This window comes from Variovorax frigidus (assembly GCF_051216515.1).
Taxonomy (GTDB): domain Bacteria; phylum Pseudomonadota; class Gammaproteobacteria; order Burkholderiales; family Burkholderiaceae_C; genus Variovorax.
The window spans coordinates 451244-679930 of the sequence record NZ_JBPJZF010000002.1; the positions used below are offsets into that span (position 1 = coordinate 451244).

202 protein-coding genes, 1 tRNA gene and 1 pseudogene (2 of these 204 only partly in view) are annotated in these 228687 nt (G+C 67.9%); 107 read left to right on the forward strand and 97 right to left on the reverse strand.

Features of this window, described 5'->3' with window-relative positions:
- The 5 genes from ACSFBC_RS07400 to ACSFBC_RS07420 all read left to right on the forward strand — a co-directional run.
- Window positions 1–84, forward strand: the final stretch of a protein-coding gene (locus ACSFBC_RS07400) for a TrbL/VirB6 family protein (protein ID WP_435509662.1). It extends 987 nt beyond the left edge of the window; the window shows 84 of its 1071 coding nt (coding positions 988–1071); its start codon lies off the left edge, out of view; its stop codon occupies window positions 82–84.
- Between the two features lie 12 nt (window positions 85–96).
- A complete protein-coding gene (locus ACSFBC_RS07405; protein ID WP_435509663.1) occupies window positions 97–600 on the forward strand; it encodes a DUF4189 domain-containing protein in 504 nt (167 codons plus the stop codon).
- 145 nt (window positions 601–745) lie between these two features.
- Entirely contained in the window at window positions 746–1498 is a 753-nt protein-coding gene (locus tag ACSFBC_RS07410; protein ID WP_435509664.1) for a hypothetical protein, read from the forward strand.
- 48 nt (window positions 1499–1546) lie between these two features.
- Window positions 1547–3094 carry an XVIPCD domain-containing protein gene (locus tag ACSFBC_RS07415; RefSeq protein ID WP_435509665.1) on the forward strand — a complete coding sequence of 516 codons (1548 nt, stop codon included), beginning with the start codon at window positions 1547–1549 and terminating at the stop codon, window positions 3092–3094.
- A gap of 82 nt (window positions 3095–3176) precedes the next feature.
- Window positions 3177–4853 (forward strand): type IV secretory system conjugative DNA transfer family protein, encoded by a 1677-nt coding sequence (locus tag ACSFBC_RS07420; RefSeq protein WP_435509666.1) that lies wholly within the window; start codon window positions 3177–3179, stop codon window positions 4851–4853.
- Between the two features lie 18 nt (window positions 4854–4871).
- Here ACSFBC_RS07420 and ACSFBC_RS07425 read toward each other — a convergent pair whose 3' ends face one another.
- Window positions 4872–7739 carry an aconitate hydratase gene (locus ACSFBC_RS07425; RefSeq protein ID WP_435509667.1) on the reverse strand — a complete coding sequence of 956 codons (2868 nt, stop codon included), beginning with the start codon at window positions 7737–7739 and terminating at the stop codon, window positions 4872–4874.
- Window positions 7740–8161: 422 nt separating this feature from the next.
- Between ACSFBC_RS07425 and ACSFBC_RS07430 the strand changes: the two genes are divergently transcribed.
- The 7 genes from ACSFBC_RS07430 (at window position 8162) to ACSFBC_RS07460 (ending at window position 13711) form a co-directional block, all read left to right on the forward strand.
- On the forward strand, window positions 8162–9022 hold the full coding sequence (locus tag ACSFBC_RS07430; protein WP_435509668.1) for a hypothetical protein: 861 nt from the start codon (window positions 8162–8164) through the stop codon (window positions 9020–9022).
- 124 nt (window positions 9023–9146) lie between these two features.
- The gene (locus ACSFBC_RS07435; protein ID WP_435509669.1) at window positions 9147–9977 is read left to right on the forward strand and encodes a helix-turn-helix domain-containing protein; all 831 of its coding nucleotides are present in this window, start codon (window positions 9147–9149) and stop codon (window positions 9975–9977) included.
- A gap of 109 nt (window positions 9978–10086) precedes the next feature.
- The gene (locus ACSFBC_RS07440) at window positions 10087–10593 is read left to right on the forward strand and encodes a pyridoxamine 5'-phosphate oxidase family protein (protein ID WP_435509670.1); all 507 of its coding nucleotides are present in this window, start codon (window positions 10087–10089) and stop codon (window positions 10591–10593) included.
- Between the two features lie 13 nt (window positions 10594–10606).
- On the forward strand, window positions 10607–11608 hold the full coding sequence (locus ACSFBC_RS07445; protein WP_435509671.1) for an acyl-CoA dehydrogenase family protein: 1002 nt from the start codon (window positions 10607–10609) through the stop codon (window positions 11606–11608).
- Window positions 11596–12366 (forward strand): PIG-L deacetylase family protein, encoded by a 771-nt coding sequence (locus tag ACSFBC_RS07450; RefSeq protein WP_435509672.1) that lies wholly within the window; start codon window positions 11596–11598, stop codon window positions 12364–12366. Before ACSFBC_RS07445 ends, ACSFBC_RS07450 begins: the two co-directional genes overlap by 13 nt.
- A complete protein-coding gene (locus tag ACSFBC_RS07455; RefSeq protein WP_435509673.1) occupies window positions 12363–13001 on the forward strand; it encodes a class I SAM-dependent DNA methyltransferase in 639 nt (212 codons plus the stop codon). The genes ACSFBC_RS07450 and ACSFBC_RS07455 overlap by 4 nt, the downstream gene beginning before the upstream one ends.
- Window positions 12998–13711 (forward strand): glycosyltransferase family 2 protein, encoded by a 714-nt coding sequence (locus ACSFBC_RS07460; protein ID WP_435509674.1) that lies wholly within the window; start codon window positions 12998–13000, stop codon window positions 13709–13711. The genes ACSFBC_RS07455 and ACSFBC_RS07460 overlap by 4 nt, the downstream gene beginning before the upstream one ends.
- A 43-nt stretch (window positions 13712–13754) precedes the next feature.
- Here ACSFBC_RS07460 and ACSFBC_RS07465 read toward each other — a convergent pair whose 3' ends face one another.
- From ACSFBC_RS07465 to ACSFBC_RS07480, 4 genes are all read right to left on the reverse strand, one after another.
- On the reverse strand, window positions 13755–16340 hold the full coding sequence (locus ACSFBC_RS07465; RefSeq protein WP_435509675.1) for a bifunctional aconitate hydratase 2/2-methylisocitrate dehydratase: 2586 nt from the start codon (window positions 16338–16340) through the stop codon (window positions 13755–13757).
- Window positions 16341–16408: 68 nt separating this feature from the next.
- Window positions 16409–16993 carry a hypothetical protein gene (locus ACSFBC_RS07470; protein WP_435509676.1) on the reverse strand — a complete coding sequence of 195 codons (585 nt, stop codon included), beginning with the start codon at window positions 16991–16993 and terminating at the stop codon, window positions 16409–16411.
- A 27-nt stretch (window positions 16994–17020) separates the two neighbouring features.
- On the reverse strand, window positions 17021–18028 hold the full coding sequence (locus ACSFBC_RS07475) for an HpcH/HpaI aldolase/citrate lyase family protein (RefSeq protein ID WP_435509677.1): 1008 nt from the start codon (window positions 18026–18028) through the stop codon (window positions 17021–17023).
- A 181-nt stretch (window positions 18029–18209) separates the two neighbouring features.
- Window positions 18210–19196 carry a malate dehydrogenase gene (locus ACSFBC_RS07480; protein ID WP_435509678.1) on the reverse strand — a complete coding sequence of 329 codons (987 nt, stop codon included), beginning with the start codon at window positions 19194–19196 and terminating at the stop codon, window positions 18210–18212.
- 189 nt (window positions 19197–19385) lie between these two features.
- On the opposite strand from ACSFBC_RS07480, the gene ACSFBC_RS07485 reads away from it, so the two are divergent.
- The 12 genes from ACSFBC_RS07485 (at window position 19386) to leuB (ending at window position 30065) form a co-directional block, all read left to right on the forward strand.
- Window positions 19386–20141 carry a GntR family transcriptional regulator gene (locus ACSFBC_RS07485; RefSeq protein ID WP_435509679.1) on the forward strand — a complete coding sequence of 252 codons (756 nt, stop codon included), beginning with the start codon at window positions 19386–19388 and terminating at the stop codon, window positions 20139–20141.
- A gap of 193 nt (window positions 20142–20334) precedes the next feature.
- Window positions 20335–20781 (forward strand): succinate dehydrogenase, cytochrome b556 subunit, encoded by a 447-nt coding sequence (sdhC, locus tag ACSFBC_RS07490; protein WP_435509680.1) that lies wholly within the window; start codon window positions 20335–20337, stop codon window positions 20779–20781.
- Between the two features lie 16 nt (window positions 20782–20797).
- Window positions 20798–21163: a succinate dehydrogenase, hydrophobic membrane anchor protein gene (gene sdhD, locus ACSFBC_RS07495; protein WP_435509681.1), complete on the forward strand. Its 366-nt coding sequence runs from the start codon at window positions 20798–20800 to the stop codon at window positions 21161–21163.
- 4 nt (window positions 21164–21167) lie between these two features.
- Entirely contained in the window at window positions 21168–22979 is a 1812-nt protein-coding gene (gene sdhA, locus ACSFBC_RS07500; protein ID WP_435509682.1) for a succinate dehydrogenase flavoprotein subunit, read from the forward strand.
- Between the two features lie 34 nt (window positions 22980–23013).
- Window positions 23014–23715: a succinate dehydrogenase iron-sulfur subunit gene (locus tag ACSFBC_RS07505; RefSeq protein WP_187108365.1), complete on the forward strand. Its 702-nt coding sequence runs from the start codon at window positions 23014–23016 to the stop codon at window positions 23713–23715.
- A 25-nt stretch (window positions 23716–23740) separates the two neighbouring features.
- On the forward strand, window positions 23741–24019 hold the full coding sequence (locus ACSFBC_RS07510) for an FAD assembly factor SdhE (protein WP_435509683.1): 279 nt from the start codon (window positions 23741–23743) through the stop codon (window positions 24017–24019).
- Between the two features lie 59 nt (window positions 24020–24078).
- A complete protein-coding gene (gltA, locus tag ACSFBC_RS07515) occupies window positions 24079–25389 on the forward strand; it encodes a citrate synthase (protein WP_435509684.1) in 1311 nt (436 codons plus the stop codon).
- A 156-nt stretch (window positions 25390–25545) separates the two neighbouring features.
- Window positions 25546–25686, forward strand: coding sequence for an entericidin A/B family lipoprotein (locus ACSFBC_RS07520; protein WP_183025599.1), 141 nt, complete (start codon window positions 25546–25548; stop codon window positions 25684–25686).
- Window positions 25687–25860: 174 nt separating this feature from the next.
- Window positions 25861–26811, forward strand: coding sequence for a LysR substrate-binding domain-containing protein (locus tag ACSFBC_RS07525; protein ID WP_435509685.1), 951 nt, complete (start codon window positions 25861–25863; stop codon window positions 26809–26811).
- A gap of 47 nt (window positions 26812–26858) precedes the next feature.
- Complete coding sequence (gene leuC, locus ACSFBC_RS07530) at window positions 26859–28280, forward strand: 3-isopropylmalate dehydratase large subunit (protein WP_435509686.1); 1422 nt, start codon at window positions 26859–26861, stop codon at window positions 28278–28280.
- A 17-nt stretch (window positions 28281–28297) separates the two neighbouring features.
- Window positions 28298–28954, forward strand: coding sequence for a 3-isopropylmalate dehydratase small subunit (gene leuD, locus ACSFBC_RS07535; protein WP_435509687.1), 657 nt, complete (start codon window positions 28298–28300; stop codon window positions 28952–28954).
- Window positions 28955–28997: 43 nt separating this feature from the next.
- Window positions 28998–30065 carry a 3-isopropylmalate dehydrogenase gene (gene leuB, locus ACSFBC_RS07540; protein ID WP_435509688.1) on the forward strand — a complete coding sequence of 356 codons (1068 nt, stop codon included), beginning with the start codon at window positions 28998–29000 and terminating at the stop codon, window positions 30063–30065.
- Window positions 30066–30117: 52 nt separating this feature from the next.
- Here the strand turns inward: leuB and ACSFBC_RS07545 are convergent, their stop codons facing one another.
- Complete coding sequence (locus ACSFBC_RS07545; RefSeq protein WP_435509689.1) at window positions 30118–30564, reverse strand: SRPBCC family protein; 447 nt, start codon at window positions 30562–30564, stop codon at window positions 30118–30120.
- Between the two features lie 276 nt (window positions 30565–30840).
- On the opposite strand from ACSFBC_RS07545, the gene asd reads away from it, so the two are divergent.
- The 7 genes from asd (at window position 30841) to accD (ending at window position 39454) form a co-directional block, all read left to right on the forward strand.
- Window positions 30841–31998: an aspartate-semialdehyde dehydrogenase gene (gene asd / locus ACSFBC_RS07550; RefSeq protein ID WP_435509690.1), complete on the forward strand. Its 1158-nt coding sequence runs from the start codon at window positions 30841–30843 to the stop codon at window positions 31996–31998.
- 167 nt (window positions 31999–32165) lie between these two features.
- Window positions 32166–34802, forward strand: a complete 2637-nt coding sequence (locus tag ACSFBC_RS07555; protein ID WP_435509691.1) for a FimV/HubP family polar landmark protein — start codon at window positions 32166–32168, stop codon at window positions 34800–34802.
- Window positions 34803–34839: 37 nt separating this feature from the next.
- Entirely contained in the window at window positions 34840–35661 is an 822-nt protein-coding gene (gene truA, locus ACSFBC_RS07560; RefSeq protein WP_435509692.1) for a tRNA pseudouridine(38-40) synthase TruA, read from the forward strand.
- A complete protein-coding gene (locus ACSFBC_RS07565) occupies window positions 35658–36338 on the forward strand; it encodes a phosphoribosylanthranilate isomerase (RefSeq protein WP_435509693.1) in 681 nt (226 codons plus the stop codon). Before truA ends, ACSFBC_RS07565 begins: the two co-directional genes overlap by 4 nt.
- A gap of 51 nt (window positions 36339–36389) precedes the next feature.
- Window positions 36390–37643: a tryptophan synthase subunit beta gene (trpB, locus tag ACSFBC_RS07570; RefSeq protein WP_435509694.1), complete on the forward strand. Its 1254-nt coding sequence runs from the start codon at window positions 36390–36392 to the stop codon at window positions 37641–37643.
- On the forward strand, window positions 37640–38485 hold the full coding sequence (gene trpA, locus ACSFBC_RS07575; RefSeq protein WP_435509695.1) for a tryptophan synthase subunit alpha: 846 nt from the start codon (window positions 37640–37642) through the stop codon (window positions 38483–38485). Before trpB ends, trpA begins: the two co-directional genes overlap by 4 nt.
- 96 nt (window positions 38486–38581) lie before the next feature.
- Complete coding sequence (accD, locus tag ACSFBC_RS07580) at window positions 38582–39454, forward strand: acetyl-CoA carboxylase, carboxyltransferase subunit beta (RefSeq protein ID WP_435509696.1); 873 nt, start codon at window positions 38582–38584, stop codon at window positions 39452–39454.
- Between the two features lie 320 nt (window positions 39455–39774).
- Here the strand turns inward: accD and ACSFBC_RS07585 are convergent, their stop codons facing one another.
- The gene (locus ACSFBC_RS07585) at window positions 39775–40329 is read right to left on the reverse strand and encodes a YggT family protein (protein ID WP_435509697.1); all 555 of its coding nucleotides are present in this window, start codon (window positions 40327–40329) and stop codon (window positions 39775–39777) included.
- A 141-nt stretch (window positions 40330–40470) separates the two neighbouring features.
- Between ACSFBC_RS07585 and ACSFBC_RS07590 the strand changes: the two genes are divergently transcribed.
- From ACSFBC_RS07590 to ACSFBC_RS07605, 4 genes are all read left to right on the forward strand, one after another.
- Window positions 40471–41121 (forward strand): LON peptidase substrate-binding domain-containing protein, encoded by a 651-nt coding sequence (locus ACSFBC_RS07590; protein ID WP_435509698.1) that lies wholly within the window; start codon window positions 40471–40473, stop codon window positions 41119–41121.
- A gap of 103 nt (window positions 41122–41224) precedes the next feature.
- Window positions 41225–42745, forward strand: coding sequence for a lysine--tRNA ligase (gene lysS / locus ACSFBC_RS07595; protein WP_435509699.1), 1521 nt, complete (start codon window positions 41225–41227; stop codon window positions 42743–42745).
- Window positions 42742–44022 (forward strand): Hsp70 family protein, encoded by a 1281-nt coding sequence (locus tag ACSFBC_RS07600; RefSeq protein ID WP_435509700.1) that lies wholly within the window; start codon window positions 42742–42744, stop codon window positions 44020–44022. Before lysS ends, ACSFBC_RS07600 begins: the two co-directional genes overlap by 4 nt.
- Window positions 44019–44555: a M48 metallopeptidase family protein gene (locus ACSFBC_RS07605; protein ID WP_435509701.1), complete on the forward strand. Its 537-nt coding sequence runs from the start codon at window positions 44019–44021 to the stop codon at window positions 44553–44555. Before ACSFBC_RS07600 ends, ACSFBC_RS07605 begins: the two co-directional genes overlap by 4 nt.
- 7 nt (window positions 44556–44562) lie before the next feature.
- Here ACSFBC_RS07605 and nagZ read toward each other — a convergent pair whose 3' ends face one another.
- The 22 genes from nagZ to ACSFBC_RS07715 form a co-directional block, all read right to left on the reverse strand.
- Window positions 44563–45636 carry a beta-N-acetylhexosaminidase gene (gene nagZ / locus ACSFBC_RS07610; protein ID WP_435509702.1) on the reverse strand — a complete coding sequence of 358 codons (1074 nt, stop codon included), beginning with the start codon at window positions 45634–45636 and terminating at the stop codon, window positions 44563–44565.
- Entirely contained in the window at window positions 45633–46046 is a 414-nt protein-coding gene (gene acpS / locus ACSFBC_RS07615; RefSeq protein WP_435509703.1) for a holo-ACP synthase, read from the reverse strand. The genes nagZ and acpS overlap by 4 nt, the downstream gene beginning before the upstream one ends.
- A gap of 4 nt (window positions 46047–46050) precedes the next feature.
- Window positions 46051–46818 (reverse strand): pyridoxine 5'-phosphate synthase, encoded by a 768-nt coding sequence (locus ACSFBC_RS07620; protein ID WP_435509704.1) that lies wholly within the window; start codon window positions 46816–46818, stop codon window positions 46051–46053.
- A 6-nt stretch (window positions 46819–46824) separates the two neighbouring features.
- Window positions 46825–47595: a DNA repair protein RecO gene (recO, locus tag ACSFBC_RS07625; protein ID WP_435509705.1), complete on the reverse strand. Its 771-nt coding sequence runs from the start codon at window positions 47593–47595 to the stop codon at window positions 46825–46827.
- 87 nt (window positions 47596–47682) lie between these two features.
- Window positions 47683–48639 (reverse strand): GTPase Era, encoded by a 957-nt coding sequence (era, locus tag ACSFBC_RS07630; RefSeq protein WP_435510047.1) that lies wholly within the window; start codon window positions 48637–48639, stop codon window positions 47683–47685.
- A 65-nt stretch (window positions 48640–48704) separates the two neighbouring features.
- Window positions 48705–49400: a ribonuclease III gene (gene rnc, locus ACSFBC_RS07635; RefSeq protein WP_435509706.1), complete on the reverse strand. Its 696-nt coding sequence runs from the start codon at window positions 49398–49400 to the stop codon at window positions 48705–48707.
- Between the two features lie 2 nt (window positions 49401–49402).
- Window positions 49403–49777 (reverse strand): DUF4845 domain-containing protein, encoded by a 375-nt coding sequence (locus ACSFBC_RS07640; RefSeq protein ID WP_435509707.1) that lies wholly within the window; start codon window positions 49775–49777, stop codon window positions 49403–49405.
- A 24-nt stretch (window positions 49778–49801) separates the two neighbouring features.
- Window positions 49802–50773, reverse strand: coding sequence for a signal peptidase I (lepB, locus tag ACSFBC_RS07645; RefSeq protein WP_435509708.1), 972 nt, complete (start codon window positions 50771–50773; stop codon window positions 49802–49804).
- Window positions 50774–50911: 138 nt separating this feature from the next.
- Complete coding sequence (gene lepA / locus ACSFBC_RS07650; protein WP_435509709.1) at window positions 50912–52723, reverse strand: translation elongation factor 4; 1812 nt, start codon at window positions 52721–52723, stop codon at window positions 50912–50914.
- A 521-nt stretch (window positions 52724–53244) separates the two neighbouring features.
- Window positions 53245–54729, reverse strand: coding sequence for a DegQ family serine endoprotease (locus ACSFBC_RS07655; protein WP_435510048.1), 1485 nt, complete (start codon window positions 54727–54729; stop codon window positions 53245–53247).
- A gap of 101 nt (window positions 54730–54830) precedes the next feature.
- Window positions 54831–55886 carry a MucB/RseB C-terminal domain-containing protein gene (locus tag ACSFBC_RS07660; protein ID WP_435509710.1) on the reverse strand — a complete coding sequence of 352 codons (1056 nt, stop codon included), beginning with the start codon at window positions 55884–55886 and terminating at the stop codon, window positions 54831–54833.
- Between the two features lie 42 nt (window positions 55887–55928).
- Window positions 55929–56624 carry a sigma-E factor negative regulatory protein gene (locus tag ACSFBC_RS07665; protein WP_435509711.1) on the reverse strand — a complete coding sequence of 232 codons (696 nt, stop codon included), beginning with the start codon at window positions 56622–56624 and terminating at the stop codon, window positions 55929–55931.
- A 13-nt stretch (window positions 56625–56637) separates the two neighbouring features.
- Window positions 56638–57306: an RNA polymerase sigma factor RpoE gene (gene rpoE / locus ACSFBC_RS07670; RefSeq protein WP_435509712.1), complete on the reverse strand. Its 669-nt coding sequence runs from the start codon at window positions 57304–57306 to the stop codon at window positions 56638–56640.
- On the reverse strand, window positions 57303–57791 hold the full coding sequence (locus tag ACSFBC_RS07675) for a hypothetical protein (protein ID WP_435509713.1): 489 nt from the start codon (window positions 57789–57791) through the stop codon (window positions 57303–57305). Before ACSFBC_RS07675 ends, rpoE begins: the two co-directional genes overlap by 4 nt.
- 13 nt (window positions 57792–57804) lie before the next feature.
- The gene (gene fabF / locus ACSFBC_RS07680; RefSeq protein WP_435509714.1) at window positions 57805–59049 is read right to left on the reverse strand and encodes a beta-ketoacyl-ACP synthase II; all 1245 of its coding nucleotides are present in this window, start codon (window positions 59047–59049) and stop codon (window positions 57805–57807) included.
- Between the two features lie 96 nt (window positions 59050–59145).
- Window positions 59146–59385: an acyl carrier protein gene (acpP, locus tag ACSFBC_RS07685; protein ID WP_140843300.1), complete on the reverse strand. Its 240-nt coding sequence runs from the start codon at window positions 59383–59385 to the stop codon at window positions 59146–59148.
- Between the two features lie 100 nt (window positions 59386–59485).
- The gene (gene fabG / locus ACSFBC_RS07690) at window positions 59486–60229 is read right to left on the reverse strand and encodes a 3-oxoacyl-ACP reductase FabG (protein ID WP_435509715.1); all 744 of its coding nucleotides are present in this window, start codon (window positions 60227–60229) and stop codon (window positions 59486–59488) included.
- The gene (gene fabD / locus ACSFBC_RS07695) at window positions 60226–61182 is read right to left on the reverse strand and encodes an ACP S-malonyltransferase (protein ID WP_435509716.1); all 957 of its coding nucleotides are present in this window, start codon (window positions 61180–61182) and stop codon (window positions 60226–60228) included. Before fabD ends, fabG begins: the two co-directional genes overlap by 4 nt.
- A gap of 56 nt (window positions 61183–61238) precedes the next feature.
- The gene (locus ACSFBC_RS07700) at window positions 61239–62216 is read right to left on the reverse strand and encodes a beta-ketoacyl-ACP synthase III (protein ID WP_435509717.1); all 978 of its coding nucleotides are present in this window, start codon (window positions 62214–62216) and stop codon (window positions 61239–61241) included.
- The gene (gene plsX, locus ACSFBC_RS07705) at window positions 62216–63304 is read right to left on the reverse strand and encodes a phosphate acyltransferase PlsX (protein ID WP_435509718.1); all 1089 of its coding nucleotides are present in this window, start codon (window positions 63302–63304) and stop codon (window positions 62216–62218) included. Before plsX ends, ACSFBC_RS07700 begins: the two co-directional genes overlap by 1 nt.
- Window positions 63305–63365: 61 nt before the next feature.
- Window positions 63366–63548 (reverse strand): 50S ribosomal protein L32, encoded by a 183-nt coding sequence (rpmF, locus tag ACSFBC_RS07710; RefSeq protein ID WP_183024494.1) that lies wholly within the window; start codon window positions 63546–63548, stop codon window positions 63366–63368.
- Window positions 63549–63730: 182 nt separating this feature from the next.
- The gene (locus tag ACSFBC_RS07715; protein WP_435510049.1) at window positions 63731–64279 is read right to left on the reverse strand and encodes a YceD family protein; all 549 of its coding nucleotides are present in this window, start codon (window positions 64277–64279) and stop codon (window positions 63731–63733) included.
- A gap of 38 nt (window positions 64280–64317) precedes the next feature.
- Here ACSFBC_RS07715 and ACSFBC_RS07720 point away from each other — a divergent pair, with 38 nt between their 5' ends.
- Genes ACSFBC_RS07720 through ACSFBC_RS07730 form a run of 3 tightly spaced genes read left to right on the forward strand, consistent with a single transcriptional unit; the run spans window position 64318 to window position 66819 of the window.
- Window positions 64318–64899, forward strand: a complete 582-nt coding sequence (locus ACSFBC_RS07720; protein ID WP_435509719.1) for a Maf family nucleotide pyrophosphatase — start codon at window positions 64318–64320, stop codon at window positions 64897–64899.
- Window positions 64896–65678, forward strand: a complete 783-nt coding sequence (locus ACSFBC_RS07725; RefSeq protein ID WP_435509720.1) for an SAM-dependent methyltransferase — start codon at window positions 64896–64898, stop codon at window positions 65676–65678. The genes ACSFBC_RS07720 and ACSFBC_RS07725 overlap by 4 nt, the downstream gene beginning before the upstream one ends.
- Window position 65679: 1 nt before the next feature.
- On the forward strand, window positions 65680–66819 hold the full coding sequence (locus ACSFBC_RS07730; protein ID WP_435509721.1) for an MFS transporter: 1140 nt from the start codon (window positions 65680–65682) through the stop codon (window positions 66817–66819).
- 9 nt (window positions 66820–66828) lie between these two features.
- Here the strand turns inward: ACSFBC_RS07730 and ACSFBC_RS07735 are convergent, their stop codons facing one another.
- Genes ACSFBC_RS07735 through ACSFBC_RS07750 form a run of 4 tightly spaced genes read right to left on the reverse strand, consistent with a single transcriptional unit; the run spans window position 66829 to window position 70030 of the window.
- Window positions 66829–67869 (reverse strand): S49 family peptidase, encoded by a 1041-nt coding sequence (locus tag ACSFBC_RS07735; RefSeq protein WP_435509722.1) that lies wholly within the window; start codon window positions 67867–67869, stop codon window positions 66829–66831.
- A 60-nt stretch (window positions 67870–67929) separates the two neighbouring features.
- Window positions 67930–68295: a Rieske (2Fe-2S) protein gene (locus ACSFBC_RS07740; protein ID WP_435509723.1), complete on the reverse strand. Its 366-nt coding sequence runs from the start codon at window positions 68293–68295 to the stop codon at window positions 67930–67932.
- Between the two features lie 38 nt (window positions 68296–68333).
- A complete protein-coding gene (locus ACSFBC_RS07745; protein ID WP_435509724.1) occupies window positions 68334–69005 on the reverse strand; it encodes an HAD family hydrolase in 672 nt (223 codons plus the stop codon).
- On the reverse strand, window positions 69002–70030 hold the full coding sequence (locus ACSFBC_RS07750; protein ID WP_435509725.1) for an RluA family pseudouridine synthase: 1029 nt from the start codon (window positions 70028–70030) through the stop codon (window positions 69002–69004). The genes ACSFBC_RS07745 and ACSFBC_RS07750 overlap by 4 nt, the downstream gene beginning before the upstream one ends.
- 542 nt (window positions 70031–70572) lie before the next feature.
- On the opposite strand from ACSFBC_RS07750, the gene ACSFBC_RS07755 reads away from it, so the two are divergent.
- The 6 genes from ACSFBC_RS07755 (at window position 70573) to ACSFBC_RS07780 (ending at window position 79820) form a co-directional block, all read left to right on the forward strand.
- Window positions 70573–73881, forward strand: coding sequence for an Rne/Rng family ribonuclease (locus ACSFBC_RS07755; RefSeq protein WP_435509726.1), 3309 nt, complete (start codon window positions 70573–70575; stop codon window positions 73879–73881).
- A 383-nt stretch (window positions 73882–74264) separates the two neighbouring features.
- A complete protein-coding gene (locus tag ACSFBC_RS07760; protein ID WP_435509727.1) occupies window positions 74265–74987 on the forward strand; it encodes a sugar transferase in 723 nt (240 codons plus the stop codon).
- Window positions 74988–75201: 214 nt separating this feature from the next.
- Window positions 75202–76173 carry a GDP-L-fucose synthase gene (gene fcl / locus ACSFBC_RS07765; RefSeq protein ID WP_435509728.1) on the forward strand — a complete coding sequence of 324 codons (972 nt, stop codon included), beginning with the start codon at window positions 75202–75204 and terminating at the stop codon, window positions 76171–76173.
- 20 nt (window positions 76174–76193) lie between these two features.
- Window positions 76194–77174, forward strand: a complete 981-nt coding sequence (locus ACSFBC_RS07770; RefSeq protein ID WP_435509729.1) for a hypothetical protein — start codon at window positions 76194–76196, stop codon at window positions 77172–77174.
- A complete protein-coding gene (locus ACSFBC_RS07775) occupies window positions 77171–78538 on the forward strand; it encodes an O-antigen ligase family protein (protein WP_435509730.1) in 1368 nt (455 codons plus the stop codon). The genes ACSFBC_RS07770 and ACSFBC_RS07775 overlap by 4 nt, the downstream gene beginning before the upstream one ends.
- A gap of 49 nt (window positions 78539–78587) precedes the next feature.
- Entirely contained in the window at window positions 78588–79820 is a 1233-nt protein-coding gene (locus tag ACSFBC_RS07780) for a glycosyltransferase WbuB (protein ID WP_435509731.1), read from the forward strand.
- 92 nt (window positions 79821–79912) lie between these two features.
- Here ACSFBC_RS07780 and ACSFBC_RS07785 read toward each other — a convergent pair whose 3' ends face one another.
- The 6 genes from ACSFBC_RS07785 to hemC all read right to left on the reverse strand — a co-directional run bounded on the left by ACSFBC_RS07785 (window position 79913) and on the right by hemC (window position 87581).
- The gene (locus ACSFBC_RS07785; RefSeq protein ID WP_435509732.1) at window positions 79913–82168 is read right to left on the reverse strand and encodes a polysaccharide biosynthesis tyrosine autokinase; all 2256 of its coding nucleotides are present in this window, start codon (window positions 82166–82168) and stop codon (window positions 79913–79915) included.
- A gap of 19 nt (window positions 82169–82187) precedes the next feature.
- Window positions 82188–83342, reverse strand: coding sequence for a polysaccharide biosynthesis/export family protein (locus ACSFBC_RS07790; RefSeq protein WP_435509733.1), 1155 nt, complete (start codon window positions 83340–83342; stop codon window positions 82188–82190).
- 192 nt (window positions 83343–83534) lie between these two features.
- Entirely contained in the window at window positions 83535–84815 is a 1281-nt protein-coding gene (locus ACSFBC_RS07795) for a heme biosynthesis protein HemY (protein WP_435509734.1), read from the reverse strand.
- Between the two features lie 3 nt (window positions 84816–84818).
- Window positions 84819–85901, reverse strand: a complete 1083-nt coding sequence (locus ACSFBC_RS07800; protein ID WP_435509735.1) for a uroporphyrinogen-III C-methyltransferase — start codon at window positions 85899–85901, stop codon at window positions 84819–84821.
- On the reverse strand, window positions 85898–86668 hold the full coding sequence (locus ACSFBC_RS07805; RefSeq protein WP_435509736.1) for a uroporphyrinogen-III synthase: 771 nt from the start codon (window positions 86666–86668) through the stop codon (window positions 85898–85900). The genes ACSFBC_RS07800 and ACSFBC_RS07805 overlap by 4 nt, the downstream gene beginning before the upstream one ends.
- Before the next feature lie 7 nt (window positions 86669–86675).
- Complete coding sequence (hemC, locus tag ACSFBC_RS07810) at window positions 86676–87581, reverse strand: hydroxymethylbilane synthase (RefSeq protein WP_435509737.1); 906 nt, start codon at window positions 87579–87581, stop codon at window positions 86676–86678.
- A 97-nt stretch (window positions 87582–87678) separates the two neighbouring features.
- Here hemC and ppc point away from each other — a divergent pair, with 97 nt between their 5' ends.
- The 3 genes from ppc to ACSFBC_RS07825 all read left to right on the forward strand — a co-directional run bounded on the left by ppc (window position 87679) and on the right by ACSFBC_RS07825 (window position 99185).
- A complete protein-coding gene (ppc, locus tag ACSFBC_RS07815; protein ID WP_435509738.1) occupies window positions 87679–90534 on the forward strand; it encodes a phosphoenolpyruvate carboxylase in 2856 nt (951 codons plus the stop codon).
- Window positions 90535–90704: 170 nt separating this feature from the next.
- Entirely contained in the window at window positions 90705–90923 is a 219-nt protein-coding gene (locus ACSFBC_RS07820) for a hypothetical protein (RefSeq protein ID WP_435509739.1), read from the forward strand.
- A 3-nt stretch (window positions 90924–90926) separates the two neighbouring features.
- The gene (locus tag ACSFBC_RS07825) at window positions 90927–99185 is read left to right on the forward strand and encodes a glycoside hydrolase family 94 protein (RefSeq protein ID WP_435509740.1); all 8259 of its coding nucleotides are present in this window, start codon (window positions 90927–90929) and stop codon (window positions 99183–99185) included.
- On the opposite strand, the gene ACSFBC_RS07830 is transcribed toward ACSFBC_RS07825, so the two are convergent.
- From ACSFBC_RS07830 to ACSFBC_RS07845, 4 genes are all read right to left on the reverse strand, one after another.
- Window positions 99128–101299 (reverse strand): TonB-dependent receptor, encoded by a 2172-nt coding sequence (locus tag ACSFBC_RS07830; RefSeq protein ID WP_435509741.1) that lies wholly within the window; start codon window positions 101297–101299, stop codon window positions 99128–99130. The two genes, ACSFBC_RS07825 and ACSFBC_RS07830, sit on opposite strands and share 58 nt — an antisense overlap.
- A gap of 304 nt (window positions 101300–101603) precedes the next feature.
- Complete coding sequence (locus ACSFBC_RS07835) at window positions 101604–102839, reverse strand: AI-2E family transporter (RefSeq protein WP_435509742.1); 1236 nt, start codon at window positions 102837–102839, stop codon at window positions 101604–101606.
- Window positions 102836–103585: a LytR/AlgR family response regulator transcription factor gene (locus ACSFBC_RS07840; protein WP_435509743.1), complete on the reverse strand. Its 750-nt coding sequence runs from the start codon at window positions 103583–103585 to the stop codon at window positions 102836–102838. The genes ACSFBC_RS07835 and ACSFBC_RS07840 overlap by 4 nt, the downstream gene beginning before the upstream one ends.
- Before the next feature lie 35 nt (window positions 103586–103620).
- Window positions 103621–104688, reverse strand: a complete 1068-nt coding sequence (locus tag ACSFBC_RS07845; RefSeq protein WP_435509744.1) for a sensor histidine kinase — start codon at window positions 104686–104688, stop codon at window positions 103621–103623.
- A 49-nt stretch (window positions 104689–104737) separates the two neighbouring features.
- Here ACSFBC_RS07845 and argH point away from each other — a divergent pair, with 49 nt between their 5' ends.
- The 8 genes from argH (at window position 104738) to ACSFBC_RS07885 (ending at window position 112525) form a co-directional block, all read left to right on the forward strand.
- Window positions 104738–106135 carry an argininosuccinate lyase gene (gene argH, locus ACSFBC_RS07850; protein ID WP_435509745.1) on the forward strand — a complete coding sequence of 466 codons (1398 nt, stop codon included), beginning with the start codon at window positions 104738–104740 and terminating at the stop codon, window positions 106133–106135.
- A 5-nt stretch (window positions 106136–106140) separates the two neighbouring features.
- Window positions 106141–106749: an LbetaH domain-containing protein gene (locus tag ACSFBC_RS07855; RefSeq protein ID WP_435509746.1), complete on the forward strand. Its 609-nt coding sequence runs from the start codon at window positions 106141–106143 to the stop codon at window positions 106747–106749.
- Between the two features lie 74 nt (window positions 106750–106823).
- Window positions 106824–107399 carry a sigma-70 family RNA polymerase sigma factor gene (locus ACSFBC_RS07860; RefSeq protein WP_435509747.1) on the forward strand — a complete coding sequence of 192 codons (576 nt, stop codon included), beginning with the start codon at window positions 106824–106826 and terminating at the stop codon, window positions 107397–107399.
- A 10-nt stretch (window positions 107400–107409) separates the two neighbouring features.
- On the forward strand, window positions 107410–108165 hold the full coding sequence (locus ACSFBC_RS07865; protein WP_435509748.1) for an anti-sigma factor: 756 nt from the start codon (window positions 107410–107412) through the stop codon (window positions 108163–108165).
- Between the two features lie 91 nt (window positions 108166–108256).
- Window positions 108257–109057 (forward strand): SGNH/GDSL hydrolase family protein, encoded by an 801-nt coding sequence (locus tag ACSFBC_RS07870; protein ID WP_435509749.1) that lies wholly within the window; start codon window positions 108257–108259, stop codon window positions 109055–109057.
- Window positions 109058–109294: 237 nt separating this feature from the next.
- Window positions 109295–110137, forward strand: a complete 843-nt coding sequence (locus ACSFBC_RS07875; RefSeq protein WP_435509750.1) for a glycosyltransferase family 2 protein — start codon at window positions 109295–109297, stop codon at window positions 110135–110137.
- Window positions 110138–110172: 35 nt separating this feature from the next.
- Complete coding sequence (locus ACSFBC_RS07880; protein ID WP_435509751.1) at window positions 110173–111144, forward strand: UDP-glucuronic acid decarboxylase family protein; 972 nt, start codon at window positions 110173–110175, stop codon at window positions 111142–111144.
- A gap of 13 nt (window positions 111145–111157) precedes the next feature.
- Entirely contained in the window at window positions 111158–112525 is a 1368-nt protein-coding gene (locus tag ACSFBC_RS07885; RefSeq protein ID WP_435509752.1) for a UDP-glucose dehydrogenase family protein, read from the forward strand.
- Between the two features lie 15 nt (window positions 112526–112540).
- Here ACSFBC_RS07885 and opgC read toward each other — a convergent pair whose 3' ends face one another.
- A complete protein-coding gene (opgC, locus tag ACSFBC_RS07890; RefSeq protein WP_435509753.1) occupies window positions 112541–113728 on the reverse strand; it encodes an OpgC domain-containing protein in 1188 nt (395 codons plus the stop codon).
- A gap of 19 nt (window positions 113729–113747) precedes the next feature.
- The gene (locus ACSFBC_RS07895) at window positions 113748–114992 is read right to left on the reverse strand and encodes a glycosyltransferase family 4 protein (RefSeq protein ID WP_435509754.1); all 1245 of its coding nucleotides are present in this window, start codon (window positions 114990–114992) and stop codon (window positions 113748–113750) included.
- Window positions 114993–115127: 135 nt separating this feature from the next.
- Here ACSFBC_RS07895 and ACSFBC_RS07900 point away from each other — a divergent pair, with 135 nt between their 5' ends.
- Window positions 115128–121145: an alpha-2-macroglobulin family protein gene (locus ACSFBC_RS07900; RefSeq protein ID WP_435509755.1), complete on the forward strand. Its 6018-nt coding sequence runs from the start codon at window positions 115128–115130 to the stop codon at window positions 121143–121145.
- A gap of 126 nt (window positions 121146–121271) precedes the next feature.
- Here the strand turns inward: ACSFBC_RS07900 and ACSFBC_RS07905 are convergent, their stop codons facing one another.
- Entirely contained in the window at window positions 121272–121523 is a 252-nt protein-coding gene (locus tag ACSFBC_RS07905; protein ID WP_435509756.1) for a hypothetical protein, read from the reverse strand.
- Window positions 121524–121617: 94 nt separating this feature from the next.
- Window positions 121618–121944 (reverse strand): DUF3955 domain-containing protein, encoded by a 327-nt coding sequence (locus ACSFBC_RS07910; RefSeq protein WP_435509757.1) that lies wholly within the window; start codon window positions 121942–121944, stop codon window positions 121618–121620.
- A 160-nt stretch (window positions 121945–122104) separates the two neighbouring features.
- Here ACSFBC_RS07910 and ACSFBC_RS07915 point away from each other — a divergent pair, with 160 nt between their 5' ends.
- Window positions 122105–122383 carry a DUF2164 domain-containing protein gene (locus ACSFBC_RS07915; RefSeq protein ID WP_435509758.1) on the forward strand — a complete coding sequence of 93 codons (279 nt, stop codon included), beginning with the start codon at window positions 122105–122107 and terminating at the stop codon, window positions 122381–122383.
- Between the two features lie 23 nt (window positions 122384–122406).
- Here ACSFBC_RS07915 and ACSFBC_RS07920 read toward each other — a convergent pair whose 3' ends face one another.
- Window positions 122407–122613: a hypothetical protein gene (locus ACSFBC_RS07920; protein WP_435509759.1), complete on the reverse strand. Its 207-nt coding sequence runs from the start codon at window positions 122611–122613 to the stop codon at window positions 122407–122409.
- A 160-nt stretch (window positions 122614–122773) separates the two neighbouring features.
- On the opposite strand from ACSFBC_RS07920, the gene pbpC reads away from it, so the two are divergent.
- Together pbpC and ACSFBC_RS07930 are read left to right on the forward strand one after the other, a co-directional pair.
- Window positions 122774–124963, forward strand: coding sequence for a penicillin-binding protein 1C (gene pbpC, locus ACSFBC_RS07925; protein ID WP_435509760.1), 2190 nt, complete (start codon window positions 122774–122776; stop codon window positions 124961–124963).
- A 113-nt stretch (window positions 124964–125076) separates the two neighbouring features.
- Window positions 125077–126402, forward strand: a complete 1326-nt coding sequence (locus tag ACSFBC_RS07930; protein ID WP_435509761.1) for an MFS family transporter — start codon at window positions 125077–125079, stop codon at window positions 126400–126402.
- A gap of 168 nt (window positions 126403–126570) precedes the next feature.
- Here ACSFBC_RS07930 and ACSFBC_RS07935 read toward each other — a convergent pair whose 3' ends face one another.
- Entirely contained in the window at window positions 126571–127131 is a 561-nt protein-coding gene (locus tag ACSFBC_RS07935; protein ID WP_435509762.1) for a putative glycolipid-binding domain-containing protein, read from the reverse strand.
- 122 nt (window positions 127132–127253) lie between these two features.
- Between ACSFBC_RS07935 and ACSFBC_RS07940 the strand changes: the two genes are divergently transcribed.
- Together ACSFBC_RS07940 and ACSFBC_RS07945 are read left to right on the forward strand one after the other, a co-directional pair.
- Window positions 127254–128438: a Y-family DNA polymerase gene (locus ACSFBC_RS07940; protein ID WP_435510050.1), complete on the forward strand. Its 1185-nt coding sequence runs from the start codon at window positions 127254–127256 to the stop codon at window positions 128436–128438.
- Between the two features lies 1 nt (window position 128439).
- On the forward strand, window positions 128440–129126 hold the full coding sequence (locus ACSFBC_RS07945) for a TIGR02117 family protein (protein WP_435509763.1): 687 nt from the start codon (window positions 128440–128442) through the stop codon (window positions 129124–129126).
- 174 nt (window positions 129127–129300) lie between these two features.
- Here the strand turns inward: ACSFBC_RS07945 and ACSFBC_RS07950 are convergent, their stop codons facing one another.
- Both ACSFBC_RS07950 and ACSFBC_RS07955 read right to left on the reverse strand, forming a co-directional pair.
- Window positions 129301–130581, reverse strand: a complete 1281-nt coding sequence (locus ACSFBC_RS07950) for an aspartate carbamoyltransferase (protein WP_435509764.1) — start codon at window positions 130579–130581, stop codon at window positions 129301–129303.
- A 78-nt stretch (window positions 130582–130659) separates the two neighbouring features.
- Window positions 130660–131691, reverse strand: coding sequence for a purine-nucleoside phosphorylase (locus tag ACSFBC_RS07955; RefSeq protein ID WP_435509765.1), 1032 nt, complete (start codon window positions 131689–131691; stop codon window positions 130660–130662).
- A 141-nt stretch (window positions 131692–131832) separates the two neighbouring features.
- Here ACSFBC_RS07955 and ACSFBC_RS07960 point away from each other — a divergent pair, with 141 nt between their 5' ends.
- Entirely contained in the window at window positions 131833–133044 is a 1212-nt protein-coding gene (locus ACSFBC_RS07960; protein ID WP_435509766.1) for a DNA topoisomerase IB, read from the forward strand.
- Here the strand turns inward: ACSFBC_RS07960 and ACSFBC_RS07965 are convergent.
- From ACSFBC_RS07965 to yaaA, 6 genes are all read right to left on the reverse strand, one after another.
- On the reverse strand, window positions 132990–133670 hold the full coding sequence (locus tag ACSFBC_RS07965; protein ID WP_435509767.1) for a hypothetical protein: 681 nt from the start codon (window positions 133668–133670) through the stop codon (window positions 132990–132992). The two genes, ACSFBC_RS07960 and ACSFBC_RS07965, sit on opposite strands and share 55 nt — an antisense overlap.
- The gene (locus ACSFBC_RS07970; RefSeq protein ID WP_435509768.1) at window positions 133667–134029 is read right to left on the reverse strand and encodes a response regulator; all 363 of its coding nucleotides are present in this window, start codon (window positions 134027–134029) and stop codon (window positions 133667–133669) included. Before ACSFBC_RS07970 ends, ACSFBC_RS07965 begins: the two co-directional genes overlap by 4 nt.
- 66 nt (window positions 134030–134095) lie before the next feature.
- Window positions 134096–134953 carry an NADPH-dependent 7-cyano-7-deazaguanine reductase QueF gene (queF, locus tag ACSFBC_RS07975; protein ID WP_435509769.1) on the reverse strand — a complete coding sequence of 286 codons (858 nt, stop codon included), beginning with the start codon at window positions 134951–134953 and terminating at the stop codon, window positions 134096–134098.
- A 10-nt stretch (window positions 134954–134963) separates the two neighbouring features.
- Entirely contained in the window at window positions 134964–135866 is a 903-nt protein-coding gene (locus ACSFBC_RS07980; protein ID WP_435509770.1) for an alpha/beta fold hydrolase, read from the reverse strand.
- Between the two features lie 16 nt (window positions 135867–135882).
- On the reverse strand, window positions 135883–136728 hold the full coding sequence (locus ACSFBC_RS07985) for a 2OG-Fe(II) oxygenase (protein ID WP_435509771.1): 846 nt from the start codon (window positions 136726–136728) through the stop codon (window positions 135883–135885).
- A 10-nt stretch (window positions 136729–136738) separates the two neighbouring features.
- Window positions 136739–137521, reverse strand: coding sequence for a peroxide stress protein YaaA (gene yaaA / locus ACSFBC_RS07990; protein ID WP_435509772.1), 783 nt, complete (start codon window positions 137519–137521; stop codon window positions 136739–136741).
- Window positions 137522–137649: 128 nt separating this feature from the next.
- Here yaaA and ACSFBC_RS07995 point away from each other — a divergent pair, with 128 nt between their 5' ends.
- Complete coding sequence (locus tag ACSFBC_RS07995; protein WP_435509773.1) at window positions 137650–140538, forward strand: valine--tRNA ligase; 2889 nt, start codon at window positions 137650–137652, stop codon at window positions 140536–140538.
- Between the two features lie 61 nt (window positions 140539–140599).
- Entirely contained in the window at window positions 140600–141487 is an 888-nt protein-coding gene (galU, locus tag ACSFBC_RS08000) for a UTP--glucose-1-phosphate uridylyltransferase GalU (RefSeq protein ID WP_435509774.1), read from the forward strand.
- Here the strand turns inward: galU and ACSFBC_RS08005 are convergent.
- From ACSFBC_RS08005 to cysM, 4 genes are all read right to left on the reverse strand, one after another.
- On the reverse strand, window positions 141468–142577 hold the full coding sequence (locus tag ACSFBC_RS08005) for an SGNH/GDSL hydrolase family protein (protein ID WP_435509775.1): 1110 nt from the start codon (window positions 142575–142577) through the stop codon (window positions 141468–141470). The two genes, galU and ACSFBC_RS08005, sit on opposite strands and share 20 nt — an antisense overlap.
- Before the next feature lie 133 nt (window positions 142578–142710).
- Entirely contained in the window at window positions 142711–142938 is a 228-nt protein-coding gene (locus tag ACSFBC_RS08010) for a sulfurtransferase TusA family protein (RefSeq protein WP_219210416.1), read from the reverse strand.
- Between the two features lie 13 nt (window positions 142939–142951).
- Entirely contained in the window at window positions 142952–143506 is a 555-nt protein-coding gene (locus ACSFBC_RS08015) for an NUDIX domain-containing protein (RefSeq protein ID WP_435509776.1), read from the reverse strand.
- A gap of 9 nt (window positions 143507–143515) precedes the next feature.
- Entirely contained in the window at window positions 143516–144418 is a 903-nt protein-coding gene (cysM, locus tag ACSFBC_RS08020) for a cysteine synthase CysM (RefSeq protein ID WP_219210420.1), read from the reverse strand.
- A gap of 41 nt (window positions 144419–144459) precedes the next feature.
- On the opposite strand from cysM, the gene ACSFBC_RS08025 reads away from it, so the two are divergent.
- The 3 genes from ACSFBC_RS08025 to ACSFBC_RS08035 all read left to right on the forward strand — a co-directional run bounded on the left by ACSFBC_RS08025 (window position 144460) and on the right by ACSFBC_RS08035 (window position 146611).
- Window positions 144460–144544: transfer RNA gene (locus tag ACSFBC_RS08025), tRNA-Leu, on the forward strand.
- A gap of 259 nt (window positions 144545–144803) precedes the next feature.
- Entirely contained in the window at window positions 144804–145892 is a 1089-nt protein-coding gene (locus ACSFBC_RS08030) for a serine hydrolase domain-containing protein (protein ID WP_435509777.1), read from the forward strand.
- Window positions 145893–146056: 164 nt separating this feature from the next.
- Window positions 146057–146611: a hypothetical protein gene (locus ACSFBC_RS08035; RefSeq protein ID WP_435509778.1), complete on the forward strand. Its 555-nt coding sequence runs from the start codon at window positions 146057–146059 to the stop codon at window positions 146609–146611.
- 181 nt (window positions 146612–146792) lie between these two features.
- Here ACSFBC_RS08035 and ACSFBC_RS08040 read toward each other — a convergent pair whose 3' ends face one another.
- Complete coding sequence (locus ACSFBC_RS08040) at window positions 146793–147407, reverse strand: TetR/AcrR family transcriptional regulator (protein WP_435509779.1); 615 nt, start codon at window positions 147405–147407, stop codon at window positions 146793–146795.
- Between the two features lie 81 nt (window positions 147408–147488).
- Between ACSFBC_RS08040 and ACSFBC_RS08045 the strand changes: the two are divergent.
- Together ACSFBC_RS08045 and ACSFBC_RS08050 are read left to right on the forward strand one after the other, a co-directional pair.
- Window positions 147489–147911, forward strand: a pseudogene (locus tag ACSFBC_RS08045) (VOC family protein); the annotation flags it as partial.
- 485 nt (window positions 147912–148396) lie between these two features.
- Window positions 148397–148612 (forward strand): hypothetical protein, encoded by a 216-nt coding sequence (locus tag ACSFBC_RS08050; RefSeq protein ID WP_435509780.1) that lies wholly within the window; start codon window positions 148397–148399, stop codon window positions 148610–148612.
- A 257-nt stretch (window positions 148613–148869) separates the two neighbouring features.
- On the opposite strand, the gene ACSFBC_RS08055 is transcribed toward ACSFBC_RS08050, so the two are convergent.
- On the reverse strand, window positions 148870–149214 hold the full coding sequence (locus tag ACSFBC_RS08055) for a hypothetical protein (protein ID WP_435509781.1): 345 nt from the start codon (window positions 149212–149214) through the stop codon (window positions 148870–148872).
- Between the two features lie 275 nt (window positions 149215–149489).
- Here ACSFBC_RS08055 and ACSFBC_RS08060 point away from each other — a divergent pair, with 275 nt between their 5' ends.
- Window positions 149490–149618 carry a hypothetical protein gene (locus ACSFBC_RS08060; protein WP_435509782.1) on the forward strand — a complete coding sequence of 43 codons (129 nt, stop codon included), beginning with the start codon at window positions 149490–149492 and terminating at the stop codon, window positions 149616–149618.
- A 210-nt stretch (window positions 149619–149828) separates the two neighbouring features.
- On the opposite strand, the gene ACSFBC_RS08065 is transcribed toward ACSFBC_RS08060, so the two are convergent.
- Together ACSFBC_RS08065 and ACSFBC_RS08070 are read right to left on the reverse strand one after the other, a co-directional pair.
- Window positions 149829–150209, reverse strand: a complete 381-nt coding sequence (locus tag ACSFBC_RS08065; RefSeq protein WP_435509783.1) for a hypothetical protein — start codon at window positions 150207–150209, stop codon at window positions 149829–149831.
- Window positions 150210–150242: 33 nt separating this feature from the next.
- Window positions 150243–151232 (reverse strand): LysR family transcriptional regulator, encoded by a 990-nt coding sequence (locus tag ACSFBC_RS08070; RefSeq protein WP_435509784.1) that lies wholly within the window; start codon window positions 151230–151232, stop codon window positions 150243–150245.
- A 104-nt stretch (window positions 151233–151336) separates the two neighbouring features.
- Between ACSFBC_RS08070 and ACSFBC_RS08075 the strand changes: the two genes are divergently transcribed.
- Genes ACSFBC_RS08075 through ACSFBC_RS08090 form a run of 4 tightly spaced genes read left to right on the forward strand, consistent with a single transcriptional unit; the run spans window position 151337 to window position 155641 of the window.
- Window positions 151337–151900: a Bug family tripartite tricarboxylate transporter substrate binding protein gene (locus tag ACSFBC_RS08075; RefSeq protein WP_435509785.1), complete on the forward strand. Its 564-nt coding sequence runs from the start codon at window positions 151337–151339 to the stop codon at window positions 151898–151900.
- Window positions 151897–152910, forward strand: a complete 1014-nt coding sequence (locus ACSFBC_RS08080) for a CobW family GTP-binding protein (RefSeq protein ID WP_435509786.1) — start codon at window positions 151897–151899, stop codon at window positions 152908–152910. Before ACSFBC_RS08075 ends, ACSFBC_RS08080 begins: the two co-directional genes overlap by 4 nt.
- A gap of 4 nt (window positions 152911–152914) precedes the next feature.
- Window positions 152915–154582 carry an amidohydrolase gene (locus ACSFBC_RS08085; RefSeq protein ID WP_435510051.1) on the forward strand — a complete coding sequence of 556 codons (1668 nt, stop codon included), beginning with the start codon at window positions 152915–152917 and terminating at the stop codon, window positions 154580–154582.
- A 39-nt stretch (window positions 154583–154621) separates the two neighbouring features.
- The gene (locus ACSFBC_RS08090; RefSeq protein ID WP_435509787.1) at window positions 154622–155641 is read left to right on the forward strand and encodes a helix-turn-helix transcriptional regulator; all 1020 of its coding nucleotides are present in this window, start codon (window positions 154622–154624) and stop codon (window positions 155639–155641) included.
- Between the two features lie 37 nt (window positions 155642–155678).
- Here the strand turns inward: ACSFBC_RS08090 and ACSFBC_RS08095 are convergent, their stop codons facing one another.
- Window positions 155679–155912, reverse strand: a complete 234-nt coding sequence (locus tag ACSFBC_RS08095) for a hypothetical protein (protein ID WP_435509788.1) — start codon at window positions 155910–155912, stop codon at window positions 155679–155681.
- A 204-nt stretch (window positions 155913–156116) separates the two neighbouring features.
- Window positions 156117–156350, reverse strand: a complete 234-nt coding sequence (locus ACSFBC_RS08100; RefSeq protein ID WP_435509789.1) for a hypothetical protein — start codon at window positions 156348–156350, stop codon at window positions 156117–156119.
- Here ACSFBC_RS08100 and bcsD point away from each other — a divergent pair.
- From bcsD to ACSFBC_RS08135, 7 genes are read left to right on the forward strand one after another with little or no spacing between them, the layout of a single operon-like run.
- Window positions 156349–156825: a cellulose biosynthesis protein BcsD gene (bcsD, locus tag ACSFBC_RS08105; RefSeq protein ID WP_435509790.1), complete on the forward strand. Its 477-nt coding sequence runs from the start codon at window positions 156349–156351 to the stop codon at window positions 156823–156825. The genes ACSFBC_RS08100 and bcsD overlap by 2 nt on opposite strands.
- Window positions 156822–157139: a BcsR/BcsP family cellulose biosynthesis protein gene (gene bcsR, locus ACSFBC_RS08110; RefSeq protein ID WP_435509791.1), complete on the forward strand. Its 318-nt coding sequence runs from the start codon at window positions 156822–156824 to the stop codon at window positions 157137–157139. Before bcsD ends, bcsR begins: the two co-directional genes overlap by 4 nt.
- 2 nt (window positions 157140–157141) lie before the next feature.
- Window positions 157142–157936: a cellulose biosynthesis protein BcsQ gene (gene bcsQ, locus ACSFBC_RS08115; protein ID WP_435509792.1), complete on the forward strand. Its 795-nt coding sequence runs from the start codon at window positions 157142–157144 to the stop codon at window positions 157934–157936.
- Window positions 157937–157979: 43 nt separating this feature from the next.
- Window positions 157980–160154, forward strand: a complete 2175-nt coding sequence (gene bcsA / locus ACSFBC_RS08120; RefSeq protein WP_435509793.1) for a UDP-forming cellulose synthase catalytic subunit — start codon at window positions 157980–157982, stop codon at window positions 160152–160154.
- Window positions 160154–162430 (forward strand): cellulose biosynthesis cyclic di-GMP-binding regulatory protein BcsB, encoded by a 2277-nt coding sequence (gene bcsB / locus ACSFBC_RS08125; protein WP_435509794.1) that lies wholly within the window; start codon window positions 160154–160156, stop codon window positions 162428–162430. Before bcsA ends, bcsB begins: the two co-directional genes overlap by 1 nt.
- A complete protein-coding gene (gene bcsZ / locus ACSFBC_RS08130) occupies window positions 162427–163605 on the forward strand; it encodes a cellulose synthase complex periplasmic endoglucanase BcsZ (RefSeq protein ID WP_435509795.1) in 1179 nt (392 codons plus the stop codon). Before bcsB ends, bcsZ begins: the two co-directional genes overlap by 4 nt.
- Window positions 163581–167879, forward strand: coding sequence for a cellulose biosynthesis protein BcsC (locus ACSFBC_RS08135; RefSeq protein ID WP_435509796.1), 4299 nt, complete (start codon window positions 163581–163583; stop codon window positions 167877–167879). The genes bcsZ and ACSFBC_RS08135 overlap by 25 nt, the downstream gene beginning before the upstream one ends.
- Before the next feature lie 16 nt (window positions 167880–167895).
- Here the strand turns inward: ACSFBC_RS08135 and ACSFBC_RS08140 are convergent, their stop codons facing one another.
- From ACSFBC_RS08140 to ACSFBC_RS08155, 4 genes are all read right to left on the reverse strand, one after another.
- Window positions 167896–169548, reverse strand: coding sequence for a putative bifunctional diguanylate cyclase/phosphodiesterase (locus ACSFBC_RS08140; RefSeq protein WP_435509797.1), 1653 nt, complete (start codon window positions 169546–169548; stop codon window positions 167896–167898).
- 105 nt (window positions 169549–169653) lie between these two features.
- A complete protein-coding gene (locus ACSFBC_RS08145; RefSeq protein ID WP_435509798.1) occupies window positions 169654–171111 on the reverse strand; it encodes a sensor domain-containing diguanylate cyclase in 1458 nt (485 codons plus the stop codon).
- Window positions 171112–171128: 17 nt separating this feature from the next.
- Window positions 171129–172385, reverse strand: a complete 1257-nt coding sequence (locus tag ACSFBC_RS08150) for a cation:proton antiporter (RefSeq protein ID WP_435509799.1) — start codon at window positions 172383–172385, stop codon at window positions 171129–171131.
- A gap of 58 nt (window positions 172386–172443) precedes the next feature.
- Window positions 172444–173364, reverse strand: coding sequence for an SDR family oxidoreductase (locus tag ACSFBC_RS08155; RefSeq protein ID WP_435509800.1), 921 nt, complete (start codon window positions 173362–173364; stop codon window positions 172444–172446).
- A 40-nt stretch (window positions 173365–173404) separates the two neighbouring features.
- Between ACSFBC_RS08155 and ACSFBC_RS08160 the strand changes: the two genes are divergently transcribed.
- Both ACSFBC_RS08160 and ACSFBC_RS08165 read left to right on the forward strand, forming a co-directional pair.
- Window positions 173405–174469 carry a CDP-6-deoxy-delta-3,4-glucoseen reductase gene (locus ACSFBC_RS08160; protein ID WP_435509801.1) on the forward strand — a complete coding sequence of 355 codons (1065 nt, stop codon included), beginning with the start codon at window positions 173405–173407 and terminating at the stop codon, window positions 174467–174469.
- A gap of 47 nt (window positions 174470–174516) precedes the next feature.
- Window positions 174517–175488 carry a Bug family tripartite tricarboxylate transporter substrate binding protein gene (locus ACSFBC_RS08165; RefSeq protein WP_435509802.1) on the forward strand — a complete coding sequence of 324 codons (972 nt, stop codon included), beginning with the start codon at window positions 174517–174519 and terminating at the stop codon, window positions 175486–175488.
- 212 nt (window positions 175489–175700) lie between these two features.
- Here the strand turns inward: ACSFBC_RS08165 and ACSFBC_RS08170 are convergent, their stop codons facing one another.
- From ACSFBC_RS08170 to ACSFBC_RS08205, 8 genes are all read right to left on the reverse strand, one after another.
- Window positions 175701–176465, reverse strand: coding sequence for an ABC transporter ATP-binding protein (locus ACSFBC_RS08170; protein ID WP_435509803.1), 765 nt, complete (start codon window positions 176463–176465; stop codon window positions 175701–175703).
- Window positions 176466–176596: 131 nt separating this feature from the next.
- Complete coding sequence (locus ACSFBC_RS08175; RefSeq protein WP_435509804.1) at window positions 176597–177367, reverse strand: ABC transporter ATP-binding protein; 771 nt, start codon at window positions 177365–177367, stop codon at window positions 176597–176599.
- Between the two features lie 18 nt (window positions 177368–177385).
- The gene (locus tag ACSFBC_RS08180) at window positions 177386–178564 is read right to left on the reverse strand and encodes a branched-chain amino acid ABC transporter permease (protein WP_435509805.1); all 1179 of its coding nucleotides are present in this window, start codon (window positions 178562–178564) and stop codon (window positions 177386–177388) included.
- A 12-nt stretch (window positions 178565–178576) separates the two neighbouring features.
- Window positions 178577–179506: a branched-chain amino acid ABC transporter permease gene (locus ACSFBC_RS08185; RefSeq protein ID WP_183024582.1), complete on the reverse strand. Its 930-nt coding sequence runs from the start codon at window positions 179504–179506 to the stop codon at window positions 178577–178579.
- A 242-nt stretch (window positions 179507–179748) separates the two neighbouring features.
- Window positions 179749–181041, reverse strand: coding sequence for a replication-associated recombination protein A (locus ACSFBC_RS08190; protein ID WP_435509806.1), 1293 nt, complete (start codon window positions 181039–181041; stop codon window positions 179749–179751).
- Between the two features lie 60 nt (window positions 181042–181101).
- The gene (gene lolA, locus ACSFBC_RS08195) at window positions 181102–181746 is read right to left on the reverse strand and encodes an outer membrane lipoprotein periplasmic chaperone LolA (protein WP_475544556.1); all 645 of its coding nucleotides are present in this window, start codon (window positions 181744–181746) and stop codon (window positions 181102–181104) included.
- A 10-nt stretch (window positions 181747–181756) separates the two neighbouring features.
- Entirely contained in the window at window positions 181757–184135 is a 2379-nt protein-coding gene (locus tag ACSFBC_RS08200) for a DNA translocase FtsK (protein ID WP_435509807.1), read from the reverse strand.
- A gap of 138 nt (window positions 184136–184273) precedes the next feature.
- Window positions 184274–184948: a Crp/Fnr family transcriptional regulator gene (locus ACSFBC_RS08205; protein ID WP_183024585.1), complete on the reverse strand. Its 675-nt coding sequence runs from the start codon at window positions 184946–184948 to the stop codon at window positions 184274–184276.
- Between the two features lie 163 nt (window positions 184949–185111).
- Between ACSFBC_RS08205 and trxB the strand changes: the two genes are divergently transcribed.
- The 3 genes from trxB (at window position 185112) to rpmG (ending at window position 186733) form a co-directional block, all read left to right on the forward strand.
- On the forward strand, window positions 185112–186062 hold the full coding sequence (gene trxB, locus ACSFBC_RS08210) for a thioredoxin-disulfide reductase (RefSeq protein WP_435509808.1): 951 nt from the start codon (window positions 185112–185114) through the stop codon (window positions 186060–186062).
- Window positions 186063–186314: 252 nt separating this feature from the next.
- Window positions 186315–186548, forward strand: a complete 234-nt coding sequence (gene rpmB, locus ACSFBC_RS08215; protein WP_007830293.1) for a 50S ribosomal protein L28 — start codon at window positions 186315–186317, stop codon at window positions 186546–186548.
- Window positions 186549–186559: 11 nt separating this feature from the next.
- Window positions 186560–186733, forward strand: coding sequence for a 50S ribosomal protein L33 (gene rpmG, locus ACSFBC_RS08220; protein ID WP_007830291.1), 174 nt, complete (start codon window positions 186560–186562; stop codon window positions 186731–186733).
- A gap of 293 nt (window positions 186734–187026) precedes the next feature.
- On the opposite strand, the gene ACSFBC_RS08225 is transcribed toward rpmG, so the two are convergent.
- Together ACSFBC_RS08225 and ACSFBC_RS08230 are read right to left on the reverse strand one after the other, a co-directional pair.
- Window positions 187027–188241 carry a DesA family fatty acid desaturase gene (locus tag ACSFBC_RS08225; RefSeq protein ID WP_435509809.1) on the reverse strand — a complete coding sequence of 405 codons (1215 nt, stop codon included), beginning with the start codon at window positions 188239–188241 and terminating at the stop codon, window positions 187027–187029.
- A gap of 145 nt (window positions 188242–188386) precedes the next feature.
- Window positions 188387–189658 carry an RsmB/NOP family class I SAM-dependent RNA methyltransferase gene (locus tag ACSFBC_RS08230; protein ID WP_435509810.1) on the reverse strand — a complete coding sequence of 424 codons (1272 nt, stop codon included), beginning with the start codon at window positions 189656–189658 and terminating at the stop codon, window positions 188387–188389.
- A gap of 67 nt (window positions 189659–189725) precedes the next feature.
- Between ACSFBC_RS08230 and ACSFBC_RS08235 the strand changes: the two genes are divergently transcribed.
- Window positions 189726–189962: a DUF1653 domain-containing protein gene (locus tag ACSFBC_RS08235; RefSeq protein WP_435509811.1), complete on the forward strand. Its 237-nt coding sequence runs from the start codon at window positions 189726–189728 to the stop codon at window positions 189960–189962.
- Between the two features lie 16 nt (window positions 189963–189978).
- Here ACSFBC_RS08235 and ACSFBC_RS08240 read toward each other — a convergent pair whose 3' ends face one another.
- Both ACSFBC_RS08240 and purN read right to left on the reverse strand, forming a co-directional pair.
- Window positions 189979–190332: an I78 family peptidase inhibitor gene (locus tag ACSFBC_RS08240; protein WP_435509812.1), complete on the reverse strand. Its 354-nt coding sequence runs from the start codon at window positions 190330–190332 to the stop codon at window positions 189979–189981.
- A 28-nt stretch (window positions 190333–190360) separates the two neighbouring features.
- Window positions 190361–190945, reverse strand: a complete 585-nt coding sequence (gene purN / locus ACSFBC_RS08245; protein ID WP_435509813.1) for a phosphoribosylglycinamide formyltransferase — start codon at window positions 190943–190945, stop codon at window positions 190361–190363.
- Between the two features lie 154 nt (window positions 190946–191099).
- On the opposite strand from purN, the gene ACSFBC_RS08250 reads away from it, so the two are divergent.
- From ACSFBC_RS08250 to ACSFBC_RS08265, 4 genes are all read left to right on the forward strand, one after another.
- Window positions 191100–192281, forward strand: coding sequence for an acyl-CoA dehydrogenase family protein (locus ACSFBC_RS08250; RefSeq protein ID WP_435509814.1), 1182 nt, complete (start codon window positions 191100–191102; stop codon window positions 192279–192281).
- Between the two features lie 94 nt (window positions 192282–192375).
- Entirely contained in the window at window positions 192376–193491 is a 1116-nt protein-coding gene (locus ACSFBC_RS08255; protein ID WP_435509815.1) for an acyl-CoA dehydrogenase family protein, read from the forward strand.
- Window positions 193492–193782: 291 nt separating this feature from the next.
- A complete protein-coding gene (locus ACSFBC_RS08260; RefSeq protein WP_435509816.1) occupies window positions 193783–195138 on the forward strand; it encodes an alpha/beta fold hydrolase in 1356 nt (451 codons plus the stop codon).
- Window positions 195139–195142: 4 nt separating this feature from the next.
- Complete coding sequence (locus tag ACSFBC_RS08265; RefSeq protein ID WP_435509817.1) at window positions 195143–195925, forward strand: enoyl-CoA hydratase; 783 nt, start codon at window positions 195143–195145, stop codon at window positions 195923–195925.
- A 115-nt stretch (window positions 195926–196040) separates the two neighbouring features.
- Here the strand turns inward: ACSFBC_RS08265 and ACSFBC_RS08270 are convergent, their stop codons facing one another.
- A complete protein-coding gene (locus ACSFBC_RS08270; protein WP_435509818.1) occupies window positions 196041–196598 on the reverse strand; it encodes an HNH endonuclease in 558 nt (185 codons plus the stop codon).
- A gap of 168 nt (window positions 196599–196766) precedes the next feature.
- Here ACSFBC_RS08270 and ACSFBC_RS08275 point away from each other — a divergent pair, with 168 nt between their 5' ends.
- From ACSFBC_RS08275 to ACSFBC_RS08320, 10 genes are all read left to right on the forward strand, one after another.
- Window positions 196767–197867, forward strand: a complete 1101-nt coding sequence (locus tag ACSFBC_RS08275) for a bifunctional riboflavin kinase/FMN adenylyltransferase (protein ID WP_435509819.1) — start codon at window positions 196767–196769, stop codon at window positions 197865–197867.
- Window positions 197868–197973: 106 nt separating this feature from the next.
- Window positions 197974–200826: an isoleucine--tRNA ligase gene (gene ileS / locus ACSFBC_RS08280; protein WP_435509820.1), complete on the forward strand. Its 2853-nt coding sequence runs from the start codon at window positions 197974–197976 to the stop codon at window positions 200824–200826.
- Complete coding sequence (gene lspA, locus ACSFBC_RS08285) at window positions 200826–201344, forward strand: signal peptidase II (RefSeq protein ID WP_435509821.1); 519 nt, start codon at window positions 200826–200828, stop codon at window positions 201342–201344. The genes ileS and lspA overlap by 1 nt, the downstream gene beginning before the upstream one ends.
- A 129-nt stretch (window positions 201345–201473) precedes the next feature.
- Complete coding sequence (locus tag ACSFBC_RS08290; protein ID WP_435509822.1) at window positions 201474–202472, forward strand: LacI family DNA-binding transcriptional regulator; 999 nt, start codon at window positions 201474–201476, stop codon at window positions 202470–202472.
- Window positions 202473–202522: 50 nt separating this feature from the next.
- Window positions 202523–203536 (forward strand): ABC transporter substrate-binding protein, encoded by a 1014-nt coding sequence (locus tag ACSFBC_RS08295; RefSeq protein WP_435509823.1) that lies wholly within the window; start codon window positions 202523–202525, stop codon window positions 203534–203536.
- Window positions 203533–204345, forward strand: a complete 813-nt coding sequence (locus ACSFBC_RS08300; protein WP_435509824.1) for an ABC transporter permease — start codon at window positions 203533–203535, stop codon at window positions 204343–204345. The genes ACSFBC_RS08295 and ACSFBC_RS08300 overlap by 4 nt, the downstream gene beginning before the upstream one ends.
- An 18-nt stretch (window positions 204346–204363) precedes the next feature.
- Complete coding sequence (locus tag ACSFBC_RS08305; protein ID WP_435509825.1) at window positions 204364–205164, forward strand: ABC transporter permease; 801 nt, start codon at window positions 204364–204366, stop codon at window positions 205162–205164.
- Window positions 205154–206221: an ABC transporter ATP-binding protein gene (locus ACSFBC_RS08310; protein ID WP_435509826.1), complete on the forward strand. Its 1068-nt coding sequence runs from the start codon at window positions 205154–205156 to the stop codon at window positions 206219–206221. The genes ACSFBC_RS08305 and ACSFBC_RS08310 overlap by 11 nt, the downstream gene beginning before the upstream one ends.
- Window positions 206218–207045: a phosphodiesterase gene (locus ACSFBC_RS08315; protein ID WP_435509827.1), complete on the forward strand. Its 828-nt coding sequence runs from the start codon at window positions 206218–206220 to the stop codon at window positions 207043–207045. Before ACSFBC_RS08310 ends, ACSFBC_RS08315 begins: the two co-directional genes overlap by 4 nt.
- 92 nt (window positions 207046–207137) lie before the next feature.
- Window positions 207138–208802 (forward strand): Na/Pi cotransporter family protein, encoded by a 1665-nt coding sequence (locus ACSFBC_RS08320; RefSeq protein ID WP_435509828.1) that lies wholly within the window; start codon window positions 207138–207140, stop codon window positions 208800–208802.
- Between the two features lie 7 nt (window positions 208803–208809).
- On the opposite strand, the gene ACSFBC_RS08325 is transcribed toward ACSFBC_RS08320, so the two are convergent.
- Complete coding sequence (locus ACSFBC_RS08325) at window positions 208810–209811, reverse strand: bile acid:sodium symporter family protein (RefSeq protein WP_435509829.1); 1002 nt, start codon at window positions 209809–209811, stop codon at window positions 208810–208812.
- Between the two features lie 69 nt (window positions 209812–209880).
- Here ACSFBC_RS08325 and ACSFBC_RS08330 point away from each other — a divergent pair, with 69 nt between their 5' ends.
- Window positions 209881–210771 carry a LysR family transcriptional regulator gene (locus ACSFBC_RS08330; RefSeq protein WP_435509830.1) on the forward strand — a complete coding sequence of 297 codons (891 nt, stop codon included), beginning with the start codon at window positions 209881–209883 and terminating at the stop codon, window positions 210769–210771.
- On the opposite strand, the gene ACSFBC_RS08335 is transcribed toward ACSFBC_RS08330, so the two are convergent.
- From ACSFBC_RS08335 to ACSFBC_RS08355, 5 genes are all read right to left on the reverse strand, one after another.
- Complete coding sequence (locus ACSFBC_RS08335; protein WP_435509831.1) at window positions 210761–211744, reverse strand: quinone oxidoreductase family protein; 984 nt, start codon at window positions 211742–211744, stop codon at window positions 210761–210763. The genes ACSFBC_RS08330 and ACSFBC_RS08335 overlap by 11 nt on opposite strands.
- Window positions 211745–211827: 83 nt before the next feature.
- The gene (locus tag ACSFBC_RS08340; protein WP_435509832.1) at window positions 211828–212625 is read right to left on the reverse strand and encodes an SDR family oxidoreductase; all 798 of its coding nucleotides are present in this window, start codon (window positions 212623–212625) and stop codon (window positions 211828–211830) included.
- An 18-nt stretch (window positions 212626–212643) separates the two neighbouring features.
- A complete protein-coding gene (locus tag ACSFBC_RS08345; protein ID WP_435509833.1) occupies window positions 212644–213564 on the reverse strand; it encodes a DMT family transporter in 921 nt (306 codons plus the stop codon).
- A gap of 168 nt (window positions 213565–213732) precedes the next feature.
- Entirely contained in the window at window positions 213733–215346 is a 1614-nt protein-coding gene (locus ACSFBC_RS08350) for a gamma-glutamyltransferase family protein (protein WP_435509834.1), read from the reverse strand.
- A 326-nt stretch (window positions 215347–215672) separates the two neighbouring features.
- Window positions 215673–216644 (reverse strand): Bug family tripartite tricarboxylate transporter substrate binding protein, encoded by a 972-nt coding sequence (locus tag ACSFBC_RS08355; RefSeq protein ID WP_435509835.1) that lies wholly within the window; start codon window positions 216642–216644, stop codon window positions 215673–215675.
- A 98-nt stretch (window positions 216645–216742) separates the two neighbouring features.
- Between ACSFBC_RS08355 and ACSFBC_RS08360 the strand changes: the two genes are divergently transcribed.
- Window positions 216743–217669 carry a LysR family transcriptional regulator gene (locus ACSFBC_RS08360; RefSeq protein WP_435509836.1) on the forward strand — a complete coding sequence of 309 codons (927 nt, stop codon included), beginning with the start codon at window positions 216743–216745 and terminating at the stop codon, window positions 217667–217669.
- Window positions 217670–217887: 218 nt separating this feature from the next.
- Here the strand turns inward: ACSFBC_RS08360 and ACSFBC_RS08365 are convergent, their stop codons facing one another.
- The 7 genes from ACSFBC_RS08365 to ACSFBC_RS08395 all read right to left on the reverse strand — a co-directional run bounded on the left by ACSFBC_RS08365 (window position 217888) and on the right by ACSFBC_RS08395 (window position 224583).
- A complete protein-coding gene (locus ACSFBC_RS08365) occupies window positions 217888–219399 on the reverse strand; it encodes a tripartite tricarboxylate transporter permease (protein ID WP_435509837.1) in 1512 nt (503 codons plus the stop codon).
- 10 nt (window positions 219400–219409) lie between these two features.
- A complete protein-coding gene (locus tag ACSFBC_RS08370; protein WP_435509838.1) occupies window positions 219410–219898 on the reverse strand; it encodes a tripartite tricarboxylate transporter TctB family protein in 489 nt (162 codons plus the stop codon).
- Between the two features lie 209 nt (window positions 219899–220107).
- Window positions 220108–221901: a type IV pilus assembly ATPase TfpB gene (gene tfpB, locus ACSFBC_RS08375; RefSeq protein ID WP_435509839.1), complete on the reverse strand. Its 1794-nt coding sequence runs from the start codon at window positions 221899–221901 to the stop codon at window positions 220108–220110.
- Window positions 221898–222650, reverse strand: a complete 753-nt coding sequence (locus ACSFBC_RS08380; RefSeq protein WP_435509840.1) for a class I SAM-dependent methyltransferase — start codon at window positions 222648–222650, stop codon at window positions 221898–221900. Before ACSFBC_RS08380 ends, tfpB begins: the two co-directional genes overlap by 4 nt.
- Entirely contained in the window at window positions 222650–223138 is a 489-nt protein-coding gene (locus tag ACSFBC_RS08385; protein WP_435509841.1) for a DNA-deoxyinosine glycosylase, read from the reverse strand. The genes ACSFBC_RS08380 and ACSFBC_RS08385 overlap by 1 nt, the downstream gene beginning before the upstream one ends.
- A 106-nt stretch (window positions 223139–223244) precedes the next feature.
- Window positions 223245–223595, reverse strand: coding sequence for a hypothetical protein (locus ACSFBC_RS08390; RefSeq protein ID WP_435509842.1), 351 nt, complete (start codon window positions 223593–223595; stop codon window positions 223245–223247).
- A 127-nt stretch (window positions 223596–223722) separates the two neighbouring features.
- The gene (locus ACSFBC_RS08395; protein WP_435509843.1) at window positions 223723–224583 is read right to left on the reverse strand and encodes a TatD family hydrolase; all 861 of its coding nucleotides are present in this window, start codon (window positions 224581–224583) and stop codon (window positions 223723–223725) included.
- Between the two features lie 87 nt (window positions 224584–224670).
- Here ACSFBC_RS08395 and ACSFBC_RS08400 point away from each other — a divergent pair, with 87 nt between their 5' ends.
- The 4 genes from ACSFBC_RS08400 to ACSFBC_RS08415 form a co-directional block, all read left to right on the forward strand.
- A complete protein-coding gene (locus ACSFBC_RS08400) occupies window positions 224671–225639 on the forward strand; it encodes a S1C family serine protease (protein ID WP_435509844.1) in 969 nt (322 codons plus the stop codon).
- A 34-nt stretch (window positions 225640–225673) separates the two neighbouring features.
- Window positions 225674–226690 (forward strand): AAA family ATPase, encoded by a 1017-nt coding sequence (locus ACSFBC_RS08405; protein ID WP_435509845.1) that lies wholly within the window; start codon window positions 225674–225676, stop codon window positions 226688–226690.
- 105 nt (window positions 226691–226795) lie between these two features.
- A complete protein-coding gene (locus tag ACSFBC_RS08410) occupies window positions 226796–227797 on the forward strand; it encodes a DUF58 domain-containing protein (RefSeq protein ID WP_435509846.1) in 1002 nt (333 codons plus the stop codon).
- Window positions 227798–227825: 28 nt separating this feature from the next.
- A protein-coding gene (locus tag ACSFBC_RS08415; RefSeq protein WP_435509847.1) for a VWA domain-containing protein crosses the window boundary here: on the forward strand, window positions 227826–228687 show its 5' portion. 179 nt of this gene lie beyond the right edge of the window; the window shows 862 of its 1041 coding nt (coding positions 1–862); it begins with the start codon at window positions 227826–227828; its stop codon lies beyond the right edge, outside the window.

Consider the following 228687-nt stretch of genomic DNA (forward strand, 5'->3'; position numbering starts at 1 on the left):
CCAAGCAGCAACCCACACGCCCGAGTCGCGGGGGTTCCAGCTTCTCCTCCTAGTGATACGGTCAAAGCGTCGCAATCACCATAAACAGACCGGAATATGTTCAAACGTTTACTGCGTAGTTGGCTATTGGCGGGCACGAGCTTTCTATGGGGTGCCCTTGTGCATGCGGAAGGCGGCTGCTCCCCTGGTTCATATCCAATTGGAGGTCCGAGCGTGGCGGCTTGCGCACCTATCCCGGGCTATGGCAATCAGCATGCGCCGAAGCCGCTAGCCCCGCAGTGGGAGCCGCGTTGGGGGGCGATTGCGACGGACGGTAAGCAATGGGCTATGGGTGTAGCCGTCGACAAACAAAGCAGGCGCGAAGCCTCGCAGGCAGCGATGGCTGATTGCCAGTCAAAAGGCGTCGCAAATTGTAAGACTGACGTTGCATACGCCAATCAGTGCGCTGCGGTTGTTGCGGGTGATGGTGGCTACAACGTATCTCCCGCCTCCACAGTGGATGAGGCCATTGCGATTGGTGTGAAGACCTGCACTGAAACAGGGGACAAGAACTGCCGCACCTACTACACCACATGCAGCCTGCCAGTACGGATTCGGTAAGTGCCATGCCCGTCATCAATTGCGACCAATTCAGCTACTCGCGCTCAGCCCATGACGGGCTCTCTCATGTCCGCCGCATGCAGCTTCTGCATGGCCGTTAGCACGGTACTCGGCTTCTCAAACCATTTATCAGTTTCATAGCACCATGCGCAAAACCATCTTCAAGCTTGCTGTATTCGTTCTGGGCTTAGCGTGCCAACAGAGCTGGGCGCAAAAGACACACTCCGAAGAGCAAGACCAAGTCACGGTCACAACCATCGCGCCCGGTCACTACGCCACCGACCAGGGGTGGGGATGGTTGGTCATCGATCCGAGCAAAAACAGTTCTGTCGGCTTCTCCGTTGAAACGCGATCCACGCTTACGGAAGGCTGCGAATTTGGCGGAGAACTCACTGGGCGGACCGGCGTTTCCCAACGCGGCAACAGCTCCTGCACCATCAGCTTCAACCCGACCACCAAAGGGGTCGCGCTGAAGCTTGAGACGGCGGAGGCATGCAAGGAACTCTGCGGACTGAATGGCAGCTTCGAGGGCGAGTACTTGCGCGATGCGAATCCCTCGTGCATGCCCGCGGCGGTGGAGGATACGCGGAACCGCTTCAAGAGGCTGTATGACCACAGGGACTACCGCGGCGCGCTGGAGTTGCTGCAACCCGTATTGAGCAACTGCACTGCCTTTCTAGATGCATTGAATCTTGGTTCAATTCGCAACGATCTGGCTATCACGCAGTACAAAAATGGACAACGCGCGGAATGTATTGCCACGTTGAAGCCCTATCAGAGTGATGCGAAACGCGGTGACAAGGCCGTTCTGCAAGATTGGGGGCGGCCCGATGTGGCCGAGGCTTACCTCGCCATCATCAAGGCCGCACGGACCAACTTGCGGCTATGCGGTGGGTAGCGAGAAACCTTGCTTTCAAGCACTGGGTAACTTTTAGGGAGAAAACAAATGAACGAAAAGAATCAGCTGAGCAACCAGGAAGCGCGAGCCTTGGCCTACTTCGCGGTGGGTGTGAGTTTGGAGGGCAGTATCGGCGGGCGCGATGTTTCAAACCATCTTTCGTTTGCTGGGAAAGAGCACGGTGGTACGCAGTTGGAACCTGTTGGCAACAGTGGCTATTCGCTTGGCACGCTGCAGACAGACTTGGGTGCTCACCCCGAAGTGGCGCAAGCGCTGGTGTCCTCCTTCCAGGCATGGGCCAAAAAGCAGCATCCGGACTGGGTACTTAACGAAAAGCAAGTGCAACAGACGGTCGCGGACCTTGGCCGAAACGGCAACGCCATTCGAGCGGAAGCGGGCCGCCCGCTGGATCCCTCGGTCAAACCCCATCTCGACGCGTTCTTGACCGCGGATGCTGGCAAAACCTTTGTGCATGAGCGCGACGAACGTCAGATCGACAGGCTGATGCGCCCCGATAGCACGCTTGCCAGATTGCAGGCCACGCCGCTGTACCAGCGTTCATCCCACGAGGACCAAGCTCGACTCTCCACCATAGCCCTGAAGCTCGAGAACCAAACCGGAGGGGATGGCGAGCGATGGAAGAAAGGGGTCGTGGTACGGAGCGGTCTGCTTGAAAGCATCGACAAGGACGGTCTCAAGAGCGTTGACGATGTCAGGAATTGGGTGAATGAGCACTTACCGAAATACGTAGGTAACGGCGTTGATCACGCCCTTCGCGGTACAGAAACCTTTCTGCGCCTGGAGCGCACCGACCCGCAAAGCGATCTGAATCGTGCATGGCAAAGCGTCAAAGTCAATGCGACGGTGAACCCTGGGTCGCTCGACGCGAACTCCGACCAAGGAAAGTACTACGCGGCGGTGAAAGATCAGTTCCTTCATTCCGGCGTTCAGCATCTCGCGAAGCGCGGCGTACACAGCGCCGACGTGGCGGAGTTGCAAACCAAATTAACGAAGCTTGGCTATACCGGGTCTGATGGCAAGCCGCCTACAGCCGACGGGCACATGGGCCCCGGCACGCGACATGCTGTCAAAGCGTTCCAGCACGACAACCATCTCAAGGAAGATGGCGTGGCGGGCCGAAACACCCTGAAGGCCATCGACGTCAAGCTTAGGGAACAAACATTGGCGTCGCCCTCGCGGCAAGAGCCGGGAATTCAGGACAGCCCGTTGTTCAAGCAAGCCCAAAACGCCCTCCAAAAGATCGATGCCCAGTTCGGCCGCAAGCCCGACCAGTTGACCGACAACGCCGCCGCTGCAGTCGCGGTGGCCGCGCAGAAGGCCGGCCTAACGCGTATCGACCACCTCGAACTGGGCGGCCCAGACAACAGCAAGCTCTTCGCCGCGCAGGGCAAGTTGGGGACCGCGCACTCGAAGGTCATCGACGTGCTGACGGTGGAGGCCATGTACACGCCCATTACGCAAAGCGCCAGAGCCTTCCAGGAGACGCGGCAGGCCCAGCAGCATGCGCCCACTCAGCAGCCACCACAGGTGGCCCAGCCAGCACCGCAGCAAACGGCGCCGGCCCTGTCTCGATGATTTTCCCGCCATTCGGCTTTCTCGAATGTACGGTACATCCCTCAATCAAGCCTGCCTGCTCTTTTCAATCGAGTGATATTCGATGACCAAAGCCAAGTGGGCCAGCGCAGCCCTGACCCTCGTCGCAGCGCTCTTGGCAGGTATCTACCTGTCCGGCTGGCTCGCCCTCTTGCTGCTCAAACTGGACCCGCAATCGCTGGCCTGGAACACTTATCTCAGCTATTGGCAGGCGCTCGACCTTCCTGCTTACCGCCCCTATACGCAGAAAATCCATCTGGCTGGCTACATCGGCTTCGGCGTGCCGGTGCTGCTCTGGCTGGGCTTGCTGGCATTGCTCGCCAAATCGAAAGCCCCGTCGATCCACGGCGATGCGCGCTTCGGCACTGGCGCCGACCTGGGTCGGCTCGGCATGTTCAAGCCAGCGACCAACGGCATTCTGGTGGGCAAGTTCGGAGGCCAACTGGTTCGCCTGCCGGGTCAGCAATTCGTCATTCTTGCGGCGCCGACGCGCTCGGGTAAAGGCGTGGGCATCGTCATCCCCAATCTGCTCGAGTACGGCGAATCGATCGTGGTGCTCGACATCAAGCAGGAGAACTACGAACTCACCAGCGGATGGCGGGCGCAGCAGGGCCAGGAGGTCTATCTCTTCAATCCCTTCGCAGAGGATCGAAAGACGCACCGCTGGAACCCGCTCACTTATGTCTCCACCGACCCGGCCTTTCGGGTATCCGACCTGATGAGCATTGCAGCCATGCTGTATCCGGACGGCGCCGCCGACCAGAAGTTCTGGGTCAGTCAGGCACGCAACGCCTTCATGGCCTTTTCGCTCTATCTGTTCGAGAAATGGGAAGACGATGGCGAGCACGGACTTCCAGAGCAGGTTCGCACTGCACGCACGCTCGGCCAGATCTATCAACTGTCTTCCGGCAACGGCATGGACCTGCGCAAGTCCTATGAGGACATGGCGGCGTCGCCGTTCCTGAGCGGCAATGCGCAATTGGCATTCTCGAACCTGCTGTCGCAAGCAGCGGAGACCTTCGCCTCGGTCCTGGGCAGCTTCAAAGAGCCGCTCAACGCCTGGATCAACCCGGTGCTGGACGCTGCCACCAGTGCCGACGACTTCCTGCTCACCGACGTGCGCAAGAAGAAGATGACCATCTACATCGGCATCCAGCCCAACAAGCTCGCCGAGAGCCGGCTGATCGTCAACCTGTTCTTCAGCCAGCTCATCAACGTGAACACCAAGGAACTGCCGCAGAACAATCCGGGACTCAGGCGCCAGTGCCTGTTGCTGATGGACGAGTTCACCAGCATCGGCAAGGTGGACATCATCGCCAATGCCGTGAGCTACATGGCCGGCTACAACATGCGGCTGTTGCCCATCGTCCAGAGCATGGCGCAACTGGACGCCACTTACGGCAAGGAAGTGGCCCGCACCTTGATCACCAACCACGCTTTGCAAATCATCTATGCGCCACGGGAGCAGCAGGACGCCAACGACTATTCCGACATGCTGGGCTACACCACCGTGCGCAAGCAGAACGTGACCCGAGGCCGGGAAACCAGTCGCAGCGAGTCGGAAGAACGCCGTGCCCTGATGCTGCCCCAGGAACTCAAGGCGATGGGACCGGACACCGAAGTCTTCCTCTACGAGGGCCTCCCGCACCCGGTGAAGTGCGACAAGATTCGCTACTACCAGGACAAGTACTTCACGCGCCGGCTATTGGACAAGGTGCCGATTCCCACCCTGTCGCTCTGAAGCCGGCGCGCTGCGTCCTCAGGCCGCCAGCAGCTGCCGCAGCACGAAAGGCAGGATGCCCCCGTGCTTGTAGTAGTCGACCTCGATCGGCGTATCGATGCGCAGGCGCACCGTGGCTTCCTGGTGCGTGCCGTCGGGGCGGTGCACCACCAGCTTCACGTCCATCTGCGGCTTGAGTTCGCCCTCGATCACCACGTCGATCTTCTCGTGGCCGGTCAGGCCCAGGCTTTGCCACGAATCGGCGCCGCGGAACTGCAGCGGCAGCACGCCCATGCCGACCAGGTTGGCGCGGTGGATGCGCTCGAAGCTGCGTGCCACCACGGCCTTGATGCCCAGCAGCTGCGTGCCCTTGGCAGCCCAGTCGCGCGACGAGCCGGTGCCGTATTCCTCGCCGCCGAAGACCACGGTGGGCACTTCCTGCTCCATGTACTTCATCGCGGCGTCGTAGATGAACATCTTCTCGTTGCCCGGCTGGAACAGCGTGAGGCCGCCCTCTTCCTGCGTGCCCTTGTCGTCCGGCGGCAGCATGAGGTTCTTGATGCGCACGTTGGCGAAGGTGCCGCGCATCATGATCTCGTGGTTGCCGCGGCGCGAGCCGTAGCTGTTGAAGTCGGCCTTGGGCACGCCGTGCGCCTTGAGCCAGACACCCGCGGGCGAGCTTTCCTTGATCGAGCCGGCCGGCGAGATGTGGTCGGTGGTGATCGAGTCGCCGAACAGCGCCATCACGCGTGCGCCCGAGAAGCCGGGGTTGGTGGCCGCGGGCTTCATCTTGAAGCCCTCGAAGAAGGGCGGCTCGGCGATGTAGGTCGAGGTGGGCCAGTCGTAGACCTGGCCGGTCGTGCCCTGGATGCTGCTCCAGAACTTGCCCGGATCGGTCTTGACCTTGTCGTAGTTCGCGCGGAAGGCCTTGGCGTTCATCGCGAAGCGCAGGTTGTCGTCGATCTCCTTGGGCGTGGGCCAGATGTCGCCCAGGTACACGTCCTTGCCGTGCTTGCCCTTGCCCACGGGCTCGGTCATCAGGTCGACCATCACGTTGCCCGCGATGGCGAAGGCCACCACCAGCGGCGGCGAGGCCAGGAAGTTGGCCTTGAGGTTCGGGTGGATGCGTGCCTCGAAGTTGCGGTTGCCCGAGAGCACCGCGGCCGCCACCAGGTTGTTGTCGGTGATGGCCTCGTTGATCTCGGCCGTCAGGTCGCCCGCGTTGCCGATGCAGGTGGTGCAGCCGTAGCCTGCGAGGTAGAAGCCCAGCTTTTCCAGGTAGGGCAGCAGGCCCGCCTTCTCGAGGTACTCGGTCACGATGCGCGAGCCGGGGGCCAGCGAGGTCTTGACGTGCGGCTTGACGGTCAGGCCGGCTTCCACCGCCTTCTTGGCCAGCAGGCCGGCCGCCAGCATCACGCTCGGATTCGAGGTGTTGGTGCAGGACGTGATGGCGGCGATCAGCACGTCGCCGTTGCCGATGGTGATGGCGCCTTTCGGCGAAGCCGGCGCCGTGGCGCTCACGTGCGCGGCGGCCTTGGTCGAACGGTTGGCCACCATCTCGACCACCTGGCGCGGCGAGCCCGCTGCGGGCGCCGGCGCCTCGCTGTCGTCGCCCTGGCCGGTCTTCGAGAGCGGGTAGCGGATCTTGAGCTTGTCGGCCGGCTGGTTGAAGCCGTTCGCGTCGTTGGGCTTGCTGTAGAGCTCGGAGAACTTGGTCGACAGATGGCCCAGGTCGATGCGGTCCTGCGGACGCTTGGGGCCGGCCAGGCTCGGCGACACCGTGCCCAGGTCGAGACGCACGACCTTGGTGTAGTTGAGTTCACCCGGTGCCGGCATGCCGAACAGGCCCTGCGCCTTGTAGTAAGCCTCGAAGCGTTCGATTTCCTTGTCGGTGCGGCCCGTGCCCTTGAAGTAGGCGAGCGTCATCTCGTCGACCGGGAAGAAGCCCATGGTCGCGCCGTATTCGGGCGCCATGTTGCCGATGGTCGCGCGGTCGGGCACCGCGATCGACGCGGCACCCGGGCCGAAGAATTCGACGAACTTGCCCACCACCTTCTCGGTGCGCAGGATGGCCGTGACGAAGAGCACCAGGTCGGTGGCGGTCACGCCCTCGCGCAGCTTGCCGGTGAGCTCGAAGCCCACCACGTCGGGTGTCAGCATGTAGACCGGCTGGCCCAGCATCGCGGCCTCGGCCTCGATGCCGCCCACGCCCCAGCCGACCACGCCGATGCCGTTGATCATGGTGGTGTGGCTGTCGGTGCCCACCAGCGAATCGGGGTACCAGGTCGGCACCTTGTCGGTGTCGTCGGCGGCCTTGTAGACACCGCGCGCGAAGTACTCGAGGTTCACCTGGTGCACGATGCCGAAGCCCGGCGGCACGACGCCGAAGGTGTCGAAGGCCTGCATGCCCCACTTCATGAACTGGTAGCGCTCGTTGTTGCGCTGGAACTCCAGCTTCATGTTCAGGTCGAGCGCCTTGGGCGTGCCGTAGTAGTCGACCATCACGGAGTGGTCGACCACCAGGTCGACCGGCACCAGCGGCTCGATGGTCTTGGGCGACTTGCCCAGCTTCGCGGCCACGCTGCGCATGGCGGCCAGGTCGGCCAGCAGCGGCACGCCCGTGAAGTCCTGCAGCACCACGCGGGTGACGACGAAGGGGATTTCCTCGGTTCGCTCGGCGTTGGGTTGCCAGTTGGCGAGCTGCGCGACGTTCTCGACGCCGACCTTCTGGCCGTCGCAGTTGCGCAGCACCGACTCGAGCACGATGCGGATCGAGACCGGCAGCTTCTCGATGTTGGGGTACTGCTTCGCGAGTTCCTTCAGTGACCAGTACTTGCCGGCCCCTCCCGATGCCGTCTTGAATGTCTTGAGCGCGGATGCGAAGGGGTGTGCCGGGGCCTTGGCCATTGAAAACTCCTGTGATTCGTGGAAGCACCTCAAGGATAGCGAGGAACGATGTCAGTGGCTGTAGTCGGTCTTCTCCACCGCGGCCTTTCCGCGGGCGGGGCTGCCGGGCCGCGAGGCCGTGACGTGGGCGAGTCGCCAAGCCGCCGAAGCGCGGGCCGTGCGCGAATCTCACAGTCAAAGACGCGGGCCGTGCGCGAAATTGACAGTCTCAAATCGGGGATTTGAATACAGTCTTCTTCAATAGCCACCATTTGATGACAGAAAAAAATGGATGGAATTTATCGACGAATTCATCCCGAATTAAAAATCTACTGCAATTCAAAAAAGAAAAACCCATGTCCTGACGGCCACTTGGAATCGAATGAACGTCAGGCCCGCGCTCCAACACAGGATGCAGCACCCACCAGCCCCGGAACCCGCCCATGCTCGACCTCTCCGAACTCCGCTCCTTCTTTCCCCTGGTCGTCACGCCGAGCCACGACGGCAAGTTCTTTCAGAACTACGTCGTGTCGATGATGAACTTCACCGTCGAAGCCGAGCGCGCCGGCATGCGCATGCAAGTGCTGCTCCATCAGGGCGAAAGCCTGGTCACGCGTGCGCGCAACAATTGCGTGGCGCAATTTCTGGCCAACCCGCAATGGACCCACCTGTTCTGGATCGACGCCGACATCGGTTTTTCGGCGCAGGCCGCCTTCCGGCTGCTGCAGTCGGACCACGACATCGCGGCGGGCGTGTATCCGCTCAAGCGGGAGGACTGGCCCGCCGAAGGGGTGACCCAGGGCACGACGCGCCAGCAGTTCGAAGCCATGTTCACGCGCTACACCATCAACTCCGAAGCGGCGGAAGGCAGCTCGGAGGTCGAACTCGACGTCCAGCCCGACGGCTTCATGAAGGTCACCGAAGCGCCGACCGGCTTCATGGTCATCAAGCGCGGCGTCTTCGAGCGGCTCATGGCAGGCTATCCCGATTTCCGCTACGCGCCCGACGGCATCGGCGACATCGACCGCGGCCTGCACTACCGCTTCTTCGATGTGATGGTCGATCCGCAGACCCGGCGCTATCTGTCGGAAGACTACGGCTTCTGCCGCCTGTGGTCGGGACTGGGCGAGTCGATCCACGTCGATGCCAACTCCAACCTCTCGCACCAGGGCGCCAAGCTGTACCGCGGCAACCTCGCCCATTCGCTGCTGACCTCGCTGCCCCATGCGGTGGGTGGCCCGCCGGGCGCCGCCATGGTGCTCAAGGGGCAGGAGCATCTGGCACCGAACGCACCGCCGCCCTGAATCCGGGCACCCGCAGGGCCCGCCCTCCTGCGGCGTCAGGGTCGATGATTCCGCCGCGAGGTCAGCGCGTCGATGACGTCAGAGGTCATGGCAACAGCGCGCGACGCGCCACAGAATCGATGCCATGAACCACCCTGCGCAATCCTCGCCCCCCGTCGCACCGGGCGCCCGCGATCCCTTCGGCGCCCACCTGCGCCACTGGCGCCAGCGCCGTCGCCTGAGCCAGCTCGACCTGGCCCACGAGGCGGAGGTATCGACCCGCCACCTGAGCTACGTCGAGACCGGCCGCGCCGCGCCCAGCCGCGAGATGGTGCTTCGTCTGGCCGAGCGGCTGGGTGTGCCGTTGCGCGAGCGCAATGCGCTGCTGGTGGCAGCCGGCTTCGCGCCCATGTACCGCCAGCGTGCGCTCGACGACCCGGCGCTGGCGGCGGCGCGCCAGGCGGTCGATCTGGTGTTGAAGGGCCACGAGCCTTACCCGGCACTGGCCATCGACCGCCACTGGCATCTGGTGGCGGCCAACCGCATCGTGCCGCTGCTGATGGCCGGCGCCGCGCCGGAACTGCTGAAGCCGCCGATCAACGTGCTGCGCCTGAGCCTGCATCCGCAGGGCCTGGCGCCGCGTATCGCCAACCTGGCGCAGTGGCGCCTGCATCTGCTCGAGCGGCTGCAGCAGCAGGTCGCGGCGACCGGCGACGCCACGCTCCAGGCCTTGCACGACGAACTGGCCGCCTACCCGGTGGCCGACGCCGGCCATGAGACACCGCCCGCGGGCGGTGAACTGGCGGGCGTGGTCGTCCCGTTCCAGCTGGGGACGCCGGCCGGTGTGCTGAGCTTCATCAGCACCACCACCATCTTCGGCACGCCGGTCGACGTGACGCTGCAGGAACTCGCGGTCGAGTCGTTCTTTCCGGCGGACGCGGCCACCGCGAAGGCGCTGTCGACCCTGGGGGCATGACACGAGCCGTCGGCGGCGGCCCACATGAACACGCGGCGTTCGTCCCGGCCGGTGCATCGGCCACCTCCGTATGTTGGGCGCTTGTAGATAACTTCCCAGGCGCACCACCATGACAACGACGACAGACAACGACCATCACAAGCTCTGGGAGCTGATCAAGGACACGCGCTTCGGCATGTTCACGCACCGCCACCACGACGGCATGCTGCACGGCCATCCGCTCACGACCCAGAACAAGCAGCTCGACGAAGGCGCGACGCTTTACTTCTTCGTGCCCAAGGACGGCGAGATCGCGCGCAACCTGCCGGCCGATGACGTGGTGAACGTGGCCTACGCCAACCCCGACAAGGACCACTATGTCTCGGTGTCCGGCCACGCGGCGCTGCTGGAAGATCAGGCGAAGAAGGAAGAACTCTTCACTTCGATGGCCAAGGCCTGGTTCCCTGCCGGCGTGACCGACCCCAACCTCGGCCTGCTCACGGTGCGCATCGGGCGCGCAGAGTTCTGGGATGTGGACGACAGCAAGATGGTCCAGGTCTTCAAGATGATGAAGGCCGCCGTCACCGGCGAGCCGCCCAAGAACCTGGGCAAGCACAAGAGCCTTCATCTCGGCTGAGCATCGCACCGCCATGCTCGCTCCTCGCACGGACCAGCGACTTCGCTCGCTGCTGGCCGCGGCCGATGCACCGCTCACCTTGGGCGAACTGGTCGACGGCGGCTTCGATCCCCTGCCCTTGCCTGGCTCCGGCCGGACGCTCGAGCGCTGGCAGATGCTGGCGGCCGTGGCGGCCCATGACCTGTCGCTGGTCAAGCTGTTCGAGGGGCACACCGATGCGCTTGCCATCCTCGCGGAACTTGGCGGCCCGGCGGCACCGCTCGGCAGCCGATGGGGCACCTGGTGTGCCGAGCCACCGGATGCGCGAGTCGCATTGCACCCGCAGGCCGACGGCAGTTGCACCCTGAACGGCACCAAGGCCTGGTGCTCTGGTGCCCACAGCGTCACGCATGCGGTGATCAGCGCCTGGAACGAAGCCGGCGAGCCCTGCCTGGCGGCCGTCGAGCTCGACCAGGCCCGCGTCACGGTCGGCGACCACGGCTGGCAGGCTGCGGGCATGGCCGCTGCGCGAACCGTCGATGTGCATCTCGACGCCGCCGTGGCAACGCCCATTGGCCGGCCGGGCGACTATGTGGCACGCCCCGGTTTCTGGCAGGGCGGTGCCGGCATCGCGGCCTGCTGGTACGGCGGTGCGGCGGGCATTGCCGAGATGACGCGGCAGCGCTGCGGCCCGCGGCCCGACGCGCACCGGCTTGCGCACCTCGGGGCCATCGACGTGGCATTGACCGGCGCTGCGGCCGTGCTGCACGAGACCGCCGCCTGGATCGATGCCTGGCCACAGGCCAGTGCCCAGTTGCCGGCGCAGCGCGCACGGCTGGTGGTCGAAGCCGCCGCCACCACGGTGATGACCCACGCGGGCCGCGCCCTGGGTGCGGCACCGCTGTGCCGCGACGCGCGTTTCGCGCAGGCCATGGTTGACCTGCCGATCTTCCTGCGCCAGAGCCACGCCGAGCGCGACCTGGCCGCGCTCGGCAGTGCCTTGCTCCCGCCTGTGGAGGCGCCATGGCCGCTGTAGCCGAACGGGCCATCGAGGGTCAGGGCACGACCGAGGCCGAGTGGCTGCCTTGGCTCGCGCATCAACCGATGGTGGAGACCAGTGCCGGACAGCTCGTGCCGCCCGGGTATCGCGCGGTCGTTGTCGCGCCGCATCCCGACGACGAGGTGCTGGCCGTGGGCGGCCTGCTCGCGCAATTGCAGATGTTGCGCCGATCGATGCTGATCGTCGCGGCCACTGACGGCACGGCCAGCCATCCGGCCTCGATGGTCTGGCCACCGCACCGGCTGGCCGTCGAACGCCCGCTGGAGAGCCATCGCGCATGGCAGGCCCTCGGGCTCGATGTCGATCGCACGACAGAAGCCCGCCGCCTCGGCTTCGACGACGGCGGACTGATGCGCCAGCGCGGGCCCCTGGCTCGCGCGCTCGCTGCCTTGCTGCGCCCCAGGGACGTGATCTTCACCACCTGGCGGTATGACGGCCATCCCGATCACGAGGCGACGGCCCAGGCCTGTGCCGCGGCCGCTGCCGACACTGGCGCACGCTTGATCGAGGTCCCGGTGTGGGCCTGGCACTGGGCGGCGCCCGGTGACGCGCGCCTGCCCTGGAGCCGGGCCGTTCGGCTGGCACTCGACGCGGATGCCGCGCGCGCCAAGCGCGAGGCGGTGGGCGCGTTCACCAGCCAGCTCGAGAGCGACCCCTCGACGGGGGCCGGCCCGATCCTGCGCGGCACCACGGTCCAGCGCGCGCAGCGTCCCTTCGAGGTCTTCTTCTCATGATCACCGAGACGCCGACCCGCCAGGCTGCGGGCGCCGACGATCGCCTCGCCTACTTCGAATCGCTCTACGGCGACAGCGACGACCCCTATGGCCTGCGCACCCGCTGGTACGAGGAACGCAAGCGCGCATTGCTGCTCGCCGCCCTGCCGCACCGGCGCTACGCCAGCGTGTACGAGCCCGGCTGTGGCGCGGGCGAACTGACGGTGGCGCTGGCCGCACGCTGCGACCGCGTACTGGCCAGCGACTTCAGCCCGCGGGCCAGGGCCTCCGCGCAGGCCCGCACCGCCGCGCTGCCCAACGTGCGCATCGCAGCCCACGCGCTACCGCAGGATTTTCCGCACGCCGAAGGGCCCTTCGATCTGGTGGTGGTCAGCGAACTGGGCTACTTCCTGAGCGAGGACGCGATGCAGACGCTGGCGCGCTGCTGCGCCGATGCGTTGAGCGACGACGGCGTGCTGGCGGCCTGCAACTGGCGCCCCGATTTCGAGGCGCGCGTGCTGTCGACCGATGCAGTGCACCGGGCCTTTGCCGCAACGGGCCTGGCGCGCACCGTGGCGCACACCGAGAGCGACTTCGTGCTCGACGTCTGGTGCCGGGATGCGCGCTCGGTGGCCCAACGGGAAGGCATCCGATGATCGGCATCGTCGTTCCTGCGCATGACGAGGAAATGCACATCGCGGCCACCGTGGCCAGCCTGCGCGCCGCTGGCGTGCATCCGGCGCTGCAAGGCGAGACGGTGCAACTGCTGGTCGTGCTCGACAGCTGCAGCGATGCCACCGGATCCATTGCCCGTTGGCAAGGCGCCCGCACCATGGCCGTGTCGGTGCGCAATGTGGGCCAGGCCCGCGCCGCCGGTGCGCAACGGCTGCTCGACGAAGGTGCGCGCTGGCTGGCCTTCACCGATGCCGACACCCGGGTGTCACCCGACTGGCTGGTGCGCCAGCTGGAGCTGGGCGCCGACGCCGTCTGCGGCTCGATCGGCGTGGACGACTGGAGCGTGCACGGCCACCACGCCGAACCGCTGCGCGAGCACTTCGCGCGCACCTACACCGATGCCGACGGCCACCGTCACATCCATGGCGCCAACCTGGGTGTCTCGGCCGCCGCCTATGTGCGCGCCGGTGGTTTCCCTGCCCTGGCCTGCAGCGAGGACGTGGCGTTGGTCGAGGCGCTTCAGGCCTCGGGCGCACGCATCGCCTGGAGTGCCGCGCCTCGTGTGTCGACCAGCGCTCGAGCGGACGCGCGGGCGCGCGGTGGCTTCGGCGACACGCTGCTGGCCGTGATCGCGGCCAGGCTGGCGGCCGCCGTGGTGCCGCAGCTCGCCACCGAACCGCCGGCCCCATGAAAAAGGCCCGCCGAAGCGGGCCTCGATCTGGCAGCCGGAGGGATCAGGCAGTCACGCCGTCGGCGACGTTCTGATATTCCTCGATCTTGTCGAAGTTCAGGTATTGGTAGATCTGCGTGCTCGACGCCTCCAGCACACCGACGCTGGCCATGTACTCTTCCTTGGTCGGGATGCGGCCCAGGCGCGAGCAGATCGCGGCCAGCTCGGCCGAGCCCAGGTACACGTTGGTGTTCTTGCCCAGTCGATTGGGGAAGTTGCGCGTGCTGGTCGACATCACGGTCGCGCCTTCGCGCACCTGCGCCTGGTTGCCCATGCACAGCGAGCAGCCCGGCATTTCGGTGCGGGCACCGGCATTGCCGAACACGCCGTAGTGGCCTTCCTCGGTCAGCTGCTGCGCGTCCATCTTGGTCGGCGGTGCGATCCACAGCTTGACCGGGATGTCGCGCTTGCCTTCGAGCAGCTTCGATGCGGCACGGAAGTGGCCGATGTTGGTCATGCACGAACCGATGAACACTTCGTCGATCTTCGCGCCGGCCACGTCGGACAGCGTCTTCACGTCGTCCGGGTCGTTCGGGCACGCGCAGATCGGTTCGTGGATGTCGGCCAGGTCGATCTCGATGACGGCCGCGTAGTCGGCGTCGTCGTCGCCCTTGAGCAGCTGCGGGTCCTTGAGCCAGGCTTCCTGCGCGGCGATGCGGCGGGCCAGCGTGCGGGCATCGGCATAGCCTTCGGCGATCATCCACTTCATCAGCGTGATGTTGCTGTTGATGTACTCGATGATCGGTTCCTTGTTCAGGTGCACCGTGCAGCCGGCAGCCGAGCGTTCGGCCGAAGCGTCGCTCAACTCGAAGGCTTGTTCGACCTTGAGGTCCGGCAGGCCTTCGATTTCCAGGATGCGGCCCGAGAAGATGTTGACCTTGCCTTGCTTGGCAACGGTCAGCAGGCCGGCCTTGATCGCGTACAGCGGGATCGCGTTGACCAGGTCACGCAAGGTGACGCCGGGCTGCATCTGGCCCTTGAAGCGCACCAGCACCGATTCGGGCATGTCGAGCGGCATCACCCCGGTCGCGGCCGCGAAAGCCACCAGGCCCGAGCCGGCGGGGAAGCTGATGCCGATGGGGAAGCGGGTGTGGCTGTCGCCGCCGGTGCCGACGGTGTCGGGCGTCAGCAGGCGGTTGAGCCATGAATGGATCACGCCGTCGCCCGGCCGCAGCGACACACCGCCGCGGTTGGCCATGAAGTCCGGCAGCTCGTGGTGCATCTTGACGTCGACCTTCTTGGGGTACGCCGCCGTGTGGCAGAACGACTGCATCACGAGGTCGGCCGAGAAGCCCAGGCAGGCCAGGTCTTTCAGCTCGTCGCGCGTCATCGGGCCGGTGGTGTCCTGCGAGCCGACCGAGGTCATCTTGGGTTCGCAATACGTGCCCGGGCGCACGCCGGTGCCTTCGGGCAGGCCGCAGGCGCGGCCGACCATCTTCTGCGCGAGCGAGTAACCCTTCTGGGTGTCGACCGGGCTGGTCGGCAGGCGGAACAGCGTCGACACCGGCAGGCCCAGCGCTTCGCGCGCCTTGGCCGTGAGGCCACGGCCGATGATCAGCGGAATGCGGCCGCCGGCGCGCACTTCATCGAACAGCACCTCGCTCTTGACCTGGAACTCGGCGATGACCTTGCCGTCCTTCAGCGCCTTGCCTTCGTAGGGACGCAGTTCGACCACGTCGCCCATGTTCATCTGCGCCACGTCGAGCTCGATGGGCAGTGCGCCCGAGTCTTCCATGGTGTTGTAGAAGATCGGCGCGATCTTGCCGCCGAGGCAGACGCCGCCGAAGCGCTTGTTCGGCACGAAGGGAATGTCTTCTCCGGTGAACCACAGCACCGAGTTGGTGGCGCTCTTGCGCGACGAACCCGTGCCGACCACGTCGCCGGCGTAGGCCACGAGGTGGCCGCGCGCGCGCAGGTCTTCGATGAACTTCACCGGGCCGCGCTTGCCGTCTTCCTCGGGAACGATGCCGGGACGTGCGTTCTTGTGCATCGCGAGCGCGTGCATCGGGATGTCGGGACGCGTCGTCGCATCGGGTGCCGGCGACAGGTCGTCGGTGTTGATCTCGCCGGCCACCTTGAAGATGCTGACCGTGATGCTCTGCGGCACTTCGGGACGGCTGGTGAACCATTCCGCGTCGGCCCAGCTTTGCAGCACGCCCTTGGCGTGGACGTTGCCCTTGTCGGCCTTTTCCTTGACGTCGTGGAACTGGTCGAACATCAGCAGCGTCTTCTTCAGGCCCTCGGCCGCGACGGCGCCGACTTCGGCGTCGTCGAGCAGGTCGATCATGGGGCTGATGTTGTAGCCGCCGAGCATGGTGCCGAGCAGTTCGGTGGCGCGCGCACGCGACAGCAACAGGCTCTTTTCCGTCCCATGCGCCACGGCTGCCAGATAGCTGGCCTTGACCTTGGCGGCATCGTCGACGCCGGCCGGCACGCGATGCGTGATCAGGTTGAGCAGGAACTCGCCGTCGTTCGCGGTGGCGGATTTCATCAGCTCGATCACTTCGCCGGTCTGCTTGGCGGTGAGGGGCAGGGGCGGGATACCGAGCGCGGCGCGCTCTGCGACATGGTCAACGTAGGCTTGCAACATCTTCTTGATTCTCCGGAAACGGGTACGACGGGGCGGCTGCGGGGGACAGCCTGTGCCTTTGCTTCTTCTTACTTCTTGACGGCGCCGGTCGCCGGCGCGTCGGCACCCTCGAACAGGCTCTTGGGCGGGTTGATCTTGAGTTCCGCCGACATGGCGATCTGTGCCGGCGCCTGGCAATCGTCGGCCAGACGCAGGCCCTGCTTCTGGTTCATCAGCATCGACTTGTTGCCGAGCTGGAGCCACATGGCGCCCGCGCGCGGGTCTTCCAGGCGGATCGCACCGGTGCGGCTTTCGACCGGGTGCATGCGGTACTTGGCGCCCTTGGTCGAGACGGTGAAGAAGCCGGGCTTCTTCTCGTCGGGGGTCACGGTCACGTCGGCACCCAGTTCGCACTGGATCTTGCCGGTGTGCACGCGTCCGGCCACGGCCAGGTCGGCCTCGTTCAGCGTGACGTCGGTGTTGGTGTCGATCGGCGTGACTTCCTCGACGGCCTTGGCGGCGCGGCGCGTCACCTGGGGCTTCTTCTTGGGTGCGGGCTTCGCGGCAGGCTTCGCCGCGGCCTTGGCCGCAGGCTTCGCGTCCGTGCTCTGGGCCGTGGCCATCAGTGGGAACGCCAGGGCGGCGGCGGCAATCAGTGCGAGGGTCTTGGTCATCGGGTGTTCCTTGGAGGATCTGTTGTCTTAGGTGTTCGGAGGAGAAGGCGAGAACCAGACCTGTGCCTCGGGGGGCAGCACACGGCCTGTGGCATGGGCACGCTCGAGCACCTGCCAGAAATGGCGGTAGCTCGCGCGATCGTGAAGCGTGCCGTCGATGCTGACCGGCGCCCAGGCCTGGCGCACCGCCGCATCGACGATGCGCGTGGCCTGTTCGATCTGGCCTTCCCCGGGCGCGAAGGCCTCGAGGATCGGCCGGATCTGGCTGGGATGAATGCTCCACATGCGGGTATAGCCGAACTCGCCGGCGGCCCGCTTCGCCGCGGCACGCAGGGCCTCGACGTTGCTGAATTCGGTGACGACGCAGTGCGATGGCACCTTGCCGTAGGCGTGCGCAGCCGAGGCGATCTCGAGCTTGGCGCGCACCACCAGGGGATGACGGAACTGGCCCTCGACCCCCATGCCGACGGCCGGAATCGCGCCGGCATGGGCCGAGACGAAATCCATGAGCCCGAAGCTCAGCGACTGCACGCGCGGATGGGCCGCGATGGCGAAGGCGTTGTGCACCGCCAGCGGAGACTCGATGAGCACGTGCAGCGGCAGCGCCTGTGCGCCCGCCGCGTCGAGCGCGGCCACGGCGCGGGTCACGTCGGCGATCGACTCGACCTTGGGCACCATCAGGTGGCTCAGGCGCCGGCCGGCACGGCCGGCGATGGTGGCGATGTCGGCGTCGAAGGCGGCATGGTCGACCGGGTGCACGCGCACGCCGACCCGCATCGCGGGGGCCGAGGCCAGCGCCAGTTCGGTCACGAGCTGCGCGTGTTCGGCTTCGCCGCCCACGGGCGCGCCGTCTTCGCAGTCGAGGGTGACGTCGAACACGCAGGCCCCGAACTCCGCGGCCATCTCGGCCTGGAGCGCGAGGCTCTTCTTCATGCGCGCTTCGACGCCGCTGTAGTGGTCACAGACCGGCAGCAGGACCGCGCCCGCCTGGGCGCCGAGCAGCACGTCGCGGGGGTGCACGGAAGCTGCGGTCATGCAGTCAAGAGGTCGGGCGCTTTGCGCGGCGCCCAGGTCGCGATGTCGCTCGCGTCGAAGCGAGCCTGCGGGCAGCGACGGTCATCGAGATGAGGATTACGGTCGGACATGAAAAGTGTGGCTCCTGGAGCCGTCGGCGCACGACGCGCACAGCGCGCGACGTGCCCGACGGCCGGGGGATTTACAGCAGGTGGGCGACGCCGGCCTGCTCGTCGGTCAGTTCCTTGAGCGTCTTGTCGATGCGTTCCTGGCTGAAGGCGTCGATGTCGAGGCCTTCGACGATCTTGTATTCGCCGTTTTCGGTGGTGACCGGGAAGCCGAACATCACGTCCTTCGGAATGCCGTACTGGCCGTCCGACGGGATGCCCATCGTGACCCACTTGCCGTTGGTGCCCAGGGCCCAGTCGCGCATGTGGTCGATGGCGGCGTTGGCAGCCGAAGCGGCCGAGGACAGGCCACGGGCTTCGATGATCGCGGCACCGCGCTTGCCGACGGTCGGCAGGAAGGTGTCGGCATTCCAGACCTGGTCGTTGATCAGGTCCTTGACGCTCTTGCCGGCCACGGTGGCGAAGCGGTAGTCGGCGTACATCGTGGGCGAGTGGTTGCCCCAGACGGTCAGCTTTTCGATGTCGGCCACGGCGGTGCCGGTCTTGGCGGCGATCTGGCTCAGCGCGCGGTTGTGGTCCAGGCGCAGCATGGCGGTGAAGTTCTTGCGCGGCAGGTCCGGTGCGCTCTTCATCGCGATGTAGGCGTTGGTGTTCGCGGGGTTGCCCACCACCAGCACCTTGACGTCGCGGCTGGCGACGGCGTTGAGCGCCTTGCCTTGTGCCGTGAAGATCGCGCCGTTGACGGCCAGCAGCTCGGCACGTTCCATGCCCGGGCCGCGGGGACGCGAACCGACCAGCAGGGCATAGTCGGCGTCCTTGAAGGCCACCATCGGATCGCCCGAGGGGATCACGCCGGCGAGCAGCGGGAAGGCGCAGTCTTCGAGTTCCATGATCACGCCCTTGAGGGCCTTCTGGGCCTTCTCGTCGGGGATCTCGAGCAGTTGCAGGATGACGGGCTGGTCCTTGCCGAGCATTTCGCCGGAAGCGATGCGGAACAACAGGGCGTAACCGATTTGGCCGGCGGCACCGGTGACGGCGACGCGAACAGGCTTTTTGCTCATGGGAAAGACTCCAGAAGATGGTGAAAACGGCGGCGGCAAGCTCGGGCGGCTGCCGAGGCCCCGCGGAAGGCAATGCCGGGGGCGGAACCGGCGCACATTTTAAGCCGAATCGCGATTCGGAGCGCGCACGTCTTATGTCTTATATAAGATAGGGGGTCTCTGCGTGCACCGCGCAGAGCGTCCCACGCCATGAATACGCCCCTCCTCGCCGACACGGCCACACCGTCCTTCAGCCCGCTCTACCAGCAGATCAAGACCCTGATCCTGCAGAGCCTGCAGGCGGGCGAATGGAAGCCAGGTGAGCCGATTCCGAGCGAAATGGATCTGGCCGCGCGCTTCCGCGTCAGCCAGGGCACGGTGCGCAAGGCCATCGACGAACTGGCCGCCGGGTACCTGGTGGTGCGCCGCCAGGGCAAGGGCACCTTCGTCGCCACCCATGCCGAACAGCACGTGCAGTACCGCTTCCTCAAGCTGGTGCCCGACAGCGGCGACATCAGCACCGAGGGCCCGGCCGAACGCACCATCGTCGACTGCCGGCGGCTGCGCGCCTCGGCCGACGTGGCGCGCGCGCTGGCGCTGCGCACCGGCGATGCGGTGCTGCAGGTGCGCCGCGTGCTCGCCTACCGCGGCGTGCCCACCATCCTCGAGGACCTGTGGCTGCCCGGCCTGCCGTTCAAGGGACTCACGGCCGAGCGGCTGCGCGCCTCGCGCGGGCCGATGTACGCGATGTTCGAGACCGAATTCGGGGTGCGCATGGTGCGCGCCGGGGAAAAGATCCGCGCCGTGCTGCCCGATGCCGAGCAGGCCGCCCTGCTGGCCGTGGCCGCGGGAACCCCGCTGCTGAGCGTCGAGCGCCTCGCCCACACCTACCACGACACCCCGATGGAGCTGCGCCGAGGGCTTTACCGCACCGACACCCACCATTACCGCAACGAACTCGGATGATGAAACCCGCCCTTCAGCCCGTTACAGCACTTCTGGACGACACCGGCAGGGTCTTTGGCGTCGGAGCATCCCACCAATCCAGTGCGATGACACCGGGCCGACTGCAGCGTGATGGTGCATTGCAATAGAATTTTGCGTTGTTTGCATTTCGCCAAAGAACAAGCTGCCCCTCGAAAAAGCAACGAAAGCCCCCATGACCGAGCTTGCCAACTCACCCCGTCCGCCGCGACGCCAGTTCCGCAACATCAATGCCTTCACCGACCTGACCACCTACCGGCTGCCGCCGGCGGGCATCGTGTCGATCCTGCACCGTGTGAGCGGCGTATTGATGTTCCTGTTGCTGCCTTTCATCATCTGGATGTTCGACACCTCGGTGTCTTCGGAGATCTCCTTCGCCCGCTTCAAGGCCGTCTTCAACGTCGGCGTCGGCTTCGCGCCGGGCTGGTTCTTCAAGCTGGTGGCGCTGGCCCTGATCTGGGCCTACCTGCACCACTTCATCGCCGGCCTGCGCCATCTGTGGATGGACGTGAGCCATGCCGCGGTGACCAAGGAATTCGGCAAGAGCTCGGCCATCGGCACGCTGGTGATCAGCATCGCGCTGACCCTCGTGCTCGGCGCCAAGCTGTTCGGCCTGTACTGAAAAGAGAGCTAGAAAAATGTCTGTGAACTACGGATCCAAGCGCATCGTCGTCGGTGCGCACTACGGACTTCGCGACTGGCTCAGCCAGCGCATCACCGGCGGCCTGATGGCCCTCTTCACGATCATCCTGCTCGCGCAGGTGCTGTTCTCGCGCGGCCCGATCGGCTACGACACCTGGGCCGGCATCTTCTCGGCGCAGTGGATGAAGGTGCTCACCTTCGTCGTGATCGCCTCGATCCTCTACCACGTGTGGGTCGGCATGCGCGACGTGTGGATGGACTACGTCCAGCCGGTCGGCATCCGCCTCGCCCTTCAAATTTTCACGATCGTCTGGCTTGTGGGTTGCGCGGGTTGGGCCATTCAAGTGCTCTGGAGACTGTAATCCGATGACTGCCTATACCAAAGACCAAATCACCAAGCGCAAGTTCGACGTCGTCATCGTGGGCGCCGGCGGCTCCGGCATGCGCGCCTCGCTGCAGCTCGCACGCGCCGGCCTCAACGTGGCCGTGCTCTCCAAGGTGTTCCCGACCCGCTCGCACACCGTCGCCGCACAAGGCGGCGTGGGCGCATCGCTCGGCAACATGAGCGAGGACAACTGGCACTACCACTTCTACGACACGATCAAGGGTTCCGACTGGCTCGGCGACCAGGACGCGATCGAGTTCATGTGCCGTGAAGCCCCGAAGGTCGTGTACGAGCTCGAGCACTTCGGCATGCCCTTCGACCGCAACCCCGACGGCACGATCTACCAGCGTCCCTTCGGCGGCCACACGGCCAACTACGGCGAGAAGCCCGTGCAGCGCGCCTGCGCCGCGGCCGACCGCACCGGCCACGCGATGCTGCACACGCTCTATCAAAAGAACGTCGAAGCCCGCACCCAGTTCTTCGTCGAATGGATGGCGCTCGACCTGATCCGCGACGCCGAAGGCGACGTGGTCGGCGTGACCGCGCTCGAAATGGAAACCGGCGACCTGCACATCCTGCAGGCCAAGACCGTGCTGCTGGCCACCGGCGGTGCCGGCCGCATCTTCGGCGCGTCCACCAACGCCTTCATCAACACCGGCGACGGCCTGGGCATGGCCGCGCGTTCGGGCATCCCGCTGCAGGACATGGAGTTCTGGCAGTTCCACCCGACCGGCGTGGCCGGCGCGGGCGTGCTGCTGACCGAAGGCTGCCGCGGCGAAGGCGCCATCCTGCTGAACAGCAACGGCGAACGCTTCATGGAGCGCTATGCGCCCACGCTGAAGGACCTGGCACCGCGCGACTTCGTGTCGCGCTCGATGGACCAGGAAATCAAGGAAGGTCGCGGCTGCGGTCCCAACAAGGACTACATCCACATGAAGCTCGACCACCTGGGCGCGGACACCATCCACAAGCGCCTGCCCTCGGTGTACGAGATCGGCATCAACTTCGCGAACGTCGACGTCACGAAGGAACCGATCCCCGTGGTGCCCACCATCCACTACCAGATGGGCGGCATCCCGACCAACATCAACGGCCAGGTCGTGATCCAGAAGGGCGAAGAAAACAGCCTGGCGGTGAACGGTCTCTATGCCGTGGGCGAATGCTCCTGCGTGAGCGTGCACGGCGCCAACCGCCTGGGCACCAACTCGCTGCTCGACCTGCTGGTGTTCGGCCGCGCGGCCGGCAACCACATCGTCCAGTTCAACGACAAGCAGAAGGAACACAAGCCGCTGCCGGCCGATGCGGCCGACCGCTCGCTCGCTCGCCTGAACGAACTCGAAGCCTCGACCAGCGGCGAGTACGCGCAGGACGTGGCCGGCGAGATCCGTGCCGTCATGCAGCAGCATGCGGCCGTGTTCCGCAAGCAGGCCTCGATGGACGAAGGCGTGGTCAAGATCGCCGCCGTGCGCGAGCGCGTCAAGGCGATCACGCTCAAGGACAAGTCGCGCGTGTTCAACACCGCCCGCATCGAAGCGCTGGAAGTCGACAACCTGATCGAAGTGGCGCAGGCCACCATGGTGTCGGCCGCGGCCCGCACCGAATGCCGCGGCGCCCACACCGTCGAAGACTACGAGCGCCCGGCCGACGACCCGGTCGCCCCGCTGGGCCGCGACGACGCGAACTGGATGAAGCACACGCTGTGGCACAGCGAGAGCAACAGCCTCACGTACAAGCCGGTCCGCCTCAAGCCCCTGACGGTCGACTCGGTGCCACCCAAGGTCCGCACGTTCTAAGCGTGCAAGAACAGAACATCACAAGGTCATCACGATGAAGCGCACATTCCAGATCTACCGCTACGACCCGGACAAGGACGCGAAGCCGTACATGCAGACCATCGAGGTCGAACTCGACGGCCACGAGCGCATGCTGCTCGACGCGCTGATGAAGCTCAAGGCACAGGACCCGACGCTGTCGTTCCGCCGCTCGTGCCGTGAAGGCGTCTGCGGCTCCGACGCGATGAACATCAACGGCAAGAACGGTCTGGCCTGCCTGACCAACATGAACACGCTCAAGGGCACGGTCGTGCTCAAGCCGCTGCCGGGCCTGCCCGTGATCCGCGACCTGATCGTGGACATGACGCAGTTCTTCAAGCAGTACAACTCGATCAAGCCGTACCTGCAGAACGACAACGTGCCGCCCGAGAAAGAACGCCTGCAGAGTCCCGAAGAGCGCGAAGAGCTCGACGGCCTGTACGAGTGCATCCTGTGCGCGAGCTGCTCGACCAGCTGCCCGAGCTTCTGGTGGAACCCCGACAAGTTCGTCGGCCCGGCCGGCCTGCTGCAGGCCTATCGCTTCATCGCCGACAGCCGCGACGAAGCCACTGCCGAGCGCCTGGACAATCTCGAGGACCCGTACCGCCTGTTCCGCTGCCACACGATCATGAACTGCGTCGACGTGTGCCCGAAGAACCTGAACCCCACCAAGGCCATCGGGAAGATCAAGGAACTGATGGTGCGTCGCGCCATCTGACCTTCTTCTGGACATCCTGCCCGCCATGACACAGGTCGACGCACTCGACGTCCCGCTCGGTGAGCGGCGCTTGAGCAAGCTCAAGTGGCGCTGCCGACGCGGCCTGCTGGAAAACGACCTGTTCATCGCGCGCTTCTTCGAGCGGCATGAATCTGACATGACCGAGCGCCAGGCGCAGGCCATGGAAACCTTGATGGATCTGTCGGATCACGATCTGATGGATCTCTTCATGCGGCGTACCGAGCCCGATCGGGCCTGGGCCGACGCCGACGTGGTGGACCTGCTGCGACTGCTGCGCGCGTGAGCGCCGCACCAACGGTTCATGCTTCCCCGAACATTCATCTTTTGAGAAAGAAAGTCGAAATGAAAGCTTCCGAGACCAAAGCCACCCTGTCGTTCAGCAATGGCGGCAACAGCGTCGACTTGCCGGTGTACAAGGGGACCGTGGGTCCCGACGTGATCGACATCCGTAAGCTGTACGCACAGACCGGCATGTTCACGTACGACCCGGGCTTCATGTCGACCGCGGCGTGCCAGTCCTCGATCACCTACATCGACGGCGACAAGGGCGAACTGCTGTACCGCGGCTATCCCATCGAACAGCTCGCGACCAACTGCGACTTCCTGGAAACCTGCCATCTGCTGCTGTACGGAGAGCTGCCGGACGCATCGAAGAAGGAGGACTTCACCAAGCTCGTGACCAATCACACGATGGTCAACGAGCAGATGCAGTTCTTCCTGCGCGGTTTCCGTCGCGATGCGCATCCGATGGCCATCATGACCGGCCTGGTCGGCGCCCTGTCGGCCTTCTATCACGACAGCACGGACATCAACAATCCGAAGCACCGCGAGATCGCCGCGATCCGCCTGATCGCGAAGATGCCCACGCTGGTGGCCATGGCGTACAAGTACACGGTGGGCCAGCCCTACATGTACCCGAAGAACGACCTGAGCTACGCGGGCAACTTCCTGCACATGATGTTCGCCACGCCGTGCGAAGAGTACAAGGTGAACCCGGTGCTCGAGCGCGCGCTCGACCGCATCTTCATCCTGCACGCCGACCATGAGCAGAACGCCTCCACCTCGACCGTGCGCCTGTGCGGCTCGTCGGGCACCAACCCCTTCGCGGCCATCGCGGCCGGCGTGGCCTGTCTCTGGGGCCCGGCCCACGGCGGCGCCAACGAAGCGGCACTCAACATGCTGTACGACATCCAGAAGGCTGGCGGCGTGGAGAAGATCGGTGACTTCATCAAGCAGGTGAAGGACAAGAACTCCAACGTCAAGCTCATGGGCTTCGGTCATCGTGTCTACAAGAACTACGATCCGCGCGCCAAGCTGATGCAGGAAACCTGCAAGGAAGTGCTGGCCGAACTGGGCCTGGAAAACGACCCGCTGTTCAAGCTGGCCATGGCGCTCGAGAAGATCGCCCTGGAAGACGAATACTTCGTGTCGCGCAAGCTGTACCCGAACGTCGACTTCTACTCGGGCATCGTCCAGCGCGCCATCGGCATCCCGGTGCCGCTGTTCACCGCGGTGTTCGCGCTGGCCCGTACCGTCGGCTGGATCGCCCAACTGAACGAAATGATCGGCGACCCCGAGTACAAGATCGGCCGCCCGCGCCAGCTGTTCGAAGGTTCGGCCCCACGCGACGTGCAGCCCATCGCCCAACGCTGAGCCCTGCGCTCGCGACCTCGAAGAAGCTGCCTTCGGGCAGCTTTTTTGCGTCTTGGCTTACAGGAAATATTTGAGCAATTGTTAACTTCAGTTCTGGAGGGCGACTCCACATTCGATCCCGTCAACAACTGTCTCAACACTCCAAGGAGTTCTGTCATGAAGAAACTAGCCGCACTGATCGCCGTCACGTTCGCATTCGCCGTGCCCCTGGCCGGCTGCAATACCGTCAAGGGCGCAGGCCAGGACATCCAGAAGGGTGGCGACAAGCTCGAGGACGCAGCCAAGAAGCGCCAATAAGCGCGACGCACCCCGGCGTTCGCCGGGTGACGAGGAAAGCGGGCCCAGGGCCCGCTTTTTTCATGTCCGGGCTCATCGTCTCCAGGCAACTTGGCCATCGCGGATCACGATGGCGGCAAAAGTCGGCCTATAGGACAATAGCTGTCCACCATCTTCCCGCACGATGCCTCCGCCGTGACCGCGTCCGAACGCACCTTTGCCCGCCGCATCGACCTGACCTCGCTCCAGCTCTTCGTGGCGGTGTGCGAGTTGGGCAGCATCGGGCGTGCGGCAGAGCGCGAGTTCATCGCGGCCTCGGCCATCAGCAAGCGCCTGTCGGATTTGGAATCGGCCCTGGGCACGCCGCTGCTCTATCGCCACACGCGAGGCGTCGACCTGACGCCCGCCGGCGAGAGCCTGCTGCACCACGCACGCTCGGTGCTCTACAGCCTCGAGAAGATGCAGGGCGAACTCAGCGAGTACGCCGACGGTGTGCGCGGCCATGTGCGCGTGCACGCCAACATCTCGGCCATCGTGCAGTTCCTGCCCGAAGACCTGGGCGCCTTCCGCCGCGACCATGAAGAGATCAAGATCGACCTCGAAGAGCACCTGAGCGCCGAGGTCCAGCGCGCGGTGCACGAAGGCGCGGCCGACCTGGGCATTTGCCACCTGTCCGACGGCGCGAGCGAACTCCAGAGCCTGTCGTACCGCCACGATCGGCTGGTGTTGATCGTGCCGATCGGGCATGCGCTGGCCGAACAGGCCGAACTCGCTTTCGCCGACTCGCTGGAATACGACCATGTCGGCCTGCACACCAACAGCTCGATCTACGTCGCGACCCGGCAGGCCGCGCTGGGCGCGGGTCGCACCATCAAGCTGCGCATCCACGTGACCGGACTCGACGCGATGTGCCGGATGATCGAGAACGGCCTGGGCATCGGCGTGATGCCGGGCCACGCCTTCGAGTTGATGCGCGGCGGCATCGGGCGCCGGCTCACCAGCGTTGCCTTGAGCGACCCCTGGGCGCGGCGCGAGATCCGGCTGGTGGCGCGCGACTTCTCGACGCTGCCGGTGGCTGCGCGCTCGCTGGTCGCGCACCTGCAGGCCTCGGGCGCGGCCAACGAAGGCCTCGCGCTCGCGGCCTGACACGACAGCGACGCACCCACAGAATCACCCACGAAAGAAGACCGACCATGGCACGCACGCTCTACGACAAGATCTGGGACGAACACGTCGTCCACACCGAGGACGACGGCACCGCGATCCTCTACATCGACCGCCACCTGGTGCACGAAGTGACCAGCCCGCAAGCCTTCGAGGGCCTGCGCGAGGCCGGCCGCAAGCTGTGGCGCATCAGCTCGGTCGTGGCCACGGCCGACCACAACACGCCGACCACCGGCTGGGAGCGTGGCTACGAAGGCATCGCCGATCCGACCAGCAAGGAACAGGTCACCACGCTCGACCACAACATCGCCGAATTCGGCGCAGCCGCATTCTTCCCCTTCCTGAGCAAGCGCCAGGGCATCGTGCACGTGATCGGCCCGGAAAGCGGCGCGACGCTGCCGGGCATGACAGTGGTCTGCGGCGACTCGCACACCTCCACGCACGGCGCCTTCGGCGCGCTGGCGCACGGCATCGGCACCAGCGAGGTCGAGCACGTGATGGCCACGCAGACCCTGCTGGGCAAGAAGGCCAGGAACATGCTGGTGAAGGTCGACGGCAAGCTGCCGCTGGGCTGCACGGCCAAGGACATCGTGCTGGCCATCATCGGCAAGATCGGCACCGCCGGCGGTACCGGCTACACCATCGAATTCGCGGGCTCGGCGATTCGCGACCTGAGCATGGAAGGCCGCATGACGGCCTGCAACATGGCCATCGAAGCCGGCGCGCGCGCCGGGCTGGTGGCGGTCGACGAGAAGACCATCAGCTACGTGAAGGGCCGTCCGCTCGCGCCCACCGGCGTGGAATGGGAACATGCGGTGAGCTACTGGCGCACGCTGCAGTCCGACCCGGGTGCGAGCTTCGACGCCGTGGTCGAGCTCGACGCCGCGCAGATTCCGCCGCAGGTGACCTGGGGCACTTCGCCCGAGATGGTGGTCGAGATCACCGGCCGCGTGCCCGATCCCGACAAGGAAAAGGACGCCAACAAACGCGGCGCCATCGAGCGCGCGCTGGTCTACATGGGCCTGGAGCCGAACAAGGCCATGAACGACATCTTCATCGACAAGGTGTTCATCGGCTCGTGCACTAACAGCCGCATCGAGGACATGCGCGAAGCCGCGGCCGTGGTGAAGAAGCTGGGCCAGAAGGTCGCGAAGAACGTGAAACTCGCGATGGTCGTGCCCGGCTCGGGCGTGGTGAAGGAACAGGCCGAGCGCGAAGGCCTGGACGTGATCTTCAAGGCCGCGGGCTTCGAATGGCGCGAACCCGGCTGCTCGATGTGCCTGGCGATGAACGCCGACCGTCTCGAACCCGGCGAGCGCTGCGCCTCGACCAGCAATCGCAACTTCGAAGGCCGCCAGGGCGCGGGTGGCCGCACCCACCTCGTGAGCCCGGCCATGGCCGCGGCCGCCGCGGTGCACGGGCACTTCGTCGACGTGCGCACCTTCGCCTGAACACCAGAGAGACCGACATGCAGAAATTCACCGTGCACCAAGGCCTCGTGGCCCCGATGGACCGCGAGAACGTCGACACCGACGCGATCATTCCCAAGCAGTTCCTCAAGTCGATCAAGAAGACCGGCTTCGGCGTGAACCTGTTCGACGAATGGCGCTACCTCGACGCCGGATTCCCGGGCCAGGATCCGGCCAGCCGCAAGCCCAACCCCGACTTCGTGCTGAACCAGCCGCGCTATGCGGGCGCGTCGGTGCTGCTGGCGCGCAAGAACTTCGGCTGCGGCTCGTCGCGCGAGCACGCACCGTGGGCGCTCGACCAATACGGCTTCCGCGCGATCATCGCGCCGAGCTACGCCGACATCTTCTTCAACAACAGCTTCAAGAACGGCCTGTTGCCGATCGTGCTGCCTGAAGCCCAGGTGGCGCAGCTGTTCGACGAGGTCTTCGCGTTTCCCGGCTACACGCTGACCATCGACCTGGAGCGCCAGGTGGTCGTGAAGCCCGACGGCGGCGAGTTCGCCTTCGATGTGCAGGCCTTCCGCAAGTACTGCCTGATCAACGGCCTCGACGACATCGGCCTCACGCTGCGCCACAAGGACAAGATCAAGGCCTTCGAGGCCGAGCGGCTGGCACAGAAGCCCTGGCTCGCGCACACGATGCTGGCCAACGCCTGAGCATCGCATCCAATCATCTCCACCATTCCACAAGCAACGACCAATGAAAATCGCAGTTCTCCCGGGTGACGGCATCGGCACCGAAATCGTGGCGGAAGCCGTCAAGGTGCTCAACGCGCTCGACCTGAAGTTCGAGATGGAAACGGCCCTCGTCGGCGGCACCGCCTACGACGCGCACGGCCATCCGTTGCCCGAAGCCACGCTCAAGCTGGCCAAGGAATCCGACGCGGTGCTGTTCGGCGCCGTCGGCGACTGGAAGTACGACACGCTCGAGCGCCAGTTCCGCCCCGAACAGGCGATCCTGGGCCTGCGCAAGAACCTCGGCCTGTTCGCCAACTTCCGCCCGGCCATCTGCTACGAGCAGCTGGTTGCGGCCTCGAGCCTCAAGCCTGAGCTGATCGCGGGCCTGGACATCCTGATCATCCGCGAGCTGACCGGGGACATCTACTTCGGCCAGCCGCGCGGCCGCCGCACCGCCGTCGACGGCCACTTCCCCGGCGCCGAGGAAGCCTTCGACACGATGCGCTACTCGCGCCCCGAAGTCGAACGCATCGCCCGCGTCGCCTTCGAGGCCGCGCGCAAGCGCAGCAAGCGCGTGACCAGCGTCGACAAGGCCAATGTGCTCGAGACCTTCCAGTTCTGGAAGGACATCGTGACGGAAGTGGGCAAGGAATATCCCGACGTCGAGCTCGACCACATGTATGTCGACAACGCGGCCATGCAGCTGGTCAAGGCGCCGAAGAAGTTCGACGTGGTGGTCACGGGCAACATGTTCGGCGACATCCTGTCGGACGAGGCAGCCATGCTCACCGGCTCGATCGGCATGCTGCCCTCGGCCTCGCTCAATTCGAGCAACCAGGGCCTGTACGAACCCAGCCACGGCAGCGCGCCCGACATCGCGGGCAAGGGCGTGGCCAACCCGCTGGCCACCATCCTGAGCGCCGCGATGATGCTGCGCTACTCGCTGAACCAGGAAGAAGCGGCCCAGCGCATCGAGACGGCCGTGAAGAAGGTGCTGGCCCAGGGCCTGCGCACGCCCGACATCTACAGCGAAGGCACCACCAAGGTGGGCACGGTGGCGATGGGCGATGCGGTGCTGAAGGCGCTGTAAGCCGCCTCGCGCCCTGCCGCACGGCCCGAGGGCGGTGTGGCGGGGCCGCGGTTCAGCCCGGGATCTCGGGCTCGACCAGCTGCGCAAGCTGCGCCAGCGACTCCTGCCAGCCCAGGTAGCACATCTCCACCGGAATCACCTCCGGAATCCCTTCCTGCACGATGCTCAGCTCGGTCCCGCCGAGCACGGCCTTCAGCACCACCGTCACCAGCAGTTCGCCCGGCAGATTCGGATCGTCGAAGCGGTCCGTGTAGCGCAGGCGCTCGTTCGGCACCAGTTCCAGGTACTCGCCACCGAAGGCATGCCCGTTGCCGGTCGAGAAGTTCTGGAAGGACATCCGGAACGTGCCACCCACCTTCGGCTCGAAGTGGTGGACCTTGCAGACGAAGCCATGGGGCGGCAGCCACTTGGCCATGGCGTCGGCATCGAGAAAGGCGCGGTAGACCTTCTCGGGGCGGGTCTTGAGGATGCGATGCAGTCGAACGGTACCGGTGGGCATGAGCGGGTCTCCTGGCAGGGTCTGGATGGGTTGCCATTCATACACCATCCGCCGCACATCCGCTACAATGCCCGCCATGTTTGCCGCCCGCCCGTTCACCCCGAACTTAGCATCCGCCGCCCCGGCCGATGTGGCTGTGCGCGCAATCATCATCAAAACCACGACCATTAAGGGCTGATCCAGCCTGGTTCGTCGTGCGCCCTCCCCCGGCCTGACGAGCCGGGCCCCTCAGCCGTTGCTGACCGCGGGTATCTTTATCTTTTGAAGGGCGTTGACATGAGCAAGTTGGTGGGCCTCGTCGGCTGGCGCGGCATGGTGGGTTCGGTCCTGATGGACCGCATGGTGGCAGAGAAGGACTTCGACCTGATCGAGCCCGTCTTCTTCTCGACGTCCAACACCGGCGGCAAGGCCCCGGCGATGGCCAGGAACGAGACCGTGCTCAAGGATGCGCACGACATCGAAGCGCTCAAGAAGTGCGACATCGTCATCACGGCACAAGGCGGCGACTACACCAGCGCGGTGTTCCCCAAGCTGCGTGCAGCCGGCTGGAACGGTCACTGGATCGACGCGGCCTCGACACTGCGCATGAACGACGACGCGATCATCGTGCTCGACCCGGTCAACCTGCCCGTGATCCAGAACGCGCTCGCCAAGGGCGGCAAGAACTGGATCGGCGGCAACTGCACCGTGAGCTGCATGCTGATGGGCGTGGGCGCGCTCTACAAGGCCGGTCTGGTCGAGTGGATGACCAGCATGACCTACCAGGCGGCCTCGGGTGGCGGCGCGCAGCACATGCGCGAACTGCTGACCCAGTTCGGCACGCTCAACGCCGAAGTGCGTTCGCTGCTCGACGACCCCAAGTCGGCCATCCTGGAAATCGACCGCAAGGTGCTGCACAAGCAGCAGAACCTGTCGGCCGCCGAGACCGCCAACTTCGGCGCCCCGCTGGGCGGCTCGCTGATCCCCTGGATCGACAAGGACCTGGGCCTGGGCAAGCACCAGGACGATGCCGACTGGGGCGTGTCCAAGGAAGAATGGAAGGGCGGCGCCGAGACCAACAAGATCCTGGGCCAGGGCGCGGGCTTCGGCACCGCGGCGACGCCGGTCGACGGCTTCTGCGTGCGCATCGGCGCGATGCGCTGCCACAGCCAGGCCCTGACTTTCAAGCTCAAGAAGAACGTGCCGCTCGCAGACATCGAGGCGCTGATCGCCAACGACAACGCCTGGGCCAAGGTGGTAGCGAACACCCGCGAAGCGACCGTCAAGGACCTGACGCCCGTGGCCGTCACCGGTACCATGGACATCCCGGTCGGCCGCATCCGCAAGCTGGCGATGGGCCCCGAGTACGTCGGCGCCTTCACCATCGGCGACCAGTTGCTGTGGGGTGCTGCGGAACCGCTGCGCCGCATGCTGCGGATCCTGCTGGAAGCCTGAAGCCGATGTGGGCTGGAGGGCATGCATCGGGGTACGTTGCTTCATCGCAACGACTCCGCGGGACCGAAGTTGGTACGCACTGGGTCGAACGGGCCTGTCGCCTTGTCAGTGCCTGTTGATGGTGTTAACGTCCTCTTACACTTTCGGGCCGCGGTGCCCTCCTTAGCATGACAAGAACTCCGTTGCTTGCGGCCCGTGTGCTGGCCACCCGCCCGCCCCGGAGGCTCCCCGGTCGGGCACCGCTTTCCGCGCTCGGCGCGGCGATCGCGCTGGCGCTGGGTGGCGCGGCACTCGATGCGCAAGCCCTGTCGCTGGGCCGGATCACCGTGCAGTCGGCACTTGGTGAACCGTTGCGCGCGGAGATCGACGTCGCGGAGATCAATGCAAGCGAGGCAGAAGGCCTGCGGGTCAACGTCGGGTCACCCGAGGCCTTCCGCACCGCCGGCGTGCCTTACAACGCGGCGCTGTCGGAAGTGCGCAGCACGCTGCAGCGGCGCGCCGACGGCCGCTACGTGGTGCGCCTCAGCAGCAACCGCTCGGTCTCCGACCCCTTCATCGACCTGGTGATCGAAGCCAGCTGGGGCTCGGGCCGCATCACGCGCGAGTACACCGTGCTGCTGGACCCACCCAGCAGCCGCCCGCCCGCCGCTGCAACGGCCATCGCGCCGACGCCAGCCCAGATCGCGCCGCCCGCCGCGCCGCCGCTCTCCGTGGCGCCGCCCGCCCGCCCGCGCCCGGCCACCGCCGCCGTGGCCGCCCCCCCACCGGTCCCCACCGCGCCGAGCGAGCCCCCCACGGCACGCGCTGCGGCGGCCGTCGGCGGCAGCAGTGGCCAGGTCACGGTCCACACCGGCGACACCGCCAGCAAGATCGCCGGCGCCTACAAGCCGGCCGAGGTGTCTCTCGACCAGATGCTGGTGGCCCTGCTGCGCGCCAATCCCAACGCCTTCATCGACGGCAACGTGAACCGCGTGCGTGCCGGCGCGGTGCTCGATCTGCCGAGTGCCGCACAGGCTACGGCCACGCCCGCCGCCGAGGCACGCCGCACCGTGATCGCCCAGAGCCGCGACTTCGGCGACTACCGTCGGCGACTGGCCGACAACGCACCGAACGCGAAGGTCGCGAGCGCCGATCGCCAGGCCACGGGCAAGCTGCAGGCCAACGTCCAGGACCGCAATGCAGTGGCCGCCTCGCCCGACAAGCTGACCATCGCGCAAGCCCGTGCCGCCGACGACAAGCTGGCGCAAGCGCGCCAGGCGCAGGAAAGCAACGCCCGGCTGGCAGAGCTCTCCAAGAACATCAGCGAGCTGAACAAATTGCAGGGCGCCGGAGCGCCCGCACCCGCACCCGCACCCGCCACGGCCGGCACCACGGCGGCGCCCTCCGCCACAGCGGTTGCACCCGCGGCAGCGCCCGCCACGCCCGCGACGGCGCCGTCCGCGGCGTCCGGCGCACTCCCCTCGGTCGCGGCATCCGCCGCCCTGGCCGCCGCCACCGTGCCACCGGCCGGAACAGTGACACCGCCGGCCGCTGCGGCCGCGGCGTCCGCCCCTCGCACGCCCGCGCCAGCCAACGCACCGCCCTCCGAAACCAACTTCCTCGACGAGCTGCTGAGCAACCCTCTGATGCTGGGTGGCGGTGCGCTGATCCTGCTGCTGCTGGCCTTCCTGGCCTACCGCCTGACCCAGAGCCGACGCCGCGACACAGGCGAAAGCGTGTTTCTGGAAAGCCGGCTGCCCAAAGACTCCTTCTTCGCGGCCAGCGGCGGCGAATCGGTCGACACCAAGAACCGCAATTCCGTCGTGTCGTCGCTGTCGTATTCGCCGAGCCAGCTCGACACCGGCGATGTGGACCCGGTGGCAGAGGCCGACGTCTACCTGGCCTACGGTCGCGATCTGCAGGCAGAGGAGATCCTGCGCGAAGCGCTGCGCCTCAATCCGGAACGCGCAGCCATCCCTCTCAAGCTCCTCGAGATCCACGCCAAGCGCCGCGACCTGCGCGCCTACGAAGCGTTGGCCGCCGACGTCCACAAGCTGACCGGCGGTACCGGCAGCGACTGGAACCGCGTGGTCGAAATGGGCAAGGAACTGGACCCAGGCAATCCGTTGTATGAAGCGGGCGTGCGCCCCGTGGCCGAAGCCGCCTTGCCGGTGGCCGCGATCGCCGTGGCCGCTGCCGCAATGACGCCACCCCCGCCCCCCGCGACCGTCCCGCCGCCTCCCGCCTTCGTCTCTTCGGTCGCGCCACTGGATTTCGACCTCGACCTCCAGACGCCCGACGCCTATCCGACCACGATGACGGCACCGATCACCGAGCAACCGGCCATCCAGGCCGATCTGCCTCACCCGCCCAGCCCCGCGCCGGCGCGCTTCGGTCAGCCCCCGAACCCGCCATCGCCGGCGCTGCCGTCCGATCACGAGGCACCGGGCGACTTCGACACCGACTTCAACACCGCCCCCGCCGCCCTGGAAACACCGGGCCTCTCGTTTTCGCTGCCGGTCGATGAGCACACCCGGCCCGCACCTCTGCGCGCCGAGCCGAAAGACGACTCCGGTTTCATCGAGTTCGACATGAGCGCGCTGTCGGGCCTGAACGGCCGCGATTCGAACGAAACCGAGCCGGGCCGCCTCGAGCCGCTGGACGACGGCGCCGACAACCCGCACGCCATCAAACTCTCGCTGGCGCGCGAGCTGCAGGCGCTGGGCGACACCGAAGGCGCGCGCTCCCTGGTCGAGGAAGTCGAAGCCGAGAGCGTCGGCGACCTGAAGACACAGGCGAGGCAGCTGCTCGCCGAGTGGGCTTGAGCACGCGCGCCGCACCGACCGCGGCCCGCCGATTCCCGTGAGGCTGGCCCTCGGCGTCCGCTACAACGGCCAGGCCTACCAGGGCTGGCAGAGCCAGCTGTCGGGCCAGACCGTGCAGGACAAGCTCGAAGCGGCCCTGGCGCGCTTCGCCGACCGGCCCATTTCCACGCTGTGCGCGGGCCGCACCGATGCCGGGGTACATGGCCTGACCCAGGTGGTGCACTTCGACACCGACATCGAACGCACGCCCTTCTCCTGGGTGCGCGGCACCAACCGCTACCTGCCGCCGGACATCGCGGTCCAGTGGGCCCACCCGGTGCCCGACGCCTTCCACTGCCGCGCCAGCGCGCTCGCCCGCCGCTACCGCTACGTGCTGTCGCAGTCGCCGGTGCGCCCCAGCCTGGATGCCGGGCGCGTCGGCTGGTCGATGTACCCGCTGGACGGCGAGGCGATGCGCGCGGCCGCCGCGCTGCTGATCGGCCAGCACGACTTCAGCTCCTTCCGCGCCTCGGCCTGCCAGGCGCGTTCGCCGGTCAAGACGCTGCGCCGCATCGCGATCACGCAGCACGACGCCTCGCCCGACGGGGAGCGCTGCCACTGGCATTTCGAATTCGAGGCCGACGCCTTCCTGCACCACATGATCCGCAACCTCATGGGCTGCCTGGTGCGCATCGGCCGGGGCGACGAGCGGCCCGAATGGATCGCCGAGGTGCTGGCGGCGCGCAGCCGCAAGGTCGCGGCCCCCACCTTCTCCGCCGACGGCCTCTACTTCGTCGGCCCGCTCTACGACGCGGCCTGGGGCCTGCCGCCCGAGTCGACCTGGCAGGCCGAGGACGCTGCGTATGATCGTTCGCCATGACTTCCGCCACCCGCATCCGCATCAAGGTCTGCGGCCTCACCCGTGAACAGGACGTCGACGCGGCCGTGAATGCCGGCGTCGACGCCGTCGGCTTCGTGCTCTACCCGGCCAGCCCGCGCGCCGTGAGCGCCGAACGGGCCGCCGAGCTCGCATCGCGGCTGCCGCCCTTCGTCACGCCGGTGCTGCTGTTCGTCAACGAGGCGCCCGAGCGCACCGTGGCGGCCCTGGCCCGCGTGCCGGGCGCGATGGCCCAGTTCCACGGCGACGAGTCGCCCGCGCAATGCCTGGCAGCCAGCGGCCGGGGCGTCCATCGCTTCATGCGCGCGGCCCGTATTCCGCTCGGTTTGGCAGGGGCAGGCTTCGACCTCGTAAAATACGCTTCCGATTTCTCCCACGCCCAGGCCATCCTGCTCGACGCCCATGTCGACGGTTATGGCGGTGGCGGCAAGGCATTCGATTGGTCACTTCTTCCACCCGCCGTCGACGCTCACCTCGTCTTGAGTGGTGGACTCACACCTGCAAACGTGGCCGATGGCATTCGCCAGCTCCGGCCGCGATGCAAGTCGCTGGCCGTTGACGTGAGTTCCGGCGTCGAGATGGCCAAGGGCATCAAGGACGCCGCCAAGATCCGCGATTTCGTCGCTGCCGTGCGTGCAGCCGAGTTCGCATCCTCCTGACTGCCGCACCGTCTCGATCCGACGGGCGCGGCCCATCGAATCGAGACCTCCATGACCTACCAACAGCCCGATGCCAGCGGCCATTTCGGCCCCTACGGCGGCAGCTTCGCGAGCGAGACGCTCACCCATGCCATCGCCGAACTGCGCGATGCCTACGCCCGCTTCAAGGACGACCCTGAATTCCTCGCCGAATTCCACTACGAGCTCAAGCACTTCGTGGGCCGGCCCTCGCCGATCTACCACGCGGCGCGCACCAGCCGCGAGGTCGGCGGCGCGCAGATCTACCTCAAGCGCGAGGACCTGAACCACACCGGCGCGCACAAGATCAACAACGTGATCGGCCAGGCGATGCTCGCCCGCCGCATGGGCAAGCCGCGCGTGATCGCCGAGACCGGCGCGGGCCAGCACGGCGTGGCGACCGCGACGATCTGCGCACGCTACGGCCTCGAATGCGTGGTCTACATGGGCAGCCAGGACGTGCAGCGCCAGAGTCCCAACGTCTACCGCATGAACCTGCTGGGCGCCACGGTGGTGCCGGTGGAATCGGGCAGCAAGACACTCAAGGACGCGCTCAACGAAGCCATGCGCGACTGGGTCACGAACGTGGAGAACACCTTCTACATCATCGGCACCGTGGCCGGCCCGCACCCCTACCCGACCATGGTGCGCGACTTCCAGAGCGTGATCGGCACCGAATGCATCGAACAGATGCCGTCGATGCTGCCCGGCGACGGCCAGCAGCCCGACGCGGTGGTCGCCTGCGTGGGCGGCGGCAGCAACGCGATGGGCATCTTCCACCCTTACATTCCCTATGCCGACACCCGCCTGATCGGCGTCGAGGCGGCGGGCGAAGGCCTCGACAGCGGCAAGCACTCCGCGTCGATCCTGCGCGGGAGCTCGGGCGTGCTGCACGGCAACCGCACCTACCTGCTGCAGAACGAGGACGGCCAGGTGACCGAGACCCACAGCATCAGCGCCGGCCTCGACTACCCGGGCGTCGGCCCCGAGCACGCCTACCTGGCCGACATCGGCCGTGCCGAGTACGTGGGCATCACCGACACCGAGGCGCTCGAAGCCTTCCACCACCTGTGCCGCACGGAGGGCATCATTCCCGCGCTCGAATCCAGCCATGCCGTGGCCTACGCGATGAAGCTCGCGAAGACCATGCGTCCCGACCAGTCGATCCTGGTGAACCTCTCCGGCCGCGGCGACAAGGACATCGGCACCGTGGCCGATCTCTCGGGCATCGATTTCTACGACCGCCCCTCGATGCGCGGCCTGAGCGTGAAGGGAGGCAAAGCATGAGCCGCATCGCCGCCGCCTTCGAGGCTCTGCAAAAGGACGGGCGCCGCGCGCTCGTGCCCTATGTCACCGCCGGCTTCCCCTACGCCGACATCACGCCCGAACTCATGCATGGCATGGTCGAGGCCGGTGCCGACGTGATCGAGCTGGGCGTGCCCTTCTCCGACCCCATGGCCGACGGCCCGGTGATCCAGAAAGCCGGCGAGGCCGCGTTGGCGCTGGGCGTGGGCACGAAGCAGGTGCTGGCGATGGTCGCGGCCTTCCGTCGGACCAACGACCACACGCCGGTCGTGCTGATGGGCTACGCCAACCCGGTCGAGCGCTACAACGGCGTGCACGGCGAAGGCAGCTTCATCCGCGACGCGGCAGCCGCCGGCGTGGACGGGCTGCTGGTGGTCGACTACCCGCCCGAGGAGTGCGAGGATTTCGCGGCCGACCTGCGCGCCGCCGGCATCGACCTGATCTTCCTCTTGGCGCCCACCAGCACCGACGAGCGCATGGCGCAGGTCGGACGCATCGCGACAGGCTACGTCTACTACGTGTCGCTCAAGGGCGTGACCGGCGCCGGCCATCTCGACACCGAGGCGGTCGGGCGCATGCTCCCGCGCATCCGCGCGCATGTGAGCGTGCCGGTGGGCGTGGGCTTCGGCATCCGCGACGCGGCCACGGCGCAGGCGGTCGGCTCGGCCGCCGACGCGGTCGTGATCGGCACCCGGATCATCCAGCTGATCGACGGCCAGCCGCGCGAGAAGGTGGTGCCGGCAGTGCGCGAATTCCTGGCCGGCATCCGGGAAGCACTGGACGCCCTGCCCGCGGCCACCCCCAAGAACGCGGCTGGCAGATAATCGCCCGTTGCCCGACCCCAGCCCCTCTTCCGCATGGTGGGAGAGGGGAGCAGATCGTCGCAAGGGCCCGCCCCTCGCGAAAACATAGGATTGCCCATGAGCTGGCTTGAAAAACTGCTACCCCCGAAGATCGCCCAGACCGACCCAAGCGAGCGCCGCCAGATGCCCGAAGGCCTCTGGATCAAGTGCCCGAGCTGCGAGACCGTGCTCTACAAGACCGACCTCGAGCACAACCAGAACGTCTGCCCGAGCTGCGCCCACCACCACCGCATCGGTGCGCGTGCGCGGCTCGACGCCTTCCTCGACCCCGAAGGCCGCTATGAACTCGGCCAGGAAGTGCTGCCGGTCGACCCGCTGAAATTCAAGGACAGCCGCAAGTACCCCGAGCGGCTCAAGGAAGCGCTGGAGAACACCGGCGAGACCGACGCGCTGATCGTCATGGGCGGCTCGGTCCACAGCATCAACGTGGTCGTGGCCTGCTTCGAATTCGAATTCATGGGCGGCAGCATGGGCAGCGTGGTCGGCGAGCGCTTCGTGCGCGGCGTCGAGACGGCCATCGAGCAGAAGGTGCCCTTCATCTGCTTCACCGCCACCGGCGGCGCGCGCATGCAGGAAGGCCTGCTGTCGCTGATGCAGATGGCCAAGACCAATTCCGCGCTCACGCACCTGGCGAAGAAGGGCCTGCCCTACATCAGCGTGCTGACCGACCCGACCATGGGCGGCGTGAGCGCCGGCTTCGCCTTCGTGGGCGACGTGGTGATCGCCGAACCCAAGGCGCTGATCGGCTTCGCCGGCCCGCGGGTGATCGAGTCGACGGTGCGCGTGAAACTGCCCGAAGGCTTCCAGCGTGCCGAGTTCCTGCAGACCAAGGGCGCGATCGACTTCATCAGCGACCGGCGCGAGCTGCGCAAGACGATTGCCAGCACGCTGGCGATGCTTTTGCGCCAGCCGGCAGACGCGATCCTTTAACCCCCATCGAGGGCTTCGCGCACTTCGTGTCGCTTTGCCTTCCCCCCCGGGGGCGACACCAGCGGCCCGGCAAAGCCGGTTCCGCGGTAGCACTTGGCTCTCCCCCGAGGCTTGCGCACTGCGTGTCGCTTCGCCTTCCCCCTCTCCGGGGGCGACACCAGCGGCCCGGCAAAGCCGGTTCCGCGGTAGAACTTGGCTCTCCCCCGAGGCTTGCGCACTGCGTGTCGCTTCGCCTTCCCCCTCTCCGGGGGCGACACCAGCGGCCCGGCAAAGCCGGTTCCGCGGTGTCCCTGGCATCGATGCCGGACGGAGCTCCAGGCTCAGATCAAAAACACCCGACCCATCAGGTTGCCCAGCGCGATGGCCACGACCTGCAGCAGCACGATGGCGGCCAGCGGCGAGAGGTCGATGCCGCCGATCAGCGGGATGACGCGGCGCAGTGGGCGCACGATGGGTTCGGCCAGGCGCGAGACCAGGTCCAGCAGCATGGCCGAGGCGCCGGGCACCCACGACAGCACGGCGTAGACCAGCAGCAGGGCCGTCAGGCCCGACACCACCAGTTGCAGCAGGCCGATCAGCGAGACCAGCGGCAGGATCGCGATGCGGCCGAACTGGCCGACCAGCAGCAACAGCAGCAGGAACTTCACCGTCACCAGCAGCCAGGCCGCCACGGCGCTGGCCACGTCCCAGCGCTTGATCGCCGGCACGATGCGCCGCAGCGGCATCACGATCCAGTCGCTCACCGCGAACACGAAACGCCCGAGCGGGTTGCCGAAGGGCACGCGGTGGTACTGCATGTACAGCCGCAGCAGGCAGGCGCCGCCCAGCAGGCCCACGATCACATCGAGCAGGAAAGAGGGGATCTGGTAGAGCATGGCGCGTGCGGCGTGGAAGGAGAGGGATGATAGTCATGCGCGCCGCATGCCAGGCGCTTCGTCGCAGGAGTGCAAGGGTCTCTGACACGCGCCCGCGCATCTGCTACGGTGCGGTTTGCGCGAACTTGTCCTTCCGACACCATGCCGCCCTCCGCCACGCTCCCTTCGCCGTTGCCGCTGTTCCCGCTCGGGTCGGTGCTGTTTCCCGACGGCTACCTGCCGCTGCGCATCTTCGAGGTGCGCTACCTCGACCTGATCGGCCGCTGCCACAAGCAGGGCCTGCCCTTCGGCGTGGTGAGCCTGACGGCCGGCGCCGAGGTGCGCGCGGCCGGCGCGGGCGTCGAACGCTTCTCCACCGTCGGCACGCTGGCCACCATCCTCAGCCTGCACAGCCCGCAGCCCGGGCTGTTCGAGATCGAATGCGTCGGCACGCAGCGTTTCGAGGTGCGCAGCAGCGAACTGCAGAAACACGGCCTCTGGACCGCCGAAATCGATCCGTTGGCCGCCGACGTCGCGCTCGGTATCCCGAGCGACCTGCAGCATGCGGCGGATGCGCTGCGCCGGCTGGTCGACACGCTGGAACAGCGGCGCGTCGCCGCGCACGACGAGGACCTGCGGCTGCCGATCGCCCCGCCCTACCGCTTCGACGACTGCGGCTGGGTCGCCAACCGGTGGTCCGAGCTGCTGCCCATGCAGAACACGCTCAAGCAGCGGCTGATGGAGCTCGACAGCCCTCTGATGCGGCTCGAGCTGGTGAGCGACCTGCTGGCGCGCCACAACATCGCCGGCTGATCGGCCCGGCGCCGACGGCAGGCGGCGCGGCGCCCGCCAGGGGACGGCGGGCTAAAATCACGGGCTTCGCGCGGCACCGCTCGTGCCCTCCAGACCCTTGCCCATGACCGAACCTACGACCTCCCCCGCTCCAGCGATCGACGAAAACCAATTGATGGCCGAGCGGCGCGAGAAACTCAAGGCGCTGCGCGCCGGCCAGGGCGTCGCCTTCCCCAACGACTTCAAGCCCGCGCACCGCGCCGTGGGCCTGGCCGCCTCGCATGGCGAGGTCGACGCCGAAACGCTCGAAGCACAGCCCGTGACGGTCAGCGTGGCCGGCCGCATGATGCTCAAGCGCGTGATGGGCAAGGCCAGCTTCGCCTCGGTGCAGGACGCCACCGGCCGCATCCAGCTCTACGTGACGCGCGACGCGCTGGGCGAGGAGATCTACGCCGACTTCAAGCGCTGGGACCTGGGCGACATCGTCGGTGCCGAAGGCACGCTCATGAAGACCAAGACCGGCGAACTGTCGGTCAAGGTCACGAAGCTGCGCCTGCTCACCAAGAGCCTGCGCCCGCTGCCAGACAAGTTCCACGGCATGGCCGACCAGGAGCAGAAGTACCGCCAGCGCTATGTCGACCTGATCACCGACGAATCGGCACGCGACCGCTTCAAGGCTCGCAGCAAGGCCGTGAGCGCGCTGCGCGAGTTCATGGTGGCCAACGACTTCCTCGAAGTCGAGACGCCCATGCTGCACCCGATCCCCGGCGGCGCGAATGCCAAGCCTTTCAAGACGCACCACAACGCGCTCGACCAGGAGATGTTCCTGCGCATCGCGCCCGAGCTCTACCTCAAGCGCCTGATCGTCGGCGGCTTCGAGCGCGTGTTCGAGATCAACCGGAGCTACCGCAACGAGGGCATCTCGGTGCGGCACAACCCCGAGTTCACGATGATGGAGTTCTACGCGGCGTACTGGAACTACCAGGACCTGATGGACTTCACCGAGCTGATCATCCGCACGATCGCGAAGAAGACCACTGGCGGCGAGCAGCTGAGCTACCAGGGCAAGGCCGTCGACCTGAGCCAGCCCTTCGAGCGGCTCACGATCCGCGAAGCGATCGTCAAGCACACCGACGCCGGTGAGAACGTCGACGACACCACCTGGCTGATCAACGCCCTGCGCAAGCTCGGCCTCGGCGAAGAGAAGAACAAGCTCTCGCAGCGCAGCCTGGCGAGCCTCCAGGTGCTGTACTTCGAGGAAACGGTCGAAGAAAAGCTCTGGCAGCCGACCTTCATCATGGAGCACCCGACCGAGATCTCGCCGCTGGCCCGCGCCAACGACGATCGCCCGGAAGTCACCGAGCGCTTCGAGCTCTACATCACCGGCCGCGAGTTCGGCAACGGCTTCAGCGAGCTGAACGACGCCGAGGACCAGGCCGCGCGCTTCAACGCGCAGGTCGCGGCCAAGGATTCGGGGGACGACGAAGCCATGTTCTATGACCACGACTTCGTGCGCGCGCTCGAGTACGGCATGCCGCCCACGGGCGGCTGCGGCATCGGCATCGACCGCTTCATGATGCTGCTGACCGACTCGCCGAGCATCCGCGACGTGATCCTGTTCCCCGCACTCCGTAGAGAAGTTTGAACGCGACGAACGCCGGCATCGGCATCGATTTCGGCACCTCCAACTCCGCGGTCGCCTGGGCGATCGATGGCGGCATCGCCGAGGCGCTGCCGCTCGAGGGCACGGCCACCACCATGCCGACCGCCCTCTTCTACAACGCCGAAGACCGCACGACGCATTTCGGCCGCGACGCCGTCGCCATGTACCTGGCCGGCGTCGAAGGCCGGCTGATGCGTTCGCTCAAGAGCCTGCTCGGCAGTTCGCTGATGCAGGAGACCACGGCCGTCTACGACGGGCTGGTGAGCTTCCAGGACATCGTCGCGCGCTTCCTGCACGAACTGGGCACGCGCGCCGAACAGACGCTGGGCCGTCGGCCCGAACGCGTGGTGCTCGGCCGGCCGGTGCACTTCGTCGACGACGATGCCAAGCGCGACCGCCAGGCCGAGGACAGCCTGCGCCTGGCCGCGCGCGCTGCGGGCTTCCGCGAGATCGCATTCCAGTTCGAGCCCATCGCCGCGGCTTTCGATTACGAGCAGCGCGTGAGCAAGGAATCGGTGATCCTGATCGTCGACATCGGCGGCGGCACCTCCGACTTCACCGTGGTCCGGCTCGGCCCCGAACGTGCCGCGCGGCCCGAGCGCAGCGACGACGTGCTGGCCACCAGCGGCGTGCACATCGGCGGCACCGACTTCGACCAGCGCCTGAACCTCGAGCGCGTGATGCCGCTGCTGGGCTTTCGCCACCACGACGCGCGCGGCCGCGAAGTGCCGAGCAAGGTCTTCTTCGAGCTCTCATCCTGGCACCTGATCAACTGGCTCTACGCGCCCAAGGCGGTGCGCCAGGCCCAGGAGCTGCGCACCAGCTACGCCGACCCGCGGCTGCACGCGCGGCTCATGACCGTGCTGGAAGAGCGCTACGGCCATCGCATCGCGAGCGAGGTCGAGCAGGCCAAGATCCAGAGCTCGATCGGCCACGAGGCCGTGACCATCGACCTGTCGTTCGCCGAAGCCGGCCTGGGCGCGTCGCTGACGCCGCAGGACATGGAACAGCAGCTGGCCGATTCGCTGGGCAAGGTGGTGGCCAGCGCGCACGAATGCGTGCGCCGCGCCGGCCTGCGCAGCCACGACCTCGACGCGATCTACCTGACCGGCGGCTCCTCGGCGCTGCGGCCCTTCCAGGAGGCGTTGCGGCGCAGCTTCGCCGGCGTGAAGCTGGTCGAGGGCGACCTGTTCGGCGGCGTCGCCGCGGGACTGGCGTACGCCGCCAGGGCCACGCGCAAGACCGCCGACGCGGCGTGAAGTACCTCGCGCACTACCCGCCTGCGCTGCAGGCGCAGGTGCGCACGCTGATCGCCGAACAGGGGCTGGCCCCGATGCTGCGCAAGCGCTATCCGGCGGTGCACACGGTGCGCACCGACCGCGCGCTGTACGACTATGTGACGGGACTCAAGACCGAGTTCCTGCGCAATGCCGAGCCGCTGGCCAAGGTGATGTTCGACAGCAAGCTGCACGTGATCCGCCATGCGCTGGGCACCCACACCACGGTCTCGCGCGTGCAGGGCAGCAAGCTCAAATCCAAGCGCGAGATCCGCGTGGCCAGCCTGTTCAAGGCGGTGCCGCTCGAGTGGCTGCGGATGATCGTGGTGCACGAGCTCGCGCACATGAAGGAGCGCGACCATGACAAAGCCTTCTATGCGCTGTGCACGCACATGGACCCGGACTACCACCAGCGCGAGTTCGACCTGCGGCTCTACCTGACGCACCTCGACACCGGCGGCTCGCGGCTGTGGGACGCCGAGCCGGACCCGGCATCGGACAGCCCCCCGCCCTGAGGAACGCTCAGACGGGCAGCAGGGCCACTGCGCGTCGGTAGGCAGCGGACGCGGTCAGCGCCTCCCAGCCCAGGGCCGTCGACGTGGGCAGCAAGGCGCGACGCCGGGCCTCGCTGGCCGCAGTACCTTGCCAGCGGCCGTCCTTGGCGGCGGCACTGAAGCCGTCCAGCAGTTCGTCCAGCGGCGCGCCCTCGCCCACGCTCTGGTTGCAGAGCATCGCCAGATCGCAGCCGGCCGCAAGCGCGGCGAGCGCGGCGTCGGTGTAGCTGAGCAGCCGGCCGTCGATGTAGCGGCCGGCCTCCATGCTGAGGTCATCGCTGAAGATCGCGCCCTCGAAGCCGAGCCGGCCACGCAGGATGGCCTGCAGCCATCGGGCCGAGAAGCCCGCAGGACGCGCATCGACCTTGGGATAGATCACGTGGGCCGGCATCACCGCGGCCAGCGTGCCGCCGAGCCATTCAAACGGGCGCGCGTCGTCGGCCAGGATCGCCTTGAGGCTGCGCCGGTCGACCGGGATCGCGACATGCGAATCGGCCTTGACGAAGCCGTGGCCGGGGAAGTGCTTGCCGCAGTTGGCCATGCCGGCCTGCAGCAGGCCGTGCATCAGGCTCTTGGCCAGCAGCGCGGCGACGCGCGGGTCGCGGTGGAAGCTGCGGTCGCCGATGACCGAACTCTCGCCATGGTCGAGATCGAGCACGGGTGCGAAGCTGAAGTCGACGCCCACCGCGCGCAGCTCGCTCGCCAGGACGAAGCCCGCGGCGGTCGCGGCCTGCACGGCGCGCATCGCATCGTCCATCCACAGCGTGCCCAGCGAGCGCATCGAGGGCAGCCGGGTGAAGCCGTCGGTGCGGAAGCGCTGCACGCGCCCGCCCTCGTGGTCGACGCAGACCAGGATGTCGGGCCGGATCGCCTTGATCTCGGCGTTGAGTGCCTGCATCTGCGCCCGGTCCTGCCAATTGCGCGCGAAGTGGATCACGCCGCCGACCTGCGGGTGCGCGAGCCGGCGCCGGTCGGCGGGCGTGAGCGCGGTGCCGGCCACGTCGATCACGAGGGGCCGCTGGGTCGTCGTCTGGAAACTCATGGGGTCGGGTCCGTCTTCGGGTTCTGCTCGACCACCACGAAGCTGGCCGCGTAGTCGGTTTCGTCGGTCACGGTCACGTGGGCCGTGAGCCCGCGCGCCTCGAACCATTCCTTGAGCACGCCGTGCAGCACGATCACCGGCTTGCCGCTGCGCTCGTTGGTGATCTCGCAGAGCCGCCAGCTCATCGGCATGCGCATGCCCATGCCGACGGCCTTGCTGAAGGCTTCCTTGGCCGAGAAGCGCGTGGCCAGGTAGCTCAGGCCGCGCTTGGGCCAGCGCGCGCTGCGCGCCTGCCAGACCGCGAATTCGGCGTCGCTGAGCACTTTGCGCGCAAAACGCTCGCCCTGGCGCTCGAAGGTGGCGGCGACGCGGCGCACGTCGCAGATGTCGGTGCCGATGCCGTAGATCACGCGTTCACTTCGCGGCCTGCGCCTCGTCGATGCAGCGCAGATAGTCGCGCGTGGTCGCGGCGTAGCCGAGTTCGAGCGCATCGGCGACGAAGGCATGGCCGATCGAGACTTCCTTGACGCCCGGCACCGCACGCAGGAAATCCGTGAGGTTGTCACGGCTCAGGTCGTGGCCGGCATTGACCTCCAGCCCCGCGGCCTGGGCCGCGCGCGCGGTTTCGGCGTAGCGCGCGAGCACCTCGGCGGCCCTCGCCGAGCCGCGCGAGGCCGCATAGCCCTCGGTGTAGAGCTCGACGCGGTCGGCGCCCACGGCCTTGACCGCGGTCATCATCTCGGGGATCGGGTCCATGAACAGGCTCACGCGCACGCCCAGCGCCTTCGCTTCGGCGATCAGCGGGCGCAGGCGCTCAGCGTCCTGCGGAAAGCTCCAGCCGTGGTCGCTGGTGGACTGCGTCTCGCTGTCGGGCACGAAGGTGGCCTGGTGGGGCCGGCAGACGCGCACGAAATCCATCAGGTTGTGGAAGGGGTTGCCTTCGATGTTGAACTCGATCTGCGGCCAGTCGCGCGACAGCAGCGCCGCGAGATCGTGCACGTCGTGCGCGCGGATGTGGCGCTCGTCGGGCCGCGGGTGCACCGTGATGCCCTTCGCGCCGGCCTCCAGGCAGAGGGTCGCGGCGCGCAGCACGCTGGGAATGCCCAGGTGGCGCGTGTTGCGCACCAGCGCAACCTTGTTCAGGTTGACCGAAAGGGCCGTGAGGGAGGAAGGCGTGGTCATGGGCGATCAGAGGGCTTGCAGATCCCGCATCATCTGCCGGGTCCGCAGGGTGGTAACGCCGCAATGGTAGTTCAGCAGCGTGCGCAGTTGGCTGCGCAGGGCCGCGTTGCTGCCGGCGCTGAGCATGGCCACGCAGCGCAGCGTGGCCGAGAAAGGCGAGCGATCGTCCAGGGCGTCCTGCAGCGCCAGCCAGTCGGCGCCCGCGAGCGCGGCATCGGCCGGCGCCGACGCGCGCAGGCCGGCTTCGGGCACCAGCGCGTAGCGCGCATCGTCGGCCAGCGGCGCGAGCGTCAGGGTTTCGGTGTCGAGCGTGGGCAGCAGGCCGACGCCACGCAACAACAACAGCTCGAAGGCGCGCAGCGCGGCCGCCTGGGTCGCGGCCTGGGCCACGCCATGGTCGCTGGCCAGCACCTCGACCACGCCCGCATAGGCGTCGAACAACGCTTCGTGCGCGTCGTCGCGGGCCAGCAGGCGCAACAGGAGTTCGTTGACGTAGTAGCCCGAGAGCAGCGACTCGCCGGTCGGCATCACCAGGCCGCCCATCCACTCGGCGCTCTTGAGCGTGCGGATCTCGGCGTCGCCGCCGTAGTTGAGCTGCAGCGGCTGCAGCGGCAGCAGCACCGGCCTGAAGTTGGAGCTGGGCCGCTTCGCACCCTTGGCCACGATCGCGACGCGGCCGTGGTGGCGGGTGAAGACTTCAAGGATTACGCTCGACTCGCTCCAGTCGTAGCGGTGCAGCACGTAGGCGGGTTCGTGGGAGACGCGTTGGGTGGCCATGTCAGTGCGCGGGGGGCGTCGGGGCGGCCGGCCGGCCGCGGACGCGGCGCCCGGTGCCGACGCGCCGCATGCGGGTCCGGGCTGTGCTTATTCGTAACCGAAGCTGCGCACGCGCGCTTCGTCGTCGGCCCAGCCGGAGCGCACCTTGACCCAGAGTTCGATGAACACCTTGGCGTCCATGAGCTTCTCGAGCTCGACCCGGGTCTCGGTGCCGATGCGCTTGATGCGGTCGCCCTTGTCGCCGATGACCATGGCCTTGTGCGTGTCGCGCTCGACCACGATGGTCGCCGCGATGCGCATCAGGCGCTTGTGGCCCTTCTTCTGCGGCGGCTCTTCCTCGAACTTGTCGATGATCACGGTCGAGGTGTAGGGCAGTTCGTCGCCGGTCAGGCGGAACAGCTTCTCGCGCACCATCTCGCCGGCCAGGAATTTCTCGCTGCGGTCGGTGAGTTCGTCCTCGCCGTAAAACCAGGGCTGCTCGGGCAGATACTTGGCGCAGATGGCGAACAGGCGCTCGACGTCCTTGGCGCTCTTGGCCGACATCGGCACGATCTCGGCGAAGTCGTGCTTCTCGTGCATCGTCTGCAGCCAGGGCGCGACATCGCCGCGGCGGTGGATGTTGTCGAGCTTGTTGGCCAGCAGCACCGTCGGGATGCCCTTGCCCAGCAGCTTGAGCACGCGCTCGTCGGCCGGCGTGAAGCTGCCGGCCTCGACCACGAACAGGATCAGGTCGACGTCGCCGACCGCGCCCAGCACGGTCTTGTTGAGCGACTTGTTGAGCGCATTGGCATGCAGGGTCTGAAAGCCCGGCGTGTCGACGAACACGAACTGCGTGGCCTCGCGGGTGCGCATGCCGGTGATGCGGTGGCGGGTGGTCTGTGCCTTGCGCGAGGTGATGCTGATCTTCTGGCCGACCAGCGCGTTGAGCAGCGTCGACTTGCCGACGTTGGGCTTGCCGACGATGGCGATCAGGCCGCAATGCTGCGGCCCATGGGCCAAGGCGTCGGCGGTGGCCGCGCCGGGCATCGCCGGCATCGGTGGCATGCCGGGGACGGGCGGGATCAGGTTCTCGGGAGCGCCGTCGGCGTCGGGGACATCGTGTGTAGGGGTCATGTTGCTTTCGTGCCGCGGGCCTTGAGTCGGATCAGCATCGCCGCGGCCGCGGCCTGCTCGCCGGCGCGTCGCGAACCGCCGATGCCGCGCTCGGTCAACCCCAGTTCGGGCACCTCGCACTCGACATCGAAGGTCTGCTTGTGGGCTGCGCCGAGCGTGCCGCTCACGCGGTAGGCCGGCAGTTTCATTTTGTGCCCCTGCAGCCATTCCTGCAATTCGGTCTTGGGGTCTTTGGCGGCGGCGTCCATGCGCGGCGTGATCTCGACCGCTTCGTAGAGCCGGTGTACCAGCGCCTGCGCCGCGCCGTAGCCGGCGTCGAGGTAGACGGCACCGATCAGCGCTTCGAGCGCGTCGGCCAGGATCGAGGGGCGGTTGGGGCCGCCCGAGCGCGCTTCGCCCTCGCCCAGCCGCAGCAGCGGCGAGATCGCTAATTTGACGGCCAACTGGTGCAGCGTGTCCTGCTTGACCAGGTTGGCGCGCACGCGCGAAAGGTCGCCTTCGGGCAGGTCCGACAGCCGCTCGTAGAGCAGGTGCGAGACGGCCAGGCTCAGGACCGAGTCGCCGAGGAATTCGAGCCGCTCGTTGTGGTCGGCGGAAAAACTGCGGTGGGTGAGTGCGCGCTGAAGCAGCCGCGCGTCGGCGAAGGTATGCCGGAGGCGCGCCTGCAGCGCAACAAGAGCGCCTTCTGCCACGGTCAGCGGGACTGGCCCTGACCCTTGTACTTGAGCACCAAGTAGGCGGGGCCGAAGAGATGGATTTCGCGGTCGTAGGCATAGGACACGACGACCTTGTCGCCGACCTTCTGCACGTCGAGGTCCTTGCCGCTGACCGACTTGAAGTCGTCGATGGCCTGGGCACGGTCGAAGATGGCGCGCACTTCGGGCACCGTGCTGCCTTCGGCCGCCTTGGCGGCCGCCTTGTTGATGGCCTGGTACTCGATCAGCGTGGGAATGACCTGCGCCACGACCACACCGACGCAGGCCAGCACGATGGCCACGAACAGCAGCCCGATGAAGGAGATGCCGCGCTGCCTCGATGCGGATGCCGACCGTTCAATGTTCTTTGCCATTGCTCTACCCTCGAATGATTGCTTTTATTGGAATGCGCCGATGCGCTTGAGATTGCCGAAGTTCATCCACACGAAGAACGCGCGCCCGACGATGTTCTGGTCGGGCACGAAACCCCAATAGCGCGAGTCGAGCGAGTTGTCGCGGTTGTCGCCCATCATGAAATAGTGGCCGGCGGGCACCTTGCAGACGACGCCTTCGACACTGTAACGACAATTGTCACGATCCGGAAAGCTCATCACTTCCACGTCGGAGATGCCGGCACGGCGGGTCTCGTCGTTGAGCAGCTTGTGCTGCGTGGTGCCCAGCGTTTCCGTGTACTGCTTGAGGTAGCGCATCGTCTCCTCGTCGAAGAACTCGGGGATCGCATCCTTGCTCACAGGCTGGCCGTTGATGGTCAGCTGCTTGTTCAGGTAGGCCACCTCGTCGCCGGGCACGCCGACCACACGCTTGATGTAGTCGAGGCTGGGCTTGGGCGGGTAGCGGAACACCATCACGTCGCCGCGGGCAGGGGGCTTGCCTTCGGTGATCTTGGTGTTGAGCACAGGCAACCGCAGGCCGTAGGTGAACTTGTTCACCAGGATCAGGTCGCCGGTGAGCAGCGTCGGCATCATCGAGCCCGAAGGGATCTTGAAGGGCTCGAACAGGAAGGAACGCAGCAGGAACACGACCAGGATCACCGGGAACAGACCCGCGGTCCAGTCCAGCCACCAGGGCTGCATGATGAGCCGCTCGCGCGCCTTGACGTCGACGCGGTCGACCTGCTCGATGCCCTGGCGCGCCAGCTCTTCACGCCGCTGCACGAGCGAGGCGTCGAGCAACTCGGCCGCGCGACGGCGCCGGGGCAGGAAGTAGAAGCGCTCGGCCAGCCAGTACAGGCCGGTGACGACCGTGGCCACGAACAGCAGCAGCGCGAAGTTGCCTTCGACGGCACCGAAGTACCACGCGCCGACGTAAGCGGCGAACGCGGCAAGGATGAGAGAGGTGAGGAATGCCATCTTCGTTTTTCAGGTGCTGCAGGCGCCAGGAACGACGCTGTCAAATGCCAGAGAGACCGCGGAACCGGCTTTGCCGGGCCGTCGGCATCGCCCCCTCGAGGGGGAGGCGCCAAAGGCGCTGCGGGGGTGGTTCATTCTCTAGTCTTCGACTTGCAGGATCGCGAGGAAGGCCTCTTGCGGGACCTCGACGGAGCCGATCTGCTTCATCCGCTTCTTGCCCGCCTTCTGCTTCTCGAGCAGCTTCTTCTTGCGGGAAATGTCGCCGCCGTAGCACTTGGCCAGCACGTTCTTGCGGAGCGCCTTGATTGTCTCACGCGCGATGATGGTGACCCCGATCGCGGCCTGGATCGCGACGTCGAACTGCTGGCGCGAAATGATCTCGCGCATCTTCGCGACCACCGCACGGCCGCGGTACTGGGCCTGGCTGCGGTGCAACATGATCGACAGCGCATCGACCTTCTCGCCGTTGAGCAGAATGTCGACCTTCACCACCTCGGCTGCGCGGTACTCCTTGAACTCGTAGTCCATCGAGGCATAACCCCGGCTGACACTCTTGAGCTTGTCGAAGAAATCGAGCACGATTTCAGCCAGCGGCATCTCATAGGTCAACACCACCTGGCGGCCTTTGTAGGCCATGTTCATCTGCACGCCGCGCTTCTGATTGGCCAGCGTCATCACCACACCCACGTACTCCTGCGGCATGTAGAGGTGCATGGTGACGATGGGTTCGCGGATCTCGGCGGTCTTGCCGATTTCGGGCATCTTGGACGGGTTCTCGACCATGATGACCTGGCCGTCGTTCTTGACGACCTCGTAGACCACGCTCGGCGCGGTGGTGATCAGGTCCTGGTCGAACTCGCGCTCCAGTCGCTCCTGCACGATCTCCATGTGCAGCAGGCCCAGGAAGCCGCAGCGAAAGCCGAAGCCCAGCGCCTGGCTGACCTCGGGCTCATAGTGCAGCGAAGCGTCGTTGAGTTTGAGTTTTTCAAGGGCGTCGCGCAGCGAGTCGTATTCGCTCGCTTCGGTCGGGTACAGCCCGGCAAACACCTGCGGCTGGATTTCCTTGAAGCCGGGCAGTGCCTCGGTCGCGGTGGCCGCCGCGCCGCCGGTGCCGAGCTTGATCAAGGTCACCGTGTCGCCAACCTTCGCCGCCTGCAGTTCCTTGATGCCGGCGATGATGAAACCCACCTCGCCCGCTTCGAGCGACTCGCGTTTTTCGGTGGCCGGCGTGAACACGCCGAGGTTGTCGGCGTTGTACATCGCGCCCGATGCCATCATCTTGATGCGCTCACCCTTGACCAGCCGGCCATCCACCACCCGCACCAGCATCACGACACCCACATACGGGTCGAACCAGCTGTCGATGATCATGGCGCGCAGCGCCGCATCGGGGTTGCCACGTGGCGGCGGGACCTTGGCGACCACGGCTTCGAGAATGTCGTCGATGCCGATGCCGGTCTTGGCAGAACACAGGATCGCCTCGGTGGCGTCGATGCCGATCACGTCTTCGATTTCGGACCTGGCGTTGTCGGGGTCCGCGTTCGGCAAGTCGATCTTGTTCAGCACCGGCAGCACTTCAACGCCGAGGTCGAGCGCGGTGTAGCAGTTGGCCACCGTCTGCGCTTCCACACCTTGCGATGCATCGACGACGAGCAACGCACCTTCGCATGCCGACAGCGAACGGCTCACTTCATACGAAAAGTCGACGTGGCCCGGTGTGTCGATCAGATTGAGGTTGTAGACCTTCCCGTCGCGTGCCTTGTAGTGCAGCGCGGCGGTCTGCGCCTTGATGGTTATCCCACGCTCTTTCTCGATGTCCATCGAGTCGAGAACCTGCGCTTCCATCTCGCGTTCCGCGAGGCCGCCGCAGCGTTGGATCAGACGGTCGGCGAGCGTCGACTTGCCGTGGTCGATGTGCGCAATGATCGAAAAATTTCTGATGTGATTCATCAACGGGAACGCTTAAGTACTTGAATTGCCTCGTGCGCAGAAGGCGACAGGCAAGAAAAAAGGGCGCGTCCGAAAGAGACGCGCCCTGAACCAACAAGCAATGGCAACTGCAGTAGTTGGGACTTCATTGTAGGCAAAAAGGGGAGCGCGTACATGTCGGGGCCGGGTCGGGAGGGCTCGTTGCAGGTCAGCAACAGGAAGGTTATTAACAGCTTATCAACAAACGCAGTGGGCAACTGCCGGGACAACTTGTGGGTGATCTGTGGACCAGCAGTGGACTGTCAGGGGACATACCGCATGGTGAACGTGTCCACCGCCTTTATGCCCTCACAGCGACTCAATCGACGCTCATTCTACTAAAACAAGTCGTTAGTCCTGCGTCGATGTTTGCGATTACTAACTTATAGAGCCTCCCAAGCCATCGAAAAAATCTTCGCAATGCCGCTTCGAAGCCGATCAGACCCTGAAAAAAGGCCCCAAACCCGACTGCCGGGTGGGGCCACTTGACCTGCGCCCACAGATCAGCGGGCGGGTCGGATCAGGGCATATTGCGCCCACTCGCCTCGGCGGAAAAGCACGCTCACAGGCTTGGACTTGTCGGTCTTGGCCAGGGCGGCGTCGAGTTCCTTGACGCTGGTCACCTCGGCATTTCCGACCGCCAGGATCACGTCACCTTCCCGGAGTCCGGCGCGCGCGGCGGCCTCGGTGGCCGCATCGATCTTCACGCCGCCGCGCACCTTCAGTGCCTTCTTCTGCGCCTCGGCCAGATCGCTCACCGCAAGACCCAGCGACTTGGCGGCCGCGGAGGCCGAGGACTTCGGTGCCGGCTCGTCACGCTCCACAGCAGGACGCGCCGGCTTGTCGGGCTCGATCTCGGCGATGGTCACGCTCAGGTCGCGGAAGGCGCCGCGCCGGAACACGGTGATCGTGCTCTTGGTGCCGGGCTTGGTGTTGCCGACCAGCCGTGGCAGGTCGCGCGAGTTCTCGATCGCCTTGCCATCGAACTTGGTGATGATGTCACCCGCCTCGACGCCAGCCTTCTCGCCCGGCGAACCGGCTTCGACGCTGCGCACCAGCGCGCCCTGCGCCTTGCCCAGGCCGATCGACTCGGCGACATCCTTGGTCACCTGGTCGATGCTGACGCCGATTCGGCCGCGCGAGACGCGGCCCGTCGCCCGCAACTGCTCGCTCACGCGGATCGCCTCGTCGATCGGGATCGAGAAGGAGATGCCCATGAAGCCGCCCGAACGCGAGTAGATCTGGCTGTTGATGCCGACCACCTCGCCACGCATGTTGATCAGCGGGCCGCCGGAATTGCCGGGGTTGATCGCGACGTCGGTCTGGATGAAGGGCAGGTAGTCGCCGGTGTCACGCTGCTTGGCGCTCACGATGCCGGCGGTCACGGTGTTCTCGAGGCCGAAGGGCGAGCCGATGGCCATCACCCACTCCCCCACGCGCAGCTTCGACACGTCGCCGACCTTCAGGGCCGGCAGGCCGGTGGCGTCGATCTTGACGACAGCCACGTCGGTGCGCTTGTCGGCGCCGATGATCTTGGCCTTGAACTCGCGCTTGTCGGGCAGCGTGACCAGCACTTCGGACGCGTCCTCGACCACATGGGCGTTGGTCATCACGAAGCCGTCGGCGCTCAGGATGAAGCCGGAGCCCACGCCACGCGGCCGGGTCTCCTCCTGCGGCTCCTGAGGACGGTTCGGGCGCGGCCCCTGGCGTGGCGCGCCCGGCGCGGGCTGCCCGAAGAAGCGGCGGAAGAACTCCTGCATCTCCTCATCCGCCTCGCCGTTGCCGCCGCCGCGTTGCGCGACCTTCTCGACCGTGCGGATGTTGACCACCGCCGGGCCGACCTGGTCGACCAGGTCGGTGAAGTCGGGCAGCGCACGGGCCTGCGCCTGCGCGCTGGTCAGGGGCAGCAGGCCACCGGCCGCCGTCAGCACCAGCGCCGAGGCCAGCAGGCACGAACGGAGTTTTCTTCCCTCGGCTTTGAGCAGCATCATCGAATCTCTTTTCATGAAAGAACAGCGAACAAACATCGCGCTATGAATCGGCATCGGCCGTTTGGTTCAGCGTGCGGCAGGACGACGCGCGCACCGGGCTAACGCGTGCGGACAAGATTCTGAGCGAAGGCCTGCAGCGTGCGTGGCGGCACTTCGCCGACGATCGTGAGCCACCAGTCGCCCCCCTTGTCGGTCACGCGCCGGGTCAGGGTGTAGGTGGCGCCGAGCGCCAGCAGCGCCTCCTTCGACGGCCGCTGCGCATCGTAGGGCTCGACGAACAGCGAGACCGAGGCCAGACCGTCGGAGAAGGTCCACTGCATGGTGCGTTCGGGCTTTGCCGCGCCGTCGAGCGCGCGCCGGTAGCAATTGACCGGCTTGAATCCCGCCACCGGTTCACGCAGCGCCCAGCCCTCGACCGCGGCCGTGGTTCGCTCCAGCTCCGACTTCTCGATGCGGAAGCCGGCGGTGTTGCCCATCATCTGGACCAGGGCCTGCGGCTTCACCGGCGCATCGAACTGCAATTCGGAGAATGCCGATTGCTCGACCACCCGGCCATCGCCATCCACCGTCTGCAGCGCCACGACGAGCCCGGAGCGGCGTTCGCTCCAGACGCGGTAGCCGAAACGCAGCGTATCGCGCGGCACGAGTTGCAGCACGTCGGCATCGAAACCGGCGACCCGGCCCTTGCCGAGCATCTGCACGTCGTAGAACTCGCCGATGGCCACATCGGGCGCACCGCCCGGCAGGTTCGGGAAGAAATTCAGGTTCTCGCGCTTCTCGCTGCGCACGACCTTGTCCTCGGGCAGGAAGGTCATGACGTGGTCGTTGCGGCGGAAGGTCGAGCGCGGCGCGCCCGACAGGGCTTCGATGCGCTCCAGGAGTTGCTCGCCCTCGGCCACATGCCAGATCCGCGAACTCGAGAGATTGCCGCTGGCGGACGACACCACGAAAGTGCCGACGTAAGTGCGCTGGCGCGATGCCGCATGCATGCGACGCAGCCAGTCGACCGTGCCCAGGGACGACACCTCGCCAGCCGCCGGCAGTGCGGGGCCCTTGGCAGCCGCTGCGGCGTGCCCGCGCACCTGCGCGATGGCCAGGGGTGCCAGGCAGAGCGCAGAAAGCACCAGCATGGCGCGGCGGGCAGTCATGGGCATGGATCGACGGAAGTCAGAGGGATCAGCGGGCATTCGGAGGCGTCAGCGCGCGGAGCTCTCGAAAGTGGCATTGCGCAAGAAGCCCGAGGGCATCTGCGCCCCGCCGGCGGCCTGCCGATGGGCTTCGAGCAATTGATCCAGGCGGGGATCGCGCAGCATCACCTGCGGGTTGCCGCTGCCGCTGCCGACCACCACGCGGGTCGGGCCCGACGGGCCGCCCTGCTCGGCCGCCGACAGCACCGAACCATCGGAGCTGGCCAGTTGCACAGACGGCATTGCCGGTTGTTGTTGCTGTTGCGCCATCTGCGCACCGACCGGAGCGACGCCGCTGCCGACCCAGTTCCAACCGATGGCGGCCGCCGCGACCAGCGACGCCGCGCCGGCCACCAGCTTCCACCGGAAGATCGGCTCGTTGGCGGCCTCGACCGGCAAACGCGCCGCGACGGGCAGCGGCACCACCACCGGGGCGGCAACCACGGCCATGCGCTGCACGGGCGCTTCGTCGGCCAGCCGCTGCTGGAAGCGCGCGAGGAACGCGCTGCTGTCGGTGCAGGGCGAAGGGCGCCCTGCCCTCAGCACGTCGCCGATCAGGTGATAGGTCTGCCAAGTCTGCCGATGGGTCTGCAACTCGCCCTCGGTGGCGAGAAGGTTCATGGCTTCGCCAAAGGCATCGCCCTGGAGCCGATCGTCGGCCAAGGCGGAAATCTGCTCACGCACGGACTCGGGGGTATGTTTCATTTCATTCACCTGCTTACCAACGCTTGCCGGACTGGTTGTCGAGCATCGGCTTGACCCGTGCGGAAATCGCTTCGCGGGCCCGGAAAATCCGGGAGCGAACGGTACCGATCGGGCAATTCATCAACTCAGCAATCTCTTCGTAGCTCATGCCCTCGATCTCGCGCAGCGTGACGGCTTGGCGCAACTCGGCCGGCAGGGCCTCCATCGCAGCCTCGACTGCGGCCGCGATCTCTTGCGCGGCCAGCACGGTTTCGGGGGTTTCGTCGCTGATTGGTTCGTTTCCAGGACGGTAAGTTTCATCATCGTCCGACGAAGATGGCCGCAAGGCGCTTTCCGAGATCGTCGGATCGCGCTTCATGTCGACCAGCGCCTTCTTGGCGGTGTTCACCGCGATCCGGTAGAGCCAGGTGTAGAACTGGGCTTCGCCGCGAAACTGGTGCAAGGCCCGGTAGGCCCGGATGAAGGTCTCCTGGGCGATGTCCTCGACCAGATCGACGTCACGCACCATGCGGCCGATGAGCCGTTCGATGCGGCGCTGGTACTTGATGACCAGCAGCTCGAAGGCCTTCTGGTCACCCGCCACCGTGCGTTGCACCAGCTGGAAATCGACCTCGCCCGGACGCGGCTCGGCCGCGTCGGTCAGGCCGGCGTCCGGTGGCACGGGCGGGGGGGAGGCAGTCATGGAAGAGAAGAAGAAGGCGCAACGCGCACCGTTGCATCGGCCGGCGTGCCCACCAGGGCAGCCGTCGGGGCGCGCGAATATACCGCACGGCGCAAATCCAGCCAGCGCGAAGGATGCGCACGGCGCTCGAGCCACAGCCAGCGCTGCGGGCGTTCGAGCTCTACCAGGCGCAGCAGCAGCAGGAATTGCAGGTCCAGGCAGACTTCGGCGCGCGCCGCCAGCGTTGGCGAAACACCACCCAGCGACCAGTCACGGCCGTCGAAGCGCAACGCGCCGGGCATGGCGCTGCGACCGAGCCACAACGCCGCACCGCCCGCGAACAGCACGCTCAGCGCCAGCAGCGCCGCACGGCCGCCCAGGATGTCATCGAGCTGAAGCACGGCGCCGCCTGCGCAGGCAGCGCCCAGGGCCCACAGGCCGAACAACAGGCGATCCGCATCGCGCGAACGCCCCACCGGATAACTCACCGCTGGGGCGCTGTGCATGGACGGAGTCGCTTCAAGCGCGCTTGAACACCAGCGTGCCGTTGGTGCCGCCGAAGCCGAAGTTGTTCTTCACCGCGACGTCGATCTTCAGGTCCCGCGCCTCGTTGGCGCAGTAGTCCAGATCGCACTCCGGATCCTGGTTGAAGATGTTGATGGTCGGCGGGCTCTTCTGGTGATGCAGTGCCAACACCGTGAAGACCGACTCGATGCCGCCGGCGCCGCCCAGCAGGTGGCCGGTCATCGACTTGGTCGAATTGACCACCAGCTTCTTCGCATGCGCGCCGAAAGTGTTCTTGATCGCGTTGGTCTCGTTGATGTCACCGATCGGCGTCGACGTGCCGTGCGCGTTCAGGTACTGCACTTCGTCCGCGTTGACACCGGCGTTGGCCAGGGCCGAAGCCATCGACCGACGCGGTCCGTCGACGTTGGGTGCCGTCATGTGGAAAGCGTCCGCGCTCATGCCGAAGCCGGAGACTTCCGCATAGATCTTGGCGCCACGTGCCTTGGCATGCTCGTATTCCTCGAGCACGACCACGCCTGCGCCTTCGCCCAGCACGAAGCCGTCGCGGTCCTTGTCCCAGGGACGGGACGCGGTCTTGGGATCTTCGTTGCGGGTGGACAGCGCACGCGCTGCCGCGAAGCCGCCGATGCCCAGTGGCGACACGGTCGACTCGGAGCCGCCCGCGATCATCACGTCGGCATCGCCGTACTCGATCATGCGCGCCGACAGGCCGATGGCATGCAGGCCGGTCGTGCAGGCAGTGACCACGGCGATGTTCGGGCCCTGGAAGCCGTACTTGATCGACACGTGGCCCGAGATCATGTTGATGATCGAGGCCGGCACGAAGAACGGCGAGACGCGGCGCGGGCCGCGGTTCACCAGTTCGGCGTGCGTGTTCTCGATCAGCGGCAGACCGCCGATGCCCGAACCGATGTTGCAGCCGATGCGCGTCGCCTCTTCAGGCGAGAGCGCATCGTTGGTCTTGAGACCGCTGTCCTGCACCGCCTGCATGGCAGCGGCCATCCCGAGATGGATGAAGCGGTCCATGTGGCGCGCTTCCTTCTCGGAAATGTATTGGGTGATGTCGAAGCCTTTGACCTCGCCTGCGAACTTGCAGGCGAAGGGGCTGGCATCGAAGGCCTTGATGGTGTCAATGCCCGAATTGCCGGCCAACAGGTTGGACCAGGATTCGGCCACCGTGTTGCCAACAGGGGCGATGCAACCGAGCCCGGTCACGACGACGCGGCGTTTGGTCATGCCGGCAAACCTTTCTGGGGAAGCGCGGAAGCCCTTTCGCGATGCACGCGGCGTCGATGCGCCGCGGACCGGAACGGGTTTTCCACGCGCGGCCGATCAGGCCTTTTGATTCTTGGAGGCGTAGTCGACGGCGTTTTGCACCGTGGTGATCTTCTCTGCGTCTTCGTCAGGAATCTCGATGCCGAACTCGTCTTCGAGTGCCATCACCAGTTCCACCGTGTCCAGGGAGTCGGCACCCAGATCGGCCACGAAAGCCTTTTCGTTGGTGACTTGGGACTCTTCCACGCCGAGCTGCTCGGCGATGATTTTCTTGACACGTGCTTCGATATCGCTCATTTGGTTCCCTCTGGGGGTTTATAAAGAATCGGTGGATTTTAGCCGTCCGGGCCCGGGCCATTGCCTCACGGTCCGTACGGTAAGGAATTGCGCCAAACGGCTACATGTGCATGCCGCCGTTGACGTGGAGCTCCTGCCCCGTCACATAGCCCGCCTGTGGCGAGGCCAGGTACGCCACCGCATGTGCGATGTCGGCCGGCTTGCCCAGGTGGCCCAGTGGAATTTGCGACAGCAACGCCTGCTGCTGCGCTTCGGGCAGGCTGGCGGTCATGTCGGTCTCGATGAAGCCCGGCGCCACGCAGTTGACCGTGATGTTGCGGCTGCCCAGTTCACGCGCAAGCGCACGGGTCATGCCCGCCACGCCGGCCTTGGCCGCCGCGTAGTTGGCCTGACCGGCGTTGCCCGCGGCGCCCACCACGCTGGTGATGCTGATGATGCGGCCATAGCGCTGCTTCATCATCGGACGGATCGCGGCGCGGGACAGGCGGAACACGGCCTTGAGGTTGGTGTCGAGCACCGCATCCCAGTCGTCGTCCTTCAGGCGCATGGCGAGCATGTCGCGGGTGATGCCCGCGTTGTTGACCACCACGTGCAGGCCGCCATAGGCCTTGACGATCTCGTCGACCAGCGCATCGAGCGCGGCGCCGTCGTTGACGTTGAGCGCACGGCCGCGGCCGTCGAACGCGCCGAGCGCGGCGGTGATCTTCTGGGCGCTCTCGTCGGTGGTGCCGGTGCCGATGACCTTGAGGCCGCGCTGCGCCAGTTCCAGCGCGATGGCCGCGCCGATGCCGCGCGATGCGCCGGTCACCAGGGCGACCTGGCCTTCGAATTTGGGGATGCTCATGGGGTGTTCAGCAGTTGCCGGGTTTCGGCGAGTGTCGTCGGATCGTAGACCGAAGCCGCGGCCAGATCGGGCACGATGCGCTTGGCCATGCCGGCCAGCACGCGGCCGGGACCGCATTCGATCAGCGCCGAGACGCCGCGCGCCTTCAGCGCCTGCACGCTCTCGACCCAGCGCACGGGTCCCGCGGCCTGGCGCACCAGCGCGTCGCGGATGCGATCGGCGTCGGTCTCGACGGCCACGTCGATGTTGTTCAGCACGGGAATCTGCGGCGCGCCCAGCTCGACCGATGCCAGCTTCTCACGCAGCGCCTCGGCCGCCGGCCGCATCAGGCTCGAATGGAACGGTGCCGACACCGGCAGCGGCAGCGCGCGCTTGGCACCCTGGGCCTTGAGCACTTCGCAGGCCTTGTCCACGGCAGCCTTGCTGCCGGCGATCACGGTCTGCATCGGATCGTTGAAATTCACGGCCTCGACGACTTCGGCACTGCCGGCACCGAAGCTGGCGGTGACTTCGGCGCAGCCGGCGATCACCTGCTCGGCCGCCATGCCCAGCACCGCGGCCATCGCGCCGACGCCCACGGGCACGGCCTGTTGCATCGCCTGGGCGCGAAAACGCACCAGCGGCGCCGCCTGGGCCAGCGTGAGCACGCCCGAAGCCACGAGCGCCGAATACTCGCCCAGCGAATGACCCGCCACCACCGACGGCTTCGCGCCGCCTTCGGCCAGCCAGGCGCGCCAGGCGGCCACACCGGCCACCAGCATCACGGGCTGGGTGTTGGTGGTCAGCGCCAGCGCTTCCTTGGGGCCGTCGTGGATCAGGGCCGCGACATCCTCGCCAAGGGCGTCGGACGCCTCGCGCAGGGTCTCGGTGACGGCCGGGTGATCGCCCCAGGCGTCGAGCATGCCGACGGCTTGCGAGCCCTGGCCGGGAAAAACGAAAGCAAAGGATGTCATGGTTGTCTCTTGGGGTGTCGATGCCGGGCCGTCATGGGCCCTGCCACATCTGGCTACTACAGGGTCAGGAGTACCGCGCCCCAGGTGAAGCCGCCGCCCACGCCTTCGAGCATGACGGTGTCGCCCTTCTTGACCTTGCCGCTGCGCACCGATTCGTCGAGCGCGAGCGGAATCGAGGCCGCCGACGTGTTGCCGTGCTCGTGCACCGTCACCACCAGTTTCTCCAGCGGCAGCTTGAGCTTCTTCGCCGTGCCTTCCATGATCCGGATGTTGGCCTGATGGGGGATCAGCCAGTCGATGTCGGCTTCGGTCTTGCCCGCCTTGGCCAGCGTGGTGCGGGCAGCTTCCTCGAGCACGCGCACCGCCAGCTTGAAGACGGCCTGGCCATCCATGTGTAGCAGCGGCGTGCCCAGCACGTTGCCGCCCGACACATGGCCCGGCACACAAAGGATGCCGACGTGCTTGCCGTCGGCATGCAGGTCGCTGGCCAGAATGCCCGGCTCATCGCTGGCTTCGAGGACCACAGCACCTGCGCCGTCGCCGAACAGCACGCAGGTGGCGCGGTCGTTGAAATCGAGGATGCGGGAGAACACTTCGGCACCGACGACCAGCGCGCAGCGGGCGCTGCCGGTCTTGATCAGGGCGTCCGCCACGGTCAGCGCATAGACGAAGCCGCTGCACACGGCCTGCACATCGAAGGCCGGGCAACCGGCGATGCCGAGCTTGTGCTGGAGGATGGCCGCCGACGACGGAAACACCATGTCGGGGGTCGAGGTGGCCACCACGATCAGGTCGACTTCGCTGGCCTGGCGGCCCGCCGCCTCCAGCGCTCGCTTCGAGGCCTCGAGGCCGAGGTCGCTGCTGGTCACGTCCGGCGCGGCGAAGTGCCGGGCCCGGATGCCGGTGCGCTCGACGATCCACTGGTCGGAGGTTTCGACGCCGCGTTCGGCCAGTTCACGGGCCAGGTCGTCGTTGGTGACTCGGCGCGGGGGCAGGTAGCTGCCGGTGCCGGTGATACGGGAGAAGAGGGTCATCAGACGTGGAGCGTGGGCGCGTCGGCTGGCACCGCCGAGTCCGGCCGCGCAAGCAGCGGCGCGGCACGGGCGATACGAGCCCGCACACGCTCGAGCAGGTTGTTGCGAGCGGCATCATAAGCGCGATCGAGCGCGTAGCCGAAGGCCTCGTCATCTGCCGAGCCGTGGCTCTTGAACACCAGGCCACGCAGGCCCAACAATGCCGCACCGTTGTAACGACGGTGATCCAGGCGTTTTTTGAGCGCTTTTAGAACCGGATAGGAAACGATCGCCGCAAATTTGCTGAAAAACCCGTTGGAGTATTCGATGCGCAGGAAGTCCACGATCATCGAGGCCACGCCTTCGGATGCCTTCAGTGTCACGTTCCCGACAAAACCGTCACACACCACGATGTCGGTGGTGCCTTTGAATATGTCATTGCCTTCCACGTTGCCGTAGAAGTTCAAATCCTTGGACTTCGAGGCAGCTCGCAGCAGAACGCTGGCTTTCTTGATCGTTTCGCTGCCTTTGATGGCTTCTTCGCCGACGTTGAGCAGACCCACGGTAGGCGTCTCGTTGCCGGTGAGCGCCGAAACCAGCGCGGAACCCAGAACGGCGAACTGCAGCAGGTCTTCCGCGCTGCAATCGACGTTGGCGCCCAGATCGAGCACGGTCGTGGCGCCACCCGTCCGATTGGGCAGTTGCGGCGCAATCGCGGGTCGGTCGATGCCATCCAGGGTTTTAAGCAGATAGCGCGCGATCGCCATCAATGCACCCGTGTTGCCGGCAGAAACCGCTGCCTGGGCCGAGCCATCCTTGACTTGCTGGATCGCCACGCGCATCGAAGAATCCTTCTTCTTGCGCAAGGCGATCTCGATGGGGTCGTCCATCGCGACCACTTCGGTCGCGGCGATCACCTTGGCCCGGGCGTGCGAAAACCCACTCAACGCGGCCGGCAAGCCAACCAGGAGCAGATGTGCTTCAGGGTGTCGCTCCAGAAATGCGCGGCACGCCACCAACGTGACGCGGGGGCCGTGATCGCCACCCATGCAATCCACGGCAAGCGTGATCGCGGAAGGCGCTGGAGCAGTGATAGGAGAGATGACCATCAAAACAAAGGCCCGACGCTACAACGACAGTAGCTTCGGGCCTCGGCCTTGGGTTCGGAGATCAGGAGTCCGACTTGGTCTTCAGAACCTTGCGGCCACGGTAGAAGCCGTTCGGGCTGATGTGGTGGCGCAGGTGAATTTCACCGGTGGTCGGCTCGACGGCGATACCGGGCACGACGAGTGCGTTGTGCGAACGATGCATGCCGCGCTTGGAAGGCGACTTCTTGTTTTGCTGAACGGCCATGATGGCTCCTGGAATTCGGTTAGGTGAGCGGGCAAGCGGGGCGGCATCGGCCTGGCATCTTCTGCACATCTTCCCGGTAAATCTCCCGGGGAAACTCTGCAAAAAGGCCGACGGCGGCGCGCGCGAAGCCCTCGATTATAGCGCGGTCGATCTGGCTGCGCCAGACCACCCGCAACAGGACGCTATTTGTCCTCGGCTTTCTTGAGCTCGCCCAGCACCGCGAACGGGTTGGGACGCGCCTCGTTGGCCTCTTCGAAATCGGCATCGGCAGCGGACAGCTGGACCGGCACGGGACACACCTCATGGCGGGGCGTGACGGGAATCTCCATGAGCAGCTCGTCTTCGATCAGGCCCTTGAGATCGAAGTCCCGCGCAGCCACGAGGACGTCCTCGTCCGACTCTTCGTCCTCGATCGCTGCGGCCTCTTCGTCGGCGGCAAAGCGGAACCAGCGATCGACCTCCAGATCCAGGGTCACCGGCGCCAGGCAGCGCTGGCAGACGAAGGGCAAGGTGGCTTCGGCGTGCAGGTGCAGCCAGGCGACGGGTGCGCCATCGCCGCCGGTGCGGTTTTCGCCCTGCGCCGTCCAGACCACCTGTGCATCGGGGGCGGATTCGGCGAGTTCGGCACTCAAGCGGGCGTAGCCCACGACCGGGTCGCTGCCATTCAGGATGGCGGCGGCCTCGGCGAAGCCGGTCACATCGAGGCGGGAAGGCACAAATTCTCTGTTCATCCCGGTCAGTCTAAACCGGTCGCGCACAATCACGCCCCATGCAACGCCCGCTGATCCTCGCCTCGACCTCGCGCTACCGCCGCGAGCTGCTCACCCGCCTGCGCCTGCCCTTCAGCGTCGAATCGCCCGAAGTGGACGAAACACCGCTGCCGGGTGAAAACTCGCTGGCCCTGGCGCAACGCCTGGCACTGGCCAAGGCCCAGGCCGTGGCAGTCCGCTTTCCGAACGCCGTCGTGATCGGCTCCGACCAGGTGGCGGACCTCCACGGCGAGCCCTTGGGCAAGCCCGGCGACCACGCGCGCGCCACAGCGCAGCTCCAGCGCATGCGCGGGCAGACGATGGTGTTCCAGACCGCCGTGGCCGTGGTGTGCGTCGAAAGCGGCTTCGTCGCGCACGACGTGGCTCCGGTGCGCGTGGTGTTCCGCGACCTGACCGATGCCGCGATCGAAAGCTACCTGCGGGCCGAGCAGCCCTACGACTGCGCCGGCAGCGCCAAGAGCGAAGGACTGGGCATCGCCCTGCTCGACGCGATCGACAGCGACGACCCGACCGCACTGGTCGGCCTGCCGCTGATCCGCACCTGCCGCATGCTGCGCGCCGCCGGCGTCGACCTGCTGTGAGCACCGATCAGGCGCCGGCGGACAGCCGCGGCAAGCTGTACCTGATTCCTGCTCCGCTCGATTTCGGCTGCGACACGCAGGCCCCGCTGCAGGACGCCCTGCCGCTGGGCACGCTGCAGACCGCGGCACGGATCACCCACTGGGTCTGCGAAAACGCCAAGACGGCGCGCGCCTATCTCAAGCGCATCGACGCCGTCGTGCCGCTGGCACAACCGATGCAGGCCCAGCAGATCCAGGAGTTGCCGCGCGAAGTGCACAAGAAGGGCGACCATGCCGGCCAATTCGACGCCCGCCCCCTGCTGGCGGCGGCGCTGGAAGGCCACGACATCGGCCTGATGAGCGAGGCCGGCATGCCGGCGGTCGCCGACCCGGGCTCGTCGGTGGCGCGCGCCGCGCACGACCTCGGCCTCGAGGTGGTGCCGCTGATCGGCCCGGTGTCCTTGCTGCTCGCGCTCGCCGCCAGCGGCCTCAACGGACAGAACTTCGCCTTCGTCGGCTACCTGCCGCAGGACGCCGAAGGCCGCGTGCAACGCATCCGCGAACTCGAGGCACTGGCCCTGAAGACCGGCCAGACTCAGCTCTTCATCGAAACGCCCTACCGCAACGCGGCCCTGCTGCAGTCCCTCACGCAGACGCTGCAGCACCACACGCGCCTGGCCGTGGCGCGCGGCCTCACGCTGGCCAACGCCAGCGTACGCAGCGAAACCGTCAAAGGCTGGCGCGCCAGGCCGATCGCCGCAGAGGACCGCCTGCCGGCCGTGTTCGCCATCGGCCGCTGAGATGGACGCGACCTCCCGCGGCAACCGCTGGGCCACCCGGACCCAGTTCTTCTGCTCCGGCTTCATCTTCGCGACCTGGGGCGTGCACGTGCCGACGATCAAGACCCACTACGGGCTCGACGAGGCGCAACTGGGTTTCGCCATGCTGGCCGCGGGCTTCGGCGCGCTGCTCGGCATCACGCGCGCGAGCCGCTGGATCGGCCGCCATGGCGCGCGGCAGGTGGCCGGCTGCGCAGGCACGGTCTACGCGCTGCTGATCGCCTTGCTGATTCTCATGCCCGGCTACCTGGCGCTGCTCGGCCTGCTGGCCGCCTTCGGCCTGGTGACCAGCGTGTTCGACGTGGCCATCAACACCGACGCCGCGCAGCTGGAAGCGCGCGAAGGCACGCACCTGATGAGCGGCATGCACGGCATGTTCAGCCTGGGCGGCATGGTGGGCGCGGTGAGCGGCGGTGCGGCATTGGCCACCGGGCTGGGCGTGCAGACGCATCTGCTGGCCGTGGCCGCCGCCATGGCGCTCGCCATCGGCGCGTCGTCGACCCGCATGCTGCCCAAGCCCGCCGCCGTCGCGGCCGATGCAGACACGGGCTTTCGCCTGCCGCGCGGCGCGCTGGTCGTGATGGGGGTGCTGGCGGCACTGGGCCTGATCGCCGAAGGCGCGATCTACGACTGGAGCGTGCTCTACCTGAACCAGGAACTGGGCGCACCGCAGCAACAGGCCGCGCTGGCCTACGCCAGCTTTTCCGCCGCCATGGCCGCCGCGCGCTTCGGCGGCGATGCACTGCGCGCCCGTTTCGCGCCGGCCCAACTGCTGCGGGCCAGCGCCCTGCTGGCCGCGGCCTCGATGAGCTTGGTGCTGCTGACCGATCTGCCCTGGCTGGCGCTGGTGGGCTTTGCCGGCGTGGGCGTGGGCTTTGCCAACGTGGTGCCGATCCTGTTCGCGGCCTCGGCCCAGGTGCCCGGAGTCGAGCCCTCGCGTGGCATCGCGGCGGTGTCTGCCGCCGCCTACCTCGGCTTCATGGCGGGGCCGCCTGTGATCGGGCTGCTGGCGCGCGTCAGCTCGCTGACGGTTGCGCTCTACACGGTGGTGGGCTTCGCGATCGCATTGGCCGCCTCGGCCCGTTACGCCGGGCCGCGCTGAAGCGCAGGCTCAGCGCAGCGCCGGCGCGCTGCGCAGCGCGCTCACCGAGGCATTGCCCATCGCAGCGCCGAACTTCTTGGCCAGCTTTTCCGCCACGTTGTCACGGCGCGTGTAATCGATGACGTCTTCGGCCTTGATCACCTCGCGGGCCACGTAGTCGACGTTGCCCAGGTGGTCGGCCAGCCCCAGGTCCACCGCCTGCTGGCCACTCCAGAACAGGCCGCTGAACAGGCCCGGCGTGTCGAGCTTGAGGCGGTCGCCGCGACCGGCCTTGACCACATTGATGAACTGCGTGTGGATCTGGTCGAGCATCTGCTGCGCATGGGCGCGCTGCGGCTCGCTCATCGGGCTGAACGGATCGAGGAAACCCTTGTTTTCGCCCGCGGTCAGCAGACGGCGCTCGACGCCGAGCTTCTCCATGGTGCCGGTGAAACCGAAGCCGTCCATCAGCACGCCGATGCTGCCCACGATGCTGGCCTTGTCCACGTAGATCTGGTCGGCGGCGGCCGCGATGTAGTAGGCGGCCGAGGCACAGGTCTCCTCGACCACGGCATAGACCGGCTTGTTGTGCTTGGCCTTGAGGCGCTTGACCTCATCGTTGATGATGCCGGCCTGCACCGGGCTGCCGCCCGGCGAATTGATCAGCAGCACCACGCCCTTGGCGCCGGCGTCCTCGAAGGCCGTCTTCAAGGCCGCGACGACGAATTCGGCGCTGGCGTCGGAGCCGTTGGCGATTTCGCCCTTGATCTCCACCACGGCCGTGTGCGCCGTGGTCGCAGCGGTGCTGGTCGCGGTGCGCGACACCGCGAACCACGCCAGGAAGATGAAGAAGGCCAGCCAGCCCAGGCGCACGAAAGTCTTCCAGCGGCGCGTGGCGCGTTGCTCGCGCAAGGCCGAGAAGGCGAGCTTCTCGAGCGTGGCCCGTTCCCAGCCGGGTTGCGAAGTAGGGTCGGTCTTGGACATGGTGGGGGCAGGTTGCGCGGAGGAAAGCGGCGCGGGCCGCTCGAAGGGCTCGAAACCCTGGGGTTCCGTGCGGGTGGGATCGGTCATGGCGGTGTGCGCAGCCCGCGAACGAACGACAGCTGCGAGGGGAAAGGAAGGGAAAGCATCCTAGAAAACGAGCGGCAGCAGGTTCCAGTCAGTATGCCAGTGCACCACGCCGTCGCGCTCGCTCAGGGCAATCTTGACCAGCCCGCCCCGGCAGGGCCCGCCGGCGCAGTCGCCGGTGTCGGGCTGGTAGGCCGCGCCGTGCGTGGCACACAGCAGCCATTGCCCGCTGTCGTCGAAGAAGCGGTCGGCCTGGTAGTCCATCTCCATCGCCACGTGCGTGCAGCGGTTCAGGTAGGCATGGGGCAAGCCCTCGAAGCGGATGGCGAAGGCGCGCAGGCTCTCGCCCTGGTGCACGACATCGAAGGACACGGCCCGCCCACCCTCGACCAGGTCGGCGGAATTGCACAGGGGAATGATCTCGCTCATGGCTGCTCGTCAATCAATCGACGCGTGGACGTTTCCGATCAGGCATTGTCCCGCAGCCAGGCGGCCAGGTCGGCCACCGAATGCGCGACGTGCAGCGGCGACAGCGCCTCGAAGCCGGCCACTTCGTGCGCCCCGTAGCCCACCCCCACGCTCGCGCAGCCGGCGTTGACGGCCAGTTGCAGGTCGTGGGTGGTGTCGCCGATCATCAGCGTGCGCTCGGCCGGCACGTCGAGTTCTTCCATCAGCTCGAGCAGCATGCGCGGATGGGGCTTGCCGTGCGTCTCGTCGGCGGTGCGCGAGCCGTCGAAGCGGCCGCGCATGTCGCGGGCCGCCAGCGCCTCGTTGAGGCCGCGGCGCGACTTGCCGGTGGCGATGGCCATCAGGTGGCCGCGGGCCTTGAGCGCATCGAGCATGGGCAGCACGCCGTCGAACAGCATCACGTCGTCCTGGTGCTGCAGGTAGTGGTAGCGGTAGCGGGCGCCGAGTTCGGCGTATTTCTCGCGCGGCACGTCGGGTGCGGCGCGGGCCAGCGCCTCGGCCAGGCCCAGGCCGATCACCCAGGCGGCGTCGCGTTCGTTGGGCCGGGCGCCGCCGACATCGACGACCGCCTCCTGGATGCAGCGTGCGATCAGGCGGGTGGAGTCGTAGAGGGTGCCGTCCCAGTCGAAGACGACCAGGTCGAAACGGCGGGCGGAAACAGCATCGGTCATGGGGAAGCAGGCAAAAGAGGGGTGGCGAGCGAAGCCAGGGCTTCGGGTGGCAGGAAGGCCAGAAGTTCCGGCGGCAGATCGGCCTGCAGCGCGACGCGCTGCCCGCCCGCCGGGTGATTGAACTGCAGCCGCCAGGCATGCAGGAACATGCGCTTGAGGCCGCGTTTCTGCAATTGGCGGTTGCGTTCGAAGTCGCCGTACTTGTCGTCGCCGGCGATGGCATGGCCGACCGAGGCCAGGTGGACCCGGATCTGGTGCGTGCGGCCGGTCTTGATGGTCACGGCCAGCAGCGAGGCCGGCGCGGCATCGCCGGGCAGGGCAAAACTCGCCAGCACGCGCACCAGCGTGACGGCGTGCATCGCGTCGGGATGGTCCTTGGCGACCACGCGCACGCGGCGCTCGCCGTCCGGCAGCAGGTATTTGGCCAGGGGCGCATCCAGCACCTTGCGGTTGGCGGCCCAGCGGCCCTCGACCAGCGCCAGATAGGTCTTGCCGGTTTCACGCTCGCGGAATTGGTCCTGCAGCGCCAGCAGCGCGCTGCGCTTCTTGGCCACCAGCAGGATGCCGGAGGTCTCGCGGTCGAGCCGGTGCACCAGTTCGAGGAATCTGGCGCCCGGCCGCGCGGTGCGCAACTGTTCGATCACGCCGAAGCTCACGCCGCTGCCGCCGTGCACCGCGACGCCCGCGGGCTTGTCGATGGCGAGCACGGCATCGTCTTCCAGCAGCACCGGGAACTCGCGCGCCGGCGCGGGCGGTGTCGCGCCCTCCTCCGCGCGCGGCGAGATCCGCACGGGCGGCAGGCGCAGCAGGTCGCCCACCTCGATCCGTGTCTCGGCCTGGGCCCGGCCCTTGTTGATGCGCACCTCGCCCGACCGGATGATCCGGTAGACATGCGTCTTGGGAACGCCCTTGAGATGGCGGAACAGGAAATTGTCGAGTCGCTGCCCGGCCGATTCTTCATCGACCGTCAGAAAACGGACTTCGGCCGCTTCGGGGCCCGGCTTCGCACCTATAATGTTTTTCACCAGCGCGGTCTTGTAAGTGCTTGATTAAGCAGAAGTTTAGAGCACCACCGAAAGCGCTGTGAGGTCGATGCCGTTTGGGCGCCGAGTCTGCAAACCCCGCGCTGAAGCGCAAAGTGGCAGACAAGACGCCCCAGCCAAGCCGACGCCCACGAAACACCGATACGGAATACCAGCCGGCAGGCTCCAAGCTGCCGGCGGATCGAAGCGAGCCCACTTGTGTTGATGCTGCTGATTCAAATTTGCCTGCGCCCGCTGATGCCAGCGGCCTCCGGCATGGAATTATCCGCAGCGCGCGCCACCCCTGCGCAATCCGCCATGACATCCATGGCGACTCGACACCGTCCCGGGCTCGCCCCCATCCATGCGCCCCCTCGCCTGCTGCCGTTGAGCTGACGCTCGACAACGGCCGGCCGCGTTCGCGCGGCGGCCAGGCAGCCGGAGTGTTAGCGGCAATTCCCCCTCGTTTCGAGAAGCGTCGTCCGTGCATCGTTGGCCCGTCAGGGGCCAGTTCGAACGCATATATCTATGAAGGACAACGCATCATGAAGCGGATGTTGATCAACGCCACGCAGCCGGAAGAGCGCCGCCTGGCCATCGTCGACGGGCAGAAGCTCCTCGACTACGAAATCGAAATCGAAGGGCGCGAACAGCGCAAGGGCAACATCTACAAGGCCGTCGTGACCCGCGTCGAGCCCTCGCTCGAAGCCTGTTTCGTCGACTACGGCGAGGACCGCCACGGCTTCCTGCCCTTCAAGGAAATCTCCAAGCAGTACTTCGCCGAAGGCGTGTCGGCCAGCCAGGCCCGCATCCAGGACGCGATCCGCGAAGGCCAGGAACTGGTCGTGCAGGTCGAGAAGGAAGAGCGCGGCAACAAGGGCGCGGCCCTGACCACCTTCGTCTCGCTGGCCGGCCGCTACGTCGTGCTGATGCCGAACAACCCGCGCGGCGGCGGCGTTTCGCGTCGCATCGAGGGCGACGACCGTGCCGAACTCAAGGAGGCGATGGACCAGCTCGAGTACCCGAAGGGCATGAGCATCATCGCGCGCACCGCCGGCATCGGCCGCTCGGCGCCCGAACTCCAGTGGGACCTGAACTACCTGCTCAAGCTCTGGACCGCCATCGACGGCGCGGCCAAGGGCGCCCGGGGCGCCTTCCTGATCTACCAGGAATCGAGCCTGGTCATCCGCGCCATCCGTGACTATTTCAATCACGACATCGGCGACATCCTGATCGACACCGACGACATCTACGAGCAGGCCCAGCAGTTCATGGCCCACGTGATGCCGGAGCATGCGGCCCGCGTGAAGCGCTACCGCGACGACGCGGCGCTGTTCAGCCGCTTCCAGATCGAGCACCAGATCGAGTCGGCCTACGCCCGCACCGTGCAGTTGCCCTCGGGCGGCGCGATCGTGATCGACCACACCGAAGCGCTGGTGTCCATCGACGTCAACTCGGCCCGCGCCATCAAGGGCGGCGACATCGAAGAGACCGCCACCCGCACCAACCTCGAAGCCGCCGACGAAGTGGCCCGCCAGATGCGCCTGCGCGATCTGGGCGGCCTGATCGTCATCGACTTCATCGACATGGACGAGTCGAAGAACCGCCGCGAAGTCGAAAGCCGCCTGCGCGACGCGCTGCGCCAAGACCGCGCCCGCGTGCAGTTCGGCTCGATCAGCAAGTTCGGCCTGATGGAAATGAGCCGCCAGCGCCTGAAGCCGGCGCTCAGCGAAGGCTCGTCGATCCCCTGCCCGCGTTGCGGCGGCTCGGGCCACATCCGCGACACCGAATCGAGCGCGCTGCAGATCCTGCGCATCATTCAGGAAGAGTGCCTGAAGGACAACACGGCCGCCGTGCATGTCCAGGTGCCGGTCGAAGTGGCGTCGTTCCTGCTGAACGAGAAGCGCCCCGAGATCGCCAAGATCGAGCTCAAGCAGCGCGTGACCGTGCTGATGGTGCCTAACAAGACCTTCGAGACGCCGCACTACAAGCTCGAGCGTCTCAAGCACGACGACCCGCGCCTCGACCACATCCAGGCCAGCTACACGATGGCCGAGGAAGTCGAAGACCCGACCTCGGTCACGCGCCGGTCGCAGGAACCCACCAACAAGCAGACGCCGGTCATCAAGGGCGTGCTGCCCGACGCGCCGGCACCGGTCGCCGTGCCCAAGCCCGAACCGGTCCGCCCGCCTGTCGCGGTGCAGCCTCCCGTGGCGCCCCCGCCTGCAGCCCCCGTGGCCGCGCCGGCCGAACGTGGTTTCTTCGCGTTCATCAAGAACCTGTTCGGCGGCGGCACGCCGGCGGCGAAGCCCGCACCGGCGTCGTCCAGCACCCCTGCCAGCGCCATCCCGGTGGAAGCACCGAAGCCACGCCGCGATGGCCGTGGCGGACGCGACGGTGAAGCCCGCTCGGCACGCGACGGCGAACAACGCCGCGGCGGCCGCGGTGAAGGCCGTGGCGGCCGTGATGGCGAAGGCCGCAACGGTCGCGACGGCGAACGCCGCGGTGGCCGCGGTGGCGAACGTTCGGGCGAACGCGCCGGCGAACGCCAACCGCGTGAAGCCCGGACCGAACTCCGTGCCGACGCACCCGTGCGTGAAGCACGCGAGCCACGTGAACCGCGTGAACCACGCGAAGGCGGCCGTGAAGGCCGTGGTCCGCGCAACGGCGGTCGCGGCGAGCGCCGCGACACCGAGCGTCCGGTGTCCCTGGAAGGTACGGAAACCGTGCAGGACAGCGCGCAGAACCCTGCGGCCCTCGATGAAAACGGGGCCCCGATCGAACGCGCACCGCGCGCTCGTCGTGAGCGCGGTGAACGTGGTGAACGCAGCGAGCGTGGTGAGCGCAACGGCGACGCCCCAGCCCGCTTCCTGAACGGCGACACCCCCGCAGCCGACGGCACGACCGAACGCAGCGAACGTGCGCCTCGCGAAGAGCGCGCACCGCGCGAAGAGCGTGCGCCCCGCGAAGACCGCGCACCCCGTGAAGAGCGGGCACCGCGCGAAGACCGCGAGCCGCGTGAAGAGCGTGCACCGCGTGAAGAGCGTGCGCCGCGCGAGGAGCGGGAGCCCCGTGGCGAACGCTCCGGTGAAGGCCGCCGCGAACCCCGTGGCGAACGCCGTCCGGACGGCGCGCCCCGTGCGACCGAGCCGAGCTCGATCGACACCACCGAAGCGGGCACCGACGCTCTGGAAGGCGCGACCGACAACGGCGTATCGACCGAGCAGGCACCCCGTCGCGATGGCGACGAACGCCGCGGTCGCTCGCGTGACCGCTACGGCCGTGACCGCCGTGAACGCGCCCCGCGTGAAGGCGAAGAGACCGCAGTGCGAGCGGACGCCGAGGCCTTCGCAGAAGCGGCACCGGTCGCCGTGGCCGAGCCGGCCGCACCGGCCGAACCGGTGGCAGCGATCGCCGAGGTGGCGGCGCTTGCACCCGTCGCAGCACCCGCGCCGGAAGTCCAGGCCGTGACGGCCGAAGCCGCCCCGGCCCGCCCTGTCGAACGTGCCGAACGTGCCCCTCGCCCGGTGGCGGCACCGGCGCCAGCGCCGGCTGTGGCGGACAACGGCCGGAACGCCCTGCCGAAGGTCCAGTCCTTCGAACTGCCCCTGGCTCAATTGGCCCAGGTCGCCGAAGGCTCGGGACTGCACTGGGTGAACTCGGACGCCGACCGTGTCGAACAGGTTCGCGCCGCCATCGCCGCGGAGGTCAAGCCGATCCACGTGCCACGCGAGCGCCCGCCCGTGCAGGTGGCGAACGAAGGCCCGCTGGTGCTGGTCGAGACGCGCCGCGATCTGGCCGCGACGGTGCTGCCTTTCGAACGCACTTCACACGAGGGCGACACCGCCCGCTGAGCATCGCCCGGAGCGCGCCTGCGATAAGCGGGTGCCTCATGCCGACCACGACGTCGGCCGCCTTTTCCGGCGGCCGGCGTTTTTTTTTGCTGTTTGGCCGCCGGAGAGCACTTCCGGGGCTCGGCCTCGCCTTCAGGAAACAAGTAGCAACAAGGTACTCACTACCCGTGATTTATCTACGTACAAAAGTTCTACAAACGTACTTAGAATGTTGCATCGCACAACATGCAGTCGGACGTGAAATAGTGCCGGTCCGCGGCCTCAATAGAAAATGAGTACCGTAGAACTACAGGACAAAGTAGAACAAACGTGTTCAAATTCTTTCCTGTAGTATTAAAGCGTTACACTGCCGCGCCGTAGGCAGAAACCCCAAGGGGATTCACATGTTTCGTACCGATTCGACTGCGCAAGGCCATTTGCTCAGGCACCGCCCCTCCGGCCGCGGGGAGCCTGCACCCACGCCCATCGCCACACAACCGAAGGGGCTGACGGTGCTGCAACGTGGCATCAAGCGAAGCGTGGACATCCTCGCGGCGCTGACCTTCTTCACCTTTTTCGGCCCGATCTATCTGTGCGTGGCGCTCGCAGTCGCCATCAGCATGGGCCGGCCGGTGCACTTCTGGCAGACCCGCCTGGGCGAAGGCGGCCAGCGCTTCAAGTTCTACAAGTTTCGCTCGATGGTGCGCAACTCAGAGAACATCCTCGATGAGTACCTGAGCAAGAACGACGTGGCCCGCACCCAGTGGGAAACTTTCCAGAAGCTCGAAGTGGACCCGCGCATCACCCCGCTGGGCCGTCTGATCCGCAAACTGAGCCTGGACGAACTGCCGCAGTTCTGGAACGTGCTGAAGGGCGACATGAGCCTGATCGGCCCCCGCCCCTGCATGGAGCGCCAGCGCAGCCTCTACGGCAAGCACTGGAACCACTATTGCGCGATGCGCCCCGGCATCACCGGCCTCTGGCAGGTGAGCGGCCGCAACCGGTTGTCGTATGCCCAGCGCGTCGAACTCGATGCGCAGTACGTCAACAACTGGTCGCTGTGGCTGGACCTCAAGATCCTCGCCAAGACTGCGACCGCCGTGATCTCGGGCGAAGGTTCGCGCTGAGCGGAGACGTGCACCCCGGACTCGGACGCGCGGTTTCAAGGTCGGCTTTCGGTTGGAAGAAAAACAAGGGATGATTCGGCGCTTGTGCCTGCGGAATCAGGCCGTGTTGCCGATGCCGGTCAAAGTCCAGCAGATTTGCTGGGCACGCTGAGTCGGCGTTCGAATTTCTTCCCGTCGCGGTGACCTCATCGCCTCCATCCCATCTCAGGACCCTATGAACGCGCTTCGCAAAGGCATCTATGTGGCCGGCCACCGAGGCATGGTCGGGAGCGCCATCGTGCGCGCACTCGAAACCCTCGGCCACGAGCGCATCATCACGCGCACGCATGCCCAACTCGACCTGACCGACCAAGCCGCCGTGCGCGATTTCTTCGCCGCGGAAAAGCCCGACGCGGTGTACCTCGCCGCGGCCAAGGTGGGCGGCATCCACGCCAACGCCACCTATCCCGCCGAGTTTCTCTACGCCAACCTGATGCTCGAGGCCAACGTGGTTCACGAGGCCTGGCGCAGCGGCGTGACGCGGCTGCTCTTCCTCGGCTCGAGCTGCATCTATCCGCGGCTGGCCGCCCAGCCGATGGCCGAGGACGCCCTGCTCACCGGCAAGCTCGAGCCGACCAACGAGCCCTACGCCATCGCCAAGATCGCGGGCATCAAGCTCTGCGAGAGCTACAACCGCCAGTACGGGACCGACTACCGCAGCGTGATGCCGACCAACCTCTACGGGCCCGGCGACAACTACCACCCGGACAACAGCCATGTGCTGCCGGCGCTGATCCGCCGCTTCCACGAGGCACGGGAAACCGCTGCGCCATCGGTCGTGATCTGGGGCACCGGCACCCCCAAGCGCGAGTTCCTCTATGTCGACGACATGGCGGCGGCCTGCGTGCACGTGATGGACCTGCCGCAAGACCGCTACGCCGCCTGCACCGAGCCGATGAACAGCCACATCAACGTCGGCAGCGGAGAAGATCTGTCGATCGCCGAACTGGCGCGGCTGGTCGGCGACGTGGTCGGCTACGGTGGCGAGATCCGGTGCGATGCGAGCAAGCCCGACGGCGCGCCGCGCAAGCTGCTGGACATCTCGCGCATCCGCGCGCTGGGCTGGGCTCCTCGGGTCGGTCTGCGCGAAGGCATCGAACGCGCCTACCGGGACTTCCTGGCCCACGGCGAGCGCGTGGCCGCCTGACACACACTTCTGCCCCGCCCATGCAAGCCGCCACCTCGCTCTCCCTGATTCCGCCCGGCACCGGCGGGGTGCGCGACTACGCCGCCATCGTCGGCGGCGCGCTGCAGGCCCCCGTGCGTGAGCTCTCCGCCCAGACCGACACCCAGGATTGGTCGGGCGACGTGCTGCTGCTGCATTTCAGCGGCTACGGCTATCACAAGCGGGGCGTTCCTTCCTGGCTGCTCAAGGAGCTGACGAGCCTGCGCGAGCGCTTCCGCGTGTTCGGCGTGGTCTTTCACGAGCTCTATGCCTCCGGACCGCCCTGGCGTTCGGCTTTCTGGCTGAGCGGCATGCAGCGACGCATCGCCAGCGAACTGGCCGGCCAGGCCGACTTCTGGCTCACCAACCGCGAGCTCGCGGGGAATTGGCTGCGCGAACAGGCGCCCGAGGCCCCGCACCGCGTGCTGCCCGTGTTCTCGAACGTGGGCGAACCCGCCGCGGCCGAGCACGAACGCGAAGCATCGATCGTGGTCTTCGGCAGCGCCGGCATCCGAGCGCCCGCCTATGCCTGGAACGATGGCGAGATTTTCCGGTTTGCCAAACGACATGGGTTGCGCATCGACGACATCGGTGCGCCGCTGCAGGATGGCCCCCTGGCGAAACGGCTGATCGAAGAAGGAGTGCGCGTGCGCGGCATGCTGCCGGCCAAGGAGGTGAGCCAGGCCTTGTCCCAGGCGCGCCACGGCGCGCTCGCCTACCCGGCCGATTTCGTCGGCAAGAGCGGCGTCTTCGCCGCCTATGCATCGCACGGCACCTGCCCGATCCTGCTCACGAAGGACCTGGCGCCGTGCGACGGCATGCAACCCGATGTCGAGTACGCCGCCGGCTTCGACGCCCTGGAACGCGATCCGGCGCTCGACCCGCAGGCGATCGGCCGCGCCGCACGCCGATGGTACGAACCGCACTGCATCAAGGCCCATGCCTCGGCCCTGCAGGCGCTGAGCCGGGAGGCCCGCGCATGAAGCAGCCCACCCTGCCCCCCCTGCCGATGCCGGCCGCGCCGGGCGCCCGCGCCGCGGGCCGGTCGTCGACGCTCAGCGTGGCCGGTCGCATGTTCATCGCCGTGCTGTTGATCGTGGTGTTCGAGGGCGCGATCCGCAAATGGGTGGCGTCGTCGTTGACCTTGCCACTGATCGGGCTGCGCGACCTGCTGGCGGTGGCGGTGATCGCCCAGGCCGCCTGGTCCGGCCAGCTGCATCGCTACGCCAGGGTGACGGTCCCGCTGTTGGCCTGGTCCTGCTGCGTGATCGCCTGGGGGCTGATGCAGATGGTGGCTGGCGAGAGCTCGCCGATCGTGTTCCTGATCGGCATGCGTTTCTGGCTGCTCTACATCTGGTTCGGCGTCGCCGCCGCCGCCTCGATGAACGAGGCCGACTACCGCACGGCCGTGCGCCTGGTCGTCGCGACCGTGATGGTGCTGGCACCGCTGGCGGTGCTTCAGCACTACTCGCCGCCCGGCGCCACCATCAATCGCCAGCTCGATGGCGACGAGGACACCGTGTTCGTGGCCATCGCCGGGGTGGTGAGAACCACGGGCACGTTCAGCTTCACCTCCGGCTATGCCACCTACCTGATCATGGCGGCGCCGCTGGTCTTCGGTGTGCTCGCCGCCCGCAAGCAGGGCCGTCGTCAGCGCTTGTTCGGCTTCGCGGGCTTCGGCGCCTTCCTGCTGTGCAGCCTGATGAGCGGCTCGCGTGCGGCAGTGCTGTCTGCCGCCTTCATGCTGGCCGCCTACCTGGCCACCCGGATCCTGTTCGCCAAAAACCGCGACAAGCCGGCGGCGCTGGGTGCGGCGCTGGTGGCCTGCGTGCTGACCGCGGGCTTCGTGTTCTTCCTCTCCGACGCCGTCCAGGTCACGCAGCAACGCTTCGAGCAGGCCGCCAGCGGCGAGGACTTCTTCGACCGCCTGCTTGCGACCTTCGTCGGCGAGCCGAACGTGTTCGGCGCCTCGACCTGGCTGGGCAGCGGCCTGGGCGCGGGCTCGAACCTCGCGACCGCGCTGAGCGCGAACGCCACCAACTTCAGCCTGGCGGAATCGGAAACGGGGCGCATCCTGCTCGAAGGCGGCCTGCTCGGCTTCGCGTTCATCGCGCTCAAGGTCGTGCTGCTGCTGGCGGCGCTGGCCTACAGCATCAAACTGTCGGCCCAGCGGCACACGGGCTTCCCGATCCTGGTGTGGCTGACGCTGGTGATCGCGCTCATGACCTGGCCGGCCATCGGTCAGCTCACGGCCAATGCACTGCTGGGCCTGTTGCTGGGCTGCTTCCTGCTGCAATTCCGCTACCCTTCGAACGATTTCTTCCCGGTGCGATTGCCCTCCAAGTGAGCGGTGGCTGCGACGGACGCCGATCCGCCCCTTCCCCTTTTTCGCACCGATGAAACTTCTCGTCTACGGCATCAACTTCGCGCCCGAGCTCACCGGCATCGGAAAGTACAGCGGGGAAATGGTGGCCTGGCTGACTGCACGAGGGCATGAGGTGCGCGTGATCACCGCCCCCCCCTATTACCCCGAATGGAAGGTGCGCGAAGGCTACAGCGCGACGCGCTACGTCCGGGAGGAGTGGCACGGCGCCCAGGTGTTCCGCACCCCGCTGTGGGTGCCTGCCAAGGTCAACGGCCCACGGCGCCTGCTGCATCTGGCGAGCTTCGCGCTGGCCAGCATTCCCGCGCTGCTGGCCCAGTGGCGCTGGAAACCCGACGTCGTCTGGATGACGGAACCGCCCCTGTTCTGCACGCCGGCCGGCCTGGCTTTCGCACGGCTGCGGTCCGCCAAGGCGTGGCTGCACATCCAGGACTACGAGGTCGATGCGGCCTTCGAACTGGGCCTGCTCAAGGGCGCACGCCTGCGGGCCTTCGTGTCCCGTGCCGAACGCTGGCTGCTGGGGCGCTTCGATCGCGTCTCGACCATCTCGCAGCGCATGCTCGAACGTGCCAGCGCCAAAGGCGTGCAGGCCACCCGATTGCTGTCCTTTCCCAATTGGGCCGACATTTCGGCCATCCGGCCGCTGGCGGGGCCGAGCCCCTACCGCGCCGAGCTCGGCATCGCCGACGATGCGATGGTCGCGCTCTACGCCGGCAACATGGGCGCGAAGCAGGGCCTCGAATTGCTGGCAGACCTCGCGCTTCAATTGCGCGCGCGACCCGACATCGTGTTCGTCTTCTGCGGCGGCGGTGCCGGGCGCGACGCGCTGATGGCGCGCTGCGCCGGGCTCGACAGCGTTCGCTTCATCGATCTCCAACCGGTCGAGCGCCTGGGCGATCTGTTGGGGCTGGCCGATGTCCATCTGCTGCCGCAACGCGCCGACGCGGCCGATCTGGTCATGCCCTCGAAGCTCACCGGCATGCTCAGCAGCGGCCGGCCGGTGCTGGCCGGCGCACGGCCCGAAACGGAACTGGGCCAGGTGGTGGCGCAGTGCGGGCGCATCGTGCCGCCCGAAGATGCGGCGGCCTTCGCCGAAGCCTTGCTGCAACTGGGTGCCGATCCCGCGCTGCGTCGCGAACTCGGACTGCGCGCCCGCCGCTATGCCGAGGAACGCCTCGACCGCGACGCGGTGCTCGCGCGTTTCGAACGCGACCTGCAGGACTGCATCGCCCAGCGCGCGGACTGACGTTTCGCCCCTCGCGCTGCCCCACATGAAAAAACCGCCTCGAAGGCGGTTTTTTCATGGGCACAAACGGGGACATCTCGCCCCGCCACCTCTCACTGCTCGTCGGGCAGGATGCTGTCGTAGTTGTAGTTGGTGTAACGGTAGCGCCCGTACTTGTAGGGCGTGTACGCGCGGCGTTCGACGTCCATGGCGTTGAGCAGCACCCCGGTCGCCGCACGGCCACCAAGTGCCAGGCGACGCGTGCTTTCCCGCAGCTCGCCCATGGTCGACTGGTCGGCGCGCGCCACCAGCAGCACCGTGCCCGCGTGCGCCGCCACGGTCATCGTGTCGGCCGCGACCAGCACCGGCGGCGTGTCGATCACGATCAGGTCGTAGAGCTCGGAGAGTTTCTCCAGCATCGACTTGAAGGACTCCGACACCAGCAGTTCCGAAGGGTTGGGCGGCAGCTGGCCCGTGGCCAGGAAGTCGAGGTCGGGCACCACCTGGCGGTGCACGGTCTGTTGGACGGTCAGGCTGCCGGCGATCAGTTCCGACAGGCCGCCATGGCGCTGCAGTCCGAAGTACTGGTGCGCATGGCCGCGCCGCAGGTCGGCGTCGATCAGCAGCGTGCGCTTGCCGGCCGCGGCCATCAAGGCCGCGAAGTTGGCCGTGACGAAGCTCTTGCCCACACCAGGCGTGGCACCGGTGATCAGCACCCGGTTGTTGGGCGACTCCAGCATCGCGAACTGCATCGCGGTGCGCAGGCTGCGCAGGCTCTCGACAGCCGGATCGTCCGGGTGTTCGATGGCCAGCAGGCGCACGCCGGTCGCACCGGTCAGCCGGCGCTTGGCAATCCCTTCCTGCGCCACGCTCAACGGAATGGTGGAGAAGACCGGCAGGCCGCTGTGGCTCTCGACTTCATGCGGATCCCGGATGCGCTGCTCGATGAAGGCATTGCGCAGGTAGGCGGCAACGATGCCAAGGAACAGACCCAGCGCCAGCGCCGAACCGACGATGACCGAGCGCCGGGGCTTGACCGGCAGGGTCGGCACCAAGGCCTCGTCGAGCACGCGCACGTTGCCGACCTTGCCTTCCTTCACCAGACGCAATTGCAGTGCATTGTTCAGCAACGACTGGTACAGCTCGGTGTTGACCTTGACGTCGCGCTCCATGCGCACGGCCTCCTGCTGGATGGCCGGCAGTCCCTTGATGCGCGTCTGGATGTTGCCGATGTCGCGCTGCAGGGCAGCGATCTGCGCATCGAGCGTCTGCACCGAAGGATGCTCGGCGGTGAAACGGCTTTCGAGTTCGCGGCGGCGTTGCTGGGCCTCGAGCAGCTTGCTCTGGCGGTCCACCGCCTCGCCCAGCACGGCCGTCGCCTCCTCACCGAAGGCGACGGTGGCCTTCTGGTTGCGGAAGCGGTTGTAGATTTCTTCGGAAGCCTCGAGCTGGCGCTTGAACTGCGGCAGTTGCACGTCGAGGAAGGCCAGCGTCTTCTGTGCCTCGGCGGCCTTGCGCTCGATGTTCTGGCGCACGTACTGGGCGCCCACCGCGTTCAGCACGCGGGTGATCTGATAGGGGTTGGTGCCGCGCGTCGACACTTCGATGATGCCCGACTGCTTGCCGCGCTCGTTGAGCGACAGACCGGCCTGCACTTCGGACACGATGCCCGATTTGCGATGACGGATCAGGTCGAACTCCGCACCGGCCTTGCCGGACAGCCGGTCGATCATGAGCTCGATCGCGCCCTCGTCGGTCTGCGCCTTCAGCAGCGTACCGACGGTGCCCTCGAGTGGCGTCGCGAGGCGCGGATTCGTCAGGCTGTATCGGCCGCCGCCCTGCGCCGTCACGCGGAATTCCGAACCCTCCATCGCTTCGGGAACGTCGAAGCTCGAGGCGACGATCTGCTCGGTGCCGGAGACATAGCCCGTCATGCCCAGGAAGCCCGGGTCCGACAGCCCGCTGGAGCGCCGCGCCATCCAGCCGCCGATGTAGGGGATGTAGCGCGGCGAGCTCGTGATGTAGAGCTTGCTCGCCTCGACCGCAGGCGCCACCACCATGCGTGAACGGATGATCTCCATCTCGGCGGTGGTCGGCGTGCGGACGTCGAACAGACCGGCCGCTTCGTTGAGCACGCCCTTGGCATTGTTGCCGTTGCCGTCTTCGACCTGCACCACCACGGCGGTCTCGAAGATCGGACGCGCCAGCAAGGCGTAGGCGACGCCGATCGCCAGCACCACGAGCGTGATCGCCAGGATCATCCACTTCTGCGTGCGCAGCACATCGACGTAGCGACCGAAGTCCACGTCACCGCCGCCCTCGCTGGCTGTCGGCAGATCGGTGTTGGAATAAGGAGTGGGGGAATTCATCGGCTGGATACTCTGAAAATCAGCGCGTCGAGGGCCGCGACAGGTCGCGAACCGACGTCGCGGTCGTCGTCGAGGGCAGGATGAGGTTGATCACGCGGTTCCACTGCACCAGCGGCACGGGATCGACGTAGACCACATCCTTCGGCCGCAACGCGAACTGGTCGGCCAGCGCCAGCGCCGTCGGCGTCCGCGCATCGAGATGAAACAACGACTGGCCGCCGGTGGGCTCGTTGCGCACCACGTAGATCTGGCGCGGATTGGCCGAAGTCAGGTTGACGCCGCCGACCTCGCTCAACGCCTCGTTGAGGCTCAGGCGGCCGTTGCGCATCGGAATGGCCGCCTGCTGGAGGACTTCGCCCATCACCGTGACCTTGCGCTCGTCGCGCCCGCGCACCATCACCATGTCGCCGTTCTTCAGCGGAATGCGGGTCGGGTCGATGCCCGCGCCTGCCAGGCCGACCAGGTCCAGCGTGGTGGTGACGCCGTTGCGCGTCAATGTCACAAAGGAGCGGTCGCCGTTCGGCATCAGGCCCCCTGCGCGATTGAGCGCTTCCGCCAGCGTCATGGGAATGTCGGTGAACACCAACAGGCCCGGCGAGCGCACTTCGCCTTCGACATAGGCGCGCTTGCTGCGGAAGGCGGTCACGCGCACGCTCAACTGCGGATTCTTGAAGACGCGCGACAGGCGCTGGACCAGCGTGTTTTCGACCTGCTGCACCGTCATGCCTGCGGCATTGAGGGGGCCGGCATACGGAAAGGTCAATTGCCCGGTGTCCGACACGATGAAGCCCGGTGCCGGCGAGATGCTCGCCGGATCGGCCACGGTGGTCGCCGGCGTGCTGCTGAAGGCGATCTCCGGATGGTCGTAGACCACGATCCCGATCACGTCGCCAGGGCCGATGCGATAGGTCTCGGGATTGCCGACCAGGGCCAGCACCTCGGGGCCGGGGCCGATCGAAGCCGCCTTGTTCTGCGCCTGGATGAGCGCCGGGGTGATGGCGGTCAGGGCGCCCGCGGGCGGCGGGTCGTCATGGGGTCCCGAATAGCCCGACGGCGACACGGCCTTGCTGGCCTCGCCGCTGGCAGAACTGAAGCCGGGGGCGAGCGGAGCGCACCCCTGCAGCACCAGGGCGGCAGAGACGAACAGCGCAGCGTGTACTACAAAACTTTTCAAACCGGACTCCACAGAAACCAAAATGAATACTTTTGGAAACAGTTGCGACTGTACAGCAGGTCGCATGTTTCATTCAAATTGTTTCTTGCGATGTCGCCGATGGCGAGAGGCGCGATTCGTGCACAAGGTCACGATGACGGGGCCGAAGTGAAGAAACCAGCGGCTGTCCCGGTCCTCGATAACCCGGAAGCCCTAGAGGTTTTCCGTCTGCGCCGCGCGCTTCCAGGCCGCCAGCGCCTGCGGCGCATCGTCGCGCGCTTCGGCCAGCTGGGCCAGCGCCAGCCAGGCGCGGCGGTAGAGCTCGGTGTCCTGCAAACCCAGACCGGCCTGCGTCAACAACTGCTGCGCCTTGCCCCACAGCTGCCGCTTCATGCAGGCCATGCCGGCCAGGTACTGCAGATTGGCGTCGCGCGGGTTGTTGCGCTGGGCCGATTCGATGCGCGCCAGCCAGTCCGCGTCGACCGAGTCCAGGCCGGCCTCCAAGGCCCGCGTCAGCCGCACGCGCAAGCCGTCGCCCAGGCTGCGCGGCTGGTCGACCATCCGCTCCCACACCGGCAGCAGCCAGCCGCGGGCCACCGCCAGGTCGCCATTCAGCAGCACCATGCGCTGGGCGGCCTGGATCGCGACTTCAGGCATTTCCCGTTCGTTGTTTTCGAGCGCGGCCCAGGCGCGCAGCAACTGGGCCGCGTCATGGGAATCCGACAGCACTTCAGTCGCCAGTCCGCGCACGATGCTCTGCGCCGCCGCCTCGGAAAAGGCGCGATGCTTGGCCAGCAGGCGCGCCGTCTGCAAGGCTTCGAGGGTGCGGCGCTCCTGCCGCGCCGCCTTGAGATGCAGTCGCAACGCCAGCGTGCGCCGCTGCACGCCTTGCGGCAACTCTTCCAGCCGCGCCAGCGCGGCGGCCGGGTCGCGATCTTCGAGCGCCCAGCGGGCCGATCGCAGCTGCACGCCTTCGCGGGTCTCGGGGCTGAGCACGCCGCGCTCGGCGCTCTCGCTGAGCGCCAATTGAAGATGCGCGTCGCGGGCCGGCCGGTCCTGCAGGGATTGCGCGCTTTCCGCGGCCAGCAGATGCGACAGCACCCGCAGCTGGCGGGCCTGAGGCAAGGACACATCGAGCCCCTCGAGCGCACGCTCCTGGGCCAGCGCGGCCAGCGCTGCCTTGCGCGCCCGCGAGAAACGCCCGGCGATCAGCTGCACCATGGCGTCGAGCAGCGCCGAATGCAGCGCGCGCTCCTTCTGCTGCACCCGCCACTGGCGTGCCTGGTGCGGCAAGGACAGCAGCGCCGCCAGCGCGCGCAAGGCGGCGTACAGCAGCACGAAAGCGCCGGCCAGCAACAGCAGCACCAGATTGAGCGACAGGTCGACCCGCCACGGCGGCCAGAACACGGTGACCGTGCCCTGGTTATTGCCGGCGAACAGCGCCACGGCGGCCGCAATGCCGAACAGCGCGAGAAGCCAGAGTGCGGCGCGCATCGGTCAGCGACCGGCCGCCGCCGTGGCCAGCGCGGCAAGCGTTTCGTCGACGCGCGGCGGCTCCGCGGTGCGCACCTGCAATTGCAACTGCTGCAACAGCGTGGCGGCCGTCTGCACCCGGCGTGACGCGGGATCGAAATAACGATTGAGCGAGCCGGCCACCAGCGCGAGTTCGCTGCGCGCGGTCTCGGCCTGGCGCGACAGCAGTGCGAGGCGGATGTTGAGCAGCTTGAGCTTGAGGTTCTCGCGCAGGAAGAAGGTCTGGTCGGGCGCCAGCAGCACTGCCTCGGGCCGCTCGATGCGCCCCACGCGCACCAGCGAGCGGGCTTCGCCGCGCACCGTGAGCAGCAGGCGTTCCCACCAGGGCACATCGGCCGGGATCGGCTCGGGCTGCCAGGGATTGGCGCCGCCGCGGCGCACCGCCACGGCGTTGAGCGTCGGCAGGTCGTCGACGCCGCGCATCAGTTCATCGAGTTTCTGCAGCGCATCGCCGCCGTCGCTGCTGGCCGTGGCACGCAGCCGGTCGGCGTCGCGCTGGATCGCGCGCTGCAGCGGCGCCAGCCGCGGCTGCGCGGCGCGCGTGATGCGCACGTCGGCCGCCTTCAGCGCGGCCAGCAACGGTTCGACGTTGCCGGTCGCCTGCGCCTGCTGCAATGCGAGGCGCAGCGTCGACTCGATGTCCACCACCAGGTTTTCGTCCCGCGAGCGCGACAGGCTCTGCATCAGCTCTTCGAGCTGCGAGCGTTGCAGCGCCACCTCGGCGAGCCGGCCCTCGGCCAGCGCCAGACGCGCCGCGGTGTCTCGCACGGTCTCGTTGGCCTGGCGCGCGAGCGTGCGCGCCTCGAGCGATTGCGCCAGGGAATCACCGCTCTGGCGCGCCAGTTGCTCCTGCATGCCGCCGACCTTCTGCCACAGCACCAGCACCATCACCAGCGCGACCAGCGCCAGCAAGGCGAGCAAGCCGAGGAAGATGCGCGACAGCACGAGCGCGCCGAGCGAGGCCTGCGCATGCCCTGCAACCGGCACCACGGACCGTGGCACGGCGTCGGGCACGCGTTCTTCGGGGGGCGGCAGCGCTTGACTCATGCGAACGATTCTATCGACGCGGTCAGCGCCGCCTGGCCGGGCGGCGCGACCCGCACCGAACCGAAACCGGCGGCGCGCGCAGCGTCGCCGATGCGGGGATGGGTGGCGACGGCGCGGGCCCGGTCCCAGCGCAAGCCGGGCAGCGCCGCGCACAGATTGGCGATGGCCTCGCCGCTGCTGAACAGCCAGACGCTGCCGTCGGTGGCTGCGGCAGTGGCCAATTGCCGCTCGGCCTCGCCCAGCACCGGCGCCAGCCGGCGGTAGGCGACGACGGTATCGATCCGGCCCCCCGCGGCCTCGATCTCCTGGGCCAGCCAGCCGCGGCCGATGGGTTGGCCCGCGGCATTGCCGCCGCGCACGATCAGCACGCGCGTACCGGGCCCGACCTGCGCGCGCACGTCGGCCCACAGGGTTTCGGAATCGAACTGGGCGGCCTCGGCCGCCGGCGCGTCGATGCGGGCCGCGGGCACGCCGGCCTCGCGCAGGCCGCGCACCGTGCCGGGCCCGGTGGCCCAGCAGCGCGGGAGATCCGCCCCCAAAGCCACGCCCTGGAAGAAATGCTCGGCCGCCGCCGCGCTGACGAACATCAGCGCCGACCAGTCGGCCAGGCGTACGCGCACAGCGCGCAGTTCGACCTCGTCCGCGACTTTGTCGATCACGATCAGCGGCAGCGCCACGGCGTCGAGGCCCGCGCTCCGCGATTCGGCGACCCAGCGCTGCGCCTCGCGCGCCGGGCGCGTGACGATCACGCGGCGGGTGGTCGGCATCGCGCGGTCAGCGCGCGCCGGCCGCGCGCAGTTGCGCCGCCACCGCCACGCCCAGCGCCTCGGCCTGCGCCGGGTCATCGACAGCGCCGGTGGTCTCGGCCTGCAGCAGGGCGCCCGAACCTTCGGCATCGCCCCAGGCGGCTTCGATGCGCAGCCGGCCGTCGGCCTGCCAGCGCGCATGCGCGGCCAGCGGCATCGAGCAGCTGCCACCCATGGTGCGGCTCACGGCGCGCTCGGCGGCCGTGGCCAGTCCGTCGCGGCGGCTCGCCAGCGGCGCGAGCAGTTCGAGCAGGTCGGCGCGGTCGGCGCGGACCTCGATGCCCAAAGCGCCCTGCCCCGCGGCCGGCAGCATGGTCTCGGGCGCGAAGGCCGTGCGAATGCGCTCGGCCAGACCCAGCCGCATCAGGCCGGCGGCCGCAAGGATGATCGCGTCGTAGTGGCCTTCGTCGAGCTTGCGCAGCCGTGTGTCGAGGTTGCCGCGCAGCGGTTCGATGCGCAGGTCGGGCCGCAGCGCGCGCAGCAGCACCATGCGGCGCAGGCTGGAGGTGCCGACCACCGCGCCCTGCGGCAGTGCGTCGAGCGTGGCGTAGCGCGGCGACACGAAGGCATCGCGCGGGTCCTCTCGCTCGAGCACGCAAGCCAGCGCGAAGCCCGCGGGCAGGTCCATCGGCACGTCCTTGAGCGAATGGACGGCGATGTCGGCGCGCCCCTCTTCGAGCGCGAGTTCGAGTTCCTTGACGAACAGGCCCTTGCCGCCGACCTTGCTCAGCGAGCGGTCCAGGATCTGGTCGCCGCGGGTGGTCATGCCGAGCAGGCTGACGGTGTGGCCTCGTTCTTGCAGCAGCGCCTGAACATGTTCAGCCTGCCAGAGGGCCAGACGGCTTTCGCGCGTCGCGATCACGATGTTGCTCAAAGCCGGTATCCAGTGATGAAGATGACCCGCGGGATGCTAGCATGTTGCGCCGCAGCAACGCTGTCGGCCCATCCGTTCCACCGAGGAGAAAACGCGAATGACGACAGGCAAGAAGGCGCCGGCCCCCGCACCCCGACGCGCACGCAGCGAAGACCAGCCGCTGATCGACGACATCCGGCTGCTGGGCCGCATTCTTGGCGATGTCATTCGCGAACAGGAAGGCAAGGAAACCTACGAACTGGTGGAGAAGGTCCGCACGCTGTCGGTGTCGTTCCGGCGCGATGCCGACCAGGCCGCCGACCGTGCGCTCAAGAATTTGCTCAAGGGCCTGAGCGCGGCCGAGACAGTGCGCGTGATCCGCGCCTTCACCTACTTCAGCCACCTGGCCAACCTGGCGGAAGACCGGCACCAGATCCGCCGCCGCGCCGAGGAAGACCGGGCCGGCGAAAGCCCCGACGGCAGCCTCGAGACCGCGCTGGCACGCATCCGCAAGGCGGGCGTGTCGCCGGCCGCGGTGGTCGAGTCGCTGGCCCAGAGCTACGTGTCGCCGGTGCTGACCGCGCACCCGACCGAAGTGCAGCGCAAGAGCATCCTGGATGCCGAACGCGCGATCGCGCAGCTGCTGACCGCGCGCGACGAGATCGGCTGGCGCCAGCAGGCCTTCGCGGGCAAGAAGGATGCGCTCTCGCCGCGCGAGTACGCCGAGAACGAAAGCCAGATCCGCATCCGCGTCACGCAGTTGTGGCAGACGCGCCTGCTGCGCTTCTCCAAGCTCACGGTGGCCGACGAGATCGAGAACGCGCTGAGCTACTACGAAGCGACCTTCCTGCGCGAGATCCCGCGCGTCTACGCCGAGCTCGAACGCGCGCTGGGCCATGAGGGCATCGCGCCCTTCCTGCGCATGGGCCAGTGGATCGGCGGCGACCGCGACGGCAACCCCAACGTGACGGCCGAGACGCTCGAGTACGCGCTGCGCCGCCAGTCCGAGCTCGTGCTGCGCCACTACCTCACCGAAGTGCACTACCTGGGCGGCGAACTGTCGCTGTCGGCCACGCTGGTCGATGTGTCGGTCGAGATGCAGGCGCTGGCCGAAAGCTCGCCCGATGCCAGCGAGCACCGCGTCGACGAGCCCTACCGGCGCGCGCTGACCGGCGTGTATGCGCGCCTGGCGGCCACGCTGCGCGAACTCACCGGCGGCGAGGCCGCGCGCCATGCGGTCGCGCCGCAGAACCCCTACCCGAACGCCGAGGCCTTCCTGGCCGACCTGCGCACCATCGCCGAGTCGCTGAGCGACAAGCACGGTGCCGCGCTGATCGCGCAGCGCCTGGGGCCGCTGGTCCGCGCGGTCGAGGTGTTCGGCTTCCACCTGGCGACGGTCGACCTGCGCCAGAGCTCGGACAAGCACGAAGCCGTGGTGGCCGACCTGCTCGCGCAGGCGCGCATCGAACCCGACTACGCCGCGCTGGCCGAAGACGCCAAGCAGACGCTGCTGCTGCGCCTGCTCAACGAGGCGCGCCCGTTGCGCGTGCCCGATGCGCAGTACACGCCACTCACGCACAGCGAGCTGGCGATCTTCACCGCCGCCCGTGCTTCGCGGGCGCGCTACGGTGTGGCCGCGATCCGCCACTACATCATCAGCCACACCGAGACCGTCAGCGACCTGCTGGAGGCGCTGCTGCTGCAGAAGGAAGTGGGCCTGCTGCGCGGCACGCTCGACGACAGCGCGATCCATGACCTGATCGTGGTGCCGCTGTTCGAGACCATCGAAGACTTGCGCAACGCGGCGCCGATCATGCGGGCCTTCTATGCGCTGCCCGGCATCAAGGCGCTGATCCAGCGCTCGGGCGCGCTGCAGGACGTGATGCTGGGCTACAGCGACAGCAACAAGGACGGCGGCATCTTCACCAGCAACTGGGAGCTGTACCGCACCGGGCTCGCACTGGTGGCGCTGTTCGACGAACTCAACGCGCCCGCGGGCAGCAAGAAGTCGGCTGGCACGCCGATCCGGCTTCGCATGTTCCACGGCCGCGGCGGCACGGTGGGCCGCGGCGGCGGCCCGAGCTACCAGGCCATCCTCGCGCAGCCGCCGGGCACGGTGCGCGGCCAGATCCGGCTGACCGAACAGGGCGAAGTCATCGGCTCCAAGTACGCCAACCGCGAAATCGGCCGGCGCAACCTCGAGACGCTGGTGGCCGCCACGCTCGAGGCCACGCTGCTGCCGGCCGGCAAGGCCGCGCCCGCGACCTTCCTCGGCGCGGCGGCCGAACTCTCGGCCGCCAGCATGGCCGCCTACCGCAAGCTGGTGTACGAGACCCCGGGCTTCGGCGACTACTTCTTCAGCGCCACGCCGATCCGCGAGATCGCCGAGCTGAACATCGGCTCGCGGCCCGCGTCGCGCAACCCCAGCCGCAGCATCGAGGACCTGCGCGCCGTGCCCTGGAGCTTCAGCTGGGGCCAGTGCCGGCTCACGCTGCCCGGCTGGTACGGCTTCGGCTCGGCCATCGAGCAGTTCGTGGCCGGCGCGCCCACCGCCGCAGCCAAGAAGGAACGCCAGGCGCTGCTGCAGCGCATGTACGTGCAGTGGCCCTTCTTCCGCACGCTGCTGTCGAACATGGACATGGTGCTGGCCAAGAGCGACCTGGCGCTGGCTTCGCGCTACTCGGAGCTGGTGTCCGACCGGAAGCTGCGCCAGAAGGTGTTCGGCATGATCGAGACCGAATGGCATCGCACCTCGGACGCGCTCACGCTGATCACCGGCGCCAAACAGCGGCTCGAAGGCAATGCAGAGATGCAACGCTCGGTGCGCCACCGCTTCCCCTACATCGACCCGCTGCACCACCTGCAGGTCGAGCTGATGCGGCGCTACCGCGCGGGCGAAGGCGGCGAGCGGCTGCAGCGCGGCATCCACATCTCGATCAACGGCGTGGCCGCGGGGCTGCGCAACACCGGCTGACATGCCACGGCGGCCCACATGCATGGCATGTGGGCCGCCTCCTACACAGGGTGTCGCAAGTCGCCGCGATGCGTCGAGCTGGCCAGAGGGAGTACCCTGTCCCCTACGTCAGTGGCTTTCGCTCTCTCTCGCGCGGTGGTTGAAACAACGTCCTCACAGGAAACCGTGTCATGTCTTACCCGCACACCCTCGCCCCGTCGAAAATCGACTTCGTCCGCACCGACGTCGACGCGCTGGCGTCCCACATGCACCAGTGCGCCAGGGCGCAGGGCCGCTGGTCCGCGATGCGTGGCCACCTGCAGCAGGTTCGCGCCATGGCTGCCGGGCGCATCGTCACCCTCGCCTGCGTGGCGGTCGTCTTCGGTATCGGATTCGCTGTCGCAGCCTGATCGGTGACCGCCGCCGCAGCGATCGCCCGCCTCGCCACCCTCAGCACCTACGCCCGACACCTCCTCCAGCGACCGCACGCACCGGTCCAACCGCCCATCCGGGCCGAACTCTTCGGCACCCAGCGCTTCAAGCAGCATGGGCGCAGCCTTGCCCGCGCGCAAGGGGTGCAGGCGGCCGATGCGGCGCGCACCGGGGCGCCCTTCTTTCCGCGTGTCGAGGAGAACCTCGTCTCGCTGCGCAGTGCCTTCGACTACATCGCGCTGATCTCGCAGAGCGGACGCTACGTCTCGCCCGCGGCCGAATGGCTGCTCGACAACTTCCACCTGGTCGAAGACCAGCTGCAGCAGATCCGCGAAGGCGTGCCACGCGGCTACTACGCGCGCCTGCCCAAGCTGGCCGATGCCCCGCTGGCCGGCCTGCCGCGCGTCTACGGCATCGCCTGGGCCTACGTCGCGCACACCGACAGCGTGCTCAACAAGGCGCTGTTCACCGCCTTCCTCGATGCCTACCAGGACATCGACGAACTCACGCTGGGTGAACTGTGGGCGCTGCCCACGACGCTGCGCGTGGTGCTGCTGGAGAACCTGCGCCGCGTGGCCGAAAGCATCGCCGAGAACAAGGTGGCGCGCGAGCTCGCGCACGCGGTCTGGGATGCCGCCGACACGCTGTCCACCGAGGAGCTCGACCAGCTCTACGCCACGGTCTGCGAACGCGGTCTGCAGGCGAGCTACTGCACGCAGCTGTGGCAGCGCCTGCCGGCCGAACGCGGCGCCAAGCCGCCGCCCTTGTTCGCCTGGACCGAGACTCACTGCCCCAACGGACCGCTGCTGATCGACCAGGCGCAGACGGCGCAGGCCGCCGCCAACCTCACGGTCGGCAACATCATCACCACGCTGCGCATGATCGGCCAGGTCGAATGGGTCGACCTGATCGAGCCGGTGAGCCGCTCGTTGCGCGTGCTGCGCGAATTGCCCAGCTTCGCGGCCGAGAGCGAACTCACGCGCCAGCAGATCACGCATGCGATGGAGCAGGTCGCGCGCACCAGCGAACGCACCGAACGCAGCGTGGCCGAGGCGGTGCTTCGCCTGGCGCGCAAGACGCCCGTGGCCAAGGGCCAGCGCTCGGACGCCGAGCGCACCGCGGGCTACCACCTGTTCGGACTCGGCCGGCCCGCGCTCGTCGCGGCGCTCGCAGCGGCCCGCCCGGGAAAGCCGCCCCGCCGCACCGCCGGCGCGCGGCCGCGACCGGCACGCCAGTGGCGCCTGCCGCTCTACCTGGGCAGCATCGCGCTCGGCACGGCCTTGCTGCTGACCGGGGTGGTGCATGAACTTCATCGCATCGAGCCCGGCGGTCTCGCCGGGACCGCCATCGTCGCGCTGCTGCTGATGGCCTGGCCGCTGTCCGAGGCCGTGATCGCGCTGCTGCACCGGATCGTCGCGGAGTCGGTGCGCGTGCAGGCCTTGCCGCGCCTGGACTTCGCCACCGGCATCCCGGCCGCGCACCGCGTGCTGGTCGTGATCCCCACGCTGCTGAGTTCGACGGCGGCCAATGCGCAACTGGTGCAGCGCCTCGAACTGCACTGGCTGGCCAACCGCGAGCCTTACGCGCAGTTCGCGCTGCTCACCGACTGGGCCGATGCGGCGCAGGCCGTGCAGCCCGGCGACGAGGCGCTGCTGGCCGATGCGCTGCAGCGCATCGCCGCGCTCAATGCCACCCATCCCGCGGCCGAGGGCGCCGTGCCGCGCTTCCTGCTGCTGCACCGGCCGCGCAGCTGGTGCGAGACCGAACAGCGCTGGATCGGCTGGGAACGCAAGCGCGGCAAGCTCGAGATGCTGCTGCGTCTGCTGGCCGCGGGCGATGCGAGCGGCTTCCTGCCGCTCGCGCCCGGGCTGCGGCTGGCCGCGCCCATCCCCTACGTGCTCACGCTCGACAGCGACACCGGCCTGCCGCCGGGCACGCTGCGCGAGCTGGTCGCCATCGCGGCCCATCCGCTCAATGCACCGCAACTCGATGCCGACGGCCGCCGCGTCGTCGCGGGCTTCGGCATCCTGCAGCCGCGCGTGGTCACGCCGCTGCCCATGCGCCAGGAGCGCTCGGCCTTCCACTGGATGTTCGCCGGCCAATGCGGCATCGACCCCTACAGCAGCGGCGCCTCCGACATCTACCAGGACCTGTTCGGCAGCGGTTCCTTCACCGGCAAGGGCCTGCTCGACGTGCAGGCGGTGCACGCCACGCTCGACCGCCGCCTGCCCGAGGGCGCGGTGCTGAGCCACGACCTGCTCGAAGGCAGCGTGGCGCGCTGCGCCGTGGTGAGCGACCTGGTGCTGATCGAGGACCACCCGCACCATGCGGGCGTGTCCGCCTCGCGCATCCACCGCTGGACCCGGGGCGACTGGCAACTGCTGCCGCTGATGCTGCGCGCGCGCCGCTTCGGCATCGGCGCGCTGGGCCTCTGGAAGATGAGCGACAACCTGCGCCGCGCGCTGGTGCTGCCGGCCTCGACCGCGCTGCTCGTGCTCGCGGTCTTCAGCCACGCGATGCCGCTGCGCTGGGCCTTCGCGGCCGTGGGGGCGGCGCTGGCCTTCGGCCCGCTGCTGGGCGCGCTCGCCGGCCTGGTGCCGACACGCCGCTCGATCGAACTGCGCCATTTCTTCGACGTCGGCCTGACCGAACTCGTGCGTGCGCTGACCGGTGCGCTGTGGCAGTTCAGCCAGCTCGCCACGCAGACGTGGCTGCTGCTCGACGCCACGCTGCGGGCCGCCTGGCGCCTGACGGTCAGCCGCCGCCGCCTGCTCGAGTGGACCACCGCCGAGCAGGCCCAGGCCCAGGCGCGCTATGGCCTCACGGCCTTCGTGCGCGGCGCGGCGCCGCTCAGCCTGCTGTGCGTGGCGTTGGCCATCGCGGCGCTGTGGAGCCCGCACCCGCTGCCCGGCGTGCTGCTGTTCGGCCTGTGGGCGCTCGCGCCGCTGGCCGCATGGTGGGCCAGCCGCGTGCCGGACGTCGACAGCGCCGCGCTGCCCGCCGACCAGCGCGCCTACCTCGACACGCTGGCGCGCGACACCTGGCGCTTCTTCGAGCACGCGGTGGGCCCCGAGGACAACCACCTGCCGCCCGACAACCTGCAGCTCGAGCCCGAAACGACGACCGCGCACCGCACCTCGCCGACCAACGTCGGCATGTACCTGCTGGCGAGCTGCTGCGCGCGCGACTTCGGCTGGATCGACGATGCCGCGCTGGCCACCCGGCTGGGCGCGACGCTCGACAGCGTCGACCGCCTGGCCAAGCACCGCGGCCATCTCTACAACTGGTACGACACGCAGACGCTCTCGGTGCTGCAGCCGGCCTACGTTTCGAGCGTGGACAGCGGCAACCTCGCCGGCCACCTGCTCGCGGTGGCGCAGGCCTGCCGCGGCTTTGCAGCGAGCGCTGGCGACGAGGCGTCGCGCAGCGCGCTGCAGGCCCTGGCCGCGCGCTGCGACGCGTTGTGCCACGGCATGGACTTCCGCGGCCTCTACGATCCCAAGCGCCATCTGTTCCACATCGGCCTGCGGGTCGACGACGATGTGCTCGACGCCAGCTACTACGACCTGCTGGCCTCCGAGTCGCGGTTGCTGAGCTTCCTGGCCATCGCCAAGGGCGACGTGCCGCGCCGCCACTGGATGGCACTCGGGCGGCCCTTCCTGTCGGTGGGCGCACAGTCCGGCCTCAAGTCGTGGTCGGGCTCGATGTTCGAGTACCTGATGCCCGCGCTGGTGATGGCCGAGCCCGACGACGGCCTGCTGCAGGTGGCCAACCTCGCGGCGGTGCGCGAGCAGCAGGCCTTCGGCAAGGCGCAGGGCCTGCCCTGGGGCGTGTCCGAGTCGGCCTACTTCGCACGCGACCATTCGCTGGCCTACCAGTACTCGCCCTTCGGCGTGCCGCGGCTCGCGCTGCGCCGCACACCGCCGACCGATCGCGTGATCGCGCCCTACGCCAGCGCGATGGCCGCGCAGGTCACGCCGGGCGACGCGGTGGCCAACCTGCGCCGGCTCGAGGCACTGGGCGCGCGCGGCGACTTCGGCTTCTTCGATGCGGTCGACTTCACGCTCTCGCGCCAACCCGAAGGCGAGCCGCAGACCGTGGTGCGCAACTTCATGGCGCACCACCAGGGCATGTCGCTGGTGGCGCTGTGCAACGTGCTGCGCGACGGCGCGCCCCAGCGCTGGTTCGGCAGTGCGCCGCTGGTGCAGGCGCATGTGGCGCTGCTGCACGAGCGCACGCCGCGCCAGATCATCGGCAGCGCCGATCCGCGCCCGCCCCCCGAGCCCAGCGTGGCCGACGTGGCACCGGCCCACCAGCCGCGCCTGGTCGACCCGATGCAGCCGGGCTTCCAGCCCACGCACCTGCTGTCGAACGGCCGCTACACCGTGGCGCTGCGCGCCAGCGGCGCGGGCGTGAGCCGCTGGCGCTCGTTCAACGTCACGCGCTGGCGCGACGACCCGCTGCGCGACGGCCACGGCACCTTCTTCTACGTGCGCGACGAACACAGCGTGGCGCTGACCTCGCTCACCGCCCTGCCCGCACCGGGCAAGGGCTGGCAGTACCGCACGCGCTTCCTGGCCGACCAGGCGCAGTTCGAGGCCGGCGGGCCGGGCCTGCAGACGCGCATCACGGTGCTCATCAGCCCCGAGGACGACACCGAGCTGCGCACCGTCACGCTGCACAACACGGGCACCGAGGCGCGCACGCTCGAACTGGTTTCCTACTTCGAACCGGTGCTGTCGAACCCGAAGGCCGACGAGGCGCACCCCGCCTTCGCCAACCTGTTCGTCGAGACGCGCTGGGAGCCGGCGCTGCGCGCGCTGCTGCTGTCGCGCAAGCCGCGGCTGCACGGCGATGCGGCGATGGCTGCGGCGCACTTCCTCGCCTCGACCGATGCCCACGTGCTGGGCGTCGACTGCATGGCCGACCGCCGCGCCTTCCTCGGGCGCAACCACACGCTGGCCACGCCACGGCTCGACACGCAGCCGGTCGACGCGGCCGGCGCGCCGGTCAACGGGCTCGATCCCATCGCCTGCCTGCGCGTGCGCCTGCGGATCGCGGCCGGTGCCACCGCGCGGCTCACCTTCGCGACCACCGCCGACCTCGACCTCGAAACGCTGATGCCGCGCATCGACCGCTATCTGCAGCCGATGCACGTCGAACGTGCGATGCGCATGGCGGCCACGCTGGCCCAGGTGCGGCTGCGCGATCTGGCGATCGACCCGGTCAAGACCCGCGCGCTGCAGGACCTGACGACCATCCTCACCTACACCACGCCGCGCGTGATGAGCGACCGCGGCGCCATCGACCTGCGGCAGATCTGGCGCTTCGGCCTCTCGGGCGACAAGCCGATCGTGCTGGTGCGCATCCACTCGACCATCGGCATGGGCCTGGTCAACACGCTGCTGCGCGCCCAGCCCTGGTGGGGCTTCGGCGGCGTGGCCTGCGACCTGGTGGTGCTCAACGGCGAACCCGGCTCCTACCTGATGCCGCTGCAGCGCGAGATCGAGGCCTTGCGCGCCCGCGTGGCCCACGAAACGCAAAACAGCTTTCCGCGCAACGACGCGGCCGGCTTCTACCTGCTGCGCGACGCCGAGGTCGCGCCCTCGGAGAAGGCCGCCCTGTCGACGCTGGCCCGCGCGGTGTTCAGTGCCGACGGCCGCTCGCTCGAGGCCCAGGTGGCCGCGTTGCGCGACGCCGCCGTGCCCACGGTAGCCGACGCGGCAGTGCCGCATACGCCGCTCGCGCGGCCGCCCGTGCCGGCGCAGGTCGATGCCGCCGCGCAGGCGCCGCAGGGCGGTTTCGACGCCGCGAGCGGCGAGTTCCGCTTCGAGGTCGACCTGAACCGGCGCACGCCCAAGCCCTGGATCAACGTGATCGCCAACGCTTCCTTCGGCTTCCAGGTCTCGGAGTCGGGCACCGGCTACACCTGGGCCGTGAACAGCCGCATGCACCAGCTCACGCCGTGGTCCAACGACCCGGTGCAGGACCCGGCTTTCGAGCACTACCTGCTGCAGGACCTGGACACGCGCGAGCTGCTGCCGCTCACGCCCGCGAGCCGCGGCGCCAGCGCCGCGCGGCACCGCGTGCGCCACGGCCAGGGCTACACCGTGTTCGAGTGCCTGCACCACAACATCGTGCTCGAGACCACCTTCTTCGCCGACCGCGACGAGCGCATGAAGCTGGTCCATGTGCAGGTGCGCAACGAAGGCGTCGGCCGGCGCCGCCTGCGCGCGCTGGCGATGGTCGAGTGGCAGATGGGTGCCGCGCGCGGCGAACGTCGCACGGTGCACAGCTGGAAAGGCGAGGACCTGCCCGCGGTGTTCGGCCAGCAGCGCGAGTCCAGCGCCGGCTTCGGCGGCAGCACCGCCTTCGTCGCGCTCGGCGGCCTGTCGGGGGCGCTGCAGTGGACCTGCGAGCGCAGCGAGTTCTTCGCCGGCCATGGCGGCATCGAGGTGCCCGACACGCTGGGCGAGCGCGCCGGCAGCGGGCTCGATGCCTGCGCCGCGATCGGCGCCGAGTTCACCCTCGAAGCCGGCCAGGGCGTTCGCTTCTCCTTCATGCTGGGCCAGGCCGACGACGCCGAGGCCGCCACGCAGCTCGCGCGCCGTTGGCAGACACGCGACGTGGCCGAGGCGCTGCAACAGGCGCGCGGCTTCTGGGACGAACTGCTGGGCCGGCTGCAGGTGCGCACGCCCGATCCGCTGTTCGATGCGATGGTCAACCGCTGGCTGGTCTACCAGACGCTGGTCTGCCGGCTCTGGTCGAAGGCCGGCTTCTACCAGGCCGGCGGCGCCTTCGGCTTCCGCGACCAGTTGCAGGATGCGATGGCCTTCGCGCTGACCGACCCGGCCCGGCTGCGCGAGCAGATCGTCGTCAACGCGGCTCGCCAGTTCCCCGAGGGCGACGTGCAGCACTGGTGGCACATGCCGGGCGGCGCCGGCGTGCGCACGCATTTCTCCGACGACCTGCTGTGGCTGCCCTATGCGGTGGCGCACTACGTCGAGGTGTCGGGCGATTCGACGGTGCTCGAGCACGCCGTGCCCTTCATCGACGGCCCGGCGATTCCCGAGGGCGCGGAAGACGCCTACTACGCGCCGCAGACCGGCAGCGAGAGCGCGAGCGTCTACGAGCACGGCGCGCGTGCCATCGATCACAGCCTGGCGGTCGGCGTGCACGGCCTGCCGCTGATGGGCACGGGCGACTGGAACGACGGCATGAACCGCGTCGGCCACGAAGGCCGTGGCGAATCGGTGTGGCTCGCGTGGTTCCTGTGCAGCGTGGTCGAGCGCTATGCGCCGATCGCGCAGTCACGCGGCGAACACGCGCGCGCCGACCGCTGGCTGGCCGCGCGGCAGGGCTGGATCGCCGCGCTGCACGACGCGGGCTGGGACGGCGCCTGGTTCCGCCGGGCCTTCTTCGACGACGGCGCGCCGCTGGGCTCGTCGGCCAACGACGAGTGCCGCATCGACCTGATCGCGCAGGCGTGGTCGGTGCTCTCTGGCGCTTCCGATGCGGCGCACACGCAGCCCGCGCTGGCGGCCATGAAGACGCAGTTGCACGACGACGCCGCGGGCCTGCTGCGGCTGCTGCATCCGCCGCTCGCGCATTCGGTCCACAACCCGGGCTACATCCAGGCCTACCCGCCGGGCGTGCGCGAGAACGGCGGCCAGTACGCGCACGCGGCCGTGTGGGGACTGATGGCGCAGGCGCTGTCGGGCAACACCGAGGCTGCATGGCAGAGCTTCGAAGGGCTGAGCCCGGCGCACCGCGCGCGCCATGCGACGCGGGGACCGGTCTACGAACTGGAGCCCTACGTGATGGCCGGCGATATCTATGGCGCCGCGCCTTATGTGGGCCGCGGCGGCTGGAGCTGGTACACCGGCTCGGCCGCGTGGCTGCACCGCGCGGCGATCGAGACCTTGCTGGGGCTGGTGGTGCGCGGGGATCGGCTGTCGCTGACGCCGCGCGTGCCGGCGCACTGGCCGGGCTTCGAGCTGGTGCTGCGGCTCGACGGCCGGGTCGTCACGCTGCAGTACGGCGATGCGCGCACGCAGGGCGTGGCGCTCCAGGCCGGCGCGTGGATCGACTGGCGCCATGCGACGACCGAGCACGCGGCGGTGTCCGATGCATCGGATGCCGTGTGGGTGTCGATCACCGAGGCGGGCCGAAGCGATGCGCGTCAGAAGTCGATCGAAGCCGACAGCATCAGCGTGCGGGGCGCGCCGACGGTCACGTAGGTGCTGGTCACCCAGTAGTTCTTGTCGAACACGTTCTCGAGGTTGGCGCGCAGCGTCACCGGTTTGCCCGCCACCTGGGTGGCGTAGCGCGCGCCGATGTCCAAGCGCGTCCAGTCGGGCACGCGCAGGCGGTTCGCGGCGTCGGCATACACCGACGAGGTGTTGATCACACGGCCGTTGAAGCTCAGGCCCTGCACCCAGGGCGTATCCCAGTCGAGGCCCAGGTTGAAGGTGCGGTCTGGCACGCCAGCGGCGTCGTTGCCCTGGTTCACGCCACCGGCCGTGCGCGTGAGCTTGGCATCATTGAATGCGGCGCTGGCCATCACGCGCAGTCCACGCTGGATTTCGCCGTAGGCCGTCAGCTCCAGGCCGCGGTTGCGCTGCTCGCCGTCGAAGCTGTAGACCTGCGTGACCGGGTCGGTGAGGCTGTTCGGCCGGCTGATCTGGTAGACGGCAGCCTGGGTGGTCAGTTGGCCCCAGTCCACCTTCACCCCCACTTCGTGCTGGTTCGACTTCTGCGGCGCGAAGGTCTCGCCGACGTTGGCGGTGCCGGGGCCGGCCGTGCCGCCGCGCGTGAGGCCGGCGGTGTAGTTGGTGTACAGCGAGACGTTGGCCATCGGCTTGAACACCACGCCGGCGAGCGGCGAGATGGCGCTGGCCTTGTAGTGGGTGGTGGTGGCGCCCGTGGTCTGCGAGAAGCCGTCCTGCTCGATGGTCTGGTCGCGCAGGCCCAGCGTGACGAACACGCGGTCGTTGGCGAAAGACATCGTGTCGGCCAGCACCACGCTGGATTGCGTGAGCTCCGCCGACTTGACTGCGGGTGTGCGCGCGGTCGTCACGGCGGGCAACGACGACGGGTTGTAGAGATTGGACGGGTTCGTCGTGGCCGAGGTGGCGTAGAAGTAGCCCGACTCCTGGCTCAGCCGGTTCACGCCCAGCGCCAGCGTGTGTTTGACACTGCCCGTGTTGAAGCGAGTGCGCACGCCGGCATCGGCCGCGGTCGTCTTGCTGTAGAAGTCGTAGTAGGCGTTCGAGACGTTGAAGTTGCCCAGCGAATTCGGCCGGCCGCTCGGGAAGGTCTGCTGGTAGTCGAGGTCGGTGTAGCCCACGCTGCCGTAGGCCGTGATGCGGTCGTTGATGTCGTACTCGACGCGCGAGATCGTGGTCTTGACGTTGTCCTTCAGTTCGGTGCCCGGATAGAAGTTCAGGCGGGCCGAAGGCGCTTCGGGGATCTGCGTGATGCCGGCGGCGAAGCTGGTCTGCGGCCGGAACTCGCGGGTCTCGCCGCGGCTTGTCAGCGCATCAAGCGACCATCTCAGGCGCGTGCCCAGGTAGTCCAGGCCCAGCGTCGCCAGGCCGAGCTTCTGCTTGCCGTTGTCGATGTTGCCTTCGCCGTTGCGCAGCACGCCGTTGACGCGCACGCCCCACTGATTCTCCTCGCCGAAGCGGCGGCCCACGTCCAGGTGCGTGCCGAACTGGGCATCGCTCATGTACGTGGTGGTCAGGCGCGTGAGCGGAACGTCGCCCGCGCGTTTGGTCACCACGTTGATGCTGCCGCCGACGCTGCCGCTGGGGCCGACCCCATTGGCCAGCGCGCCGGGACCCTTGAGCACTTCGACGCGCTCGACCATTTCCAGCGGGATGCGCGTGGTGGGCGCTAGGCCGAACAGCCCATTCATGCCGATATCACCGTTGGGCACGGTGAAGCCTCGCACCTGGAAGTCGTCGCCGAAACCGCCGCGGGACGTGAGCGGGCGCACCGACGCGTCGTTCATCACCACATCCGCCACGCTGAGGGCTTGCTGGTTGTCGATCAGCTCCGAGGTGTAGTTGGTGGTGCTGAAGGGTACGTTCATCAGGTCGGTGATGCCCAGAATGCCCAGGCTGCCGCCGCGCGCGAACTGGCCGCCCGAGTAGGTCTTCTGCAGGCCGCCGATGGCTTCGGCCTGGTCGGTGACCACCACTTCCTTGAGCAGCGCGTCGGAGGTCTGTGCAGCGACACCCGCAGCGGCGAGCACGAGGCAGGCGCCCAGGGAATGGCGCAACAGATGGGCGAGCGGCGTGGGGGCGAAACGGAAATCGGCGCGAGGCGAGGAACCGGAAGGCAAATGCATGGGAAGTGACGAGAAGACAGGCGAATGAACCGGCGGGGCCGGAAGAACCAGGCGGCCGGACGTCGGCACGACGACGCGGGCTCACGGTGTGTCGGATCGATTCAAAAGAGAAACGAAATGACAATGATTCTTATTATATTGACGCTGTAACGAATCTCGTCACTCACTGCGCGGTGAGAAACAAACGTCGATAAATTGTTGTTTGAGTGAGACGCTGCCCGGCGTGCGCGGCTGCGCCGACGCAGCGGCCACGCACAGCGGCGGGGCCGCGAGGAACTCCGCGCGGCCCGAGCGGCGCAAGCGCTCAATCCCCCAGCAATTCGCCGATGGGTTGCAGGTCCTCGACCCTGTCGCAGATGGACTTCACGACCATCATGATCGGAATCCCCAGCAGCAGCCCCCAAATCCCCCAGAGCCAGCCCCAGAAGATCACGCCGATGAACACCGCCACCGGGTTCATGCGGCTGGTGCGGCTGGTGAGCCAGGGCACCAGCAGGTTGCCCACCAGCGTATGGATCAGCAGCGAGATGCCGCCCACCAGCAGCGCCATCTCGACGCCGTTGAACTGCAGGAAGGCGACCAACGCGGAGGCCCCCATCACGATCACCGAGCCCACGTAGGGGATCAGATTGGTCAGCGCCGCGAGGATGCCCCAGACCGCCGCGTTCTCCAGCCCGATGGCCCAGAAGGCCAGGCCGGTGGCCACCCCGACCAGCGCGCTGCTGGCGATCTGCACCAGCAGGTAGCGCTGGATGTGGCCGGTGATGTCGTCCAGCACATGCACGGTGATCCGCTTCTTGCTGAGGCTGTCGCCTGCGATCTTCACCAGCTTGCGCCGGAAGGTGTCGCCCGAGCACAGCGCGAAGAAGGTCAGGAAGGCCACCAGCGTGAGCTGGCCGGCGGCGGTCATGAGGCCGACCGTGCCGCTCCAGAGGTAGTCCCGCACGTTGAAGGGCGGGCGTTCGACGATCACGCGCTGCACGCCGCGCCGCGCGGCCGGTGCCGCCTGCGCGGCCTGCTCGAGCTGGGCCGCGGCCTTCTGCACCGTGTCGAGCGCGCTGGCGTTGTCGCGCGGCCCGCGCACCATCGCCACACGCAGTTTCTGCGCGGCCAGGGGCAGCGAGTCGACCAGTTGGGCGGCACTGCCCGAGAGCGAATAGCCGGTCCAGCCGAAGGCGCCGCCGATGGCCAGCAGGATCGCCGCCGCGGCCAGCGCCCGCGGCACATGCCAGCGCACCAGCCGATTGACCAGCGGCGCGAGCGCATAGGTCGCCAGCAGGCTCAGCATCAGCGGAATGAAGACCGCCGCGGCCCAGTGCAGCGCGAACACGCTGGCCAACACCGCGAGCAGCACCAGCGAGGCGCTGCGCACGTCGACCGGCATGTGGAGCAGCACGCGGTCGCGGGCCTCCTGCGCCGCCTCCTGCGTGACTTCACGCACCATGTCCGGCGCGGCCGCAGGCGCTCCAGCGGCAGGCGCAGGCGCAGGCTCGGGCGCCGCGTCGACCGGCGTTCCCTCGGGGGGATGGATGGCACTCATGGCGTCTCCTTCAAAGCTTCACGCACGCACGCCAGTTGGCGGCGCGACACCACCACCGGCTCCGCGATGCCGTCCAGGCGCAGCGCCCAGCCTTCGGCGTCTTCGCCGTCGTCGTATTTCTCCAGCGCACGGATCGCAGCGCGCGCCACCAGCGCATTGCGGTGCACGCGCACGAAGTGCTGCGGGTAGCGCTCCTCGAACTCGGCCAGCGAGCCGTCGAGGATGTGGCTGCGGGTGGCGGTGCGCACCGTGAGGTACTTGTATTCCGACTTGAGGTACAGCACCGCGGCCAGCGGCACGCGCTCGGTGCGGCCGCGGTCCTGGATCAGCAGGTGGGGCTGCGGCGGGGCTTCGGGCGCCGGCGCGCGCTTCTCCTTGAGATGGCGCTCGACCTTCTGCAGCGCCTGCTGCAGCCGCTCGACGCGCACCGGCTTGGTCAGGTAGTCGACCGCGTCGAGTTCGAAGGCGGTCACGGCATGCGCCGCGTGGGCGGTGACGAACACGATGGCCGGCGCATCGGGCCGGCCCTGCAGACTGCGCGCGAAAGCCATGCCGTCCATGCCCGGCATGTGGATGTCGAGCAGCACCAGGTCGAGCGGCATGCGGTCGATCTGTTCGCGTGCCTGCTCGGCATGGGCGGCCTCGGCCACCACCTCCGCGGCCGGCGTTCGGCAATCGCCCAGCAGCGTGCGCAGCCGCGACCGGGCCAGGGCTTCGTCATCGACGATCAGGGTTCTCAATGTCATTTTTTTCTCTCCTCCCTCCAGCCCGTGGTTCGCCGTCATGATCCCAGAGGGACCACGATGCGCACACGGTAATTCTTCTGCTCCAGTCCGGCGCTGAACTGGGCTTGTACGTCGTGCAGCAGGCGCAGCCGGTCGCGCACATTGGCCAACGCGATGCCATGGCCGCGCGGCAGCGGCTGGTCGGCCCAGCGCAGCGGCGGCAGGCTGTTGGTGACCTCTATCACCACCAGCGCGCCACGCCGTTCGGTGCGGATGCGCAACTTTGCGCCCTCGGGACTGGGTTCCACCCCATGCTTGACCGCATTCTCGACCAGCGGCTGCAGCAGCAGCGCGGGCAGCCGGGCCGCGTTGGCCGCCGGATCGAGGTCCCAGCGGATCGCCAGCCGTTCGCCGAAGCGCACCTGCTCGATCGCCAGGTAGTGCGTGGCCAGCGCGATCTCGTCGGCCAGCGTGACCGATTCGCCCGGATCGGCCAGCGCCCGGCGGAACAGCTCGGCCAGGTCCTCGAGCATGGCCTCGGCCTTGGCCGGTTCCTTGCGCACCAGCGCGATGGCGGTGTTGAGCGTGTTGAACAGAAAGTGCGGCCGGATGCGGGCTTGCAGTTCCTCGAGCCGCGCGGTGGTGGCGGCCGGCGTGCGGCCGCGGGCGCGCAGCACCAGCCCGGCCATGATCAGGCCCGCGAACATGGCACCGGCCGCGGCGCTGGCGATCCAGGGCGCGGAGGCCACCACGCCGGTGAGCCAGAGCAGCGCGCAGCCGTAGAGCGCGGCCATCGCACCGAGCGCGGCCCCGGCGGCATACTGCGCCGGGCGCGACAGGCGCGCCAGCACCTTTTTGAGTGCACAGGCCAGCACCAGCCAGAGCAGCGTGGCCGGCAGTGCGCCGCCGGTGACCGTGGCGGCGAGCATCAGCCAGTCGGCCGGGGAGCGCCCCACGAACAGCGTGGCGACCCCCACCACCGCCTCGACCAGCAGCACGGTGCGCAGCACCACGCCGATCTGGCAGGCATCGAACAGGCTGCCCGACACCACGCGCGCCGACCCGCGCGCCAGGTTTCGCGCGGGTGTCGAAGGGGTGGCCGATAAAATCGCCGGATTGCGCATCACAGACACATCGGGTTATCAACCCATTATTGCCTTGCCCAGGCCATCCATGACCCAAAATCAACTCGACAAGAAATCCGAAGCCTGGTCGGCCCTGTTCTCCGAACCCATGAGCGACCTGGTGAAGCGCTACACGGCCAGCGTGTTCTTCGACAAGCGGCTGTGGCAGGCGGATATCGAGGGCTCGCTGGCGCATGCCGGCATGCTCGCCGCCCAGAAGATCATCGGCGCGCAGGACCTGGCCTCGATCCAGGGTGGGATGGCGCAGATCCGCGCCGAGATCGAATCCGGCGCCTTCGACTGGAAGCTGGACCTCGAGGACGTGCACCTCAACATCGAGGCGCGCCTGACCCAGCTGGTCGGCGATGCGGGCAAGCGCCTGCACACCGGCCGCAGCCGCAACGACCAGGTCGCGACCGACGTGCGGCTGTGGCTGCGCGGCGAGATCGACCTGATCGGCGAGCTGCTGGTCGCGCTGCAGAAGGCGCTGGTCGACCTGGCCGAGAAGAACGTGGAAGTGATCCTGCCGGGCTTCACCCACCTGCAGGTGGCCCAGCCGGTGAGCTTCGGCCACCACATGCTGGCCTATGTCGAGATGTTCAGCCGCGACGCCGAGCGCCTGCTCGACGTGCGCAAGCGCGTGAACCGCCTGCCGCTGGGCGCGGCCGCACTGGCCGGCACCAGCTACCCGCTGGACCGCGAGGCCGTGGCCCGCGCGCTGGGCATGGACGGGGTCTGCCAGAACAGCCTGGACGCGGTGAGCGACCGCGACTTCGCGATCGAGTTCACCGCCGCCGCCTCGCTGGCGATGGTCCACATCAGCCGCCTGAGCGAAGAGCTGGTGCTGTGGATGAGCCAGAGCTTCGGCTTCATCGACATCGCCGACCGTTTCTGCACCGGCTCGTCGATCATGCCGCAGAAGAAGAACCCCGACGTGCCCGAGCTGGCGCGCGGCAAGACCGGCCGCGTGGTCGGCCACCTGATGGGCCTGATCACGCTGATGAAGGGCCAGCCGCTGGCCTACAACAAGGACAACCAGGAAGACAAGGAGCCGCTGTTCGACACGGTCGACACGCTCAAGGACACGCTGCGCATCTTCGCGGAGATGGTCGGCGGCATCACGGTCAAGCCCGAGGCGATGGAGAAGGCCGCACTGCGCGGCTACGCCACCGCCACCGACCTGGCCGACTACCTGGTGAAGAAGGGCCTGCCCTTCCGCGACGCCCACGAGACCGTGGCCCACGCGGTGAAGGCCGCGATCTCGCACCAGGTCGACCTGTCGGAGCTGCCGCTGGCGGTGCTGCAGCAGTTCAACCCGAGCATCGAGAAGGACGTCTACGACGTGCTGAGCCTGCGCGGCTCGCTCAATGCGCGCGACATCCTCGGCGGCACCGCGCCGGCCCAGGTGCGCGCGCAGGTGGCGCGGCACCGCGCCCGGCTGGGATAAGCGCCATGAGCGCCGTCCGGCCCCCCGAAGACACCGGCAAGTCCGAGATCCTGGACGCGCTCGCTTCGCGCCCTTCCTTCAACGGCCCGAGCTTTTCGCTGCGCAACCGGGTCCTGCGCGCGCTCTTCATCATCGTGTGGGCGGCCACCGCCTCCTGGACGCCGCGCCAGCTGGCGCCCTGGCGTCGGCTGCTGCTGCGGGCTTTCGGCGCCTCGATGGCCCCGCGCAGCGACGTGCGCGGCAGCGCCAAGGTCTGGTACCCGCCCAACCTGGTGATGCACGAGGGCGCGGTGATCGGCCCGCGGGTCAACTGCTACAACCTGGGCCCGATCACGATCGGGCGCCGCGCGCTGATCTCGCAGGACGCCCACCTGTGCAGCGGCACGCACGACTTCGACGATCCGCATTTCCAGCTGCAGGCGCGCGCGATCGTGATCGGCGCCCAGGCCTGGGTCTGCGCCGAGGCCTTCGTCGGGCCCGGCACCCAGGTCGGCGAGGGCGCGGTGGTGGGTGCCCGCTGCGTGGCCTTCGGCGACCTCGCGCCCTGGACCGTCTACGCCGGCAACCCGGGCCGGCCGGTGCGCGAACGCAAGCGCTTCACGCCGCTGCCCTGAGGCGGCAGGGCTGAATCCGGCCGGGGTTGCGGGCCGTACCCTTGGGATGGCCACTGCTGCCCCACAATGCCTTCATGACCGCCCCCCTCCCCGACGCCGAACTGATGGCGCTGATCGACCGCGTCGGTCAGCGCGACGAAGCCGCCCTGCGCCAGCTCTACGACCGGACCTCGCCGCGCCTGTTCGGGCTGGCCTTGCGGGTGGTGCGCCAGCGCGAATGGGCCGAAGACGTGCTGCAAGAAGCCTTCATGACCATCTGGCGCGTGGCCGGCGACTACCGGGGCACGCTGAGCCCGCCGCTGGCCTGGCTGGGCCTGATCGTGCGCAGTCGCGCGCTCGACCTGCTGCGCCGCCGCACCGCCGACCGCGCCCAGCTGACCCAGGAGTTCGACGAGGTGATGACCGAGACACTCGCGTCCGGCGCGCCCAATCCCATGGAAATGGCCGATGCCGGCGAGCAGGCCTGGGCGCTGCACCAGTGCCTGCAGCAGCTCGAGGGCAAACAGCGCGAGGTGGTGAGCCTGGCCTACCTGCGCGACCTGAGCCATGGCGAGCTGTCCGAGCAGCTCAAGCTGCCGCTGGGCACGGTCAAGACCTGGATTCGCCGTGGGCTGGAGAAGCTGCGCGTCTGCATGGGCCGCTTTGCGTGAAGGACGCCTCATGAACATTTCCACCCCCGCCGAACGCCTCGAACTGTTGGCCGCCAGCTATGCGCTGGGCACGCTGCGCGGTGGCGCGCGCCGCCGCTTCGAGACCCTGGCCCGCGAGCAGGCGCCGGTGCGCGCAGCCGCGCTGATCTGGCAGGGCCGGCTCGCCAGCCTGACCGAGCTCGAAGCCAGCACGGTGCCCGACGCCGCGGTCTGGACCCGCGTACGCAACCAGATCGAGGTCGAGAAGGAAGAACAGGCGCTGGCGCGCCAGCGCGCCGCTGCTGCGCCCGCCGCCGCGCCGCCGCCCCAGGGCTGGCTGCGCAGCCTGGCGCTGTGGCGCGGCGCCACCGCCGCGGGCGCGCTGGCGACCGTGCTGGCCGTGGTGGTCGGCGTGAACCTGCGCGACGAACTGCGCAACGCCCCCAACGTGCGCTACGTGGCCGTGCTGTCGGACGACAAGGCCGCCGCTTCGATGCTCGTGACCTTCGACCCGACCCAGCGCCAATTGACGCTGCAGCGGGTCGGCGACTACAGCGAGGGCGAGGACAAGTCGCTCGAGCTCTGGGCCCTGCCCCCGGGCGGCGCGCCGCGTTCGCTGGGCGTGCTCGACCGCGCGCCGGCGCTGCGGCTGGCGGTGACCGAGTCCGAGGTGCGCGAGGTGCCGGCGCTCGCGATCTCGCTCGAACGCAAGGGCGGCGTGCCGCGCGGCCAGGGGCCGGCCGGACCGATCGTCTTCAAGGGCGCGCTGATCGAAAAGGTGCTCTGACGGAGAACGACCGTTGCGATTTTTCGCTCGCACGACGCCTGTCTGCCAACCGCGTGTTGCCGCCATGCGTTGTGTGGACTCCATGCCGCCGATGAAATCCTCCGTCTTCGTCCTGTGCCTGGCGCTCGGTCTGGGCGCCGCAAGTGGCGCCCGGGCCCAGTGGCCCGCCGCGCCGCAGGCCCTGCCCTCCCCCTCCACTTCGCCCGACTACCTGGCCGCGCTGAACCGCTGGCGCGCGTCGCTCAGCGCCTTCGCCACCGCGGACAAGGAGAAGCTGCCCGCCACCGACGGCGTGCTGTTCGTCGGCAGTTCCACCATCCGCATGTGGACGCACCTGGCGCAGGATTTCCGGCAATCGCCGGTGGTCATCAACCGCGGCTTCGGCGGCTCGACCATGGCCGACTGCAGCCTGTTCACCCAGGAACTGGTGGTGCGCTACCGGCCGCGCCACGTGCTGGTCTACGCGGGCGACAACGACCTGGCCGAGGGCCGCACGCCGCTGCAGGTGCTCGAGAGCTTCGCCCAATTCGCCAACACCGTGCGCGAAACCCTGCCCGAGGCGCGCATCAGCTACATCTCGATCAAGCCCAGCCCCTCGCGCGAAGCGCTGATGCCGAAGATCCGCACCACCAACGACATCATCGCGGCCTACGTGCGCACCATGGCCAATGCCGAGTACATCGACATCTTCACGCCGATGCTGGGCGCCGACGGGCGGCCCCGCGCCGAACTCTTCCTCGGCGACCGGCTGCACATGAACGAGACCGGCTACCGGCTCTGGCAGTCGGTGATCTCGGCCCACATGACCGCGCCCGAGACGCCAGGGCCTGTCCCGCGGCCGGTGCAGTCCGGCCCGAACGTGCCCTCCGGCGCGTTGCTCCCGACGCCCTGACGGGCCACCCTCGCGACCTGGCGCAAGCAGCCCGCCCATGAGACCGCCCGCGGCCGAGGTCCGGTTCACATTCGCTGGACGTTCCGGTATTTCTTGACACATTTGCGTGGAACGCGGGGTTCGCATCCAACCGCCCGCCTCCAAATGTAAGAAATTGGTGCTAAAGTTTAAATTCCTTTTCAGGCCGTGCAGGGGCCTTTGCAAGGGCAAAAACCCGCACTGCACACCTTGAAAGCCATGGAACATTCCCGCTGCACCGTCGTCATCCTCACCTTCAACTCCGCCGCGATCGTTCGCGAGACGGTGGGCGAGGCGCTGAAAATCAGCCCCCAGGTCTACGTGGTGGATTCCTTCTCGAGCGACGGCACGCCGGAGATCCTGAAGGAACTGGGCTGCACGGTGGTCCAGCGCGCCTTCTCCAACTACAGCGACCAGCGCAACTGGGCCATCGCCCAGGTCGAGCCGCACTGCGACTGGCAACTGCACCTGGACGCCGACGAGGTGCTCGATGCCCAGGCCGTGCGCGAGATCGGCGCGCTGCTCGCCGGCACGCCGGACCACGACGCCTACCTGCTGCGCCGGCGCGACTACTTCATGGGCAAGATGCTGCGCTTCAGCGGCGTCAACCCCTGGCACCTGCGGCTGTTCCGCTCCGGCCGCGGCCGCTGCGAGTCGCGGCTGTACGACCAGCATTTCATCAGTCCGGCCACGCCGGCCCGGCTCGCGGGCTTCATGCACGACAAGAACTCCGCCAAGCTGTCCGACTGGATCGCGAGCCACAACCGCTGGAGCGACGCCGAGGCCAAGGAGAAGCTCGCGCCCCGGGGCGCCGCCGACGGCGTGCTGCAGCCGCGCCTCATGGGCGACCCCCGGGAACGCACGCGCTTCATCAAGGAGCTGTACTACAAGCTGCCGAGCGGCGTGCGGGTCTCCAGCTACTTCCTCTACCGCTACGTCTTCCGCCTGGGCTTCCTGGACGGCGTGACGGGCTTCTATTTCGCCTTCTTCCAGGCCCTGTGGTTCCGGATGCTGGTCGACGCCAAGATGTACGAGCAGCGCGCCCAGCAGCGCGCTCCCTGATCCTTTTTATCTGTTCTTACGGAGTGATGCCGCCCATGCGCCAATACAACGCCTCCAAGCGAATTCTCGTCACCGGCGGTGCCGGTTTCCTGGGCAGCCATCTTTGCGACCGGCTGCTCGCTCAGGGCCATGACGTGCTCTGCGTCGACAACTTCTTCACCGGCACCAAGCGCAACGTCGAGCATCTGCTCGACCATCCGCGCTTCGAGCTGATGCGGCACGACGTGACCTTCCCGCTGTACGTGGAAGTCGACGAGATCTTCAACCTGGCCTGCCCGGCCTCGCCGGTCCACTATCAGCACGACCCGGTCCAGACCACCAAGACCAGCGTGCACGGCGCGATCAACATGCTGGGCCTGGCCAAGCGGGTGCGCGCCAAGATCCTGCAGGCCTCGACCAGCGAGGTCTACGGCGACCCCGAGGTCCATCCGCAGGTCGAAGGCTACTGGGGCCGCGTGAACCCGATCGGCATCCGCAGCTGCTACGACGAAGGCAAGCGCTGCGCCGAAACGCTGTTCTTCGACTACCACCGCCAGCATCAGCTGCGCATCAAGGTCGTGCGCATCTTCAACACCTACGGCCCGCGCATGCATGCCAACGACGGCCGCGTGGTGTCGAACTTCATCGTCCAGGCGCTCAAGGGCGAGGACATCACGATCTACGGCAACGGCCAACAGACGCGCAGCTTCTGCTATGTCGACGACCTGCTCGAAGCCATGCTGCGCATGATGGGCACCGGCGACCAGTTCCCGGGCCCGGTCAACATCGGCAACCCGAACGAGTTCTCGATGCTGGAGCTGGCCAACAAGGTGATCGAACTCACCGGCTCGAAGAGCAAGCTGGTGCGACTGCCCCTGCCCTCGGACGACCCCAAGCAGCGCCAGCCCGACATCTCCGTGGCGCAGAAGGAACTCGGCGGCTGGACGCCGACGACCCAGCTCGACGAAGGTCTGGGCAAGACCATCGCTTATTTCGACCAGCTTCTCTCCGCGCCCGCTGCGGCCTGAAAGACCCGACCCCATGAAAATCTCGATCATCGGCACCGGCTATGTCGGCCTCGTCACCGGCGCCTGCCTCGCGGACATCGGCAACAACGTCTTCTGCCTGGACGTGGACCCGCGCAAGATCGCCATCCTCAAAGAAGGCGGCATCCCGATCTACGAACCCGGCCTGGCCGACGTGGTCCAGTCCAACGTGGAGGCCGGCCGGCTGGAGTTCTCCACCGACATCGAAGCCTCGGTGGCGCACGGCGAAGTGCAATTCATCGCGGTCGGCACCCCGCCCGACGAGGACGGCAGCGCCGACCTGCAGTACGTGCTGGCCGCGGCCCGCAACATCGGCCGCTACATGGAGAGCTTCAAGGTGGTGGTCGACAAGTCGACCGTGCCGGTGGGCACCGCCGACAAGGTGAGCGCGGTGATCCGCGAGGAGCTCGAGAAGCGCGGCCGCACCGACCTCGGCTTCTCGGTGGTGAGCAACCCCGAGTTCCTCAAGGAAGGCGCGGCGGTCGACGACTTCATGCGCCCCGACCGCATCGTGATCGGCGTGGCCGACGACGAGAACGGCCGCACGGCGCTGGCCGCGATGCGCAAGCTCTATTCGCCCTTCAACCGCAACCACGAGCGCACCCGCGTGATGGACGTGCGCTCGGCCGAGTTCGCCAAGTATGCGGCCAACGCGATGCTGGCCACGCGCATCAGCTTCATGAACGAGCTCGCCAACCTGGCCGACCGCGTGGGCGCCGACATCGAGTCGGTGCGCCAGGGCATCGGCTCCGACCCGCGCATCGGCTACAGCTTCCTGTACGCCGGCACCGGCTACGGCGGCAGCTGCTTCCCCAAGGACATCCAGGCGCTGACCCGCATCGCGCGCGACAACGGCCAGACGCTGCGCGTGCTGGAGTCGGTCGAGGCGGTGAACGACGAACAGAAGACGGTGCTGACCGACAAGGTCTTCGCGCGCTTCGGCGCCGACCTGAGCGGCCGCAGCTTCGCGCTGTGGGGCCTGGCCTTCAAGCCCAACACCGACGACATGCGCGAAGCGCCGAGCCGGGTGGTGATCGGTGCGCTGCTGCGCGCCGGCGCGCGCATCGTGGCGCACGACCCGATCGCCGTGACCGAGACGCGCCGCGTGCTGGAACTCGACTTCGCCGACGCGCCCGCGCTGCTCGACCAGATCAGCTACGCCAAGGACCCGATGGCCGCGCTCGAGGGCGCCGACGCGCTGATCATCGTGACCGAATGGAAGGCGTACCACAGCCCGAACATCGAACGGCTCAAGTCGACGATGAAGTCGCCGATCGTGTTCGACGGCCGCAACCTCTACGAGCCGGCGGTCATGAAGGCCGGCGGCGTGACCTACCACGGGATCGGACGCAACAGCGTCTGAATCCCGGGCTGCGGCTCAGCCCGGTACGCCGAGCCGCAGCCGCGCCGCCTTGCGCGCATCGCGCCACAGCGTGACCCGTGCCACCGCGTAGAGCCCGGCGAACACCGCGCCGAGCAGCACGGCATCGCCCCATGCCGGCCGCGCCATCTGGTTGCTGCCGTAGAAGGCCAGCACCAGCAGCACCGCCACCAGGTGGGCGCAGAACACCGGCAACGAGGCCGAGCCCATCGCCTCGAGCGCATGCAGTCGCGGCAGCTTGCGCGCCAGCACGGGCCCGAAGCCGATCGCCAGCGCACCCAGCGCCACCAGGTTCAGGATCCGCAGCGGGCCGAGCTGCCACTTGTCGAACAGCAGGTTGAGCTGCTCGTCCGCACCGAAGGGGGCCTGGCCGTTGAGGCCATGGTGGCGCCAGTACAGGCCGTACAGCGCCACCGCGGCGGCCGCCAGCAGCAGCCATGACGGGATGCGTATCGGCCGCGCGCCCGGCGCACTGCGGCTGGCGCCCAGCCACAGGCCCATGAACCACAGGAACTGCCAGGCGTAGGCGTTGAAGGCGCCCATCTCGTGGAAGGGCACGGACAGGCCCGTCCAGCGCACCACCCCTCCGTAGATCCATTCGCTCAGCCCGAACTGCGCCAGGGCCCAGACCGTGGTGCTGGCCAGCACCACGCCCAGCCAGCCGTGGCGCATCGCGAAGGCCAGCACCCAGGGGCTGAGCAGCATGAAGAAGATGTACATCGGCAGGATGTCGAGCAGTGGCGGCTCGTAGACCAGCAGCAGTCCGAACAGGAAACCTTCGCGCGGCCGTTCCAGGTAGAAGGACATCAGGTCCTTCACCGCCGGCTGGTCGATGCGCAGGCCGACCGCCGCGATGATGGTGAACAGGAACAGCAGCGTGGCGGCCTGGGCGAGATAGACGCGGAAGGCGCGCTGCCAGAAGGCGCGGCGCATGACATCGACCCCTTCGCGGTAGCCGGCGCGGCTGTAGACCAGGCCGGCCATGAAGGCCGACAGCAGCACGAAGCCCTCGGCCGCCGACACGAAGCCGAAGGGCTGGCCCAGCGGATCGGTGAGGCGCGAGGGCAGGTGCGTGAGCGTCATCAGCACCAGCATCAGCCCGCGCAGCGCATCGACCTCCCAGTAGCGTGGCGAGGCCGGGCGCACCGATGGCGCACCCTGGACGTGAAGCGGCGCGGCCCTCATCGGCGCGGTGGATTCCGGCTCAGACGATCGCGCGGATCGCGTCGACGATGGTTTCGCCGTAGCGCTGCCATGAATAGTCGACCGCATGCCGGGCCGCCCGGGCCTTCATCGCCACCAGCTCGGGCCGGTGCTGGTTGAGCCAGGCCAGCTTGGCGGCAATGGCCTCGGGCGAACGGATCGGCACCAGGAAACCGGTCTGGCCTTCGATCACCAGGTCGGCGCCGCCGGTGTTGGGCGTGATCACCACCGGCAGGCCCTGGCTCATGGCTTCCTGCATGACCAGTGCGCGGCCTTCGACGATCGAGGGCAGGCAGAACACGTCGCAACTGCGCATCAGCGCCAGCACGTCGGCGTGCGGCCGGCCCTTCTCGTGGATGAAGCCCGGGCACTCGCGCTGGTAGAAGTCGAGTTCGGCCAGCGGCGCGCCCATCACGCGCAGTTCGATGTTCTCGCCGCCGAGCAGGCGCATCGCCTGCATCAGGTCGGCCAGGCCCTTGCGCTGGCCCATCGAGCCGGCGAACAGCACGCGCATCGGGCGCGCCGGATCGAGCGCGGCTTCGGACCAGCCGCCGGTCCAGACCGGGGGCGAGCCGAAGGGCGACATCACGCAGGCCTTCTGCGCCGCGGAGGCGGGCAGCGAATCGCGCACGAAATGGCTGGCGACCACGACCAGGTCGGCCAGCGCGAGTTCCTCGGTCTTGCGGTCGAGCTTGGCTTGCGAATCGAGCAGGCCGCCGCCGAGCGTGGGCGCCCAGGCGGGCAGGCGCTCGCCCTCCTCCTGCATCAGGCGCCGTCCCAGTTCCCAATACGCGATGGGCAGGTCGTAGATGCGTTTCAGGCCCAGCGTGCGGGCCGCGCGGAAGGTAGCGAGCGCGCCGTCCTCGTAGGCATACACGCCTTTGAGCCCTTCGCGCGATTGAAGCCGGGGCAAGGTGCCCGCGACGAAGCGGTCGAAGTCCCTGATCACCGCGTCGACCGAGGCGAAGCCCTCTTCGTGCCGCAGCGGACCGCGCCAGCCCAGCGCACCGCAGGCCACGCGCACGATTTCGCGCCCGGGGTGCTGCAGCAGCTTGTCGCGCGGGACGTCGAAGCGCCGGCGCATCCATTCGTTGCGCACGCGGCTGGGCATCAGCTTCAGGGCGAGGCTCTGGTCGTCGGCGGCGACGGTGGTGGCGAAGCGGCCCAGCATTCCGGCCGCCTGCAGGGCGTCGAGCATGGCGCGCACATTCTGGTTGCCCGCGGGATGGCTCAACAGCAGTGTCATGGCGGTCGATCATAGTGGAGCGATTGTTTCCAGAGGGGGCAAAACCGGGCGTTTGGCACGTTCTGGTGAGGCCTTTCGACCTCCAGGTCGCGCCTTCAAATTGCGCTACGCTGCGAATCCGAAGGAGAACGTCCCTTGAAGACCAGAACAACCGCTTCCGTCATCGTCACCGCCCTGCTCGCCCTGGCCGCATTCGAAGCCAGCGCCCTGCAGACCCTGAGCGTCACGCCGCAGGGCGAAGTCGCCCGGGTTCGCCAGGTGGTGGCCAAGTTCGATGCCGCCGCCGTCAACTTCGGCGACCCCAAGGCCGCCGCGCCCTTCACCGTGAGCTGCAACGACGCGCAGGCCGCCAAGGGCACCGGGCGCTGGACCGGCGAGAAGCAGTGGGTCTACGACTTCGAGAACGACCTGCCGCCCGGTGTGCGCTGCACCGTGAGCCGCGTGCCCGACTTCAAGCCCGCCGCGGGCGGCGACTGGACCGGCCCGGAGCGCCACAGCTTCAACACCGGCGGCCCCTTCGTGCGCAACATCCAGCCCAGCTACGGGAAGATCGACGAGCAGCAGTCCTTCGTGCTCGAGTTCAACGGCCCGGCCACGCTGGCCAGCGTGCGCGAGAACGTCTGGTGCGCGGCCGACGACATCGGCGAGCGCATCCCGGTCAGGCTGCTCGAGGGCAGCGACCGCGATGCGCTGCTCAAGGCCGTCGGCCGCGACCGGCCCGCGCAGAAGGAGCCGCTGCGCTTCGCCACGCTGCAGTGCAACCGCATGCTGAGCGCCGGCAGCCGCATCCAGCTGGTCTACGGCCAGGGCGTGGCGACACCCTCGGGCATCGTCAACAACACCGAGAAACGCTTCACCTACGACGTGCGCGACCCCTTCGCGGTGTCCTTCACCTGCGAGCGCGAGAACGCGCAGGCCGCCTGCCTGCCGCTGCGGCCGATGGAGCTGCGCTTCAACGCGCCGGTCACGCGCAAGCTGGCCAGCCAGATCCGCCTGAGCGGTGGCGGCCAGACGCTCAAGCCCAAGTTCAACGAGGAGAACGCGGCCAGCGACGACGCGGTGATCGAGTCGGTGCGCTTCGTGCCGCCCTTCCCCGAAGAGACGCAGTTCAAGGTCGAACTGCCCTCGCGCTTCGAGGACGCCTCGGGCCGCGCGCTGGGCGAACCCGGCACCTTCCCGCTGGCCGTCGCCACCGGCGCGATGCCGCCGCTGGCCAAGTTCGCGGCCGCGCCCTTCGGTGTGCTCGAACGTCTGGCCGAGCCCGGCGGGCTCGCGATGATGCCGGTCACGGTGCGGCGCGTGGAGCCCGCGCTGCAGGTGCAGGCGCTCACGCCCGGCAAGGTCAGCGACCTCAACCCGAAGACCGACGCCGAGATCATCGCGTGGTATCGCAAGGTGCGCCGCTACGACGAGCGTTCGTCGATCGACCGCGCCACCGCGACCCGCGACAGCAGCGGCGCCCTGCCACCGGTGATCGACCGTGACAACCGCGGCAGCGTGCAGACCCGCATGGTGTCGCTGCTGGGCGGCCTGCCCGGCGTGAAGACGCTCGACATGCCCAAGGCCGACGATGCGGGCGCCGCCGGGCGCCCCTTCGAAGTCATCGGCATTCCGCTGACGCCGGGCTTCCACGTGCTCGAGATCGCGTCGAAGAAGCTGGGCGATGCGCTGCTCGACGAACGCTTCGGCGACGGCCGCACGATGTACGTGCGGACCACCGCGCTGGCCACCAACCTGGCAGTGCACTTCAAGCTGGGCCGCGAGAATTCGATGGCCTGGGTCACCACGCTCGACAAGGGGCAGGTGGTGCCCAACGCCGCGATTCGGGTGTCGGACTGCCGCGGGCGCGAGGTGGCGCGCGGCACCACCGACGCGAGCGGCATCGTGACGCTGGCCGGCATCTCGGCCAATCCGCCCAGCTGCTCGGGCCAGAACGACTACGGCAACGACGCCTACTTCGTGAGCGCCCGCGCCACGCTGACCGATGCGGGCGACAAGAACGCCAAGCCGGTCGAGGACCTGGCCTTCACCTGGAGCGACTGGCAGCGCGGCATCGAGCCCTGGCGCTTCAACGTGCCGACCAGCCTCGAGCCCGAGCCCGACCGCATCGCCCACACCGTGTTCGATCGCACGCTGTTCCGCGCCGGCGAGACGGTGTCGATGAAGCACCTGATCCGCACCCAGACCGCCAAGGGCTTCGGCCTGCCCGACGTGCAGCCCGACACGCTGGTCATCACGCACAGCGGCAGCGGCCAGCAGTTCACCCAAGCCATCGACTGGCGCAAGACCGCGACCGGCGGCCTGAGCGCGACCAACACCTTCGCCATTCCACCGGCGGCCAAGCTCGGCGTCTACCGGGTCGAGTTGCGCAACGCGAAGGGCAAGAGCCAGGACGACTACCAGCCCAGCTTCGGCAGTGGCCAGTTCCGGGTCGAGGAGTTCCGCCTGCCGGTGCTCGAGGGCCGCGTGACGCCCAGCGAGAAGAAGCCGCTGGTGGCCATCACTTCGCTGCCCACCGACGTGCAGATCAACTACGTGGCCGGCGGCGGCGCGGCCAACCTGCCGGTGCGCGTGTCGGCCATGGTGCGCGCAAAGAGCCTGTCCTTCGCCGACTACGACAGCTTCAACTTCTCGCCGCCTCGGCAGCAGGGCGACAGCGCGGCCTCCGATGCGGACGAGGAGGCCTCGGCATCGGCCGACACCCGCGTGATCGCCGACAAGCTGCCGGTCACGCTGGACCGCAACGGCGCCGGCAAGCTCACCATCGACAAGGTGCCGCTGGCCAAGGCCACGCCGCGCGAGCTGCTGATCGAAGCCACCTACTCCGACCCGAACGGCGAGGTGCAGACGATCCGCAGCACGCAGACGCTGTGGCCCGCCGCGGTGATCGCCGGCCTCAAGACCGAGGGCTGGGTGTCGACCGACAAGAAGCTCAAGTTCCAGGCGCTCGCGCTCGACCTCGCCGGCAAGGCGCAGGCCGATGCCAAGGTGAAGGTGAACGCCGTGGCGCGCATCACCACCACCAGCCGCAAGCGCATGGTGGGCGGCTTCTACACCTACGACAACAAGACCGACCTCAAGGACCTGGGCACGGTGTGCACCGGCACCAGCGATGCGCGCGGCCTGGTGCTGTGCGAGGCCGAACTCAAGGAAGCCGGCGAGGTCGAGCTGATCGTGACCGCCACCGACAAGGACGGCCGCGAAAGCAAGGCCGCGGGCTCGGTCTACGTGACCCGGCAGGGCGAGCTCTGGTTCGGCGGCGAGGACAACGACCGCATCGACGTGCTGCCCGAGAAGAAGAACTACCAGCCCGGCGAGATCGCCAAGTTCCAGGTGCGCAGCCCCTTCCGCTTCGCGACCGCGCTGGTCGCGGTGGAACGCGAAGGCGTGATCGAGACCCATGTGGTGCAGCTCAACGGCCAGGACCCGACGATCAGCCTGCAGGTCAAGTCCGAGTGGGGCCCCAACGCCTACGTCAGCGTGCTCGCCCTGCGCGGCCGGCTGCGTGAAGTGCCCTGGTACAGCTTCTTCTCGTGGGGCTTCAAGGCGCCGCGCGAGTGGTGGACCGCCTTCTGGTACGAAGGCAAGGAGTACGTCGCACCGACCGCGCTGGTCGATCTGAGCAAGCCGGCCTACCGCTTCGGCCTGGCCGAGATCCGCGTGGGCACGCAGGCGCACCGCATCGACGTCAAGGTCACGAGCGACAAGCCCAGCTACCCGGTGCGCGGCCAGGCGCAGGTCACGATCTCGGCCAAGCTGCCCGACGGCAAGCCGGCTGCCGGCGCCGAAGTGGCGCTGGCCGCGGTCGACCAGGCGCTGCTCGAGCTGATGCCCAACGACAGCTGGGATCTGCTCGAAGCCATGCTGCAGCGGCGCAGCTGGGGCGTATCGACCTCGACCGCGCAGATGGAGATCGTCGGGCGCCGGCACTACGGCAAGAAGGCCGTGCCCGCGGGCGGCGGCGGCGGCAAGGGCCAGACGCGCGAGCTGCTGGACACCCTGCTGCTGTGGAACCCCTCGGTGGTGCTCGACGCCAACGGCCAGGCCGTGGTGACGGTGCCGCTCAACGACGCGCTGACCACCTTCAAGATCGTCGCCGTGGCCGACATGGGCGTTGGATTGTTTGGGACAGGCCAGGCCACCCTCCAGGCCACACAGGACCTGCAGATCATCAGCGGCCTGCCGCCGCTGGTGCGTGAGGACGACCAGTTCCGCGCGCAGATCACGCTGCGCAACACCACGCAGAAGGCGATGAAGGTCGAGGCCACGCCGCGCGCCACGCTGCTCACGCTCGAAGCGCAGACGGTCGAGATCCCGGCTGGCGAAGCGCGCGAGCTGGCCTGGAACGTGACTGCGCCGGCCCAGCTCGCGCAGACGCGCGCCGAAGCCATCCTGTGGGAGATCGAGGCCAGGGACACGCTCGGCGGCGCGCGCGATGCGCTCAAGGTGCGCCAGCGCATCGTGCCGGCCGTGCCGCTCACGGTGCAGCAGGCCACGCTGGTGCAGGTCGACGGCAGCTTCACGCTCGACGTGGCGCCGCCCGCGGACGCGCTGCCCAACCGCGGCGGCCTGAAGATGTCGCTTCAGCCCAAGCTGGCCGAGGGCATGCCGGGCGTGCGCGACTGGTTCGCCAACTACCCCTTCAGCTGCCTCGAGCAGAAGACCAGCAAGGCCATCGGCCTGCGCGACGGCAAGCTGTGGCAGGGCGTGCTGGCGCAGTTGCCGAGCTACCTCGACAGCGACGGCCTCGCGAGCTACTTCCCGCCGCGCGACGGCGAGTCGAACCGCGGCAGCGACATCCTCACGTCGTACCTGCTGGCCGCCACGCACGAGGCCTCGTCCATCGACCCGGCCTTCGCACTGTCGGACGCGGCGCGTGCGCCGATGGAAAGCGGCCTGATCGCCTTCGTCGAAGGCCGGATCCAGCGCGAGTTCTGGAGCCCGCGCAAGGACCTCGACGTGCGCAAGCTGGCCGCGCTCGAGGCGTTGTCGCGCTACGGCAAGGCACGCGGCAGCATGACCGCGAGCATCACCGTCTCGCCCAACCAGTGGCCCACCAGCGCGGTGATCGACTGGATGCAGATCCTGAAGCGCGTGCCCGACGTGCCGCAGCGCCAGCAGCGGCTGGACGAGGCCGGCAACGTGCTCAAGGCGCGCCTGTCCTACCAGGGCACCAAGCTGGTCTTCAGCACCGAGCAGGACGACTACTGGTGGTGGCTCATGACCAACGGCGACGTCAACACCGCGCGCCTGCTGCTCGCGGTGATGGACGACCCGGCCTGGAAGGACGACATCGGCCGGCTGGCCAACGGCTTCATCGGCCGCCAGCAGAACGGCGCCTGGCACACCACCACGGCCAACCTCTGGGGCGGGCTCGCGCTCGATCGCTTCTCGAAGGTCTTCGAGAGCACTCCGGTGACCGGGACCACGACCGCGCTGCTGCGTCCGCCGCCGGCGGGCAACGCCGATTCGGCGGCCCGCACCGCGAGCGTGGACTGGAGCCGCGTCGAGCGCGTGAAGGCCAGCGACGCCGCGGGCGCGCCCCACCAGGGCACCTGGTTCGGCGCCCCGGCCTCGCCGGGCAACCTGCGCAACAACACGATGTTCCTGCCGTGGCAACTGCAACCTAAGGAAACGCTGACCGTCACCCAGAGCGGCACCGGCAAGCCCTGGCTCACGCTGCAGTCGGTGGCCGCGGTGCAGCTCAAGGCGCCGTTCGCAGCCGGCTACGCGATCAAGAAGACCATCACGCCGGTCGAGCAGGCGACCGCGGGCAAGTACACGCGCGGCGACATCCTGCGCATCACGCTCGAGGTCAATGCCAGCGCCGACATGACCTGGGTCGCGATCACCGACCCGGTGCCCGGCGGTGCGACGATTCTGGGCAGCGGCCTGGGCCGCGATTCGCAGATCGCCACGCAAGGCGAGAAGCGCAGCGGCGCCGGCTGGCCGGCCTTCGAGGAGCGCAGCTTCGAGTCCTTCCGCAGCTACTACGAGTACCTGCCCAAGGGCGTGGTGAAGATGGAATACACGGTGCGACTCAACAACGTCGGCGACTTCGCGCTGCCGCCCAGCCGCGTGGAGGCGCTCTACGCGCCCGAGATGTTCGGCGAGACGCCGAACGCGCGGGTGAAGGTGGAAGCGCCGAAGTGATCGAAAGGCGGTGCGCCCGGATGCTTCCGGGTGTGCCGCCCCGGGTGTATGCGCTGAAAGCTGACGGCAATGCGTCGGTGAAGACCGCTCATGAGAAAGCGCGAGGCGTTGAAAGCCGAGGCGCTGCTACTGCAGCCAACGGAGATGAGCCCAGAAGCGGTCGCCCCAGCGGACCGCGCAGGCCCCGCACGCGGCGATGGCCAGCACCACCACCATGCCCATGGCCAGGGGGCTCAGGGGCCACAGCCGCACACACGCGCCCAGGCCCACCAGCAAGCCGAGCACGGCACCGCACCCGAAGCGCACCCTGCGCTCGAATGCGTCCACCTTGCGGCCCTCGGGCACAGTGCGCGGCGCCGTTTCCGTCTGTCGGTCCATCCTTGTTCCTGGTCGCCAGCGACGCGGTCGAGGATGCCACAGCGGCCGATCAGAAAGAAGGCACGGCCGGACCGTGATGGACCGGCCAGCGCGGTCACTGTGAATCGTGGGCGCTGCGGCGCGCGCGGCGACTCAATGCGATGTCCAGCACCAACAGCACGAAGGTGATGAGCAACAGCGCCAGGCTCACGGGGATGAGGCCGAACAGCGGTTCATGCACGAAGCCATGGTCATCGATGTCGCTGGTGCCGAACACCAGCTGCACGGCAAAGCATGCGATGGACAGGCCCAACGTCAGCAGCCAGAGCCAGCGCCGCAACGGGGTACCGCCCTTTCGGGAAGCGGGGGACATGGGGCGTTGCGGCGGACTGCCGCCGTCCGTGTCAGGGCCGCGAGTGGGCCCCGAGTTCTTGTCGGTCATGTTTCTCTCCCAAGATGTGTGACACCCTCTTGGAGCACGGCTTCCGACAATGGTTCAGCGCCGCTGTGCAGGCCGGCAGCCTCAAAAGCCGGCACACTGCGAGCAACATCGCAAAGCGCCGCCTTGCGCCTACATCTTTTTCTATCGGGATGATCCGCCCATGACCATCGAACTGTCCCGCGAAGCGCGGCAACAGGCCATCGCTTCGATCGAACGCTATTTCGTCGAGCACATGGACGGCCAGAAGATCGGCAACATCACGGCCGGCGCGCTGCTCGGCTTCTTCATCGAGGAGATCGGCCCCGTGCTCTACAACCGGGGCGTGGCCGATGCGCAGGAGCGGATGCAGGCGCGGGTGTCCGAACTCGACATCGACGTGCACGAAGAAGAATTCGACTACTGGCGCAAGTACGACAAGCAGGCCAAGGCACGGCGCTGAGCCGTTCCTCGACCCGTGCGCGCTCAGTCGCGGCGGGAATCGTTCGGGCGCCGGTCGTAGCGGTTGGGCACCCCATCGCCGTCGCGATCGCGGTCGTAGCGGTTCGGCGTGCCGTCACGGTCACGATCGCGCACGCTCGGGCCTGGCGGCGGTGGACGGTTGTCGTACGGGGCGACCACGCAGCCGGCCAGAGCGGCGGATGCAGCGAGCAAAACGAGCAGTGTCTTCATGGGGTGTTCCTTCCATTGTCCATGGCCGCGAAGCACGGCACCCCGTCAATGTGCCCTGCCGCCACCGCCCGACCATCGGCATGGCGCGACCAGTTCACGTCAGCCAACGCCCCGTCTTCGGCGCGGCAGAATGTCGGCTTCCCCGGGCCCTGTCCGTTCCATGAAGCTCACCTCGCCCACCCTCGTCCTCACCGCGGCCCTGCTGCTGCTCGCACTCTCGGCACCGGCGTGGGCGTTCGGCAGCTTCGATGAAGTGCGGCGTGCGCACCGGCCCTCCGACACGGCCGTCCTCGATCGCGACGACGTGCTGCTGCAGCGCGTGCGCACCGACGCCACGGCGCGGCGCGGCCAGTGGATCGCACTGGCCGACGTGTCGCCCGCGCTGCGCACGGCGATGGTGCTCAGCGAAGACCGCCGTTTCTACGAACACAGCGGCGTCGACTGGCGCGCGGTCTCGGCCGCGGCCTGGGGCAATCTCTGGAACACCCGCACGCGCGGCGCCTCGACCATCACGATGCAGCTCGCCGGCCTGCTCGACGACGAGCTGCGGCGCGCCGGCGGCGGCCGCAGCCTGACGCAGAAGCTGGGCCAGACGGTCGCGGCGGGCCAACTGGAGCGCCAGTGGCGCAAGGACCAGATCCTCGAGGCCTATCTCAACAGCGTGCCCTTCCGCGGCGAGCTCGTGGGCATCGATGCACTCTCGCGCACGCTGTTCGGCAAGGCGCCGCACGGCCTCGACGCACGCGAGGCGGCGGTGGCCGCCTCGCTGGTGCGCGCACCCAACGCCCAGCCCGCACGGGTGGCGCAGCGCGCCTGCGAGGTCATGCAGGCGATGGAGACCAGCGAGGCCGAGCGCCGCAGGATCGACTGCTCGGCGCTCGACATGTTCACCAGCGCGGCCCTGCAGCGCCGCGCCTTCGACCCCAGCGAAGGGGTCGCGCCGCACCTGGCGCGCCGCGCCCTGCAGGAGCGGCGCGCGCTGTTGGCGAAGGCCGGCGCCACCGACGGCGTCGACACCGACCTGCGCACGACGCTGCGGGCACCGTTGCAGCGCTTTGCGCAGGCCACGCTGCAGCGCCATCTGCGCGAGCTGCACGGCCGCAACGTCGAGGATGCGGCGCTGGTGGTGCTCGACAACGCCAGCGGCGAGGTGCTGGCCTGGGTCGGTTCCTCGGGCGAACTGAGCCGTGCGGCCGAGGTCGACGGCGTGCTCGCGCAGCGCCAGCCCGGCTCGACGCTCAAGCCGCTGCTCTACGCGCAGGCGATCGCCGAGCGGCGGCTGACCGCGGCCTCGCTGCTGGACGATTCGTCGGCGCAGATCAACACCGCGAGCGGGCTCTACATTCCGCAGAACTACGACCGGCGCTTCAAGGGCCTGGTCTCGGCGCGCACCGCGCTGGCCGCCTCGCTCAACGTGCCGGCCGTGCGCACGCTGGTGATGGTCTCACCCGATGCCTTCGCGCGCCAGTTGCGCGGCGCCGGCATCAGCTTGCGCGAAAGCGGCGGCTACTACGGCTACAGCCTCGCGCTGGGCAGCGCCGAGGTCTCGCTGCTGGCGCTGACCAACAGCTACCGAACGCTGGCCAACGGCGGCCGCTACGGCGAGACGCGCATCCTGCCCGCCGCACGGCCGGCCGACGCGACCCAGGCCATCGACCCGCGCGCCGCCTTCATCGTGGGCGACATCCTGTCCGATGCCAATGCCCGCACCCGCACCTTCGGCGTCGACAGCGTGCTCGGCACGCGCTTCTGGACGGCGGTGAAGACCGGCACCAGCAAGGACATGCGCGACAACTGGGCCGTCGGCTGGTCGCAGCGCTACACAGTGGGCGTGTGGGTCGGCAACGCCAGCGGCGCGCCGATGTGGGACGTGAGCGGCACCAGCGGCGCGGCACCGGTCTGGGCCGAGGTGATGGGCTTCCTGCATGCGCGCGAGCCCAGTCGGGCCCCGGCGCCGCCCGCGGGCCTGGTGCAGTTGCCGGTGCGCTTCGGCGATGCGATCGAAGCCCCGCGTGACGAGTGGTTCATCGCCGGCACCGAGCAGCCGCTGTTCGCGCGCGACACCCCGGCCGCCGACCCCGCGGCCGGCGCGCGCATCACCGCACCGGCCGACGGTTCGATCATCGCGCTCGACCCCGACATCCCGCCCACACGCCAGCGTGTGCGCTTCGAGGCCCAGGGCAGCGGGCTGCAGTGGCGCATCGACGGCAAGCCCTTCGCGCGCGGCCACCGCGCGCTGTGGCTGCCCTGGCCCGGGCGGCATGTGATCGAGCTGACCGACGCACGCGGCCGCGTGCTCGACCAGATCCGGCTCGAAGTGCGAGGCGCCGGCGTGCTCGCCAGACGCTAGCGCCGGCCGCGATCCCCCTGCGCGCGGGTCGGACGCGATGGCCTCTGACAGCACGCCCGAGCGGCGCGCCGCACAATCCGAGACGCCGAAATCTCATACAACAAGGCGAATCCATGTCTGTCACTGCTCCCCCCACCACGGGCGCTTCGGCCCCGCCGCGCGCCTACACCGCCGAGGAAAAACGCCATCGCATCTTCGCGATCATGGCGGCCTCTTCCGGCAACCTGGTCGAATGGTTCGACTTCTACGTCTACGCCTTCTCCGCGCTGTACTTCGCGCCGGCCTTCTTCCCCAAGTCCGACCCCACGGCCCAGTTGCTCAACACCGCGGGCGTGTTCGCGGCCGGCTTCCTGATGCGGCCGATCGGCGGCTGGCTGTTCGGCCGCATCGCCGACCGCGTGGGCCGCAAGACCTCGATGCTGATCTCGGTCACGATGATGTGCGGCGGCTCGCTGGTCATCGCCTGCCTGCCGACCTATGCGCAGATCGGCGCCTGGGCGCCCTTCCTGCTGCTGGTCTGCCGCTTGTTCCAGGGCCTGTCGGTGGGCGGCGAGTACGGCACCACGGCCACCTACATGAGCGAGATCGCGCTGCGCGGCCAGCGCGGTTTCTTCTCGTCCTTCCAGTACGTCACGCTGATCGGCGGGCAACTGCTCGCGGTGCTGGTGATCGTGGTGCTCGAGCAGTTCCTCGACGAGGCCGAGCTCAAGGCCTGGGGCTGGCGCATTCCCTTCGTGATCGGCGCCATCGCGGCCGTGGTCGCGCTGCTGCTGCGCCGCACGCTGCATGAAACGCAGACGGCGGAAGCCAAGGCGAACAAGGAAGCCGGCAGCATGGCCGGGCTGTTCAAGCACCACAAGGCGGCCTTCTTCACGGTGCTGGGCTACACGGCCGGCGGCTCGCTGATCTTCTACACCTTCACCACCTACATGCAGAAGTACCTGGTGAACACGGTGCACCTGCCGATCAAGACCACCAGCTACGTGATGACCTGCGCATTGTTCGTCTACATGTGCATGCAGCCGCTGTTCGGCATGCTGTCGGACCGCATCGGGCGGCGCAACAACATGCTGCTGTTCGGCGGCCTGGGTGCGCTGGCGACGGTGCCGATCCTGACCGCACTGCAGCACGTGACGAGCCCGGTCGTGGCCTTCGTGCTGATCATCGTGGCGCTGGCGATCGTGAGCTTCTACACCTCGATCAGCGGCATCGTGAAGGCCGAGATGTTCCCGCCCGAAGTGCGTGCGCTGGGCGTGGGCCTGGCCTATGCGGTGGCCAATGCGATCTTCGGCGGCTCGGCCGAGTACGTGGCGCTGGGGCTCAAGAGCCTCGGCCACGAATCGGCTTTCTACTGGTACGTGACGGTGATGATGGTGATCGCGTTCGTGGTGAGCCTGCGGCTGCCGCGGCAGGCGAGCTACCTGCATCACGACCACTGAGCACCCGCCTCAATACCCCCCACCGGTACGCGTCGCCGGCGCGGGCGGTGTGCATCGCGTGCGACGACGGCCGTCGGATCGTGGATCGCGTGATGTCTGCTCACGGCAACGACCATGCCTGGACGCTGCTGTGGCTTCCGGGATCCTCCTTGCGGTGCAGGCCTTCAGTCAGTCGGCGGCCAGCCAGCGTTCGGGGTAATGCGAAACGAAGCCCTCGGGCGTGAGGTTCAGCAGGGCCGCGTAGCCGAAGCGCGGCGCCTCGTACCAGCAGGCACCGGCGCTGCGTTGCGCGTAGCGCTGTTCGATCAATCCCAGGCTGCGCTCGTCGACATCCAGCCATGCGGCCGGCGCGTCGACCGCCTCGCCCGGCTTCAGGCCCAGGCGCCGCAACGGGATCAGGTTGGTGGCGGGCGTGAAGCCCAGGTCGAGGTCCATGCAATGCGCCAGGTCGGGCACCGCCTCGTCGTTGAGCAACCACCCGCCGCGCGCGTTGCGCGTGACCGACAGGTCGATGCTCTCGCCACCGACCCAGCCGCGCACCGTGCCCCACTGCGTGTGCCACAGCGCATCGCAGCGCACCCGGTAATGGAGCTGGGCATGCCGGCCCTGCGGATCGCGGAAAACGGCCGCGCCGTCGAGCTGCCATGCCGTGTCGTTGCGCTCGAGGCGGCAGGCGTCGTGGCCCGGTGCGTCGAGACGGCGCCAGAGGATCGAGGCGACGGTGTGCATGGGCGCGATGATGGCGCGACGCCCGGCCCGGCGCAAGCGCTGCACAAGGTTTCGTCACAAGCGAAAATCGCGGCGTGACCGTTGTTTCCCCTCCTCCCGTGCGCCGCATCGCCCATCTCGACATGGATGCGTTCTTCGCGTCGGTCGAACTGTTACGTTATCCCCAGCTCAAGGGGCTGCCGATGGTGATCGGCGGCGGGCGGCGCAAGGTCGACGAGATCGTGGAGCGCGACCATGCGGACCACGCGCTGGCCGAGATTCCGGTCGAGGCCTTTCCGCTGCTCAAGGACTACGTGGGCCGCGGCGTGATCACCACCGCCACCTATGCGGCGCGCCAGTTCGGCGTCGGTTCGGCGATGGGCATGATGAAGGCCGCCAAGCTGTGCCCGCAGGCGATCGTGCTGCCGGTCGATTTCGACGAGGTGCGGCGGCTCTCGCGGCTGTTCAAGAGCGTGATCCGAGAGATCGCGCCGGTGGTGGAAGACCGCGGCGTCGACGAGGTCTACATCGACTTCACCGAGGTGCCCGGCGGCCAGCGGGAGGACGGCCGGGTGCTGGCGCGGCTGATCCAGAAGTCGATCTTCCAGGCCACCGGCCTGACCTGCTCGATCGGCGTGGCGCCCAACAAGCTGATCGCCAAGCTGGCCAGCGAATTCGACAAGCCCAACGGCATCTCGATCGTGCACGAGAGCGACCTGCAGACGCGCATCTGGCCGCTGCCCTGCCGCAAGGTGAACGGCATCGGCCCCAAGGCCGACGAGAAGCTCAAGCGCTTCGGCATCGAGACCGTGGGCCAGCTGGCGGCGCGCGACCGCGACTGGCTGATCGCAAACTTCGGCAAGGCCACGGGCGCGTGGATGCACGAGGTGTCGTGGGGCCGCGACGACCGGCCGGTGGTGACCGAAAGCGAACCGGTCTCGATGAGCCGCGAGACCACCTTCGACCGCGACCTGCATGCAGTGCGCGACCGGGCCGAGCTGGGCGCGATCTTCACCCACCTGTGCGAGAAGGTGGCGGAGGACCTGCAGCGCAAGGGCTACGTCGGCAAGACCATCGGCATCAAGCTGCGCTACGACGATTTCAGGAGCGCCACGCGCGACCAGACCATCGACCGCTTCACCGACGACGGCAGGACCATCCGCCAGATCGGCGGCCAGTGCCTCAAGCGCGTGCCGCTGGAGCGCCCGCTGCGGCTGCTGGGCGTGCGCGTGGGCGCGCTGGCCAAGACGGGCAGCCCCGAGGCGCTGGCGCCGGCCGGGTCGCGTGCGGCGACAGAGCCGGTGTCGACCACCGCGTCCTTGTTCTGACATGGCCGCGATCGCACGCGGGTTCCGGGGCATTGCATTCACCCTGCTGGGGCTGCTGGCGGCCATCGGGCTGTATGTCGCCGTGGCGTTCGCGCTGGTGTTCTGGCCCGCCAACGCCGACCCGACCCGGGAGCCGCCCGCGATCGAGGCCTGGGTGCTGAGCAACGGCGTGCACACCGACCTCGTGCTGCCGATCCGCTCGGCCACCATCGACTGGCAGCAGGTCTTTCCGCTCGCGGACTTCAAGGCCGTGCCGGCCGATGCCGAATTCGTCGCCATCGGCTGGGGCGACCGCGAGTTCTACCTGCACACGCCCACCTGGGCCGACCTCACGGCCGGGCGCGCGGTCGGGGCGCTGCTGGGCGGCAACCGCGCGCTGCTGCACGTGAGCTATCTGCAGCGCGCGCAGCTGCGGCAAGGCGTCTACCGGCTGCCGCTGTCATCCGCACAGTACGCTCGGCTCGTGGACCATGTGCGCGCCGCGCTACCGGCCGGCCGTGCAATACCCATCGCGGGGGCGCACTACGACGCGCAGGATGCCTTCTACGAAGCCGAAGGCGGCTACCACCTGTTCGAGACCTGCAACACCTGGACCGGCCGCGGGCTGCGGCACGCGGGCGTCACGGTGAGCCGCTGGACGCCCTTCGACTTCAACGTGACCTGGCACCTGGAACCGGCGATGCCCTGAGCATTGCGGAATCAGTGCTACACCGCGCTGCTGCGCGACCCACAACGAACGAAACCGACACGGCCAAGGCCAGGAACACCGCGGAACCGGCTTTGCCGGGCCGCCGGTGTTGCCCCCGGTGAGGGGGAAGGAGAAGCGACACGAAGTGCGCGAAGCCTGGGGGTGAGTGTTGTTTCAATCCAGCCCGTCGAACTCTGCGTCGTCGGGCCCGATGTGGGCGGGCGAGCGCCAGCCTGCGTCGCGCATCGAGCGCGCCACCTGGTGCTCCACGCCCATCAGCACCGCGAACAGCGCCATGCGCACCGGGATGCCGTTGTCGGTCTGGCGGAAGATCGCCAGCCGAGGGTCGTGGTTGAGGTCGATGCTCAGGTCGTTCGCGCCCGGGCGGCCGTCGCGCGGCAGCGGGTGCATCAGGATGGTGTCGGGCTTGCAGACCCGGTCGACCAGCGCCTTGCAGACCTGGAATTCGGGCGTGTAGCCCTCGATCTCCTCGCCCGCGAAGCGCTCCTTCTGGATCCGCGTGGCATAGACCACGTCGGCGCCGCGCAGCCCTTCTTCGAGCGAAGGCGTCTGCTCGATCACATGGCCGTTGCGTGCCACCAGGTCGACCAGATAGGCCGGCATTTCGAGCGAAGGCGGCGCGATCAGCGTGAACTTGAGCCCGCGGTAGAGCGCCAGCAGCCGGATCAGCGAATGCACGGTGCGGCCGTACTTGAGGTCGCCCACCATGGCCACGTGCGTGCCGTCGACCAGCTTGCCCATGCGCGAGAACTCGCGCTGGATGGTGTACAGGTCGAGGATGGCCTGGCTCGGGTGCTCGCCCGGCCCGTCGCCGGCGTTGATGACCGGAATGTTCGTGGCACGCGCGAACTCGGCCACCGAGCCCTGCTCGGGATGGCGCACCACCAGCGCATCGACATAACCGCTCATCACGCGGCTGGTGTCGTAGATCGACTCGCCCTTGGCCATCGACGAGAAGGTGAAGCCGGTCGTGTCGCACACCGTGCCGCCCAGCCGGCAGAAGGCCGCGCCGAAGCTCACGCGGGTGCGGGTGCTGGCCTCGAAGAACAGGCTGCCGAGCACCGCGCCCTCGAGCACACGCGAGACCTTCTGGCGCCGCGCGATGGGCTGCATCACGTCGGCCACCTGGAACAGGTCCTCGAGGCTGTCGCGGTTGAACTGCGCCACCGACAGCAGGTGCGGCCGGCCCTCGGCCGCGATGCGCTGGCCCAAGGGGCGGGCGTCGGCGCCGGAGGCCGGCAGCGCCTCGCGCTGCAGGATCTCGGCGACGAACTTGCCCACCATTTCCGGCATGGCGCGGGATTCGCCGGAGTCGGCGGGCAGCAGCCAGGTGTCGAGGGCCCGGCGGCGCACGCCCAGCCGTTCGGAGAAGGCGTCGCGGGTGAGGTTGAGGCGACGCATCGCGTCGCGCAGGATGTCTTGTTGCTGGCTCATGGGCGCGAAATATACGCCATGAGCCAGCGATTCACATCAACATTCACGCATTGCGCATATTTTGACAGCCGCTTTGGATCAAAGCTTCGGCACGCCGCCTTGCCACTGCGGCCAGTTCGCCACGATGTGGTCGACCACGCGGCTGCCCACCTTTTCGATGTTCTCCACCGTCTCGGCAAAGCCGCCGGCGGTCTCGCCCGGGGCCGGATCCAGATGCTGCAGCGTCGTTTCCTTCGGGTTGCCCTGGTCGAAATTGACCGCGCCGCGCAGGCTCATCACGCGCCCGGTGCCGTGGGTGCGGTTGATCACCAGCGTGATGGCGGCGGCTTCCATCTCGGTGATGACGTAATCGTCGGCGCCGTAGAGCTTGGCGATGTACTGCGCCTGGTTCGACATGCCCGGGCCGTGGAAGAAGGTGTCGCCGGTCATGTGCGTGCCGGTGCCCACGAAGGGCGCGCGGCGGGCCGCGGCGTCGGGGTAGCGCAGACGGTAGGTGCGGGCGCTGTCCGAGTCCTTGAGCGGCGTGTCGCCCGAGAGCTTCATGGCCCAGCCGACCAGCGCCGGATTGAGCTGGAAGCGGCGGTAGTTCTCGTAGCCCTTGCGCGGCATGAAGGTCGGCTCGCCCGGCTTGTTCTCCTCGGGCGCCCAGCGGTGGCCGAGGTCGTAGTCGACCAGCCAGGTGGCCCAGTTGACCTCGCCGATGGTGCCGCGCGCGGGCGGCGTGCCAGCCACGCCCGAGATCACGTAGTAGGCCTGCGAGAAGTCGAAGGCCGGGTTCAGCAGGATGGCCTGCATCGAAGACGACGAATTGACCTTGCCCATGCCGAGCACCGCACCGCAGACGCCGTCGGCGTTGCAATACACGGGCTGCAGCGCACCGGGCACGGCGACGGGCTTGGCTTCTTTCCAATAGCGCTCGTACCAGTGCTGGAACTCGCCCGCGCGGTCGCCGGTGTTCTGGCCGATCTCGAACATGGCGGCGACGAAGACCTTGACGCGGACCGGTGCCGCGGCGGTAGGGGTCGAGGGCGTGGAAGCACAACCGGCGGAGACGGCCGCGGCCAGCAGGAGCGCGGGCCAGCGCGCGCGGGACAGAAAGGAGACGGACATGGTGGGGCTTTCGAAAGGAATCACGGAAGTCTAAAAGGCGAAAAGAGAACGGGCACGCCGCGCACCCGGCGCGTTTGCGGCGTCCTACAGCCGCCCGCCACGGCGAGCGGCATCGTGCTGGCACTCACCCAAGCACATCACATGCCTACTGCTGCCTCACCGCGCCCTGCCCCTCTGGCCAACGGCCTGGTCTACGTGAATCCCGACATGCCCGGCCTGCGGCGCTTTCGCCAGGGCGACCAGTTCCGCTTCAAGGACGCGAAGGGCCGATGGGTGCGCGATGCCGACGAGATCGCGCGCATCCGCAGCCTGGCGATTCCGCCGGCCTACACCGAGGTCTGGATCTGCCCGCTGCCCAACGGCCACCTGCAGGCCACCGGCCTGGACGCCCGGGGCCGCAAGCAGTACCGCTACCACCCCGACTGGCGACTGTTCAAGGACGAGAGCAAGTTCGAGCGGCTCGAGGCCTTCGGCCGCGCATTGCCACGCATCCGCGCGCGCGTGGCCCGCGACCTCGAGAGCGGCGCCCGTGCCACACCGACGCGCGAGCGCGTGCTGGCCACGCTGGTGCGCCTGCTGGACACCACCTTCCTGCGCGTGGGCAACGAGGAGTACGCCGCCAGCAACGGCTCCTACGGCCTGACCACGCTGCGCAACAAGCATGCTGCGGTGCGCGGCAACTCGCTCAGGCTGCGCTTTCGCGGCAAGAGCGGCGTGGAGCACGAAGCCGAGGTCGACGACCCGCGCGTGGTCAAGGTGGTGCGTGCCTGCCAGCAGTTGCCGGGGCAGGAGCTCTTCCAGTACGTCGACGCCGAGGGCGCGCCGCACGGCCTGTCGTCGACCGACGTGAACGACTACCTGCGCGAGGCGGCGGGCGACAACTTCACGGCCAAGGACTTCCGCACCTGGCACGGCACGGTGCAGGCGCTGGAACTCACCCGCCTGGCCTGCGACCGCACAGAGGACGACGAAGCCACGCCGGCGATGCGCTACAGCGCCAAGGAGATCGTGGCGGCGGTGGCACGGCAGTTGGGCAACACGCCGGCCGTCTGCCGCAAGGCCTATGTGCATCCGGCCGTGCTCGCGCTCGGCGCCAGACTGGCCAGCGATGCCGGCACGATGAACGACGTCTGGGAACAGATCGCGGGCCAGGCCCGGAGCACGCGCCGGCTCTATGCGGCCGAGGGGCGGCTGCTGGCATTTCTGACGGCGCATGGCCGTCGCGTGGTGCGCGAAGCGAAGAAGGCATCGGTCGCTGGCACCTCACGGCGGCCTCGCCGGGCCACGGCCCCGGTGGCTCAGGCCGCAGCGAGCGCCAGGCGGACCGCGTCGCGCTCGATGGTCAGCGCGTAGCCGAGGTCGTCGGCCAGCGATTGCAGCGCGATGCCGTCGATCGCCAGCATGCGCGGTGCGCGGTGCGCGCCTGCCATGACATCGACCCCATCGGCCGCGCCGGCCGTCACGCGCAGCCACAGCGCATCGTCCCCGTCGGCCGACACCGTGACCGCGCCGACGTCGGTCGGCGTGTCGTGCAGGTAGCCCAGCGCGCCCAGGAAGAGGTAGCGCAGCGCGGCGCCGGACGGCCACTTCGGTTCATTGGCGTGCTGCGTTTGCAGCGATGCGTCGACCTGCAGGTGGATGCCCTGCAGCTCGAAGGCTGCACGCATCAGTCCGACGCCCTGCGCCACCAGCGCATGCCGCGTGATGCCCTCGTCGTCGACGGCGAGTTCCCAGTCGCGCAGCGAACGCACCGCGTTCACGAGCTCGGCGATCTGGCTGTCGATCAGCGCCGCGCGTTGTTCGAGCGTCGCGGGATCGATGACGGGCGCCGCCACCTGGCGCCGCAGCATCAGCAGGCCCATGCGCATCACCGACACCGGCCCCGTCATGTCGTGGCGCAGCGCGGGCAGGGCCCGGATGAGCAGCTCGTGGCGCACACCCGCAGCGATCCAGCTGCGCGCGCCCGGGGAGGCTTTCATGAGGCCGGAGCGCCGCGGGCCAGCTCGAGGATGCGGTCGAGCGCATCGAAGTCGATGGGCTTCTGCAGGTGGTGGTCGAACAGGCCTGCATGGGCGCCCGAGGTCTCGTGCGAGGAGAGCCCGGTGACTGCAACCAGCAGCGGCGGCCGCGCGCCTTCGCGCAGCTGACGCGCGACCTCGGTGCCCGGCAGATCGGGCAGCGTGATGTCGATCAGCGCAATGTCGAAGGACTCGTTGGCGCAGACCGCCAGCGCCTCGCGGGCCGTATAGGTGCAGCGTGCGCTGTGATCCTGTAGCGACAGCAGTTCCTGCAACAGGTCGGCAGCGGCCTCGTTGTCATCGACGATCAACACATTCACAAAAGTTTCCCAAGAAAAGGTTCCAGAGTATCGGCGTGAGGCGCGATCTCTTATGTAGGCGCAAGCCTACTGTCGTGCCGTGCGTGCGTTGAGCGGCAATGTCTGCGGCCAGCTGGTGCGAAACGGATTGATGTCGAGCCCGCCGCGCCGCGTGTACCGGGCGTACACGGCCAGCTTGGTCGGCCGGCAACGCGCCCAGATGTCGCGAAACATGCGCTCGGCGCAGGGCTCGTGGAATTCGTTGTGGTTGCGAAAACTCACGATGTAGGCCAGCAGGCCCGCCTGGTCGATGGCCGGGCCGCTGTAGCGGATCTGCACGCTGCCCCAATCCGGCTGGCCGGTGACCAGGCAGTTGCTCTTGAGCAGCCGGCTGGTCAGCGTCTCGGTCACGGCCGGTTGCGTGGCATCGCTGGTCAGCAGCTCGGGCGCGGGCTGGTAGTGGGTGCACTCGATGTCGAGGCGGTCCAGGTCGAGGCCGTCGAGTTCGTGCACCGGCTCGCGGTCGAAAAGCTCCGGCGTCAGCAGCTTCACGCCGATGCCGCCGCTGCGTCCGCTGCCGCGCCAGGCGGCCTCGGAGAGGTCGGCGCGCAGCGTGTCGCGCACCGCATCGACGTCGGCGAAGACGCTGTTGTTGAAGCTGTTGAGGTAGAGCTTGAAGGACTTGCTCTCGATGATGTGCGGCGTTTCGCACGGCACGGTGATGTGCGCGATCGCTACCTGCGGCTTGCCGCGCGGGTTGAGCCAGCTCAGCTCGAAGGCCGTCCAGAGGTCGGCGCCGAAGAAAGGCAGCGCGTCGTCGGCGATGCCCATGGCATTGCGCTGGGTGGCGCGCGCGATGGGAAACAGCAGCGTGGGGTCGTAGCGATCGGCATAGGCCGAGCTGCGGCCCAGTTGGGATTGTTCGGGGGTGTTGTCCAGGCTCATGGGGGTTGTTTTAGGCGGATTGCGTTTCTTGCGACGCCTGCAGGAAAGGAACCATGTGCGCGAGCAGGACTTCGGCCAGCCGCGGCGACATGTCGTGGCCCATGCCGGGAATCGCGACGAATTGCGCACCCGGGATGCGCCGCGCGGTGTCCTGGCCGCAGGCGAAGGGCACCAGCGGGTCGGCGTCGCCGTGGATCACCAGGGTCGGGCAGGCGATGCGCGCCAGCAGCCTTTCGCGGCCGGTGTCGGCGGCGACCGCCGTCATCTGGCGCACCAGGCCGTGCGGCCGGTAGGCGCGGCGCAGCGCATGCGTGAGGCGCGCGCGCAGCGCGGCATCGTCGGGCGGATAGGCCGGGCCGGCGATCAGCCGCACCAGCTGCACGCTGTGATGCACGCGCGCCGCCTCGTCGCGGGCCAGCGGGCGCCGCAGGGACAGCGCCATCACGTCGCCGCGCGGCCCGGGCAGGCCGCGCGCGCCGCTGGAGCTCATCAGGCTGACCAGGCTCGCCACGCGCCGCGGCGCGGTGGCGGCCATGCGCTGGGCGATCATGCCGCCCATCGAGGCGCCGATCACGTGGGCACGCTGCACGCCCAGCGCATCGAGCACGCCGACCGCATCGTCGGCCATGTCCTGGAGCCCGTAGGGCGAGCGCACCGGCAGGCGCAACTGGAAGCGCAGGCCCTGCCACAGCAGGTTGCCGGTGCCGGCCGCGTCGAAATGCTGGCTCAGGCCGGCGTCGCGGTTGTCGTGGCGCAGCACCCGAAAGCCAGCGTCGACCAGCGACTGCACGAAATTGTCGGGCCAGGCGATGAGCTGCATGCCCAGGCCCATGATCAGCAGCACCACGGGGCGCTCGTCGCCGCCACCGCTGTCCTCGACTTCGATGCCGATGCCGTTGGCGCGCACCTTCATGGCCGGGCCTCGCGCTTCATGTGAACTCGCGCTCGCGCAGCCACTTGGTCGCGACCCACTTCTCGCCTTCGAGCACCGGCGCGCCGCCATGCAGCGTGCGGGTGTCGGGATGGGGCCGGTCGTAGCTGAAGAAGACGCCGGTGCCGCGCTTGGGCGCGACTTCGAGCCCGACGTCGGGGAAGGTGGTGGCGCCGCCCTTGACCGGCTCCTGCAGATACATCACCAGCGTGCCCACGCGCTGGCCGCCGCGTCGCAGGATGGTCGGCGTGCCGGGCTCGGCCGGGTCGAAATAGTCGTAGTGCGGCCGGTACTGGGCGCCGGGCCCGTAGCGCAGCACCTGCAGTCCCTCGCCGAACACCAGCGGCCAGTTCAGCAGCGCGGCGATGCGCTGTTCGATGCGCGTGACGACCTCGGTCTCGCCGCGCTCGAAGAACATGCCGTCGCTGGTGCGGTCGACGTTGAGCACCTCGCCGCCGGTCTGGGTCTCGACGGTGAGCGAGCGGGCCAGGCGCTTGCGCGCGCTCGCGATCAGCGCGTCGCATTCCTCGTCGGCCAGCAGGTCGCCGAAGACCACCACGCGCGGATGGGCCATGGTGTGCAGCACGTGCACCCGACGGTCACCGGCGTCGAGGTAGAGCGGCGAGCCGTCGAGATCGGGCCAGGGCATCGCCCGCGAGGCGCCGGTCACGGTCACCGGCGCGGCGTCGGGCGCGCCGCGCTCGATCTCGGCCAGCGCGGCATCGGTGGCCGCATCCTGCCAGCCGGCCATGTGCATCGAGGTGCGCAGCGCGGCGACGGAATGGCCGGCGGCCAGCTGGGCCACGACCCAGGCGCGCAGTTCGGGGGTGACGGGTTGCGTCATCGGATCCTCCTCAAGTCTTCCTTCTGAACACCAGCTTGTCGGGCAGCGAGACGGCGGCGTCGAACGCATACCCTTCCAGATCGAACTTTTCCAGCGCCTTGGGCGTGGCCGCCTTGTGCAGCACGGCCCAGCGCGCCATCAGGCCGCGGGCCCGCTTGGCGTAGAAGCTCACGATCTTGTACTGGCCGCCCTTCTCTTCCTGGAACACGCATTCGACCACGCGCGCCTTGAGCACCTTCCGGTCGACCGACTTGAAGTACTCCTGCGACGCGAGGTTGATCACCACCGGCGTGCGGTCGGCCGCCAGCCGTTCGTTGAGGTGGGTGGCGATGCGTTCGCCCCAGAAGGCGTAGAGGTCCTTGCCGCGGCGGTTGGCCAGTTGCGTGCCCATCTCCAGCCGGTAGGGCTGCAGCCGGTCGAGCGGGCGCAGCACGCCGTAGAGGCCGCTGAGGATGCAGAGGTGGTCCTGGGCCCAGTCGAGCTGCTTGGCGCTCAGGGTCTTCGCGTCGAGCCCGCCGTACACATCGCCGTCGAAGGCCAGCGCGGCCTGGCGCGCGTTCTTCTCGGTGCCCTTCGACGACCAGGCGGCATAGCGGGTGACGTTGAGCGTCGACAGCTTGTCCGACAGGTGCATCAGTTCGGCGATCTGCTGCGGCGACTGCTGGCGCAGCAGGCCGATGAGTTCGGCGGCGGGGCCGCGCGCGCCCTCGAACACGGGCTGGGTGGCGGGGAGTCCTTCGGGAAGGGGGCTGTCGTAGTCGAGCGACTTGGCGGGCGAGAGCAGGAAAAGCATGGCCGGAATTATGGGCGCGGCCCGCGACACGCCCGGGTCTGCCCTGAAGGGCCCGGGTAAAATTGCGGGCTTCCCCATCTTCTGTCAGCGACGGCCCCGATGAGGTGCCGTTCGCCATTCATCACGCCATGAGCGAACCCACTGCCCAACCCGGCCTCGAGAGCCTGTCCAAATCCTTCGAACCCGTCGCCATCGAGGCGCACTGGGGTCCGGAGTGGGAGCGGCGCGGCTACGCCAAGGCCGGCTTCCGCGGCACGCAGCAGCCCAAGGAAGGCGCCGACGCCTTCGCGATCCAGCTGCCGCCGCCCAACGTGACCGGCACGCTGCACATGGGCCATGCGTTCAATCAGACCGTCATGGACACGCTCACGCGCTACCACCGCATGAAGGGCGACAACACGCTGTGGGTGCCGGGCACCGACCATGCGGGCATCGCCACGCAGATCGTGGTCGAGCGCCAGCTGCAGGCGCAGAACATCAGCCGCCACGACATGGGCCCGACGCCGGCCGAGGCGCGCAAGAACTTCGTCGCCAAGGTCTGGGAATGGAAGGAACAGTCGGGCAACACCATCACCCAGCAGATGCGCCGCATGGGCGACACGGTGGACTGGAGCCGCGAATACTTCACCATGGACGACGACCTTTCGAAGGTCGTCACGCAGACCTTCGTCTCGCTCTATGAAGAAGGCCTGATCTACCGCGGCAAGCGCCTGGGCAACTGGGACCCGGTGCTCAAGACCTCGGTGAGCGACCTGGAAGTCGAGAGCGAGGAGGAAGACGGCTTCCTCTGGCACATCGCCTATCCGCTGGAAGACGGCAGCGGCACGCTGACCGTGGCCACGACCCGGCCCGAGACCATGCTGGGCGACACGGCCGTGATGGTCCATCCGGAAGACGAGCGCTATCAGCACCTGATCGGCCAGCGCGTGAAGCTGCCGCTGGTCGACAAACTGATCCCGATCATCGCGGACGACTACGTCGACAAGGCATTCGGCACCGGCGTGGTCAAGGTCACGCCGGCCCACGACTACAACGACTACGCGGTCGGCCAGCGCCACAAGCTCGAGATGATCGGCGTGCTGACGCTCGACGCGACCATCAACGACAACGCGCCCGAGAAGTACCGCGGCCTGGACCGCTTCGTGGCGCGCAAGGCCATCGTGGCCGACCTCGAGGCGCTGGGCCTGCTGGTCGAGGTCAAGAAGCACAAGCTGATGGTGCCGCGCTGCGCGCGCTCAGGTGCGGTGGTCGAGCCCATGCTGACCGACCAGTGGTACGTGGCCATGACCAAGGCCGGCCACGACGGCCAGTCGATCGCGCAGAAGGCCATCGACGCGGTGAAGTCGGGCGAGGTGCGCTTCGTGCCCGAGAACTGGGTCAACACCTACAACCACTGGATGGAGAACATCCAGGACTGGACCATCTCGCGCCAGCTCTGGTGGGGCCACCAGATCCCGGCCTGGTACGACGAGGACGGCAAGGTCTACGTGGCGCACGACGAAGCCGAAGCACAGGCCAAGGCGCCCGGCAAGACGCTGCGCCGCGACGAGGACGTGCTCGACACCTGGTACTCGTCGGCGCTGGTGCCCTTCTCGTCGCTCGGCTGGCCGGAGAAGACCAAGGACCTGGCGCTCTACCTGCCTTCCTCCGTGCTGGTCACGGGCTACGACATCATCTTCTTCTGGGTCGCCCGGATGATCATGATGACCAAGCACTTCATCGGCAAGGTGCCCTTCAAGGACGTCTACATGCACGGCCTGGTGCGTGATGCGCAGGGCAAGAAGATGAGCAAGTCCGAGGGCAACGTGCTCGACCCGGTCGACCTGATCGACGGCATCGCGCTGCCCGAACTGCTCGACAAGCGCACCCAGGGCCTGCGCAAGCCCGAGACCGCGCCCGCGGTGCGCAAGAACACGCAGAAGGAATTCCCTGACGGCATCCCGGCCTTCGGCGCCGATGCGCTGCGCTTCACCTTCGCCTCGCTGGCCTCGCTGGGCCGCAACATCAACTTCGATTCGAAGCGCTGCGAGGGCTACCGCAACTTCTGCAACAAGCTCTGGAACGCCACGCGCTTCGTGCTGATGAACTGCGAAGGCCAGGACTGCGGCCTGCGCGAGCACACCAAGGAAGAATGCGCACCCGGTGGCCCGTCGCACGGTTACCTGCAGTTCAGCCAGGCCGATCGCTGGATCGTCTCGCGCCTGCAGCGCGTCGAGGCCGAAGTCGCCAAGGGCTTCGAGGACTACCGCCTGGACAACGTCGCCAACGCGATCTACCAGTTCGCCTGGGACGAGTTCTGCGACTGGTACCTGGAAATCGCCAAGGTGCAGATCCAGACCGGCACCGAGGCCCAGCAGCGCGCCACGCGCCGCACGCTGATCCGCACGCTCGAGACCCTGCTGCGGCTCGCGCACCCGGTGATCCCGTTCATCACCGAGGAACTCTGGCAGAAGGTCGCGCCGGTCGCGGGCCGGCAGGCCGAGTCGATCATGATCGCGGCCTACCCGCAGAGCCAGCCCGAGCGGATCGACGAGGCGGCCGAGGCCCATGTGGCGCGGCTCAAGGCCCTGGTCGACGCCTGCCGCACGCTGCGCGGCGAGATGAACGTCTCGCCCGCGACCCGGCTGCCCCTCTACGCAGTGGCCGATGCGCCGGCCGACAGCGCCTTCCTGCGCGAGGTCGCGCCGGTGCTGCAGACGCTGGCCAAGCTCAAGGAAGTCCGGGTCTTCGACGACGAGGCCGCCTGGGCCGGCGCCGCGGGCGCGGCGCCCGTGGCGGTGGTCGGCGCGGCGCGCCTGTGCCTGCACATGGAAGTCGACAAGGTGGCGGAAAAAGCCCGGATCGGCAAGGAAATCGCACGGATCGAGGGCGAGATCGTCAAGGTCAACGGCAAACTCGGCAACGAGGCCTTCGTGGCGAAGGCGCCGGCGGCCGTGATCACACAGGAACGCCAGCGCCTCACCGACTTCAGCGCGATGCTGGCCCGGCTGGGCGATCAGCTAGTGCGCCTCGGCTGACAGCCAAGCTCGCGTTCGCCCCGTACCATCCATCGTCCCAACTCTTCCTCCGATCGAGTTCATGTCCAACACCACGCGCATCCGCAAAGCAGTTTTCCCCGTGGCCGGTTTCGGCACCCGCTTCCTGCCCGCCACCAAGGCCCAGCCCAAGGAGATGCTGCCGGTGGTCGACAAGCCACTGATCCAGTACGCCGTGGAAGAGGCCTATGCGGCCGGCATCCGCGACATGATCTTCGTGACAGGCCGCAACAAGCGCGCCATCGAAGACCATTACGACACGGCCTACGAACTGGAAAACCAGCTCGAAGCCAGCGGCAAGACCGCGCTGCTCAACATCGCCCGCTCGGTCATGCCCGACGACATGACCGTGTCCTATGTGCGCCAGCCGCGCATGCTGGGCCTGGGCCATGCAGTGCTGTGCGCCGAGCATCTGGTGGGCAACGAGCCCTTCGCCGTATTGCTGGCCGATGACTTGATGGTCGGCCCGCCAGGCGGACAGCCGGTGCTCGCACAAATGACCGCGGCCTTCGCGCAGCTGGGCCGCTCGCTGCTCGCGGTGCAGGAAGTGCCGCTGGACCAGGTCAAGCGCTACGGCATCGTGGCCGGCGACACCATCGACGAGGGCCTGATCAAGGTCAACAAGATGGTCGAGAAGCCCTCGCCCGAAGCGGCGCCGTCGCGCCTGGGCGTGGCCGGCCGCTACGTGCTCACGCCGGGCGTGTTCGCCGAGATCCGCAACCAGCCCAAGGGCGCGGGTGGCGAGATCCAGCTGACCGACGGCATCGCGGCGCTGATGAAGAAGGAAGCGGTCTATGCCTATGCCTACCAGGGCACGCGCTACGACTGCGGCAGCAAGGAAGGCTTCCTGCAGGCCACGGTCGAACTGGCACTGGCCCACCCCGAAGTCGGCGCCCAGTTCCGCGAATACCTCAAGACCCTGGCGCTCTGAGCGAGGCCTCGGCCAGCGGCAGCACGAAGCGTGCGACGTCGGCATCACCGATCGGCGTGAGCGGCAGGCCGAAGCCCTCGCGCAGCCGCGCCACCAGCGACTGGGCCCACAAGGCGTTGTAGACCAGACCCGCGTGGCCGTCCTGCAGGATGGCGTGCGTGGGGTCGTCTCCCATGCTGTTGCTCACCTGCAGGGTGCCGCCGATCGTGAGCGTGCGGTAGGCCGGCTTGCCGTCGGCATCGCGTGCGCCCCAGTGCGCCCGTACCCAGGCATCGTCGTCGAAGAAGATCGTCTTCGGCTCGGCTTCGACCACGGCGCGCAGGGCGGCATTGAACCGGTCCAGTGCGAGCACGATGTTGTTCGACTCGCGTGCGCTCCGCCAGTGCTCAAACTGCAGCGGATCGGCCGCTTCGTTCGACACCCCGACCACCACGATGCGCGTGTCCGGATGGGCCGCATGGATCAGGCGCACGCTCTCGCGGATGCGCTGTGTGCAGCGCTCGGTCACCTCACGCAGCACGGGGGCCTGCGGATCGCGCGCCTGCTCCGCCAGGTGGGCCGACCAGTCGCCGAGCCCGCTGCGGACCACGACCACGCCGTGGCGCCAGCGCTCGGGCTCCCGGTCCATCAGCGCGACCAGCCGCGGCGCCTGCCTGAACTTGCCCTGGGTCAGCTCGTTGCACCCCATGGCCGAGTAGGCGAAGTTGTAGAGGTAGTCGTCCTTGCGCGGTGCGCGCCCGACGGGAAGGCCCAGCAGGTCGAACACCCGCAGCACGACGCCCGAGTGCCCCCAGCGCACCCAGGGCCCCAGGTCGAATTCATCACCGCGCAGGCGGGTCAGGATCTCGCCCCACTGGAAGGTGCGCGCTTGGTTTTTGCCACCCCGCTCGCCGGAACTCACCGGAAACGACAGCCGGTCCTGGTAGGAATGGCTGTTGGAATCGCCGAGTATCGCGAGCGGGATGGCCGGGGCCGGCACGCTGCGGCCCCGGGCCTCGTCGGGCAGCCCGCCGCCCCATCGCAGCAGCCCCCAGCCTAGCGCGGCGCAGACCATGATCGCAAAAGCTGTTCGCCACGCGATACGCCGCATGGTCGCAACTCAGAACGCGTGCAGGAACCGTCGCGAGCGCGCCGAGCCTGCGTCGAGGACCGGAGCCGCACTCCTGTGCGGTGAGGACCGCAGATGCGGGATCGGTGGGCGCAGCAGGTTCATGCGCGTGTTCTCAGCGGCGGCGCAGGATATGGATGTAGTCGCTGCCGACGGTCTGCTGCTCGACCAGGTCGTTGCCGGTCTGGCGGGCGAAGGCCTGGAAGTCGCGCAGCGAGCCCGCGTCGGTCGACACCACCTTGAGCAGCTGGCCGCTCTGCATGTCGTTGAGCGAGCGCTTGGCCTTGAGGATGGGCAGCGGGCAGTTCAGGCCGCGGGTGTCGAGCTCTTGATGGATGTGCATGGCGTTCCTGATTCTAGGTGGCCAGGTCGGCGGGCGGGGCCGCCGGACGGGGCCATTCGACGAACTCGGGCTCGTGGCCGCGACTGCGCAACCAGTCGGCCAGCGCGTAGCCGGTGCCCGCCGGCCAGCACTTGAGATCCTTCAGGTCGTAGAGCCGGTAGTCGACCAGCTCGGGCGAGAGTCGGACCTCGCCGTCGGCCACCACGTGGTAGGCGACGATGACCTGGTTCATGCGCTGGAAGTCGTAGACGCCGACCAGCGTCACCGCGCTCGCATCGAGGTTCGTCTCTTCCTTGACCTCGCGTGCGATGCCGCCCTCGGGCGTTTCGCCGGCCTCCATGAAGCCGGTGATGAGCGCGTACATCTTGTGCTGCCACGCGGCATTGCGTGCCAGCAGCACCTGCCCGCGGTACTCGACGATCGCGGCCAGCACGGGCGTCGGGTTGTTCCAGTGCGTCCAGTCGCAGTTCGGGCAGCGCAGCCGCGTGGTGAGGCCGCTGTCCTCGTGCTGCGCGATGTGGGCCAGCGGCGTCGCGCACGCCGGGCAGAAGGTGGGGACGAAGACCATCGGGTGCGATCAGGCGGGGAACACGCCGGTGGACAGGTAGCGGTCGCCGCGGTCGCAGACCACGAACACGATGGTGGCGTTCTCGACCGTCTTGCCGATCTCGAGCGCCGCCCACAGGGCGCCGGCGGCCGAGATGCCGCCGAAGATGCCCTCCTCGCGCGCCAGCCGTCGGGCCATCTCCTCGGCGTTGTCCTGGCTCACGTTGACCACCTGGTCGACCCGGCTGGGGTCGAAGATCTTGGGCATGTACTCCTGCGGCCACTTGCGGATGCCCGGAATGCGCGAGCCGTCCTCGGGCTGCGCGCCCACGATCTGCACCGCGGGGTTCTTTTCCTTGAGGAAGCGCGACACGCCGGTGATGGTGCCGGTGGTGCCCATGGCACTCACGAAATGGGTCACCTTGCCCTGCGTGTCGGCCCAGATCTCGGGGCCGGTGGTCTCGTAGTGGATGCGCGGGTTGTCGGGGTTGGCGAACTGGTCGAGCACGATGCCCTTGCCCTGCGCGACCATCTGGTCGGCCAGGTCGCGGGCGTACTCCATGCCGCCGCTCTTGGGCGTCAGCACCAGTTCGGCACCGAAGGCCTTCATGGTCTGGGCGCGCTCGATCGACAGGTCCTCCGGCATGATCAGCACCATGCGGTAGCCCCTGATGGCCGCGGCCATGGCCAGCGCGATGCCGGTGTTGCCGGACGTGGCCTCGATCAGGGTGTCGCCGGGCTTGATCTCGCCGCGCTCCTCGGCGCGACGGATCATCGACAGCGCGGGTCGGTCCTTGACCGAACCGGCCGGGTTGTTGCCTTCCAGCTTGCCCAGGATCACGTTACCGCGCCGTACGTTCTCTGCCGCGCCGATGCGCTGCAGTGCCACCAACGGCGTCTTGCCGATGGCATCTTCGATGGTCGGGTATTTCATGCCGAGCACTGTGCCATAATTTTGAGCTTCTCTCCTTCCCTGCCCGGGTGGTGAAATTGGTAGACGCAGGGGACTCAAAATCCCCCACCGAAAGGTGTGCCGGTTCGATTCCGGCCCCGGGCACCATGTTTTCAGGCGCACTTCCGCGATAGTGCCTGCCAACGAGAACCGATGTGTTCCGCATCTGTTCCGCGACACGTTCCGCTTTTGCAGCGAGCGGTCGTCAGCCTCCAGCTCCTCACGCAGCTCAAATTCAGTCGGAAACTGCCGGAATCGCGCGCCGCGACCATGCCGCGTGCGGTCGCCCCGTCACTTCGCCGACCTGCTGCTCGCCCCAGCGTGCCTAAACGCTACCATCGCCAGAACTTGGAACGAGGAGTCTTCGATGCGCTCGCGACGTGGCTTTTTACTTGAAGCATCGGCATTCGCTGTTGGCGTTCGCGGCATCGATGTCCAGGCTGCGGAAGGCGAAGGAGTAGCGCGAACCCCGTACGAATGGAATGAAGCTGCACCAGAGGCAAATGGCTTCGCGCCGGGCGCCCTGGAGCGGGTTGTGGACTCTGGAACGGGTGTGGCCGCGCTCAGGAGTCTGCTGGTCGTACGCGCGGGGGCCCTGGTTGCCGAGCGCTACTACGGGGGCGCTACGTCGGAGGACCTTCTCGCAATCAATTCGATGACCAAGAGCGTCACGTCGCTTTTGGTCGGGGCTGCGATAGCCGAGGGAAAGCTTCGGAGCGACCTCTCACAGAATGTTGCGGAGCTCTTGCCTGAACTGGCTGCGAGCGTTTCCGGCACCGCGGCACGCGACATATCGCTTCGGCAAATACTGACTGGGACGTCTGGTCTCGCCTATGACTATCGAAGCCAAGCCAGAGCGCTCACCAGTGCCGCCGACCCGGCGATTTACGCCTTGGAATTGAGCGCGGACGGTAAGGTGCCGGGCAGTTGGTCATACAACGATGCCGCGATATCACTTCTCAGTCCCATACTGCAACGCGCCCAGGGCATGAGCTTGGCGGCTTTGGTCAAACGTGACTTGTTTGATCCGCTTGGCATTGGACGATTCCAGTGGGAGCGCGATAAAACCGGAAGAGAGTACGCCTACCGCGGCATTAGGCTTCGCACGCGCGACCTCGCCAAACTGGCTTGGACAGTCGCGAACAAAGGGAAGTGGAGGGACAAGCAAGTCGTGCCGGCTGCGTGGATCGAGGAAAGCACCCGGCCGCACACTCCAGGCTCTTGGCGTGTCCAGCCTATCGGGCAGAGCCAGTACGGATACCTCTGGTTCACCGGGCAGCTTCACGGAAAGCCAGTTGCGTGGGGCTGGGGATACGGCGGGCAGTTCGCTTTGGTGGCGCCGTCGCTAGACCTGGCGGTCGTAACGGCCGCCACCGACCCTCGACCTCAGGACTTGCAGTCGCAAACGGCGGCAATTATGGCGCTCGTCGCGCAAGTCGTAGCGCTGGCGGTTTAGACGGTTGCTGGCGCGGATGTCCACTTCCGGCCGACCGTAGCCATCGCAGCTGAGGCCGCGTGGAGCCCGGTACAGTCGTCGGGGCCTCACGAACGCCGCCGCTCGTGGGCGAGCGGATGGCACACTACGAGAAACCGCACGCCAGTGCATCGCCGAATGCCGAAATGAAGAAGTTGCTGCCATTGCTGGTCCTGACGAGCTCGCTCGCCCTCCACGTCCACGGCGCGGCGCGCAATCCGTATTCGGCAGAAGAAGCCCGGACATTGCTCGCCTCCCTGGGTGCCCATGTGATGGTGATCAACTCCGACCTCACGTTGAGAAAAAAGCAGCCGGCTAAGGAGTTCGATCTCCTTGCCTACTACCCGCTGTCGAAGGACAAGGTGGACGAATACAAGCGCAGTGGTCAGCTCAAGAAAAAGAGGGACGATATTGCCAACTTCGCTACCTACAGAATCAAGAACTACCAGCTGACGAACGAGAAGAACGAGACGCTGCAGCTTGAGGGCGTGGATTCCGGTCCACTGGAGAATTTTCCGCTCTGGACCTACGACAATGTCTTGTGCGGCCAGTTGGGCCTCTATGTGAAGCTGGACAAGCGCTTCGAACGTCTCAAAGGGCACATGACGCTGGTGTTGGAAGTGCCCGGGGGAATTGCGCACGAAACGCGCGTTCCAATTGACCTCTCCATCACGGACAGGGATCCGCGGCCCGGCATCTGAAGCCGCTTTTTCTCGTTGACGCAGCCTGCCCGAGGAGCGGCAGCTTGGTGACGGGGTCGAGTGCCGGCCGGTGCATGCGGCTCATCAACGGGTGCGCATTGGCATTGAACGTGATCATCGTGTAGCTGCTCCTTTCGCCCGCGCAAGCGCCCAAGCCTCGCGCCTGCCGCGGACTTTTTCCTCACTCCGCGCGCGTCGGTTTGAGACGCGCATCCGGCCCGAGCGTTTGCACGAGCAGCCAAAGCATTGCCTTGCGTACTTCGCCCGCATCGGCACCGCCATCGATCTCCAGTGCCGCGCGGTCGAAGGCAGCCGACAGGAGGCGGGCAAGGGCATCGACCGATGCCTTGCCCTCGCACACACCGGCCTTCGCGAGGCCCTCGCGCAGCGAATGGGCTGCATTGGCATCGTCCATCGCCACGATCTCGGCCATGCCCAGCACAGCCGGCCCGTCGATCAGCAGCAGCCGCGTGCGACCCGTGACGCGCATGGCGTCCAGGTAGGCCTCGCTGCCGGTCAGCAGCGCCTCGCGCGGTGTGAGCTTGTCGGGCGTGGCCGCTTCGATGTCGGCCGCCACGGCCTGCGCCTCGCGCATCAGCACCTGACGGAACAGGTCACGCTTGTCCGTGAAGTGGTGGTACAGCGCGCCGCGCGTGATGCCCGCGGCCAAGGCGATCTCTGGCGTCGAGGTGTCGCCGTAGCCCTTGCTGACGAACAGGGTGCGGGCCGCCTCGATCAGGGCCTGCTGGGTGGTTTCGGTGCGTTCGCGGTTGGTGCGGGGTGGGGCTTTGGCCATGCCCCTAATTTACATGCAAGCTGTCTGTACGTTAGGATCCCATCGACATGCAGCCTGTATGTTTAATGAAAGGACCCTCTCATGAAAGTGACGAGCTACTACCCCGTGGTCATGACGCGCGACGTGACCGGCACGGCGGATTTCTACCAACGGCACTTCGGCTTCGCGCCGCTGTTCACCAGTGACTGGTACGTGCACCTGCAGTTGGCGGGCGAGCTGCCGGTCAACCTCGCGGTGCTCGACGGGCGGCACGAAACCGTTCCCGAGCCCGCGCGCGGCCAAGTGGCGTGCGGCCTGCTGCTCAACTTCGAGGTAGACGATCCCGATGCCGTTCACGACCGGTTGAAAGCCGCGGGCCTGCCGATCCTGTTGACGCTGCGTGACGAAGCCTTCGGCCAGCGCCACTTCATCACGCGCGACCCGAACGGCGTGCTGATCGACATCATCAAGCCGATCCCGCCATCGCAGGAATTCGCGCAGCAGTACGCCGCTGGCGCGTTACCGACCTGGGGCGTTCAGCCTGTCTTCGAGTCAGCAGACCCTGCCAAAAGCGAGGGAGGTCGGCTTTCGCGGCTTGGGCGATTTCGGACGGTGCTCGCGCCGGCGTAGCCGCCGCGATGATCCGATAGGCCGAGCTTGCCTACACCAAGTCCGACCTGCTGGCACCTTTCTAGGACGTATGTTGCTGCGCGTGGCCCAAGCAAAATACGGATCAATGACAGAAATTCGCCTGCAGTGGAAATCCGAAATCGTGCACTTTCGCGACGATCTCCTCCTCTTCGGCGTTTGGCACGAAAGGACGGCGGCGAGCGCCCGTGACTTGGATCTGATGGTCAAGGCGGGGGAACAGGTCTACGGCGCTGGCTCGCACTGGGTCGAGACGCGAGGGCAGCCAGAGAACCACTGGATCGAGCGCGTACAGCATCGGCCCGTGGGCCCCTGTACGCTCAACCGACTCCCCCGCAGTCCTTCGTAGGTTGATTTCCGGTATGCCACAAACCAACTCTCGCCTGACACCAGACCAGAAAATCGCGGCTCTCGCTTGGAAGGCGGCGTGCGAGAAGCTGGACCACTTTCTTCGTGCGACGCCAGGGTATCCAGAACTGAGCACGGTCGAGGTGGCACACATGATGGACACGACGGAAAGCGCGTTGCTCGAACTACGCCGCACATTCGAGGAGCGGGCGCAAGCAATGCCGCCCTGAGCCTGCAGGCGAGCCCGTCCACAACGGAAAACAGCCACAAGCGCCGGAGCCCAGGGGCTCATGAGACGGTGCTTCGCGTTCAGCGCGCGGGCAAACTGCCAGCGGCATTCGTAGCCCGATATCGACCTGTGCCCATACTTCGAGCTGATCGCCGATGAGATGCCGCGCGGCGCGGCTGCATCCCCGAGCGATTCGGGGCGCGGGTCTGCCCTCCGCTCGAGGGACGTGCGCGGTCTCGGTCGGTCGCCCGCGGACTCTCAACCTGTGACCAAGTCAAGCGAGCCGATTCGATGCCCAGTGACGGTGATCGAGGAGTCAGGCAACGGGGACACACCTGCAACGCAGAAGGCGATGTCGTTGCCGGTTCCTTCAAGCGCTAAGTCAAAGGCACCGCCGAGCTTGCTGAAAGCGATCTGTGCGGCTTCCGCATGAGCCCTCACCCTGAGTTTGACCTTGATCTCGTCGCCATCCTGCTCAACGGTGCCGGCATACAGATACTGCGTATCCGCCCCGTGCACGACCCCATCGTTGATCACGACCACTGCACCGACGCCGGGCAGTTGGGCGCTAAAAGACAGTGCATAAAAGCCTGAAAGTTTCATAGCGGTCTCCATTCCTTCAGACCACCGTAACGGCGTGCAACCGGATGCAGAGTAGGTAAACCCGCCGAGCCTTGACGGAAATGCGCTATGCCATCCAAGCCGGCGCGTCCACCTCTGCGCTCTCTCGCGCACTGAGGGGCTCACCGTCAGCGAACCCAGCGCCGTGCCGCTGGCCACGCGGTGCGGACGCTTGCCCTGGATCTACCTCAAATATGGGAGGACGGCGCCCAAGGAACCCCATACGATCGCGAACCCAGTAAGTCTAAAGGGTGCACATGAAGCTGCAAACGCCAACACGAAGACGGATCGGAGAAGATGCGCCGGGCGCCGCCATGAGGGAACTGGCGATCTTTGTCACCGTCATCGGACTCACCTTAGTGCTTAGTTTCGTGTTCATAGCCTGAAGCGCTGGCGCCAAGCCATCTTCTCGCAGCGATGACCCCGCACCCGTAGCCGACCGATTCTTCAGGACGCTTGCTGGCGCAAGCATCATGTGATCGTTGCGCACGATGCCCGGCAACAGTCTCGCTTCGCCGTCTCGGGTCTCGACCGATTTGCGACACGCTGGCAGGAAGCGGCGTCGCTACCGAACTGGACGACAAGCACCTTGCCAGTCACCGTGTCCACACGACCGGCACTGACGCGTCGCAGCTGGTCATTCCCGTCGTTCCGTTGCGCCCCATGCTGATGCGAATGCGCGCCTCGGCCACAGGCTCGATCTTGCGGCCGAAGCTATCGGCGTAGTCGTGCGCGGTGGCCACGAGGCTCTTCTTGCAAGCAGCTTGAGCTTCGCTCTCTGTGGCGAACCGATGGCCGGGGTATGTCGACGAGATCAGGAAACCGCCGGGTCGGTTCTCGACCTTGTACGTTGCATCGCGATCGCCTGAAAGCCCCCCGCCGCTTGGGAGGGGTGTGCATCCGACGCTCAGGACCACGAGCAAGGCCCCCACCACCGTCTGCCTCGCTCTCGTCAACATGTCATGCAGCTCCACCATGCTTCCTCAAGGATGTCCCACCTAAGCAGCTCATCATAGTGACCCGGGTATCGATCTTTCGCCAGAACACGCGGGCTCAGTCGCTTCGGCGGGTGGAAGCCTTCGCGCCCAGTTCTTTTCCTTTTCCTCCAGATGGCGCCGAATGAAGTCCATCAACGTTCGCGTGGCGAGCGCGGGAAATCGGTTCGACGCCGTGAGCATGTAGATCCCGTCGCCCACGCCCTCCGGGTCGTAGTCGCCCAACACCTCGATCACCTGTCCGGACGCCAGTTGCTGCCACACCGCATAACGGGGGAGCAAGGCAATGCCGAGCCCCGCGGCCATCGATTCATAGATGAAGCGATAGTCCCCTGACTGGATGCGCGGCGTCACGCGCAACGCCAACGGGCTTCCGGACGCTCTGAGCTTCAGGTCGAAATGCCGCCCCATCGAGGCCGGGGCAATGAGGTCGCAGCGCGTCAGGTCCTGCGCGTGCACGACGGGCTCTTGTTTGGCGAGGAATTCCGGTGTCGCACACAGGCACCAGCTCACATCGCAGATCCGTCGCGCCACATGGTCTTCCGGCGGCCGCGAAGTGATTTTCAGCGCGACGTCGACCTCCGCGGAAATCACATCGGAAATGTAGTCATTGATGATGACCCGCAATGAAATGGCCGGGTGCTGCCTCGCAAAGTCCATCAGCACCGGCGTGAGGTAGAGGTGCCCCAGGCCGGTGGGAAGGCGAATGCGTACGTCGCCCCGCACGGTCTGCCCCAGGCTGTCGATCGACGAGGCGGCCGCCTGCACTTCATCCAGCATGCGCAAGCCATGCGTGTACAGGTGGCGCCCGGCCTCCGTGAGTTCGATGTGCCGAGTGGTGCGCAGCATGAGTTGCGCGTTCAGGCGCAACTCCAGGGCCTTCAGGCTGCGCGAGACATTCGAGCGCGTCATGCCACTGGCTGCGGCCGCAGCCGTGAGCGTTCTGGATTCGACCATCTTCACGAAAAGCCGAATCAGATTCAGGTCAAAAGAATTGTCAATCATGGCTCACCACGCATGGCACAGATCGGTGAATTGTATGTATCTGGAATCAATTTAGTATCAACTATTGCCTCGTTTTTACGCCTTAATTTTTTAAGGAGTTTGCCATGGAACGTATGGAAAAGTTTTCAACACAATTGAACAAGATCATTGCCATATCGGCGACATTTGTCATTTTTTTCTCTCCTGCATTGGCGGCCGACTTTCCGGAATCGGGCGGCACGATCACCGTGAACATGCCTTTTGGCCCGGGCGGCATGGTCGACCTGATGGCGCGCACGATGGCTCCGCACTGGGATGCCAAGTGGGGCATGCGGACCGTCGTATTGAACAAGCCGGGCGCCAGCGGCCAAATTGCATTGACCGAAATGCTGCGGCAAAAATCGGACGGCCAAACCATCGCATTCACGCAGGGTTTCGATACCCAGATGACCTATCTCAATGCGGAAGCCAACGCGCCCTATTCCCGCAGCAGTTTCACGCCGGTAGGGCAGGTTCAAAGCACCCCCTCGGTCTGGATCGTCAGGGCGGACAGCCCACACCGCACGATGGAGGCGCTGCTCGAGGCCGCCCGGAAGCGGCCCGGGGAATTGAATTTCGGAACGCCGGCCAGCCGCGGCCCCGCCGTTCTCCTGGTGCGCGCGTCCGGCGACGTCAGGCCCGTCCAATGACGCCGACGCTTCCGACGGCGCCGCAGGCGTTGCCGGTCACCCTCCTCGGGGGCTACCTCGGCGCGGGCAAGACCACCCTGGTCAACCATCTGCTGCGCAGCGCCCAGGGCCGCCGCATCGCGGTGCTGGTCAACGACTTCGGCGACCTCGGCATCGACGGCGACCTGATCGAGGCGCGCGAGGACGATGTCATCAGCCTGGCCGGCGGCTGCATCTGCTGCAGCTTCGGCGGGGATCTGATGGCGGCCCTGCTGCGCACGCGGGACCGCGCGGCGTCGCTGGACCATGTGCTGATCGAGACCAGCGGTGTCGCCCTGCCGGCCAGCGTGGCCCGGGCCCTGCAGCTGGTCCAGGGGCTGCGCCTGAACACGGTGGTGGTGCTGGCCGACGCCGGCGCCATCCAGCAGCAGGCCGCGAACGGCTATGTGGGCGAGACGGTGCGCTGCCAGCTGCAGCAGGCCGACATGCTGGTGCTGAACAAGCTCGATCTGCTGCCCTCGCCCCCCTCACCCGGCCTCGGCCAGTGGGTCGCGCAGCAGGCCCCACAGGCCTTCGTGCTGGAGGCCACGCGGGGCCAGGTGGCGCCCGAACTGCTGTTCGACATGCCGATCCCGCGCGGCGAAATGGCGCGCCGCCCCGAGACGAATCCCGCCGAGCGGCCGCTGGACCTCCGGGCCGGTGCCCATGGCGTCTTCCGCAGCATCAGCTTCGCCTTCGCCGGCACGGTGGACGTGGAGGCGCTCGAGCGGGCGCTGACCGCGCATCCCGACCGGATCGTGCGCGCCAAGGGCCTGCTGCGCGGGGCCGACGGGACGGCGGTGCAGCTGCAGCTGTCCGGGGCCCGCTGCATCACGACGCCGTGGAAGGGCAAGGCGTTCGCCACCGGCCGCCTGGTCTGCATCGGGCCGGCCGCGACCTGGAACGAGACCTTGCTGCGGGCACTGGTCTGGCGTTGCGCCGTACCGAGCGAGGCGGGCACGCGCCGCGCCGACAGCCACCGTCGTGCCTGAAGGGATGCGCCACGTGACCACCACGCTCTACCCGGCCCGAAAAATCCTCACGATGAACCCGAACCGGCCGCTTGCCGACTGCGTGGCGGTTCGCGATGGGCGGATTCTCGGTGTCGGCTCCCGCGAAGAACTCGCGCAATGGGGCGCGCACCGGGTCGACATGCGCTTCCAGCACCAGGTGCTCCTGCCCGGCTTCGTCGAGGGTCATTGCCACCTGTCCCAGGGCGCGCTGTGGCGCTTCGTCTATGTCGGCCCGCACGATCGCACCGATCCGGACGGGCAGCTGTGGCCTGCGCTCACCACGCTGAGGGCAGTGATCGCACGCCTCAGGACAGCCCACGAACGCACGCCCCACACGCCGGTGATCGGCTGGGGCTTCGACCCGCTCTCGATGGACGACCCGCGTTGCGGCCGGCACGACCTGGACGCCGTGTCCGAGCAGCAGCCGGTCGTGCTGATGCATGCGAGCCTGCATGTCATCAGCACCAGCACGGCGGGCCTGCAGGCCGCCGGATACCTGCGTGCGGGCATCGACCACCCCGGGCTTCCGCTCGGCCCGGACGGACTGCCCACCGGGGAGCTCCGAGGGCCGGACGCCATGTGGCCGGTGGCCGAGGCGGCCGGGCTGAGCCGCCAGCTGCTGGCAGCGGACGAGGACGGCATCCGCGTCTTTTCGCGGCTGTGCGTGCGCACCGGCGTCACCACCGTCGCGGATCTCTCCAACCCGCTGTCCGACGAGATCGTCGACATGATGCTGCGCGTCACGGGCGCGCCCGACTTCCCTCTGCGCGTGGTCTCGATGCAGCGCATGGCCGGACAGGGGCCCGTGGAAACGGTCGCCAATGCCGTGCGCCTCAAGGCCCTGAGCAGCGATCGCCTGCGGCTCGGCTTCGTCAAGGTGGTGGTCGATGGCTCGATCCAGGGCCTGACGGCACGCGTCCGATGGCCCGGCTATTTCAACGGCGCGGCCAACGGCCTCTGGTACGTGGCACCCGAGCAGCTGTGCACGCTGCTGTCCCATGCCTTGGGCAGCGGCGTGCCGGTGCACCTTCACACCAATGGCGACGAGGCCACGGAACTGGCGCTCGACTGCATGCAGACCGCGTTGGCGGAGTCACCGGCCTTCGACCACCGCTTCACGCTCCAGCATGCGCAGATGAGCACCCGCGCACAGTTCCTGCGGATGCGGGCGCTGGGGCTGTGCGTCAATCTTTTCGCCAACCACCTGTACTACTGGGGCGACATCCACCATGCGCAGACGCTGGGCCCCGAGCGCGCCGAGCGGATGAATGCCTGTGCGAGCGCCATCGACGCCGGCGTGCCCTTCGCCATCCACTCCGACGCACCCGTCACGCCGCTGGCGCCGCTGTTCACGGCCTGGTGCGCGGTCAACCGCCTCACGTCGTCCGGCCGGGTGCTGGGCGCGGCGCAACGTATCGGTACCGACCAGGCGCTGCACGCCATCACGCTGGGCGCCGCCTACACGCTCGGCTTGGACGACGAGATCGGCTCGATCGAGGCCGGCAAGCGGGCGGACTTCGCCGTGCTGGAAAGCAACCCGCTGGACTGCCCGGCAGGCGAACTGAAGGACATCGGCATCTGGGGCGTCGTGCAGGGCGGACGGGTGTTCCCGGCCGCCACACCGGTGACGGCAGCCAGCGCAGCGAACTGAACAAGAGACATTCATCCATAGAAAACCAAGGGAGGCGCGATGAAATTCGCAGACGAACGGCAAGCCGGTACTTTTCCGGCACCCCATGGACTGGCCCGAAGCGCCGCGTCGATGTCCACGCATCCGGATGTCGACGACGACGACGATCCCGAGCATGGCGCAGGCCTGGAGCGCTGCACCATGGTCGAGCTCGCAAACATGTGCTTCATGCGCGTCCAGGGGCCCGCGGAGAAAGCCTGCCGCCGGGCCATGACGGCGATCGGCGAAGGACGGCGCGTCCCTCTGCATTTGGTGATGATCCGCCATGGCGGCCTCACGGTGCGCGACCCCTCGGGGCGCAACCTCACATTGGGGCCCGACGACATGGCACTCATGGACGGCAAGACCGCCGCGACACTGCTCTCGCTTCAGTTCGTCGACGCCTGGATCATCGGGCTGTCGGACACCCTGATCGCGCGCTGGCTCCAAGGCATGTCGGCAGCCACCGGCCATCGGCTGCGGGGCGACAAGGGGTGGGCCAGGGTTCTGTCCGCCTACCTCCGGAACTGGGAGTTCGAGCAACTGAACGGGCTGATCAGTCCCTTCGAGAAGGAGATCATCGGTGAGCACGTGATGTCCCTGCTGTCGATGGCGCTGGCACAAGAGCCGGTACCGGCACCAGGCGATGAGGCCTGCGGCACACAGCGCACCTCCACGCGCGATCGCGGTCTGCATGCCCGGATGCACCAATGGGTTCGCGACAACTACGCGAATCCGGAGATCGGCGTGGCGACGCTGGCCACGCAGTTCGGCGTGTCCACGCGCTATGTGCACAAGGTCTTCCTGAATGCCGGAAAAGGCGAGACCTTTCTGGACGCCCTCCGAGGCGAGCGACTCGAAGCCGCGGCCCGGCTGCTGCGAACCGCCGCCAAGGCGCCGACCTGTGTCTCGGACATCGCCTATGCCTGCGGCTTTTCCGATCCGGGCTACTTCGGCCAGGTGTTCCGCCGGAAGTACGGGGTGTGCCCGAGCGAATACGCCAGGAAAGGCGATTCGACGCCGGAAGACGCCGGGTTCTGAGCCACGCCGACGTGATCCGGCGCCTCTGAACGGCGCCCTACTGCCGTGTCGTCGCCCAGAACGCCATGCGATGCCAGGTCGACGACACGAAGCGCGCGGCCATCTTGCGCTCGTGCGCCAGCCGCCGGCGCCGGATCACCGACTCCAGCGCTTCGGCCACGGCCCCGGCCGTGCTGTCGCCACCGATCGACCGCATGCGCAGGCCCAGCGCGATCTCCTCGAGATCCTCGGGGCTCAAGCGCGCGAAGCGGACATCGTCGCGCCCGATCATGTCAAAGGCACCCCGTGCGAACGCTGCGGCCAGGCGCGTGAGAAGAAACCCGGCGCCGCCGGGCGCCAAGTGGGAACGTGGGGGGATTGATCGGCGGCGCGGGACGACGAGGGAACCGCGACGTGCCGCGCCGCATCGCCCGGGTGGCTCCAGACGGCCAGCGGGAGGGGATGAGCGTTTGTCATGTAATCAATTGTGTTTACTTCAAACGTGATCGGCAAGCAAAAATATCACACTTAAGTTAACAAATCCGACACAAACGCCTGTACCGACCTCGGCACGCGCGCAATGCAGGGCCGCAGCCCCCTCGGCGGACCGTCCGGCCAGGGTGAAACAGCGCCGGAAATCCGTTGTCCGGATCACACGCACGGCGACGCGCCAGGGGTCAGCTTTGTTGTCAACAGGCCATGGCACCATGACAATCAGGAAACAATTCATGACCACCTCCACCTCGCTTTTCAGTTACTACGAACGAATTACATGCTCAGCGCAGTGGCTGGACTTCAACCGCGCCCTGGCCGCCGAACTGAGTGCGGGCCTTCCCCCTGAAGAGAACCGTCGGCTGTTCTTCCGGATCGGCGAACGCGTCGCAGGGAGCCTGCCGGTGGCGCGCTGCGACACGCTCGCCGACCTGCAGGCGGCCTTCAATGCGCGTTGGGAAGGCATCGACTGGGGCTTCGTCACACTGGAAGAAAGCGCGGAGCAGCTGACGATCGTTCATGCCTGCAGCCCGATCGCGATGGCCTTCGGACCCGACACCGCCGACTGGACCGTGGGTTTCTTCGAAGGCGCCTACCAGACCTGGTTCGCCACGCAAGGCTCGCCCGCCGAACTGAAGGTGCGGGCCGAGCCCCGAGACGCCGCCGGCGGCCTGCCCACGGTGGTGCTGAAGCTCGGGAGGCTCGCCGCATGAGTGCAGACAATCGCCAGCAGGAAGACGTCGCCGGCCTGTTTCGCAAGTTCGGCGGCGATGCCACGCGCTACAAGGAATTCGCACCGGCCGAATCGCCGCGCACACAGGGCGCCTGGCCGCTGGTGAACGGCACGCGCGCTGCGGCCGAAACCGCCACGCCGCCCGCCCCCGTACAAGCGCTTGCGCCCGCAGCAGCGGCGCCCGCCGCCGCGCCACGCGCGCTCGATGCATTGTTCGCCCGCCTTGCCGGCGCGACACCACCGACCCCTGCCGCAGGCCAGGGTCTGATGTCGCACTGGCGCAGGTCCGGCTGACGATGCAGGTCGTGTCCGTCATTGCCGCCAAGGGAGGCGTCGGCAAGACCACGGTGACTGCCAACCTGTGCATCGCGCTGGCGGCCGGCGGCCGTCCGGTGCTGGCCATCGACCTCGACCCGCAGAATGCGCTGCGCTTCCATCTGGCCGACGACCCGCGCGCGAACGGCACCGGCGGGCTCGTCGATGCCGAACGCGGCGCGTGCAGCTGGCCGCAGGCCATGCAGCGCGGCCACCACGGCGTGGTGCTGCTGCCCTTCGGCGAGGTCGACGACGACGCCCAGATCGACCTCGAAGGCCGGCTCGCCGCGCACCCGTACTGGCTGGCCGACATCCTGGCCTCCTTCCGGCTGCCCGACGACGCCTTCGTGCTGCTCGACACGCCGCCGGGTCCGTCGGTCTACCTGCAGCAGGCGCTGCGGGTGTCGCAGCTCAACGTGGTGACGCTGCTGCCCGACGCCGGCTCCTTCGCCACGCTGCCCATCGTCGAGCGCATGGTCGACAAGCACTGCAGCCCGCGCCCCGACTTCGTGGCCAGCACCTATGTGATCAACCAGGCCGACGCCTCGCGCCGGCTCAACCGCGACGTGCTGCAGACATTGCGCGACACACTCGGCACGCGCCTGCTGGGCGTGGTGCAGCAGGACCAGGCCGTGAGCGAGGCCCTGGCCTCGGCCACGACGGTGCGGCACTACGCGCCACACAGCCAGGCCGTCGACGATTTCGCCCACTGCACCGCCCGGCTGCTCGAGCGCTTCGCCATGGCGCCCGCGGCCGGCGCGCACTTCTACCGATGACGGGCATGGCCACGCCGTCGCCTTCCCAAGCCAGGCTCCCCGCATGACCTCTCCCGCCGAAACCCACGCCGACGACACGCTGCTCGGCCGCCACCCCCTGCTGCGCGCGGCGGCCTGGCTCGTCACCGGCCTGCTGCTGGTCGCGCTGATCATCACGCCGCTGAGCCTGCAGCAGCAGCTCACGCTGTCGGTCGCGATCTTCGTCGCGGCACTGGTGATCAACCGCTTCGCCGGGCGCTTCGGCTCGCTGGCGATGATCTTCCTGTCGGTGGTGGTGTCGTCGCGCTACATGTACTGGCGCCTGACCGAGACCCTGGTCATGGACAACCCGCTCGACCTGGTGCTGGGCTTCGGGCTGCTGGTGGCCGAGGTCTACGCCTTCGTGGTGCTGCTGCTGGGCTACGTGCAGACCGCCTGGCCGCTGGAACGCAAGCCGGTGCCCATGCCGGACGACGTCGACCAGTGGCCCACGGTCGACCTGTTCATTCCCACCTACAACGAGTCGCTGTCGGTGGTGCGGGCCACGGTGCTGGCCGCGCAGTCGATCGACTGGCCGCGCGACAAGCTCAAGATCTTCGTGCTCGACGACGGCCGCCGCGAGGAGTTCCGGGTGTTCTGCGACGCCGTGGGCGTGACCCACGTCACACGCGACAACAACCGCCACGCCAAGGCCGGCAACATCAACGCCGCGCTGAAGAACACCAGCGGCGAGTTCATCGCGATCTTCGACTGCGACCACATCCCCACGCGCTCCTTCCTGCAGGTCGCGATGGGCTGGTTCGGCAAGGACCCGAAGCTGGGCATGGTGCAGACGCCGCACTATTTCTTCTCGGCCGACCCGTTCGAGAAGAACCTCGGCACCTTCGGCACCGTGCCCAACGAGGGCGAGCTGTTCTACGGCCTGATCCAGGACGGCAACGACCTCTGGAACGCCACCTTCTTCTGCGGCTCCTGCGCGGTGCTGCGCCGCACGATCTGCGAAGAGGTCGGCGGCATCGCGGTCGAGACCGTGACCGAGGACGCGCACACCGCCCTCAAGATGCACCGCCTGGGCTACAACACCGCCTACCTCGCGCTGCCGCAGGCCGCGGGCCTGGCGACCGAAAGCCTCTCGGGCCACGTGGGCCAGCGCATCCGCTGGGCGCGCGGCATGGCACAGATCTTCCGCATCGACAACCCGCTGTTCGGCCGCGGCCTGAAATGGGCGCAGCGCCTGTGCTACGTCAACGCGATGCTGCACTTCCTGTACGGGCTGCCGCGGCTGATCTACCTGACCGCCCCGCTGGCCTACCTGTTCTTCGGCGCCAGCGTGATCCACGCCTCGGCCTCGATGATCTTCGCCTACGCGCTGCCGCACATCTTCCACGCCAACCTGACCAACAGCCGGATCCAGGGGCGCTTCCGCTACCTGTTCTGGAACGAGGTGTACGAGGCGGTGCTGGCCTGGTACATCTTCCGCCCGACGCTGGTGGCGCTGATCAACCCCAAGCTCGGCAGCTTCAACGTGACGGCCAAGGGCGGCCTGATCGAGAAGGAATACTTCGACACCACCATCGCCAAGGCCAGCCTGTTCCTGCTGGCGCTCAACTTCCTCGGCGTGGCCGCGGGTCTGTGGCGCCTGAGCTGGGTCGACTCGGACAACATCGCCACCGTCTGGCTCAACCTGGCCTGGACCTTCTACAACCTGGTGATCCTCGGCGCCTGCGTGGCCGCGGCCAACGAGACGCGCCAGCTGCGCAACGCACACCGCATCGCGCTGCAGATCCCGGCCACGCTGTACTTCGCCGACGGCCACTCGATGCGCTGCGAGACCTACGACTTCTCCACCGGCGGCCTGGGCCTGGACCTGCCCACCGAGGTGACGGCCGAGGCCGAGGCGGCCGTGACGGTCGCGCTGTTCCGCGGCGACACCGAGTTCCGCTTCCCGGCCCATGTGCGCTTCAACCGCGGCAAGCGCCTGGGCCTGCAGTTCGACCCGCTGAGCTTCGACCAGGAGCGCGCGCTGGTCCAGTGCACCACGGCCCGCGCCGACATCTGGGCCGCGCGCTGGGGCAACCACCCGCGCGCCGCGGTGCACCGCGTGATCGGCCACATCGCGCGCATCAGCGCGATCGGCTTCAAGGACATGTTCGCCCACTACTACCGCGCGGGGCTGCAGAAGCTGCGCCCCGCACCCCGCCAGCCGCAACCCGTCGCCGGCGCCAAGGAACCCACCTGATGATGCAGGCCGCTCCCCTTTCTTCCCGTCCCGCTTCGCCGGCCTGGCCGCGCGCCGGCGCGGTCATGCTGGCCCTGCTGGCCTGGGCCGGCGGCGCCGCCGACCCGGCACTGGCGCAAGCGCGCCCCCTCGCGACGGCGACGCCGGCCGAGGGCATGCAGCGCGAGTTCAACCTGACCCAGCTGGGCCTCAACTACGCGGTCGAGTTGCGCGGCGTGAGCGGCACGGTCGGCATCCCGTTCAGCGTGCGCGCCGACGAGCTGGTCACCAGCGCCGCGCTGCGGCTGAACTACGCCTATTCGCCCGCGTTGATCCCCGAGCTGTCGCACCTCAAGGTCAGCGTGAACGACGTGCTGATCGCCACGCTGGCGCTGCCGCGCGAAGGCGCCGGCAAGTCGCAGACGGCCGACATCCAGATCGACCGCCGCCTGGTGACCGACTTCAACCGGATCAACGTCGAACTCGTCGGCCACTACACGCGCGAATGCGAAGACCCGCAGCACAGCAGCCTGTGGGCCAAGGTCGATGCCTCGAGCACGCTGCGGCTCAGCGTCACGCCGCTCAAGACCGCGAGCGATCTCGCGGTGCTGCCGCAGCCCTTCTTCGACCGGCGCGACGTGCGCCGCGCCCACATTCCCTTCGTGTTCGGCGGCACCCCTTCGTCGACCACGCTCGAGGTCGCGGGCATCGTGTCGTCCTGGTTCGGCGCGCTGGCGGGCTACCGCGGCGCGACCTTCCCGGTGGCCAGCGACGCGCTGCCCGCGGGCAACGCCGTGGTCTTCGCCACGCCCGAGACCGCCATCGCGGGCCTCACGCTGCCGGCCATCACCGGACCCACGGTGACGGTGGTCGACCACCCGCAGGACGCCACGCGCAAGCTGCTGCTGGTGATGGGCCGCAACGCTGTGGAGCTGCGCAGCGCCGCCACCGCGCTGACGCTCAACGCGCGTGCCTTCAGCGGCGCCAGCGCGACCATTGCCAGCCTGCAGGAGACGCCCGCGCGCAAGCCCTACGATGCGCCGCGCTGGATCGCCAGCGACCGGCCGGTGCAGTTGGGCGAGCTCACGCAGCCCGCCGACCTCAACGTGAGCGGCTACACGCCCGACGTGGTCAAGGTCAACCTGCAGATGCCGCCCGACCTGTTCACCTGGCGCTCGCGCGGCATTCCGCTCGACCTGCAGTACCGCTACACGCCGCGGGTGCGCAACGACCAGTCGACGCTGAACCTGAGCGTCGACGACAACTTCATCGGGTCGCTGCCGCTGCGCACCGCGAACCCCGGCGGCGAGCGCTGGTGGAATCCGCTGGCGATCAAGGTGATGGCCGACGGCACCGCCAGCCAGCGCCGCGAGGTGCTGCTGCCGCCGCTGGCGCTGGGCTCGCGCAGCCAGCTGCGCATGCACTACTACTTCCAGCCCGCGGCGGGCAACTGCCAGACGCTGCTGGACAACGTGCGCGGCGCGATCGACCCGACCTCGACCCTCGACATCTCGTCCTTCCCGCACTACATGGCGATGCCCGAACTCGCGGCCTATGCCAACAGCGGCTTCCCCTTCAGCCGGCTGGCCGACCTGGCCGAGACCGCGGTGGTCCTGCCCGACCAGCCCGGAACCGTCGACACCGAGACCTACCTGGCGCTGCTCGGCCAGATCGGCAACGCGACCGGCTACCCCGCGCTGCGCGTGGCGGTAGGCCGGGCGGCCAACGTGTCGCAGTGGGCCGACAAGGACCTGCTGGTGATCGGCGACCTGAAGAACCAGCCGCTGTTCACCCAGTGGGCCGATCGCATGCCGTTGCGGCGCAAGGCCGAGGCGCAGACCTTCGTGCTCGGCCGCTGGATCGAGGACAACCTGCACCTGATCACCGGCACGCGCCAGCGCGAGGACCTGCCCGACACCACGCAGATGACGGTGGCCGAGGACGGCAGCGACGCCGTGCTGGCCGGCTTCGAATCGCCGCTGCGCGCCGGGCGCAGCGTGGTCGCGGTGGTCAGCAACGCGGCCTCGCAGCCCGCGCTGCTCAACGCGCTGATGACGCCCGAGCTGCTGCAGCGCGTGCAGGGCAGCACCGCCATCGTGCGCGGCGCGCAGGTCCACAGCGTGCTGACCGGCGACAGCTACTACGTGGGCCAGTTGCCGCCGCTCGCCTGGCTGCAATGGAACCTCTCGCGCAGCCCGCTGGGGCTGGCCGGCGCGGCGATCCTGCTGGCGCTGCTGGGCGCGGCCGCGGCCTGTGCGAGCCTGCGATTGGTCGCGCGCAAGAGGCTGCGGCCATGATGCAGCGACGCCGCGCACTCGCCGCCCTCGCGCTGCTGCCGACGGGGGCCGCGCTGCCGGCGCTGGCGCAGTCGTCGCTCGGCGGCTGCATGCCCCTGGACGACTGGCGCAGCTTCGCCGCGCGCCATATCCAGCCCGACGGCCGCGTGATCGACTTCGACACGCCGCAGCAGCAATCGACTTCCGAAGGCCAGTCCTACGCGCTGTTCTTCGCGCTGGTGCACGACGACCGGCGCCGCTTCGAACGCGTGCTGGCCTGGACCGAGACCAACCTCTGCGGCGGCAGCCTCGCGCAGCACCTGCCGGCCTGGCAATGGGGCCGCAAGACCGAAGGCGGCTGGGGCGTGATCGACCCGAATCCGGCCTCCGATGCCGACCTGTGGATCGCCTATGCGCTGCTCGAAGCGGCCCGGCTGTGGGACGTGCCCGCCTGGCGCACGCTCGGCCTGACGCTGCTCGCGCTGGTCGAGCGCGAGGAAGTGATCGTCCTGCCCGGCCTGGGCCGCATGCTGCTGCCCTGGAGCCGCGCCGTGGCCAGCGGCCCGGTGTGGCGGCTCAACCCCAGCTACCTGCCGCTGCAGTTGCTGCGCCGCTTCCAGCAGGAGAAGCCGACCGGCCCGTGGAAGGAGATCGCCGACAACACGGTGCGCATGATCGTCGACACCTCGCCCCAAGGCTTCACGCCCGACTGGTGCGCCTGGTCGACCGAGCAGAAGGCCTTCGTCGCCGACCCCGACAAGGGCACGGTCGGCAGCTACGACGCGATCCGCGTCTACCTCTGGGTCGGCATGCTGCATCCGCAGGAGCCGGCGCGCGCGGCGCTGCTGAAATCGCTCTACGGCCCGCGCCGGGTGATCGAGCGGCCGCAGGCGCCGCCCGAGTACGTGGACACCGCCGCCGGCACCGTGCGCGGCACCGGCCCCGCCGGCTTCAGCGGCGCGCTGCTGCCCTACCTCAAGGCGCAGGGCGCCAGCGCCGCGCTCACCGCCCAGCAGGCGCGCATCCCGGTCGACCTCGGCGGCACCGCCGCGTCGCCGGCGGCGCCCCTTCCCTATTACGAACGCATGTTGCTGTTGTTCGGACAAGGCTGGCTCGATGGCCGCTACGCCTTCAGCCGCACCGGACAGCTGCAACCCCAATGGAGACCCGCATGCCCTTCCACCCGAACCGCATGAAGCGCGGCGCCTTGCCAACGACAGGCGCGCCGGGGACACACCACCCCACCACCAGCCAGTGGATGGCCTGCCTGGGCCTGGTCGGCGCGCTGTGCGCCAGCGGCACGCTGCACGCGCAGAGCGACGCCAGCGCCGCCCTGGTCGAACAGGGCAACTACTGGCAAAGCCTGGGCCGCGCCGACCTGGCCGAGGAAAGCTGGCGCAAGCTGCTGCGCGTGGACCCGAACGCGGCCGATGCGCTCTACGGCATGGCGCAGGTCGAGCTCTCGCGCAGCAAGGCCGATGCAGCCCGCGAATGGATCGCGCGTCTGCGCACCGCACATCCGACCGACGCGCGCCTGGCGCGCTTCCAGCAGCAGGCGCAGCAGCCCGGCGGACCGCAGACCGACCTGCAGCGCGCGCGCACCGCCGCGCAGGCCGGCCGCACGTCCGAAGCGATCCAGCTCTACCGCACGCTGTTCGACAACAAGCCGCCGCCGGAGCCGCTGGCGGTCGAGTACTACCAGCTGCTGGGCGGCACGCCGCAGGGCTGGGACGACGGCCGCAAGGGGCTCGAGCAGCTGGTGCGCGACAAGCCTGACAACCTCAGCTACAAGCTGGCGCTCGCGCAGCTGCAGACCTACCGCGAGCCCTCGCGCCGCGACGGCATCCGCACGCTGGCCGATCTGTCGAAGCGCCCCGGCGTCGGCACCGGCGCGCGCGCCGCCTGGCGCCAGGCGCTGATCTGGCTCGACGCCCGTGAAGCCGACGCCCCGCTCTACCAGGCCTACCTCGACGGCCAGAGCGACCCGGCCGTCTCGGCGCGGCTGGAGAGCCTGGGCAAGGCGCAGGCCTCGGCCACACCGGCCACGCCGGCCTCACCCGCTGCCCAGCCGCTGGGCGAAGGCTTCAAGGCGCTCGACCGCGGCGACCAGGCCACGGCCGAGGCGCGCTTCCAGCAGGCGCTGCGGCTGCAACCCGGCGACCCGGAAGCGCTCGGCGGCCTGGGCCTGATCCGGCTGCGCCAGGAGCGCTTCGCGCAGGCCCAGGACTACCTCGAGCAGGCCAGCCGCAGCGGTGGCCGCAAGTGGGCCTCGGCGCTGCAGAGCGCCAGCTACTGGAACCTGATCGGCCAGGCCAACAACGCGCGCGACAAGAACGACACCGCGGCCGCGCAGGCGCTGCTCGAGCGCGCGGTGCAGCTCGACGCGCGCGAACCCGTGGGCCAGATCGCGCTGGCCGACATCCGGCTCGCGCAGGGCGAGCTCGCCGCGGCCGAACAGGGCTACAAGCGCGTGTATGACGCCAAGCCCGGCGATGCCCAGGCCATCCGCGGCCTGATCACCGTCTACACCCGGCAGGGCCGCGCCGACGAGGCGCTCGCGCTGTCGCAGAAGCTCACGCCCGAACAGGCGGCGCAGATCGGCGGCCTGCAGAACGTGCGCGTCGAGCAGGCGCGCGCCCAGGCCCGCCAGCAGGGCGAGGCCGGCGACGCCGCGGGCGCACAGCGCACGCTGGAAGACGCGATGCTGGTGAATCCCGACAGCCCCTGGGTCCGGCTCGACCTGGCCAACCTCTACCGCAAGCAGGGCCTGATGCCCCAGGCCCGCGGCGTGATGGACGGTCTGCTGATGTCGCAGCCCGACATGCCCGACGCGCTGTACGCGAGCGCGCTGCTGGCCTCCGACGCCGGCGACCCGGTGGCCGGCCTCCAGTACCTCGAGCGCGTGCCGGCCGCCACCCGCACCCGCGACATGACCCAGCTGCAGCGCAAGCTGTGGGCGCAAGGCCAGACGCAGCAGGCGCTGGCGCTCGCGCGCCAGGGCCAGACCGCGGTCGCACGCACGCTGCTCTCGCAGACCGAAGCCACGCTCGGCCGCGAGATCCCGGCCGACATCTGGGGCGATCTCGCCACCGCCTACGCCGAGGTCGGCGACGCGCCGCGCGCGCTGGCCATGAGCCGGCAACTGCTCGCGCGCGGCCCGAACCCGAGCATCGGCGACCGGCTGCTCTATGCGTCGATCCTCATGAAGACGCAGCAGGACGTCGAGCTGACCGCCGTGCTGCGCCAGCTGCAGGCCACGCAGATGACGGCCGCCCAGCGCACCGACTTCGACAACCTGCGCACCGCCTGGAGCGTGCGTCAGGCCGATGCGCTGCGCGAAGCCGGCAACCTCGAAGCCGCCTACAACGCGCTGGCGCCGATGCTGGCCGAACGCGCGTCCGACGTGGCCGTGACGGGCGCGCTGGCCCGGCTCTATTCCGCCGCGCGCGACGAACGCCAGGCACTGGGCCTCTACCAGCGCATGCTGCAGCGCAGCCCGACCGACCTCGACACCTTGCTGGCCGCGGCCGCCAGCGCCAGCGCGCTCAAGGAACACGGCGATGCCGAGACCTATGTGCTGGCCGCGCTCAAGCAGGCGCCCGACCAGTCGCGCACGCTGGCCGCCACCGGCCGCGTCTACCGCAACGCCGGCGACAACGCCCGCGCCGAGCAGTACCTGCGCGCCGCCGTCATGGCCGAGAACCGGCTGGCCAGCGGCCAGGCCCGTTCACCGGTGCCGGGCAGCGTGAACGCGCCCGCCGCCAACCCCTTCGCCGGCATGACCGGCGGTGCGCCCTCGGCTGCCGCGGTGCTGAGCGGCCAGGCGGTCGCGGCGCCGCAGCCAATCGCATTCCAGGGCGGCCAGTTGCCCCCGCTCGCTGCGCAAGGCTACGCCGGCCCACCCGCCACCTACGGCAACGTCAATGCGCCCGGCGGCACCGCCGGCCTGCCCTGGAGCGAACCCGCGAGCACGGCCCGCGCGCCGGCCGCGGGCCGCACCGCGACCACGGCCAGCGCCAACAACGGCACCGCGCGCCGCACCACGGCCGGCGCGGCCGCCGCGCCCGCGTTGCGCAACGCCCCGATCAACCCGCCGGCCGCGCCCTTCTATCCGCTGCCCGCGGTGGCCGGCAGCGCGCAGGCCGGCGGCTACGCCTTGCCGCCGCCGCAGCGCGGCCAGCCGCTGATCAACGAAGGCGACTGGAACGGCGCGCTGCGCAACAGCTCGCAGCCGCTCGACCCGCTGCGCTCCGAACTGCAGGCGCTCGAGACCGAGCACGCCACCACGATCACCGCCGGCACCGTCTACCGCAACCGGGCGGGCGAAGCCGGCCTGAGCCAGCTGGCCGACCTGCAGGTGCCGGTGCAGGCCCGCATCCCGGTGGGCAGCGGCAAGATCGTGGTCACCGCGACGCCGACCGTGATCGATGCGGGCCGCGTCCAGCCCGACTATTCCTCGCTGAGCCGCTACGGCGAAGGGCCGCTGGGCGCCTTGGCGCAGACACAGGGCTATGCCGCGCCGCCAGGCTCGCAGAACGCGAGCGGCGTGGGCCTGAGCGTGGGCTACGAGAGCAAGACCCTCAATGCGAGCATCGGCACCACGCCGCTGGGCTTCGAGGAAACCAACGTGATAGGCAACCTCGGCTACACGGCCGCGCTGACCGACACCTTCTCGCTCAAGGGCAACCTCACGCGCCAGCCGATCACCGACAGCCAGCTGTCCTTCGCCGGCACCAAGGACACGCTCAGCGGTGAACGCCGCGGCGGCGTGGTGGCCACGGGCGGGCGCATCGACGCCACGCGCGACGACGGCACCTACGGCCTCTACGGCTACGGCTCGTACCACGTGCTCACCGGCACCAACGTCGAGGACAACAACCGCACCGAACTCGGCGGCGGGCTCTACATGCACATCCTGCGCGGCAGCGGCTCGACGCTGACCGCCGGCCTGAACCTGGGCGTGATGGCCTACGACAAGAACCTGAGCTACTTCACCTTCGGCCACGGCGGCTACTTCAGCCCGCAGCGCTATGTGAGCGTGGCCTTCCCGGTGGACTGGAGCGGGCGCAGCAACCGCCTGTCGTGGCGCGTCAACGCCTCGCTGGGCGTGCAGTCCTTCACGCAGGACGATGCGCCCTACTTCCCGACCGATGCGCTGCGCCAGCGCGCGGCCTACGTGGCGGCTGCCGCGGCCAAGGAGCTGAACCTCACCAGCAGCAACTTCACCGGCATGTATGCGGGCGAGAGCCACACCGGCTTCGCCTACAACTTCGCCGGCATGCTCGAGTACCAGCTCGCACCGCAGCTCTACCTGGGCGGTGCCCTGGGGCTGAGCAATGCGCAGAACTACCGGCAACTGACCGGCAGCATCTACCTGCGCTACCTGTTCGGCGGTTCGAACTTCCTGGGCAATGCGTCGGCGACGCCGAGCTTCAGCCCGCTGAACTCGCCCTACACGCCGCTGCTGTAGGGCGGGGCGGGCCCGCTCAGGCGCAGTCGGGCGCGCGGCCCCAGAGCGGCGCGCGCTCGTAGTCGGCGATCCAGGCCGGCACCAGCGCCGGCGCCATCGGCTTGGCAATGCCGTAGCCCTGGCCCAGCGTGCAACCCAGCGCCATCAGGGCGCGGCCGTGGGCCACCGACTCCACGCCCTCGGCGATGGCCTTGCGCCCCAGGCCGCGCGCCAGCAGCAGGATGCCCCTGACGATGGCCTGGTCCTCGGCGTTGTCGATCACGCCGTTGACGAAGGACTGGTCGAGCTTGAGCGCCGCGACCGGCAGGCGGCGCAGGTAGGTGAGCGACGAATAGCCGGTGCCGAAATCGTCCATCGCGACCGGCACCCCCAGCACCTTGCAGGCCTCGATGAAGACCGCCACGGTGGCGAAGTCCTTGATCGCGGTGGTCTCGAGGATTTCGAGCTCCAGCACACCGGGGTGCAGTTGCGGATGGCGCGCCAGATGCTCGGCCAGCCGTTCGATGAAGTCGGGCCGCTGCATGTGGCGCGGACTGATGTTGACGCTGACCGAGGTGTTGACGCCCGCCACCTGCCATTCGGCGGCCTGGCGCAGCGCCTCGCCGATGGCCCAGTCACCCAGTTGCTCGATGAGTTCGTGGTCCTCGACCAGCGGAATGAAATCGGCCGGCTGCAGCGCGCCGTGCTTCGGGTGCTGCCAGCGGATCAGCCCCTCGAAGCCGATCACGCGGCCGCAGCGCATGTCCACCTTGGGCTGGTAGGCCAGCCAGAATTCGTTGCGGGCGACGCCTTCGACGATCTCGCGCCGCAGCTCCAGGCCCTCCTGCTCGTCCAGCGCCTGGCCGGCATCGAAGAAATGCAGCTGGCCGCCGCCGGCGCGTTTGGCGAAGAAGACCGCATGCTGCGCATGCTGGAGCATGACCTCGGTGGGTTGCTCGGTGTCGGCCATGAGTGCCACGCCGACGCTGGCCTGCAGCCGGGCCGAACGGTTCTGCAGCCGGTACGGATGCGCCAGCCGCGCCAGCACCTGCTGGATCAGGTCTTCGCATTGCAGCCGGCTGCCGAGCGCCACGACCAGCGCGAATTCGTCGCCACCCACGCGCGCCACGATGGCGTCGTGCGGCAACGCGGCCTTGAGCCGGCGTGCCACCTCGCGCAGGATCGTGTCGCCGCCCATCGGGCCAAACTGGTCGTTGATGTCGCGAAAGCGGTCGATGTCCAGATAGCACACGGCCAGCAGGTGGCCGTCGTCGAGGTGCAGGCGCTGGCGCAATTCCTCGATCTGCGGAATGCGGTTGGGCAGCCGGGTCAGCGCGTCGTGGCGCGCCAGCAGATCGAGTCGCTGGGACCGCACGCTGCGGCTCGCCGGACCGAAGCTCCAGAGCACGCAACGATCGTCCATGCGCTCGCCGCGCATGTCGACCACCAGGCTGCCGCCCTCGTGCGTGTGCAGCACGAAATGGCGCGCCTCTGCCACGCCGCGTGCCGGCACGAGCAATTCGGCGGACAAGGCGCTTTCCTCGCCGTGCTGCAATCCATGCAGGTCGGAGAAAGGCAGGTCGGTGAGCGAACCCTGCGGATAGCCCAGCAATTCGTGTGCGTCTTCGTCCGCCCAGAGGACCTGCCCGTCGCAGATCTTCAGATGGCCGGCAAGCAGACGGGTGGGCATGGCAGAGACACGAGGTGCGGCAGAGAAGAGGAAAAAATCAAAACAGTGGGACGACGGACAGGGCTGATTGTTGACTCGAACCGATGCAGAAGTGCAGGCTGCATTTCAACGACGACGTTCCACACCATGCGCATCGTAGTGCACCGCCTTGGCCCGGTACATCGCCTGGTCGGCGCGCAGCAATGCGCTTTCGAGCGTGTCGCCGAACGCGCAGGTCGCCATGCCGATCGCCAGGCTCAGCGAATGGCCGCTGCGCCCCGCATAGAACTGGTTGTTGAGGTCGACCATGGACAGGATGCGTTCGCAGGTCACCTGCGCGCCGCGCTCGTCGGTGGCCGGCAGCAGCACCGCGAACTCGTCGCCGCCGACGCGTGCCGGCCAGGCCGGCGCCTCCACCGCCTTGCCCAGCACCTCGCCGACGCGGCGCAGCAGGGCATCGCCGGCCGCATGGCCGGACTCGTCGTTGACCTGCTTCAAGCCGTTGAGGTCGATCGACAGCACCGACACCGGCCACGGGCCCTTGCGCGTCAGGCGGTTGAGCTCCTCTGTGTAGAAGGTGCGGTTGCGCAAACTCGTGAGCACGTCGTGCTTGCCGAGGTACTCGAGATAGGCCTCGGCCTTCTTGCGTGCCGTGATGTCCATCAGCGAGACCAGCACCAGATCCCATTCGGCGAGGTGGTCCTCGAGCACGCTGAACTGCATGTGGATGTTGATCAGTTCGCCGTTGAGCGAGTAGTTGATCACCTCGCGGTGCTGCAGCGTCTTGCCGGCCCAGAGGTCCTGCAGCTGTTCGGCGAAGGAGTCCTGCATCTCGTCGCGGAACACGCGCGGGATGTTCTCCAGCAGCGTCTTCCGGCTGTCGGCGCCGAACATGCGCAGCGTCTCGCGGTTGACGTCGATGACGCGGATCTCCTGCATGCAGCGCGTGACGAACTCGGGGTGCACCTTGAGGAAGGTGTTGAAGTCGGTGATGCCGCGCGCGCGGATGTCGTCGAGCAGTCGCTTCACCGCGCTGAAGTCCTCCACCCACAGCGACACCGGCGAATGATCGAACAGGCCGCTCGCATACTGCGAGCTCTGAGCGCGTTCGCGCTCCGCGGTCACGCGCGCCGTGATGTCGTCGAGCGAGACCAGCACCCGGTCCCAGGTGTGCTCGTGGCCCGGCAGCACGCGCACGCGCAGCTGCACGTCGAGCCGGCGGCCGTCGAGCGCGTAGTTGACGGTCTGGTTCTCGACCAGCAGTTCGCCGCGCCACAGCTGCTCGAGCTCGTAGATCACGCCGTCGGCCATGTCGCCGCGGAAGACCCGGCCGAGGTTGGCCAGCAGCTCCTCCTGGTCGGCGGCGGCGAACACCCGCAGCGTGGTCTCGTTCACGCGCAGCACCTTGAGCGCCGCCATGCAGGCGCCGACGCGCTGCGGGTCGGCCTTCAGGTAGGCGGCCAGATCCTCGACGCCCTCGGCGCGCCAGCGATCGAACAGCTGCCTCAGCCCACTGTAGTCCTCCAGCCATAGCGACACCGGCGCCACGTCGAACATGGATTCGAAATCGGTCGAGAGAGACATGTCTTCTTTCGGAGGCTTCAGACCGGCGCGCGATCGGCCAGCGGCGGCCGGCGAACGCGCGTGACCCAGTTGAATATCGGGGTGGCCATGAGCGTGCTGAGGATCGCCATCAGCACCAGGATCGAGAACAGGCCCGGCAGGATCACGCCGGCCTGCAGGCCGATGTTGATGATGATGAGCTCCATCAGCCCGCGCGCGTTCATGAGGGCGCCGATGGCCATGGCGTCGCGGTTGTTCTCGCCCGAGACACGCGCCGCGGCCCAGCAGGCCAGGCCCTTGCCGCAGAACGAGGCGGCCAGGATCGCCGCGGCGGCCACCAGAATGCCCGGCTCCATCAGCACCGCCATGCGGGTGTTGAGGCCGGAGTACGTGAAGAACATCGGCAGCAGGAAGATCACGACGAAGGGCTGCAATTGCGCGCGCAGCTTCTCGGTCAGCGCGCCGCGCGGCAGCACGACGCCCAGCAGGAAACCACCGAAGACCGCATGGATGCCGATCGCGTCCATCGCGAAGGCGCTCAGCGCGAACAGCACCAGCACCGTGGCGAGCACGGTCGAACTCAGCGGTGCATCGGGCCGCACATGGGCGGCCAGGCGCTTGAGCAGGCGCGAGCCCACGAAGATCATGAAGAGCGCATACAGCACGCCGCCGCCGATCGCGGCATAGGCGCCGCCCCAGGCACCGCCGAAACTCGCGAGCACGATGGCCAGGATGCACCAGGCGGCCGCATCGTCGACCGCACCGGCCGTGAGCGCCAAGGTGCCCAGCGAGGTGCCGGCCAGCCCGCGCTCGTGGATGATGCGCGCGAGCATCGGGAAGGCGGTGATGGCGATCGCGGCGCCCAGGAACAGCGCCGCCTCGAGCGGCTTCGCCTTGGCCGCGAACAGGCCCGGGATGGTCAGCAGCCAGGGAATCAGCGCGAAGGCCAGCACGAAGGGCACAAGGATGCCCGCGGCCGACACCGACGCGGCACTGCGGAATCGGCTTTTGAAATGGTCGGCCCGGAACTCGGTGCCGACCAGGAACATGTACATGCCCACGCCCAGCTGCCCGCCGACGTAGAGCATGCCCAGCGTCTCCTTGGGAAACAGCGCGCGCTGCAGTTCGGGAAAGGCCAGCCCGAGCAGCGAGGGGCCGAGCGCCACCCCGGCGATCATCTCGCCCACCACCTGCGGCTGGCCCAGCTTCTGCGCCAGCCGGCCCACCAGTTGGCAGACGGTGATGATGACAGCCACCTGCAGGAAGAAGTAGACGGAAAGCTGGGTGGTGGGCATCAGGGTTCTAACGCTGTTGTGGGTGAAAGACGTCCGCCAGCGATTATGGGTGCCACATTCAAGAATCGGGCCGCAGTCCGGTGGCCACCATCGCATGGCGCAGGCGCACCTTCAGTTCGCGCCGCAACCGGCTGTTGTCCAGCCGCCGCGATTCGCCCATGAAGCTCAGCAGCGAGGCCGGCAGCTGTTCCCGGGCGGCCTCGCGCGCGATGCGCGGCGGGCGCGGCAGGCCGTAGAGGTCGGCCGCCAGGTCGAAGTAGTCGCCCATCTTCAGTTCGGTGTCGTCGCTGGCATGGAAGGCCCGCTGCGTGCCGCCGCGCCACAGGGCGGCCACGCAGATGCGCGCCAGGTCGTCGGCATGGATGTGGTTGGTGTAGACGTCGTCCTCGCTGCGCAGCACCGGCGTGCCCTTCTGCAGCCGCTCGTGCGGCGTGCCGCCGACCCGGTCGGGCGCATAGATGCCCGGGATGCGCAGGATGCGCGTGGCCACGCCCGCGCGGCCGAGCCAGCGCACCGAACGCTCGGCATCGACGCGGCGCTGGGCGCGCGCGGTGCCGGGCCGCAGCGCACGGGTCTCGTCGATGCGCGCCCCGCCGCAGTCGCCATAGACGCCGCTGGTCGAGCCGTAGACCAGCGCATCGGGCAGCGCGCGCAGGCGCAGCGCGCGCATCAGCGCCAGGGTGCGCGGATCGCGCGTGCCCGAAGTGGTCGGCGGCGGCGCCAGATGCAGCACCCGCGTGCCCAGGCCGGCCAGCCGGCGCAGGCCCTGCGGCGCGTCCAGATCGGCCACCAGCGGGCGCACGCCGGCGGCCCGCAGCGCGGGCACGCGCTCGGCCGAAGAGGTCAGCGCGATCAGCTGGACGCGGCCGCGCAGCAGGGCCGCGGCACGCAGCCCGACGTCGCCACAACCGACGATCAGGATGCGTTGTCGGCGGAAGCGCGCAGGCAGCGCGCCGGGAGGGTTGTTGATTGAGGGCAAAATCCGGGCTTCCGCGTAGAGACGAGCTCCAAGAATACCCATGACCAGCGCATCGCCGCACGATACCGGCTTCCAGATCACCGTCGAGCCCAGTGGACGCCAGTTCGTGGCCCAGAGCGACGAAACCATCCTTGCGGCCGGCATCCGCCAGGGCATCGGCCTGCCCTATGGCTGCAAGGACGGCGCCTGTGGCTCCTGCAAGTGCCGCAAGCTCTCGGGCGAGGTCACGCACGGCCCGCACCAGAGCAAGGCGCTGAGCGCCGAGGAGGAGCTGGCCGGCTTCGTGCTGACCTGCTGTGCCCGGCCGACCAGCGACGTGATGCTCGAGTCGCGCCAGGTGACCGAAGCCGGCGCCTTCCCGATCCGCAAGATGCCCTCGCGCGTGCTGTCGCTGGGCAAGCAGTCGCACGACGTGATGCTGGTGCGCCTGCAATTGCCGGCCGGTGAGCCGATGCAGTTCCACGCGGGCCAGTACGTCGAGTTCATCCTGCGCGACGGCGCGCGGCGCAGCTACTCGATGGCCAACGCGCCGCACACGCTGGCCGTGCCCGGCACCGGCATCGAGCTGCACATCCGCCATCTGCCCGGCGGCAAGTTCACCGACCACGTGTTCGGCGCCATGAAGGAAAAGGAAATCCTTCGCATCGAAGGGCCCTATGGCAGCTTCTTCCTGCGCGAGGATTCGGACAAGCCGATCGTGCTGCTGGCCTCGGGCACCGGCTTCGCGCCGATCAAGGCGCTGATCGAACACATGCAGCACAAGGGCATCGAACGGCCCGCCACGCTGTACTGGGGCGGCCGCCGGCCCGAAGACCTCTACATGGACGCCTGGATCCGCGAGCAGGCCGCGGCCATGCCGCATCTGCGCTACGTGCCGGTGGTGTCGAATGCCGTGCCCGAGGACAACTGGACCGGCCGCACCGGCTTCGTCCACCGCGCGGTGCTGGAGGACTTCCCCGATCTGTCGGGCCACCAGGTCTATGCCTGCGGCGCGCCGATCGTGGTCGATTCGGCCAAGCGCGACTACGTGGCCCAGGCCGCGTTGCCGGAAGAAGAATTCTTCGCCGACGCCTTCACCACCGAAGCCGACAAGGCCCAGCCCTGAGCCGGGCCGCGCACTCGCATCGACCCGAGACAAGGACAACCGACACCATGAACACCCGACATTTCCTGTGCACCCTGCTCGCCGGCGCCGCCGCGCTGAGCGCCTTCCACGCGGGTGCGCAGCAGCGCCCGATCCGCCTGATCGTCCCGTATGCCGCCGGCGGCCCGATCGACGTCACGGCGCGCGTGCTGGCCGAGCGCGTCAAGGACTCGCTGGGCACGGTGATCATCGACAACAAGCCCGGCGCGGGCGGCAACATCGGCGCCGACGCGGTGGCCAAGGCCGCGCCGGACGGTCTGACGATCGGCATCGCCGCCACCGCCACGAACGCGGTGAACCCCTGGCTCTACAGCAAGATGCCCTTCAACGCGGCGACCGACTTCGCGCCCGTCACGCAGATGGTGCGCGTGCCCAACGTGCTGGTGATGAACGCCGACACCGCGCAGCGCCTGAAGATCCACACCGTGCCCGAACTGATCGCCTACGCCAAGGCCAACCCCGGCAAGCTCAACTACGGCAGCGGCGGCAACGGCAGCGCGGGCCATCTGGCCGGCGAGATGTTCAAGCAGCAGGCCGGCATCTTTGCGGTGCACATCCCCTACAACGGCGGCAACCCGGCGCAATTGGCCCTGCTGTCGGGCCAGGTCGACTTCAACTTCGACAACCTCGCGACCGCGGCGCCGAACATCCGCTCGGGCAAGCTCAAGGCCATCGCCGTGACAACCGCGCAGCCCAGCCCTTCGCTGCCCGGCGTGCCCGCGGTGGCGGCCACGCTGCCGGGCTTCGCGATCGACACCTGGTGGGGCCTGGTGGCCCCGGCCGGCACGCCGCACGACGTGCTGGCCAAGCTCAACCAGGCCTTCGTCGCCGCGCTGAACTCGCCCGAGACCAAGACCCGCTTCTCCAACCTGCTGGCCGAGCCGGTGTCGAACACGCCCGAGCAGTTCGGGGCGTTCATGAAGAGCGAGCTGGCGAAGTACGAGAAGGTCGTCAAGGCCACAGGCGCCAAGGTCGACTGAGCGAGCGCTTTTGTGAAACACCGCGGAACCGGCTTTGCCGGGCAGCTGGTGTTGCCCCCGGTAGGGGGTTGGCGAAGCGACACGAAGTGCGCGAAGCCTGGGGGCGAGCCATCTTCTCACCGCGGAACTGGCTTTGCCAGGCCGCCGGTGCCGCCCCCGGTAGGGGGTGGGAGCGCTACACGAAGTGAGCGCGACCTGGGGGCGAGCAACATCTACTCACCGAGGTAGGCGGCGCGGACTTTGGGGTCGTCGAGCATGATCTTGGCGTCGCCGCTCATGGTGATCAGGCCCGACTCCATCACGTAGCCGCGGTCGGCGATCTGCAGCGCGCGGCTCGCGTTCTGCTCGACCAGCAGCACGGTCACGCCCTGGTCGTAGACGTTCTTCACCACCTCGAAGATCTTGTCGACCATGATGGGCGACAGGCCCATCGAGGGCTCGTCGAGCAGCAGCACCTTGGGGCGCGCCATCAGCGCGCGGCCCATGGCGAGCATCTGCTGCTCGCCGCCCGACATGGTGCCGGCCAGCTGGTCCTTGCGTTCGCGCAGCCGCGGGAAGATCGTGAACATGCGTTCGATGTCGGCGGCGATGCCGCCCTTGTCGTCGCGGATGTAGGCGCCGATCTGCAGGTTCTCGGTGATCGTCATGCGCGTGAACACGCCGCGGCCTTCGGGCACCATCACCAGGCCCTCGCCCACCAGATCCCAGGCGCCGCGGCCCTTGATGCTGCGGCCCAGGAATTCGATGTCGCCGTCGAGGAAGGGCAGCGTGGCCGTGATGGCCTTCATGGTGGTGGTCTTGCCGGCGCCGTTGGAGCCGATGAGCGAGACCAGCTCGCCCTCGTGCACCTCGAAGTCCACGCCCTTCACGGCCTGGATGCCGCCATACGCCACCTTGAGGCCGCTGACCTTCAGAAGCACCTTGCCCGCGGGCTTGGCGGTGGCCGGCACCACCAACGGAGAAATCGTTTCGTTCATCACTTGGCTTCCAGCGTCATGTCTGTTTCAGGAATACCGCGGAACCGGCTTTGCCGGGCCGCTGGTATTGCCCCCGGCAGGGGGTGCGGAGCGCTACACGCAGTGAGCGCGACCTGGGGGCGAGCCATCGATCAATGGCCTCCGGTGCCGAGGTAGGCCTCGATCACCTTTTCGTTCTTCTGCACTTCGGCCGGCGTGCCCTCGGCGATCTGCTTGCCGTAGTCGAGCACGGTGAGCCGGTCGCACAGGCCCATCACCAGCTTCACGTCGTGCTCGATCAAGAGGATGGTGCGGTTGTCCTTGCGGATGCGGCTGATGAGTTCGCGCAGCATGACCTTCTCGGTGGCGTTCATGCCCGCGGCCGGTTCGTCGAGCGCGATGAGCTGCGGGTCGGTCGCCAGGGCGCGTGCGATCTCTAGCCGGCGCTGGTCGCCGTAGCTGAGCGTGCGCGCCTTGTAGTCGGCGAACTTGCCGATGCCCACGTAGTCGAGCAGTTCCTGCGCGCGGTGCGCGATGGCGGCCTCCTCGGCCTTGAAGCCCGAGGTGCGCAGGATCGCGCCGATCACGCCCGAATGGGTGCGCACGTGGCGCCCGACCATCACGTTCTCCAGCGCGGTCATGTCGGCGAACAGCCGGATGTTCTGGAAAGTGCGCGCGATCCCGGCCTTGGCCACCTCGTGCACCGCCGAAGGCTGGTAGGGCTTGCCGGCCAGCTCGAAGGTCCCGCTGTCGGGCGTGTAGAGCCCGGTGATCACGTTGAAGAAGGTGGTCTTGCCGGCGCCGTTCGGGCCGATCAGGCCGTAGACCTGGCCGCGCTGGATCTTGATGCCCACATCGGACAGCGCCTGCAGGCCGCCGAAGCGCTTGGAGATGCCGCGGACCTCGAGGATGGTTTCAGTCATTTCGGGTTTCCTGCCATCTCAAGGATTGATCGACATCGGGCGCGACGGCGAACCGGGCACCGCATCGGCCGGGCTGTCGACGCCCGGGGCCTCGATCGGCGTGGCCGGCGTGGCATCGCTGCCCTTGCGCTTGAGCGACTTGCCATGGTCGGGCGACGGCCAGAGGCCGCGCGGGCGCACCAGCATGATGACGATCATGGCCAGCGCGATGAAGAGCTGGCGCAGGATCGACGCGTCGAGCCGGCCGTCGGTCATGGCCTGCAGCGGGCCGGCCACGTAGCGCAGCACCTCCGGCAGCGCGGCCAGCAGCACCGCGCCCAGGATCACGCCCGGCAGGTGGCCGATGCCGCCCAGCACCACCATCGCGACGATCATCACCGACTCCATCAGGCTGAAGGACTCGGGCGACACGAAGCTCTGGAAGGCCGCGAACATCGCGCCCGACATGCCGCCGAAACTCGCGCCCATGCCGAAGGCCAGCAGCTTGAGATTGCGGGTGTTGATGCCCATGGCCTTGGCAGCGATCTCGTCCTCGCGGATCGCCATCCAGGCCCGGCCGACGCGCGAGAACTGCAGCCGGTGCGAAATGATCACCGTGAGGATCACCAGCGCCAGGAACAGGTAGTAGTAGAGCGATACCGAGGAGATCGTGTAGTCGCCCAGCTTCAGGGGCTTGCCGAGGTTCAGCCCCCAGAAATGCACCGGGTCGATCGCATCGAGGCCCTTGGGACCGTTGGTGACGTTGTACGGATGGTCGAGCGTGTTGAGAAACACGCGGATGATCTCGCCGAAGCCGAGCGTGACGATCGCCAGGTAGTCACCGCGCAGCCGCAGCGTCGGGGCGCCCAGCAGCACGCCGAACACGCCCGCCAGCCCGAGCGCCAACGGAATCACGATCAGCAGCGAGGTGTGCAGCCCGTTCGGGAACATCGCCTTGAAGGCCGGGAAGGTCTCGGTCAGGTGCGGCGAGCCCATCAACGCGTAGAGGTACGCCCCGATGGCGAAGAAGGCCACGTAGCCCAGGTCGAGCAGGCCGGCATAGCCGACGACGATGTTCAGGCCCAGCGCCAGCAGCACGTACAGCAGCGCGACGTCGACGATGCGCACCCAGGCATTGCCCTGTGTCTGCAGCAGCAGCGGCAGCGCCAGCAGCGCGATCGCCGCGAAGAGGAAGACGATGAGGTTCTTGCTTTTCATGATGGCTGTTCCTCAGGCTCGGTCCGCCACGCGCTCGCCCAGCAGGCCCGAGGGCCGCACGGTCAGCGTCAGGATCAGGATGACGAAAGCAAAGATGTCGCTGTGCTGGCTGCCCAGCACGCCGCCGGTGACGGTGCCCAGGTAGCCCGCGCCGATGGCCTCGATCAGGCCCAGCAGGATGCCGCCGACCACCGCGCCGGCCAGGTTGCCGATGCCGCCGAAGACCGCGGCCGTGAAGGCCTTGAGGCCCGGGCCGAAGCCCATGGCGTGCTGCGCGATGCCGTAGTTGGAGGCGTACATCACGCCGGCGATGGCCGCCAGCACGGCGCCGATGATGAAGGTCGCCGAGATCACCATGTCGGGCCGGATGCCCATCAGCGCGGCGACGCGCGGATTCTCGGCCGTGGCCCGCATCGCGCGGCCCAGCTTGGTGTAGTTCACCACCCAGGTCAGGATCGCGAGCGAGACCGCGGTCACGACCAGGATCATGATCTGCGTGGGCGAGATGGACGCCCCGGCCACGACGATCGACTCGCTGGGCAGCAGCGTCGGATAGGCCTTGTTGGTGGGACGCCAGATGATCATGGCCAGCGTCTGCAGCAGGATCGACATGCCGATGGCGGTGATCAGCGGCGCCAGCTTGGGGCTGTTGCGCAGGGGCCGGTAGGCCACCTTCTCGATCACGAAGTTGAGCGTGGCGGCCACCACGCAGGCGATGATCAGCGCGATCAGCAGCATGAGCCAACCGGGGAGCCATGGCATCGACTCCCGCATCATGCCGATGATGGTCCAGCTGGTCAGCGCGCCGACCATCAGGACTTCGCCATGCGCAAAGTTGATCAGGTTGATGATGCCGTACACCATGGTGTAGCCCAGGGCTATCAAGGCATACATGCTGCCGAGGACCAGACCGTTGATGATCTGCTGCAGCAATATTTCCATAACGAGCAACCCTATGTGATGGCACCTTTGAACGGTGCTTTCGCTTCACGGTGACCCCGGATGGGTCCCGTGGCTTCCTCTAGCAAAAAACCCGCCAACAGGCAGCGCCCGACGGGTTTGGCCGGATTGTAGTCACGGGTTTGAACCGAATCGACGCCCCTGTGCCCGGTGCTTTACCCATTGACTTCGGGGTGTTCACAAAGATCATTGGCGCGTTTTGCGCCCCGCGGGAGGTGCGGCGCTCAGCTGTCGGCGTCGGTGTTGCGCCTCTGCAGGTTGCGCAACTTCTCCGCGATGCGGATTTCCAGCCCGCGCTCTACCGGGCGGTAGAAGCCGGGCGCTGCCATGCCGTCGGGCAGGTAGGTTTCGCCCGCGGCGAAGCCGTCTTCCTCGTCGTGCGCGTAGCGGTAGCCCTTGCCGTAGTCGAGCTCCTTCATGAGCTTGGTCGGCGCATTGCGCAGGTGCATGGGCACCGGCCGGGTGCCGTCCTTCTTGATGAAGGCCTTGACCTCGTTGTAGGCCTTGTAGACCGCGTTGGACTTGGGCGCCACCGCGAGGTAGATCACGCACTCGGCCAGTGCCAGCTCGCCTTCGGGCGTGCCCAGCCGCTCGTAGACCTCGGCCGCATCGAGCGCCAGACGCAGCGCACGTGGGTCGGCCAGACCGATGTCCTCGCTCGCCATCCGCACCAGACGGCGCGCCATGTAGCGCGGGTCGGCACCACCGTCGAGCATCCGGACGAACCAATACAGCGCGGCATCGGGATCGCTGCCGCGCACCGACTTGTGCAGCGCGCTGATGGTGTCGTAGAACTGTTCGCCGCCCTTGTCGTAACGACGCATGCGCTCGCCGAGCACACGCAGCAGCCACTCGTCGGTGATCTGCGCGAGCTTCTCCGCACCCGCGGCGACCGCCAGCGTCTCGAGCGTGTTGAGCAGCCGGCGCGCGTCGCCGTCGGCATAGGCCACGAGACGGTCGATGGCGTTCTCCTCGATCGCCGGCACCGCGTCGATGGCCTGGGCCTTGGCAACGATCTGTTTCAGGTCTTGCTCTTCGAGCGACTGCAGCACATACACGGCCGCCCGAGACAGCAGCGCCGAGTTGACCTCGAAGGAAGGGTTCTCGGTCGTGGCACCGATGAAGGTGAACAGGCCCGACTCCACATGCGGCAGGAAGGCGTCCTGCTGGCTCTTGTTGAAGCGGTGCACCTCGTCGACGAAGACGATGGTGCGGCGCTGCTCCAGGCCGTCGCGCGCCACGGTGGCACGCTCGACCGCCTCGCGGATGTCCTTCACGCCGCCGAGCACCGCGCTGATGCTCAGGAACTGGGCGTCGAAGGCATCCGCCATCAGGCGCGCAATGGTGGTCTTGCCGGTGCCGGGCGGGCCCCAGAGGATGCAGGAATGCGGCTGGCCGGATTCGAAGGCGATGCGCAGCGGCATGCCCGGGCCCAGCAGATGCTGCTGGCCGATCACCTCGGCCAGGGTCTTGGGACGCAGCCGTTCGGCGAGAGGAGGCAGGGAGGAAATGGCCATGGCAGGGTCAGCATTCTCGCCGTGGCGGCCCGGCCCTGGCCACCGCAGCGCAGTGCCCGTTCAGGGCTTGAGGACGTCGGCGCCGGCCGGCGCCTTGAAGGCGAAGCTGCCTGCGGGCAAGGCGGGATTCACCTCGACCTTGCTGAACTTGAGCACCGAGCGCTGGCCGAAGCTGTCCTGGATCTCGAGCGCCGCCAGCGCGTCGCCCTGGAAGCCGACCTGGATGCCCTGCAACTGGCCATCCTTGGCCTTGGGCGTGGCCTTGACCCACTGCAGGCCGTCGCGCTCGGGCGCCGATTCCAGCGTGAAATCGGCCTGCAGCGAACGCAGATCGGGCGCGGCCGCGATCAGCGCGGCAGGGGTCGAGCCCAGGGCCTGCGCCTGCGCGCGCTGCGTGACCTGGTTCAGGTCGGCGTCGTAGAGCCAGAGGGTCTTCCCGTCGGCCACGATGGTTTGCGCAAAGGGCTTCTGGTAGTCGAACTTGAACTGGCCGGGGCGCTGGAACGCGAAGGTGCCGGTGGACACCTTGGCGCGCGAGGGCTCGCCCTGCCTTTGGGGCGCCGTCACGGTCTGCGTGAACTCGGCCCGACCGGACTTCACGTTCTTCACGAAGGCTTCGAGGCTTTCCATGCCCCCGGCCCAGACGCTCATCGCCGCGCCCGCCATGCCGAGACCGATCACCGACTTCTTCCAAGACAACAACATTCCGCTCCGTTCACTCGGTGCGCGCAGGCACCAGGATTTCGCGCTGGCCCGCACCGCTCATGGCGCTGACCAACCCGGCTTTTTCCATGTCCTCGACCAACCGCGCCGCGCGGTTGTAGCCGATCTTCAGGTGGCGCTGCACCAGCGAGATGCTGGCCTTGCGGTTCTTGAGCACGACCTCGACCGCCTGGTCGTACATCGGGTCCTTCTCGGCATCGCCACCTTCACCCAGTAGATCGCCGTCGCCGTCGACGGTTCCCCCTTCGAGCACGCCCTCGATGTAGTCGGGCTCGCCCTGGCTCTTGAGGTAGGCCACCACGCGGTGCACTTCCTCGTCGCTCACGAACGCACCATGCACGCGAATCGGCAAGCCCGTACCGCTCGGCATGTAAAGCATGTCACCCATGCCCAGCAGCGCTTCTGCACCCATCTGGTCGAGGATGGTGCGGCTGTCGATCTTGCTCGAGACCTGGAACGCGATGCGGGTCGGGATGTTGGCCTTGATCAGGCCGGTGATCACGTCCACGCTGGGCCGCTGGGTGGCCAGGATCAGGTGGATGCCGGCGGCGCGCGCCTTCTGCGCCAGACGCGCGATCAGCTCTTCGATCTTCTTGCCGACCACCATCATCAGGTCGGCGAGTTCGTCGATCACCACCACGATGTGCGGTTCGCGCTTGAGCGGCTCCGGATCGTCGGGCGTGAGGCTGAAGGGGTTGTAGATGAACTCCTCGCGCGCCTTGGCTTCGTCGATCTTCACGTTGTAGCCGGCCAGGTTGCGCACGCCGAGCTTGCTCATGAGCTTGTAGCGGCGCTCCATCTCGGCCACGCACCAGGTCAGGCCGTGGGCCGCCTGGCGCATGTCGGTCACCACCGGTGCCAGCAGGTGCGGGATGCCTTCGTAGACCGACATCTCGAGCATCTTCGGGTCGATCATAAGCAGGCGCACGTCGCGCGCCTCGGCCTTGTAGAGCAGGCTCAGGATCATCGCGTTGATGCCCACCGACTTGCCGGAGCCGGTGGTGCCGGCGACCAGCACGTGCGGCATCTTGGCCAGGTCGGCCACCACCGGGTTGCCGATGATGTCCTTGCCCAGGCCCATGGTCAGGAAGGACTTGCCCTCGTTGTAGACCTGCGAGCCCAGGATCTCGCTGAGCTTGATCGATTGCCGCTTGGCATTGGGCAACTCGAGCGCCATGTAGTTCTTGCCCGGGATGGTCTCGACCACGCGGATCGACACCAGCGACAGCGAGCGCGCCAGGTCCTTGGCCAGGCCGACGATCTGAGAGCCCTTGACGCCGGTGGCCGGCTCGATCTCGTAGCGCGTGATCACCGGGCCCGGCGAGGCCAGCACCACGCGCACCTCGACGCCGAAGTCCTTGAGCTTCTTCTCGATCATCCGCGAGGTCATCTCGAGCGTGTCGCTGGAGACGGTTTCCTGGCGCAACTGCGCCGCGTCGAGCAGGTCGACCTGCGGCAGCTTGCTGTCGGGCAGCTCGCGGAACAGGGGCTTCTGCCGCTCCTTGGCCACGCGCTCGCTCTTGGGCAGTTCGGCCAGCGCGGGCTCGATCTGCACCGGCGGCGACGCGGGACGGCGGCGCGGCTTCTGCTCGGCCGCCTCGTCGAGCATGGGCTCGCCCGACCGGGGATCGTCCAGGGAACCGACTTCTTCGCGCTCGCGCGCGGCCTGGCGGCCCAGCTTGATGTCTTCGGCGATCTCGCGTTTCTCGCGGCGCGACTCGAACAGCGAATAGACCCGCTCGCCGATGCGCTCGGCGATATGGCTCCACGAGAAACGGAAGACCAGCGCCGAACCGATCACGCCGGCCGCGATCGCGATCAGCGCCGAACCGGTGAAGCCCATCCACTTCACGCTCATCGGGCCGACGAAATAGCCGAGCACCCCGCCGCCGTGGCCCGGCAGGCGGAATTCGAGGCGATAGAGGCGCGACCATTCGAGCATCGCGCTGGCGCACAGCAGCAGCACCAGGCCGAACCAGAAGGCCAGGCGGCTGCGGTTGAAGCGACCCAGGGGCGCGGGCGGCGGCCCGCCACCGGCCTCGCCGCCGCGCAGCCAGCCGGCGAGCGAGGACAGCCAGACCCGCAGGCCCGCGGCCAGGCACCACCAGACCGAATAGCCGGCCAGGAAGTAGCTGCCGTCGGCCACCCAGGCCCCGATGCGCCCGCCCCAGTTCTTGACCTCGCCGCCGGTACCCGACGTGGACCAGGCCGCATCGGAGGGCGTGAAGCTGAGCATGGCGATGAGCCAGAAGAGCAGCACGACGAAGCCCGCGATCAGCGTGATCTCATGTGCGAAGCGCATGGCGCGCAGGCGAACCGGCGGCGGCTCACCGGAAGTCGAGGACTGGAGTGTGTTCAGCGAATAGGTCATGGATGGCGCAACGCCCCGTCGGCGAAAAGAATCCGCGGGCGCATGGAGCCTACAACGGAAAACGCCACGGCCCGAGCGGGAGCGTGGCGGTTACACACGGGCACAGCGCACCTGAATGGGCATCTGCCCCTCGGGGGCTCACGCCAGCGAGGCGAGCCGTTCCTTGACGATCATCGAGCCGTCGACTTGTGTCTGAACGAAACCACGCTCTTCGAGGTCCTTCATGACGCGGCTGACCATCTCGCGCGAAGCGCCGACCATCTTGGCCAGATCCTGGCGCGAGATCTTGTCGCGGATCTTGAGGTTGCCCTGCCCGTCGTCGACCGCGAACTCGATCAGCGAGCGCGCGACGCGCCCGTAGACGTCCATCAGCGCCAGCGATTCGATCTTGCGGTCGGCGTGGCGCAGGCGCTGCACCAGGCCGCGCATGATGTTGTACGACATCGAGGAATTCTCGGGCAGGCAGCGGGAGAAGGCATCGCGGTCGAGCATCAGCACGTCGGTCTGGACCTCGGTGCGCACGGTGGCCGAGTGCGGCTCGTCGTCGATCAGGCTCATCTCGCCGATGTAGTCGCCAGGCTGCAGCGTGGCCAGGATGACCTCGCGGCCCCGGCTGTCGGTGCTCATCACCCGTGCCCGTCCGGTCAGGATGATGAAGAGCGAATCCGACTTCTTGCCCTGCTCCACCACCATTTCCGCGCGCTTGAATCGCTTTTTGACGATCGCATCGGCAATGCTGGCCGATTGCGTCGGCGTCAGGGCCGCGAACAGAGGCACACGCCTGAGCAATTCAAGATTGGACAGCATCGACATTCATCAGTCCCCGTGAAGCGCGTGATTTCAGATCCATCGATTCATACAATCGCACGCATTGAAAACGCCTCCTACCGGAGGCGGCCCTGCAAGTGATACTCCTAGACTATCACCCCCTCAAAATGTACACCCTGATACAGGAAGAACGCCAAGTTTTCCACATATGACGTCGCCAACACACGCAAAGGTTCTCATCCTGGGCTCGGGCCCCGCCGGCTATACGGCCGCCGTCTACGCCGCCCGGGCCAATCTGCAGCCTCTTCTGATCACCGGCATGGCCCAGGGCGGACAGCTCATGACCACGACGGAAGTGGACAACTGGCCCGCCGACGTCCATGGCGTGCAGGGCCCCGAGCTCATGCAACGCTTTCTGGAGCACGCCGAGCGCTTCAAGACCCAGATCGTGTTCGACCACATCAGCAAGGTCGACTTCAGCCAGCGCCCGTTCACGCTGACCGGCGACAGCGGCACCTACACCTGCGACGCGTTGATCATCGCGACCGGCGCGTCGGCCAAGTACCTGGGCCTGCCCTCCGAGGAGGCCTTCATGGGCCGCGGCGTCTCGGGTTGCGCGACCTGCGACGGCTTCTTCTACAAGAATGAGGAAGTTTGCGTGATCGGCGGCGGCAACACCGCCGTGGAAGAAGCGCTGTACCTCTCGAACATCGCGAGCAAGGTCACGCTGGTGCACCGCCGCGACAAGTTCAAGGCCGAACCGATCCTGGTCGACAAGCTGCACGAGAAGGTCGCGGAAGGCAAGATCGTGCTCAAGACCCACAACACGCTCGACGAAGTGCTCGGCGACGGCACCGGCGTCACCGGCATCCGGCTCAAGAGCACCGAAACCGGCGCCACCGAGGACCTGACGCTCAAGGGCTGCTTCATCGCGATCGGCCACCATCCGAACACCGACATCTTCGAAGGCCAGCTCGACATGAAGGGCGGCTACATCGTCACGCGCTCGGGCCTGCAGGGCTTCGCCACGATGACCAGCGTGCCTGGCGTGTTCGCGGCCGGCGACGTGCAGGACAACATCTACCGCCAGGCCATCACCAGCGCCGGCACGGGCTGCATGGCCGCCCTCGACGCCCAGCGCTTCCTGGAGCAGGAATAAGCGCTTTTCCGCGCGAAGGCGGCCTCGCCTTCGCGCTGTAGCGCGCAGAAACCGCGCTGCGCTATAATCTCAGGCTTTGCCGAAATCTGCGCACGTTGAAAAACGCCGACGCGGGTGCGGCAGCCGGGGTACCGCCACCCGTTTCTGGCGAGGTCAAGCTGCAAAACATCCCGCAACGCCCTGTTGTGTGCGAGCCCTCCTGATTCAGGCAAGGCTCCATGGGTGCCAGCTGTTTATGAAAGAAGTGTCCACATGGCACGCGTATGTGACGTCACGGGCAAGGGCCCGATGGTCGGGAACAATGTTTCCCACGCCAACAACAAAACCAAGCGCCGGTTCCTCCCGAACCTGCAATACCGTCGTTTCTGGGTCGAAACCGAAAACCGTTGGGTTCGCCTGCGGGTTTCGAGCGCTGCACTGCGCCTGATCGACAAGAACGGCATCGATGCCGTGCTCGCAGACCTGCGCGCACGCGGCCAAGCTTAAGGAGCTGAATCATGGCAACGAGCAAAGGCGGACGCGAGAAGATCAAGCTGGAATCCACCGCGGGTACCGGTCACTTCTACACCACGAGCAAGAACAAGAAGACGATGCCTGAAAAGATGTCGATCATGAAGTTCGACCCCAAGGCACGCAAGCATGTCGAATACAAGGAAATCAAGCTGAAGTAATTCAGCCTGAGCCCCATAAAAAAACCCGCTGTGATCCAGCGGGTTTTTTTGCGTCTGCGAAGACTGGTGTCAGCGAAAGATGCCCCTTTCGTGGGACACCGCGGAACCGGCTTCGCCGGGCCGCTGGTGTCGCCACCGGTAGGGGGTAGGAGGAGGCGACACGCAGTGCGCCGCAGCCTGGGGGCGAGCCAGGGACACCGCGGAACCGGCTCCGCCGGGCCGCCGGTGTCGCCCCCGGTCGGGGGTAGGAGGAGGCGACACGCAGTGCGCCGCAGCCTGGGGGCGAGCCAAATTCACCCGCGCGCAGCGCGCAGGCGGACCGAAAACTCGTGCAGCGCAGCGATGCCGCTGGCTTCGGCGCGGTGGCACCAGGCGGCCAGATCGACGGCCAACTGCTCGCGCGACTGCGAAGTGTTGAGCCAGAGCTGACGCAGCTCTTCGCGCATCGTCACCATCTTGTCGAGCACCGGATGCGCCTCACGGGCCTGCACCAGGCTCGGCTTGGCGGCCTCAGGCACCTTGTCGTCGTCGCGGTGCAGCCAGCGGTTCGCGGCCTTGAGCACCGACAGATCGGCACCCTTGGCCTTGAGCTGCGCGAGTTCGTCCTTGACGGTGCTGCGCATGCCGCGGGCATAGCCGGCCATGACTTCGTAGCGGTTGGCGATCACGGCCTCGAGCGTCTTCTCGTCTGCCACCGGGCGCACTTCGCCGATCAGCATCTTCGGCGGCACTTTCTTGACCTTGGCCCAGCCGATGGCCTGGAAGACCTGGATGTAGAGCCAGCCGATGTCGAACTCGTATTTCTTGACCGAGAACTTGGCCGAGGTGGGATAGGTATGGTGGTTGTTGTGCAGCTCTTCACCGCCGATGATCAGGCCGATCGGCGAGATGTTGCGGCTGGCGTCCACCGCCTCGAAATTGCGGTAGCCCCAGAAGTGACCGATGCCGTTGACCACGCCGGCCGCCCAGAACGGGATCCAGAGCATCTGCACGGCCCACACGGCCGCACCGGCCGCGCCGAACAGGGCGAGGTTGATCACCAGCATCAGGCCCACGCCCTGCCAGCTGAAGCGCGAATACAGGTTGCGCTCGATCCAGTCGTCGGGTGTGCCATGGCCGTAACGCGCGATGGTTTCCTTGTTCTTGGATTCCTTGCGGTACAGCTCGGCGCCGCGCCACATGACTTCGTCGATGCCCTTGACCTGCGGGCTGTGCGGATCTTCCTCGGTCTCGCACTTGGCGTGGTGCTTGCGGTGGATGGCGACCCATTCCTTGGTCACCATGCCCGTGCCCAGCCACAGCCAGAAGCGGAAGAAATGCGAGGGGATCGGCCCCAGATCCATGGCGCGGTGCGTCTGCGTGCGGTGCAGGAAGATCGTCACGCCGGCGATGGTGATGTGCGTGGTGACGAGCGTGTACAGCACGATCTCCCACCATGCGAGGTCCCACAAGCCGTGTCCGAGCCAGTCGATGGCCGCGCTCAGGACGGCAGAGTCAGGAAGCAACATTGAATTCAGTACTCCATGGCCGCACGAAGGTGCAGCCCCCAGGTAACCTGCGATTTTAAGGGTTCGAGCCCCCGAAGAGGCCTAAATCCTTGATGCCACAGGCGTTTTCACCTACTTTGGAGTGCCGAACCTAGTTCCGGTTCCCTTACTTCCGGGTCCAGACGGCCGCAAAGAAACCGTCGGTGGCATGCCGGTGCGGCCAGAGGCGCAGGTAGCGCGTGGCAGCCTCACCGCCGGCACCCAGTTGCGCCGCCCCGGCCACCTTCAAATCCGTCAGCAGTGCCGTCGCCTCCTGGGGTTCGAAGTCGGGATTGGCGGCGCTGAAGGCCTCCGCAATGGCTTCGTTCTCCTCGGGCAGCACGCTGCAGGTCGCGTAGACCAGCCGGCCACCCGATTTCACGAGCCGCGCGGCGCTCTGCAGGATGGCCATCTGCTTGGCCGTCAATTCCTCGACCGACTTGGGCGACTGGCGCCACTTGAGGTCCGGGTTGCGTCGCAGCGTGCCCAGGCCCGAACAGGGTGCATCGACCAGCACGCGGTCGATCTTGCCGGCCAGCCGCTTGATGCGCTCGTCGCGTTCATGCGCGATGGCGGCCGGGTGGACGTTCGACAGCTTGCTGCGCGCCAGCCGCGGCTTGAGCGCGTCGAGCCGGTGGGCCGAGGTGTCGAAGGCATAGAGCCGGCCGGTGTTGCGCATGGTGGCGCCGATCGCCAGCGTCTTGCCGCCGGCGCCGGCGCAGAAATCCACCACCATCTCGCCGCGCTTGGCGTCGAGCAGCAGGGCCAGCAGCTGCGAGCCCTCATCCTGCACTTCGACCGCGCCGCGCGCGAAGGCGTCGAGCTTGTTCAGCGCGGGCTTGCCGTCGATGCGCAGGCCCCAGGGCGAGAAGGGCGTGGGAACGGCCTTGATCGAGGCCAGCGCCAGCTCCTTCTGCACGTCGGGACGCTTGTCGTGCAGCGCGTTCACGCGCAGATCGAGCGGGGCCGGCTGTTGCAGGCTTTCGGCCAGGGGCCAGAACTGGTCGCCCAGTTGCGCCTTCAGCGGCGCGACCAGCCACTCGGGCAGGTTGTGGCGGTGGCGCTCGAGCAGGTCGTCGGGGCGAACCGCGTCGCAGTTGTCGAGCCAGCGCTTTTCGTTGTCGTTGAGCGCGCTCTTGAGGAAATCACGCGGGCCGTGAAAGCCCAGGATCGCCATGCGGCGCTCCTTCGAACCGGTGCCCGAAGGCGACAGGTGGTCGAACAGAAGCTTCTTGCGCAGGACCGTGAAAACGGTCTCCGCCAGGGTGGCGCGCTCGCGCGGGCCGAACTCGCGGTGCTCGCGGAAAAAACGGGAAACGACCTGATCGGCCGGGTGATCGAACTTCAAGACAAGGCCGACCAGATCGGCGCAGGCTTCCAACAGGGCTTTGGGGTGCATGCCCCGATTGTCTCAGCCGCGGGCCCTCGCCTTCTTCCGGGCCGGCACCGCGAACGAAAATGTGTCCATGAACGACAACGACCTGCCCCTCCTGATCGAAACACCCCCCGGGCGCTACCGCCACTACAAGGGCGGCGAGTACGACGTCGTCGGCACGGTGCGGCACAGCGAAACGCTCGAGCCGATGACGCTCTACCGCGCGCTCTACGGGCAGCGCGGCCTGTGGGTGCGCCCCGCTGCCATGTTCGAGGAAGAGATCGTGTTCGAGGGGCACACGCAGCCCCGCTTCCGCAAGATCGACTGAGGACGCCGCGGCGCGCTCAGCCGCAACGCACGGCGGTCACGCGGCCGCGTGCGTCGACCTCCAGATTCAGGCGCGCGGCGTTGAACTCCATCGTCACGGCCTGGCCCGGCTTCAGCACGCGCGACACAGAGGCATTGGCGCGCGTCCGCGCGGCGACTTCGAGCTGCGGCGACAACGCCTGACCCACCGCAAACCGGGCGCCCGCGGCGCTGCATTCGGGCTGGGGCACGGGCGCGGGCTTCGGCGCCGGCTTGACCGCCACCGGCACGCCAACAACGGGCGCCGCCGGCGGCGGCGGAGGCGCCGCACACGCCATCAGCAGGCCGCTCGCCAGGGCGGCGATGGAAAAACCGATCGTTCGTTGGGTCATTGGGCACTCCCTGAAAAACCGGATTGTGTCATCGGGACTGCGCCAGCCAATGGGCGATTGCGCGCGGATAGAGCCGGTGCTCCTGCGTCAGCACGCGCGCCGCCAGGGCCTCGGCCGTGTCGCCGGCCAGCACCGGCACGACGGCCTGGTCGACGATCGGCCCATGGTCGAGTTCTGCCGTGACCTGGTGCACCGTGGCGCCGGCCACGCGGCAGCCCGCGGCGATGGCGCGCCGGTGCGTGTCGAGCCCCGGAAAGGCCGGCAGCAGCGAGGGATGGATGTTGAGGAGACGCCCGTCGTACCGCGCCACGAAAGCCGGCGTGAGGATGCGCATGAAGCCCGCCAGCACCACCAGGCTCGGCGCGTGGGCATCGATCGCCTCGGCCAGCGCCGCATCGAAGGCCTCGCGCGTCGCGAAGGCCTGGTGCGAGACCACTGCCGTGGCGATGCCCTGTGTCTTGGCGAAAGCCAGTCCGCCCGCTTCCGCCTTGTTGCTCACGACGGCGGCGATGCGCGCGCCGAGGCGCTCTGCCCAGCGCTCTTGTGCGGCCGCTTGCACGATGGCGGCCATGTTGGAGCCTCCGCCCGAAATCAGGATCACGATGTTTTTCATGGGTCGCGGGATTATCCGTGTGCGCACCGCGCGACCCTGGCGCGCCGGGTTGTCGCAGCGCGGACACCCGAATCACGCACGACCGTGCTAAAAAGTCGGATCCCGGAGACACGCCGCCCTCCTCGCGGCGACGGAATCAACCATCGAGGCAAGCATGGATTTGAGCTTCACACCCGAAGAACAAGCGTTCCGCGAAGAAGTTCGCGCATGGGTCAAGGACAACCTTCCCCAAGAGATCTCGCACAAGGTGCACAACGCGCTCGAACTGACGCGCGACGATCTGCAAGGCTGGGCCAAGATCCTCGGCAAGAAGGGCTGGCTGGGCTACGGCTGGCCGAAGGAATTCGGCGGCCCGGGCTGGACCGCCATCCAGCGCCACCTGTTCGAGGAAGAAACCGCACTGGCCGGCGCGCCGCGCATCATCCCCTTCGGCCCTGTCATGGTCGCCCCGGTGATCATGGCCTTCGGCAACGCCGAACAGCAGAAGCGCTTCCTGCCCGGCATCGCCAGCGGCGAAGTCTGGTGGAGCCAGGGCTACAGCGAACCGGGCTCGGGCTCCGACCTCGCTTCGGTCAAGACCAAGGCCGAGCGCAAGGGCGACAAGTACATCGTCAACGGCCAGAAGACCTGGACCACGCTCGGCCAATTCGGCGACTGGATGTTCAACCTCGTGCGCACCAGCAACGAAGGCAAGCCGCAAACGGGCATCAGCTTCCTGCTGCTCGACATGAAGTCGCCCGGCGTCACCGTGCGCCCGATCAAGCTGCTCGACGGCGGCCATGAAGTCAACGAAGTGTTCTTCGACAACGTCGAAGTGCCGGCCGAGAACCTGATCGGCGAAGAGAACAAGGGCTGGACCTATGCCAAGCACCTGCTCTCGCACGAGCGCACCAACATCGCCGACGTGAACCGCGCCAAGCGCGAGCTCGAACGCCTCAAGCGCATCGCCAAGAGCGAGGGCGTCTACGACGAGCCGCGCTTCCGCGACGAGATCGCCAAGCTCGAAGTCGACATCGTCGCGCTCGAGATGATGGTGCTGCGCGTGCTGTCGGCCGCCACCTCGGGCAAGAACTCGCTCGACGTCGCCGGCCTGCTCAAGATCCGCGGCAGCGAAATCCAGCAGCGCTACAGCGAACTGATGATGCTGGCCGGCGGCCCGTACTCGCTGCCGCTGATCCGCGAAGCCATGGAAGCCGGCTGGCAAGGCAACTTCCCGGGCGGCAATCCGGCGCTCGCGCCGCTCACGTCGACCTTCTTCAACATGCGCAAGACCACCATCTACGGCGGCTCCAACGAAGTGCAACGCAACATCGTCGCGCAGACCGTTCTCGGCTGAAGCCGTAGAACGATCTGCGCTGCGCGCTGAATGTTTGGCTCCCCCAAGCCCCCTCCAGGAGGGGGCTCCAGCAAGGCTAACGCAAGGATTTGAAATGGACTTCAATTTCACCGACGACCAGGACCAGCTGCGCGACGCCGTTCGCAAGTGGGTCGACAAGGGCTATGACTTCGAGCGCCGCCGCGGCATCGAGGCCAAGGGCGGCTTCTCGCGCGAGGCCTGGGACGAACTGGCCGAACTCGGCCTGGGCGGCCTGTACATCGCCGAAGACGACGGCGGCCTGGGCATGGGCCCGGTGGCCGGCATGGTCGTGATGGAGGAACTGGGCCGCGGCATCGTGCTCGAGCCCTTCGCGCAGACGCTGATCGCCGGCGCCGTGCTCAGCGGCTATGCCGGTGCTGACGTCAAGGACAACTGGCTGCCGCGCATCGCCGGCGGCCAGGCGGTCGTGGTGCTGGCTTACCAGGAACGCAAGGCGCGCTACCGTCTCGACGTGTGCGAGGCCACGGCCGTGAAGTCGGACGGCGGTCATTCGCTGACCGGCGCCAAGAGCCTGGTGCCCGTGGGCGACGAGGCCGATGCCTTCATCGTCCCCGCCAAGGTCGACGGCAAGATCGCCCTCTTCCTGGTCGAGCGCAGCGCCAGCGGCGTCGAGGCACGCGGCTACGGCACGCAGGACGGCAGCCGCGCGGCCGAAGTCGTGTTCGACAAGGCCGACGCCACGCTGATCACCGCCGACGGCCTGACGGCGCTCGAGCACGCGGTGGACGTCGGCATCGCCGCCACCTGCGCCGAAGCGGTGGGCGTGATGGACAAGACCGTCGATCTGACCGTCGAGTACATGAACCAGCGCAAGCAGTTCGGCGTGGTGATCTCCAGCTTCCAGGCGCTGCGCCATCGCGTCGCCGACATGAAGATGCAGCTCGAACTCGCTCGCTCGATGAGCTACTACGCGACGCTCAAGCTCAACGCACCGGCGGAAGAACGCCGCCAGGCGCTGGCCCGCGCCAAGTACCAGCTGGGCACGTCGATGCGCTACGTGGCCGCGAATTCGGTGCAGCTGCACGGCGGCATCGGCGTGACCGACGAATACATCGGCAGCCACTACTTCCGCAAGCTCACGCAGCTGGAACTGACCTTCGGCGACACGCTGCACCACCTGGGCGAAGTGTCGGCCCGCATGCAGGACACGGCCGGCGTCTTCGCCTGAGGACTGGCTCACCCCAGTCTTCGCGCACCTTGGCCCGTCCTGAGCTTGTCGAAGGGTGTCGCTTCTCCAACCCCCTACCGGGGGCAACACCAGCGGCCCGGCAAAGCCGGTTCCGCGGTGTCACTGGACTCGCCCCCAGGATTCGCGCACTTCGTGTCGCTTCTCCAACCCCCTACCGGGGGCAACACCAGCGGCCCGGCAAAGCCGGTTCCGCGGTGTTCCACTGACAATCGCCCGCCCGCCTCATGCTGGTGGGCGTTTTTACTTGGAAACCAGCCCCAGGAACGCAACATGCCATCCCGCCGCACCCTCCTCGCCATGGCCGTCCTCGGGACCGCCGCCACCGCCATGCTGACCGCCTGCGCCACCTCCTCGCCGTCGACCCTCGAGCGCCCGCCGATCGTGTTCATGCACGGCAACGGCGATTCCGCCGCGCTGTGGCAGACCACGCTCTGGCGTTTCGAATCGAACGGCTGGCCGCGCGACCGGTTGTTCACGGTCGACCAACCCACCCCGCTGGCGCGCGACGACGACGCCGTGGCGCAACCGGGTCGCAGTTCGACCGCCGAATCGGCGGCCTTCCTCAAGGCCGAGGTCGACAAGGTGCTGAAGGCGACCGGCGCCAGCAAGGTGGTGCTGGTCGGCAACTCGCGCGGCGGCAACACCATCCGCAACTATGTGCAGAACGGCGGCGGCGCAGCCGTGGTGAGCCACGTGGTGCTGGGCGGCAACCCGGCGCACGGCATCTGGGCGGTCAAGGGCTTCCGCGAGAACAACGAGTTCTCGGGGCTCTCGCCCTTCATGCAGCAGCTCAATGCGCCCAAGGGTCCGAACGGCGACGAGGTCACGCCCGGCGTGAAGTGGCTGACCTTGCGCTCGGACAACAACGACAAGTACGCCCAGCCCGACGGCGCGTGGATCGGCGCGCCCGGCAAGCCCACGAACATCGGCTTCGACGGCCCCGCGCTCAAGGGCGCGACCAACCTCGTGCTGCCGCGTGCAGACCACCGCGAGGTCTCGTTCTCGCCTGCCGCGTTCGCCGCCACCTGGCAGTTCCTCACCGGCGAAGCGCCCCGCAGCACGGCCATCGCACCCGAAGCCCATGTAGTGCTCGGCGGCCGCGTGCTCAGCGCGGAGAACCTGCCGCTGGCCGGTGCGCAGCTCGCCGTCTACACGCTCGACCCGGCCACGGGCGTGCGACGCGGCGAGGCGGTGCACCGCCAGGACATCGGCGCCGACGGCCGCTGGGGACCGTTCGCCGCACGCGGCGACACGGCCTACGAGTTCGCGCTCGGCGCGGCCGGCGGCGTGACCCACCTCTACCGCAGCCCCTTCCCGCGCAGCAGCAGTGTGATCCACCTGCGGCCCGAGCGTCTCGCGGCGGCCGACGGCGGCGCACATGCGGTCGTGGTCTTCACGCGGCCGCGCGGCTATTTCGATGCGCAGCGCGACACCATGCGCTTCGACGGCCAGAGCCCGCCCGCCGGCGTGCCGCCCCGCGGCGCGGGCGTGTCGAACTCCCGGCTGCGCATTGCCGCGGCCGAGCCACAGCGCGTGGTGAGCGGCGAATTCAACGGCGAACGCATCGCCGGCCAGACCTGGCCCGCGGCGCAGGGCCACGTGACGGTGCTCGAACTCACGGACTGACGCCATGAACGAGACCACCTCCCCCTGCGTGCTGCACACGCGCGATACGCGCGGCGTGGTCACGCTGACGCTGAACCGGCCCGCGTCGTTCAACGCGCTGTCGCAGGCCATGATCGAGGCGCTCGAGCAGGCGCTGGAGGGCATCGCGGCCGACGAACACGTGCGCGCGGTCGTCATCGCCGGCGCCGGCAAGGCCTTCTGCGCCGGGCACGACCTCAAGGAGATGCGGGCCGAACCCTCGCTCGCCTATTACCAGCAGCTGTTCGAGCGCTGCGGCGCGATGATGCTGCGCATCCAGCGGCTCCCAGTACCCGTGATCGCGCGCGTGCACGGCATCGCGACGGCGGCCGGCTGCCAGCTGGTGGCGATGTGCGACCTGGCGGTGGCCGCAAGCGATGCGCGCTTCGCGGTCAGCGGCGTGAACGCCGGCCTGTTCTGCGCCACGCCCAGTGTCACGCTCTCGCGCAACCTGGGGCGCAAGGCGGCCTTCGAGATGCTGGTGACGGGCGCGTTCATCGGTGCCGAGGAAGCCCGCGACAAGGGGCTGGTCAACCGTGTGGCGCCGCCGGGGGACCTCGATGCGGAAGTCGAGTCGCTGGTCGCGAGCATCGTCGCCAAGCCACGCATCGCGCTGGCGCTGGGCAAGGGACTGTTCTATCGCCAGCTCGAAACCGGCATCGAGGCCGCGCTGGCCGATGCCAGCCAGACCATGGCCTGCAACATGATGGACGAGAGCGCGCTGGAAGGCGTGCAGGCCTTCATCGAAAAGCGTCCACCGAAGTTTTGACTCGCCCCCAGGTCGCTGCGCACTTCGTGTCGCCACTCCCACCCCCTACCGGGGGCAACACCGGCGGCCCGGCAAAGCCGGTTCCGCGGTGTTTCTGAAAGAGACAGCGGGTCTGTCAGCCGTGCAGCCGCGAACTCTGCGGCAGGTGCGCCATCAGGAATTCCATCTGGTCGGCCAGGATGCGACGGTTGCGCAGGATGAAGTCTTCCCAGAGGCTGGGCACGTAGGGGGTGTAGAGCAGCGGCATGTTGGCCTGCTCGGGCGTGCGGCTGCTCTTGCGGTGGTTGCAGGGCTTGCAGGCCGTGACCACGTTCATCCACACGTCGATGCCCTGCTGCGCGAAGGGAATGATGTGCTCGCGCGTGAGTGCGTCTTCGTGGAAATGGCCGCCGCAGTAGGCGCAGACGTTGCGATCGCGGGCGAACAGCTTGCTGTTGCTGAGCCCGGGCCGCTGCGTGAAGGGGTTGATGCGGGGCACGCCCTTGGTGCCGATGATGCTGTTGATCGCGATCTGCGACTGCAGGCCGGTGACCGCGTTGTGGCCGCCGCGGAAAATCGCCACCTGGGCGCCGACCTCCCAGCGCACCTCGTCCGCCGCATAGTGGAGGACCGCTTCTTCAAGCGAAATCCACGACTGGGGCAGCCCTTGGGCCGACAGCTTCAAGACCTTCACACACGCCTCCTGACAACAGGGAAGAACACGGAGAGACCCGGACCACGGCAGCACCCCGGAGGGCACGTCCCGCGACGCACTGCGTCACAATATACCGGCTTTGTGACAACATGCCCTGCCGTGGCCCCATTCCGCGGGCTTGCAGCGCTCTCAAAAACAGATCGATCCATGCAGGTTTTTCGCGGATTCCGGCATCCCGGCGTGGCTTCGGCCTGCGCCCTCACCATCGGCAATTTCGACGGCGTTCACCGTGGCCACCAGGCCATGCTGGCACTGCTCCAGACCGAAGCGCGCCAGCGCGGCCTGCCCAGCTGCGTGCTGACCTTCGAACCCCACCCGCGCGACTACTTCTCGGCACTCACCAAGCAGCCGGCGCTGGCCCCCGCCCGCATCGGCACGCTGCGCGACAAGCTCGGCGAGCTGGCGGCCTGCGGCGTGGCGCAGACCATCGTGCTGCCCTTCGACGCCCGGCTGGCCGCGCAATCGCCCGAGGCTTTCATCCAGCAGGTGCTGCGCGAAGGGCTCGGCGCGCGCTACGTGCTGGTGGGCGACGATTTCCGCTTCGGCGCCAAGCGTGCCGGCGACTACGCCATGCTCGACGCGGCCGGCGAACAGCACGGCTTCGACGTGGCGCGCATGAACAGCTACGAGATATCGGACCCCCACGCGCGGCTACGCCCCACGGCCCCCCAAGGGGGCCTGCCGGTCTCGGGGCGGCCCAGCGACGGGCGCGGGCTGCGGGTGTCCAGCTCGGCCGTGCGCGAGGCGCTGGCCGAGGGCCGCATGGCCGACGCCCAGACCCTGCTGGGCCGGCCCTACGCCATCTCGGGCCATGTGGTGCATGGCCGCAAGCTGGGGCGCGCGCTGGGGGCCTCCGCCCCGGGCCAGGAAGACGGCTTTCGCACGCTCAACCTGCGCTTCAAGCACTGGAAGCCGGCCGCCAGCGGCATCTTCGCGGTGCTGGTGCACGGGCTGGCCGAGCATCCGCTGCAAGGCGTGGCCAACCTCGGCGTGCGCCCCTCGCTCGACCCGAACGACGTCAATGCGGGGCGCGTGCTGCTGGAGACCCATTGCCTCGATTGGCCCGCCGAACTGGGGCGCGAGGGAGGCTACGGTAAAATCGTCCGCGTGGAACTGCTGCACAAACTGCACGACGAATTGCGCTACACCAGCCTCGAAGCCCTGACCGCGGGCATCGCCAAGGATGGCGACGACGCGCGCGCCTTCTTTGCGTCCACCCACCGTCAGACCACGCGCGACCGAATTTAAAGCGGAACCGTCATTCCGCCGCGCGCGGGCGCCCTCGTCATACCGGCGCCGCACCCTCCCCCGATTCTTCGAGCGCTGCCCCGCAGCGCAGACTTCTGGAAACCCCATGGCTGACAACAAAACCGCAGGCGGCACCGATTACCGCGCCACCCTCAACCTGCCCGACACCCCCTTCCCGATGCGCGGCGACATGTCCAAGCGCGAGCCGGGCTGGGTCAAGGAATGGGAAGACCAGGGTCTCTACAAGCGGCTGCGCGACGCCCGCATCGGCAGGCCCAAGTTCATCCTGCACGACGGCCCGCCCTATGCCAACGGCCAGATCCACATGGGTCACGCGGTCAACAAGATCCTCAAGGACATGATCACCAAGGCGCGCCAGCTCGAAGGCTTCGACGCGCTCTACGTGCCCGGCTGGGACTGTCATGGCCTGCCGATCGAGAACGCGATCGAGAAGAAGCACGGCCGCAACCTGAGCCGCGACGACATGCAGGCCAAGAGCCGCGCCTTCGCGACCGAGCAGATCGCGCAGCAGATGGCCGACTTCCAGCGCCTGGGCGTGCTGGGCGAGTGGGACCATCCGTACAAGACCATGGACTTCGCCAACGAGGCCGGCGAACTGCGCGCCTTCAAGCGCGTGATCGAGCGCGGCTTCGTCTACCGCGGCCTGAAGCCGGTGTACTGGTGCTTCGACTGCGGCTCGTCGCTGGCCGAGTTCGAGATCGAGTACGCCGACAAGAAGTCGCAGACCCTCGACGTGGCCTTCAAGGCGCACGAGCGTGAGAAGGTGCTGGCCGCCTTCGGCATCGACGGCGTGATCGGCGACATCTTCGCGGTCATCTGGACCACCACCGCCTGGACCATCCCGGCCAACCAGGCGATCAACCTGAACCCGGAGCTCGAGTACTCGCTGGTCGACACCGAGCGCGGCCTGCTGATCCTGGCGAATTCGCTGGTCGAGATGTGCATGACGCGCTATGCGCTCGACGGCAAGGTGCTGGCCACGGTCAAGGGCGAGGCGCTGGGTGGGCTCGAATTCGAGCATCCGCTGTACGACGTCGATGCCGGCTACCAACGCCTGTCGCCGGTCTACCTGGCCGACTACGCCACCGCCAGCGACGGCACCGGCCTGGTCCACTCGTCGCCCGCCTATGGCGTGGACGACTTCAACTCCTGCATCGCCCACGGCGTGGCCTACGACGACATCCTGAACCCGGTGCAGGGCAACGGCACCTACGCGCCCGACTTCCCGCTCTTCGGCGGGCAGCACATCTGGAAGGCCGTGCCGGAAATCATCGCCGCGTTGCGCGATGCCAACCGATTGCTCGCCACCGAAGGCATCACCCACAGCTATCCGCACTGCTGGCGCCACAAGACGCCGGTGATCTACCGCGCCGCGGCGCAGTGGTTCATCCGCATGGACGAGGGCGAAGGCGTGTTCACCAAAGACAAGGCGCCCAAGACGCTGCGTCAGACCGCGCTCGACGCCATCGAGCAGACCAGCTTCTATCCGGAGAACGGCAAGGCGCGCCTGCACGACATGATCGCCGGCCGGCCCGACTGGTGCATCTCGCGCCAGCGCAGCTGGGGCGTGCCGATCCCCTTCTTCCTGCACAAGGATTCGGGCGAGCTGCATCCGCGCACGATGGAGATCCTCGACCAGGCCGCCGACATCGTCGAGCGCGGCGGCATCGAGGCCTGGAGCCGCGTGACGACCGAGGAAATCCTCGGCACCGAGGACGCGCCCAGCTACACCAAGAGCACCGACATCCTCGAGGTGTGGTTCGATTCGGGCTCGACCTTCTATCACGTGCTGCGCGGCACGCACCCCAACGTGCACCACGACGTCGGCCCCGAGGCCGACCTGTACCTCGAAGGCCATGACCAGCACCGCGGCTGGTTCCACTCGTCGCTGCTGATCGCCTCGGCGCTCGAAGGCCGCGCGCCCTACAAGGGCCTGCTGACACACGGCTTCACGGTCGACAGCCAGGGCCGCAAGATGAGCAAGTCGCTCGGCAACGGCATCGACCCGCAGGAGGTCAGCAAGAAGCTGGGCGCCGAGATCATCCGTCTGTGGGTGGCCGCGAGCGACTACTCGGGCGACATCGCCGGCGACGACAAGATCCTGGCGCGCGTGGTCGACGCCTACCGCCGGATCCGCAACACGCTGCGCTTCCTGCTGGCCAACACCAGCGACTTCGACATCGCCAAGGATGCGGTGCCGCTCGACCAGCTGCTCGAGATCGACCGCTATGCGCTGACGCGCGCGGCCGAGTTCCAGGCCGAGATCCTCGCGCACTACCAGGTCTACGAATTCCACCCGGTGGTGGCCAAGCTGCAGATCTACTGCTCCGAAGACCTGGGCGGCTTCTACCTCGACGTGCTCAAGGACCGGCTCTACACCACCGCGCCCGGCTCGCATGCGCGCCGCAGCGCGCAGACCGCGCTGTGGCACATCACGCAGGCGATGCTGCGCTGGATGGCGCCCTTCCTGAGCTTCACCGCCGAAGAGGCCTGGAAGCTGGTGGGCACGGGCGAACCCGGCACCTCGATCTTCACGCAGGTCTACAGCGACCTGGGCACGCCCGACGAAGGGCTGCTGGCCAAGTGGACGCGCATCTGCGAGATCCGCGACAGCGTCAACAAGGAGATCGAAACGGTGCGCGCCACCGGCCAGGTCGGCTCGTCGCTGCAGGCCAACGTGGTGCTCACGGCCACCCCTGAAGACCATGCGCTGCTGGCCTCGCTGGGCGAAGACCTCAAGTTCGTGTTCATCACTTCGGCGGTCACGCTGGTGGCCGGCGACGCGCCTTCCGTTCTGGTCACGGCCAGCGCCGACACCAAGTGCGAGCGCTGCTGGCACTGGCGCGCCGACGTGGGCCACGATGCGGCGCACCCGACGCTGTGCGGTCGGTGCACCAGCAACCTCTACGGCGCCGGCGAAGCGCGGAGCGTCGCCTGATGGCCCGCGCCGCTGCCGCCAAGGGAGGTGCGGGCAAGGGCCTGGCCAACAGCATCTGGCCCTGGCTGGGCCTGGCGCTGGTGCTGTTCATCCTCGACCAGTTCACCAAGACGCTGATCCTGGGCTACTACCGGCTCGGCGACTGGACCTACGTCACCGGCTTTTTCAACATCGTGCGTGCGCACAACACCGGCGCGGCCTTCTCCTTCCTGGCCGACAGCTCGGGCTGGCAGCGCTGGCTGTTCACCGGCATCGGCGTGGTGGCCGCGATCTTCATCGTCTGGATGCTGAAGTCGCACGCGGGCCAGAAGCTGTTCAGCTTCGCCATGGCCTGCATCCTGGGCGGCGCCGTGGGCAACGTGGTCGACCGGATGATGCACGGCTATGTGGTCGACTTCCTGGACTTCCACGTCGCCGGGCGCCATTTCCCGGCCTTCAACGTGGCCGACGCGGCGATCACCGTCGGCGCCATCTGCCTGATCCTCGACGAGCTGCGGCGCGTGAAACGCGGCAAGTAGCCCGTCTCCTTCGCTCCTTCCGAAAACCGCGTCGACCCTCCTAGGGTTTACGCGGTTTTCTCGTTCGTCATCACGAAGTCATACTGCCGTGCTTCAATGTAATCGATTACATTGCGCCACCCCAAACAGATGAACATCCAGATCGTTGCCGAACGTGCGGGCGTCTCCGTCGCCACGGTGTCGCGCGCCTTCAACTTCCCCGACAAGGTGGCCCCGGCCACGCGTGCGCTGGTCGAACGCGTCGCCAAGGAGCTGGGCTACCTGCCGAACGCGAGCGCGCGCACCTTGCGCACCCAGCGCAGCCGCGTGCTGGGCGTGGTGCTGCCCACGCTGTTGAACCCGACCTTTGCCGAATGCCTGCAGGGCATCGCCGAGGCGGCGGCGGCTGGCGGCTACGCGATCATCCCGGTCACCACCGGCTATGAAGTCGACGAAGAGCAGCGCTCGGTCCACCAGCTGCTGGCCGGCAATGTCGACGGCATGATCCTGGTGGTCTCCAACCCCTCGAGCTCGGTCGCACTGCAGCGGCTGCACGGCGCGGCGGTGCCCTATGTGCTGGCCTACAACCGGCATCCGGCCCATCCCTGCGTCTCGGTCGACAGCGAGCGCGCCTCGGCCGAGGTGGTGGACCGCCTGGTGAGGCTGGGCCATCGGCGCATCGCCATGGTCAGCGGCACGCTGGCCGCCTCCGACCGCTCGCAGCAACGCTATCGCGGCTACCTCCAGGGCATGGCCGACGCCGGCCTGGACGCGCTGCCGCTGCTCGAGGTGCCCTTCGTCGAGACCGCGGTCGAGGCCGTGCGCCACTACCTCGAGGCCGACCCGCGCCCCAGCGCCCTGTTCTGCTCGAACGACCTGCTGGCGATCCGCTGCATCCGCGCCGCGCACCGCAACGGCCTGCGCGTGCCGCAGGACCTGGCGGTGGTCGGCTTCGACGGCATCGCACTCGGCGAGGACCTGACGCCGGCGCTGAGCACCGTGACCCAGCCCAACCACGACATCGGGCGCCACGCGGTGGAGCTGCTGGTGAAGGCGCTGGCCGCCGGCACCGCGCCCGGCGCCGACGCCAGCCTGCTGCTGCCGCATGCCTTCCGCGAAGGCGAGTCGTACGCGGCGGCGCCGACCTGATTCGCCCCTTTCCCTCTCTCCCATCGATCCCTTCCTCCAAGGAGCCTCCCATGTCTTCGACCCTCCGACGCATCGCCCGCCTGGGCGTGCTGGCTGCCGGCCTCGCCGCTGCCAGCGCGACCATGGCCCAGACCGCCATCTGCTACAACTGCCCGACCGAATGGGCCGACTGGGGCACTCAGCTGCGCGCCATCAAGGCCAAGACCGGCGTCACCGTGCCGGCCGACAACAAGAACTCCGGCCAGGCGCTCGCTCAGCTGGTGGCCGAGAAGGCCAGCCCGGTCGCCGACATGACCTACCTGGGCGTGACCTTCGCCATCCAGGCGCAGAAGGAAGGCGTGGTCGCGCCCTACCAGCCCGCCAATTTCAAGGATATCCCCGATGGCCTCAAGGACCCGGCCGGCCACTGGTTCAGCATCCACTCCGGCACGCTCGGCTTCATGGTCAACGTCGATGCGCTCAAGGGCAAGCCGGTGCCGAAATCGTGGGCCGACCTGCTCAAGCCCGAATACAAGGGCCTGATCGGCTATCTGGACCCGGCCTCGGCCTTCGTCGGCTACGTCGGCGCGGTCGCCATCAACGAAGCGCGCGGCGGCAACCTCGACAACTTCGGCCCGGCCATCGACTACTTCAAGGCGCTGCAGAAGAACGAGCCCATCGTGCCCAAGCAGACCTCGTATGCGCGCGTGCTGTCGGGCGAGATCGCGATCCTGCTCGACTACGACTTCAACGCCTACCGCGCCAAGTACAAGGACAAGGCCAACGTGGCCTTCGTGATCCCGACCGAAGGCACCGTGGTCGTGCCCTATGTGATGAGCATGGTGGCCAAGGCGCCGCATGCGGCCGACGCGAAGAAGGTGCTGGACTTCGTGCTGTCCGACGAGGGCCAGGCGATCTGGGCCAAGGCCTACCTGCGCCCGGTGCGCGCCGGCGCGATGCCCAAGGACGTCGAGGCCCAGTTCCTGCCCGCCGCCGAATACGCACGCGCCAAGACCGTCGACTACGGCCGCATGGCCGCCGCGCAGCGCGCCTTCTCCGACCGCTATCTGAAGGACGTGCGTTGAAGTCCAGGCAGCACTGGCTGCTGCTGGGCTGCGCAGCCCCGGCTGGCGCCTTCTTCCTGATGTTCTGGCTGCTGCCGGTGCTGCGCCTGATGGCGCTGCCGGCGGAGAAGGGCTGGGCCACCTATTTCGCCGTGCTGACCGACGGCCGCTATGTGCAGAGCATGGTCAACACCGTGCTGCTGTCGCTGGGCGTCACGCTGGCCACGCTGATCCTGGGCGGCGCGGTCGGCGTGTACCTGGCGCGACGCGAGTTCGTGGGCAAGCGCGTGCTGCTGTCGCTGCTGACGCTGCCGCTGTCCTTCCCCGGCGTGATCATCGGCTTCTTCGTGATCCTGCTGGGTGGCCGGCAGGGCCTGGTGGCCGACCTCTCCGACGCGCTGGTGGGCGAGCGCATCACCTTCGCCTACGGCCTGCTGGGCCTGTTCCTGGCCTACCTCTACTTCTCGCTGCCGCGCGCCATCGCCACCTACGCGGCGGCCGCGGAGTCGATGAACATGCAGCTCGAGGAAGCGGCCCGCTCGCTGGGCGCTTCGCGCCTGCGCGTGGTGCGGGACGTGTGGCTGCCCGAACTGGCCCCCACCACGCTGGCCTGCGGCGCGATCCTGTTCGCGACCTCGATGGGCGCCTTCGGCACGGCCTTCACGCTGGCCAGCAAATTCGAGGTGATCCCGATCACCATCTACAACGAGTTCACCAACTACGCCAACTTCGCGCTGGCCGCCTCGCTGTCGATCGCGCTCGGCGTCGTGACCTGGCTGGTGCTGTTCGTGGCCCGCCATTTCGGTGGACCACCCCCGACCGTGCGCTGAGGAACAGAGCAGACAAGCATGCGAAAGAACACGCAACCCAAGGCGCCCTTCCTGTTCGCGGTGACGGCCATCGTGAGCTTCTTCATGATTGCGCCGATGCTGCTGTCGGTGATGGCCGGCCTGGTCAACAACTACAGCGTCGGCCTCAAGAGCGGCCTCACGACCCGCTGGTTCGGCGAGGTGTGGGAGGTCTACGGCGGCACCGTCGGCTGGTCGCTCGCGCTGGCGCTGGTCTGCGTCGCGGGCACCATCGTGCTGGGCGTGCCCTGCGCCTATGCGCTGGCGCGCAGCCGCTCGCGCAGCGCGCGCATCTTCGAGGAACTGCTCACGCTGCCGGTGGCGGTGCCGGGCCTGGCGACCGCGCTGGCGCTGATCCTGGCCTACGGCCAGATCACGGCCTTCCGCCAGAGCTTCGCCTTCATCCTGGTCGGCCACATCGTCTTCACGCTGCCCTTCATGGTCCGCACCGTGGCCTCGGCCTTCCAGCGTAACGACCTGGTCGCACTCGAAGAAGCGGCGCGCACGCTGGGTGCGAGCTTTCGCCAGCGCTTCCTCGGCGTGCTGGTGCCCGCGGTGTTCCCGGCCATCGTCGCCGGCAGCCTGATGGTATTCACGCTCTCGGTCGGCGAATTCAACCTGACCTGGATGCTGCACACGCCGCTGACCCGCACGCTGCCCGTCGGCCTGGCCGACAGCTACGCCTCGATGCGCATCGAGGTCGGCTCGGCCTACACGCTGGTCTTCTTCATCGTCATTCTTCCGGTGCTGTGGGGCCTGCAGTCCCTCGCCCATCTCATGCAGAAACGCTATGGAACTTGAACGCATCCCCGTCGACGTCGAGAACGTCGCCAAGACCTACGCCGACGGCACGCGCGGCCTGCAGCCCACGCAGCTGCATGTGGAACCGGGCGAAGTGCTCGCACTGCTCGGCCCCTCGGGCTGCGGCAAGACCACGCTGCTGCGCCTGATCGCCGGACTCGAGACGCTGGACGCGGGCGGCCGCATCCGCTTCGGCGACCAGGACGTGACGAACAAGCCGGTCGAGCAGCGCGGCGTGGGCATGGTGTTCCAGAGCTACGCCCTGTTCCCGCAATTGAGCGTGGCCGCCAACATCGGCTACGGCCTGCGCATCCGCGGCGTGAGCGCGTCGGACGAGCGACGCACGGTCGGCGAACTGGTCGAGCTCACGCGCCTCACGGGCCTGGAGAACAAGCGCCCGTCCGAACTCTCGGGCGGCCAGCGCCAGCGCGTGGCCCTGGCCCGCGCCGTGGCCGTGCGCCCGCGCGTGCTGCTGCTCGACGAGCCGCTGGCGGCGCTCGACGCCAAGCTCAAGGAGTCGCTGCGCGACGAGCTTGCCGAGCTGCTGCGCCGGCTGCACATCACGGCCATCCACGTCACGCACGACCAGCAGGAAGCCATGGCCATCGCCGACCGGCTGGCCGTGATGCGCGCCGGCCGCATCGTGCAGATCGGCCGCGGCGAAGACCTCTACCGCGCGCCCAGCCATCCCTTCGTCGCCGAGTTCCTGGGCCGGGTGAACCGGCTCGAACGGTCGGCCCAGGCCATCGCGCAGGGCGTGATCGCGTGGGGCGGCACGACCGTTGCATGCCCGGCCGACTGGACGAACCACCCGACCCTGCTGCTGCGCCCCGAAGACGTCGAGATCGGCGCGCCCGGCCAGGCCGGCTGGGGCACGGCGCGCGTCGAGCAGCGCACCTTCCTCGGCGACCGCGTGCAGCTGCGCCTGAGCCTGGCCGACCAGCCGGGCCTGCTGGCCGACGCGGTGCGCGACACGCCCTTCAACGCCGGCGATGCCATCGGCATCCGCATCCGACCCGATCGCCTCATGCGCTCGCAGGAGGAGGTCGGCGCATGACCCCTACCGTTCTCGTTCAACTGACCGACCTCCACATTCGCGAACCCGGCCGGCTGGCCTACGGCCGGATCGACACCGCGCCCTACCTGAAGCGCGCGGTGCGGAGCGTGCTGCGCCTGCGCCAGGCGCCCGCTGCGGTGGTGATCACCGGCGACCTGAGCGACTTCGGCCGCGCCGCCGAGTACGCGCACATGGCCGAGCTGCTGGCGCCGCTCACCATGCCGGTCTACCTGATGCCGGGCAACCACGACGACCGCGACCAGTTGCGCCGCAGCTTCCCCGACCATGCCTACCTGGGCCCGGTCGGCGCGTTCGTGCAGTACAGCGTGAAGGTCGGCGACCTCCGCCTGCTCACGCTCGACACCTGCGTGCCCGGCCACAGCCACGGCACGCTCGATGCCGCGCGCCTGGCCTGGCTCGAAGGGCAGCTGGCGGCCTGCCGCGGCGAACCGGTGGTCATCGCGATGCACCATCCGCCCTTCCGCACGCTGATCGGCCACATGGACGACATCGGCCTGCTCGCAGGCCGGGCCGAACTCGAGGCGCTGGTCGCCCGCCATCCCAACGTCGAGCGCGTGATCTGCGGCCACCTGCACCGCGCGATCGACGTGCGCTTCGGCGGCACCATCGCCTCGACCTCGCCGGCGCCGGGCCACCAGGTCACGCTCGACCTCGACCCGCGGGCGCCCTCGTCCTGGGGCCTCGAGCCGCCGGGCTTCCGCGTGCACGCGTGGGACGGCGAACGCCTCGTCACGCACCTGGCCGCAGCGGGCGAATTCGAAGGCCCCTACCCTTTCCATGAGAATGGGGCCTTGATTGACTGAACCCGGCGTCCCTCGCTGACGTCTTGCCGCACATCCCGTGTCGACAATAGAGGCTCACTGAACAACAAAGACAAGAAAGCCATCCGCCGTCCATGAAACATCTGCTGAACCTGCTGGCAGCAGTCGCACTCCTCGTCTGGGGCACCCATCTGGTCCGCACGGGCGTGCTGCGCGTGTTCGGTGCCAACCTGCGCACGCTGCTTGCGCGCAGCATGCGCAACCGATTCACCGCCGCGCTGTCGGGCATCGGCGTGACCGCCCTCGTGCAATCGAGCACGGCGACGTCGCTCATGACCTCGTCCTTCGTCGGCCAGGGCCTGATCGCGCTGCCGGCGGCACTGGCCGTGATGCGGGGCGCCGACGTGGGCACGGCGCTGATGTCGGTGCTGTTCTCGACCGACCTTTCATGGCTGTCGCCGCTGTTCATCTTCACCGGCGTGGTGTTCTCCATCACACGGCCGGCCAGCGCCGCCGGGCGCTTCGGCCGCATCCTGATCGGCCTGGGGCTGATGCTGCTCGCGCTGCAGCTCGTGGTGCAGGCCACCGGGCCGCTGTTCGACTCGCCGGCCATGCGCGCGATCCTGGTGTCGATCAGCAGCGACATCCTGCTCGAGATCACCATCGGCGCGGCGCTCGCGGTGGTGGCCTATTCCAGCCTCGCGGTGGTGCTGCTGGTGGCCGCGATGGCGACCTCGGCCGTGGTGCCGCTCGACGTGGCGCTGGGCCTGGTGCTGGGCGCCAACCTGGGCAGCGGCATCCTCGCGGTGCTGACCACCGCCAGGTCCGAGGTGTCGGTGCGGCAGGTGACGGTCGGCAACCTGCTGTTCAAGCTGATGGGCGTGACGGTCGCGGCACCTTTCGTCGGCCTGTACCTGACGCACGTTCGCACCTACGTGTCCGACGCAACGCAGCTGGTGGTGCTCTACCACCTGGCCTTCAACGTGGTGGTGAGCATCGGCTTCATCGGCCTGACCGACTGGGTGGCGCGGCTGGTGAAGAAGCTGCTGCCGGCACCGCAGGAAGGCTCGACCACCGCGCGGCCGCAGCACTTGGACCCCTCGGCCCTGTCCACGCCCACGCTGGCGATCTCGAACGCCGCGCGCGAAGCCCTGCACCAGGCCGACATCGTCGAGACCATGCTGATCGGCATGCTCAACGTGATCCGCAACAACGACCTGCGGCTGGCCGAGGAACTGCGCAAGCTGGACGACGTGGTGGACCGACTCTACTCCGACATCAAGTACTACCTCACCAAGATCTCGCGCGAGGCGCTGGGCGAGGAAGAAAGCAAGCGCTGGACCGACATCATCAGCTTCACCATCAACATGGAACAGGTGGGCGACATCATCGAGCGCGTGATCATCGACATCGAGGACAAGAAGATCAAGCCGCAGCGCAACTTCTCCGAGGCGGGCATGGCCGAGATCGTCGAGCTGCACGAGCGCCTGGTGGCCAACCTGCGGCTGGGCATGAGCGTGTTCCTCAACGGCAATGTGCGCGATGCGCAGAAGCTGCTCGAAGAGAAGGCGCGCTTCCGCGACCTCGAGCGCGCCTACGCCACCACCCACCTGACAAGGCTCATGGACCGCACCGCGCCGAGCATGGAGACCAGCTCGCTGCACATCGACCTGATCAGCGACCTGAAGCGCATCAACTCGCACATCTGCTCGATCGCCTACCCGATCCTCGACTCGGCCGGCGCGCTGGCGCCCAATCGCTTGCGCGAGGCGCAGCTCACGCCGATCAAGGAATCCTGAGCGGGATTCAGGCGGCGCCGGCAGCGGCCGGCTCCACGGCCTCGTCCGCCGGCCGACGCGCGTAGCGCTGCGCCAGCACGGCACACACCATCAGCTGCATCTGGTGGAACAGCATCAGCGGCAGCACGATGGCGCCCACCGCACCCGAGGCGAACAGCACGTGCGCCATCGGGATGCCGCTGGCCAGGCTCTTCTTGGAGCCGCAGAACACGATCGTGACCTCGTCGGCCTTGTCGAAGCCCAGCTTGCGCGCGGTCCAGGTGGTGGCAAACAGCGCCAGCGCCAGCAGCACGGCGCAGACCACGAGCAGCCCGGCCAGCGCGCTCGGCGGCACCTGGCGCCACAGGCCTTCGATCACGGCGGCGCTGAAGGCGGTGTAGACCACCAGCAGGATCGAGCCGCGGTCGACGACGCTCAGCACCGAAGCGCGCTGCTTGATCCAGCCGCCGATCCAGGGCCGCAGCAGGTGGCCGACCACGAAGGGCACCATCAGCTGCAGCAGGATCCGGCCGATGGCATCGAGCGAAGAAGAAGCGGCACCGCCCGAGACCACCAGCAGGTTCACCAGCAGCGGCGTGACGAACACCCCCAGCAGGGTCGAGGCCGAGGCGCTGCAGACCGCCGCCGGCACGTTGCCGCGCGCCAGCGAGGTGAAGGCGATGGCCGACTGCACCGTGGCGGGCAGCACGCACAGGTACAGCACGCCGGTGTAGAGCTCGGGCGTCACCAGCGGCTGCAGCACGGGCCGCAGCCCGAGCCCGAGCAGCGGGAACAGCACGAAGGTGCTGAGGAACACCAGCAGGTGCAGCCGCCAATGGCCCACGCCGGCCACGATGGCCTCGCGCGGCAGCTTGGCGCCGTGCAGGAAGAACAGCAGGCCGATGGCCACCGTCGTGAGCCCTTCGAAGAAGTGCGCCGTGCGGCCCGCCGCCGGCAGCAGCGAGGCGAGTGCCACGGTCGTGACCAGGGCGAGAGTGAAGTTGTCGGGGAGGAAGCGTGAGCGGGCCATGGCGCGATTGGGCCCGGGATTTGATCACAAGAGAAATGGATTTATCTGATGGATATATGATTTCTCTGCATGAACATCAGCCTGCGCCAGCTTCGCGTGTTCCTCGCCGTGGCCGAGGAGCGCAACTTCAGCCGTGCCGGCGATGCGATCGCGCTCACCCAGCCCGCGGTGAGCCGCTCGATCCTCGAGCTCGAATCGCAGCTGGGCCTGAAACTGCTCGACCGCACCACGCGCGAGGTGGTGCTGACCGAGGCCGGTCAGTCGCTGGCCGCGCGGCTGGGCCGGGTGCTCGACGAGCTCGACCAGACGCTGCTCGACGTGCAGGGCATGGCCCATGCGCGGCGCGGCAAGGTGCGCGTGGCCAGCAGCCCCACGCTGTCGGCGCAGCTCATGCCGGCCTGCATCGCGGCCTGCGCCCGGCAGGAGCCCGAGATCCAACTGGTGCTGCTCGACCGCATCCAGCAGGACGTGCTCGACAGCGTGCGCAGCGGCGAGGTCGACTTCGGCGTGGTGATCGAGCCCTCGGCGGCCGAGGACCTGCAGACCGAGACCATCCTCGACGATCCCTTCGTGCTGGTGGTGCCGCGCGACCACGCCCTGGCGGCGCACCGCAGTGTGCGCTGGTCGAGGCTGCGCGGCCATGCGCTGGTGCTGCTCGACCATGCCTCGGGCAGCCGCCGGCTGATCGACGAGGCGCTGCTCGCGCACGGCGTTCAGGCCGAGGTGGCGCAGCAGCTGGGCCACCCGACCACGGTGTTCCGCATGGTCGAGGCGGGCATCGGCATCAGCGTGATGCCCGCGCTGGCCGTGCCGCCGCAAGGGCTGGGCACGCTGGTCGCGCTGCCGCTCACGCCGCGGGTCCAGCGCCAGGTGATGCTGGTGCACCGGCGCAACCGCGCGCCTTCGCCGCTGGCGCAGCGGGTGTGGCGGCTGATCCGTGAGGTCGCGACTACAACGTAAGGATGGTGCAGCCGGTGGTCTTGCGCGCCTCGAGGTCGCGGTGCGCCTGCTGCACGTCTTCCAGGGCATAGCGCTGGGCGATCGGGATCTTCACCGCACCGCTCTGCACCACGGCGAACAGGTCGTCGGCCATGGCCTGCGTGGCCTCGCGCGAGGACATGTGGGTGAACAGCGTGGGCCGCGTGACGTAGAGCGAGCCCTTGGAGGCCAGCGTGCCCAGGTTGATCGGTGGTACCGGGCCCGAGCCGTTGCCGAACACCGCCAGCAGGCCGAAGGGCCGCAGGCAGTCGATCGAGCCTTCGTAGGTGTCCTTGCCCACCGAGTCGTAGACCACCTTCACGCCCTTGCCGCCGGTGATCGCCTTGACCCGTTCGGCGAAGTTCTCGCTGCTGTAGTTGATCGCGTGCGCCGCGCCGTGTTCGAGCGCGAGCTGGCACTTGGCGTCGCTGCCGGCCGTGCCGATCAGCTGCAGGCCCAGCGCCTTGGCCCACTGGCAGGCGATCAGGCCCACGCCGCCGGCGGCCGCATGGAACAGGATGAAGTCACCGGGCTGCAGGCCTTCGGCCGGCAGCGTCTTCTTCAGCAGATATTGCGTGGTCAGGCCCTTGAGCATCATGGCCGCGCCGGTCTCGAAGGAGATCGCGTCGGGCAGCTGGCAGACGTTCCGGGCCGGCAGCACGCGCAGCTCGCAGTACGCGCCGGGCGGCGGGCTGGCGTAGGCGGCGCGGTCACCCGCCTTCAGATGGGTCACGCCCTCGCCCACGGCTTCGACGATGCCCGCGGCCTCCATGCCCAGCTGCAATGGCATCGCGAAGGGGTACAGGCCGCTGCGCTGGTAGGTGTCGATGAAGTTCAGGCCCACGGCCTTGTGGCGGATGCGGATCTCGCCCGGGCCGGGCTCGCCGACCTGCACGTCGACGATCTTGAGTTCTTCGGGGCCGCCATGGCGGTCGATACGGACGGCTTTGCTCATCGGTTCGTTCCTGCAGAGAGTTCGGTTGAAAGCGATTTCCTGTGCTGCCACGCCGCGCGATGTCGCGCAGCGGGCCGCACGCCTCAGTAGGTGCCCGGGTAGGCGCCGCCGTCGGTCAGCACGTTCTGGCCCGTGACGTAGCCGGCCTGCAGGCTGCAGAGAAAGGCGCAGACGGCACCGAACTCCTCGGGCGTGCCGAAGCGGCCCGCCGGGATGTTCTTCTGGCGCGCGGCACGCAGCACCTCGATGTCCTGACCGGTCTTCTTCGCGGCGCCGGCCATGGTGCCCTTGAGCCGGTCGGTGTCGAAGGCGCCAGGCAGCAGGTTGTTGATCGTCACGCCCTTGGCCGCGATGGGCGTGCGCGCCACGCCGGCCACGAAGCCGGTCAGGCCGCTGCGCGCGCCGTTCGACAGGCCCAGGATGTCGATCGGCGACTTCACCGAACTCGAGGTGATGTTGACGATGCGGCCGTAGCCGCGGGCGGCCATGCCGTCCACCGTGGCCTTGATCAGCTCGATCGGCGTGAGCATGTTGGCGTCGACCGCCTTGATCCACGCGTCGCGGTCCCAGTCGCGGAAATCACCGGGCGGGGGGCCGCCGGCGTTGGTCACGACGATGTCGTAATCGGCATGCGCGGCGAAGGCCGCGGCACGGCCCTCGGGCGTCGTGATGTCGGCCGCCACGGCCTTGACGAAGGGCTTGTTCGCCACGCCGGCGGCCAGGGCTTCGAGCCGCGCCGCCGCGGCGTTCAGCACCTCGGCACCGCGTGCCACCACCACCACGTTCACGCCTTCGCGCACCAGGGCTTCGGCACAGCCCAGGCCCAGCCCCTTGCTCGCGCCGCACACCAGGGCCGTCTTGCCTGCAATTCCGAGGTCCATTCAAATTCTCCTGCGGGCTCAGCGCCCGGTTCGCGTAAACACAAAGATTCCCGTGATGACCAGCACCGTCCCGGCCGCGATCCAGGCCGTGAAGGGTTCGCCGAGCAACACCACGCCCATGAGAATAGTCGAGAGCGGCCCGACCATGCCGGTCTGCGCCGCCATGGCCGCACCGATGCGCTCGATCGCCATCATCACGGCCAGCACCGGCACCGCGGTGCACAGCGTCGCATTGAGCACCGACAGCCAGATCACCTCGGGTGCCAGGTTCAGCGCCACGTCGATCGGCCGCAGCAGCAGGAACTGCGCGATGCACAGCACGCAGGCCACGCTGGTCGCGAGCCCGACCAGCCGCAGCGAGCCCAGGCGCTTGACGAATTCACCGCTTGCGAGAAGGTACACCGCATAGCTCACCGCGCTCAGGAAGACCAGCAGCGTGCCCCAGGCCGCCGTGCTGCTCTGCCCCAGCTGCACCTCGTGACCGAAGACCAGCAGCACGCCCGCATAGCTGATCGCCATGCCGAGCACCTGCTGGCGCAGGATGCGGCGGCGGTAGACGATCCAGCCGAACAGCAGCACCAGCGTGGGGTTGAGGTACAGGATCAGCCGCTCGAGGCTGGCCGTGATGTACGCGAGCCCCGCGAAGTCGAGGAAGCTCGACAGGTAGTAGCCTGAGAAGCCCAGCCCGATCACGCCCAGCCAGTCGCGCAGCGTCAACGCCGCCTTGCCCCGCCCCGCCCACCAGGCCATCGCCACGAACAGCGGCAGCGCGAACAGCATGCGCAACATGATCAGCGTGACCGCGTCCACGTCGTGTCGGTAGGCCAGCTTCACGATGATCGCTTTGCCGCTGAACGCGATGGCGCCGAAGGTCGCGAGGATCAGGCCAGTGCGGAGGGATTTGGGAGCCGCTGCCGATGGGGTGGGAGATGAGGTCAAGTTTTCTTATTCCAGAGACACCGCGGAACCGGCTTTGCCGGGCCGCCGGTGTCGCCCCCGGAAGGGGGAAGAGCGAAGCGACACGAAGTGCGCGAGCTCCCGGGGGAGAGCCAAATGCTGCCCCTTGAGGGGAGACGGCGACACGAAGTGCGCCGTTTCGGGGTGGACTCAGTACCCCGCGGCGAGGCCGTCCCGCCGCGGATCGCTCGCCGCCACATAGCCCTCGACCGCCGGATCGCCCGCACGCCAGATGAACTGGCCGGCACCGAAGTCCTGGTACGAGTCGTTGATCACGTCGACCTTGTGGCCCAGGTCAGACAGTCCTTGAAGCGTCTGTGGGTCCATCGCGGCCTCGGCATTGATCTCCAGCCCGCTGTTGAAGCGCCAGCGCGGTGCATCGCAGGCGGCCTGCGGGTTCTGGCCGTGGTCGAGCATGCGCACCAGCGTCTGCATGTGGCCCTGCGGCTGCATGTTGCCGCCCATCACGCCGAAACTCATGACCGGCTGGCCGTCCTTGGTCAGGAAGGCCGGGATGATGGTGTGGAAGGGGCGCTTGCCCGGTGCCGCGACGTTGGGGCTGGCCGCGTCGAGGCTGAAGCCGTGGCCGCGGTTCTGCAGGCTGATGCCGAAGTCGGGCTCCACGCAGCCCGATCCGAAGCCCATGAAGTTGCTCTGGATGAAGCTCACCATCATGCCGCTCTCGTCGGCGGCCGTGAGGTAGATGGTGCCGCCCTTGACCGGGTTGCCCGCCTTGAAGTCTTGTGCCTTGTTCACGTCGATGAGTTTGGCACGCGAGGCCAGGTAGGCGCCATCGAGCATTTGCGTGACCGTCGTCTCCATCGACGAAGGCTCGGACACGTAGCGGTAGACATCGGCGAAGGCCAGTTTCATGGCTTCGATCTGCAGATGCTGCGAGGCCACCGAGTCGATCGGCAGCGAGGCCAGGTCGAAGTTCTTCAGGATGCCCAGCGCGATCAGCGCCGCGATGCCCTGCCCGCTGGGCGGGATCTCGTGCAGCGTGTGGCCGGCGTAGTCCTGCGAGATCGGCGTGACCCATTCGGGCTTCCAGTTCGCGAGGTCGCGCACCTTGAGACTGCCACCATTGGCATTGGAGAATTTCTCCAGCGCCTCGGCGATCTCGCCGCTGTAGAAGGCCTCGCCGCGGGTCGCGCCGATGGCGCGCAGTGCGCGCGCAGCAGCCGGGAAGCGGAACAGTTCGCCCACTTCGGGCGCGCGGCCCCAGGGCAGAAAGCTCTGCGCGAAGCCCGGCTGGTTCTGCAGGATCGGCGTGGCCGCGGCCCACTTCTGCTGCACCACCGGCGGCACCAGGTAGCCGCGCTCGGCGATCTCGATGGCCGGCGCCATCAGCGCCTCGAAGGGCAGCTTGCCGAAGCGCTCGGACAGCGCGACCCAGCCGCCGACGGCGCCGGGCACCGTGACCGAATCCATGCCGCGTTGCGGCGGTGTGCGCGCGCCGTCGCCGTGCTTGCGCCGGAAGTACTCGGGCGTCCAGGCTTGCGGCGCGCAGCCCGAGGCGTTCAGGCCGTGCAGTTCCTTGCCATCCCACAGGATGCAGAAGGCATCGCTGCCCAGGCCGTTGCTCACCGGCTCGACCAACGTCATCACGGCCGCGGTGGCGACGGCCGCATCGACCGCGTTCCCGCCCTGCTGCAGGATGCGCAGGCCGGCCTGGGCCGCCAGCGGATGGGAGGTCGAGACGACGTTGCGCGCGAAGACCGGGATGCGGGTGGAGCGGTAGGGGTTGCTGTAGTCAAATTTCATACCGAGCTTTCAAGGGTGGCGTGAATATTTCAGGAACACTGCGGAACCGGCTTTGCCGGGCCGCTGGTGTTGCCCCCGGTAGGGGGAAGGAGAAGCGACACGAAGTGCGCGAATCCTGGGGGCGAGTCCAGTGACACCGCGGAACCGGCTTCGCCGGGCCGCTGGTGTTGCCCCCGGTAGGGGGAAGGAGAAGCGACACGAAGTGCGCGTAGCCTGGGGGCGAGCCCAGTGACACCGCGGAACCGGCTTCGCCGGGCCGCTGGTGTTGCCCCCGGTAGGGGGAAGGAGAAGCGACACGAAGTGCGCGCAGCCTGGGGGCGAGCCATCTATTCGTTGGTGATCTTGCGGTCGACGACGATCTTCTTCCATTTGGCGGCGTCGACCGCCACCAGCTTGGCGAACTGGTCGGGCGTGCCCGGCGTCGCAGGCTCGATGCCCAGGCGCGCGAGCTTTTCCTTCACCTCGGGGTCGGCCAGCGCTTCGTTCGCTGCCTTGTTGATGCGCGCCACGATGTCGGCCGGCAGATTCTTCGGGCCATAGAAACCGAACCAGGTGTTCGACTCGTAGCCCGGCAGCGTGTCGGCGATGGGCGGCAGTTCGGGCGCCAGCGGGCTGCGCTTGAGCGAGGTCACGCCCAGCGCGCGCAGGCGGCCATCGCGCACGTGCGGCATGCCGGTCGGCAGCGAATCGAAGAGCACGTCGACCTTGCCGCTGATCAGGTCCGGGATGGCCAGCGCCGTGCCCTTGTAGGGGATGTGCGTGACGAACACGCCGGCCTGCGACTTGAACAACTCGGCGGTCAGTTGAACGATGGTGCCGTTGCCGCTCGAGGCGTAGTTGAGCTTGCCGGGGTTCTTCTGTGCGTAGGCGATCCACTCGCGCACCGTCTTGGCGGGCGAGTTGACCGGCACCAGCATGATGCTGGCCGCATCGCCCACATGCGCGATGGGTGTGAAGTCGCGCACCGTGTCGTAGGGCAGCTTGCTGATCGCGGGGCCGATGGCGTGCGTGCTGGTGGTCGCCAGCAGCAGCGTGTAGCCATCCGGCGCGGCCTTGGCGGCCTGGTCGGAGCCGATGGCGCCGCCGGCGCCGGGCTTGTTGTCGATGACGAGCGTGGTGCCGAGCTTCTCGCCCATCTTCTGGCCCAGGGTGCGGGCGAAGAGGTCGGTGGCGCCAGCCGCGGGAAACGGCACGACGAGCCGGATCGGCTTGTTCGGGTAGCCCTGCGCCAGGCCGGCGGACGACGCGACCACGCACAGCGCAATGGCGGCCCCTCGAAGGAACTGGATTCTTTTCATGGTGCTGGATTCTGTCCCCGTGGAAGAAAGCTCGCATGCTATGCAGCCCCCGCCCATCAAGCCAGATAATTTCACTTATTCAACTATGAGCGCTGCTTATGACAAAGAACGCCACGGAAGATGTCTCGCTGCAGCAGTTGCGGGCGCTGGCGGCCGTCGCCGAATCGGGCAGCTTCACCCTGGCTGCGGAAAGCCTGCAGCTGACGCAGCCCGCCATCAGCCACCTGATCAAGCGCATGGAGGAAGAACTGGGGCAGCCGCTGGTGGTGCGGGGCCGCCGCATCCAGCTGACGAGCGCCGGTCAGGTGATGTTCGAGACCGCCGTGCGTGCGCTGCGCCTGATCGACGAATCCGTCGAGGCCTGCCGCTCGCAGTCGCAGTTGCGCGAGGGGCGTGTGGTGCTGGCGGTGGGTCACCTCACGGCGGGCGCCCTGCTCCCCCCGGTGCTGGGCCGCTTTTCCCGGATGCATCCGACGCTCGCGGCAACGCTGCTCGACAGCACGGCGGAGCAGATGATTTCGCGCATCCTCTCGCAGGAGGCCGACCTGGGTTTCGGATCGGACATCGGGCAGAAGCATTCGGAACTGGCGACCGAGCCGCTGTTCACCGAGCGCATGGCCCTGTTCGTGCGCGACGACCATCCGCTGGCGCAGCGCGTGGTGGTCGATGCCCGGCACCTGGAGCCGCTGCCCTTCATCCATGTCAATCCCGATGCCAACGTGTGGCGCGCCGTCAGCCGCCAGCTCTCGAGCGTGGCCAACGTGTACCCGCGCGTGGCCCATCACGTGTCGATGCTGTCGACGGCCTTCGGCCTGATCCAGGCGGGTGCGGGCGTGGCGCTGCTGCCGCGCTATGTGGAAGTGCTGATGCCGGGCAACCTGCGTGCCGTGGCCGTGACGCGCCCGACACTGGAATACCCGGTCGTCGCCATCCGGCTGGCCAAGCATCCGCTCAGCCCGGCGGCCATGGCCTTTCTGGCGATGGCCAGGCAGCACATGAAGCCGCCGCGGGCAAACAAGCCCTGATAAAAGAAACGGCGCCCGAAGGGGCGCCGTCTTTCGTGAAACACCGCGGAACCGCTTTCGCCGGGCCGCAGGTGTTGCCCCTGGAAGGGGGTTGGCGGAGCGACACGAAGTGCGCGAGCCCTCGGGGGAGAGCCAAGTGACACCGCGGAACCGGCTTTGCCGGGCCGCTGGTGTCGCCCCCTTGAGGGGGAGGCGCCGCAGGCGCATCGGGGGTGGTTTTACTCCTCGACGAAGGCTTCTTCGCGCTTGGACTTCACGGCCGGCAGCAGCACGATCACGAGCAGCAGCAGCGCGGCGGCCAGCAGGCCGGCGGAGATCGGACGGCTCACGAACACGCTCCAGTCGCCACGCGACAGCAGCAGCGCACGGCGCAGGTTCTCTTCCATCATCGGGCCCAGGATGAAGCCCAGCAGCAGCGGCGCAGGTTCGCAACCGAGCTTGAAGAAGGTATAGCCGACGAAACCGAAGATGCCCACCATCCAGATGTCCCAGGTGTTGTTGTTCGTCGAGTACACGCCGATGGCACAGAACAGCACGATGGCCGGGAACAGGTACTTGTAGGGCACCGAAAGCAGCTTGATCCACATGCCGATCAGCGGCAGGTTCAGGATGATCAGCATCGCGTTGCCGATCCACATCGAGGCGATCAGGCCCCAGAACAGTTCGGGGTTGCTGGTCATGACCTGCGGGCCCGGCTGGATGTTGTGGATGGTCATCGCGCCGACCATCAACGCCATCACGGCGTTGGGCGGAATGCCCAGCGTCAGCAGCGGGATGAACGATGTCTGCGCGCCGGCATTGTTGGCCGCCTCGGGTGCAGCCACGCCGCGGATGTTGCCCTTGCCGAAGGGCACTTCGCCCGGTTGCAGCTTGGTCTTCTTCTCGATCGTGTAGGCCGCGAAAGCCGCCAGCAGCGCACCGCCGCCGGGCAGGATGCCCAGCGAAGCGCCGAGTGCCGTTCCACGCAGCACGGCCGGGACCATCCGCTTGAAGTCCTCCTTGGTCGGGAACAGGCCGGACACCTTGGCGGTGAACACTTCGCGCTCTTCCTCAGGGCGCGACAGGTTGGCGATGATCTCGCCGTAGCCGAACACACCCATGGCGATGGCCACGAAGCCGATGCCATCGGTCAGTTCAGGAACGTCGAAGCTGAATCGGGCCACGCCCGAGTTCACGTCGGTGCCGACCAGGCCCAGCAGCAGGCCCAGCACGATCATCGCGATGGCCTTGAGCAGCGAGCCCGAGGCCAGCACCACGGCGCCGATCAGGCCCAGGATCATCAGCGAGAAGTACTCGGCAGGGCCGAACTTGAAGGCGATCTCGGTCAAGGGCGGCGCGAACGCGGCCAGGATCAGCGTGCCCACGCAACCGGCGAAGAAGGAGCCCAAACCGGCCGCGGCGAGCGCGGGGCCGGCACGGCCTTTGCGCGCCATCTGGTAGCCGTCGATCACGGTCACCACAGAGGACGATTCGCCCGGCAGGTTGACCAGGATGGCGGTGGTGGAGCCGCCGTACTGGGCACCGTAGTAGATGCCGGCCAGCATGATCAGCGCCGACACGGGCGGCAGCGCATAGGTGGCGGGCAGCAGCATCGCGATGGTCGCGACCGGGCCGATGCCGGGAAGCACGCCGATCAGCGTGCCGAGAATGCAGCCGACCAGGCAGTACAGCAGGTTCGTGAAGGTGAACGCGACGCCGAAGCCGATCGAGAGGTTGTTTACCAGATCCATTTTCTATTCCTCAACCCGTGATGAAGGTCGGCCAGACCTGGATCTGCAGCTTGAGCGCCCAGATGAATGCACAGTAGCTGCCGACGGCGAGCACGGTCGCAAGGATCAGCACCTTCTTGAAATCGAACTCGTTGCCGGCCAGGCTGGCGATGATCACCAGGGCGTAGATCGCGATGATCATGCCCATGGCCGGGACACCGAGGCTCGGCAGGCCGCCGAGCAGGATGCCGAAGGCCAGGTTGGCGCCGATGATGTAGACCACCTGCTTCCAGGCCCACTTGCCGATCTTTTCACCGTCTTCGGTTTCGACCGTCAGGCCGGTGAACATGATGCCCAAGCCGATGAAGGCCATGACGATGCCCAGCATCAGCGGGAAGTAGCCCGGGCCCATGCGGGCGCCGCTGCCGACGTTGTAGGTCGATGCACCCCATGCGAAGGCGACGCCCACGATGGCGAACATCAGCCCTGCAAAAAAGTCGCGTTGACTTTTGATTTTCACGAACAGTCTCCTCGAACAAATCGAACGGGAGATTGTCTGGTCAGCGTCCGGTCAGGTCGATGTGGATTCCACCTAGGAAGCACATAGGGTTACCCCCGAGGGCTTCGCGCACTTCGTGTCGCGGGCGCCTTCCCCCAAGGGGGCGACACCTGCGGCCCGGCGAAGCCGGTTCCGCGGTGTCCCTGGAATAGGAGCAGGGAAGCCGCGCGCTATTCGAGGGGCGGCGTGGCGCTCAGCACTTCCTCGATCGTGGTCACGCCTTCGGCCACGCGCAGGGCGCCGGCGAGGCGCAGCGGGCGCATGCCGTCGGTCACGGCCTGGCGGCGCAGGGCGAGCAGGCTGGGTTCCTTGGTGACGCGGGCTTTGAAGTCTTCGCTGACGCTCAGCAACTCGTACAGGCCCATGCGGCCCATGTAGCCGGTCATGCGGCAATCGACACAGCCCATCGGCTTGTAGGCGCGCACCGAGCCGGTGATCTGCCAGGGCGCCACGAAGGCCGCGAGCTTCTCGCGCGTGACCGATTCGTCGGGCTGCTTGCACAGCGGGCACAGCGTGCGCACCAGGCGCTGCGCGAGCACGCCCAGCATCACGGCATTGATCAGGTACGAAGGCACGCCGAGCTCCATCAGCCGCGTGATGGCGCTGGGCGCATCGTTGGTGTGCAGCGTGCTGAAGACCAGGTGGCCGGTGAGGGCCGACTGCACCGCCATCTCGGCGGTGGCGAGGTCGCGGATCTCGCCGACCATGATGATGTCCGGGTCCTGGCGCATCAGCGCGCGCAGCCCCTCGGTGAAGCCGAAGTCGAGCTGCGGCTGCACCTGCGTCTGGTTGAACGAAGGCTCGATCATCTCGATCGGGTCCTCGATGGTGCTCACGTTGACCTGCTCGGTCGCCACGCGCTTGAGCGTGGAGTACAGCGTCGTGGTCTTGCCCGAACCCGTGGGCCCGGTCACGAGGATGATGCCGTGCGGCCGCGTGACGAGCTGCTCCCAGCGCTTGGCGTCGTGCTGCGCGAAGCCCAGCGCGTCGAGGTCCTTGACCGCGGTGTCGGGGTCGAAGATGCGCATCACCATCTTCTCGCCGAAAGCCGTGGGCAACGTCGACAGCCGCATCTCGACCTCGTCGCCGCGCATGTTGCGGGTCTTGATGCGGCCGTCGAGCGGGCGCCGCTTCTCGACCAGGTCCATGCGGCCCAGCAGCTTGATGCGCGCGACCATCGCATTCATCACGCCCATCGGCATCTGGTAGGCCGGGTGCAGCACGCCGTCGATGCGGAAGCGGATCACGCCCTGGTCGCGCCGCGGCTCGAGGTGGATGTCGCTGGCGCGCTGATCGAAGGCGTACTGCCAGAGCCAGTCGACCACCTGCACCACGCTCTGGTCGTTGGCGTCGAGCTGCTTGTTGCTCTTGCCCAGCTCGACCAGCTGCTCGAAGCTCGCGCCACCGGCATTGCCGCCGGCCTTCTGCGCCGCGCGCACCGACTTGGCGAGCGCGAAGAACTCGGCGGTGTAGCGCTGGATGTCGGTCGGGTTGGCGACCACGCGACGCACCGCGCGCTTCGACTGGCGCTCGACCTCGGACACCCAGTCGACGAGGAAAGGCTCGGCCGTGGCCACCACCACTTCATGGGGCGTGACCTGCACCGGCAGCACCTTGTGGCGCTCGGCGTAGGCCGCGCTCATGGTGTCGGCCACCTTGCCCACGTCGACCTTGAGCGGATCGATGCGCAGATAGCTGAGCCCGGCACGGCCGGCCAGCCATTCGGTGAGCATCTCGAGGTCGAGCGGCTTGCCGTCGCGCTCGCGCGTCATCGCCACGTTGGCCAGGCGCACCAGTGGCGCCTGCCGGCTCTCGGCCTGGGCGCAGCGCGCGATGGTGCGCTGCGCCTCATGCGGCGAGATCACGCCGTCGGTGGCCAGCCAGCCGATCAGCAGGCGCAGGTCGAGCGGACCTTCGTGGCGCGAGGATGCAGGCTGGGGCACGGGCGGCGAGACGGCATTCATGACATGGTTTTGAAGACCCGCAGCCACTTGGGAGCCGGCAGGCCCCAGCGAGTCTGGATGGTTTGCGCACGCTCGGCAAGCACGCCGCGCGCGGGCCGGCTCGGCGTGCGCTGGGCCAGCACCACGGTGTTGCCCTCGCGCGTGGGCTTGAAGGCCCACACCGCGTCGGCGCCGAAGACCGCGGCGATCTTTTCCAGGCTGCGCTCGTAGCTCGACGAACGGCCGAACAGGTTGACCGTCATCGCGCCGTCTTCGGTGAGTAGCGCGCGGCAATCGGCATAGAAGGTTTCGCTGTCGAGCACCGGTGCCGCGGCCTCGTGGTCATAGAGGTCGACCTGCAGCGCATCGACCGTGCCGTGCCACGTGGACTTCTGGATCTCGAGGCCCGCATCGGCCAGCACCACGGTGAGCTTGGCATCGTCGGCCGGCAGCTTGAACCAGCCGCGGCAGGCCGCGACCACCTGCGGGTTGAGTTCGATCGCGGTGGTGCGCATGCGCAGCTGCTTGCGGCTGAACTTGGTCAGCGTGGCTGCGCCCAGGCCCAGCTGCATCGCATGGCGGCTCATCACGCTCGAAGGCTCGACGAACAGCAGCCAGGCCATCATGCGCTGCACGTACTCGAGCTCGATCTCGAAGGGCGCATCGATCTTCATCGAGCCCTGGACCCATTCGGTGCCCAGGTGCAGATAACGGATGTCGCCCCAATCGGAAAAGTTGACCTCGGGCAAGGCCGGTTTGCGCGCGGCCATCAGGCCACCAGCCCGTGCCGTGCGAACACGTCGCGCCAGGCGTCGCGCTTGCGCCCGAAGGACCAGGCCGCATGGGCCGGGCTGGTCGAGGGCAGCCTGTAGGCCGGCAGCTGGCCATGGCCGCCGGCGCGCAGCGCCTCGACCACCTTCGGCGCATGGCGGAAGCTCTCGGCACCGTTGTGCGCCACGGCGGCCAGGCGCGGCAGGTCGAGGCCGGCGAAATCGTTGAGTACCGCGTCGCGGATCGAGGCGTCGAGACTGCCCTCGCGGGCACAGGTGCTGTAGACGTCCCAGACGCCGAGACCGCGTTCGAGCAGCCAGTCGGCGCGTTCGGAGGGAGCCGTGCCGGGCGGCAGCGGGCTGGAGGGCCAGAGGGCTTGCAAGATCTTCCAGAATTGGTTTTGCGGGTGGGCATAGTAGCGCCCCTCCGCCAGCGAACGCGCGCCCGGGAAGCTGCCGAGCACCAGCACCACGACGCCGGGCGACACGATCGGCGCCAGCCCTTCGAGCTTCGGACCTTCGCCGGCCCCACGAGAAAAAACCCGCCGAGGCGGGTTTTCGCTGGGGCCGTTGCGGCTGTCGCCGCTCGGGCGCTCAGGGCTTGGCGGCTGCATTCTCGGCGGTGCCAGGGATCTTCTCGCCGATCTTGTGGCCGGCGCTGCGCATGCCGTCGGCCGCCTTGTGGCCGACACCGGCAACGGCGTTACCGGTCTTCTTGGCGGCATTGCTGGTCGCATGGCCGGCCTTCTTGGCGGTGCGCTTGGTGGCCTTGTAGGCTTTCTGGGTGCCGGTCTTGGCCTTGTCGACCACGGTCGGTTCGGGTGCGGCGGCTGGCGCCATCGTGGTGGTCGCCGGTGCAGGCTGCTGTGCCATGGCGGAAAAACCGATGGACGCGATGCCCAGCGCGAGGATGGCAGGAACGGTACGGATGAAAGACGAGGTCATGAAAGGTTCTCCTTGAAGTGTTGTAGTCACGGACGGGCCGCACTGATCGAACAACGATCGACATGACCGTCAGGATGACAGCAAAAACACAGCGCGTCATCGTCGAAACGGAATTCAGGCCGCGCGCCTACAGCCCAACCTGACCAGAGGCTGACAGGGCCGTCAGCGCGCGCAGACGGGGCATCGCCTCCAGCGCATTGCGGGTGGTGGCTTCGGCCAGTGCCTCCATTGAAATCCCGCGCAGTTGCGCCAGTGCCTGAGCGATGCGCGGCAGCTCGGCCGGCTCGTTGCGGCCCTGGGGCGCGCCGGCCTCGCGCTCTTCTCGCGTGCGGTAGAGCCAATGCGGCTGGATGTCGGGCGCATCGGTTTCCATCACGATTGCCTCCAGCGGCAGCGTCGCGGCCAGGCGACGTACCTGCAAGGCACGATCGAAGGTCAGCGTGCCGCCAAAGCCCAGCTTGAGGCCCAGGTCGAGACAGGCCTGCGCCTGCTGCGCGCTGCCGTTGAAGGCATGGGCAATGCCGCGCCAGGGCCGGCCGGCCCCGACCTCACGCAGATGCTTGAGCACCTTGTCGACCGAGCGCCGCACATGGATGAGCACCGGCAGATCGTGCTGGCGGGCCAGTTGCAACTGCGCCCGGAAGAAATGCTCCTGCCTGGCCCAATCCAGGCCGGGGACGAAACCGTCCAGTCCGATCTCTCCCAGCGCCACCAGGCGCGGGTCGGCGCGGTTCGCCTCGAGTGCGGCCGCCAGGGTCGCCAGGTCGCCCTCGCGCGCGTCGCCGGTGAACAGCGGATGGATGCCCAACGCGTAAGCATCGCCTTGCGTGTGTGCCAGGCTGCATACGGTCTCGAAATTGAAGGCTGCCACCGCGGGAATGACGCACAGCGCCACGCCGGCCGCCGCGGCGCGGGCGCGGACAACGGGCATTTCATCGCCGAACTCGGGGGCGTCCAGGTGACAGTGTGTATCGATGAAGGCGGCCATCGCTTCATGATGCCCGAATGCATGCAAAGGGCCACAAAGCGTGCTACCGTGATTTCCTTCCCAGGTCACTCTTTGCCGGAGGTGCCGATGCGCAGGACTGCACTCTACAGCCGCTCGCCGCAGGCGTCGAAGGACGCCGAGGTGCCTGCGGCCGAAGCACCGGACCTCGCCCCCCCCGCGCCGGCAGCGTCCGAAGCGCGCTGGCAGCCGGGCCGGCGCGCTTTCGGTGCCCTGCTGGCACTGATCCTGGCCCTCGGCGCCGGCGGCGCGGCGCTCTGGCCGCGGCAGGCCGCCCACACGCTGACCCAGAAGGACATCGATGCCGCCGTGCTGCGCACGCTGCAGACGGCCACGCTGCCCTCGCCCGCGGCCCGTGCGGCCGCCACCGTGCAGCCGTCGATCGTGCGCGTGGTGGGTTACGGCCCCGAGCGCAGTTCACCCGAGGCCAAGACCGAGAAACGCGGTCGCAACCTGGCACGCGGCAAGCCGCCCGAGGCCGACGGGCCGCCCGGCGAAGTCGAGCGCGGCGTCGGCACCGGCGTGGTGATCGTCGACAAGGGCGTGATCCTCACCAACCTCCACGTGGTGGCCGGCGCCCAGACCATCAAGGTCACCTTTGCCGACGGCCTGGAAGCCGTCGCCACCCTCACCGGCGTCCAGCCCGAGAACGACCTGGCCGTGCTGCAGGCCCGCAAGATTCCCGACGACCTGATCCCCGCGACGCTGGCTTCCACCGCCAATCTCCAGTCGGGCGACCAGGTCGTCGCGGTCGGCTTCCCCTTCGGCATCGGTCCCTCGGTGTCGGCCGGCGTGGTGTCGGGCCTCAAGCGTTCCTTCCGCTCGCCGGAGGGCAAGCAGGAGCTGGGCAACCTGATCCAGTTCGATGCCGCGGCCAACCCCGGCAACTCGGGCGGACCGTTGGTGAACATGGAAGGCCAGGTGGTCGGCATCGTCACCGCCATCCTCAACCCGACCCAGCAGCGCACCTTCATCGGCATCGGCTTCGCCGTGCCGATCGAGAACGCGGCCTCGGCGATCGGCTCGCCGCCGTTCTGACGCCCTCTTCCACCCTTCTCACGAAAGCCGTCGCATGAGCCAAGAGACCCCGCAGACGTCGAATCCGCCTGCCACCGCCGAGCTGATGGAGCAGATCCTCTACGAGGTCAAGCGCGTCGTGGTCGGGCAGGACCGCTTTCTCGAACGCGTGATGGTCGCGATGCTCGCCGGCGGGCACCTGCTGGTCGAAGGCGTGCCCGGGCTGGCCAAGACGCTCACCATCAAGACGCTGGCCGACACGGTGCGGGGCCAGTTCAAGCGCATCCAGTTCACGCCCGACCTGGTGCCGGCCGACCTGGTGGGCACGCGCATCTACAACCAGAAGACGGGCGAGTTCAGCACCTCGCTGGGCCCGGTGTTCGCCAACCTGCTGCTGGCCGACGAAATCAACCGCGCACCGGCCAAGGTGCAGAGCGCGCTGCTCGAGGTGATGCAGGAGCGGCAGGTCACGATCGCGGGCGAGACGCACAAGGTGCCGCGCCCCTTCCTCGTGATGGCCACGCAGAACCCGATCGAGACCGAGGGCACCTACCCGCTGCCCGAGGCCCAGGTCGACCGCTTCATGATGAAGGTGCTGGTCGACTACCCGAGCGACGAGGAAGAGTTCGTGATCGTGCAGCGCGTGATCGGCCCGCCGGTGGAGGTCGCGGCGGTGGCCACCACCGAGCAGCTCGCGGCGCTGCAGGCCGAGGCCCGCCGCGTCTACGTCGACCCTTCGCTGATCCAGTACGCGGTGAAGCTGGTCTCGGCCACGCGCAACCCGGAGAAGCACGGTCTGAAGGATCTGCGCCGCTTCATCACCTTCGGTGCCAGCCCGCGCGCCACCATCAACCTCACCGAGGGCGCTCGCGCGCTCGCGATGCTGCGCGGCCGCAGCTATGCGCTGCCCGAGGACATGACGGCGCTGGTGCCCGATGTGCTGCGCCACCGCGTCACGCTGTCGTACGAAGGCCTGTCGGAGGGCCTCACACCCGACGGGCTGATCGACAAGATCATGCGTGCCATCCCCGCGCCCCCCAAACCGCTCGAACATGAAAGACTGGTGGCATGAACAGGCCCCACCCCCGATGCGGCTCACTTCGTGTAGCCGCCCCCCCCTCGAGGGGGCAACACCCGCGGCCCGGCAGAGCCGGTTCCGCGGTGTTCTGGAATGACCATGAAAAGCTGGTGGCCCGGTAAGCGGACGCGCGCCGCGAACGACGCACAGTTGGCCGTTGCGGCCGAGTCGGCCGCGGGTGCCGCCGAGCGCCTGCTGCGCCGGCTCGAATGGACGGTGATCCGCCGGCTCGACGGCCTGCTGCAGGGCAACTACCGCACGCTGATGCGCGGCACCGGGCTCGACCTGGCCGACCTGCGCGAGTACCAGCTGCACGACGACGTGCGCCACATCGACTGGAACGTCACCGCGCGGCTGCAGACGCCGCATGTGCGGGTGTTCACCGAAGACCGCGAGATGGCCGCCTGGTTCGTGCTCGACCTGAGCCGCTCGGTCGACTTCGGCTCGGGCGTGCGGGCCAAGCGCGAGATCTCGGCCGGCTTCGTGGGCGTGCTGGCGCGCCTGCTCACGCGCCATGGCAACCGGGTCGGCGCGCTGGTCTACGGCAGCGATCTCGAGGCCGTGATCCCGCCACGCAGCGGGCGCCGCCACGTGTTGCACCTGCTGCATGCGATGGAGCGCCGCGCCGCCGAAGACAGGACGACGCAGGGCATGACCCGGCTGGCCGACCTGCTGCAGTCGGCCGCGGTGCTGATGCCGCGGCGCGCCACGGTGTTCGTGGTGTCCGATTTCCTCAGCGAGCCGGGCTGGGAGAAGCCACTGGCGCGCCTGGCACAGCGCCATGAAGTCGTCGCGGTGCGCCTGTTCGACCCGCTCGAACTCGCGCTGCCCGATCTCGGCCTGGTGCCGCTGCGCGACGCCGAGACCGGCGAGCAGCTTTGGGTCGACACGCACGATGCAGGCTTTCGCCGACGCTTCGCGCGCATCGCGGCCGAGCGCGAAGACACGCTGCGCACGGCGCTGGCCAAGGCCGGCGTCGATGCGCTCGAACTCTCGACCGACGACGACCTCGCCGCAGCCATCCTGCGCTTTGCCGAACTGCGCAAGCGCCGCGTGCGCGCCGGCAGCGCAGCCCGACCCTTGAAGGCAGCCACCGCATGACACCGATGCCAAACCGGAGTGCCGCCCCATGAGCTTCCTGTGGCCCCAGTTCCTCTGGCTGCTGGCGGCATTGCCGCTGCTGGTGCTGCTCTATGTCTGGCTGATGCGCCGCAAGAAGAAGCTCGCGCTACGCTATGCCAGCCTCTCGATCGTGCGCGAAGCCATGGGCGTCGGCCAGACCGTGCGGCGCCACATCCCGCCGCTGCTGTTCCTGCTGGCCATGGCCGCGATGCTGATCGCCGCGGCGCGGCCGATGGCGGTGGTGGTGCTGCCGTCGAACCAGCAGACCATCATCCTCGCGATGGACGTGTCGGGCAGCATGCGCGCCACCGACGTGCAGCCCAACCGGCTGGTGGCTGCGCAGGACGCGGCCAAGGGCTTCCTCAAGGACCTGCCGCGCACCGTGAAGGTCGGCATCGTGGCCTTCGCGGGCAGCGCGCAGGTGGCCCAGTTGCCGACCACCAACCGCGACGACCTCGTCACCGCCATCGATGCCTTCCAGCTGCAGCGCGCCACCGCGACCGGCAACGCCATCGTGGTCTCGCTCGCCACGCTGTTTCCCAACGCCGGCATCGACATCGCCAACTTCGATCCGCAAAGCCGGCAGCGCGGCGTACCGATCGAGCAGGCCGGCAAGGTCCCGCCCAAGGACTTCGTGCCGGTCGCACCCGGCTCCTACACCTCGGCGGCGGTGATCATGCTGACCGATGGCCAGCGCACCACGGGCGTCGATCCGCTCGAGGCAGCCAAGGTCGCGTCGGACCGCGGCGTGCGTGTCTACACCGTGGGAATCGGCACCGTCGACGGTGAAACCATCGGTTTCGAAGGCTGGTCGATGCGCGTGCGGCTCGACGAGGAAACGCTCAAGGCGATCGCCAACAAGACCCAGG

Coding starts and splice junctions, on each gene's coding strand:
- ACSFBC_RS07405 (WP_435509663.1), top strand. CDS start 97: ATGTTCAAACGTTTACTGCGTAGTTGGCTATTGGCGGGCACGAGCTTT.
- ACSFBC_RS07410 (WP_435509664.1), top strand. CDS start 746: ATGCGCAAAACCATCTTCAAGCTTGCTGTATTCGTTCTGGGCTTAGCG.
- ACSFBC_RS07415 (WP_435509665.1), top strand. CDS start 1,547: ATGAACGAAAAGAATCAGCTGAGCAACCAGGAAGCGCGAGCCTTGGCC.
- ACSFBC_RS07420 (WP_435509666.1), top strand. CDS start 3,177: ATGACCAAAGCCAAGTGGGCCAGCGCAGCCCTGACCCTCGTCGCAGCG.
- ACSFBC_RS07425 (WP_435509667.1), bottom strand. CDS start 7,739: ATGGCCAAGGCCCCGGCACACCCCTTCGCATCCGCGCTCAAGACATTC.
- ACSFBC_RS07430 (WP_435509668.1), top strand. CDS start 8,162: ATGCTCGACCTCTCCGAACTCCGCTCCTTCTTTCCCCTGGTCGTCACG.
- ACSFBC_RS07435 (WP_435509669.1), top strand. CDS start 9,147: ATGAACCACCCTGCGCAATCCTCGCCCCCCGTCGCACCGGGCGCCCGC.
- ACSFBC_RS07440 (WP_435509670.1), top strand. CDS start 10,087: ATGACAACGACGACAGACAACGACCATCACAAGCTCTGGGAGCTGATC.
- ACSFBC_RS07445 (WP_435509671.1), top strand. CDS start 10,607: ATGCTCGCTCCTCGCACGGACCAGCGACTTCGCTCGCTGCTGGCCGCG.
- ACSFBC_RS07450 (WP_435509672.1), top strand. CDS start 11,596: ATGGCCGCTGTAGCCGAACGGGCCATCGAGGGTCAGGGCACGACCGAG.
- ACSFBC_RS07455 (WP_435509673.1), top strand. CDS start 12,363: ATGATCACCGAGACGCCGACCCGCCAGGCTGCGGGCGCCGACGATCGC.
- ACSFBC_RS07460 (WP_435509674.1), top strand. CDS start 12,998: ATGATCGGCATCGTCGTTCCTGCGCATGACGAGGAAATGCACATCGCG.
- ACSFBC_RS07465 (WP_435509675.1), bottom strand. CDS start 16,340: ATGTTGCAAGCCTACGTTGACCATGTCGCAGAGCGCGCCGCGCTCGGT.
- ACSFBC_RS07470 (WP_435509676.1), bottom strand. CDS start 16,993: ATGACCAAGACCCTCGCACTGATTGCCGCCGCCGCCCTGGCGTTCCCA.
- ACSFBC_RS07475 (WP_435509677.1), bottom strand. CDS start 18,028: ATGACCGCAGCTTCCGTGCACCCCCGCGACGTGCTGCTCGGCGCCCAG.
- ACSFBC_RS07480 (WP_435509678.1), bottom strand. CDS start 19,196: ATGAGCAAAAAGCCTGTTCGCGTCGCCGTCACCGGTGCCGCCGGCCAA.
- ACSFBC_RS07485 (WP_435509679.1), top strand. CDS start 19,386: ATGAATACGCCCCTCCTCGCCGACACGGCCACACCGTCCTTCAGCCCG.
- sdhC (WP_435509680.1), top strand. CDS start 20,335: ATGACCGAGCTTGCCAACTCACCCCGTCCGCCGCGACGCCAGTTCCGC.
- sdhD (WP_435509681.1), top strand. CDS start 20,798: ATGTCTGTGAACTACGGATCCAAGCGCATCGTCGTCGGTGCGCACTAC.
- sdhA (WP_435509682.1), top strand. CDS start 21,168: ATGACTGCCTATACCAAAGACCAAATCACCAAGCGCAAGTTCGACGTC.
- ACSFBC_RS07505 (WP_187108365.1), top strand. CDS start 23,014: ATGAAGCGCACATTCCAGATCTACCGCTACGACCCGGACAAGGACGCG.
- ACSFBC_RS07510 (WP_435509683.1), top strand. CDS start 23,741: ATGACACAGGTCGACGCACTCGACGTCCCGCTCGGTGAGCGGCGCTTG.
- gltA (WP_435509684.1), top strand. CDS start 24,079: ATGAAAGCTTCCGAGACCAAAGCCACCCTGTCGTTCAGCAATGGCGGC.
- ACSFBC_RS07520 (WP_183025599.1), top strand. CDS start 25,546: ATGAAGAAACTAGCCGCACTGATCGCCGTCACGTTCGCATTCGCCGTG.
- leuC (WP_435509686.1), top strand. CDS start 26,859: ATGGCACGCACGCTCTACGACAAGATCTGGGACGAACACGTCGTCCAC.
- leuD (WP_435509687.1), top strand. CDS start 28,298: ATGCAGAAATTCACCGTGCACCAAGGCCTCGTGGCCCCGATGGACCGC.
- leuB (WP_435509688.1), top strand. CDS start 28,998: ATGAAAATCGCAGTTCTCCCGGGTGACGGCATCGGCACCGAAATCGTG.
- ACSFBC_RS07545 (WP_435509689.1), bottom strand. CDS start 30,564: ATGCCCACCGGTACCGTTCGACTGCATCGCATCCTCAAGACCCGCCCC.
- asd (WP_435509690.1), top strand. CDS start 30,841: ATGAGCAAGTTGGTGGGCCTCGTCGGCTGGCGCGGCATGGTGGGTTCG.
- ACSFBC_RS07555 (WP_435509691.1), top strand. CDS start 32,166: ATGACAAGAACTCCGTTGCTTGCGGCCCGTGTGCTGGCCACCCGCCCG.
- ACSFBC_RS07565 (WP_435509693.1), top strand. CDS start 35,658: ATGACTTCCGCCACCCGCATCCGCATCAAGGTCTGCGGCCTCACCCGT.
- trpB (WP_435509694.1), top strand. CDS start 36,390: ATGACCTACCAACAGCCCGATGCCAGCGGCCATTTCGGCCCCTACGGC.
- trpA (WP_435509695.1), top strand. CDS start 37,640: ATGAGCCGCATCGCCGCCGCCTTCGAGGCTCTGCAAAAGGACGGGCGC.
- accD (WP_435509696.1), top strand. CDS start 38,582: ATGAGCTGGCTTGAAAAACTGCTACCCCCGAAGATCGCCCAGACCGAC.
- ACSFBC_RS07585 (WP_435509697.1), bottom strand. CDS start 40,329: ATGCTCTACCAGATCCCCTCTTTCCTGCTCGATGTGATCGTGGGCCTG.
- ACSFBC_RS07590 (WP_435509698.1), top strand. CDS start 40,471: ATGCCGCCCTCCGCCACGCTCCCTTCGCCGTTGCCGCTGTTCCCGCTC.
- lysS (WP_435509699.1), top strand. CDS start 41,225: ATGACCGAACCTACGACCTCCCCCGCTCCAGCGATCGACGAAAACCAA.
- nagZ (WP_435509702.1), bottom strand. CDS start 45,636: ATGAGTTTCCAGACGACGACCCAGCGGCCCCTCGTGATCGACGTGGCC.
- ACSFBC_RS07620 (WP_435509704.1), bottom strand. CDS start 46,818: ATGACCACGCCTTCCTCCCTCACGGCCCTTTCGGTCAACCTGAACAAG.
- recO (WP_435509705.1), bottom strand. CDS start 47,595: ATGGCCACCCAACGCGTCTCCCACGAACCCGCCTACGTGCTGCACCGC.
- era (WP_435510047.1), bottom strand. CDS start 48,639: ATGCCACCGATGCCGGCGATGCCCGGCGCGGCCACCGCCGACGCCTTG.
- ACSFBC_RS07640 (WP_435509707.1), bottom strand. CDS start 49,777: ATGGCAAAGAACATTGAACGGTCGGCATCCGCATCGAGGCAGCGCGGC.
- lepB (WP_435509708.1), bottom strand. CDS start 50,773: ATGGCATTCCTCACCTCTCTCATCCTTGCCGCGTTCGCCGCTTACGTC.
- lepA (WP_435509709.1), bottom strand. CDS start 52,723: ATGAATCACATCAGAAATTTTTCGATCATTGCGCACATCGACCACGGC.
- ACSFBC_RS07655 (WP_435510048.1), bottom strand. CDS start 54,729: ATGCTGCTCAAAGCCGAGGGAAGAAAACTCCGTTCGTGCCTGCTGGCC.
- ACSFBC_RS07660 (WP_435509710.1), bottom strand. CDS start 55,886: ATGCCCATGACTGCCCGCCGCGCCATGCTGGTGCTTTCTGCGCTCTGC.
- ACSFBC_RS07665 (WP_435509711.1), bottom strand. CDS start 56,624: ATGAAACATACCCCCGAGTCCGTGCGTGAGCAGATTTCCGCCTTGGCC.
- rpoE (WP_435509712.1), bottom strand. CDS start 57,306: ATGACTGCCTCCCCCCCGCCCGTGCCACCGGACGCCGGCCTGACCGAC.
- ACSFBC_RS07675 (WP_435509713.1), bottom strand. CDS start 57,791: ATGCACAGCGCCCCAGCGGTGAGTTATCCGGTGGGGCGTTCGCGCGAT.
- fabF (WP_435509714.1), bottom strand. CDS start 59,049: ATGACCAAACGCCGCGTCGTCGTGACCGGGCTCGGTTGCATCGCCCCT.
- acpP (WP_140843300.1), bottom strand. CDS start 59,385: ATGAGCGATATCGAAGCACGTGTCAAGAAAATCATCGCCGAGCAGCTC.
- fabG (WP_435509715.1), bottom strand. CDS start 60,229: ATGAGCATCCCCAAATTCGAAGGCCAGGTCGCCCTGGTGACCGGCGCA.
- fabD (WP_435509716.1), bottom strand. CDS start 61,182: ATGACATCCTTTGCTTTCGTTTTTCCCGGCCAGGGCTCGCAAGCCGTC.
- ACSFBC_RS07700 (WP_435509717.1), bottom strand. CDS start 62,216: ATGACCCTCTTCTCCCGTATCACCGGCACCGGCAGCTACCTGCCCCCG.
- plsX (WP_435509718.1), bottom strand. CDS start 63,304: ATGGTCATCTCTCCTATCACTGCTCCAGCGCCTTCCGCGATCACGCTT.
- rpmF (WP_183024494.1), bottom strand. CDS start 63,548: ATGGCCGTTCAGCAAAACAAGAAGTCGCCTTCCAAGCGCGGCATGCAT.
- ACSFBC_RS07715 (WP_435510049.1), bottom strand. CDS start 64,279: ATGAACAGAGAATTTGTGCCTTCCCGCCTCGATGTGACCGGCTTCGCC.
- ACSFBC_RS07720 (WP_435509719.1), top strand. CDS start 64,318: ATGCAACGCCCGCTGATCCTCGCCTCGACCTCGCGCTACCGCCGCGAG.
- ACSFBC_RS07730 (WP_435509721.1), top strand. CDS start 65,680: ATGGACGCGACCTCCCGCGGCAACCGCTGGGCCACCCGGACCCAGTTC.
- ACSFBC_RS07735 (WP_435509722.1), bottom strand. CDS start 67,869: ATGACCGATCCCACCCGCACGGAACCCCAGGGTTTCGAGCCCTTCGAG.
- ACSFBC_RS07740 (WP_435509723.1), bottom strand. CDS start 68,295: ATGAGCGAGATCATTCCCCTGTGCAATTCCGCCGACCTGGTCGAGGGT.
- ACSFBC_RS07745 (WP_435509724.1), bottom strand. CDS start 69,005: ATGACCGATGCTGTTTCCGCCCGCCGTTTCGACCTGGTCGTCTTCGAC.
- ACSFBC_RS07755 (WP_435509726.1), top strand. CDS start 70,573: ATGAAGCGGATGTTGATCAACGCCACGCAGCCGGAAGAGCGCCGCCTG.
- ACSFBC_RS07760 (WP_435509727.1), top strand. CDS start 74,265: ATGTTTCGTACCGATTCGACTGCGCAAGGCCATTTGCTCAGGCACCGC.
- fcl (WP_435509728.1), top strand. CDS start 75,202: ATGAACGCGCTTCGCAAAGGCATCTATGTGGCCGGCCACCGAGGCATG.
- ACSFBC_RS07770 (WP_435509729.1), top strand. CDS start 76,194: ATGCAAGCCGCCACCTCGCTCTCCCTGATTCCGCCCGGCACCGGCGGG.
- ACSFBC_RS07775 (WP_435509730.1), top strand. CDS start 77,171: ATGAAGCAGCCCACCCTGCCCCCCCTGCCGATGCCGGCCGCGCCGGGC.
- ACSFBC_RS07780 (WP_435509731.1), top strand. CDS start 78,588: ATGAAACTTCTCGTCTACGGCATCAACTTCGCGCCCGAGCTCACCGGC.
- ACSFBC_RS07785 (WP_435509732.1), bottom strand. CDS start 82,168: ATGAATTCCCCCACTCCTTATTCCAACACCGATCTGCCGACAGCCAGC.
- ACSFBC_RS07795 (WP_435509734.1), bottom strand. CDS start 84,815: ATGCGCGCCGCACTCTGGCTTCTCGCGCTGTTCGGCATTGCGGCCGCC.
- ACSFBC_RS07800 (WP_435509735.1), bottom strand. CDS start 85,901: ATGAGTCAAGCGCTGCCGCCCCCCGAAGAACGCGTGCCCGACGCCGTG.
- ACSFBC_RS07805 (WP_435509736.1), bottom strand. CDS start 86,668: ATGCCGACCACCCGCCGCGTGATCGTCACGCGCCCGGCGCGCGAGGCG.
- ppc (WP_435509738.1), top strand. CDS start 87,679: ATGACGACAGGCAAGAAGGCGCCGGCCCCCGCACCCCGACGCGCACGC.
- ACSFBC_RS07820 (WP_435509739.1), top strand. CDS start 90,705: ATGTCTTACCCGCACACCCTCGCCCCGTCGAAAATCGACTTCGTCCGC.
- ACSFBC_RS07830 (WP_435509741.1), bottom strand. CDS start 101,299: ATGCATTTGCCTTCCGGTTCCTCGCCTCGCGCCGATTTCCGTTTCGCC.
- ACSFBC_RS07835 (WP_435509742.1), bottom strand. CDS start 102,839: ATGAGTGCCATCCATCCCCCCGAGGGAACGCCGGTCGACGCGGCGCCC.
- ACSFBC_RS07840 (WP_435509743.1), bottom strand. CDS start 103,585: ATGACATTGAGAACCCTGATCGTCGATGACGAAGCCCTGGCCCGGTCG.
- ACSFBC_RS07845 (WP_435509744.1), bottom strand. CDS start 104,688: ATGCGCAATCCGGCGATTTTATCGGCCACCCCTTCGACACCCGCGCGA.
- argH (WP_435509745.1), top strand. CDS start 104,738: ATGACCCAAAATCAACTCGACAAGAAATCCGAAGCCTGGTCGGCCCTG.
- ACSFBC_RS07855 (WP_435509746.1), top strand. CDS start 106,141: ATGAGCGCCGTCCGGCCCCCCGAAGACACCGGCAAGTCCGAGATCCTG.
- ACSFBC_RS07860 (WP_435509747.1), top strand. CDS start 106,824: ATGACCGCCCCCCTCCCCGACGCCGAACTGATGGCGCTGATCGACCGC.
- ACSFBC_RS07865 (WP_435509748.1), top strand. CDS start 107,410: ATGAACATTTCCACCCCCGCCGAACGCCTCGAACTGTTGGCCGCCAGC.
- ACSFBC_RS07870 (WP_435509749.1), top strand. CDS start 108,257: ATGAAATCCTCCGTCTTCGTCCTGTGCCTGGCGCTCGGTCTGGGCGCC.
- ACSFBC_RS07875 (WP_435509750.1), top strand. CDS start 109,295: ATGGAACATTCCCGCTGCACCGTCGTCATCCTCACCTTCAACTCCGCC.
- ACSFBC_RS07880 (WP_435509751.1), top strand. CDS start 110,173: ATGCGCCAATACAACGCCTCCAAGCGAATTCTCGTCACCGGCGGTGCC.
- ACSFBC_RS07885 (WP_435509752.1), top strand. CDS start 111,158: ATGAAAATCTCGATCATCGGCACCGGCTATGTCGGCCTCGTCACCGGC.
- opgC (WP_435509753.1), bottom strand. CDS start 113,728: ATGAGGGCCGCGCCGCTTCACGTCCAGGGTGCGCCATCGGTGCGCCCG.
- ACSFBC_RS07895 (WP_435509754.1), bottom strand. CDS start 114,992: ATGACACTGCTGTTGAGCCATCCCGCGGGCAACCAGAATGTGCGCGCC.
- ACSFBC_RS07905 (WP_435509756.1), bottom strand. CDS start 121,523: ATGGACCGACAGACGGAAACGGCGCCGCGCACTGTGCCCGAGGGCCGC.
- ACSFBC_RS07910 (WP_435509757.1), bottom strand. CDS start 121,944: ATGACCGACAAGAACTCGGGGCCCACTCGCGGCCCTGACACGGACGGC.
- ACSFBC_RS07915 (WP_435509758.1), top strand. CDS start 122,105: ATGACCATCGAACTGTCCCGCGAAGCGCGGCAACAGGCCATCGCTTCG.
- ACSFBC_RS07920 (WP_435509759.1), bottom strand. CDS start 122,613: ATGAAGACACTGCTCGTTTTGCTCGCTGCATCCGCCGCTCTGGCCGGC.
- pbpC (WP_435509760.1), top strand. CDS start 122,774: ATGAAGCTCACCTCGCCCACCCTCGTCCTCACCGCGGCCCTGCTGCTG.
- ACSFBC_RS07930 (WP_435509761.1), top strand. CDS start 125,077: ATGTCTGTCACTGCTCCCCCCACCACGGGCGCTTCGGCCCCGCCGCGC.
- ACSFBC_RS07935 (WP_435509762.1), bottom strand. CDS start 127,131: ATGCACACCGTCGCCTCGATCCTCTGGCGCCGTCTCGACGCACCGGGC.
- ACSFBC_RS07940 (WP_435510050.1), top strand. CDS start 127,254: ATGGATGCGTTCTTCGCGTCGGTCGAACTGTTACGTTATCCCCAGCTC.
- ACSFBC_RS07945 (WP_435509763.1), top strand. CDS start 128,440: ATGGCCGCGATCGCACGCGGGTTCCGGGGCATTGCATTCACCCTGCTG.
- ACSFBC_RS07950 (WP_435509764.1), bottom strand. CDS start 130,581: ATGAGCCAGCAACAAGACATCCTGCGCGACGCGATGCGTCGCCTCAAC.
- ACSFBC_RS07955 (WP_435509765.1), bottom strand. CDS start 131,691: ATGTCCGTCTCCTTTCTGTCCCGCGCGCGCTGGCCCGCGCTCCTGCTG.
- ACSFBC_RS07960 (WP_435509766.1), top strand. CDS start 131,833: ATGCCTACTGCTGCCTCACCGCGCCCTGCCCCTCTGGCCAACGGCCTG.
- ACSFBC_RS07965 (WP_435509767.1), bottom strand. CDS start 133,670: ATGAAAGCCTCCCCGGGCGCGCGCAGCTGGATCGCTGCGGGTGTGCGC.
- queF (WP_435509769.1), bottom strand. CDS start 134,953: ATGAGCCTGGACAACACCCCCGAACAATCCCAACTGGGCCGCAGCTCG.
- ACSFBC_RS07980 (WP_435509770.1), bottom strand. CDS start 135,866: ATGAAGGTGCGCGCCAACGGCATCGGCATCGAAGTCGAGGACAGCGGT.
- ACSFBC_RS07985 (WP_435509771.1), bottom strand. CDS start 136,728: ATGACGCAACCCGTCACCCCCGAACTGCGCGCCTGGGTCGTGGCCCAG.
- yaaA (WP_435509772.1), bottom strand. CDS start 137,521: ATGCTTTTCCTGCTCTCGCCCGCCAAGTCGCTCGACTACGACAGCCCC.
- ACSFBC_RS07995 (WP_435509773.1), top strand. CDS start 137,650: ATGAGCGAACCCACTGCCCAACCCGGCCTCGAGAGCCTGTCCAAATCC.
- galU (WP_435509774.1), top strand. CDS start 140,600: ATGTCCAACACCACGCGCATCCGCAAAGCAGTTTTCCCCGTGGCCGGT.
- ACSFBC_RS08005 (WP_435509775.1), bottom strand. CDS start 142,577: ATGCGGCGTATCGCGTGGCGAACAGCTTTTGCGATCATGGTCTGCGCC.
- ACSFBC_RS08010 (WP_219210416.1), bottom strand. CDS start 142,938: ATGCACATCCATCAAGAGCTCGACACCCGCGGCCTGAACTGCCCGCTG.
- ACSFBC_RS08015 (WP_435509776.1), bottom strand. CDS start 143,506: ATGGTCTTCGTCCCCACCTTCTGCCCGGCGTGCGCGACGCCGCTGGCC.
- cysM (WP_219210420.1), bottom strand. CDS start 144,418: ATGAAATACCCGACCATCGAAGATGCCATCGGCAAGACGCCGTTGGTG.
- ACSFBC_RS08030 (WP_435509777.1), top strand. CDS start 144,804: ATGCGCTCGCGACGTGGCTTTTTACTTGAAGCATCGGCATTCGCTGTT.
- ACSFBC_RS08035 (WP_435509778.1), top strand. CDS start 146,057: ATGAAGAAGTTGCTGCCATTGCTGGTCCTGACGAGCTCGCTCGCCCTC.
- ACSFBC_RS08040 (WP_435509779.1), bottom strand. CDS start 147,407: ATGGCCAAAGCCCCACCCCGCACCAACCGCGAACGCACCGAAACCACC.
- ACSFBC_RS08050 (WP_435509780.1), top strand. CDS start 148,397: ATGCCACAAACCAACTCTCGCCTGACACCAGACCAGAAAATCGCGGCT.
- ACSFBC_RS08055 (WP_435509781.1), bottom strand. CDS start 149,214: ATGAAACTTTCAGGCTTTTATGCACTGTCTTTTAGCGCCCAACTGCCC.
- ACSFBC_RS08060 (WP_435509782.1), top strand. CDS start 149,490: ATGAAGCTGCAAACGCCAACACGAAGACGGATCGGAGAAGATGCGCCG.
- ACSFBC_RS08065 (WP_435509783.1), bottom strand. CDS start 150,209: ATGGTGGAGCTGCATGACATGTTGACGAGAGCGAGGCAGACGGTGGTG.
- ACSFBC_RS08070 (WP_435509784.1), bottom strand. CDS start 151,232: ATGATTGACAATTCTTTTGACCTGAATCTGATTCGGCTTTTCGTGAAG.
- ACSFBC_RS08075 (WP_435509785.1), top strand. CDS start 151,337: ATGGAACGTATGGAAAAGTTTTCAACACAATTGAACAAGATCATTGCC.
- ACSFBC_RS08080 (WP_435509786.1), top strand. CDS start 151,897: ATGACGCCGACGCTTCCGACGGCGCCGCAGGCGTTGCCGGTCACCCTC.
- ACSFBC_RS08085 (WP_435510051.1), top strand. CDS start 152,915: ATGCGCCACGTGACCACCACGCTCTACCCGGCCCGAAAAATCCTCACG.
- ACSFBC_RS08090 (WP_435509787.1), top strand. CDS start 154,622: ATGAAATTCGCAGACGAACGGCAAGCCGGTACTTTTCCGGCACCCCAT.
- ACSFBC_RS08095 (WP_435509788.1), bottom strand. CDS start 155,912: ATGATCGGGCGCGACGATGTCCGCTTCGCGCGCTTGAGCCCCGAGGAT.
- bcsD (WP_435509790.1), top strand. CDS start 156,349: ATGACCACCTCCACCTCGCTTTTCAGTTACTACGAACGAATTACATGC.
- ACSFBC_RS08100 (WP_435509789.1), bottom strand. CDS start 156,350: ATGAATTGTTTCCTGATTGTCATGGTGCCATGGCCTGTTGACAACAAA.
- bcsR (WP_435509791.1), top strand. CDS start 156,822: ATGAGTGCAGACAATCGCCAGCAGGAAGACGTCGCCGGCCTGTTTCGC.
- bcsQ (WP_435509792.1), top strand. CDS start 157,142: ATGCAGGTCGTGTCCGTCATTGCCGCCAAGGGAGGCGTCGGCAAGACC.
- bcsA (WP_435509793.1), top strand. CDS start 157,980: ATGACCTCTCCCGCCGAAACCCACGCCGACGACACGCTGCTCGGCCGC.
- bcsB (WP_435509794.1), top strand. CDS start 160,154: ATGATGCAGGCCGCTCCCCTTTCTTCCCGTCCCGCTTCGCCGGCCTGG.
- bcsZ (WP_435509795.1), top strand. CDS start 162,427: ATGATGCAGCGACGCCGCGCACTCGCCGCCCTCGCGCTGCTGCCGACG.
- ACSFBC_RS08135 (WP_435509796.1), top strand. CDS start 163,581: ATGCCCTTCCACCCGAACCGCATGAAGCGCGGCGCCTTGCCAACGACA.
- ACSFBC_RS08140 (WP_435509797.1), bottom strand. CDS start 169,548: ATGCCCACCCGTCTGCTTGCCGGCCATCTGAAGATCTGCGACGGGCAG.
- ACSFBC_RS08145 (WP_435509798.1), bottom strand. CDS start 171,111: ATGTCTCTCTCGACCGATTTCGAATCCATGTTCGACGTGGCGCCGGTG.
- ACSFBC_RS08150 (WP_435509799.1), bottom strand. CDS start 172,385: ATGCCCACCACCCAGCTTTCCGTCTACTTCTTCCTGCAGGTGGCTGTC.
- ACSFBC_RS08160 (WP_435509801.1), top strand. CDS start 173,405: ATGACCAGCGCATCGCCGCACGATACCGGCTTCCAGATCACCGTCGAG.
- ACSFBC_RS08165 (WP_435509802.1), top strand. CDS start 174,517: ATGAACACCCGACATTTCCTGTGCACCCTGCTCGCCGGCGCCGCCGCG.
- ACSFBC_RS08170 (WP_435509803.1), bottom strand. CDS start 176,465: ATGAACGAAACGATTTCTCCGTTGGTGGTGCCGGCCACCGCCAAGCCC.
- ACSFBC_RS08175 (WP_435509804.1), bottom strand. CDS start 177,367: ATGACTGAAACCATCCTCGAGGTCCGCGGCATCTCCAAGCGCTTCGGC.
- ACSFBC_RS08180 (WP_435509805.1), bottom strand. CDS start 178,564: ATGAAAAGCAAGAACCTCATCGTCTTCCTCTTCGCGGCGATCGCGCTG.
- ACSFBC_RS08185 (WP_183024582.1), bottom strand. CDS start 179,506: ATGGAAATATTGCTGCAGCAGATCATCAACGGTCTGGTCCTCGGCAGC.
- ACSFBC_RS08190 (WP_435509806.1), bottom strand. CDS start 181,041: ATGGCCATTTCCTCCCTGCCTCCTCTCGCCGAACGGCTGCGTCCCAAG.
- lolA (WP_475544556.1), bottom strand. CDS start 181,746: ATGTTGTTGTCTTGGAAGAAGTCGGTGATCGGTCTCGGCATGGCGGGC.
- ACSFBC_RS08200 (WP_435509807.1), bottom strand. CDS start 184,135: ATGACCTATTCGCTGAACACACTCCAGTCCTCGACTTCCGGTGAGCCG.
- ACSFBC_RS08205 (WP_183024585.1), bottom strand. CDS start 184,948: ATGTCGATGCTGTCCAATCTTGAATTGCTCAGGCGTGTGCCTCTGTTC.
- trxB (WP_435509808.1), top strand. CDS start 185,112: ATGACGTCGCCAACACACGCAAAGGTTCTCATCCTGGGCTCGGGCCCC.
- rpmB (WP_007830293.1), top strand. CDS start 186,315: ATGGCACGCGTATGTGACGTCACGGGCAAGGGCCCGATGGTCGGGAAC.
- rpmG (WP_007830291.1), top strand. CDS start 186,560: ATGGCAACGAGCAAAGGCGGACGCGAGAAGATCAAGCTGGAATCCACC.
- ACSFBC_RS08225 (WP_435509809.1), bottom strand. CDS start 188,241: ATGTTGCTTCCTGACTCTGCCGTCCTGAGCGCGGCCATCGACTGGCTC.
- ACSFBC_RS08230 (WP_435509810.1), bottom strand. CDS start 189,658: ATGCACCCCAAAGCCCTGTTGGAAGCCTGCGCCGATCTGGTCGGCCTT.
- ACSFBC_RS08235 (WP_435509811.1), top strand. CDS start 189,726: ATGAACGACAACGACCTGCCCCTCCTGATCGAAACACCCCCCGGGCGC.
- ACSFBC_RS08240 (WP_435509812.1), bottom strand. CDS start 190,332: ATGACCCAACGAACGATCGGTTTTTCCATCGCCGCCCTGGCGAGCGGC.
- purN (WP_435509813.1), bottom strand. CDS start 190,945: ATGAAAAACATCGTGATCCTGATTTCGGGCGGAGGCTCCAACATGGCC.
- ACSFBC_RS08250 (WP_435509814.1), top strand. CDS start 191,100: ATGGATTTGAGCTTCACACCCGAAGAACAAGCGTTCCGCGAAGAAGTT.
- ACSFBC_RS08255 (WP_435509815.1), top strand. CDS start 192,376: ATGGACTTCAATTTCACCGACGACCAGGACCAGCTGCGCGACGCCGTT.
- ACSFBC_RS08260 (WP_435509816.1), top strand. CDS start 193,783: ATGCCATCCCGCCGCACCCTCCTCGCCATGGCCGTCCTCGGGACCGCC.
- ACSFBC_RS08265 (WP_435509817.1), top strand. CDS start 195,143: ATGAACGAGACCACCTCCCCCTGCGTGCTGCACACGCGCGATACGCGC.
- ACSFBC_RS08275 (WP_435509819.1), top strand. CDS start 196,767: ATGCAGGTTTTTCGCGGATTCCGGCATCCCGGCGTGGCTTCGGCCTGC.
- ileS (WP_435509820.1), top strand. CDS start 197,974: ATGGCTGACAACAAAACCGCAGGCGGCACCGATTACCGCGCCACCCTC.
- lspA (WP_435509821.1), top strand. CDS start 200,826: ATGGCCCGCGCCGCTGCCGCCAAGGGAGGTGCGGGCAAGGGCCTGGCC.
- ACSFBC_RS08290 (WP_435509822.1), top strand. CDS start 201,474: ATGAACATCCAGATCGTTGCCGAACGTGCGGGCGTCTCCGTCGCCACG.
- ACSFBC_RS08295 (WP_435509823.1), top strand. CDS start 202,523: ATGTCTTCGACCCTCCGACGCATCGCCCGCCTGGGCGTGCTGGCTGCC.
- ACSFBC_RS08305 (WP_435509825.1), top strand. CDS start 204,364: ATGCGAAAGAACACGCAACCCAAGGCGCCCTTCCTGTTCGCGGTGACG.
- ACSFBC_RS08310 (WP_435509826.1), top strand. CDS start 205,154: ATGGAACTTGAACGCATCCCCGTCGACGTCGAGAACGTCGCCAAGACC.
- ACSFBC_RS08315 (WP_435509827.1), top strand. CDS start 206,218: ATGACCCCTACCGTTCTCGTTCAACTGACCGACCTCCACATTCGCGAA.
- ACSFBC_RS08320 (WP_435509828.1), top strand. CDS start 207,138: ATGAAACATCTGCTGAACCTGCTGGCAGCAGTCGCACTCCTCGTCTGG.
- ACSFBC_RS08325 (WP_435509829.1), bottom strand. CDS start 209,811: ATGGCCCGCTCACGCTTCCTCCCCGACAACTTCACTCTCGCCCTGGTC.
- ACSFBC_RS08330 (WP_435509830.1), top strand. CDS start 209,881: ATGAACATCAGCCTGCGCCAGCTTCGCGTGTTCCTCGCCGTGGCCGAG.
- ACSFBC_RS08335 (WP_435509831.1), bottom strand. CDS start 211,744: ATGAGCAAAGCCGTCCGTATCGACCGCCATGGCGGCCCCGAAGAACTC.
- ACSFBC_RS08340 (WP_435509832.1), bottom strand. CDS start 212,625: ATGGACCTCGGAATTGCAGGCAAGACGGCCCTGGTGTGCGGCGCGAGC.
- ACSFBC_RS08350 (WP_435509834.1), bottom strand. CDS start 215,346: ATGAAATTTGACTACAGCAACCCCTACCGCTCCACCCGCATCCCGGTC.
- ACSFBC_RS08355 (WP_435509835.1), bottom strand. CDS start 216,644: ATGAAAAGAATCCAGTTCCTTCGAGGGGCCGCCATTGCGCTGTGCGTG.
- ACSFBC_RS08360 (WP_435509836.1), top strand. CDS start 216,743: ATGACAAAGAACGCCACGGAAGATGTCTCGCTGCAGCAGTTGCGGGCG.
- ACSFBC_RS08365 (WP_435509837.1), bottom strand. CDS start 219,399: ATGGATCTGGTAAACAACCTCTCGATCGGCTTCGGCGTCGCGTTCACC.
- tfpB (WP_435509839.1), bottom strand. CDS start 221,901: ATGAATGCCGTCTCGCCGCCCGTGCCCCAGCCTGCATCCTCGCGCCAC.
- ACSFBC_RS08380 (WP_435509840.1), bottom strand. CDS start 222,650: ATGGCCGCGCGCAAACCGGCCTTGCCCGAGGTCAACTTTTCCGATTGG.
- ACSFBC_RS08390 (WP_435509842.1), bottom strand. CDS start 223,595: ATGACCTCGTCTTTCATCCGTACCGTTCCTGCCATCCTCGCGCTGGGC.
- ACSFBC_RS08395 (WP_435509843.1), bottom strand. CDS start 224,583: ATGGCCGCCTTCATCGATACACACTGTCACCTGGACGCCCCCGAGTTC.
- ACSFBC_RS08400 (WP_435509844.1), top strand. CDS start 224,671: ATGCGCAGGACTGCACTCTACAGCCGCTCGCCGCAGGCGTCGAAGGAC.
- ACSFBC_RS08405 (WP_435509845.1), top strand. CDS start 225,674: ATGAGCCAAGAGACCCCGCAGACGTCGAATCCGCCTGCCACCGCCGAG.
- ACSFBC_RS08410 (WP_435509846.1), top strand. CDS start 226,796: ATGAAAAGCTGGTGGCCCGGTAAGCGGACGCGCGCCGCGAACGACGCA.